The 228199-nt window shown below is 52.5% G+C and carries 226 protein-coding genes, 1 tRNA gene, 1 pseudogene and 1 riboswitch (2 of these 229 only partly in view); of the genes and pseudogenes, 117 read left to right on the forward strand and 111 right to left on the reverse strand.

What is annotated here, in order from left to right; genetic code table 11:
* Positions 1-889, forward strand: partial view of an efflux transporter outer membrane subunit gene (locus GOV45_RS05895; RefSeq protein ID WP_254447929.1) — the 3' portion only. 662 nt of this gene lie to the left of the window's left edge; 889 of the gene's 1551 nt are visible here — the last part of the coding sequence; its start codon lies off the left edge, out of view; it ends in the stop codon at positions 887-889.
* Between the two features lie 3 nt (positions 890-892).
* Here the strand turns inward: GOV45_RS05895 and mprF are convergent, their stop codons facing one another.
* A complete protein-coding gene (gene mprF, locus GOV45_RS05900) occupies positions 893-3502 on the reverse strand; it encodes a bifunctional lysylphosphatidylglycerol flippase/synthetase MprF (protein ID WP_170475501.1) in 2610 nt (869 codons plus the stop codon).
* A 107-nt stretch (positions 3503-3609) separates the two neighbouring features.
* A complete protein-coding gene (locus GOV45_RS05905; RefSeq protein ID WP_170476567.1) occupies positions 3610-4038 on the reverse strand; it encodes an Lrp/AsnC family transcriptional regulator in 429 nt (142 codons plus the stop codon).
* Positions 4039-4124: 86 nt separating this feature from the next.
* On the opposite strand from GOV45_RS05905, the gene rocF reads away from it, so the two are divergent.
* From rocF to GOV45_RS05920, 3 genes are read left to right on the forward strand one after another with little or no spacing between them, the layout of a single operon-like run.
* The gene (rocF, locus tag GOV45_RS05910) at positions 4125-5045 is read left to right on the forward strand and encodes an arginase (RefSeq protein ID WP_170475502.1); all 921 of its coding nucleotides are present in this window, start codon (positions 4125-4127) and stop codon (positions 5043-5045) included.
* On the forward strand, positions 5045-5965 hold the full coding sequence (gene ctlX, locus GOV45_RS05915) for a citrulline utilization hydrolase CtlX (protein WP_170475504.1): 921 nt from the start codon (positions 5045-5047) through the stop codon (positions 5963-5965). The genes rocF and ctlX overlap by 1 nt, the downstream gene beginning before the upstream one ends.
* A gap of 9 nt (positions 5966-5974) precedes the next feature.
* A complete protein-coding gene (locus GOV45_RS05920; RefSeq protein WP_170475506.1) occupies positions 5975-7015 on the forward strand; it encodes an ornithine cyclodeaminase in 1041 nt (346 codons plus the stop codon).
* Positions 7016-7150: 135 nt separating this feature from the next.
* Here the strand turns inward: GOV45_RS05920 and GOV45_RS05925 are convergent, their stop codons facing one another.
* From GOV45_RS05925 to GOV45_RS05935, 3 genes are read right to left on the reverse strand one after another with little or no spacing between them, the layout of a single operon-like run.
* On the reverse strand, positions 7151-8554 hold the full coding sequence (locus GOV45_RS05925; protein ID WP_170475507.1) for a TRAP transporter large permease: 1404 nt from the start codon (positions 8552-8554) through the stop codon (positions 7151-7153).
* A 3-nt stretch (positions 8555-8557) separates the two neighbouring features.
* Positions 8558-9187, reverse strand: coding sequence for a TRAP transporter small permease (locus GOV45_RS05930; RefSeq protein ID WP_170475510.1), 630 nt, complete (start codon positions 9185-9187; stop codon positions 8558-8560).
* Between the two features lie 58 nt (positions 9188-9245).
* The gene (locus GOV45_RS05935) at positions 9246-10262 is read right to left on the reverse strand and encodes a C4-dicarboxylate TRAP transporter substrate-binding protein (RefSeq protein WP_170475512.1); all 1017 of its coding nucleotides are present in this window, start codon (positions 10260-10262) and stop codon (positions 9246-9248) included.
* Positions 10263-10660: 398 nt separating this feature from the next.
* Between GOV45_RS05935 and acs the strand changes: the two genes are divergently transcribed.
* The 8 genes from acs (at position 10661) to GOV45_RS05975 (ending at position 20096) form a co-directional block, all read left to right on the forward strand.
* Positions 10661-12625, forward strand: coding sequence for an acetate--CoA ligase (gene acs, locus GOV45_RS05940; RefSeq protein ID WP_170475514.1), 1965 nt, complete (start codon positions 10661-10663; stop codon positions 12623-12625).
* A gap of 7 nt (positions 12626-12632) precedes the next feature.
* On the forward strand, positions 12633-13316 hold the full coding sequence (locus GOV45_RS05945) for an adenylate kinase (protein ID WP_170475516.1): 684 nt from the start codon (positions 12633-12635) through the stop codon (positions 13314-13316).
* A 182-nt stretch (positions 13317-13498) separates the two neighbouring features.
* Positions 13499-13783, forward strand: coding sequence for a DUF4212 domain-containing protein (locus tag GOV45_RS05950; RefSeq protein WP_170475518.1), 285 nt, complete (start codon positions 13499-13501; stop codon positions 13781-13783).
* Positions 13784-13798: 15 nt separating this feature from the next.
* On the forward strand, positions 13799-15583 hold the full coding sequence (locus GOV45_RS05955) for a sodium:solute symporter family protein (RefSeq protein WP_170475519.1): 1785 nt from the start codon (positions 13799-13801) through the stop codon (positions 15581-15583).
* Between the two features lie 109 nt (positions 15584-15692).
* On the forward strand, positions 15693-17516 hold the full coding sequence (locus GOV45_RS05960) for a DUF294 nucleotidyltransferase-like domain-containing protein (RefSeq protein ID WP_170475521.1): 1824 nt from the start codon (positions 15693-15695) through the stop codon (positions 17514-17516).
* 60 nt (positions 17517-17576) lie between these two features.
* Positions 17577-18095: a hypothetical protein gene (locus GOV45_RS05965; RefSeq protein WP_170475523.1), complete on the forward strand. Its 519-nt coding sequence runs from the start codon at positions 17577-17579 to the stop codon at positions 18093-18095.
* A gap of 2 nt (positions 18096-18097) precedes the next feature.
* Positions 18098-19510 carry a 3'-5' exonuclease gene (locus GOV45_RS05970; RefSeq protein WP_170475525.1) on the forward strand — a complete coding sequence of 471 codons (1413 nt, stop codon included), beginning with the start codon at positions 18098-18100 and terminating at the stop codon, positions 19508-19510.
* Between the two features lie 85 nt (positions 19511-19595).
* Positions 19596-20096: a flavin reductase family protein gene (locus GOV45_RS05975; RefSeq protein ID WP_170475527.1), complete on the forward strand. Its 501-nt coding sequence runs from the start codon at positions 19596-19598 to the stop codon at positions 20094-20096.
* On the opposite strand, the gene GOV45_RS05980 is transcribed toward GOV45_RS05975, so the two are convergent.
* From GOV45_RS05980 to GOV45_RS05990, 3 genes are read right to left on the reverse strand one after another with little or no spacing between them, the layout of a single operon-like run.
* Positions 20097-20576 carry a DUF6505 family protein gene (locus tag GOV45_RS05980; protein WP_170476568.1) on the reverse strand — a complete coding sequence of 160 codons (480 nt, stop codon included), beginning with the start codon at positions 20574-20576 and terminating at the stop codon, positions 20097-20099.
* Positions 20576-21271: a biotin/lipoate--protein ligase family protein gene (locus GOV45_RS05985; protein ID WP_170475529.1), complete on the reverse strand. Its 696-nt coding sequence runs from the start codon at positions 21269-21271 to the stop codon at positions 20576-20578. The genes GOV45_RS05980 and GOV45_RS05985 overlap by 1 nt, the downstream gene beginning before the upstream one ends.
* Complete coding sequence (locus tag GOV45_RS05990; protein WP_170475531.1) at positions 21268-22329, reverse strand: Mrp/NBP35 family ATP-binding protein; 1062 nt, start codon at positions 22327-22329, stop codon at positions 21268-21270. Before GOV45_RS05990 ends, GOV45_RS05985 begins: the two co-directional genes overlap by 4 nt.
* A 133-nt stretch (positions 22330-22462) precedes the next feature.
* On the opposite strand from GOV45_RS05990, the gene GOV45_RS05995 reads away from it, so the two are divergent.
* Positions 22463-23191, forward strand: a complete 729-nt coding sequence (locus GOV45_RS05995) for a hypothetical protein (protein ID WP_170475533.1) — start codon at positions 22463-22465, stop codon at positions 23189-23191.
* Here the strand turns inward: GOV45_RS05995 and GOV45_RS06000 are convergent.
* A complete protein-coding gene (locus tag GOV45_RS06000; protein WP_170475535.1) occupies positions 23185-25140 on the reverse strand; it encodes a 4Fe-4S binding protein in 1956 nt (651 codons plus the stop codon). The two genes, GOV45_RS05995 and GOV45_RS06000, sit on opposite strands and share 7 nt — an antisense overlap.
* A gap of 259 nt (positions 25141-25399) precedes the next feature.
* Between GOV45_RS06000 and GOV45_RS06005 the strand changes: the two genes are divergently transcribed.
* The 10 genes from GOV45_RS06005 to GOV45_RS06045 all read left to right on the forward strand — a co-directional run bounded on the left by GOV45_RS06005 (position 25400) and on the right by GOV45_RS06045 (position 34546).
* Positions 25400-25954: a DUF3305 domain-containing protein gene (locus GOV45_RS06005; protein WP_170475536.1), complete on the forward strand. Its 555-nt coding sequence runs from the start codon at positions 25400-25402 to the stop codon at positions 25952-25954.
* Positions 25951-26526, forward strand: a complete 576-nt coding sequence (locus GOV45_RS06010) for a DUF3306 domain-containing protein (RefSeq protein ID WP_170475538.1) — start codon at positions 25951-25953, stop codon at positions 26524-26526. The genes GOV45_RS06005 and GOV45_RS06010 overlap by 4 nt, the downstream gene beginning before the upstream one ends.
* 4 nt (positions 26527-26530) lie before the next feature.
* Positions 26531-27142 carry a TorD/DmsD family molecular chaperone gene (locus GOV45_RS06015; RefSeq protein ID WP_170475540.1) on the forward strand — a complete coding sequence of 204 codons (612 nt, stop codon included), beginning with the start codon at positions 26531-26533 and terminating at the stop codon, positions 27140-27142.
* Positions 27143-27200: 58 nt separating this feature from the next.
* Positions 27201-27389, forward strand: a complete 189-nt coding sequence (locus tag GOV45_RS06020) for a twin-arginine translocation signal domain-containing protein (protein ID WP_170475542.1) — start codon at positions 27201-27203, stop codon at positions 27387-27389.
* 105 nt (positions 27390-27494) lie between these two features.
* Complete coding sequence (locus GOV45_RS06025; protein ID WP_170475544.1) at positions 27495-30389, forward strand: formate dehydrogenase subunit alpha; 2895 nt, start codon at positions 27495-27497, stop codon at positions 30387-30389.
* Positions 30390-30400: 11 nt separating this feature from the next.
* The gene (gene fdh3B, locus GOV45_RS06030; protein ID WP_170475546.1) at positions 30401-30994 is read left to right on the forward strand and encodes a formate dehydrogenase FDH3 subunit beta; all 594 of its coding nucleotides are present in this window, start codon (positions 30401-30403) and stop codon (positions 30992-30994) included.
* Between the two features lie 71 nt (positions 30995-31065).
* Complete coding sequence (locus GOV45_RS06035) at positions 31066-32271, forward strand: formate dehydrogenase subunit gamma (RefSeq protein WP_170475548.1); 1206 nt, start codon at positions 31066-31068, stop codon at positions 32269-32271.
* A complete protein-coding gene (locus GOV45_RS06040; protein ID WP_170475549.1) occupies positions 32272-33534 on the forward strand; it encodes a c-type cytochrome in 1263 nt (420 codons plus the stop codon).
* Positions 33535-33547: 13 nt separating this feature from the next.
* Positions 33548-33673: a hypothetical protein gene (locus tag GOV45_RS23450; RefSeq protein WP_302477855.1), complete on the forward strand. Its 126-nt coding sequence runs from the start codon at positions 33548-33550 to the stop codon at positions 33671-33673.
* Positions 33674-34546 carry a helix-turn-helix transcriptional regulator gene (locus GOV45_RS06045; protein WP_170475551.1) on the forward strand — a complete coding sequence of 291 codons (873 nt, stop codon included), beginning with the start codon at positions 33674-33676 and terminating at the stop codon, positions 34544-34546.
* 9 nt (positions 34547-34555) lie between these two features.
* On the opposite strand, the gene GOV45_RS06050 is transcribed toward GOV45_RS06045, so the two are convergent.
* The 10 genes from GOV45_RS06050 to GOV45_RS06095 form a co-directional block, all read right to left on the reverse strand.
* Positions 34556-35371, reverse strand: coding sequence for a substrate-binding domain-containing protein (locus tag GOV45_RS06050; RefSeq protein WP_170475553.1), 816 nt, complete (start codon positions 35369-35371; stop codon positions 34556-34558).
* Between the two features lie 23 nt (positions 35372-35394).
* Positions 35395-36129, reverse strand: a complete 735-nt coding sequence (locus GOV45_RS06055; protein ID WP_170475554.1) for an ATP-binding cassette domain-containing protein — start codon at positions 36127-36129, stop codon at positions 35395-35397.
* Positions 36122-36835 (reverse strand): ABC transporter permease, encoded by a 714-nt coding sequence (locus tag GOV45_RS06060; protein ID WP_170475556.1) that lies wholly within the window; start codon positions 36833-36835, stop codon positions 36122-36124. Before GOV45_RS06060 ends, GOV45_RS06055 begins: the two co-directional genes overlap by 8 nt.
* A gap of 151 nt (positions 36836-36986) precedes the next feature.
* Positions 36987-37976, reverse strand: a complete 990-nt coding sequence (locus GOV45_RS06065; protein ID WP_170475558.1) for an ABC transporter substrate-binding protein — start codon at positions 37974-37976, stop codon at positions 36987-36989.
* A gap of 58 nt (positions 37977-38034) precedes the next feature.
* Positions 38035-38886, reverse strand: a complete 852-nt coding sequence (locus GOV45_RS06070; RefSeq protein WP_170475559.1) for an ABC transporter permease — start codon at positions 38884-38886, stop codon at positions 38035-38037.
* Positions 38883-39800 (reverse strand): ABC transporter permease, encoded by a 918-nt coding sequence (locus GOV45_RS06075; RefSeq protein ID WP_170475561.1) that lies wholly within the window; start codon positions 39798-39800, stop codon positions 38883-38885. Before GOV45_RS06075 ends, GOV45_RS06070 begins: the two co-directional genes overlap by 4 nt.
* Positions 39797-40228 (reverse strand): GNAT family N-acetyltransferase, encoded by a 432-nt coding sequence (locus tag GOV45_RS06080; protein ID WP_170475563.1) that lies wholly within the window; start codon positions 40226-40228, stop codon positions 39797-39799. The genes GOV45_RS06075 and GOV45_RS06080 overlap by 4 nt, the downstream gene beginning before the upstream one ends.
* Positions 40228-41025: an ABC transporter ATP-binding protein gene (locus tag GOV45_RS06085; protein WP_170475565.1), complete on the reverse strand. Its 798-nt coding sequence runs from the start codon at positions 41023-41025 to the stop codon at positions 40228-40230. Before GOV45_RS06085 ends, GOV45_RS06080 begins: the two co-directional genes overlap by 1 nt.
* Positions 41026-41080: 55 nt before the next feature.
* Positions 41081-42535: a dihydropyrimidinase gene (gene hydA / locus GOV45_RS06090; RefSeq protein ID WP_170475567.1), complete on the reverse strand. Its 1455-nt coding sequence runs from the start codon at positions 42533-42535 to the stop codon at positions 41081-41083.
* An 86-nt stretch (positions 42536-42621) separates the two neighbouring features.
* Positions 42622-43872 (reverse strand): Zn-dependent hydrolase, encoded by a 1251-nt coding sequence (locus GOV45_RS06095; RefSeq protein WP_170475569.1) that lies wholly within the window; start codon positions 43870-43872, stop codon positions 42622-42624.
* Between the two features lie 170 nt (positions 43873-44042).
* Between GOV45_RS06095 and GOV45_RS06100 the strand changes: the two genes are divergently transcribed.
* A complete protein-coding gene (locus GOV45_RS06100; RefSeq protein ID WP_170475570.1) occupies positions 44043-44651 on the forward strand; it encodes a TetR family transcriptional regulator C-terminal domain-containing protein in 609 nt (202 codons plus the stop codon).
* Between the two features lie 105 nt (positions 44652-44756).
* On the opposite strand, the gene preA is transcribed toward GOV45_RS06100, so the two are convergent.
* From preA to GOV45_RS06120, 4 genes are all read right to left on the reverse strand, one after another.
* Positions 44757-46061, reverse strand: a complete 1305-nt coding sequence (preA, locus tag GOV45_RS06105) for an NAD-dependent dihydropyrimidine dehydrogenase subunit PreA (RefSeq protein WP_170475572.1) — start codon at positions 46059-46061, stop codon at positions 44757-44759.
* A gap of 17 nt (positions 46062-46078) precedes the next feature.
* A complete protein-coding gene (locus GOV45_RS06110; RefSeq protein WP_170475575.1) occupies positions 46079-46915 on the reverse strand; it encodes a class I SAM-dependent methyltransferase in 837 nt (278 codons plus the stop codon).
* 45 nt (positions 46916-46960) lie between these two features.
* Entirely contained in the window at positions 46961-48295 is a 1335-nt protein-coding gene (locus GOV45_RS06115) for an NAD(P)-dependent oxidoreductase (RefSeq protein WP_170475577.1), read from the reverse strand.
* Positions 48296-48453: 158 nt separating this feature from the next.
* On the reverse strand, positions 48454-49086 hold the full coding sequence (locus GOV45_RS06120; RefSeq protein ID WP_170475579.1) for a cupin domain-containing protein: 633 nt from the start codon (positions 49084-49086) through the stop codon (positions 48454-48456).
* A gap of 153 nt (positions 49087-49239) precedes the next feature.
* On the opposite strand from GOV45_RS06120, the gene GOV45_RS06125 reads away from it, so the two are divergent.
* The 3 genes from GOV45_RS06125 to GOV45_RS06135 all read left to right on the forward strand — a co-directional run bounded on the left by GOV45_RS06125 (position 49240) and on the right by GOV45_RS06135 (position 52309).
* Entirely contained in the window at positions 49240-50235 is a 996-nt protein-coding gene (locus tag GOV45_RS06125) for a hypothetical protein (protein ID WP_170475580.1), read from the forward strand.
* A gap of 72 nt (positions 50236-50307) precedes the next feature.
* Complete coding sequence (locus GOV45_RS06130) at positions 50308-51600, forward strand: O-acetylhomoserine aminocarboxypropyltransferase/cysteine synthase family protein (RefSeq protein WP_170475582.1); 1293 nt, start codon at positions 50308-50310, stop codon at positions 51598-51600.
* Positions 51601-51604: 4 nt separating this feature from the next.
* Positions 51605-52309, forward strand: coding sequence for a GNAT family N-acetyltransferase (locus GOV45_RS06135; protein ID WP_170475584.1), 705 nt, complete (start codon positions 51605-51607; stop codon positions 52307-52309).
* A gap of 7 nt (positions 52310-52316) precedes the next feature.
* Here the strand turns inward: GOV45_RS06135 and GOV45_RS06140 are convergent, their stop codons facing one another.
* Entirely contained in the window at positions 52317-53012 is a 696-nt protein-coding gene (locus tag GOV45_RS06140) for an SIMPL domain-containing protein (protein WP_170475586.1), read from the reverse strand.
* Positions 53013-53176: 164 nt separating this feature from the next.
* Here GOV45_RS06140 and GOV45_RS06145 point away from each other — a divergent pair, with 164 nt between their 5' ends.
* Positions 53177-55744 (forward strand): hypothetical protein, encoded by a 2568-nt coding sequence (locus GOV45_RS06145; RefSeq protein ID WP_170475588.1) that lies wholly within the window; start codon positions 53177-53179, stop codon positions 55742-55744.
* Between the two features lie 399 nt (positions 55745-56143).
* Here GOV45_RS06145 and hppD read toward each other — a convergent pair whose 3' ends face one another.
* Positions 56144-57241 (reverse strand): 4-hydroxyphenylpyruvate dioxygenase, encoded by a 1098-nt coding sequence (gene hppD, locus GOV45_RS06150; RefSeq protein ID WP_170475590.1) that lies wholly within the window; start codon positions 57239-57241, stop codon positions 56144-56146.
* Positions 57242-57387: 146 nt separating this feature from the next.
* Here hppD and GOV45_RS06155 point away from each other — a divergent pair, with 146 nt between their 5' ends.
* Together GOV45_RS06155 and GOV45_RS06160 are read left to right on the forward strand one after the other, a co-directional pair.
* A complete protein-coding gene (locus GOV45_RS06155; protein WP_170475592.1) occupies positions 57388-57843 on the forward strand; it encodes an Lrp/AsnC family transcriptional regulator in 456 nt (151 codons plus the stop codon).
* Between the two features lie 19 nt (positions 57844-57862).
* A complete protein-coding gene (locus GOV45_RS06160; protein WP_170475594.1) occupies positions 57863-59746 on the forward strand; it encodes a cation:proton antiporter domain-containing protein in 1884 nt (627 codons plus the stop codon).
* Positions 59747-59779: 33 nt separating this feature from the next.
* Here the strand turns inward: GOV45_RS06160 and cobT are convergent, their stop codons facing one another.
* Complete coding sequence (gene cobT / locus GOV45_RS06165) at positions 59780-60793, reverse strand: nicotinate-nucleotide--dimethylbenzimidazole phosphoribosyltransferase (protein WP_170475596.1); 1014 nt, start codon at positions 60791-60793, stop codon at positions 59780-59782.
* A 79-nt stretch (positions 60794-60872) separates the two neighbouring features.
* Between cobT and cobS the strand changes: the two genes are divergently transcribed.
* Complete coding sequence (cobS, locus tag GOV45_RS06170) at positions 60873-61637, forward strand: adenosylcobinamide-GDP ribazoletransferase (RefSeq protein WP_170475598.1); 765 nt, start codon at positions 60873-60875, stop codon at positions 61635-61637.
* On the opposite strand, the gene GOV45_RS06175 is transcribed toward cobS, so the two are convergent.
* The 6 genes from GOV45_RS06175 to GOV45_RS06200 all read right to left on the reverse strand — a co-directional run bounded on the left by GOV45_RS06175 (position 61634) and on the right by GOV45_RS06200 (position 67552).
* Entirely contained in the window at positions 61634-62395 is a 762-nt protein-coding gene (locus tag GOV45_RS06175; RefSeq protein WP_170475600.1) for a potassium channel family protein, read from the reverse strand. The genes cobS and GOV45_RS06175 overlap by 4 nt on opposite strands.
* Before the next feature lie 117 nt (positions 62396-62512).
* Entirely contained in the window at positions 62513-63022 is a 510-nt protein-coding gene (locus tag GOV45_RS06180) for a CarD family transcriptional regulator (RefSeq protein ID WP_170475602.1), read from the reverse strand.
* Positions 63023-63303: 281 nt separating this feature from the next.
* Positions 63304-63642, reverse strand: coding sequence for a ferredoxin FdxA (gene fdxA, locus GOV45_RS06185; RefSeq protein WP_170475604.1), 339 nt, complete (start codon positions 63640-63642; stop codon positions 63304-63306).
* Between the two features lie 73 nt (positions 63643-63715).
* Positions 63716-64081: an RNA-binding S4 domain-containing protein gene (locus GOV45_RS06190; protein WP_170475605.1), complete on the reverse strand. Its 366-nt coding sequence runs from the start codon at positions 64079-64081 to the stop codon at positions 63716-63718.
* 6 nt (positions 64082-64087) lie between these two features.
* A complete protein-coding gene (locus GOV45_RS06195) occupies positions 64088-66922 on the reverse strand; it encodes a helicase-related protein (protein WP_170475607.1) in 2835 nt (944 codons plus the stop codon).
* A gap of 21 nt (positions 66923-66943) precedes the next feature.
* The gene (locus GOV45_RS06200; RefSeq protein ID WP_170475609.1) at positions 66944-67552 is read right to left on the reverse strand and encodes a tetratricopeptide repeat protein; all 609 of its coding nucleotides are present in this window, start codon (positions 67550-67552) and stop codon (positions 66944-66946) included.
* A 30-nt stretch (positions 67553-67582) separates the two neighbouring features.
* Here GOV45_RS06200 and GOV45_RS06205 point away from each other — a divergent pair, with 30 nt between their 5' ends.
* The 3 genes from GOV45_RS06205 to GOV45_RS06215 all read left to right on the forward strand — a co-directional run bounded on the left by GOV45_RS06205 (position 67583) and on the right by GOV45_RS06215 (position 70750).
* Entirely contained in the window at positions 67583-67873 is a 291-nt protein-coding gene (locus GOV45_RS06205; protein WP_170475611.1) for an SCP2 sterol-binding domain-containing protein, read from the forward strand.
* Complete coding sequence (locus tag GOV45_RS06210; protein WP_170475613.1) at positions 67873-68847, forward strand: alpha/beta hydrolase; 975 nt, start codon at positions 67873-67875, stop codon at positions 68845-68847. Before GOV45_RS06205 ends, GOV45_RS06210 begins: the two co-directional genes overlap by 1 nt.
* An 82-nt stretch (positions 68848-68929) precedes the next feature.
* Complete coding sequence (locus GOV45_RS06215; protein ID WP_170475615.1) at positions 68930-70750, forward strand: M3 family oligoendopeptidase; 1821 nt, start codon at positions 68930-68932, stop codon at positions 70748-70750.
* Positions 70751-70785: 35 nt separating this feature from the next.
* Here the strand turns inward: GOV45_RS06215 and GOV45_RS06220 are convergent, their stop codons facing one another.
* From GOV45_RS06220 to GOV45_RS06240, 5 genes are all read right to left on the reverse strand, one after another.
* Entirely contained in the window at positions 70786-71682 is an 897-nt protein-coding gene (locus GOV45_RS06220) for a DMT family transporter (RefSeq protein WP_170475617.1), read from the reverse strand.
* Between the two features lie 11 nt (positions 71683-71693).
* Positions 71694-71963, reverse strand: a complete 270-nt coding sequence (locus tag GOV45_RS06225) for a DksA/TraR family C4-type zinc finger protein (RefSeq protein ID WP_170475619.1) — start codon at positions 71961-71963, stop codon at positions 71694-71696.
* 66 nt (positions 71964-72029) lie between these two features.
* Complete coding sequence (locus GOV45_RS06230; RefSeq protein WP_170475621.1) at positions 72030-73004, reverse strand: Gfo/Idh/MocA family protein; 975 nt, start codon at positions 73002-73004, stop codon at positions 72030-72032.
* Positions 73005-73167: 163 nt separating this feature from the next.
* On the reverse strand, positions 73168-74064 hold the full coding sequence (rpoH, locus tag GOV45_RS06235) for an RNA polymerase sigma factor RpoH (protein ID WP_170475623.1): 897 nt from the start codon (positions 74062-74064) through the stop codon (positions 73168-73170).
* Positions 74065-74211: 147 nt separating this feature from the next.
* A complete protein-coding gene (locus GOV45_RS06240) occupies positions 74212-75246 on the reverse strand; it encodes an RluA family pseudouridine synthase (RefSeq protein ID WP_170475625.1) in 1035 nt (344 codons plus the stop codon).
* On the opposite strand from GOV45_RS06240, the gene GOV45_RS06245 reads away from it, so the two are divergent.
* The gene (locus tag GOV45_RS06245; protein ID WP_170475627.1) at positions 75245-75547 is read left to right on the forward strand and encodes a DUF6476 family protein; all 303 of its coding nucleotides are present in this window, start codon (positions 75245-75247) and stop codon (positions 75545-75547) included. The two genes, GOV45_RS06240 and GOV45_RS06245, sit on opposite strands and share 2 nt — an antisense overlap.
* 21 nt (positions 75548-75568) lie before the next feature.
* Here GOV45_RS06245 and nagA read toward each other — a convergent pair whose 3' ends face one another.
* Genes nagA through GOV45_RS06265 form a run of 4 tightly spaced genes read right to left on the reverse strand, consistent with a single transcriptional unit; the run spans position 75569 to position 79375 of the window.
* Complete coding sequence (nagA, locus tag GOV45_RS06250; protein WP_170475629.1) at positions 75569-76708, reverse strand: N-acetylglucosamine-6-phosphate deacetylase; 1140 nt, start codon at positions 76706-76708, stop codon at positions 75569-75571.
* Positions 76705-77733 carry an SIS domain-containing protein gene (locus GOV45_RS06255; RefSeq protein ID WP_170475631.1) on the reverse strand — a complete coding sequence of 343 codons (1029 nt, stop codon included), beginning with the start codon at positions 77731-77733 and terminating at the stop codon, positions 76705-76707. Before GOV45_RS06255 ends, nagA begins: the two co-directional genes overlap by 4 nt.
* Positions 77734-77745: 12 nt before the next feature.
* On the reverse strand, positions 77746-78501 hold the full coding sequence (locus tag GOV45_RS06260) for a GntR family transcriptional regulator (RefSeq protein ID WP_170475633.1): 756 nt from the start codon (positions 78499-78501) through the stop codon (positions 77746-77748).
* Complete coding sequence (locus GOV45_RS06265) at positions 78488-79375, reverse strand: BadF/BadG/BcrA/BcrD ATPase family protein (protein ID WP_170475634.1); 888 nt, start codon at positions 79373-79375, stop codon at positions 78488-78490. The genes GOV45_RS06260 and GOV45_RS06265 overlap by 14 nt, the downstream gene beginning before the upstream one ends.
* Before the next feature lie 157 nt (positions 79376-79532).
* Here GOV45_RS06265 and GOV45_RS06270 point away from each other — a divergent pair, with 157 nt between their 5' ends.
* The 7 genes from GOV45_RS06270 to GOV45_RS06300 all read left to right on the forward strand — a co-directional run bounded on the left by GOV45_RS06270 (position 79533) and on the right by GOV45_RS06300 (position 87979).
* Positions 79533-80456, forward strand: a complete 924-nt coding sequence (locus tag GOV45_RS06270) for an N-acetylmuramic acid 6-phosphate etherase (RefSeq protein WP_170475636.1) — start codon at positions 79533-79535, stop codon at positions 80454-80456.
* Entirely contained in the window at positions 80453-81706 is a 1254-nt protein-coding gene (locus GOV45_RS06275; protein ID WP_170475638.1) for an ABC transporter substrate-binding protein, read from the forward strand. Before GOV45_RS06270 ends, GOV45_RS06275 begins: the two co-directional genes overlap by 4 nt.
* Before the next feature lie 69 nt (positions 81707-81775).
* Positions 81776-82690, forward strand: coding sequence for a carbohydrate ABC transporter permease (locus tag GOV45_RS06280; protein WP_170475640.1), 915 nt, complete (start codon positions 81776-81778; stop codon positions 82688-82690).
* A gap of 11 nt (positions 82691-82701) precedes the next feature.
* On the forward strand, positions 82702-83541 hold the full coding sequence (locus GOV45_RS06285; protein WP_170475642.1) for a carbohydrate ABC transporter permease: 840 nt from the start codon (positions 82702-82704) through the stop codon (positions 83539-83541).
* The gene (locus GOV45_RS06290) at positions 83538-84569 is read left to right on the forward strand and encodes a Gfo/Idh/MocA family protein (protein ID WP_170475644.1); all 1032 of its coding nucleotides are present in this window, start codon (positions 83538-83540) and stop codon (positions 84567-84569) included. The genes GOV45_RS06285 and GOV45_RS06290 overlap by 4 nt, the downstream gene beginning before the upstream one ends.
* Complete coding sequence (locus GOV45_RS06295) at positions 84566-85561, forward strand: ABC transporter ATP-binding protein (RefSeq protein ID WP_170475646.1); 996 nt, start codon at positions 84566-84568, stop codon at positions 85559-85561. The genes GOV45_RS06290 and GOV45_RS06295 overlap by 4 nt, the downstream gene beginning before the upstream one ends.
* A 1263-nt stretch (positions 85562-86824) precedes the next feature.
* On the forward strand, positions 86825-87979 hold the full coding sequence (locus tag GOV45_RS06300) for a cation:proton antiporter (protein ID WP_170475648.1): 1155 nt from the start codon (positions 86825-86827) through the stop codon (positions 87977-87979).
* 18 nt (positions 87980-87997) lie between these two features.
* Here the strand turns inward: GOV45_RS06300 and GOV45_RS06305 are convergent, their stop codons facing one another.
* Positions 87998-88405 (reverse strand): c-type cytochrome, encoded by a 408-nt coding sequence (locus tag GOV45_RS06305; RefSeq protein ID WP_170475650.1) that lies wholly within the window; start codon positions 88403-88405, stop codon positions 87998-88000.
* Between the two features lie 135 nt (positions 88406-88540).
* Positions 88541-90166 (reverse strand): Na/Pi cotransporter family protein, encoded by a 1626-nt coding sequence (locus tag GOV45_RS06310; protein WP_170475652.1) that lies wholly within the window; start codon positions 90164-90166, stop codon positions 88541-88543.
* 468 nt (positions 90167-90634) lie between these two features.
* On the opposite strand from GOV45_RS06310, the gene GOV45_RS06315 reads away from it, so the two are divergent.
* Both GOV45_RS06315 and GOV45_RS06320 read left to right on the forward strand, forming a co-directional pair.
* Complete coding sequence (locus tag GOV45_RS06315; protein ID WP_170475654.1) at positions 90635-91855, forward strand: APC family permease; 1221 nt, start codon at positions 90635-90637, stop codon at positions 91853-91855.
* A gap of 44 nt (positions 91856-91899) precedes the next feature.
* Complete coding sequence (locus GOV45_RS06320; RefSeq protein ID WP_170475656.1) at positions 91900-93516, forward strand: hypothetical protein; 1617 nt, start codon at positions 91900-91902, stop codon at positions 93514-93516.
* On the opposite strand, the gene GOV45_RS06325 is transcribed toward GOV45_RS06320, so the two are convergent.
* Together GOV45_RS06325 and GOV45_RS06330 are read right to left on the reverse strand one after the other, a co-directional pair.
* Positions 93517-95109, reverse strand: a complete 1593-nt coding sequence (locus tag GOV45_RS06325) for a trypsin-like peptidase domain-containing protein (protein WP_170475658.1) — start codon at positions 95107-95109, stop codon at positions 93517-93519.
* A gap of 222 nt (positions 95110-95331) precedes the next feature.
* Positions 95332-95835: an Hsp20/alpha crystallin family protein gene (locus GOV45_RS06330; protein ID WP_170475660.1), complete on the reverse strand. Its 504-nt coding sequence runs from the start codon at positions 95833-95835 to the stop codon at positions 95332-95334.
* Between the two features lie 260 nt (positions 95836-96095).
* Here GOV45_RS06330 and GOV45_RS06335 point away from each other — a divergent pair, with 260 nt between their 5' ends.
* Positions 96096-97943 (forward strand): adenylate/guanylate cyclase domain-containing protein, encoded by a 1848-nt coding sequence (locus GOV45_RS06335; protein ID WP_170475662.1) that lies wholly within the window; start codon positions 96096-96098, stop codon positions 97941-97943.
* A gap of 249 nt (positions 97944-98192) precedes the next feature.
* Here the strand turns inward: GOV45_RS06335 and GOV45_RS06340 are convergent, their stop codons facing one another.
* Positions 98193-98900: a metallophosphoesterase gene (locus GOV45_RS06340; RefSeq protein WP_170475664.1), complete on the reverse strand. Its 708-nt coding sequence runs from the start codon at positions 98898-98900 to the stop codon at positions 98193-98195.
* Between the two features lie 133 nt (positions 98901-99033).
* Between GOV45_RS06340 and GOV45_RS06345 the strand changes: the two genes are divergently transcribed.
* From GOV45_RS06345 to GOV45_RS06365, 5 genes are all read left to right on the forward strand, one after another.
* A complete protein-coding gene (locus tag GOV45_RS06345) occupies positions 99034-100329 on the forward strand; it encodes an extracellular solute-binding protein (RefSeq protein ID WP_170475666.1) in 1296 nt (431 codons plus the stop codon).
* A 63-nt stretch (positions 100330-100392) separates the two neighbouring features.
* Positions 100393-101274, forward strand: coding sequence for a carbohydrate ABC transporter permease (locus tag GOV45_RS06350; RefSeq protein WP_170475668.1), 882 nt, complete (start codon positions 100393-100395; stop codon positions 101272-101274).
* An 8-nt stretch (positions 101275-101282) separates the two neighbouring features.
* Positions 101283-102194, forward strand: a complete 912-nt coding sequence (locus GOV45_RS06355; protein ID WP_170475670.1) for an ABC transporter permease subunit — start codon at positions 101283-101285, stop codon at positions 102192-102194.
* Positions 102191-103240: a sn-glycerol-3-phosphate ABC transporter ATP-binding protein UgpC gene (gene ugpC, locus GOV45_RS06360; protein ID WP_170475671.1), complete on the forward strand. Its 1050-nt coding sequence runs from the start codon at positions 102191-102193 to the stop codon at positions 103238-103240. Before GOV45_RS06355 ends, ugpC begins: the two co-directional genes overlap by 4 nt.
* 23 nt (positions 103241-103263) lie before the next feature.
* Positions 103264-104061 (forward strand): glycerophosphodiester phosphodiesterase family protein, encoded by a 798-nt coding sequence (locus GOV45_RS06365; RefSeq protein ID WP_170475673.1) that lies wholly within the window; start codon positions 103264-103266, stop codon positions 104059-104061.
* Here GOV45_RS06365 and GOV45_RS06370 read toward each other — a convergent pair.
* The gene (locus GOV45_RS06370) at positions 104058-104879 is read right to left on the reverse strand and encodes a carbohydrate ABC transporter permease (protein ID WP_170475675.1); all 822 of its coding nucleotides are present in this window, start codon (positions 104877-104879) and stop codon (positions 104058-104060) included. The genes GOV45_RS06365 and GOV45_RS06370 overlap by 4 nt on opposite strands.
* Before the next feature lie 216 nt (positions 104880-105095).
* On the opposite strand from GOV45_RS06370, the gene GOV45_RS06375 reads away from it, so the two are divergent.
* The gene (locus GOV45_RS06375) at positions 105096-105353 is read left to right on the forward strand and encodes a hypothetical protein (protein WP_170475677.1); all 258 of its coding nucleotides are present in this window, start codon (positions 105096-105098) and stop codon (positions 105351-105353) included.
* A 15-nt stretch (positions 105354-105368) separates the two neighbouring features.
* On the opposite strand, the gene GOV45_RS06380 is transcribed toward GOV45_RS06375, so the two are convergent.
* Positions 105369-105785 (reverse strand): VOC family protein, encoded by a 417-nt coding sequence (locus GOV45_RS06380; protein ID WP_170475679.1) that lies wholly within the window; start codon positions 105783-105785, stop codon positions 105369-105371.
* A gap of 258 nt (positions 105786-106043) precedes the next feature.
* A pseudogene (locus tag GOV45_RS06385) lies at positions 106044-106730 on the reverse strand (fumarylacetoacetate hydrolase family protein).
* Positions 106731-107074: 344 nt separating this feature from the next.
* On the opposite strand from GOV45_RS06385, the gene GOV45_RS06390 reads away from it, so the two are divergent.
* Positions 107075-107518, forward strand: a complete 444-nt coding sequence (locus GOV45_RS06390; RefSeq protein ID WP_170475681.1) for a hypothetical protein — start codon at positions 107075-107077, stop codon at positions 107516-107518.
* A 127-nt stretch (positions 107519-107645) separates the two neighbouring features.
* Positions 107646-107987, forward strand: coding sequence for a hypothetical protein (locus GOV45_RS06395; protein WP_170475683.1), 342 nt, complete (start codon positions 107646-107648; stop codon positions 107985-107987).
* Positions 107988-108194: 207 nt separating this feature from the next.
* Here the strand turns inward: GOV45_RS06395 and GOV45_RS06400 are convergent, their stop codons facing one another.
* From GOV45_RS06400 to GOV45_RS06410, 3 genes are read right to left on the reverse strand one after another with little or no spacing between them, the layout of a single operon-like run.
* Positions 108195-109412 (reverse strand): FAD-binding domain-containing protein, encoded by a 1218-nt coding sequence (locus tag GOV45_RS06400; RefSeq protein WP_170475685.1) that lies wholly within the window; start codon positions 109410-109412, stop codon positions 108195-108197.
* A complete protein-coding gene (locus GOV45_RS06405; protein ID WP_254442440.1) occupies positions 109409-109540 on the reverse strand; it encodes a DUF2256 domain-containing protein in 132 nt (43 codons plus the stop codon). Before GOV45_RS06405 ends, GOV45_RS06400 begins: the two co-directional genes overlap by 4 nt.
* A 7-nt stretch (positions 109541-109547) precedes the next feature.
* Positions 109548-111068, reverse strand: a complete 1521-nt coding sequence (locus GOV45_RS06410) for an FAD-binding domain-containing protein (protein WP_170475687.1) — start codon at positions 111066-111068, stop codon at positions 109548-109550.
* 244 nt (positions 111069-111312) lie between these two features.
* Here GOV45_RS06410 and GOV45_RS06415 point away from each other — a divergent pair, with 244 nt between their 5' ends.
* Positions 111313-112089, forward strand: a complete 777-nt coding sequence (locus GOV45_RS06415) for a methyltransferase domain-containing protein (protein WP_170475689.1) — start codon at positions 111313-111315, stop codon at positions 112087-112089.
* 288 nt (positions 112090-112377) lie between these two features.
* On the opposite strand, the gene GOV45_RS06420 is transcribed toward GOV45_RS06415, so the two are convergent.
* Positions 112378-112464: transfer RNA gene (locus GOV45_RS06420), tRNA-Leu, on the reverse strand.
* Positions 112465-112604: 140 nt separating this feature from the next.
* Here GOV45_RS06420 and GOV45_RS06425 point away from each other — a divergent pair.
* Complete coding sequence (locus GOV45_RS06425) at positions 112605-113264, forward strand: DsbA family oxidoreductase (RefSeq protein WP_170475691.1); 660 nt, start codon at positions 112605-112607, stop codon at positions 113262-113264.
* Between the two features lie 39 nt (positions 113265-113303).
* Entirely contained in the window at positions 113304-113984 is a 681-nt protein-coding gene (gene lipB, locus GOV45_RS06430) for a lipoyl(octanoyl) transferase LipB (RefSeq protein WP_170475693.1), read from the forward strand.
* Between the two features lie 374 nt (positions 113985-114358).
* On the opposite strand, the gene GOV45_RS06435 is transcribed toward lipB, so the two are convergent.
* The gene (locus tag GOV45_RS06435; protein ID WP_170475695.1) at positions 114359-114778 is read right to left on the reverse strand and encodes an HIT family protein; all 420 of its coding nucleotides are present in this window, start codon (positions 114776-114778) and stop codon (positions 114359-114361) included.
* Between the two features lie 289 nt (positions 114779-115067).
* Between GOV45_RS06435 and ctaD the strand changes: the two genes are divergently transcribed.
* The 3 genes from ctaD to GOV45_RS06450 all read left to right on the forward strand — a co-directional run bounded on the left by ctaD (position 115068) and on the right by GOV45_RS06450 (position 118002).
* A complete protein-coding gene (gene ctaD, locus GOV45_RS06440) occupies positions 115068-116726 on the forward strand; it encodes a cytochrome c oxidase subunit I (RefSeq protein WP_170475696.1) in 1659 nt (552 codons plus the stop codon).
* A gap of 143 nt (positions 116727-116869) precedes the next feature.
* Positions 116870-117469 carry a 2-hydroxychromene-2-carboxylate isomerase gene (locus GOV45_RS06445; protein ID WP_170475698.1) on the forward strand — a complete coding sequence of 200 codons (600 nt, stop codon included), beginning with the start codon at positions 116870-116872 and terminating at the stop codon, positions 117467-117469.
* 44 nt (positions 117470-117513) lie between these two features.
* A complete protein-coding gene (locus GOV45_RS06450) occupies positions 117514-118002 on the forward strand; it encodes a DUF2244 domain-containing protein (RefSeq protein ID WP_170475700.1) in 489 nt (162 codons plus the stop codon).
* On the opposite strand, the gene GOV45_RS06455 is transcribed toward GOV45_RS06450, so the two are convergent.
* Positions 117999-118490: a GatB/YqeY domain-containing protein gene (locus GOV45_RS06455; RefSeq protein ID WP_170476571.1), complete on the reverse strand. Its 492-nt coding sequence runs from the start codon at positions 118488-118490 to the stop codon at positions 117999-118001. The genes GOV45_RS06450 and GOV45_RS06455 overlap by 4 nt on opposite strands.
* Positions 118491-118673: 183 nt before the next feature.
* Between GOV45_RS06455 and carA the strand changes: the two genes are divergently transcribed.
* Together carA and GOV45_RS06465 are read left to right on the forward strand one after the other, a co-directional pair.
* Entirely contained in the window at positions 118674-119834 is a 1161-nt protein-coding gene (gene carA / locus GOV45_RS06460; RefSeq protein ID WP_170475702.1) for a glutamine-hydrolyzing carbamoyl-phosphate synthase small subunit, read from the forward strand.
* 217 nt (positions 119835-120051) lie between these two features.
* The gene (locus GOV45_RS06465; protein WP_170476573.1) at positions 120052-121797 is read left to right on the forward strand and encodes a glycosyltransferase family 2 protein; all 1746 of its coding nucleotides are present in this window, start codon (positions 120052-120054) and stop codon (positions 121795-121797) included.
* Here GOV45_RS06465 and GOV45_RS06470 read toward each other — a convergent pair whose 3' ends face one another.
* Positions 121798-122445 (reverse strand): GntR family transcriptional regulator, encoded by a 648-nt coding sequence (locus tag GOV45_RS06470; protein WP_170475704.1) that lies wholly within the window; start codon positions 122443-122445, stop codon positions 121798-121800. It lies immediately after the preceding gene.
* A 101-nt stretch (positions 122446-122546) separates the two neighbouring features.
* Between GOV45_RS06470 and GOV45_RS06475 the strand changes: the two genes are divergently transcribed.
* From GOV45_RS06475 to GOV45_RS06485, 3 genes are all read left to right on the forward strand, one after another.
* Entirely contained in the window at positions 122547-123191 is a 645-nt protein-coding gene (locus tag GOV45_RS06475) for a pyrimidine 5'-nucleotidase (RefSeq protein WP_170475706.1), read from the forward strand.
* Positions 123192-123278: 87 nt separating this feature from the next.
* Positions 123279-123527: a hypothetical protein gene (locus GOV45_RS06480; protein ID WP_170475708.1), complete on the forward strand. Its 249-nt coding sequence runs from the start codon at positions 123279-123281 to the stop codon at positions 123525-123527.
* A 74-nt stretch (positions 123528-123601) separates the two neighbouring features.
* The gene (locus GOV45_RS06485) at positions 123602-124798 is read left to right on the forward strand and encodes a UbiH/UbiF family hydroxylase (protein WP_170475710.1); all 1197 of its coding nucleotides are present in this window, start codon (positions 123602-123604) and stop codon (positions 124796-124798) included.
* A 13-nt stretch (positions 124799-124811) separates the two neighbouring features.
* Here GOV45_RS06485 and GOV45_RS06490 read toward each other — a convergent pair whose 3' ends face one another.
* Entirely contained in the window at positions 124812-125939 is a 1128-nt protein-coding gene (locus tag GOV45_RS06490) for an aminotransferase class V-fold PLP-dependent enzyme (RefSeq protein ID WP_170475712.1), read from the reverse strand.
* A gap of 228 nt (positions 125940-126167) precedes the next feature.
* On the opposite strand from GOV45_RS06490, the gene GOV45_RS06495 reads away from it, so the two are divergent.
* Positions 126168-126869 carry a GntR family transcriptional regulator gene (locus GOV45_RS06495; protein ID WP_170475714.1) on the forward strand — a complete coding sequence of 234 codons (702 nt, stop codon included), beginning with the start codon at positions 126168-126170 and terminating at the stop codon, positions 126867-126869.
* A gap of 6 nt (positions 126870-126875) precedes the next feature.
* Here GOV45_RS06495 and GOV45_RS06500 read toward each other — a convergent pair whose 3' ends face one another.
* Positions 126876-127334, reverse strand: a complete 459-nt coding sequence (locus GOV45_RS06500) for an Lrp/AsnC family transcriptional regulator (RefSeq protein ID WP_170475715.1) — start codon at positions 127332-127334, stop codon at positions 126876-126878.
* A complete protein-coding gene (locus GOV45_RS06505; protein ID WP_170475717.1) occupies positions 127331-127786 on the reverse strand; it encodes an Lrp/AsnC family transcriptional regulator in 456 nt (151 codons plus the stop codon). The genes GOV45_RS06500 and GOV45_RS06505 overlap by 4 nt, the downstream gene beginning before the upstream one ends.
* Positions 127787-127917: 131 nt before the next feature.
* Here GOV45_RS06505 and ilvC point away from each other — a divergent pair, with 131 nt between their 5' ends.
* Positions 127918-128940 carry a ketol-acid reductoisomerase gene (gene ilvC, locus GOV45_RS06510; RefSeq protein WP_170475719.1) on the forward strand — a complete coding sequence of 341 codons (1023 nt, stop codon included), beginning with the start codon at positions 127918-127920 and terminating at the stop codon, positions 128938-128940.
* Positions 128941-128984: 44 nt separating this feature from the next.
* On the opposite strand, the gene GOV45_RS06515 is transcribed toward ilvC, so the two are convergent.
* Both GOV45_RS06515 and GOV45_RS06520 read right to left on the reverse strand, forming a co-directional pair.
* Positions 128985-129440: an SRPBCC domain-containing protein gene (locus GOV45_RS06515; RefSeq protein ID WP_170475721.1), complete on the reverse strand. Its 456-nt coding sequence runs from the start codon at positions 129438-129440 to the stop codon at positions 128985-128987.
* Positions 129421-129750, reverse strand: a complete 330-nt coding sequence (locus GOV45_RS06520) for an ArsR/SmtB family transcription factor (RefSeq protein WP_170475723.1) — start codon at positions 129748-129750, stop codon at positions 129421-129423. The genes GOV45_RS06515 and GOV45_RS06520 overlap by 20 nt, the downstream gene beginning before the upstream one ends.
* 79 nt (positions 129751-129829) lie before the next feature.
* Between GOV45_RS06520 and GOV45_RS06525 the strand changes: the two genes are divergently transcribed.
* The gene (locus tag GOV45_RS06525; protein WP_170475724.1) at positions 129830-130732 is read left to right on the forward strand and encodes a DMT family transporter; all 903 of its coding nucleotides are present in this window, start codon (positions 129830-129832) and stop codon (positions 130730-130732) included.
* Here GOV45_RS06525 and glmM read toward each other — a convergent pair.
* The 8 genes from glmM to GOV45_RS06565 all read right to left on the reverse strand — a co-directional run bounded on the left by glmM (position 130729) and on the right by GOV45_RS06565 (position 142061).
* Positions 130729-132072, reverse strand: a complete 1344-nt coding sequence (glmM, locus tag GOV45_RS06530; RefSeq protein ID WP_170475726.1) for a phosphoglucosamine mutase — start codon at positions 132070-132072, stop codon at positions 130729-130731. The two genes, GOV45_RS06525 and glmM, sit on opposite strands and share 4 nt — an antisense overlap.
* 34 nt (positions 132073-132106) lie before the next feature.
* Complete coding sequence (gene folP, locus GOV45_RS06535) at positions 132107-133105, reverse strand: dihydropteroate synthase (protein WP_170475728.1); 999 nt, start codon at positions 133103-133105, stop codon at positions 132107-132109.
* Positions 133102-134022 (reverse strand): dihydroneopterin aldolase, encoded by a 921-nt coding sequence (locus GOV45_RS06540; RefSeq protein WP_170475730.1) that lies wholly within the window; start codon positions 134020-134022, stop codon positions 133102-133104. Before GOV45_RS06540 ends, folP begins: the two co-directional genes overlap by 4 nt.
* Positions 134023-134121: 99 nt before the next feature.
* Positions 134122-135498, reverse strand: a complete 1377-nt coding sequence (locus GOV45_RS06545; RefSeq protein ID WP_170475732.1) for a multicopper oxidase family protein — start codon at positions 135496-135498, stop codon at positions 134122-134124.
* Between the two features lie 74 nt (positions 135499-135572).
* A complete protein-coding gene (locus tag GOV45_RS06550; protein WP_170475734.1) occupies positions 135573-136214 on the reverse strand; it encodes a cell wall hydrolase in 642 nt (213 codons plus the stop codon).
* A 187-nt stretch (positions 136215-136401) separates the two neighbouring features.
* Complete coding sequence (locus GOV45_RS06555; protein ID WP_170475736.1) at positions 136402-138963, reverse strand: putative PEP-binding protein; 2562 nt, start codon at positions 138961-138963, stop codon at positions 136402-136404.
* 67 nt (positions 138964-139030) lie between these two features.
* On the reverse strand, positions 139031-141250 hold the full coding sequence (glyS, locus tag GOV45_RS06560) for a glycine--tRNA ligase subunit beta (protein WP_170475738.1): 2220 nt from the start codon (positions 141248-141250) through the stop codon (positions 139031-139033).
* Between the two features lie 286 nt (positions 141251-141536).
* Positions 141537-142061, reverse strand: coding sequence for a DUF6446 family protein (locus GOV45_RS06565; RefSeq protein WP_170475740.1), 525 nt, complete (start codon positions 142059-142061; stop codon positions 141537-141539).
* Between the two features lie 91 nt (positions 142062-142152).
* On the opposite strand from GOV45_RS06565, the gene GOV45_RS06570 reads away from it, so the two are divergent.
* The gene (locus tag GOV45_RS06570) at positions 142153-142785 is read left to right on the forward strand and encodes a MarC family protein (RefSeq protein WP_170475742.1); all 633 of its coding nucleotides are present in this window, start codon (positions 142153-142155) and stop codon (positions 142783-142785) included.
* An 8-nt stretch (positions 142786-142793) separates the two neighbouring features.
* Here the strand turns inward: GOV45_RS06570 and GOV45_RS06575 are convergent, their stop codons facing one another.
* Positions 142794-143723 carry a glycine--tRNA ligase subunit alpha gene (locus GOV45_RS06575; protein ID WP_170475744.1) on the reverse strand — a complete coding sequence of 310 codons (930 nt, stop codon included), beginning with the start codon at positions 143721-143723 and terminating at the stop codon, positions 142794-142796.
* A gap of 205 nt (positions 143724-143928) precedes the next feature.
* Here GOV45_RS06575 and GOV45_RS06580 point away from each other — a divergent pair, with 205 nt between their 5' ends.
* A complete protein-coding gene (locus GOV45_RS06580; protein ID WP_170475746.1) occupies positions 143929-145659 on the forward strand; it encodes a serine protease in 1731 nt (576 codons plus the stop codon).
* 53 nt (positions 145660-145712) lie between these two features.
* On the opposite strand, the gene GOV45_RS06585 is transcribed toward GOV45_RS06580, so the two are convergent.
* Complete coding sequence (locus GOV45_RS06585; RefSeq protein WP_170475748.1) at positions 145713-147287, reverse strand: thiamine pyrophosphate-binding protein; 1575 nt, start codon at positions 147285-147287, stop codon at positions 145713-145715.
* Positions 147287-148735, reverse strand: coding sequence for a TrkH family potassium uptake protein (locus GOV45_RS06590; protein ID WP_170475750.1), 1449 nt, complete (start codon positions 148733-148735; stop codon positions 147287-147289). Before GOV45_RS06590 ends, GOV45_RS06585 begins: the two co-directional genes overlap by 1 nt.
* A 119-nt stretch (positions 148736-148854) precedes the next feature.
* On the opposite strand from GOV45_RS06590, the gene GOV45_RS06595 reads away from it, so the two are divergent.
* On the forward strand, positions 148855-149559 hold the full coding sequence (locus tag GOV45_RS06595) for a hypothetical protein (protein ID WP_170475752.1): 705 nt from the start codon (positions 148855-148857) through the stop codon (positions 149557-149559).
* Between the two features lie 266 nt (positions 149560-149825).
* Here GOV45_RS06595 and folE2 read toward each other — a convergent pair whose 3' ends face one another.
* Together folE2 and metZ are read right to left on the reverse strand one after the other, a co-directional pair.
* Complete coding sequence (folE2, locus tag GOV45_RS06600; RefSeq protein WP_170475754.1) at positions 149826-150929, reverse strand: GTP cyclohydrolase FolE2; 1104 nt, start codon at positions 150927-150929, stop codon at positions 149826-149828.
* A 186-nt stretch (positions 150930-151115) separates the two neighbouring features.
* Complete coding sequence (metZ, locus tag GOV45_RS06605; protein WP_170475756.1) at positions 151116-152306, reverse strand: O-succinylhomoserine sulfhydrylase; 1191 nt, start codon at positions 152304-152306, stop codon at positions 151116-151118.
* A gap of 63 nt (positions 152307-152369) precedes the next feature.
* Positions 152370-152447, reverse strand: a riboswitch (SAM riboswitch).
* Positions 152448-152695: 248 nt separating this feature from the next.
* Here metZ and GOV45_RS06610 point away from each other — a divergent pair.
* The gene (locus GOV45_RS06610) at positions 152696-153514 is read left to right on the forward strand and encodes an alpha/beta hydrolase (RefSeq protein ID WP_254447931.1); all 819 of its coding nucleotides are present in this window, start codon (positions 152696-152698) and stop codon (positions 153512-153514) included.
* A gap of 744 nt (positions 153515-154258) precedes the next feature.
* A complete protein-coding gene (locus GOV45_RS06615) occupies positions 154259-155239 on the forward strand; it encodes an asparaginase (RefSeq protein ID WP_170475760.1) in 981 nt (326 codons plus the stop codon).
* A 209-nt stretch (positions 155240-155448) separates the two neighbouring features.
* Here GOV45_RS06615 and gntH read toward each other — a convergent pair whose 3' ends face one another.
* Positions 155449-156789 (reverse strand): guanitoxin biosynthesis MBL fold metallo-hydrolase GntH, encoded by a 1341-nt coding sequence (gene gntH, locus GOV45_RS06620; protein ID WP_170475762.1) that lies wholly within the window; start codon positions 156787-156789, stop codon positions 155449-155451.
* Positions 156790-156865: 76 nt separating this feature from the next.
* Complete coding sequence (locus GOV45_RS06625; protein WP_170475764.1) at positions 156866-157282, reverse strand: OB-fold nucleic acid binding domain-containing protein; 417 nt, start codon at positions 157280-157282, stop codon at positions 156866-156868.
* Between the two features lie 127 nt (positions 157283-157409).
* Here GOV45_RS06625 and GOV45_RS06630 point away from each other — a divergent pair, with 127 nt between their 5' ends.
* Both GOV45_RS06630 and GOV45_RS06635 read left to right on the forward strand, forming a co-directional pair.
* Positions 157410-157733, forward strand: coding sequence for a 2Fe-2S iron-sulfur cluster-binding protein (locus GOV45_RS06630; RefSeq protein ID WP_170475766.1), 324 nt, complete (start codon positions 157410-157412; stop codon positions 157731-157733).
* Positions 157733-158500, forward strand: a complete 768-nt coding sequence (locus GOV45_RS06635) for an FG-GAP repeat domain-containing protein (RefSeq protein ID WP_170475768.1) — start codon at positions 157733-157735, stop codon at positions 158498-158500. The genes GOV45_RS06630 and GOV45_RS06635 overlap by 1 nt, the downstream gene beginning before the upstream one ends.
* A 38-nt stretch (positions 158501-158538) precedes the next feature.
* Here the strand turns inward: GOV45_RS06635 and purD are convergent, their stop codons facing one another.
* Positions 158539-159801, reverse strand: a complete 1263-nt coding sequence (gene purD, locus GOV45_RS06640; RefSeq protein WP_170475770.1) for a phosphoribosylamine--glycine ligase — start codon at positions 159799-159801, stop codon at positions 158539-158541.
* Between the two features lie 75 nt (positions 159802-159876).
* Between purD and xseA the strand changes: the two genes are divergently transcribed.
* Positions 159877-161364, forward strand: a complete 1488-nt coding sequence (gene xseA, locus GOV45_RS06645; protein ID WP_170475772.1) for an exodeoxyribonuclease VII large subunit — start codon at positions 159877-159879, stop codon at positions 161362-161364.
* Positions 161365-161485: 121 nt separating this feature from the next.
* Here the strand turns inward: xseA and GOV45_RS06650 are convergent, their stop codons facing one another.
* Complete coding sequence (locus GOV45_RS06650; RefSeq protein WP_170475774.1) at positions 161486-161881, reverse strand: hypothetical protein; 396 nt, start codon at positions 161879-161881, stop codon at positions 161486-161488.
* Between the two features lie 255 nt (positions 161882-162136).
* On the opposite strand from GOV45_RS06650, the gene ftsY reads away from it, so the two are divergent.
* The 4 genes from ftsY to GOV45_RS06670 all read left to right on the forward strand — a co-directional run bounded on the left by ftsY (position 162137) and on the right by GOV45_RS06670 (position 165679).
* Entirely contained in the window at positions 162137-163285 is a 1149-nt protein-coding gene (gene ftsY, locus GOV45_RS06655; RefSeq protein WP_170475776.1) for a signal recognition particle-docking protein FtsY, read from the forward strand.
* An 82-nt stretch (positions 163286-163367) separates the two neighbouring features.
* Entirely contained in the window at positions 163368-164270 is a 903-nt protein-coding gene (locus tag GOV45_RS06660) for an EamA family transporter (protein ID WP_170475778.1), read from the forward strand.
* Positions 164271-164287: 17 nt separating this feature from the next.
* Complete coding sequence (locus tag GOV45_RS06665; RefSeq protein WP_170475780.1) at positions 164288-164893, forward strand: inner membrane-spanning protein YciB; 606 nt, start codon at positions 164288-164290, stop codon at positions 164891-164893.
* 117 nt (positions 164894-165010) lie between these two features.
* Positions 165011-165679: a Crp/Fnr family transcriptional regulator gene (locus GOV45_RS06670; protein WP_170475782.1), complete on the forward strand. Its 669-nt coding sequence runs from the start codon at positions 165011-165013 to the stop codon at positions 165677-165679.
* Positions 165680-165930: 251 nt separating this feature from the next.
* On the opposite strand, the gene GOV45_RS06675 is transcribed toward GOV45_RS06670, so the two are convergent.
* The 6 genes from GOV45_RS06675 to rpiA form a co-directional block, all read right to left on the reverse strand.
* Complete coding sequence (locus GOV45_RS06675) at positions 165931-167370, reverse strand: Do family serine endopeptidase (RefSeq protein ID WP_174823614.1); 1440 nt, start codon at positions 167368-167370, stop codon at positions 165931-165933.
* Positions 167371-167553: 183 nt separating this feature from the next.
* Positions 167554-167748, reverse strand: a complete 195-nt coding sequence (locus GOV45_RS06680) for a DUF2065 domain-containing protein (RefSeq protein ID WP_170475786.1) — start codon at positions 167746-167748, stop codon at positions 167554-167556.
* Complete coding sequence (gene hflC / locus GOV45_RS06685; protein ID WP_170475788.1) at positions 167748-168626, reverse strand: protease modulator HflC; 879 nt, start codon at positions 168624-168626, stop codon at positions 167748-167750. Before hflC ends, GOV45_RS06680 begins: the two co-directional genes overlap by 1 nt.
* Complete coding sequence (gene hflK, locus GOV45_RS06690; RefSeq protein ID WP_170476575.1) at positions 168626-169771, reverse strand: FtsH protease activity modulator HflK; 1146 nt, start codon at positions 169769-169771, stop codon at positions 168626-168628. The genes hflC and hflK overlap by 1 nt, the downstream gene beginning before the upstream one ends.
* Before the next feature lie 72 nt (positions 169772-169843).
* The gene (gor, locus tag GOV45_RS06695; protein ID WP_170475790.1) at positions 169844-171202 is read right to left on the reverse strand and encodes a glutathione-disulfide reductase; all 1359 of its coding nucleotides are present in this window, start codon (positions 171200-171202) and stop codon (positions 169844-169846) included.
* A 126-nt stretch (positions 171203-171328) separates the two neighbouring features.
* Positions 171329-172111, reverse strand: a complete 783-nt coding sequence (rpiA, locus tag GOV45_RS06700) for a ribose-5-phosphate isomerase RpiA (protein WP_170475792.1) — start codon at positions 172109-172111, stop codon at positions 171329-171331.
* 167 nt (positions 172112-172278) lie between these two features.
* Here rpiA and GOV45_RS06705 point away from each other — a divergent pair, with 167 nt between their 5' ends.
* From GOV45_RS06705 to GOV45_RS06720, 4 genes are read left to right on the forward strand one after another with little or no spacing between them, the layout of a single operon-like run.
* Entirely contained in the window at positions 172279-172980 is a 702-nt protein-coding gene (locus tag GOV45_RS06705; protein WP_170475794.1) for a glutathione S-transferase family protein, read from the forward strand.
* A 1-nt stretch (position 172981) separates the two neighbouring features.
* Complete coding sequence (locus GOV45_RS06710) at positions 172982-174355, forward strand: L-serine ammonia-lyase (protein ID WP_170475796.1); 1374 nt, start codon at positions 172982-172984, stop codon at positions 174353-174355.
* 34 nt (positions 174356-174389) lie between these two features.
* Positions 174390-174806: a GFA family protein gene (locus GOV45_RS06715; RefSeq protein WP_170475798.1), complete on the forward strand. Its 417-nt coding sequence runs from the start codon at positions 174390-174392 to the stop codon at positions 174804-174806.
* A 49-nt stretch (positions 174807-174855) separates the two neighbouring features.
* Complete coding sequence (locus GOV45_RS06720) at positions 174856-175770, forward strand: DMT family transporter (protein ID WP_170475799.1); 915 nt, start codon at positions 174856-174858, stop codon at positions 175768-175770.
* Here GOV45_RS06720 and GOV45_RS06725 read toward each other — a convergent pair.
* Positions 175715-176422, reverse strand: a complete 708-nt coding sequence (locus tag GOV45_RS06725; protein ID WP_170475801.1) for a thiamine diphosphokinase — start codon at positions 176420-176422, stop codon at positions 175715-175717. The genes GOV45_RS06720 and GOV45_RS06725 overlap by 56 nt on opposite strands.
* Before the next feature lie 122 nt (positions 176423-176544).
* Between GOV45_RS06725 and GOV45_RS06730 the strand changes: the two genes are divergently transcribed.
* Complete coding sequence (locus tag GOV45_RS06730; protein ID WP_170475803.1) at positions 176545-178287, forward strand: hypothetical protein; 1743 nt, start codon at positions 176545-176547, stop codon at positions 178285-178287.
* Between the two features lie 91 nt (positions 178288-178378).
* Here GOV45_RS06730 and GOV45_RS06735 read toward each other — a convergent pair whose 3' ends face one another.
* The 5 genes from GOV45_RS06735 to nthA all read right to left on the reverse strand — a co-directional run bounded on the left by GOV45_RS06735 (position 178379) and on the right by nthA (position 181636).
* Positions 178379-178621, reverse strand: coding sequence for a DUF2842 domain-containing protein (locus GOV45_RS06735; RefSeq protein ID WP_170475805.1), 243 nt, complete (start codon positions 178619-178621; stop codon positions 178379-178381).
* Entirely contained in the window at positions 178621-179916 is a 1296-nt protein-coding gene (locus tag GOV45_RS06740; protein WP_170475807.1) for an adenylosuccinate synthase, read from the reverse strand. The genes GOV45_RS06735 and GOV45_RS06740 overlap by 1 nt, the downstream gene beginning before the upstream one ends.
* Before the next feature lie 99 nt (positions 179917-180015).
* Positions 180016-180351, reverse strand: a complete 336-nt coding sequence (locus GOV45_RS06745) for a nitrile hydratase accessory protein (protein WP_170475809.1) — start codon at positions 180349-180351, stop codon at positions 180016-180018.
* Positions 180348-181025: a nitrile hydratase subunit beta gene (gene nthB / locus GOV45_RS06750; protein ID WP_170475811.1), complete on the reverse strand. Its 678-nt coding sequence runs from the start codon at positions 181023-181025 to the stop codon at positions 180348-180350. The genes GOV45_RS06745 and nthB overlap by 4 nt, the downstream gene beginning before the upstream one ends.
* Positions 181022-181636, reverse strand: a complete 615-nt coding sequence (gene nthA, locus GOV45_RS06755; RefSeq protein ID WP_170475813.1) for a nitrile hydratase subunit alpha — start codon at positions 181634-181636, stop codon at positions 181022-181024. The genes nthB and nthA overlap by 4 nt, the downstream gene beginning before the upstream one ends.
* A gap of 150 nt (positions 181637-181786) precedes the next feature.
* On the opposite strand from nthA, the gene secG reads away from it, so the two are divergent.
* The 11 genes from secG (at position 181787) to GOV45_RS06810 (ending at position 190330) form a co-directional block, all read left to right on the forward strand.
* Positions 181787-182152 carry a preprotein translocase subunit SecG gene (secG, locus tag GOV45_RS06760; protein ID WP_170476577.1) on the forward strand — a complete coding sequence of 122 codons (366 nt, stop codon included), beginning with the start codon at positions 181787-181789 and terminating at the stop codon, positions 182150-182152.
* Positions 182153-182311: 159 nt separating this feature from the next.
* Entirely contained in the window at positions 182312-183955 is a 1644-nt protein-coding gene (locus tag GOV45_RS06765) for a CTP synthase (protein WP_170475815.1), read from the forward strand.
* 107 nt (positions 183956-184062) lie between these two features.
* Positions 184063-184833 carry an isocitrate lyase/PEP mutase family protein gene (locus GOV45_RS06770; protein WP_170475817.1) on the forward strand — a complete coding sequence of 257 codons (771 nt, stop codon included), beginning with the start codon at positions 184063-184065 and terminating at the stop codon, positions 184831-184833.
* 62 nt (positions 184834-184895) lie between these two features.
* Entirely contained in the window at positions 184896-185189 is a 294-nt protein-coding gene (locus GOV45_RS06775) for a DUF1330 domain-containing protein (protein ID WP_170475819.1), read from the forward strand.
* 42 nt (positions 185190-185231) lie between these two features.
* A complete protein-coding gene (locus GOV45_RS06780) occupies positions 185232-185681 on the forward strand; it encodes a TerB family tellurite resistance protein (RefSeq protein WP_170475821.1) in 450 nt (149 codons plus the stop codon).
* 20 nt (positions 185682-185701) lie between these two features.
* Positions 185702-186139, forward strand: a complete 438-nt coding sequence (locus GOV45_RS06785; RefSeq protein WP_170475823.1) for a TerB family tellurite resistance protein — start codon at positions 185702-185704, stop codon at positions 186137-186139.
* 5 nt (positions 186140-186144) lie between these two features.
* Positions 186145-186888 (forward strand): phosphate/phosphite/phosphonate ABC transporter substrate-binding protein, encoded by a 744-nt coding sequence (locus GOV45_RS06790; RefSeq protein WP_174823615.1) that lies wholly within the window; start codon positions 186145-186147, stop codon positions 186886-186888.
* Between the two features lie 125 nt (positions 186889-187013).
* Entirely contained in the window at positions 187014-187790 is a 777-nt protein-coding gene (locus GOV45_RS06795; RefSeq protein WP_170475827.1) for an ABC transporter ATP-binding protein, read from the forward strand.
* A 32-nt stretch (positions 187791-187822) separates the two neighbouring features.
* Positions 187823-188548 (forward strand): transporter substrate-binding domain-containing protein, encoded by a 726-nt coding sequence (locus GOV45_RS06800; protein WP_170475829.1) that lies wholly within the window; start codon positions 187823-187825, stop codon positions 188546-188548.
* A 91-nt stretch (positions 188549-188639) separates the two neighbouring features.
* On the forward strand, positions 188640-189527 hold the full coding sequence (locus GOV45_RS06805; RefSeq protein WP_170475831.1) for an ABC transporter permease: 888 nt from the start codon (positions 188640-188642) through the stop codon (positions 189525-189527).
* Entirely contained in the window at positions 189524-190330 is an 807-nt protein-coding gene (locus GOV45_RS06810; protein ID WP_170475833.1) for an ABC transporter permease, read from the forward strand. Before GOV45_RS06805 ends, GOV45_RS06810 begins: the two co-directional genes overlap by 4 nt.
* Before the next feature lie 20 nt (positions 190331-190350).
* Here the strand turns inward: GOV45_RS06810 and GOV45_RS06815 are convergent, their stop codons facing one another.
* Positions 190351-191160, reverse strand: coding sequence for a zinc-dependent peptidase (locus GOV45_RS06815; protein WP_170475835.1), 810 nt, complete (start codon positions 191158-191160; stop codon positions 190351-190353).
* Between the two features lie 143 nt (positions 191161-191303).
* Between GOV45_RS06815 and GOV45_RS06820 the strand changes: the two genes are divergently transcribed.
* From GOV45_RS06820 to GOV45_RS06840, 5 genes are all read left to right on the forward strand, one after another.
* Positions 191304-192623, forward strand: coding sequence for a glutamine synthetase family protein (locus tag GOV45_RS06820; RefSeq protein ID WP_170475837.1), 1320 nt, complete (start codon positions 191304-191306; stop codon positions 192621-192623).
* A 58-nt stretch (positions 192624-192681) separates the two neighbouring features.
* Positions 192682-193362, forward strand: coding sequence for a type 1 glutamine amidotransferase (locus GOV45_RS06825; RefSeq protein WP_170475839.1), 681 nt, complete (start codon positions 192682-192684; stop codon positions 193360-193362).
* Entirely contained in the window at positions 193362-194720 is a 1359-nt protein-coding gene (locus tag GOV45_RS06830; protein ID WP_170475841.1) for a glutamine synthetase family protein, read from the forward strand. The genes GOV45_RS06825 and GOV45_RS06830 overlap by 1 nt, the downstream gene beginning before the upstream one ends.
* 11 nt (positions 194721-194731) lie before the next feature.
* A complete protein-coding gene (locus GOV45_RS06835) occupies positions 194732-196036 on the forward strand; it encodes an NAD(P)/FAD-dependent oxidoreductase (RefSeq protein ID WP_437436516.1) in 1305 nt (434 codons plus the stop codon).
* A gap of 112 nt (positions 196037-196148) precedes the next feature.
* On the forward strand, positions 196149-197363 hold the full coding sequence (locus GOV45_RS06840) for a DegT/DnrJ/EryC1/StrS family aminotransferase (RefSeq protein ID WP_170475845.1): 1215 nt from the start codon (positions 196149-196151) through the stop codon (positions 197361-197363).
* A 3-nt stretch (positions 197364-197366) separates the two neighbouring features.
* On the opposite strand, the gene GOV45_RS06845 is transcribed toward GOV45_RS06840, so the two are convergent.
* From GOV45_RS06845 to GOV45_RS06860, 4 genes are all read right to left on the reverse strand, one after another.
* On the reverse strand, positions 197367-198128 hold the full coding sequence (locus GOV45_RS06845; protein ID WP_367648657.1) for a trypsin-like serine peptidase: 762 nt from the start codon (positions 198126-198128) through the stop codon (positions 197367-197369).
* A 9-nt stretch (positions 198129-198137) separates the two neighbouring features.
* Entirely contained in the window at positions 198138-198692 is a 555-nt protein-coding gene (phaR, locus tag GOV45_RS06850; protein WP_170475847.1) for a polyhydroxyalkanoate synthesis repressor PhaR, read from the reverse strand.
* A 135-nt stretch (positions 198693-198827) separates the two neighbouring features.
* Positions 198828-199274 carry a phasin family protein gene (locus GOV45_RS06855; protein ID WP_170475848.1) on the reverse strand — a complete coding sequence of 149 codons (447 nt, stop codon included), beginning with the start codon at positions 199272-199274 and terminating at the stop codon, positions 198828-198830.
* A gap of 131 nt (positions 199275-199405) precedes the next feature.
* Positions 199406-201208: a PHA/PHB synthase family protein gene (locus tag GOV45_RS06860; protein ID WP_170475850.1), complete on the reverse strand. Its 1803-nt coding sequence runs from the start codon at positions 201206-201208 to the stop codon at positions 199406-199408.
* 111 nt (positions 201209-201319) lie between these two features.
* On the opposite strand from GOV45_RS06860, the gene phaZ reads away from it, so the two are divergent.
* The gene (gene phaZ / locus GOV45_RS06865) at positions 201320-202591 is read left to right on the forward strand and encodes a polyhydroxyalkanoate depolymerase (protein WP_170475852.1); all 1272 of its coding nucleotides are present in this window, start codon (positions 201320-201322) and stop codon (positions 202589-202591) included.
* Positions 202592-202596: 5 nt separating this feature from the next.
* Positions 202597-203181, forward strand: coding sequence for a DUF6151 family protein (locus GOV45_RS06870; protein ID WP_170475854.1), 585 nt, complete (start codon positions 202597-202599; stop codon positions 203179-203181).
* Between the two features lie 154 nt (positions 203182-203335).
* Here GOV45_RS06870 and GOV45_RS06875 read toward each other — a convergent pair whose 3' ends face one another.
* From GOV45_RS06875 to GOV45_RS06885, 3 genes are read right to left on the reverse strand one after another with little or no spacing between them, the layout of a single operon-like run.
* A complete protein-coding gene (locus GOV45_RS06875; protein ID WP_170476580.1) occupies positions 203336-203950 on the reverse strand; it encodes a hypothetical protein in 615 nt (204 codons plus the stop codon).
* Positions 203951-203978: 28 nt separating this feature from the next.
* Positions 203979-204920 carry an alpha/beta hydrolase gene (locus GOV45_RS06880; RefSeq protein ID WP_254447932.1) on the reverse strand — a complete coding sequence of 314 codons (942 nt, stop codon included), beginning with the start codon at positions 204918-204920 and terminating at the stop codon, positions 203979-203981.
* Between the two features lie 35 nt (positions 204921-204955).
* Complete coding sequence (locus GOV45_RS06885) at positions 204956-205708, reverse strand: alpha/beta fold hydrolase (RefSeq protein ID WP_170475858.1); 753 nt, start codon at positions 205706-205708, stop codon at positions 204956-204958.
* Between the two features lie 244 nt (positions 205709-205952).
* Here GOV45_RS06885 and thrS point away from each other — a divergent pair, with 244 nt between their 5' ends.
* From thrS to GOV45_RS06910, 5 genes are all read left to right on the forward strand, one after another.
* A complete protein-coding gene (thrS, locus tag GOV45_RS06890) occupies positions 205953-207911 on the forward strand; it encodes a threonine--tRNA ligase (RefSeq protein ID WP_170475860.1) in 1959 nt (652 codons plus the stop codon).
* 221 nt (positions 207912-208132) lie between these two features.
* Positions 208133-208420: a BufA1 family periplasmic bufferin-type metallophore gene (locus GOV45_RS06895; RefSeq protein WP_039531480.1), complete on the forward strand. Its 288-nt coding sequence runs from the start codon at positions 208133-208135 to the stop codon at positions 208418-208420.
* 71 nt (positions 208421-208491) lie between these two features.
* Positions 208492-209349, forward strand: a complete 858-nt coding sequence (bufB, locus tag GOV45_RS06900) for an MNIO family bufferin maturase (protein ID WP_170475862.1) — start codon at positions 208492-208494, stop codon at positions 209347-209349.
* Positions 209346-210107 carry an HvfC/BufC N-terminal domain-containing protein gene (locus GOV45_RS06905; protein ID WP_170475864.1) on the forward strand — a complete coding sequence of 254 codons (762 nt, stop codon included), beginning with the start codon at positions 209346-209348 and terminating at the stop codon, positions 210105-210107. The genes bufB and GOV45_RS06905 overlap by 4 nt, the downstream gene beginning before the upstream one ends.
* The gene (locus GOV45_RS06910) at positions 210104-210622 is read left to right on the forward strand and encodes a DoxX family membrane protein (protein ID WP_170475866.1); all 519 of its coding nucleotides are present in this window, start codon (positions 210104-210106) and stop codon (positions 210620-210622) included. Before GOV45_RS06905 ends, GOV45_RS06910 begins: the two co-directional genes overlap by 4 nt.
* A 1-nt stretch (position 210623) precedes the next feature.
* Here the strand turns inward: GOV45_RS06910 and GOV45_RS06915 are convergent, their stop codons facing one another.
* A complete protein-coding gene (locus tag GOV45_RS06915; protein ID WP_170475868.1) occupies positions 210624-210992 on the reverse strand; it encodes a hypothetical protein in 369 nt (122 codons plus the stop codon).
* A gap of 41 nt (positions 210993-211033) precedes the next feature.
* Positions 211034-211351, reverse strand: a complete 318-nt coding sequence (locus GOV45_RS06920) for an ArsC/Spx/MgsR family protein (protein WP_170475870.1) — start codon at positions 211349-211351, stop codon at positions 211034-211036.
* A 213-nt stretch (positions 211352-211564) separates the two neighbouring features.
* On the opposite strand from GOV45_RS06920, the gene GOV45_RS06925 reads away from it, so the two are divergent.
* Complete coding sequence (locus GOV45_RS06925; RefSeq protein ID WP_170475872.1) at positions 211565-211771, forward strand: cold-shock protein; 207 nt, start codon at positions 211565-211567, stop codon at positions 211769-211771.
* 78 nt (positions 211772-211849) lie between these two features.
* On the opposite strand, the gene GOV45_RS06930 is transcribed toward GOV45_RS06925, so the two are convergent.
* Both GOV45_RS06930 and thyX read right to left on the reverse strand, forming a co-directional pair.
* Positions 211850-212119 (reverse strand): hypothetical protein, encoded by a 270-nt coding sequence (locus tag GOV45_RS06930; protein WP_170475874.1) that lies wholly within the window; start codon positions 212117-212119, stop codon positions 211850-211852.
* A gap of 92 nt (positions 212120-212211) precedes the next feature.
* Entirely contained in the window at positions 212212-213123 is a 912-nt protein-coding gene (thyX, locus tag GOV45_RS06935; protein WP_170475876.1) for an FAD-dependent thymidylate synthase, read from the reverse strand.
* Positions 213124-213301: 178 nt separating this feature from the next.
* Here thyX and GOV45_RS06940 point away from each other — a divergent pair, with 178 nt between their 5' ends.
* The 3 genes from GOV45_RS06940 to GOV45_RS06950 are packed head-to-tail and all read left to right on the forward strand — an operon-like array spanning position 213302 to position 215147.
* Complete coding sequence (locus tag GOV45_RS06940; protein ID WP_170475878.1) at positions 213302-213730, forward strand: VOC family protein; 429 nt, start codon at positions 213302-213304, stop codon at positions 213728-213730.
* Positions 213727-214431, forward strand: a complete 705-nt coding sequence (locus GOV45_RS06945; RefSeq protein ID WP_437436513.1) for a DUF1194 domain-containing protein — start codon at positions 213727-213729, stop codon at positions 214429-214431. The genes GOV45_RS06940 and GOV45_RS06945 overlap by 4 nt, the downstream gene beginning before the upstream one ends.
* Positions 214428-215147, forward strand: coding sequence for a DUF1194 domain-containing protein (locus GOV45_RS06950; protein WP_170475880.1), 720 nt, complete (start codon positions 214428-214430; stop codon positions 215145-215147). The genes GOV45_RS06945 and GOV45_RS06950 overlap by 4 nt, the downstream gene beginning before the upstream one ends.
* Here the strand turns inward: GOV45_RS06950 and GOV45_RS06955 are convergent.
* The 3 genes from GOV45_RS06955 to GOV45_RS06965 all read right to left on the reverse strand — a co-directional run bounded on the left by GOV45_RS06955 (position 215141) and on the right by GOV45_RS06965 (position 216362).
* Positions 215141-215638: a MarR family winged helix-turn-helix transcriptional regulator gene (locus GOV45_RS06955; protein WP_170475882.1), complete on the reverse strand. Its 498-nt coding sequence runs from the start codon at positions 215636-215638 to the stop codon at positions 215141-215143. The genes GOV45_RS06950 and GOV45_RS06955 overlap by 7 nt on opposite strands.
* Positions 215639-215715: 77 nt before the next feature.
* Complete coding sequence (locus GOV45_RS06960) at positions 215716-215973, reverse strand: succinate dehydrogenase assembly factor 2 (protein WP_367648658.1); 258 nt, start codon at positions 215971-215973, stop codon at positions 215716-215718.
* Positions 215970-216362, reverse strand: a complete 393-nt coding sequence (locus GOV45_RS06965; protein ID WP_170475884.1) for a helix-turn-helix domain-containing protein — start codon at positions 216360-216362, stop codon at positions 215970-215972. Before GOV45_RS06965 ends, GOV45_RS06960 begins: the two co-directional genes overlap by 4 nt.
* 91 nt (positions 216363-216453) lie before the next feature.
* Between GOV45_RS06965 and GOV45_RS06970 the strand changes: the two genes are divergently transcribed.
* Both GOV45_RS06970 and GOV45_RS06975 read left to right on the forward strand, forming a co-directional pair.
* Positions 216454-217656 carry a pyridoxal phosphate-dependent aminotransferase gene (locus GOV45_RS06970; protein ID WP_170475886.1) on the forward strand — a complete coding sequence of 401 codons (1203 nt, stop codon included), beginning with the start codon at positions 216454-216456 and terminating at the stop codon, positions 217654-217656.
* 12 nt (positions 217657-217668) lie between these two features.
* Positions 217669-218073 carry a hypothetical protein gene (locus GOV45_RS06975; protein WP_170475887.1) on the forward strand — a complete coding sequence of 135 codons (405 nt, stop codon included), beginning with the start codon at positions 217669-217671 and terminating at the stop codon, positions 218071-218073.
* A 1-nt stretch (position 218074) separates the two neighbouring features.
* On the opposite strand, the gene GOV45_RS06980 is transcribed toward GOV45_RS06975, so the two are convergent.
* Complete coding sequence (locus GOV45_RS06980; protein WP_254447933.1) at positions 218075-219427, reverse strand: MATE family efflux transporter; 1353 nt, start codon at positions 219425-219427, stop codon at positions 218075-218077.
* A 209-nt stretch (positions 219428-219636) separates the two neighbouring features.
* On the opposite strand from GOV45_RS06980, the gene GOV45_RS06985 reads away from it, so the two are divergent.
* On the forward strand, positions 219637-220509 hold the full coding sequence (locus tag GOV45_RS06985; RefSeq protein ID WP_170475891.1) for an alpha/beta fold hydrolase: 873 nt from the start codon (positions 219637-219639) through the stop codon (positions 220507-220509).
* A 25-nt stretch (positions 220510-220534) separates the two neighbouring features.
* Here GOV45_RS06985 and GOV45_RS06990 read toward each other — a convergent pair whose 3' ends face one another.
* Positions 220535-221143 carry a carboxymuconolactone decarboxylase family protein gene (locus tag GOV45_RS06990; RefSeq protein WP_170475893.1) on the reverse strand — a complete coding sequence of 203 codons (609 nt, stop codon included), beginning with the start codon at positions 221141-221143 and terminating at the stop codon, positions 220535-220537.
* Between the two features lie 131 nt (positions 221144-221274).
* Complete coding sequence (locus GOV45_RS06995; protein ID WP_170475895.1) at positions 221275-222093, reverse strand: class I SAM-dependent methyltransferase; 819 nt, start codon at positions 222091-222093, stop codon at positions 221275-221277.
* 172 nt (positions 222094-222265) lie between these two features.
* Between GOV45_RS06995 and parE the strand changes: the two genes are divergently transcribed.
* The 3 genes from parE to GOV45_RS07010 all read left to right on the forward strand — a co-directional run bounded on the left by parE (position 222266) and on the right by GOV45_RS07010 (position 225671).
* Positions 222266-224224: a DNA topoisomerase IV subunit B gene (parE, locus tag GOV45_RS07000; protein ID WP_170475897.1), complete on the forward strand. Its 1959-nt coding sequence runs from the start codon at positions 222266-222268 to the stop codon at positions 224222-224224.
* Positions 224225-224233: 9 nt separating this feature from the next.
* Entirely contained in the window at positions 224234-225211 is a 978-nt protein-coding gene (locus GOV45_RS07005; RefSeq protein WP_170475899.1) for an MrcB family domain-containing protein, read from the forward strand.
* A gap of 178 nt (positions 225212-225389) precedes the next feature.
* A complete protein-coding gene (locus GOV45_RS07010) occupies positions 225390-225671 on the forward strand; it encodes a hypothetical protein (RefSeq protein WP_170475901.1) in 282 nt (93 codons plus the stop codon).
* A gap of 20 nt (positions 225672-225691) precedes the next feature.
* On the opposite strand, the gene GOV45_RS07015 is transcribed toward GOV45_RS07010, so the two are convergent.
* The 3 genes from GOV45_RS07015 to GOV45_RS07025 form a co-directional block, all read right to left on the reverse strand.
* The gene (locus tag GOV45_RS07015) at positions 225692-226462 is read right to left on the reverse strand and encodes an alpha/beta hydrolase (RefSeq protein ID WP_170475903.1); all 771 of its coding nucleotides are present in this window, start codon (positions 226460-226462) and stop codon (positions 225692-225694) included.
* Between the two features lie 60 nt (positions 226463-226522).
* The gene (locus GOV45_RS07020; protein ID WP_170475905.1) at positions 226523-227668 is read right to left on the reverse strand and encodes an iron-containing alcohol dehydrogenase; all 1146 of its coding nucleotides are present in this window, start codon (positions 227666-227668) and stop codon (positions 226523-226525) included.
* Between the two features lie 65 nt (positions 227669-227733).
* Positions 227734-228199 carry the end of an aldehyde dehydrogenase family protein gene (locus tag GOV45_RS07025; protein ID WP_170475907.1) on the reverse strand. The gene runs 917 nt beyond the window's last position, so only the last 466 of its 1383 coding nucleotides appear in the window; its start codon lies off the right edge, out of view; its stop codon occupies positions 227734-227736.

A 228199-nucleotide genomic window follows, 5' to 3' on the forward strand; every position in this document is an offset into this window, starting at 1 on the left:
GCGCTTTAATAACGGAGTTACAACCGAACTTGATGTTCAGGAATCCACTGCGCTGTTAAACAACACTCAAGCTTTGGTGCCAGAGTTGGAAAGCGATCTTCAACAAGCAAAAAACACTCTGGCGGTTCTTCTGGGCACGACCCCGTCAAACATGTCGGGCATGTTGGGCGGTTCCGGTCGTATTCCGACTGCACGATCTAACGTAGCGGTTGGTGTTCCTGCTGAATTGTTAAGACGGCGCCCGGACGTCAGGGCCGCTGAGCTGGCTGCGGCGACACAATCCGCGGAAGTGGGAATTGCCATGGCAGATCTTTATCCCCAGTTTATCTTGTCTGGCGCTGTAGGATTGCAGGCTTCAGGCGGGCGGGACCTGTTCAGCTCTGGCAGTGGAACAGGGTTGGCCAACGCGGGCGTGGTCTGGAACGTGCTGAATTATGGCCGGATCAAGAATAACGTTCGCGCGCAGGATGCAGCATACCAAGCGTTGATAGCCAATTATCAAAACACCGTTTTAACCGCGTATTCCGAAGTCGAAAGCGCGATGGTCGCGTATAGCGAGGCTCGTAAACAAGTCGCTTTTTATCAGCGCAGCGTCGAGGCCTCACGTCGGGCTGCGGAAATTGCCGTGGATCAGTACCGCGACGGCATCGCCAGTTACTCGCGAATATTGAACACCCAAACCGCGCTATTAAGGTCACAGGCGAATTTAATCGAAGCCCGCCAACAGGTGTCGACCAATTTAGTTTCAATTTACAAGGGGTTAGGAGGCGGCTGGCAAATCAGGCAAAATCAGGAGTTCTTACCTGAAACTGTTCTTGCAGAAATGGCGTATCGCACGGATTGGGGAGATCTTCTGGAAAATACACCAACCCGCGCGAGCCTGAATTAACAACTATTTTGTCAAACCTCTAAGCCCACCCGAGATCAATATGTTGACCTCGTACAGAATGCGAGGCGCGGCCAGTCCGCCGGGGCTGGCCAAATAGTTGGGGCTCCATTCCGGGTCAAATTTCTGCTTAAAGGCTCGCAGTCCTTCGAAGTGATAGAATTGCTCACCATGATCGTAAACAAACCCGCCGATCCGGTTCCAGATCGACGCTAGCTGCCGATTTTCGATCCCCGAAAACGGAGCCGCCCCAAGTGAAAACCAGTGGAACCCATGCTCTGCTCCCCAGACCATCATTTCGGCAAAAAGAGCGTCCATGACAAAACTTGGGCTGTCTGGCTCGTAACGCATTAAATCCAGGGAAAGTTCGGATTTGTGACCACCCTGAAAGAGGTTGGCAAAAGCCAAGATTTGGTTGGTTTCCCGATCTCTTAATACCGCAAAATCAAAGTAAGATAAGTAATCATTATCGAACCCTCCCAGCGCAAATCCCTTCTCTTCTCCTGCTTTATGCTCAAGCCAGTGATCGGAAATTTTGCGCAGTTCCGGCAGAATTGGCGCCATCCGTTCTTTAGGAATTATTTCAAATACATAGCCTTCGCGTTCCGCCCTGTTCTTCGCCTGCCGAAAGCGTTTGCGAGACTTGCCGTCCAAAGAAAAATCTTTAAGCGGGACGCGGGCGACTTCTCCTATCTTTAAGATTGAAAGCCCGAGGTCCAGAAAGGTTGGAAGATACTTGGTCGATACACTATAAAACGCGCATAGTTTACCCTCTCGATCAGCGCGCTCACGCAGTTGCCAGATTAGTTGAACACCTGCCGTCTCGTCTCCGACAGGTTCGCCTTTTGTGATCAAGGCATTGCCAGTATCGGCATATGCTAAAAACGCGGTCTCGTCCGAGGATATCAAAAACTGTTTGTCTCCGGTCAGGGAAATCTGAGCTTCGGTATCTTCGCATTCCAATGCAAGCCGCTCTACAACCTCAGGAATTTCCGTGCGCGCGGGTGTTGGAATTTCTCGCCCGAAAAGAGAATTTATGGCGACCACACCAAGGATCACGGCCACCGCAAGGCTGGATCTCAGGAACCGAGACGCATCCCCGTTCCAAGCAAAGTCCCACCAAAGCGCATTTTCGTATTCAACGTGAGAGTAAGCAAAAAGCCCAATCCAGAAGATCACCGCCAACAGGGCGACAACGCTGACAAGCCAAGGGATGTTCAGGCGAAAGATGGACGCTCCACTGACTCGATAGAACGCGCCTCGAAACATTGCAAGCAGACCAATCGTGGCCAGCATCGACAACGCCTCATGCGTGTCCAAACCCTTGGCAAGCGACGCAAAAAAACCAGCGACCATTAGCAGCATGGCAACCACCCACGCGCGATACAGCTTGCGGAACAGACCACGTGACACCAACAGCAGCAGCAAACCTATTGCACTGCCTGCCAAATGTGACGCTTCTACGAAGGACAACGGCAAAACTTCACGTAAAATTCCAAGGTTTTGTGAACTGGATGGCAACGCTCCGGACACGAGCATGATAGCGCCTGCAACAGCCGCGACACCGGCAGCGACCATTGGAACAATCGGGCGGATAACACGGTAAATCCAAGTCGCCGCTCCGCCGATGCGATGCCGTTGAGTCAGAGCGGATGCGATAGCTATGGACAACGTCGCAATAGCGAAAGGAAGAAAAGTATAGACAACCCGATACAACAACAGAGCTGCAATGACGTCCGATCGACCCGACGCGCCAAGGCCCGCGATCAAGGTTGCCTCAAACACACCTAAACCACCCGGAGCGTGACTGAGAATACCGATTGCGATTGCAGCAACGAAAATCGTGAAAAAATAGGGATAGCCTACACCGAGATCATCGGGCATCAGTACATAGAGCGTCATTGACGCGCCAAAGATATCACCCAAAGCAGCAAGCGTGAGCAGGCCGGCCAGTTTGCCGCCGGGCAAGTTAAACCCGAGCCCAGCAAAACCGAACCTTCGCCCACCACGTGAAAGCCAGACGAACAAAACAGCGAGGCCAGTCAGCAATATTAGGCCTATCACGGTTTCCACCGTCTCACTAATGGGCAGGACCTTGGAAATACCGTCAGGATGCAGCGTCAGCAAAAGCCCCATTATCAGGACCAAGCCCATCCAAAACGCGATCCAAGAAGTTGCAATGACACCGGCTACTCGGCTCAGATCCAAGCCTAAAGACGCATAAATTCTGTATCGGATTGCCGTACCAGTTATGTATGAAAACCCAACACAGTTCGATACTGCATAACCGGTTGCGCCAGCCATTCCTGCCACAGGTAGAGGAACCTTTCCGTCCGCAACGCTCTGCACGGCGAAGACATCGTAAAGGGACAATGAAAGAAAACTAAACGCGGTCCAACAGAAAGCAAAAAAAAGTGTTTGCCACCGTGTATTTGCAACGTCCGCGGTAACTTCGGACCATTTCACGTGTGCCGAAAGTTCGTGCAAAACAGCCAGCGCAATTAGAGTTACAAGCAAAGGTACAGCAACCCGGAAAAGAGGCTTTTCAAGCAGGCCGGATGCTTTGTTCACCCAATCCGTCGATTGCGACTCGTCGGGTGCTGCTTGAGTGGTCATCGCAATAGTCCCGCCTTTGTCCCGTCCAACTGCCAGACGGTAACGACCCGCCGACAAGGTAAGTTTTGCACAAATCTCAAGGCCGTCAAAGCGTTACCATTGGTTCATCAAGATCGGCCCTTACGAGTCGACAAAAGCAGATTTGTTTCTGACCGAGTGATCCCTTCCATCCGGCGAATTTGAAACAAAACTCCATCCAGTTCAGCCAGCGTATCCGTTCCGATCTCGGCGATTAGATCCCAGCTGCCGTTAGTAGAATGCACTGCCCGCACCTGTTGCATTGCAGCTATACGTGACATTATTCTCTCTGTCCCGCGACCTTCGATCCCCAACATCATCAGACCTCGTACCGGGCTTTCCGCAACATTCTTGCGTGTCACCACTGTAAATCCTACGATTTCCCCAGACTGCTTGAGCCGATGTAGACGACTGCGCACAGTTGTGCGCGTTACCCCAAGCGTTTCGGCAAGTTCCGACAAGGACGCGCGGGCATCTCGATGTAGCGCATTTAGCAGTTTATTGTCCAAATCGTCCAAGATTGACTTCCATATCGGTTCATCCATCTTCTTTTTGAGCACTTTGTTGTCTTCTCGCAACCCACATTGCGTCGATAAAAGAACACATGGACAAAAAATCGCTGATCTTAGTTGGTGCGCCGATGGATTCCGGAAAACGGCGTCAAGGATGTCGCATGGGTCCAGATGCATATCGTGTGGCCGGGCTAGGGCAAGCCTTACGTGATCTTGGGCATGAGGTGGATGACGTAGGCGATACCGTACCGGACCCAGTCGAGATACCTTCCCACGAACATTTATACGCCTTGCCAGAATGTGTTGGTTGGACTCAAGCTTTGGGTCGAGCGGCACAAAATTCTGCCGTCCGGGGAATGCCAATTTTTATGGGTGGAGACCACGCTCTGTCTATGGGAACCGTCTCGGGGATGGCAGCGTACGCCAGCAAGATTGGGCGACCCTTGTTTGTGTTGTGGCTTGATGCGCACAGTGATTTCCACACCCCCGACAGCACCAGCAGCGGCAATCTGCACGGCACACCCGTAGCTTATTTCACGGGGCAGTCAGGTTTTGAAGCCTTCCCTGCCCCTGCCGTACCTGTCCCCACTGACCGTGTTGGTATGATCGGACTTCGATCCGTCGATCTGGAAGAACGAACCATTCTGGAACAGGCGCGCGCAATGCTGGCGGATATGCGCACAATAGATGAGCATGGGATAAAAGCCCCCTTGATCGCCTTTCTTGACAAAGTTCGTACGGCAAATGGCATCTTGCACGTTTCACTGGACGTTGACTTTTTAGACCCTGCCATAGCGCCAGCCGTCGGGACCACCGTACCCGGAGGCGCAACGGAACGCGAAGCGCATCTGGTCATGGAGCTACTACACGAAAGCGGTCTGGTGTGTTCGCTGGACCTTGTCGAGTTGAACCCGTTTCTCGATGAACGCGGTCGTACCGCAAAACTGATGGTCGACTTGGCAGCCTCACTTATGGGTCGCCGGATCTTTGATCGCCCGACCCGGAGTTTCTGATGCACTCGCTTCAATCACCGTCCGCAGTTGTTATGATCCGACCTCATGCATTTGCTTCCAATCCTGAAACCAGCCACGACAACGCGTTTCAAACTCTGGCGCAAACATCATCACAGGCAACTTCCTCTACTGCCTTGCAGGAACATGACGAGGCTGTGTACCAGTTGAGAGCTGCTGGCATCACTGTTCACGTTTTCGATGATCATGGAAATCTTGATACGCCAGACAGTGTTTTTCCCAACAATTGGTTCTCAACACATCCTGGCGGCCATGTGGCTATCTATCCAATGTTCGCGCCATCTCGCCGACGTGAACGGCGCGATGACGTAATCAAGCTGCTCAAACAAGAATACCGCGTTCAGGATGTGATTGATTACTCTGGTTTGGAACAGGACAACCTTGCGTTAGAAGGTACTGGCGCAATGGTTTTGGACCATGTCGGTCGCATTGCTTACACAGTTAAATCCAACCGTGCGGACCCTGTTTTGCTAGAAAGGTTTTGCACGCATTTCAACTATGAACCCATTGCTTTCCAAGCCAAGGACTCAGCCGGGCGCGACGTTTACCATACCAATGTTTTGATGGGCATCGGCACTAAATACGCGCTGATTTGTCTAGATATGATCCCGGACCAAGAACGACGGGCCACCGTTCGGGCAAGGCTTGAGGAATCTGGTCGCAAAATCGTCGAACTTTCGCACGCGCAAATCGCAGAATTTGCAGGCAATGCCATCGAACTTAATGGGAAAAATGGTTTGGTTCTTGCCTTGTCCAGCAGAGCCTTGTTGTCACTTACGCCCGAGCAGCTCTCGATCATTGAAAACAGCGCAAGACCGCTTCCGTTGTCCGTGCCAACAATCGAAACCGCCGGCGGTTCCGTTCGCTGCATGATCGCAGGCATCCACCTTTCCCGCCGATAGGAGTCAAATATGCAACCTTCCGATAAGGCTCTTGTCCCCTTTGTCTCCGTAGACAACATGATGCGGTTGGTACACCACATCGGTGTCGAAAAAATGATCATCGAGCTTGCCGCCGTGATTGAAGCGGATTTCAAACGCTGGGAAAGCTTTGACAAAACGCCCCGGATTCCCGCCCATTCGCCCCATGGCGTGATCGAACTTATGCCGACTTCCGATGGCGAAGCATATGGTTTCAAATACGTCAACGGCCATCCCAAAAACACATCCGAGGGCTTACAAACCGTAACAGCCTTTGGCCTACTGGCTGACGTTTACACTGGTTATCCTACTCTGCTGACAGAGATGACAATTTTGACCGCATTACGAACGGCAGCCACCTCTGCGCTAGTTGGCAGCTACCTGGCTCCTACAAATGCAAAAACCATGGCCATGATCGGCAATGGCGCCCAATCCGAATTTCAATGTCTAGCATTCAAGGCAATGTGCGGCATAGACACGGTGCGCCTTTATGACATTGATCCGAATGCGACCGTGAAATGTGCTGCAAACTTAAGCGGCAAGGGTCTCTCAGTGATATCGTGCAAGACACCCGAGGATGCTATTGAAGGTGCGCAGATCATCACCACCTGCACAGCGGATAAGAAATACGCCACAATTCTAACAGACAACATGGTTGGCCCAGGGGTTCATATCAACGCTATCGGTGGAGACTGCCCAGGCAAGACCGAACTGCACAAAGACATTCTTCTACGGTCGGACATTTTTGTGGAGTACCCAGAGCAGACCCGCATCGAAGGTGAGATTCAGGCATTGGATGACGACTATCCGGTAACCGAGATGTGGCAAGTCATGGCAGGACAGTCGAAAGGCCGCACAGATGACCGCCAAATTACCCTGTTCGACAGCGTCGGATTCGCGATCGAAGATTTCTCGGCCCTGCGCTACGTCAAACAGGCAATAGACGGAACGGAGTTCTTTGAACCTTTGGACATGCTGGCCGACCCCGACGATCCTCGCGATTTGTTTGGCATGGTAATGCGAGCTGTCTGATCTAGCAGAAACCGCTACTTTGTTATCTCGTCAAACGCTGTGCCTCCTGCGCGAGGCTCTTACAGACCAAGAATTTGGTCCAATCCAATCTGGCGACTTTTTTGATAGACGCCTGACTTCGTGTGCTTTCTCTAACTAGCCTGCGAGCGACGGGAGATAGAGCACGATGCCAGGGAAAGCGACGAGCAACGCTATTGTAACGGCATCCGCAATAAAGAAAGGCGTCACGCCTTTAAAAACGTCCTGAACGCTAAGGTCGGGACGAACGCCAGCCACAACAAAACAGTTGAGACCTATCGGCGGCGTGATCAAGCAGAACTCGGCCATTTTCACAACCAGTATACCAAACCAGATCGCACACATCGGTCCTGACATGCCAAAAGTGCTGTCTGCGGCACTTACCGCTTCACCTCCATTTAGGGCCATAACTGCGGGGTAAACAACGGGCAGTGTAAGCAGCAGCATCCCGATTGCATCCATGAACATGCCCAACACTGCATAAGCCAACAGTATGCATATCAGAATCAGCATCGGCGACATCTCTAACGACGTGATCCAATCCGAGAATGCGCCCGGCAGATCAGCGAAGCCTAGAAACCGGACGTAGATGAGCACGCCCCAAATTATGGCGAAAATCATAGCCGTTAACTTTGCGGTCTCAAGAAGGGCAGATTTGAACTCTTGCCACCGCATACCGTGGATCAAAGCGAAACAGAACACGATGAAGGCACCGATCGCTCCGCCTTCGGTTGGAGTGCCCCACGCATCTTCGCCAAACGGGTTGTATACGAAACAAATTATGATCAGGATCACGGCGACGATTGGCAGTGCTCCGGGCAACGCCGCAAGACGTTGTTTCCAGGTAAATCCGGTCACAGGAGGACCCACGGTTTTGAAAATCACAGCTATGCCCACGATCAACAAGCCGTAGATTACCGCCGAGAATGCACCTGGTATAAAGCCGGCGAGCAACAATTTTCCCACGTCCTGCTCGACAATAATGGCATAGATCACAAGTATCGCAGAGGGTGGAATAAGCGAAGCCAGCGTCCCACCTGCTGCGACAACGCCTGCGGCGAAACGTTTGTTGTAGCCGACAGATAACATCTCGGGGATAGCTATACGCGCAAATACTGCGGACGTGGCGACAGATGCCCCTGAAACAGCCGCAAATCCTGCGGTGGCAAATACAGTAGATACGGCTAGTCCGCCCGGGACCCAGGCGACCCAACGTTTCGCCGCCTCAAACAACGCGCGAGTAAGTCCGGCGTAATAAGCGAGGTAACCGATAAGGATAAATGTCGGGATCAAGCTGAGCGTGTGAGAAGCGACCTTGGAATGTGGTACTTGCCCCGCCGTTTTCACAGCCACGGTCAGAGCCTTGCCAAAACGTTCTGGATCATAGCCGAACTTTGCCCAAAAAATCCAGATTAGTCCGACAAGCCCCGCCAGAGCCGCAGCAAAAGCCACACGCATCCCCGTGACCACCAGGACCAACAGACCACCCGTGACCCAAAGCCCGATATCTATCGTGTCCATTAGCTACGAGCGCCTTTCAAACTGTTCAGCTTCGGCAGCTGCCTGAGCTGCTATGTCCTGAATCAAGGGCACTGCAACTGGATGCTCCAGACCCAGAACCAACGCCTTCCCATACCCCCAGATTTGTAAGATCAGACGCAGGCAAAGCACTGAAAAAGCTATCGGAGCCAGAAGCTTGGCGGGCCAGAGTGGAATGCCGATGTCGATTGAGCTATCGCGGCTCCAAAACGGTGCACTGAAATCAAAGGACCGTTCAAAATGCGACCAGCTGCCCCAAACGAGGGCAAGCATAAGAAGCAGGATCAGAACAACCGAGATAGTCTCAAACAGCCACAGAGAACGCCCGTGCAATCGTGAGATCACGATATCCATACGAATATGCCCGCCGTCGCGTTGCACAAATGAAATGCCGAGGAATGCTATCAACGGCATAGCCTGTTCGATCCAGTCAACATAGCCGGGCAGCGGCGCGTTCAGCGCATTTCGTCCACTGACCGACACAACTGCCAGCACCATAAGGCCAAACACAGCTATACCACTTAGCAGAGCCAGAAATCGTTCAAGCTTCAATAATTTTTTATCCAGACGGCTTATCAGGCTGCCGTCTTCTAACACCGTTGCCTGTCCCGCCATATAAGGTGATCCCTCAAGTCCAAGTGGCCGGGCGTTAAAAAACGCCCGGCCCTTACGGTCAGTTACCGCCGCGTTGCTGTTTCAAGGTCGCTTGAACAAGATCATACAGGTCTTGCGCCGGTAGTCCTTGTGCCGACATATCAGCAATCCATTGCTCGCGGATTGGATCGGCCGCCTTGGCGCGGAATTCTTCGATCACAGCGTCATCAATGGTTACTTTCGTAACGCCCTTCTCCTCTAGAACACTGTCCCATTTTTCAAGCAGGCCAGCGTAATTAGCCAAGTAATGATCAATTGCCTCATCTATAGAGCTATCAAGCGCTTCACGATGTTCAGCCGGCAACGCTTCATAAGCATCGATATTGACGACGACGGGACAGTTGACTGTGCCAGGGTTTAAGTTAGCGGTCCACCAATCAGCCTCGTTGATCGTGCCAAATGACAAATGCGCGTGCTGCGCAAAAGCAACTGTGTCGACTACACCAGACTCCATAGCGTTAAATGCCTCGGTCGCAGGTACAGAGGTCGGAACGCCGCCAACGGCTTCGAAAGCTTTCCCGAGCCCTCCTGTCGCGCGGACTCGCATGCCGTCAAACTCGGCAAGTTGATCCCTTGGGTCACCGGTACCAACTAGATTGTACTGTGGCATTGGCGAGGTCATTAAGATGCGAGCATTCCACTGGGCCATTTCGTCTTTGACTGCTGGGTGGTCATAAACCGCATGGCTGACCGCCACTTCTTCGTCCAGATTATTCACGCCCAGAAATGGCAACTCCAAAACAGTAATCGCGCGGTTCTTGTCTCGGTGGTAGCCTGCGCAGAACTGCGCCATTTCAAATGCACCAATTTCGATGCCATCCAGATTTTCACGCGGTTTGGAAAGCCCACCATAGCTTACGTTGATGGTGAAATCCCCGTTGGTTTTCTCGTTAACCAGTTCAGCTAATCTCTCCACATGCTCAGTAAAAGCACGCCGCTTGCCCCATACCGAAGCGTTCCATTCGGTGGCTGCGGCCTCTGTAACGAACGCCGTTGCTATGACGCCCACGGCAACACCGCTAAACATCCTGTTCATATTGGTCTCTCCCTTATGTGCGCCCCTTCTTCGGGACGCTTATATTCGAAGCTAGCGCTTAGTCTGGAGTCTGCCAACCCCCGCTCGTTTCAGCGTGTTTTCGACCTCATCACCGATCAAGAGTCAGTCAAGATTGGACGGCCGAGTCAACAGAACGCAAAATTCATGACATCTACCTCATTGTTTTTTATTGTTTTTTAGAATATTTCTATGATTTTTTTACAAAATTGACTTAAATCAAAAAACTTGTTTACAAACTAATCCAAGGATTACCGCAATTTATTTATTTATTTTCACAATCCCGTATTATTCGAGTAGGGGAGAAACGGCTCGACATTGCCTGATCGGCGGGCAAAATCGAACCGATATATTCCAAATCAGAGGGAGGAGCCTCAGAAATGAACACCGCTGCCCAGGCAGATGCCAAGACCTATCCGCCATCCGCAGAAACTATTGCGCGCGCGCATGTCAATGCCGAACAGTATGCAAATATGTACGCTGCATCCGTGAGTGACCCCGCGACTTTTTGGGGAGAACACGGCAAACGGATCGATTGGATCAAACCATATACTCAAGTCAAAGACGTCAACTATGACTTCGGGTCGGTAAAGATCAACTGGTATGCCGACGGCACATTGAACGTTTCGGCCAATTGCCTGGACCGCCACTTGGAAACCCGCGGTGATCAGACAGCGATAATTTGGGAGCCAGACGATCCCAATGACGCATCCCAGCACATAACCTACGCTGAGTTGCACCGCCGCACCTGCAGGATGGCTAACATCTTGGAATCGCTTGGTGTTCGCAAAGGTGATCGTGTTGTCATCTATCTTCCCATGATACCAGAAGCAGCATATGCAATGCTGGCTTGTGCCCGAATTGGCGCAATACATTCGATCGTTTTTGCCGGTTTTTCACCCGATGCACTGGCTGCTCGGGTCAACGGTTGCGACGCAAAAGTTGTCATAACTGCGGACGAAGCTCCTCGCGGGGGGCGCAAGACTCCTTTAAAATCGAATGCGGACGCTGCATTGCTGCACTGCAAGGACAGTGTGAAATGCCTTGTGGTCAAACGGACAGGCGGGCAGACGACTTGGATCGATGGCCGGGACTACGACTATAACGAAATGGCTCTGGAGGCTGACGACTATAGCGCTCCGGCTGAAATGAACGCCGAAGATCCGTTGTTCATTCTATATACGTCCGGTTCAACTGGTCAGCCAAAGGGTGTTGTGCACACCACAGGCGGATACTTGGTTTACGCATCCCTTACACACGAAATCACATTTGATTACCAGGAAGGTGATGTCTACTGGTGCACGGCAGACGTAGGTTGGGTTACTGGACACAGTTATATCGTCTATGGCCCACTGGCCAACGGCGCAACGACGTTGATGTTCGAAGGGGTCCCGACTTTTCCCGACGCGTCACGGTTCTGGCAAGTTTGTGAAAAACACAAGGTAAATCAATTCTATACGGCTCCAACCGCAATTCGAGCCCTGATGGGACAAGGGAACGAATTTGTCGAAAAGTGCGACCTGAGCGACCTCAAGGTTTTGGGCACCGTCGGTGAACCTATCAACCCTGAAGCCTGGAATTGGTACAATGAGGTCGTTGGTAAAGGGAACTGCCCGATCGTAGATACCTGGTGGCAGACCGAAACCGGCGGTCACCTGATGACCCCCCTGCCCGGTGCACACGCGATGAAGCCCGGCTCGGCCATGAAACCATTTTTTGGCATCGTGCCCGTCGTTCTGGACCCGCAATCCGGCGTCGAGATCAGCGGAAATGGCGTCGAAGGAGTGTTGTGCATTAAAGATAGCTGGCCCGGACAAATGCGCACCGTCTGGGGTGATCATGAGCGGTTCGAAAAAACCTACTTCTCGGACTACAAAGGTTACTACTTTACAGGAGATGGGTGCCGTCGGGACGAAGACGGTGATTACTGGATCACTGGCCGCGTTGATGACGTAATCAACGTCTCAGGCCACCGCATGGGCACGGCCGAGGTAGAAAGCGCGCTGGTTGCACATGCCGCCGTTGCCGAGGCTGCAGTCGTTGGCTACCCACATGAAATTAAAGGACAAGGCATCTATTGTTACGTCACTTTGATGAATGATCGAGAGCCAAGTGATGAGCTTCTGAAAGAACTTCGCACTTGGGTGCGAACCGAGATAGGTCCGATAGCCAGCCCGGACGTTATTCAATGGGCCCCAGGCCTTCCCAAGACCCGTTCAGGTAAGATCATGCGCCGCATCCTGCGGAAGATTGCCGAAAACGACTTTGGCTCGCTTGGCGACACTTCGACCCTCGCTGATCCGTCGGTTGTCGAGGACCTTATCGAAAACAGGGCAAGCAAGTGAGGGCGCGATGGAAGCTGCTGCGACCATAACACCGGCCGTTCTCATCCTTCTCGGCCCTCCGGGTGCCGGGAAGGGAACACAGGCGCGAATGCTCGAAGCCGAATTCGGGCTGGTGCAACTCAGCACCGGTGATCTGCTGCGTGCGGCTGTTGCTGCGGGAACTGAGGCTGGAAAAGCAGCGAAGGCCGTTATGGAGGCTGGCGAGCTTGTAAGCGACGAGATTGTTATCGCAATTCTGCGCGACCGCCTGGCAGAACCGGATTGCGCCAAGGGCGTCATTCTAGACGGTTTCCCTCGCACCACGATTCAAGCCCAAGCACTGGATCAGTTGCTGTCGGAAACCGGACAGAAAATTAGTGCAGCTATCAGTCTGGAAGTCGATGATGCCGAAATGGTTACGCGTATCTCGGGTCGCTACACCTGCAGTATGTGCGGAGAAGGCTACCACGACACATTCAAGGCCCCGGTCATCGAAGGTACGTGCGACAAATGCGGCCACGCAGAATTCACGCGCCGTGCCGATGACAATGCAGAGACCGTCGCGTCACGTCTTGCAGCGTATCACGAGCAGACGGCGCCGTTGATCAGTTATTACCAAGATCATGGCGTTCTGAAAGGCCTGAACGCCATGGGAAATATCGAAGAAATCGCCGGCAATCTCAAAGGGATAGTGAGCAACGCGATGAACTGAGGGAATAACGCCCGCCCTGAATGAGGGCCGAATTCCTAAACGAATACTTCAACGGGACCGCCTCGGCGGATCGGAGAAGTTATTCCTGATGCCGGTCAGCAACCGGCACAACGAAATGCGGCCCCGCGCGTAAGAGTTTGAGACGCGGGCCGCCCAAGGAGGAAGCGAAGGAGGAACCCGCAATGGCGGATCAATCAACAAACTCCGCGCAGAGTGCCGAAGCTGACAAGGGCTATTGGCAGGCAAATCTGCGTCTCATTTACATCAGCCTCGCAATATGGGCGCTGGTTTCGTTTGGATTCGGCATACTGCTGCGTCCGTTGCTGTCCGGCATTGCCGTGGGCGGCACCGATCTGGGCTTTTGGTTCGCCCAACAGGGTTCGATCCTGGTCTTTCTGGTGCTGATCTTCAACTACGCCTGGCGCATGAACAAACTCGACGCCGAACATGGCGTTGAAGAAGAATAAGGGAGCGTCGGGACAATGGATCAGTTTACCATCAACCTGCTGTTTGTCGGTGCGTCTTTTGCGCTGTACATCGGCATCGCGATCTGGGCCCGCGCGGGCTCCACATCGGAATTCTACGCCGCTGGCCGCGGTGTTCACCCAGTCACCAACGGTATGGCGACAGCGGCAGACTGGATGTCTGCGGCCTCTTTCATTTCGATGGCGGGCCTTATCGCCTTTACTGGCTACGACAACTCGACCTTCCTGATGGGTTGGACCGGTGGCTACGTACTGCTGGCTCTGCTGCTTGCGCCTTACCTGCGTAAGTTCGGCAAATACACCGTCTCGGAATTTATCGGCGACCGTTTCTACAGCCAGACCGCACGCGTCGTTGCCGTGATCTGTCTGATCGTTGCGTCGGTGACCTACGTGATCGGTCAAATGACCGGCGTTGGCGTGGCCTTTGGCCGCTTCCTTGAGGTTTCGAACACATCCGGTCTGCTGATCGGTGCCTGTGTCGTGTTTGCATACGCGGTGTTTGGCGGGATGAAGGGTGTGACCTACACCCAGGTTGCTCAGTACTGCGTGCTGATCACCGCCTACACAATCCCGGCAATCTTTATCTCTTTGCAGCTGACCGGCACGCCAATCCCAGCGCTGGGTCTGTTCGGTGACACCGCCAGTGGAGAGCCCCTGCTGACCAAACTGGATGCGATTGTGACCGAGTTGGGCTTTGCGGACTACACTGCCCACCACTCGAACACTTTGAACATGGTGCTGTTCACACTTTCGCTGATGATCGGTACGGCTGGTCTGCCGCACGTTATCATGCGCTTCTTTACCGTACCTCGCGTGTCGGACGCGCGCTGGTCGGCTGGATGGACGCTGGTTTTCATCGCTTTGCTGTACCTGACCGCCCCCGCGGTCGGCGCAATGGCGCGGCTAAACATCACCGATATGATGTGGCCCAACGGTGGAATCGATGGCGGCGCTGTTTCAGTAGAAGAGATTGACAATGATCCTCGCTATGACTGGATGGCCACATGGCAGAAAACCGGCTTGCTGGATTGGGAAGACAAAAATGGCGACGGCAAGATCCAGTACTATAATGACAAGAACGCCGACATGCAGGCTCTTGCAGAGGAAAAAGGCTGGGTCGGCAATGAGCTTACAAAGTTCAACCGCGACATCCTGGTTCTAGCCAACCCCGAAATCGCCAACCTGCCCGGTTGGGTGATTGGTCTTGTTGCTGCTGGTGGTCTGGCTGCCGCGTTGTCAACCGCGGCTGGACTGTTGCTCGCGATTTCGTCTGCCGTGTCTCATGACCTGATCAAAGGTGCTATCAATCCGCAGATCTCAGAAAAAGGCGAGCTTTTGTCAGCGCGGATCGCAATGGCTGTGGCTATCCTTGTCGCAACATATCTGGGTCTGAACCCACCCGGGTTTGCGGCGCAGACGGTTGCGTTGGCTTTCGGTCTGGCGGCAGCCTCGATATTCCCGGCACTTATGATGGGAATCTTCTCGACCCGCATTAACAACACAGGCGCGGTCTGTGGTATGCTGGCGGGTCTGGTCGTGACCTTGGTCTACATCTTCCTGCACAAAGGATGGCTGTTCATTCCGGGCACCAACTCTTTCACCGACGCAGACCCACTGCTTGGTCCAATCAAATCGACCTCGTTCGGTGCAATTGGTGCCATGGTGAACTTTGGGGTCGCGTATGTTGTGGCTGGTATGACCAAAGAGACTCCGCAAGAGATCAAGGATCTTGTCGAAAGCGTTCGCATTCCCCGTGGAGCAGGCGCTGCTCAGGATCATTGAGCGTGACGCGGCAGCGAGGTATCCTTGTCCTGCCGCGTCCATCGACTGACTGCTCCCGCCCGGCACCCACCCGGGCGGGACTTTTGTTTCTGACACACGGAGAAATCTGATGCCCCTGTCCCAAGACGAGATCACCCGATTTCTAAAGTCCGTTCACCCCTATGATGCCCTGCCTGACAGCGCACTAGAGGATGTAGCGAAGCAAATTGAAGTTTGGGAAACAGACGAGGATTTCTCGGTTTACGAGTTGGGCCACACCCTGCCCGGCTTGTTTCTAATTTACGAAGGACTGATTGAAATCACGGACGAAAACGGTTCGGTGGTATCGCATCTCGGTTTGCGGAATTCGTTCGGAGAGCGTGGACTTATCAAAAACGGCAAGGCAGCGACCAACGCCCGGGCACATTCGCCGTCAGTATTAATCGTTTTGCCATCTGACTTGGTGAGCGAGTTGATTGCCAATCATGATGTGGTTGCAAAGTTTTTCAATCGATCGCGCAGTCAGCGTAGCGGCCCACAAAGTCTGGCAACCAGTTCCATCGATGTGTTGATGGCACGCGATCCGGCCACGTGCCCACCAGATACGCCCGTGCAACAGGCCGCAAAGATTATGAGGGACAAACATATCTCTTCAATGTGCGTGACTGATAGCGGTGACTTACAAGGCATCGTGACACTACGTGATATCGCTGAAAAGTTCGTAGTCGACGCAATGGATCAAAACACTCCAGTATCCTCGATAATGACACCCGACCCAGTCACTTTGTCCCCATCTGATATCGGCTCTGATGTCCTGCACGTGATGATGGAACGCGGGATCGGCCACATCCCGATTTCTCAAGCTGGCCAACTTGTTGGCATTGTGACACAAACCGATTTAACGCATTATCAAGCCATCAATTCAGCCGAGTTGGTTCGGCGCATCGCGCACGCCGATACAGCCGAAGAAATGGCGAAGGTCACTGAAGAAATACCTCAATTGTTGGTTCAATTGGTGGCCGGTGGAAACAGGCACGAAGTCGTAACGCGCCTGATTACAGACATTGCTGATACCGCGACTCGCCGCTTGCTGGCATTGGCCGAAGTTGCATTGGGCCCACCACCCGTGCCGTACTTGTGGCTGGCTTGTGGCTCGCAAGGGCGGCAGGAGCAGACCGGCGTTTCAGATCAAGACAATTGCCTAATATTGGATGATGCCGCAAATGAATCCGACTTTCCTTATTTCACAGCGCTCGCAAAATCAGTCTCCGATGGGCTGGACACTTGCGGTTACTTCTTTTGCCCGGGAGACATGATGGCAACAAATCCACGCTGGTGTCAGACTCTTGGAGTGTGGAGGGAGTATTTCAGAGGCTGGATCAAGACACCGAACCCAGAGGCGCAAATGCTGGCCTCGGTCATGTTCGACCTACGCCCTATTGGAGGAGCCTTCGAGCTGTTTGCAAATCTTCAGGCTGAAACGCTTGAGGCGGCAAACAGTAATTCGATATTTGTGGCCCATCTGATCTCGAACTCGCTAAAACATACTCCACCTTTGGGTCTTTTACGTGGCTTTGCCACCGTTCGGTCAGGCGAACACAGAAACACTTTGGATTTAAAGCACAATGGTGTCGTTCCCGTGGTCGATCTTGCACGCGTATATTGCCTGCAAGGTCAATTGAAAGAAACCAATACCCGTGCACGGCTGAAGGCTGCTGAAACTGCTGGAGTGCTTAGTCATTCGGGTGCGCGGGATCTACTGGACGCCTATGATTTGATTGCTCAAACCAGACTGGAACATCAAGTCAGACTGGTAAAATCAGGTGAGGCGCCAAACAATTACCTGCCCCCATCGGATCTGTCGGACTTTGAGCGAAGTCATCTTCGAGACGCCTTTGTTGTGATAAAAACCATGCAATCCGCTGTCGGGCACGGAAAAGGGATGCTGGGCTGAGCCGTTCAAGGATCAGCCAATGCATTTGGGTCGCGCAGACCCGGAGAATGGAGAAATAGGATGTTTTTGGAACTGATTGGCACAATTTTTGCAGGCTTTGCGTTTGCGGGCGTGGTGATGGTTCTGAACAAGTTCACAGGCGGACGATTGCCTCGGTGGGCAGCTCCTGTCGCTGCCGGAGCGGGAATGATCGGAATGACGATCACCAGCGAGTACTCTTGGTATGACCGCACCCTCGAATCGTTGCCCGGCAGTCTGGCTGTCGTGCAGGAAGTTGAGAGCAAAGCATTTTATCGCCCATGGACTTATGTTGCGCCATTTGTTGACCGTTTTGCGGCAATCGATAAAGATTCTGTAAAGACCAATGAAAACGTTCCTGAACAGCGGCTTGTCGATCTCTATTTCTTCGGACGGTGGGCGCCTGTTTCGAAGATTCCCGTTGCAGTCGATTGCGCGCAAAACAGCCGTGCCAACCTGGTCGATGGAGCTGAGTTCGCAAGTGACGGGCGTTTACTGAATGCCGCTTGGATCGAAACCAGTGATAATGACCCGTTGATCGAGGCGACCTGCGGAGTTTGAATGTGCTGAACCGTCTTAGCCTCCGTTTAAGAATTTTTCTATTCTTTTGTCTGCTGGCCGTCGGAGGGTTGGTCGTAAGCTCACTGGCACTATGGATAAGCTATCAACGAGTTGACGATCCCGAATTGATTGATGCCTACATATTTGCGGAAATCCTAATCGCTTTTGGTTTTCTGGCTTTGATCGTCGGAGTCTGGCTTTTGTTCGACGACAATGTCGCCAAACCGATCGAACGATTGTCTGCACAACTGCGAGCCCGTGCTCACGCTGGCGTAAACACCGAGATGGATGTAAGGGCCACCCGTTATTTGGGTGATTTGGGTCCGGCCGCCGCAGGGCTGGCCGAACAATTTTCAGACACCGCAATAAACACAGCCGAGGCGGTTGCAGCAGAAACGGCGCACCTCGCTGCCGAGAAAAAACGCCTGACCGCGCTATTGAGCGAGATACCCGTAGCAATGCTGTTGGCGGGACCAAAGCACCAGATTGTTTTGTATGATGCACAGGCAGCAGAGGTTCTGGCGCAGATCGCCCACCCGCGACTGAACGCGTCCCTTTTTGATTATCTCGAAAGTACAGGTCTAACCGATGCCTACTCTGAGATGAGCAAGACCGGCATGGAAGTTGAATGCAGTCTTACCAGTGTCGACGGCACCCAAGCTTATTCGGCGCGCATGAAGCCGTTAGGAGACGCGCCGGGATATATGCTGATTTTTGATGATAGCACCCTGCGCATTCGACCAGACGAAGCCCGGCCACTTATCTATGACTTCGATCTTCTCGACACGTCGATAGACGAAGAGTTTGAGAACCGTCGCCTGACCGACTTGTGTTTTGTTGTATTCGATACCGAAACGACCGGGCTTCTTCCTCATAAAGACGAAATTGTACAAATCGGCGCAGTTCGCGTGGTTAAAGGAAAAATCGTAGCGGGAGAAAAACTGGATTCCCTGGTCGATCCGGGCATCCCAATTCCGGCTGCTTCAACCCGTGTACACAAGGTAAACGATGCCATGGTCGCAGGAGCGCCGGACATTGTTGATGTAGGTCGCACCTTTCACCAATTCGCACGTGACGCCGTTATTGTTGCCCACAACGCACCATTCGATATGGCATTTCTGCGACGCCACGCGGCTCGTATCGGCGTCAAATGGGATCACCCAGTGTTAGACACGGTGTTACTTTCAGCGGTTCTTTTCGGCGCGAGTGAAACGCATACACTGGATGCCGTGTGCGAGCGACTTGAGATCACAATTCCAAACGATTTACGCCATACTGCATTAGGCGACGCAGTGGCTACAGCCCAAGTTTTGGTAAAAATGCTGCCCATGCTAAGTGCGCGCGGCATGGTGACATTCGGGAAAGTTGTCGCAGAAACACGCAAACACGGGCGGTTGCTGGAAGACCTGAATTGACCGCAAAATTTGGATCGGATGCAGCTTGCCATAGACAATCTCTGCAGCGCATGGCACCTCAGACATACCTTTAAACGAGTGTGCGATGACCGAAACGACATTCACTCCCGGTCCAGACCAAAGCCTGAACTTCCGCGAAGCGCTGGGATGTTTTGGGACAGGTGTCACGGTGGTTACAACCAACACAGCTGGCGGGCCGGTTGCAATTACGGTCAATTCCTTTGCTTCGGTATCACTGGATCCGCCGCTGGTATTGTGGTGCCTTGCCAAAGACTCCAATCGCTACGACGCATTCAGCAATTGTCAGCACTATGCAATTCACGTGATGGCACAAGAACAGCACGATCAAGCATTGCTATTTGCCCGAAATGGTTTCGATTTTTCCCATACGAAATGGCAATGTGACGAAGCTGGCCGCCCTCGATTATCCGACTGCCTCGCCCGATTTGATTGCCGGTTGTCCGACATACACGATGCAGGCGATCACCTTATTCTGGTCGGGCACGTTGAAACAGTTATGCACCGCCCGGGACAAGGACTGATTTTCAAGCGCGGGCAATTTGGTGGATTCGCCGATCTGATCTGATCAATCGTCTAAAGAACCGTGTACAGCCAAAGCTTCAAGTTGGGTTTCTTGCGGCGTGATCACTCGAAAAGCCTCATGAACACCTGCACCCGTAAGTTCTCGCGCGACTGTAAGCAATGTGTTTGGCGCGTGGTCCTCGCACATTTCTGTCATATGATCTATCTCGGCCTGAGCAACCTCCATAGCCGTCTCAATCGAAGGGGCGCCGTAAAGTCGTACAAAGTGATCAGCCAAATTTTGTTTCATCTGTTCCAATTCAGCAGGTTCGATTTGTGTCACGGCCACAAAAGTAACTCGGCCAAATGTCTCCAAACCCAGCCAACCATTTGCAAAAGCCTGTCGTGCCTTGCCCTCTAAATCGCCCTCGCCCCAGTTCGAAAACTCGAAGCCGCCAGAAATACACCATTCTCCGGTACGCGCTGGCGAATGAAAAACGTTCATGTCACTTTCATCAAAGTGAATAGCGCGCGCCAACTTCATCATGCGTTCTCCAACAATTGAGTCAGGGGGCGCAGTTGCGTATCGGAGCCTTTCCGAATTAGCATCCCGAACCTCTCGTCCGTACCAAGGAACACGCCCTGTTCTCCAATTGGCTCTCCGACATCACGTATCAACCCCATCCACTCGCTGTGCAATGAAGCGTTACCTTCTTCCTGCCAACGATTGAGCCACGTCAGCATATGACGGGACCAACTTTCAACCAGCTGCTCAGGCGATACATCGGCACAACCCTCATCATAGAGCGCGGTAATATCAGGCGTTTCGCCTGGATCACCACTGGTCTGCAACAACGCCAGTTCCCAACCTATCACGATCCAATCAGGTATGGTATCCGGGTCCGAAGACGAGGCCGCGGCATGAAACGTGCCACATTTTGCGCCATTCACGAAAATCGGTCCATCCCAGCCCAGATGTACGGCAACTTCGGGCGGGGCCAAAGCGCCCAAGGCGTTCTGAAACCCTACTGCACACAACGGCAGCATGGCCATGGCATCTTGCAGCGGGACTTCGGGCGCGAAAACGATTGCCACGCGTAGCCTGTCCGCCTGAATGTTGTAAACAACCGTTCCCGCATCGCAGCCGAGCGCTGACATGGCCTGAGCACGCTCAAACGGGTTTTCCCCACCCGACACTGAATGGCCGGTCAATAATGGCGGAAAAACCGGCTGGCTCATGCGTTACCTTTGGCAATCAATTCACGGGCAATTTTACGGAAAGATTCTGCCTGCGGACTATCTGGTTTGCTGACCACGATCGGTGCGCCACCGTCTGCTGCAACGCGAATATCTAAATGTAACGGAATCTCACCAAGCAAAGGAACGCCCAGCGACACAGCCTCGGACGCAACGCCACCATGACCAAACACGTGTTCCTCGTGTCCACAGTTCGAACAAATATGCGTGGACATGTTTTCGATCATTCCAAGTATTGGTGTCTTTAGCTGCTGGAACATGTCGATACCCTTTCGAGCATCAATCAGTGCCACATCTTGCGGAGTTGACACGACGATCGCTCCGTCCACTTTAAACTTCTGGCTCAGTGTCAGTTGCACGTCGCCCGTTCCCGGTGGCAAGTCAACGATCAAAACGTCCAATGCGCCCCATTGCACCTGACCCATCATCTGTTGCAGTGCCCCCATCAGCATCGGACCCCGCCAAACGACTGCCTGCCCTTCGTTGGTCATCAGACCCATCGACATCATTGTAACCCCATGATTTCGAAGTGGCAGGATCGTTTTGCCATCAGGACTTGCCGGCCTTCCGGAAACTCCAAGCATTCTGGGCTGCGACGGACCATAAACATCTGCATCCAGCAAGCCGACCCGTCGACCTTCGGCCGCAAGTGCACATGCGAGGTTAGCAGAAACCGTGGACTTACCAACGCCGCCCTTTCCCGAGGCTATGGCGATAATCCGGTCCACACCAGGTACGGCTTGCGGTCCGGTTTGCGAGGGCTTGGGCTTGGGCTTGAGATCCGGTGGAGCCTTATCAGAATGTGCCGTCAACATAGCCGAAACCTTTGTCACGCCTTCAACCAACTGAGCCGCCTTTTCTGCCGCTGCGCGCACAGGCTCCATACGTTCGGCCTGTTTCGGATCGATCTCAAGCACAAAGCGCACTGTATCACCTTCGACATTCAAGGCACGCACAACTCCGGCGCTGACAATGTCCTGACCAGAAACTGGGTCCGTGATCTTTTTCAGGTTTGCAAGAACTGCGTCACGAACACTCATGCGTCATTACCTATATTTTGCCCTGTCTGATGGGCGCTGCGTTTCGCCAGTTTCTGGTCGCCGCTCATTGCACGTGTCTCCGTCCTAAGTTTGTTCATTTGACGCAATCGGTCCCGGGCCGTTAGGCTGAGCCATGCGCTTTGTCTTGTTGTGCCTGAGCTTGACGCTCTCTGCTACCCCCTCTTGGTCACAAGAGGCGATTGGCCTTGCCGCTCCGGATGAGATTTCAGACTCGGGTCTTTTGCAACATATTCTTCCACGCTTTTCTCTCAAGACCGGGATCAAGGTAGTAGCTGACGAAAATGGCAGAATGTCTATTTCCACAGCCCCCTCGGGCGACCCGGTGTTCCAGCGAGACGGCATTGTCTACCACCTGCAGATCGAAGATGATGCCAAGCATTCGCGATTTCGCGACTGGATTGTGTCGGATATCGGGAAACGTACAATCGAGAGCTTTGCGCCAGCACAAGGTGATCCGTTTAACGCAGACATTAAAGTTGAGATTAAACAAGCCGAGCAGGTGATAGACGGAGATGCCGCCCTTGGTCAAAAGCTCTCGCTTAGTTTGTGCGGCCGCTGTCACGTTATCGGCCCTCAAAACCGAATGAACGGCCTTGGTTCGACACCATCCTTTGCGGTACTTCGCTCCTTACCAGATTGGTCCGAACGTTTTGAAGCGTTTTTTGCTCTGAACCCGCATCCTTCGTTTACGCAGGTCAAAGACATTACCCCGCCTTTCGCAATAGATCGTCCACCCCCTATCCATCCAGTCGAAATGACAATTGAAGATCTCGAAGCAATCCTGGCATTTGTCTCAGTTATGCAAGCTGCAGATTTGGGCGCCCCGCTGGAACTTCAGTGATCCTTTCGTTTTGAAAAGTAGTCCTCGGTCGTCACTACGCGCGGCTTTGGCGCAGCCTGAAAAGGGTTGTCCTGGCTGTGAAACTGTGCATTCACTCGACAATCGTCACACATCTGGATCAAACGAGCCTGTTCCGAAGTGGCGAACATCGGGTGACTGCCTGAAAGTTTTTCCATAATCCTCTCAATAGCAGATTTCACGCCAAAGGCCGCTCCGCACTCTACGCAGGCGAATGGCTCTTCTTCGTTCAGCACTTGCTGGGACAAGGCAGCGTCTGAAAGGTCGAGTTGGGGCACCAGAGTGATGGCATCCTCAGGACAAATCGTGCTGCACATTCCGCATTGCAGACAGGCGTCTTGCTGGAAATTCAGCTGCGGCTTGTCCGGGTTGTCCATCAACGCACCTGAGGGACAAAGAGACACGCAACTTAAGCAAAGCGTACAGCTGTCCAAATTCACTGAAACTGCACCGTAGGGTGAGTTTTCAGGCAAAGGAAGCGGCTCGGTGGATTCAGGGTTCAGTGCTTGGGCCGCTAGTCGGGTAATTTGACGCCGGTTTCCGAGGGGCAGAACCGGGTTCGACAACGGTTTAGGCACGGCCTGTGTGTAAAGTAGGTCGGAAAAAGCATCTGGGTCAGTTTCGTCAATTAGCCCAAACGCTGTTTTTCCTGCAATCGCCTCAGCCAAAACTAATTCGCGGTCCAGAGCATCTCTTTCAGTTCTCGGCGCCAATAACACGTCAACTCGGGCAAATCCGTGGGCCAGACCTGCCAGCATTTCAGCATGACCAAAACCAGAGATAGCATTCAACTCCAATGGGATGACGTTAGCTGGCAGGCCTTGGCCAAAGCGAGCAGCAAGCCTGATCATGTGTGCCCCATGGGAATCATGCACCAAAAGTCTTGGGTTAGACCCGCCTGCGCTGCGATAGGTGCGCGCAAGAATATGCATCCGAGACAGTAATGCGGAAACAGGCGGGTCTTCGTACGTAATGGCAGTGGACGGGCAAAGCGCCGCACAAGCTCCACACCCGGCGCAAACCATAGGATCTATCGTTATGTGATCACCGGCCGGAGTAATCGCCCCGGTAGGGCAAGCATCAAGACAGTTTGTGCATCCAATCTGTTCCGCCCGCGAATGGGCGCACAATGACTCGTCCACTCGAACATATAAAGGTTTTTCAAATGTACCGACGAGCTGAGCGGCATCAAAAGCCAAGTTTGCAACGGCCACAGCATCTCGCGGATCGGCCCGCAAATACCCTTCGCGCTTTTCAGGGGCTGTCACGAAAGGTGTATCGCCTGCAACATCTATTAATATATCGCAGCGAGAAGTTGCTCCGTCGCGAGGTTCAGTCCAGCCGAACGCTCTTCGTCCTCCGGGTTCCAGTTGTTCAACTTGATCAAGACGCAAGATAAAGCCACCTAATGCGCCCGACACACTGCGCAAATTTGCTCGGACAACGTCATATGACCGGTCCATGGGTTCGGAACGGTCCGTCACCAAAACCGTCACAGCCAATGTTTGTGACAATCGTTCCGCCAAGCCGAAAGCGACTGAGCCGGGGCCAATTATACAACAAGTGCCCTCGCTTACGACGTCAACGCCCGGCGTAACTGGGATCGGCAAAGTCGCCTCGGCGGCCAACGCTGCCATCTTGGGCGTAGCATCCTGACCCTCAGCTGACCAACCTGCACGATCACGCAAGTCCACAAATCCAGGACGTTCCACACCGAGTTCGGCGGCCAGATCGACAAAAACCGCAGTTTCCTGTCCGCAGGCGATTACCAATTGATCGCCTTGCTCCATCGCTTCGGCAGCTGCTTCCAATTCGTGTGTGCACAACGCCGTGTGAACCCGAGAGCACACCAATTCGCATGACCGGGAAATCTGTTCCCTATCCATTTTTTGCGAACCAGCGCAATCGCACAACATCAGCTTGCCGGCCATAATCTCCCCCCGGGCTGCAATCTCTTGCTCAGCACATTAGACTTAATCAAGCGAGTGGCAACGCAAACACCGTCGAACACAGTGGAATTGTGCATTATTTTTCACACTCTCTTTCTCCTGTTTGCTTTCCGAGTTTAATATCGAATGCTTTCTTTGAAAAAACGACACTCAATACTCACTGTGGACTTGGCACGAGGCCAATTTATGTACCATAGTACATCAATGGGAAGGCAGGGGAGAGCCTTCTGGGGAGGACTAAGTGGCTGGGGCCGCAAGCCAGATTGAAATGCCCGTTGGCATTATTGTTCGAAAAACGCCAGGTGTGACCCGATGGGCTCGCTGGAATTGGCGCGCAGTCGCTGCTTTGCCCGGCGCTGGTCCGGCCAATTGGCAGGAGCTGCGACGCGAAGGTGAAGCCGTTGAATACCACGCAGCGACCCTTCCCTTGACCCTATGGGTAGATGAAACAGAAGCGTACATGGTGAACCTGTCAGACGGACAGCCATCTTTATACTTGGTTCTGCGAGATGAGCTTGTTGGAGATCATCCATTGAATGTCGTTCTAGTTACAGCTTCTCCGTTTGAGGGTCAGGACTATGCCGACACCGGCGAAGAAATTGTCGAAAAAATTCCCATGAGCGAAGGATTGATCGCTTGGGTTCGCGACTTCGCGCTGCAACATCACAAGGACGAGATCTTTGTGAAGCGTCGCCGCGACAAAAAACGCACCGACTTGGTAGAGGATGGACGGGGCGACGGACGTATCCGTCAAGACTCGGACGTTTATCGCGCTCCTCGGAGGCTACTGCAATGAGCGAGAACCGTGATTTCTGGTCCCGCCGGAAAGCTGCTGTTCAGGCCGAAGCAGAGGCAGAGACTGCAGCGGTCGAAGCGCAGGAACTTGCTGCGCGCCATTCCGAACTGGAAGAAAAGACTGACCAGGAAATTCTGGCTGAATTCAATTTGCCGGATCCCGATGCGTTGGAACCAGGTGACGACGTCTCAGGCTTCATGTCCAAAGCCGTTCCGGATCGACTGAGACAACGCGCGCTTCGAAGGTTATGGAGACTTAACCCTGTATTGGCCAATGTGGACGGATTGGTGGAGTACGGTGAGGATTACACCGACGCAGCATGCGTGATTGAAAACCTCCAGACCGCATATCAGGTCGGCAAGGGAATGCTGGCTCACATCGAGGCACTTGCAGTGTCCGAAGAGGAAGAAACAGACGAACCTGTCGAAGAGCTTAGCGACCAGCCCCCACCCAGCGAGCCAATTGACGAACCGCTCCAACCTCCCGTGCAGATGGTCGAACTTGGCGAAACAGAAAGTGACGCGGACCTACCCCCCTCCCCGCGCCGCATGATATTTGAATTTGAAGGATGACTGAATGACCGCCAACAACGCGCAAACAGTGGATATCTCGGCAGAGGATCGGCTACGCGCGGATTTTTATAACTTTCTGGGTCTTCTAATGGCTGGCCCGCCCGATCAATTACTGCTGGACCAAATGGCCGGGCTGAGCGGAGATGACACGGATTTGGGTCAGGCGATTCAAGCAATGGCGAGGGTGGCCAAGATTACCAAACCTGCGGCCGCCGAGCGGGAATTTAATGCCTTGTTCATAGGGCTGGGACGTGGAGAGTTGCTGCCCTACGCCAGCTTTTATCTGACTGGGTTCTTGAATGAAAAGCCGTTGGCGCAACTGCGCAACGACATGGCAGCGCGCGGGATAACAAGAGCAAAGAACGTTTTTGAACCCGAAGACAATATCGCCTCTTTAATGGAAATGATGGCCGGTATGATTGTCGGGCGATTTGGCACAGTGGCAACTTTGGACGAACAGCGGGCGTTCTGGAACAAGCATATCGGTCCCTGGGCGGCCCATTTCTTTTCTGATCTGGAGGCTGCTGAAAGCTCAGTACTCTATGGTTCGGTTGGAACAGCCGGACGGATTTTTATGGAAATCGAACGTGAAGCATTCCGAATGACGGCGGCCTAGTCCGCCATTCGCCGGTGCCCAAATGGGCATCAAACCGCAATTGGGACAGGAGGAGCCCATGAGCAAGACCAAGGAAGAAGGCGCAACGCGCCGCAACTTCCTCAAACTGGCCGGAACCGCAGCGCCTGCTGCAGTCGCCGCCGCCAGCCTGAGCGGGAAAGCCGAGGCATCAGAGTTGCCGACGGACGAAACCCGGATGCAGGATACAGCGCACACACGCGCATACATAGAAAGCACCCGGTTTTAGAATCGGACGCCTTCACACCCGACTGAAGGTTGCGATTGGCCCTGACGTCGGTTTCAGCAGTACCAAGCCAGCCATGGGTTACATGGCCAGCAAGGGAGGAAAGAAATGCTTAGGAAAAAGACCAACGGGGTTGCGAGACGCCCCCAGCGGACAAGTATCCTGTCCCAGATCGGCGAAAAAACCGTCGATCGCCGCGCGTTCCTGCGCGGGTCGGGCCTGACGATTGGCGGTCTTGCCGCGATCAGCGCCACGGGTGGAACCGTGACGCCAGCCAGTGCCCAAACAGCGGCCAACCAAGCCGTTGAAAATGTGAAATCCGTTTGCACTCATTGTTCAGTCGGATGCACGGTGATTGCCGAAGTGCAGAACGGCGTATGGATCGGCCAGGAGCCCGGTTGGGACAGCCCGTTCAATCTGGGCGCCCACTGTGCCAAAGGTGCAGCGGTACGTGAACACGCCCATGGCGAGCGCCGCCTGAAATATCCGATGAAAAAGGAAGGCGGCGAATGGAAGCGCATTAGCTGGGAAGAGGCGATCAACGAGATCGGCGACGGCATGATGAGCATCCGCGAAGAATCTGGCCCCGATAGTGTCTATTGGCTGGGTTCTGCGAAGCACAACAATGAACAGGCCTATCTGTTCCGCAAATTTGCTGCCTACTGGGGCACCAACAACGTGGACCATCAGGCCAGAATTTGCCACTCAACCACGGTTGCGGGTGTTGCGAATACATGGGGCTATGGCGCCATGACCAATTCGTATAACGACATCCATAACTCCCGTGCCATCTTTATCATTGGCGGCAACCCTGCCGAGGCGCACCCCGTCTCGCTGTTGCATGTTCTGCGCGCGAAAGAGCAGAATAACGCCCCGCTGATCGTCTGCGATCCGCGCTTTACGCGCACCGCGGCGCATGCGGATGAATATGTCCGTTTCCGTCCCGGAACAGACGTTGCGCTTATCTGGGGCATCCTGTGGCACATCTTCGATAACGGCTGGGAAGACAAAGAGTTCATCCGTACCCGTGTCTGGGGAATGGACCAGATCAAAGAAGAAGTCGCCAAGTGGAACCCGGACGAGGTCGAGCGTGTTACCGGCACACCCGGATCGCAGCTCAAGCGCGTTGCGCGCACTATGGCCAACAATCGTCCCGGTACCGTGATCTGGTGCATGGGAGGTACGCAGCACACCAACGGCAACAACAACACTCGTGCCTACTGCGTACTTCAGCTCGCCTTGGGCAACATGGGCACTGCTGGTGGTGGTACAAACATCTTCCGCGGCCATGACAATGTGCAAGGCGCGACAGACCTAGGCGTATTGTCCCACACCCTGCCCGGCTACTACGGCCTGTCCGCAGGTGCCTGGGGTCATTGGGCCCGGGTTTGGGGTGAAGAACCAGAGTGGCTGGCAAGTCAGTTCGCAACGATCAAAGATAAGGAAGGCAAGGACAAGTCGCTTCAGAATGAACGCGGCATCCCTGTCTCCCGATGGATCGACGGCGTTCTGGAAGATCCTGCAAACATGGACCAAGACAACAACGTCCGTGCAATGGTCCTGTGGGGCCACGCGCCCAACTCACAGACCCGCGGTCCGGAAATGAAGACGGCGATGGAGAAATTGGACATGCTGGTCGTGATCGACCCGTATCCCACAGTATCCGCCGTTATGCATGACCGCACTGACGGTGTTTATTTGTTGCCCGCTTGCACGCAGTTCGAAACCCGTGGCTCGGTCACGGCCTCGAACCGTTCCCTGCAGTGGCGTGACAAAGTGGTTGATCCGCTGTTCGAAAGTCTACCGGATGAGGTCATTATGGCCAAGTTCGCGAACAAGTTCGGCTGGGCGGATCGGTTCTTCCGCAATATCGAAATGGAAGACCCTGAAACCCCGAATGTTGAAAGCATTACACGTGAGTTCAACTCGGGCCTCTGGACTATCGGCTACACTGGTCAGTCTCCTGAGCGGATCAAAAGCCACATGGCCAATCAGCATACGTTCGACAGAACAACGCTGCAGGCAGTGGGCGGTCCAAACGATGGTGATTACTACGGTATGCCTTGGCCCTGCTGGGGTACAGCCGAGATGGGTCACCCGGGAACACCGAACCTTTACGACATGTCCAAACCGGTTGCCGAAGGTGGCCTGACTTTCCGTGCCCGTTTCGGCGTGGAACGCGATGGCGACAACCTGCTGGCCGAAGGGGTCTACAGTGTCGGATCGGAAATTCAGGATGGTTATCCAGAATTCACGATGCAGATGCTGATGGATCTTGGTTGGGACGGTGATCTGACGGACGAGGAACGCGCAGCAATCGACGCTGTGGCCGGTCCGAAAACCAACTGGAAGACTGACCTTTCGGGCGGTATCCAGAGGGTTGCGATCGAACACGGCTGTGCGCCCTTCGGGAACGCTAAAGCCCGCGCGGTCGTGTGGACCTTCCCGGATCCGATCCCACTGCATCGCGAACCGCTTTACACGAACCGGCGCGATCTGGTGGATGACTATCCGACCTACGAGGACCGTCAGGCTTATCGCCTACCTACCCTCTACGCTTCGATTCAAAAGAACGACTTTTCAAAGGATTACCCAATAATCCTGACGTCGGGTCGATTGGTCGAGTATGAGGGCGGCGGTGATGAGACACGGTCGAACCCTTGGCTGGCTGAGCTTCAGCAGGACATGTTCGTCGAGATCAACCCTCGCGATGCCAACAACCTTGGTATTCGTGACGGAGCACAGGTCTGGGTCGAAGGTCCTGAGGGCGGTAAAGTCAAAGTTATGGCGATGCTGACCAACAGGGTCGGTGCCGGCGTAGCCTTTATGCCATTCCACTTTGGCGGCCATTTCCAGGGCGAGGACCTTCGGGACAAATACCCCAAAGGCGCCGATCCCTATGTGCTGGGCGAAGCGACAAACACCGCTCAGACCTATGGCTATGATTCAGTGACCCAGATGCAAGAGACCAAAGCGACTCTCTGCAAAATCTGGGCAGCGTAAGGAGGACGATAATGGCTAGAGCAAAGTTTCTCTGCGACGCTGAACGCTGCATCGAGTGCAACGCCTGCGTAACCGCGTGTAAGAACGAACACGAGGTGCCGTGGGGCATTAACCGCCGCAGGGTGGTGACGATCAATGACGGTAACCCGGGTGAACGCTCGATATCGGTGGCCTGCATGCATTGCTCGGACGCTCCGTGTATGGCGGTTTGCCCAGTCGACTGCTTCTATCAAAACGAAGAAGGAGTCGTTCTGCACTCGAAGGACTTGTGCATTGGTTGCGGTTATTGCTTCTATGCGTGCCCGTTCGGCGCACCGCAATTCCCACAAGCGGGCAACTTCGGATCGCGCGGCAAGATGGACAAATGTACCTTCTGCGCCGGTGGACCCGAGGAAACGCACTCGACCGCAGAGTTCGCCAAATATGGTCGTAATCGGATTGCCGAAGGCAAGCTGCCTATCTGCGCCGAAATGTGTTCTACCAAAGCCCTGCTCGCCGGTGACGGCGACGTGGTGTCGGCAGTTTACCGCGAACGCGTTGTGGCGCGCGGATTCGGCTCGGGCGCCTGGGGTTGGGGTACCGCATACGACCAGAAAGACGGATAAGGTTCCGTCTTAATGTTGTCAGATGACCCGCCAAAGCGGGTCATCTGCTTGGAATTTTGACTGAGGTTCAGATGTTCCGTTTATTCATCGCACTGCTGCTGTCATTCGTTATGGTCAATACGGCCATGGCACAATCAGGCGAGGCCGAGGCCCCAGCAACAACTGACAGAACCGCCACTGGAGGCGCCACGACGCTTGAGGACATTCTGGCTCGGCAGCGTGGCGAGAAGATCGACAACAGTTATAGATCGGGAAACACAGGTCAAGGTAACGCAGAAGGCTTATTAGGGCAGCTGGGTACCCGAGGCGTGGCGTCAGACAGCGACGTTTTCCGCGCTTTACGTTACGGTTCGGCTGACGTCACAGTTTCGTCCAAGGGACCTGCAGCAAGCGTATTGATTCAGGATGGCGGAATGTGGTGGCTGAATTTCCGCACCGGTCCCCTGCGCGACTACGGCAACTACATAATAGGTGGGATGCTGATCGTGCTGTTACTGTTTTTCGTGCTACGGGGCCGCATTAAAATTGACGGCGAAAAAACAGGCCGGACGGTCACCAGGTTTAATGGCTTTGAACGTTTTGGGCACTGGCTATTCGCCGGATCTTTCCTCGTATTGGGTATTACCGGGTTGCTGACGCTGTACGGTCGTGATTTTCTAATTCCGCTTTTTGGCAAAGAAGGATTTGCCACAATAGCGCAGGGTTGCAAGTGGCTACACAACAATCTGGCTTGGGCATTTATGCTGGGTCTTGTGATCATTACAGTCAATTGGATTGCGCATAACATTCCCAATCGCGTTGATCTGAAATGGCTGGCTGCAGGCGGCGGATTGTTCACCAAAGGCAGCCATCCTCCCGCCAAGAAATTCAACGCCGGTCAAAAGATAATTTTCTGGCTGTGCATCTTGTTGGGTGTCTCTATCAGCCTGTCTGGTTTGTCCCTGCTCTTTCCGTTCGAGATGCCGTTGTTCGCCAAGACGTTTTCGATTGCGAATTCGACTGGTATCCCGCAACTCATGGGACTGGACTTGCCTGTTCAGATGTCGCCCCAGGAAGAGATGCAATACGCGCAAGTCTGGCACGTCATGGTCGCCTATGCGTTTATCGCAATCATCCTCGCCCACATTTATCTGGGTTCTGTCGGAATGGAGGGCGCATTTGACGCCATGGGAACGGGCGAGGTCGAAGAGCAATGGGCGCGTGAACATCACTCGCTGTGGCTGGAAGAAGTCCAGGAAAAGGAGGCTGGGAAAGCCACGGCCTCACCTGCTGAATAAATGAGAGTTTTAATCATTGCGCTGGCGCTCTTGCCTCTGCGTGCAGAGGCAGAGTTTTTTACGCTAAAAGGCCATGGTGGGCCCATAATGGGAATTGCTACCGCCCCGGATGGACGTATCGCCACTGCCAGTTTTGACAACTCCGTGGGGTTGTGGACTCAGCAGTCACCGGAATGGTTGGAAGGCCATGAGGCCGCAGTTAATTCTGTCATCTTCAACGGATCAACAATCTATTCTGCAGGAGACGACTTCACCTTGCGCCAATGGCCCGGCGGTGAGGTTATCGGCCAGCACAAGGGCAAAATTGTGGGCTTAGCGATCTCAAAAACCCATGTCGCAACAGCCAGTTGGGATGGAACGATCGGGTTGTGGCCTGTCGACGGTTCGACCCCTTCTGTGCTGGGGCCCACTGGAAGCGGTGTCAGTGACGTGGAATTTACGCCAGACGGATCACATCTGTATTCGGCCGGGGTTGATGGTTCACTGCGTCTATGGGACTTGACCACTGGGCAGGAAGTTGATCGCCTGATTGAACATGGATTTGGAATCAACAAACTAGTTCTTAATGCTCAGGATAATTGGATCGCTTATGGCGCAGTAGATGGGGTCACGCGCATCCTTGATCTGACGACGAGACAAGAACGTGACTATACGCTAGGCCGCCGCCCAATTCTTGCCCTTGCCCTTAGCCCTGACCGAACCAGATTGGCGGTCGGCGACGGCGAGGGATACATAATGCTGATCAATACAGTCAATTGGCGTATCGCTCAGGATTTTCGCGCAACTTTGCGTGGCCCGGTCTGGGCATTAGCCTTTTCTTCCGACGGCCAAAACATCCACGCAGGTGGGATTGACGAAGCTATGTACAGTTGGCCTGTCGCAACACTGTCAGAACAGGAACGGATGGCCACCGTTGAACCGAGCTTCTTGAAAAAGCCCGAGGAAATGGAAAACGGAGAGCGCCAATTCGCCCGCAAATGCTCGATATGCCATAGCCTTACAACTAACAGCCAAAGGCGCGCTGGTCCGACGCTGCATAAAATATTTGGGCGCAAGGCGGGAACTATTCCCGGATATTTGTACTCGGATACATTGCAAGACTCTGATATCATTTGGAATGATGAGACAATAAACGCTCTTTTCGACGAGGGCCCCGATCACTACATTCCTGGGTCCAAGATGCCGATGCAACGTATCACTGGCGAACAGGATCGCCTTGATCTGATCGAATTTTTGCGCGTCGCTACGGCGGACGAAAACTGAGCCGGAGGAGACCATGAAAGCTTTTCTAAGCGCCGTTGTTGTTATGGTTCTGATTACTATTGCTGCTCCTTACGCGCTGGATCAGATCGGGTTCAGCGCCGCCGACGCGGGGTCCGGGTCAGCCGTTCGACTTGACTGAATGTCACAATACCTGACCACACGTGAACTGGCCGATTTGTTGCGCATTGGCGAGCGTAAAGCCTATGATCTTGCGTCATCAGGCGAAGTGCCCTGTGTTCGGGCCATGGGAAAGCTATTATTTCCCAAGGATGAAATTGTCGTTTGGCTGAATTCATCTCGAACTGGGCCGCAGGTCGCTGAACCGCCCTTGCCACCAATCGTCGCAGGCAGCCACGATCCCCTGCTAGACTGGGCGTTACGCGAAAGCGGATCAGGCTTGGCCACCTATTATGACGGCTCGTTTGATGGGTTGCGCAGGCTAAGCGACCGAAGCGCGCAAGCCACTGTATTGCATATTCATGAAGATAACGGATTCAACGTGAAATCCCTTAAGGACACTGTTGGCGAAGCGCCCGTCGTTCTTTACGAAGTTGCACAGCGTCAACGTGGATTGTTGTCGGCGCCAGACATTTCCGACATTTCCGGATTTTCTGACTTGAAAGGCCGACGTGTTATTTTGCGTCAGGATAGCGCTGCCAGCCAACGATTGTTCGACGCCCAATTGGAAGAACATGGATTGACCAGAGCCGATCTAAATACCCTGCCTGATTGTGCCCGCACCGAAGAGGAACTGGCCATCGCACTGCGGGATGGCAAGGCAGAAGTCGGGTTCGGGCTGGGCGCACTGGCCGGATTTTTGGGGCTTAATTTTCATCCCACTCACAATGAACGATTAGATCTTGCCATATGGAGGCGCGCCTTTTTCGATCCCCCTATGCAGACTCTGATCGGTTTTTTGAACGGCCCACGTTTCATTCAGCGCGCCGATGAGCTGGGTAGTTATGACCTTTCAGGCCTTGGTCGCATCCACCACAACGGCGCCAGTGGCTAAATCAGAAATTTAATTTGCGTTTGGGAAAAATAGCTGTACGCCGTCCTGCGTGTATGAGCCTATCGCAGACTGTCCATCTGGCCCAGTCAACCATTCGATGAACCGTTGCCCTGCGGCTGATCGAACGCCAGGGTGTTTCTCCGGGTTCACCAAGATGACTCCGTATTGATTGAACAGTCGAGGATCCCCTTCGATCAAAACCTCAAGATTCCCTCGGTTTCCGAAAGTTTGCCAGGTTGCACGATCGGTCAACGTGTAAGCATTCATGCCGCTCGCCACGTTCAATGTCGCCCCCATGCCGGAACCAGTTTCCCGGTACCATGTTCCCGACACGTCGGTCAGATCAATCCCGATTGGTTGCCAAAGACGCAACTCTGCTTTGTGGGTTCCACTATCATCGCCACGTGAGGCAAAGGTAGACTCGGTCTCCGCGATCGCGGTCAATGCAGCAACGATATCATCGCCCCCTTTAACTGCCGCCGGATCAGATTTTGGGCCCACAAGAACAAAGTCGTTGTACATCACGTCAAAACGTTCCACGCCCCATCCGTCTGACACGAACTGTTCCTCTGCAGGTTTTGAATGCACCAATAAAACATCCCCGTCCCCATTGATTGCATTCCTGATCGCCTGCCCCGTTCCAACAGCGACCACACGAACATCGATGCCAGTTTCAGCCTCGAAACCCGGAAGAATATGGTCAAACAGCCCAGAATTCTGGGTAGATGTGGTGGATTGGACCACGATAAAAGGTTCTTCCGCTGCAACAGACAGTGCTGACAGGCCAAACAAAAGCACATTGGCCCGGATCAAATTTAGGATCATCGCCAATCTCCGTGAAATCCAACTTATGTGACGAGCCTGCCTGCCAAATAACGGCGCGAGGCCTCGCTTGCAGGAGAGTCTAATACCTGTTTCGCAGCGCCGTGTTCCACCACATAACCGCCCTGCATCATAACCACATCCGAAGCTAACCGCCGAGCCTGACCAATATCGTGCGTTACCATCACGATGCGCACCCCCTGGGACGAAGCACTAAGGATCATCCGTTCTATTGCTTGCGTCGCGCCTGGGTCCAATGAGCTGGTCGGTTCGTCGAGAAACAATGTCTTTGGGGAAAGAGCAAGTGCGCGCAATACAGCCAAACGCTGCGCCTCACCCCCAGAAAGATATTTGGCGGATTGCCGCGCTTTCTCGGACAGTCCGCCTTCAGCCAGCAGATCCGCGATTTTCTTCTTACGTTCGGCGCGCGCCAAACCCACTCGTTTGAGCGCAAAATCCAGGTTCCCTGCAACTGACCGCCTTAGGAGAACTGGTTGCTGGAACACCATTGCCTGTTGTGACTTGTGAACCGCATTCAAAGGGACGCCACCTTGTGTGACCCTCCCACAGTCTGGCGAAATAAGTCCGTGTAGACAACGCAACAGGAGGCTTTTTCCTGCGCCGTTCGGCCCTAAAATCAAAGTAGGACCCGGGCCATTCAGACTTAGTTGAGGCACATCCAAAAGGACCGAGCCTTTTCGGGTGATATGAACACCGCTTACTTTCAAACCGGCTGTTTCTTCAATCATGAGGTCACGCATGGCGCAGGCCTTCTTGTTCAGCCCGCAATGTCAGTGTGCTGACCATTGCGTTAACCGCGACTGCTATTCCTATCAAGATCGCCCCTAGCGCCAAAGCCAACGCCAGATTGCCTTTAGAGGTTTCAAGCGCGATGGTTGTTGTCATCACCCGGGTTACATGGTTGATATTTCCACCTACAATAATGACCGCACCGACTTCGGCGATCGCCCGACCGAAACCTGCTAACAAGGCCGTCACCAACGCCAATCGCGCATCCCACAACAGAACGGGCACCGATGCCAGCCGCGAAACGCCTAGCGACCGAAGCTGTTCGGCATATTCCTCGGCCAATATTTCAACTACTTGCCGGGTCAAAGCCGAGATGATTGGTGTAACCAACACGACCTGAGCGATAATCATCGCGGTTGGCGTATATAGCAGTTCGAAAACCCCAAGCGGCCCAGAACGAGACAGCATGAGATAGACTAGAAGGCCGACAACAACTGGAGGGAGCCCCATTAGTGCATTCATCAGAATAATCAGGACCCGACGCCCAGGAAATCTTGCCACAGCCAGCGCGGCACCCAGTGGCATTCCTATGACAGCCGAAATCAAGACCGCGAGAATTGAAACTTCCAGAGACAACAGAACAATTGACCAAAGCTCTGCATCTCCCCGAAAGATTAAAGCCAAAGCCGCACTGAATTCTGATGAAAATCCCTGCATTTTCTCCTCATAACGCAAAAATCAGGATGATCTGCGCTGAATTACAGTGAAATATGAAGCCGATCCGACGTCAAGTGCGGTTAGCCGACCGGTAACCACAAAAAAACGCGACCTCAAAGAGGCCGCGTTCGTTACTTTCACGTGCGTGGGGTTAATTTAGCGCTGCATCTGTAATCTGATGCGTCCAGGCGCCTTCTGGTTGTTTTGTAATGACCGGATCGGATCCACCCGCCAACAAAGTCGCAACTGTGCGATCAAAATCGGCCGGGTCCAACGCTCCATTCGAGCCTGCCGTCAGTTTGGCGATTTCGCCCATCATACGGTTTTGGTGCTCTTCAGTCTGTGCGCCGGTCGCATCATTTTCCAGCACAATTTCTGCGGCTTCAGCCGGGTTTTCCTCAGCGTATTTCCAGCCTTTCATCGAAGCGCGAACAAAGCGTTCCATTTTGTCGACAAATGCCGCATCGCCCAGGTTTTCTTCCAGCACATAAAGGCCGTCTTCCAACGTTGCTACGCCTTGATCTTCATACTTGAAGGTGACCAGTTCATCCGGGTTTACCCCCGCGTCGATGACTTGCCAGTACTCGTTGTACGTCATAGTGCTGATGCAATCTGCCTGACGCTGCAAAAGAGGGTCGACGTTGAAGCCTTGCTTCAGAACCTCAACCCCGCTTTCGCTTTTTCCGTCTGTGTCGATGCCAAGCTGGCTCATCCAACTCATGAACGGAAACTCGTTTCCAAAGAACCAAACGCCCAAAGTACGGTTTTTCAGATCCTCAGGTGAGGAAATACCCGCGTCTTTCCAGCAGGTCAGCATCATGCCCGAACTCTTGAAAGGCTGCGCGATGTTAACCAACGGTAGACCTTTTTCCCGCGCAGCTAAGGCCGCAGGCATCCATTCGACAGTTACATCCGCGCCTCCGCCTGCAATCACTTGAGTTGGCGCAATGTCAGGGCCTCCGGGAAGGATCGTAACATCCAGCCCCTCTTCTTCGTAGAAACCCTTGTCCTTAGCCACGTAGTATCCAGCAAATTGCGCTTGCGTGACCCATTTCAATTGCAATGTCACCTCGTCCGCTGCAAGGGCCATACTGGCCGCCATACCGAAGGCGGCAACCGCTCCGCTAAGTAGCATTTTCATTTTGATATCTCCTAGTTGCTTTTTTGTTGCCCCTTGACCGGGGTCTGTTGAATTATTCTCACTGTTTTTCACGTTGCGACGGGTGCCAAAACGTAACCGCTTTCTCGATACCGGCGACAAGCCCGTAGAACGCTGTGCCGGCCAGTGCCGCGACGACGATTTCGGCCCAGACCATGTCCAACGACAGTTGCCCAACGCTGGTCGAAATCCGAAAACCCATACCAAGAGTTGGCGAACCAAAGAATTCCGCCACAATAGCGCCGATAAGGGCCAGTGTCGTCGAAATCTTCAACCCATTGAAAACGAAAGGCATCGCAGCAGGCAAACGTAATTTCAAAAAGCTTTGCCAGTAGGATGCGGCATACGTCTCCATAAGATCCCTTTGCATCGCAGTCGCCTCTCGCAGTCCTGCTACAGTATTCACAAGCATCGGGAAGAAAACCATCACCACGACCACGGCGGACTTCGAGTGCCAATCGAATCCAAACCACATAACCAGTATGGGCGCGGTCCCAACAATCGGCAAGGCGGCCACAAAATTTCCAACCGGTAAAAGACCGAGACGAAGAAAATCCCACCGATCCACCGCAATGGCCGTCAGAAATGCCGCGCTGCATCCAATGACGTAACCACTCAAGGCGCCCTTGATGATTGTCTGAACAAAATCCTCCCACAGAATGGGCAGGCTATTTGCAAATCTCAGCCCAATAACGGAAGGAGCAGGCAGGATGACCAACGGCACCTCTAGCCCCCGGACTAACAGCTCCCACACAAAAATAATGGTCAAGCCGAATATCAACGGCGCCAGAAAACGAACCACTTGGCTGTCCGCCTGCGGGCCACTTGCCAGGCGATTGTTTAGCCACCAGCCAAAGATCCAAACAAGCAGCGCAAGAAATACCAGCGTCATCGGGCCATCCCCATTTTCCGGAGAACAGTCCGTTCAATTAGCCCCAACAAACCTACCAGGCAGGCCGCCAATACGGCTGCAGCAAAAAGCGCCGACCAAATTTGCACGGTCTGGCCATAATAACTGCCGGCCAACAGACGAGCCCCCAAACCGGCGACCGCCCCTGTCGGCAACTCGCCAACGATGGCCCCGACCAGAGACGCCGCAACGCCGATTTTGAGCGATGCAAAAAGGTATGGCATCGAGGCAGGCAGACGAAGTTTCCAAAATCCTTGAGACTGACTTGCGTTATAGGTTCGCAGAAGATCTAGTTGCATCGCATCCGGACTACGCAAGCCTTTGACCATGCCGACAACAACAGGGAAAAAGCTTAGGTAGGCTGAAATGATAGCCTTGGGAATAATTCCCTGAACGCCTACCGAATACAGAACTACGATGATCATCGGCGCCAGCGCGATGATCGGTATTGTTTGGCTGACGATAGCCCAAGGCATAACCGAAAGGTCCATGACGCGACTGTGAACGATCCCAACGGCCAGCAAAATGCCGAGGCCCGTACCAATTACGAAACCTAACATCGTTGCACTGAGCGTCACCCAGCCGTGATAAATAAGCGAGCGTTTTGAAGTGATCTTTTTCCCCACCGTCGTGTCCCATAGTTCTGCTGAAACTTGGTGCGGAGACGGAAGGCGCGGTTTACCCTGCGCCCAAGTGGACGGAATTGCAAACCCATTGTCCAATACCAGTCCAATCTCGCTCATGTCCCGACGCGCGCTGGCAGAGGGCGGTTGTACCTCTGCGCCCCCGCGTTCCAGCTCGGTCAAAACACCCTTGATATTCATCGGAACGCAGGCGGCGTACCAAGCCAGAACGATCACAAATACGACCGTCAGAACGGCAACGACCTGTTTCATGCGCGCCACTCCATCCGAATGACTGGCAGTGTCTCGGGCGGTGTAGGCGGTTCTATGCCTGTCGCCTCGAATCCTTCACGGCGATAGAATTTTTGCGCGGCCTTGTTCGGCTCGTGAGCTGTGAGCCAAAGATAGTCACGCCCTGACTTTGCCTGATCCAATAAACGTTTGCCGATACCTTGCCCAGTGCGCAGACAATACAGTGCACCAACCTTTTGTTCCTTTGGGTCAACGGACATGTAACAATCAACCGGATCCCCGACGACCCAAATCTCGCGTGCAGGAAACGCCTCGCGGATCAACGCTTCCAACTCGTCTTCGGTCAATTCTTCGGGCATCCAGTCAGTTTGCGACATCCATGCCGCAATAACATGCGCACAAGCCCGTACATCTTCTGGCTCTGCCCTTCTGATGGCATCCAATGACATCAGACTTCATCTCCGTGGCCAGCTCGCAACCCTTCGCGAACACGATGGGCAACATCGATGAATTCCTGTGTATCGCGGATATCCAGCGGACGCTCTTTAGGCAGTGGGCTTTCGATAACATCTGTAATCCGCCCTGGGCGAGGGCTCATGACCACAATTTTGGTGCTTAGATAAACTGCTTCGGGGATCGAATGGGTCACGAAACCAATGGTCTTTTTTGTCCGCGCCCACAGCGCCAAAAGTTGCTCATTCAAATGATCGCGCACAATTTCGTCCAGTGCGCCAAAAGGCTCGTCCATCAACAGGATGTCCGCGTCGAACGCCAGGGCGCGCGCGATGCTGGCTCGTTGCTGCATGCCGCCTGACAGCTGCCAAGGGAACTTGCCGCCAAACCCTTTTAAGTCAACGAGTTCCAGAACCCTATCTACACGCTCATCTTGGTCGGCTTTAGAATAACCCATAATCTCAAGCGGCAGTTTTACGTTCTTGGCAATCGTCCTCCAAGGATACAACCCGGCAGCTTGAAACACATATCCGTACGCTCTGTTTCGTCTGGCTTGATCCGGCGTCATTCCGTTGACGGTCAAATTGCCGCCGGTTGGGGTTTCCAGTGCCGCTATGCATCGAAGAAAAGTCGTCTTCCCGCAACCCGATGGCCCTATAAAGCTGACGAACTCACCTTTGCTAATTTCCAGATTCACATCTTTTAATGCGTGAACCGGCCCGTCATTGGTTTGAAAGGTGAGATCCAGCTGTCTTGCCTCGACGACAGGCTGGGTAGTGCTTTCAGTATTCATTCCACCGCCTTGAAAAAATTCGATATTTAGCCGCCGGTGCGACGGTCTGGCTGCGTCATACACCCGTTGCCGGAATTCCGCTACGTTTGATCGGTTGAGGTGCTGTCAATTCTTTCCAGGTACTCAGCGCTTTGTTTACATGGCTGTTGGGTTCCCGCGCGACGAATTCTCCATGACCTTCTTGTGTGCGTATTTCCCCATCGTGAACAGCAATCTGACCTCGCGACAAAGTAAACCGAGGCAGTCCTTTGACTTCTTTGCCCTCAAAAACGTTGTAGTCAATCGCAGATTGCTGGTTTTTAGCGGAAATAGTTTTGGTTTTTTCAGGGTCCCAAACTACGATATCTGCGTCAGCACCGACGAGAATTGCGCCCTTTTTCGGATAACAATTCAATATCTTAGCGATGTTTGTCGAGGTAACCGCCACGAATTCGTGTGGCGTTAGTCGCCCTGTGTTAACGCCATGCGTCCATAACATAGGCATACGATCTTCCAAACCGCCAGTACCGTTGGGAATCTTCGTGAAGTCACCCACTCCGTAACGTTTCTGATCGGTTGTGAAAGCACAATGATCGGTGGCCACAACGCTGAGCGTTCCAGAATGAAGACCCGCCCACAAGCTGTCCTGATGTTGCTTGTTTCGGAACGGCGGGCTCATTACACGGCGGGCAGCATGATCCCAATCGGGATGAAAATACTCACTTTCGTCCAATGTCAGATGCTGGATCAACGGTTCACCCCAAACACGCTTGCCCTGCATCTTGGCGCGTCGGATGGCCTCATGTGCTTCTTCGCAGGACGTATGGACGACATACAGCGGCACACCCGCCATATCGGCAATCATAATGGCTCGGTTCGTCGCCTCTCCTTCGACCTGCGGTGGTCGCGAATAGGCATGTGCTTCTGGCCCCGTATTTCCTTCCGCCAGCAACTTTGCACTGAGTTCGGCGACAACATCCCCATTTTCCGCGTGGACCATGGCGATACCGCCTAATTCGGCCAGGCGCGTGAATGAGGCAAACAGCTCGTCATCGTTCACCATCAGAGCGCCTTTGTAAGCGAGGAAGTGTTTAAACGTATTTATTCCACGCTCTTCAACGACAGTCTTCATGTCATTGAAAACCTGTTCTCCCCACCATGTCACGGCCATATGAAAGGAATAGTCACAGTTTGCACGTGTTGATTTGTTGTCCCAGCGCTTCAAAGCGTCCAGCAGGCTTTCTCCCGGATTTGGCAACGCAAAATCAACAACCATCGTCGTACCACCAGCCAAGGCCGCGCGCGTTCCGCTTTCAAAATCATCGCTGGAATATGTGCCCATGAAGGGCATCTCAAGATGGGTGTGGGGGTCGATCCCACCCGGCATGACATAACAACCGGTCGCGTCCAATTCTTTATCACCTTTCAAATCAGGGCCAATTTCTGTGATTACCCCGCCCTCGACCTTTACATCCGCCTTGTATGTCAGGTCGGCTGTCAGAACGGTTCCGTTTTTGATAACAGTGCTCATATTAATCTCCCTGCGCGGTTTGTCCCGCTTACTTTATCTGGCCAAATATCTGGTACCTCACCTTAGGGGCGAGGGAACAGCGCCCTTTATTCCACGATTTCGGCTGTCTCGACGACCGCATGGAGCAGAACATCCGCTCCTGCCGCGGCCCAATCTTTGCTGATTTCCTCGGCTTCGTTATGGCTTAGCCCATCAACACATGGGCACATGACCATTGCGGTAGGAGCCACGCGATTGATCCAACAAGCATCGTGGCCAGCACCAGAAATAATATCTGTGTGGGAATAGCCTAGCCGCTCGGACGCTCCACGAACCGCCGCAACGCAGTCTTCGTCGAATTTGACCGGATCGAATCCACCAACTTTCTCAAATTCGATCTCCAGCCCCATTTTATTTACTATTTCTTGTGCCGAAACCCGCAGTCGATTTTCCATGTCTTCAATGACTGATAATTCGGGCGAGCGAAAATCCACCGTAAATACGACTTTGCCCGGGATAACGTTTCGCGAGTTTGGGTAAACATCGATATGGCCCGCCGCACCAACAGCATGCGGTGCATGCGACCACGCAATTTCATCCACCTTTTCCAAAATTCGGGCCATTGCCAAACCCGCATTTTTCCGCATCGGCATTGGTGTTGAACCGGTATGCGCGTCCTTGCCCGTCACGGTGATTTGCGTCCAGCTTAGTCCTTGCCCGTGCGTAACAACGCCAATGTCCTTTCCTTCGGCTTCAAGGATTGGTCCCTGTTCAATGTGTAGTTCAAAGAACGCATGCATCTTGCGCGCGCCCACTTCTTCGTCGCCGCGCCAACCAATGCGGCTTAGTTCATCGCCAAATTTCTTACCATCAGCATCTTCACGATCATAAGCCCAGTCCTGTGTATGCATTCCCGCAAATACGCCGGACGACAACATTGCAGGCGCATAACGCGTACCTTCTTCGTTAGTCCAGTTGGTGACGACAATCGGGTGCTTGGTCTTTATACCAAGATCATTGAGCGTTCGAACAATTTCCAAGCCGCCCAAAACACCAAGGACACCATCGTATTTTCCGCCGGTAGGCTGAGTATCCAGATGCGATCCCACATAGACTGGTAGCGCCTCAGGGTCACTGCCCTCTCTTCGCGCAAACATGTTGCCCATTTGGTCCAGCCCCATCGAACAGCCCGCGTCTTCGCACCAAGACTGAAACAACGCTCTTCCTTCTGCGTCCTCATCAGTCAAAGTTTGCCGGTTGTTTCCTCCCGCAACGCCTGGGCCGATCTTCGCCATCTCCATCAGGCTTTCCCAAAGCCTGTCGCCATTAATCCTGAGGTTCTGAGCCGGAGCTGACATGTTGTTTTCCCTGTTGCTTGCGATTTGGCTCGCTTTTAACGTCTTGATTTGACCATCTGGTCAAACTCACGCTATCACGGGTTCGACATCAGTCAAGAAATTGCATAGTGACGCAAGAGTTTTCGGCATATTTCTTGCTCGTCAGGCGAAAAAAGAGACGACCGGAGAACATGCCTAAAGACCGCGCCCCGACCCGCATTCAGAAAAAGAACCGCGCAGCGATTCTCGAGGCCGCGTTAAACGTGTTTTCAGCACATGGGTTTCGAGGCTCGACAGTTGATCAAATCGCATCCGAGGCAGGCCTGAGCAAACCGAACCTTTTGTACTATTTTCCCTCAAAAGAGGCGATTCATACGGCCCTTTTATCTGGTTTGCTTGAAACTTGGCTGGCGCCGCTAAACGACTTGGACGAAGAAGGAGATCCCCTGCAGGAAATCCTTTCCTATATTCATCGCAAGCTGCAGATGAGTCGCGAACTTCCCCGCGAAAGCCGCCTTTTCGCCAATGAACTGGTCCAAGGGGCACCACGAATTCACAACGCGCTTTCAAACGATCTGAAAGTACTAGTCGACGAAAAATCAGCGGTATTATCCAAGTGGATGGATCAGGGAAAAATAGCTCGTGTTCATACCCATCACCTCATTTTTTCAATATGGGCACTAACCCAACACTACGCCGACTTCGACGTACAAGTGCGAGCGATTTTGGGGGAAGAAGACCCATTCGAAGGCGCAGAACAGTTTATCGACACCCTATACCGCAAGTTGCTCACGCCATAGGCAGCGCAATGCCAATCTTACTTGCGCAGCACTCGGATATTTAGAGAACTAAAATTCGTCACGGTTATAACGAAACCGCTGGGAAATTTTCTGCGATGTCTCCCCCTACTCGGCCGCTTTGGCCATCGGGTTGTTCGGATGCGTCGTCCAATTCGCATAGCCTGGCTGCACTACGTCGCCGGTGCGCGGGTCGACCTCGCCTGCTGCCATCGGCACCATTGTGATACATCCTTCGACCGGACAAACGTCGACGCACAGGTTACAGGCCACACATTCTTCGTCTTTCACCTCGAACACCCGATCCGCGGATATCGAAATCGCCTGATGGCTGGTGTCTTCGCATGCGGCATAGCAACGGCCGCACTTGATACACTGATCCTGATCAATCTTGGCTTTGGCAACATAGTTAAGGTTCAGGTATTGCCAATCGGTGACGTTCGGAACCGCTCGCCCAACAAAATCTGAAACCTGACTGTAGCCTTTCTTGTCCATCCACTCGGAAAGCCCAGCCGTAAGTTCGTCAATGATCTTAAAGCCGTATGTCATCGCTGCTGTGCAAACCTGAACGTTTCCGCAGCCCAATGATATGAATTCAGCCGCATCGCGCCATGTCGTAACACCGCCAATACCAGAAATCGGTAGACCACGAGTAGTTTCGTTGCGCGCTATTTCGGAGACCATAGACAAAGCAATCGGTTTCACCGCTGGTCCGCAATAACCCCCGTGACTGCCCTTGCCGTCAATCGAAGGTTCAGGGCTAAAGGTGTCAAGGTCAACGCTGGTGATAGAGTTGATTGTGTTAATTAACGATACTGCGTCTGCGCCACCATTTTTAGCAGCTGCCGCGGGTTTTCGAATGTCCGTGATATTCGGCGTAAGCTTAACAATGACGGGACGATCATAGTACCTCTTGCACCAGCGTGTGACCATCTCGATATATTCCGGAACTTGGCCAACGGCCGAACCCATGCCGCGCTCACTCATTCCGTGAGGACAACCAAAATTAAGTTCAATGCCGTCCGCTCCTGTTTCCGCGACGCGAGGAAGAATGGCTTTCCACGCTTCTTCCTCGCACGGAACCATAATCGAGGCGATGAGCGCGCGATCGGGGTAGTCTGCCTTGACCCGCGCCATTTCTTCCAAATTCACCTCAAGCGGACGGTCGGTGATCAGTTCAATGTTGTTTAAGCCGAGTAAACGGCGATCTGCGCCGTATATCGCTCCATAACGGGGCCCGTTAACATTTACGACCGGTGGCCCTTCTGAACCTAGCGTTTTCCATACAACGCCGCCCCATCCTGCCTCAAACGCCCGGCGAACGTTGTATTCCTTATCGGTCGGGGGCGCAGAGGCCAGCCAAAATGGGTTCGGACTGGAAATCCCCAGAAAATCTGTTGTCAGGTCTGCCATGGATCCTCCTCACCGGCTCAGCCAGTTTTCTTGAATATCATTTCCGTCGGGCGGATTCGCCCGGCCCTTAGATTTGCGAAATAGTTCTTGAACTTCTCGGGTGCGGTTTCACCCATCATCAGGTGAATGCCCATCGGGGCAGGCCCATCCTTCGCCGCCTTGGCGAATGCCTCTTCAAAAAAGGCCAAAGCAAATTCAGTACGGTCGTTCTCTGAAACCAGACTTAAGCCCGAGAGTTCGGCTGATTTTTTGTAGATTTCCGGTTTGTCCACAAAAGACGTGTCCGGTTGCGTCGACCACGGCAAAGGAAAAGCCATAGGCTCGTCTACGTGTCCGCGCATAACGTCAAAAAGCGCAAAAGTGCCATCTTTAGCAAGTGCACGGGATACTTCCGAAAATATCCCCTGCTTGTCTTCAATATTCATTCCCACGTGCAACATAATCGCCAAGTCAAACCCGGCATCAGGTACAGGCATATCCAGCGCGCTGCCTTCCAGAAAACTGACCTTATCTGAAAGCCCTACAAGCTCGCTTAATGACTTTGCGGTTTCAACAAACTCGGGCGTCAAATCAAACCCGGTTACTTTCGCTCCAAACCGATCGGCAACGTAACGCGAGGTACCGCCTATGCCGCAGCCGATATCCAAAACTCTGGTTGCGGGCGTCAAAGAGAGTTGATTGAAAAGATGATAAGTCGCCGCGACGCCACCCGTGTGGAATTCGTCGCTGGCTTTCAAGTCAGCAGCAGTCGCAGAATCGGGATTTACTCCGCTGGCTTTCAACGCGTCGCGAACACGCGTGGTTAAAGCTCCGGTTGTGTAGTGACGTGCAACTGCGTCTTCTATCTCAGACATTGCAATTCCCCGATGACACTTATGCGACCTTGGTGCCTGAACATATCACGAATTGAGCATTGCGTGGATGTCCAACGCGGCATCTCGCCCTTCGGCAACAGCGGTAACTGTTAAGTCGTCGCCTCCTGCAGCGCAGTCTCCGCCAGCCCAGACGCCCGGCATTGACGTACGTCCAGCGCCAGATACCGCTATCTTGTTGCCGTCCAGCGAAAGATCTTCAGGTGCGCCGTCTAGCGATTGGCCAATCGCTTTTAGTACCTGGTCCGCGGGAATCCGAATGGTTTCACCCGTACCTACTAATTGCCCATCCCGACTGGAAGTATATTCCAGTTCGATTTCGGCGGCGGCGCCGTTGCCGTGGATGGCAACAGGCTGAACATTAGCCATAATGCGGACGCCATGAGAGGCGGCCAAATCCTGTTCATAACGGCTCGCCCCCATTGCGTCGCGCCCACGCCGATATGCGATCGTTACATGCTCTGCTCCCAATAACTTGGATTTCACAGCAGCATCTACTGCGGTCATACCGCCACCAATAACAACAACATTTCTCCCGACCGGCAAATGCGCAAGATCAGCCGCCTGGCGAACATCCGAAATGAAGTCGACCGCGTGGCGAACGCCTTCTTTATCTGCACCAGAAGTACGAAGAGCGTTCACGCCAGTGAGACCAATGGACAAAAAAACCGCATCGTAGTTTTCAAGTAGCCCGTCCAGCGATATTGTCTCGCCAAGCACAGAACCGGTTTCGATGGCAATTCCACCAATTTTCAATAGCCAGTCCACCTCGGCCTGAGCAAAGTTGTTTGTCGATTTGTAGGCCGCGATGCCGTATTCGTTCAAACCACCAGGTTTGGGCCGAGCCTCGTGTATCACCACATCGTGGCCAAACATCGCCAACCGATGTGCACAGGCAAGACCGGCCGGCCCTGCCCCGATCACTGCCACCGTCTTTCCTGTAGGTGTCGCGCGATCGAAAGGGTGTTTTCCTGTGACCATCACTTCGTCAGTTGCGTATCGCTGCAGACGTCCAATCTCGACCGGTTTACCTTCTGCTGCTTCGCGCACGCAGGCTTCTTCGCAGAGCGTTTCAGTGGGACACACGCGCGCGCACATTCCGCCGAGGATATTTTGCTCGAGGATCGTGCGTCCAGCGGATTGCGGCTGACCAGCCTGAATCTGGCGGATGAAAAGTGGAATGTCGATATCCGTCGGACAAGCTGTAACGCAAGGAGCGTCATAACAGAAATAGCATCTATCGGCCGCGACAGCCGCCTCATGCGGTGCAAGCGGCGGATGCAGATCTGAAAAATTCGAGGTCAGCTCATCGCTGGAAAGCCGTCCGGATACTATGCCGGGTGCCATCTGGCCCTGTGCCATCGCTCTACTCCCTGTAGATATGTTTGTTATGGACCTACATTGCCACAACCGTATTTTTTATCAAATGGTAAAATTTGCCAAATGGTCAAAAAAATGAAAATCCGGGCGCGACGACCCAAATTCGAAAGTAAAATGCCTGAAATTGCGGCGCTGGGGGCCTAGACCATGCCGCTCAAATGCCCTGACTTTATCCAAACACGCGCACCGACTTCGCCGGCAATGGCGCTGGATTGCGTCCCCGGCGGAAGTCTTAGCCAATCCCATTCTTGAAACTCTTCACCCTTTTCGGTGAACGATCCGCTTAAAACAAAAACCTCGAGACCATTACTTGAATTTAGTGGCATCGATTCTCCTGCAGACCAATCCTGAACCCGAACATCTTCGTATTCGTCTCGAAACAAGTTCACACTTCCCGCTCCGTTGATCGATCTGCGAACTTGGGTTCGGTCGTTCGGATCAAATTGATGCAGCTTGACCAAAATAGTCGCGCCTTCGCTGGCCGAAGGGGTGTGCGAAGACGTCGGCGGATTGCGCACATAGCTGCCAACCGGAAAATCCCCGGTTTCATCCTGAAAGACGCCATCAAGCACTAAATACTCTTCTCCACCGTCATGAGTGTGTGCTGCATAGACGCTTCCGGGCGCAAAGCGTACGATCGTTGTGGCGCGTGCGACCTCTTCACCGATACGGTCCAGCATCTTACGTTCTACTCCCGCAGATGGGGACTTGACCCACTCAGTATCGTTGAAATGAACCGCTACACGTTTGCTGAAATCGGCATTGACCCTCATCGCTTCGCTCCTCGGTTGCAACTGAATTGTCAGATGGTTCCGCCGGATAAATTTTCAAACCTTCTGTCTCATCGGGTTTTGACGGCCCATCCCAGTTAATGTAAGCCCGAAAGAGCTGAGCCATAAACGGACCTACAACCAGAAAGCGAAAATATGCAGGCGAAGCGCCCGGAATTCAACGTTGTCGTTATCGGACAAAACAATCGCATTCAATTTGAAGCGGTACTGTTTGCTGCTTCGCTTCGACATTCGTCACCAAGATTTTCAGGACGCTTGATTGTAGCTGTTCCGCAAGACGGACCCCTATGGGAAAACGATCCGAGTATTCAAAACCCGGATGTACTTAGGGCACTAGATCATTTTGGGGCAGAGATTTTGCCCTTCAACAACGAAGTTTTCGGTGAGAGTTATCCTCAAGGCAACAAGATTGAGGCATTACTGAGTTTACCGTCGGGTGAACCCTTCGTCTTCTTCGACAGCGACACACTGATAACCGGCGAATTGGCTGAGGTACCGTTTGACTTTGACCGCCCCAGCGCTTCGCGCAAAGTAGAAGGAACCTGGCCCAAGCCAACACTATATGGCCCGGATATAGGGGGTATATGGCGTGCATTGTACGATCGGTTTGGCTTGGATTTCGAAAGCTCCTTAGACACAAGCCAGCCGCAAGGCTATTGGCGGCGCTTTTTGTACTTCAATGCCGGTTATTTCTATTACAAATGCCCACGTCTGTTCGGTGAACGATTTCTGAACTTAGCACGGACGATTCGCGATGAAGACATTCCGGAATTGACCGGGCAGAAGCTGGATCCCTGGCTGGATCAGGCGGCATTGCCGCTTGTTATTCACTCCCTTGGTGGCAGCCGGGACAGTCTTCCCGATGGCCACCTGGATGGACCCGTCAGTTGCCACTACCGTTTATTCCCACTGCTGTACGCGCGTGAGAGCGATAATGTTATAGAAGTGCTCGAGAAAGCCAGCGCGCCGAACAAGGTCAAAAAAGTGCTCAAAACCTATGATCCAATTAAAAAACTGGTTTATCAGGGCAAGGGTAGAAAAATTCGCGAGATGTTTGATCGCGATAATCTGCCCCACCGCGAGCAAGTCATTCGCAAGACAATTAAGTCCAAGGGCTTATGGCAACGTTGAAGACAACGTTGTGTGCAAGTAGGCAATGTCCTAGAGATTTCAGCAACAAAGTTCCTAACAGGAGAATTCGATATGTCTGACGGCCCTCAATACGGCTTTGACACGCTGCAGATTCACGCCGGAGCCCGCCCCGACCCTGCAACCGGAGCGCGCCAGACGCCCATCTATCAGACAACAGCCTATGTTTTTCGCGATGCAGAACACGCGGCGGCACTGTTCAATCTTCAAGAAGTTGGCTTTATCTATTCTCGGCTGACTAACCCCACTGTCGCAGTTCTTCAGGAACGTATCGCCACGCTTGAAGGCGGCGTTGGCGCGGTTTGCTGTTCCTCGGGTCACGCAGCGCAGATCATGGCGTTGTTCCCTCTAATGGGACCAGGTTGCAACGTTGTCGCTTCGACGCGCCTGTACGGCGGCACGGTCACCCAATTCAGCCAGACGATCAAACGTTTTGGCTGGACCGCCAAATTCGTTGATACCGACGATTTGGATGCTGTTAAAGCTGCCATAGACGAAAACACCCGCGCGGTATTCTGCGAATCCATCGCCAACCCTGGTGGCTATGTCACTGATATCCGCGCAATGGCCGATATCGCGGACGAGGCAGGCATTCCACTGATTGTGGACAACACCTCTGCCACACCATTCCTTTGTCGCCCAATCGAGCACGGTGCAACGCTGGTCGTTCATTCAACAACGAAATACCTTACCGGAAACGGGACCGTAACGGGTGGCTGCATTGTGGATTCCGGGAAATTCGATTGGTCTGCGAATGACAAGTTCCCGTCGCTCAGCGAACCAGAGCAAGCTTATCATGGGTTGAAGTTTCACGAGACCTTTGGGCCTTTAGCATTCACATTTCACGGCATCGCAATCGGTCTGCGGGATTTGGGCATGACGATGAACCCTCAGGCTGCGCACTACACGCTGATGGGGATCGAAACCCTAAGCCTACGGATGGAACGGCACGTCGAAAACGCTCAGAAAATCGCGACCTGGTTGGAATCAGATGACCGGGTTGAATACGTCACCTATGCCGGACTGCCGTCATCTCCTTACTATGACCGAGTCAAAAAACATTATCGTCGCGGCGCGGGTGCGCTGTTCACCTTTGCGGTCAAAGGCGGTTATGACTCCTGTGTTAAATTGGTGAACGCGCTGGAAATATTTAGCCACGTTGCGAACTTGGGCGATGCGCGCTCGCTGATCATACACTCAGCTTCGACCACGCACCGCCAGCTCACAGCGGAACAGCAAGAAGCCGCCGGCGCTGGCCCAGGTGTGGTGCGTGTATCCATTGGAATCGAGGACGCGGACGATTTGATTGCCGATCTAGACCAAGCGCTGTCAAAAGCGTGCGCCTAAGGTGATGACCGAGCACGACAAAAACGAACTGGGCCAACCAGTTGGCAAACCGGTTACGGGTATTTTTCCGCGACCAACGCCGCCATATTCGCCAATGAAAGGTCGTTCATGTTCCGTCGTGCCGTTAGACATAAATCTTCATGCGCCCGGTCTCTATCGGGCGTTTGCACACGATACAAATGGGCGAAACTGGACCTACCTGCCATATGGCCCCTTCACGACGGAGATTGAGTTCACCGACTGGGCCAGTGCGAATTGCATGGATACGGATCCGATGTTTCACACGATTCTTGACGAAGGTGAAAACCCGGTTGGGATGGCATCCTACCTCAGAGTCCAACCATCGGCGGGAGTTATTGAAGTGGGCCACATACATTTTTCGCCATTGCTGCAACGCAAGCCGCAATCGACCGAAACTATGTACCTGATGATGCGACGGGTATTCGACGAGCTTGGCTATCGCAGGTACGAATGGAAATGCGATGCCCTCAATGCACCGTCACGGCGCGCAGCGGAGCGTCTGGGCTTCACTTTCGAGGGAATCTTTCGCCAGGCAACGCATTATAAAGGGCGCAATCGTGATACAGCTTGGTATTCGATTCTGGACATTGAATGGCCTCGAGTTCGGGCGGCCTTTGAGAATTGGCTGGCGCCCGACAATTTTGACAACTCGGGCCAGCAGTTGAAACCACTGATGGCCCGCGCCTGAAGCTGATCTATTCAGCGATCTCAAATTCCATTGTCACGTTCACCGAAACAGAGACTTCGCCACCCGCCACTGGAACGGTTGCTGCATCCATCATGCTCATCTCTCGCATTTGTGCAACGGGACGCAAACCCATGGCGTGATCGCTGATCGATACAACCGAGCCTAGCGTGACCCCGGCCGCCTGCGCTAGCTGATTGGCCTTGGCAGTTGCGTCTGACACGGCTTTGGCCCGCGCATCTGCCTCCATCGGTTTTGGTTCCTGGATGCTGAAGCTAAGCCCACCAAAGTCGTTTGCGCCATCTTTTATGACTGCGTCCATGATCTCGCCCAGGCCATCAAGATCGCGCACACGGATCACAACACGATTCGAGGCTGTAAAACCAGTTATCTCTGGGCGCTCCCCGCTTTGGCCGTTCCGTCCGCTCCAGACCGGGTTCAGGGACAAATCACGGGTCTGTATGTCGCGGGCCTCGAGCCCCATTTCTTCCAGCCGATTTAAAATCTGCGTTACTGCCGCAGAGGTCGCCGCCATAGCGTTCGCGGCCTGTTCATCTTGGTTTGTCACGCCCAAAGTAATCGTGGCCATATCTGGTGCAGCAAGCACCGTTCCAGTGCCGTTGACAATAATGCGACGTTCTTCGGCGTAAGCTGGCATTGCCGCCACCGCAGCGGTCAATGCAGTTAGAAAAGCAAGCGTCTTCAAGGTTATCCCTCCTGTTGACTTGGATAACAAATGGGAATTCGCGGCAGCACACGGCAAGGGGGAATAACGGCTTTTTCTTTCCCTCGGCAGGTTCCTGCTCTAATCTCATGCGGTGGACGCCAAAGCGTTTGCATTGAAACAGTCACTTATGGTTCATCCGGATTATGAAACCTGCCTTTGCGCTGTCTTTTTCGGAACACGGAATTTCATTGCATCACCAATCGGATGACGAATGGTATTGCATTGGAACAGTGCCGTTGGATTCGCCTGACTTAAGCCAAAGGATACAGGCGCTACGGGAACAAGGATTCGCGCTGGCCAATCATTTGGGGTGCACTTTGGTGCTCCCGACTGATCAAGTTCGCTTTCTTTCTGTGGAAACGGACGGATTGGGTTCCAAAGCTGCAGAGCAAAAGATACAAACGACCCTTGCCGATGCGACGCCATATGACTTGTCCGAGTTGTCCTATGCCACGATCGAAAATGGCGAAGTAACTCAGGTCGCCGCAGTCGCGCGTCAGACACTGAACGAAGCCTATGAATTCGCAGTGTCCCGTGGCTTTGTCCCTGAGTCGTTTTGCGTGGGTGCGGCTAGTGAGGATGCATTCTCGGGTCAGGCCTTCAAATGGGGCCTCGAAATGCGCGGCTCGTCTGGCTCTTCGTCCGTAGAAGACTCTTGGGAAACCGTCGACGGTGTAGGAACAGATGCGCCAGTCTTGCAGGATGAGCAAACAGTCGATGCTGAGATCTCCGACCCAAAATCAGAATTGCCAGTTGATGATGAAATTCAAAATCTAACGACGGACTTCACTCGGCAAGCCACGGAAATTTTGGTTGAGGAAGATTTTCAGTCGACTGTCGAAGACACCGCTGATTCTGAGTTGGAAACACCAGCCGAGGATGACAATGTAGCGGCTACCGCAGAGCAAGTTGACCCGTTTGCGGGAACCGCTCTTTGGGACGAGACTCAATCTTCAATCGAGGAAACCGACGAACCGGAACCAGAGTTGACGGGTGAAATAGCCGCGTCGAAACCAACTCCAACGGCGACCGAATCGGAGATGGAAACTTCGCCGAAGGAAATTGCCCCACCATCAGTCGATACCGCTGCGGAAACGGAATCGGATGTTCAGGTCGAAGACAATTCTGAAACGGTAAACTCTGGCATCGTTCACCAAGTTCCGGAGACTTCTTTTGAAGACAATGAACGAGAACCATTTGCGGGCCATGACGAGAAGTCATTCGACGCATTAGCTGAGGACGGCAAAGAAACCGCCAACTCTGACGTTTTTGAAACACTGCCGGACCAACCTGATGCGAAGGTCGAAAAAACACCAATTCATGCGATTGCCGAGCCGGCAAATCCGGCGGCCTTTCGATCTGCGCCACAGCCTGTTGGCAAATCAACCTCGGGAAGTTGGAGTTTAAGACAGTTAGCGATTCCTGCAATTGCCGCGTTAGTTTGCGTCGGAATAGCCGTTGGCGCTTGGTCAATCCTTGGCCCGGACCCCTCACCCAAGGAAACAGACACAGCGCAAAAGCAGCTTGATGTTCAAGAATTAGATCAGACGCCTGAAGCGACACCCGAAGTTGCCGCAATCGTTCCAGAAAAGAGCCAACCAAATATCGAAGCGGGACCTCTGGCCGTTGCGCCTGATCCAGCGCCAGAGTCGAATGGCGAAGGCGAACTGTCCGCGACGGATGCAGCAATTCTTGAAGCATTGAAAATCGAACCTGAAATTGTCGAAGATATTGCCACAGGATCGGAACCCCGAAAGCTGTTCAAGGACTTCACCGGTTCAACACCTGCGATGCCTTCACAGTTGGCGCGACCTGTTCTGGACGAATTGGGCGACGTCTATCTGTCATCCATTGATCGTTCGGACCTTTCTCAGGATGCCATTGCTCTGCCCTCAGTCAACGGCCTTGATACCGACAAAGTGGTTCCATCAATAGCGCAGCCCCCAGATGCCGAAGAATCTTACGAACTAGACGAACGGGGATTAGTCACCGCCAGTCCCGAGGGTACACTTAATCCCGAAGGGATAATGATCTATTTGGGTCAACCTTCGTCTGTTCCACCGGAGACACCAGCCCGCCCCGAAGGTGAACCGGCGGTCGACGAGATCGATGAACGTCTGGCCGGCTTTAAGCCCAGACTTCGGCCCGACAACTTGGTGGATCAGTTTGAACGGTCGCAGTTGGGGGGAAGGTCGCGTGAAGAACTAGCGGTAGTGCGCCCCAAGTTGCGCCCCGAGTCTTTGGAAGTCGAACCGGAAATAGACTATACTCCGACTGCCTTGGCTGTGGTTCGTGTGCCGCGACCCAAATTGCGACCTACAAGAACCGCGCCCCAGGTGGCCAGCTCCCCTAACGCAGGAACTGCAACTTTAGGCTCCACCGCTAATGTCGCTGCCACGGACGCGGTTTCTGCAGATGATGAAGCTGGCTCGTTCCAACCAAGAACAGTTTCCCCTAAAATTCCAACCACAGCCTCTGTCGCACGACAGGCAACGATTGATAATGCGATTAACTTACGCAAACTAAACTTGATCGGCGTATACGGCACACCTGCAAACCGTCGCGCGCTCGTCCGGCTACCCAGTGGTCGATACAAAAAACTAAAGGTTGGTGATCGGATAGATGGCGGCAAGGTTGTCGCCATCGGCGACAGCGAATTGCGCTATCAAAAGCGCGGTCAGAATGTGACTTTGAAGATGCCTCGAGGGTGAAGAAACCGGGCACAACAATACCTTTGCGCCGGCCATGGAGCAAATCGGGCACGACATGATCTTCGCGCACATCCTAAACAACGTCCAAGAAATCTCAGCACGCGTGTTCACCTGTCTTGCCTGAGAGATACAATCAGCGCTTGATTTTCACCAGGATCGAGCCGCATCGCGTCTTAGCTAAGTCAATTGGATTTCGGTATTATGTGCGTCGAGTTGATCTTGTCATTGCGGCTAGCTTCCAAACCTAACCAAATAACCGGGCTTTGACGTAAACCCGCGCGATTGATCGAAGTCGCGCGGGATAAAGGTCACAGAGCCGTTTTCAGCCAGCAGGGCAACGCGACCCTGGACACATAAAGGTTTACCAGTGGCGAATAGGCTATAGCAGAAGTGACAGTTTTAAGCCGCTGAAATCTCGCCTGATTCTATTTGCTCGCGTTCTATGGACTCGAACAGAGCTTTGAAATTTCCCTCGCCAAATCCGTCATCGCCCTTGCGTTGAATGAACTCGAAAAAGATCGGGCCGATCACCGTTTTTGAGAAAATCTGCAACAGAATCTTTGTCTCGCCACCGTCCAAAACACCTTCTCCGTCAATTAGGATTCCGTGCTTCTTCATGCGGTCTTTGGGCTCATCGTGGCCCGCCACCCTGTCGAATGACATGTCGTAGTACGCCTCGTTCGGCCCGGGCATGAATTTCAGACCCTTTTCGGCAATCGCATCAGTCGAGCTGTAAATGTCGTCACTACCCACAGCGATGTGCTGAATACCTTCGCCATTGTACTTTTTTAGGTATGAAACGATCTGCCCCGTTTCGCCGCGATCCTCGTTGATCGGAATACGGATTCGCCCACAAGGAGACGTCAGCGCACGGCTATACAGGCCAGTAAACTTTCCCTGAATGTCAAAAAACCGGATCTCACGGAAATTGAACAAATCACCGTAGAACTTGAACCACTTGTCCATATTTCCTTTGAATACGTTGTGGGTCAAATGATCGAGGTAATAGAACCCATCACCACGCGGCTTAGACGGCTTCAACCACTCAAATTCTTTATTGTAAGGCGATGTTTCGTAATATTGATCGATGAAATAAATCAACGACCCTCCAATTCCCTTAATCGCCGGAACATCCATGGTTTTGTCGGCTTCATCATAGGGTTCGGCCCCCTTGGAGATGGCGTGCTCATACGCTTTTTTCGCATCAACAACGCGCCAGCCCATCGCCGGCGCACATGGGCCATGCTCTGAAACGAACTTGGCGGCAAAGCTTTCGGAGTCCGCATTCAGAATATAAGTCACGTCGCCCTGTTGCCATAACTCAACTTTGGGCCTTTCACGGTGATAACCTACGTATTCAAATCCCATCTTCGCAAACAAATCCCTCAGCTCTTGAGGGTTTGGGTGAGCGAATTCCACAAACTCAAAACCATCGGTTCCGGCAGGGTTTTCTTTACTGATGACAGATTTCGGGGCGTTGTGTGGGAAAGGGCCCATGGAGCGACTCCGTATTAACAGGAAATTCTTTGCTGATTCAAAAATACTCCTTAATCGATGCTGTTTCTGCGCATAGTTTTCGTGTAAACTGAACACACGCGCGTAAAACCCGCACCAATTGGTCGAATAACGGAGAATGTGCGCACATGCTGGATGCAACGGACACGCGCCTATTGTTGGCTTTGCAAAAGGATGCTCATCTGACAGCCCATCAACTCGGTGAGATGTTGAATCTGTCTGCCAGCCAAGCCGGTCGCCGTCGTCAAAGGCTTGAAGCAGAAGGTTTCATCACAGGATATTCCGCTAGGCTGGACCCGGTTAAGCTGGGCCTTCAAGTCCAAGGTTTTATTCAAGTTCATCTGGGAACGCATGGACCCGAGCAATCAGCTAGTTTTGCCCGCATGGTCAATTCTCGTCCTGAGATCAGCAGCGCCTGGACGATGACTGGCGAAGCGGATTACCTACTGCATGTGTATTGCGACGACCTGTCCGCTCTCAACAGCTTGCTTCACGAGGTGATACTGCCGCATCCTGCTGTTGCAAGGGTTCAAAGCCAGATTGTTATGGACCAACTCAAACGCGACGCGCCACTACCGACATGACGGATCGGAAAGGAAATAGATGAACGAATTCCTCTACCAGGCTTCGATCTATCTTGCAGCGGCCGTGATTGCGGTGCCCCTTTCAGCTCGGCTGGGGTTGGGATCGGTGTTGGGCTATTTGGCAGCCGGAATTGCGATTGGACCCATTCTCGGTTTAGTTGGGGCCGAAACGGAGAACCTGCAGCATGTCGCCGAGTTCGGCGTCGTTATGATGCTTTTCCTCATTGGTTTGGAGCTGGAACCTCGCGCTCTTTGGGACATGCGCGACAAATTGCTTGGGCTTGGTGGGCTTCAAGTCGGTCTTTCGACGATCGCAATCGCTGCAGTTGCGTTTTACGCGGGTCACCCATGGTCGGTTTCGCTGGCAGTTGGACTGACTCTGTCACTATCATCTACGGCTATCGTGCTACAAACCCTGTCAGAAAAGGGATTAATGCAAACGAATGGCGGGCGCGCGACATTCTCTGTACTGCTGACGCAAGACATCGCGGTGATCCCAATTCTTGCGTTTCTCCCTCTATTAGCGTTACCGGCAATTGCGCACATAAATAATGACGGATCAATTGACCGGGGCGGCGATGCGGCCCACGGGGCGGATGCGCACCACGCACTTTCGCTGGTAGACGGCCTGCCGGGTTGGGCAGTCACTTTGGTCACGATCGCGGCAATCGCCTTTGTCGTGCTCGCCGGAGTTTACTTAACTCGTCCGCTTTTCCGCTTTATCCACACTACCCGTTTGCGCGAAATGTATACAGCGCTTGCCCTTATGATTGTTGTCGGAATTTCTTTCCTGATGACTCTGGTCGGGCTATCCCCTGCGCTTGGAGCATTTCTGGCTGGTGTTGTTCTTGCTAGCTCCGAATTTCGGCACGAGATGGAGAGCGACCTTGAACCATTCAAGGGTCTTTTTCTTGGTTTATTTTTTATCACGGTCGGCGCGGGAATCGATTTGGGTTATTTCTTTAACGATCCGTTCGACCTGATTGGACTGGCGTTGTTGGTGATCCTTGCAAAAGGGATAATCTTGTTTGTCGTGGGCAAGGCCTTCAAACTGCGCGGGCGGGACCACTGGCTGTTCACGCTGGGTCTTGCTCAGGCAGGCGAATTTGGTTTTGTCCTGCTCGCATTTTCGACTCAGCAGAATGTGATCCCGCCAAATTTGTCGCAAAAGCTGCTTATGATCATCGCGCTGACAATGCTGATTACACCGCTTTTGTTCATTCTTTATGACCAGATTACACGCTATACGACCGACGGCAGCCCCAAGGTGGAGCCTGACGAAATCGACGAAAAAGGTCCGGTGATTATTGCAGGCATCGGCCGTTTTGGCCAAATCGTTAACCGGCTTGTGCAAGCTAGCGGGTTCAAGACCGTTGTATTGGATCACGATATCGAAACTATTCAGCTCATGCGACGCTTTGGCGTTAAAGGCTTTTTAGGTGACCCCACTCGCCCCGAGCTATTGCGGGCTGCCGGAATCGAAAAGGCATCCGTACTGGTTGCCGCAATGGATGACCGCAAGCAAGTCACACGTCTCGTCGGGTATGCGCGGCGCCAGCGCCCCGATCTGCACATAATAGCCCGGGCTCGCGACCGCACACATGTCTATGAATTGTACCAGGCCGGCGCGAATGACATCGTTCGTGAGATGTTTGATGGTTCACTCCGCGCGGGTCGCTACGTGTTGGAAAATGTAGGCCTCAGCGAATACGAGGCGGCCCAAGCAGAACAGACGTTTTACCACCACGACCGCACTTCGGTACGCGAACTGGCTGAACTTTGGATACCCGGGATGCCAACAGCTGATAACAAAAAATATATTGACCGGGCCCAAGAGCTTGAAAAAGACCTTGAAACCGCGCTGTTGGAATTAGCTGAAGAACATACTAGAGAGTCTGCCTGACCCAAGCGACGAGGCGTGGGTCAAACCAGAATATCAGCCGTCTGATACGCCTGCCTCGGCAAAAGTTGCCATTCCCGAGTGACAGGCAACGGCACATTTCAGAATATTGATTGCCAGCGCACCGCCCGAACCCTCACCTAGCCTCAGACCAAGGCTCAATAATGGGTCCTTTCCAAGTCTTTCAAGTAACTTTTTGTGCGCACCTTCTGCACTCTGATGACCGGCGACAGTATGATCCAAAGCCGAAGGAGAAATCTGAGCAAGACAGGCCGCGGCCGCGGTACAGATAAACCCATCTAGGGCCACCGGAATTCGCAAAACACGCGCCGCAGCTATCGCCCCTGCCATAGCAGCGATCTCTCGCCCTCCGAGACACCGAAGGATATCCAGCCCATCTACAGCCATGTTGTGCAGAGCCACGCCCTCAGCTACGACCCGGGTTTTGTTAGCAAGTCCCGCATCGTCGACCCCAGTACCTCGCCCAGTCCAGTCCGCTGCTTCACCGCCATAAAGCGCGTGCGCGATGGCAGCTGCTGGCGTCGTATTTCCAATCCCCATTTCGCCAACGACCAGTAGGTCGGACTGCGGATCGACCGCTTCCCAACCTGTGCGCAATGCCGCTAACAATTCGTCCTCGCTCATTGCCGGACCCCGTGTGAAATCTTTGGTCGGTCGATCCAGTTCCAGTGCGTGAACGTCCATCTTGGCACCTGCTGCTTTGGCCAACTGATTGATTGCGGCGCCACCGTGCTCGAAGTTCATGACCATCTGAACGGTCACTTCAGGTGGAAATGCTGAAACACCCTGTGCCGTTACCCCGTGATTACCGGCAAAGACGATAACCTGAGGCGAAGAAATTTGTGGCGCGGCATCACCTCGCCAACTGGCGTACCAGATTGCTAAATCCTCTAGCCGCCCCAATGCTCCGGGTGGTTTGGTCAATTGCCCGTTTCGGTCTTGTGCGGCTTTGCTCGCGTCAGTATCCGCTCCGGGTGCACGGACCAGAGTATCGCGCAAGCTGTTCAGGTTGTTGAGTTCAGGCAGCATTCAAAGCCTCGTTGCATCAGAGTCGTCATGCGTGTTTAACCAATGCTGGCAAAGCAACAAGACCCGGAAAGGCCCGGCAGTGCACAAAAACGACACCTCTGCAATTTCTGCGTGGGATATTGCTCTGACTTTGGTCCTATTAACGCGCTTGCCTGTCCCAAAATTGCAGGATCAACTTTTTGCTAGGCAAGCCAAGGCTGTATGGGCGTTTCCGCTGGTGGGGCTGATAGTGGGAACGTTGGCCTGCGCAGTGGGATGGGTCGCTTTGCAGATTGGCCTGTCACCGTTGATAAGTGCCACGCTCTGTGTCACGGCAATGATCACCGTCACCGGCGCGATGCATGAAGATGGGTTAGCCGATACGATCGACGGGCTTTGGGGTGGCTACACGGTCGATCGGCGCCTCGAAATCATGAAGGACAGTCACATTGGCACCTACGGGGTCCTAGGTCTGATTTTTTCGCAGCTTTTGAGGGTTCTCGCGATTGGGATTTTGCTAGAAGCGGATTGGTTGAGTGGTGTGCTGGTCGCAAGCCTGTTCTCTAGGGCTATGATGCCTTGTGTGATGAGAATTCTGCCAAATGCCCGTAAAACGGGCCTCAGCCGATCTGTCGGCAGCCCTCCATCTTCCAGCGTTTTGATTGGTCTCGGGATTGCCCTGACGTTTTCCCTACTCACTTTGGGAAGCAGTGCAACTATTCCAATGCTTTGTGCGGTTGGAACGTCAGCAGTCGTGGCCGCTACTGCCAAGGCACGTATCAAAGGTCAAACTGGGGACATTTTGGGCGCGGTTCAATCTGTGTCCGAAATCGCCATATTGTTAGCGCTGGCCGCGATGATCTAGGCCGCGCCACCCGTTTTAATCCGAACGGTTTCACCGCAGTGCTTGCAGTGAACGGCGTCTGGGTCATGCCGGTACAGGCCGCAGCTGGGGCACTTATGCCGCACCTTCTGCGGCATGAAAATTGCTTGCGCCAGCCTCACGAACAAGGCCACACCGACCACCATTATGAAAACGGAAAACAGCTTACCTGCGGGGGTCGATAGCGTGACGTCTCCAAACCCCGTGGTCGTCAGGGTCGCCATCGTAAAATACAGCGCATCGATATACGGCGTTTGACTTGTATCAGGGATAAAAAAGACGAGCACAGCGGTTGAGGTCGCAAAGACAAAGACCATAAGGTTGACAGCCGCAATAACTGCATCCTCGTGCGTGCGGAAAAAAGTGCTATCCCGACGCAAGTCTCGCAAAAGCTGGTAAGAGTGAATCAAGCGAAGGGCGCGAAGAATACGCAAAAATGCGAGGTTTCCGGTTAGGAACGGATCCAGCATCAGCGAAACAATTACAATCAAATCCGCCAACGTGTAGATTTTTGTCATGAGCTTCCAGCGGTCTTTGGCTATCCAAAGACGGGCAAGGAAATCCAGAAGAATGACGATACCAATAATCCGGCTTGCAGTGGTCAAACCAGGGCCATGTGGAACATCTGCAGTCGATACAAAAAAGACGATCGAGGCTAAATCAAAAACGATCAGGAAATAACGAAACCAGACGGAAACCGGTCCTCTTCCGATATACAGCGCTTTGATCGTCTTTTTCATTCGGTCCAAAATCCCGTCTCTTTGACGAAAAACTAACCATAAAGCGTTGACAGACCAAGCGACTGAAAACAAAAAAGCCGCCCTTAAACAGGACGGCTATTTTCTAAGTGGTTTGAATCAGGCCGCGCGGGACATAAGAACTTCGTCTACTTGCTTGGCCGCCGACATCTCATCCGCGCCAGATACCGCCGCGACTTCACGTGTTAGCCGCTCTAATGCAGCTTCATATAGCTGACGTTCAGAATAACTTTGCTCACGCTGATCATCGGTGCGATGTAGGTCACGAACCACCTCGGCTATCGAGATCAGGTCGCCCGAATTGATCTTTTGTTCGTATTCCTGAGCCCGGCGTGACCACATGGCCCTTTTAACCTTGGCTTTGCCTTTCAAAGTTTTCATTGCCTGACTAATCACATCCGGCGAGCTGAGCGAACGAAGACCCGACTCTGTCACTTTGTTTGTCGGCACACGAAGCGTCATCTTATCTTTCTCAAAAGAGATAACAAACAACTCGAGCGTGAAGCCGGCGACATCTTGTTCTTCGATCGAAATGATCTGACCCACGCCATGGGCGGGGTAGACAACATAGTCATTCGGACGGAACTCAAGTTTTTTTGACTTAGACATGCGCGTTTTTCCTTGTTTGCGATCGGGACACAAACCAAAAAAATAGCCACAGTCGGGGCGCGATTAGGCCCCGGCAAACGGCTATTGTTTCACTGATTCAGAACTCCAAAGCGAGCATACTTTCGGAGCACATCCCAATCTCTGTCATCATTTGATCAGATTATATCACAAAAATGCGACACCCAAAAGACCAATAGCCAGCGGCGCCGATTTTTCGCTTATAAAGCAGATTGGTAACTTGGCTTTAGGTTAAACTTCGCTGCCGCATACTGGCGAATCAGTCAGCCGCCTTCACCCGGTGCTTCGGAGAAATATTTCTCTATCTTACCCTCTTCGCCGTCGCGCTCTTCCGCATCGGGCAACGGGTCTTTCTTTGTTACGATGACCGGCCATTGTTCCGAAAATTTCCGATTGAACTCGACCCACTGCTCCATCCCCGGCTCAGTGTCAGGGCGGATCGCGTCGGCGGGGCATTCCGGTTCACAGACGCCGCAATCGATGCACTCGTCCGGGTGAATAACTAATGCGTTCTCGCCTTCGTAAAAACAGTCCACCGGGCAAACCTCGACACAGTCGGTGTATTTACAGGCTATGCAGTTTTCAGTGACGACGTATGTCATGGCTGGAATTCCCGTTTGCGGTTTGGGCGACTAGCTAATTCAGTCTGCCGTTGTCTTCAAGATATGATCAACCTTACAGACGTCGAGAAAGATCAATCACCCGCCGTTCCTTCTTGGTTGGACGACCTTTTCCTTCAAACCTCGGATTTTTGAGCTTCTTGTCCTGTTTTTCAGTTAGATCGGAGTACAGTGTTTGCGCCTCAGGGGCCGGACCCCGCCTTTCGCCCAGCGCCTCAATACGCACAACACGAACCATACTACTTTGTGAAAATGTCAAAACGTCGCCGGGTGCAACAGCAAAAGCCGGCTTTACAACCTTATTTCCATTGACCCGAACGTGGCCGCCGCTGACCTGTTTGGCAGCCAAGCTACGAGTTTTGAAAAACCGTGCTTGCCACAGCCATTTATCAATCCGCAGTTTGGCCACAAGCTCGGCCATCGGTAGCTAGTTACCGTCTTTCAAACCCATCAGCGCTGCTGCAAAGGGGTTATCCGGATCAATAGACTTTTCCTTTTTTGGTGGTCGGGAGGAGAAAGTTTTAGCGCCTTGGGGCTTACCACCCTTCTTGCCTTGAGGTTTGCCTCGGCCTTCCTGCGGTTTGCCGCGCGATTTTCCTTTGCCCTGCCCCTGCCGCTGATCACGGCGAGGAGCACGGTTGTTCGCTTGGCGTTGACGACCCCAAGTGAACGTAAAGAAAACTTCGACATCGGGTTCGTCCGTTGCGGGTTCCGTTGCCTGCTTGGTATCTGTCATTTCCGTTGAAGCTTCAGTGCTCTCAATGGTTTCGGATGGCGTTTCGTCAGGTTCGGCGGCCTCCTGCGAAATTTCTTCCGGCGAGGGAGTTACTGCGTCACTGAGATCCTCAGGCACTTCAGACTCTGGAACCTCTACCGTTACAGACCTTACCTTTTCACGTTCGCCACGTTCCGCTTTATAGCCCAGCCCCTGCATCAAATCAGCAAACTGTTCCAGAGTCATTCCAGTGATCGACAGCATGTCTGGCTTTGCTTCGAACCCACCACGGCTGTCCTCAGAGCGAAGCATATCCGCCAAACGCTCCAGCATGTCGATGCGGATAGAACGATCCCCTGCATTTCTGTAACCGCACATAGTTGCGTAACCTTCGGGCGCGTCCTTCGCGACCGGAACAGTCACCAGACCTGGTGGCGGTGCTTCTGGGAACTCTTGCAGCCCGCTAGACAGCGCCCAAAGAACCAGACGCAGGCGTGTTGGCGCAGGTTTTAGCAGCAAAGGCATGAAAATTGTGAACTGCCCAAAGCGGATACCGTGCTTGCGTAGCGCCCCCCGCGCGTCTTGATCCAGATCTTTGACTTCTTGTGCGACACCCGCGCGAGGCAAAACGCCCATCGCTTCTACAATGCGAAAGGCGAAACCTTTGGCTAGGCCGGTCAACTCTTCGTCACGTGACAGGTTCAAAAGCGGTTCGAAAAGCGCCGCTACTTTTCGGTCGATAAAGTGCTGCAAACGTCGCTGAACTTTTTGCTGAACATCCGGTCCGGCGGCCTCATCTACAAATACCTCAACGATTGGTTTTAGTGGCTCTGCACCTGCAGCCAATTTGCCAACGGCATATTCGCCCCACATCAGGCCGCCCTGATCAGTAAAATCAATCTCGGTATCGGGTGCATTGTAGAAGCGATCAGCACGTAAATGGAATTGCGGCGCCAGAGCTTGCAAAGAGGCTGATTTCAGTGCTTTCGCCTCGGTTCCTTGAGCGCTTTTGTCCGGAATAAACCGGAAGCCTTCCAAACGACCTACGAATTCGCCTTCGACGGTCACTTCACCGTTGTCATTTACTTCGGCCAAAAGGGCCTCCTTCTGCTTGAGCCGGCGCAACAAAACAGAAGTGCGCCGGTCCACAAATCTCTGAGTCAAACGATCATGGAGAGCGTCCGACAGCCTGTCTTCTACAGTGCGCGTTTCCTCGCGCCAATGCGATTCGTCACGCACCCAACCGTTTCGTTGCGCAACATATGTCCAGGTGCGAATATATGCCAACCTTTTGGATAAAGCATCAATGTCACCATCCGGTTGATCAATACGTCGAACCTGCCGGGCCAGAAAGTCATCCGGAATACTGCCGCGTTCGTGCAAATGGCTGTAGATAACTTCAAGCAGGCTGGCATGTTCCGCATGGCTGATGCCCCGAAAGTCGGGGATTCGGCACACGTCCCACAACAATTTGACTGATGCTCCATCACTTGCCCGGGCCAACACCTCAGTGACCTGCGACAGCGACTTAAGCACATTCAGATCGTCGGCGGGTCGCGCTTTGGTCAGGTGCTCGCCACTTGGATTGACTTCCAGCGAGTCTATCAGCGAACCGACTGAGCCAAAACGCAAAGCTGCGTTCCGCCAGTTCAACTTTTTCATTGGTGTAAAACGGCTGTCCATGATCGCCTGCGCGACACCGTCTTCCAGCGCAGGTGCCTCTCCTGTCACACCAAACGTTCCATCGGACATTCCACGTCCAGCGCGGCCAGCAATCTGTGCAAGCTCATTCGGGGCCAAAGGTCGCATGCGTTGACCGTCAAATTTGGTCAAAGATGAGAACGCCACATGGTTCACATCCAGATTCAAGCCCATTCCAATAGCGTCGGTCGCTACCAAGTAATCAACTTCGCCGTTCTGATAGAGTTCAACCTGTGCGTTTCGCGTACGGGGGCTGAGCGCACCCATAACAACAGCAGCTCCGCCCTTTTGGCGACGCAACAATTCCGCGATGGCATAGACGTTTTCCACTGAGAACCCGACAATCGCGCTGCGCGGAGGTAACCGACTGATTTTCTTTGACCCGGAATAGACAAGTTGCGACATCCGCTCGCGCCGAACAAATTGCGCCTCTGGCACCAATGACGCTATTGGGCCGCGCATCGTGTCAGACCCTAGGAAAAGCGTCTCGTTGGTACCCCGAGACCTCAGAAGGCGGTCGGTAAAAACATGACCGCGTTCCGGGTCAGCGCAAAGCTGAATTTCGTCGATTGCTACAAAATCCGCACCCATCCCCTCCGGCATAGCTTCAACAGTGCAGACCCAATATTGCGCACGCGGTGGTACAATACGTTCTTCTCCGGTGACCAAGGCGACGACAGAGGGACCGCGAACGGCGACAATCTTATCGTAAATTTCGCGTGCAAGCAGACGCAAAGGCAGACCAATCACACCGGTCCGGTGCCCCAGCATACGTTCGATCGCATAATGAGTTTTGCCTGTGTTCGTCGGGCCAAGAACTGCCACGATTCGGGATGACCCGCTCACCTTTGCCCCCTGCCCCGGACCTTAAAGTGCCTTGCCGTCAATCAGTGGCTTCAGCCGATTCACGGCACTGGTTACTTCTTCGTGATGGGGATGTATAGCCAACGCGCGTAAATATACTTCGTAGGCCTGTTCCGGCTGTTCGAGAACCTCGAATATCAGACCTAGACCATAGATCGCGTCGTAATTATTGGGATTCAGTGTAAGCGCGTATTCCAGATCGGCGGCGGCCATACCGAAGCGTTCAATGCCAAAATGCGCGGACGCTCTGACATGCCAACCCTCCGCAAATTCGGGTGCGTGATCCGTAAGAGCCGTCAGGTGCTCTAATGCGGCTTCAACGTCACCATCATCCAGTGCCTCGCGGCCGCGTTCCAGCAACAGATCGGCCGAGGCCGACCCGGATTGAGACCAAAGAGCCTGTAATTGTCGATCCAGCCCGACCGCCTGCTCCGGAGTGGCCTGCGCTAACTGCGCAAGCAACGCCGATTCATCGCGCAGATCAGCTTGCTGGGCCAAAGACATGGTGGAATACGTGACTATCGCAGCAATTGCCGCAACGATACCTTTGAGATTGGTGATTGCAATGCCCATAACAATGGTCAGTGTAGCGTTGCCGTCGGGGATGTCCATTCACGGCGCACAAACAAAATGAGGAACACCATGAGCGACACTTTGGAAAAAGCCGCAGCAGCATTGAATGAGAAGCTGTCAGGCGGTGAATTTGACGCTTCCGCTAAATTTGCTATCGCCGACTTGGGCGCTATTATTTTGGATGCAGACGGCGCACGGGTCAGCGATGAAGACGCTGATGTGACCCTTAGTGCAGATGCAGATACCTTCGAGCAAATCCTCAGTGGTGAGATGAATCCCACTGGAGCATTTATGTCAGGCAAGCTGAGCGTGGACGGAGACATGGGAATTGCTATGAAACTTGCGTCGGTGTTAGCTTGATGAGCTTGTCGCCGGCCCCTTTTTTTGAAGACGTGGCCGGCGAGCCTGCCGGTGGTAAAGCGCATTGGCTGCAAACTCCAGACGGGATAAGGCTGCGCGTCTGCCACTGGCTTCCCGGAAATTCTCCAAACGGTACGGTGATGATGTTTCCCGGCCGAACAGAATATATTGAAAAGTACAGCAGTACGGCTGGTGATTTCATTGGTCGAGGATTTGCTTTCGCGGCGATAGATTGGCGCGGTCAGGGTCTTTCTGATCGATTGTTGGACGACCCTCGTGTTGGACACGTGGATAACTTTCGTGATTATCAGCAAGATGTTCAGTCAATGCTGGAGCTTGCTTTTGAACTCAAACTGCCAAAACCATGGTTCGTAGTCGGGCATTCTATGGGTGGCGCAATAGCGCTGCGGACCATTCTGGATAACAACAACTTTACCGCCTGCGCATTTACCGGGCCAATGTGGGGTATCTTTTTTACTCCGCTCATGAAACCCCTTAGCCGATTGACGGCCTATTGGGGACCTAGGGTCGGCCTTGGTGAAAAGACGCCACCGACGACATCGCTTGAAAGCTACGTCATTTCGCAACCTTTCGAAGGCAATGTGCTGACCCGCGATCCGGTGATGTATGAGATGATGCAGGACCAACTAAAGGCGCATCCCGAGTTGGCCTTGGGTGCTCCGTCGACCATCTGGTTGCGTGAAGCTCTGGACGAATGCGTCTGGCTGATGGAACAGTCAGCTCCGGACACCCCGTGCCTGACATTTCTTGGCAGTCACGAGCAGATCGTAGACCGCAAAGCAATCCGAGCGCGCATGGCAAACTGGCCCAACGGGACATTGGTCGAAATACCTGATGGTGAGCATGAGGTATTGATGGAAGCGCCTGATGTCCGAGGCCCCATTCTGGACCAAATTGCGGCGCATTTCGTGGCATCTTGCCAGGGGCGGAAACCAGAGCCTGCGCTATCCTGATGATCACGGAAATATCAGGCCGCTTGTGATCTAAGCAACCTACGCTTAGATGTTGGCAAATCACATTATTTCGAGGTGTTCTATGCGCGACCTTCCCTTTCCCGTACGTGACGCAAATGCCGTCGGCGGCGCTGGCAATCTGGGCAATCTGCCGGAATGGGATCTGACTGATCTGTATAGCTCGGAGGAAGCACCGGAGCTGTCGCGCGATTTAACATGGCTCGAAGCCGAGTGCACCGCGTTCGCCCGAGATTATGATGGTAAACTGGCTGATCTGGATGCCGAGGGCCTGCTGACTTGTGTGCAACGCAATGAAAAGATCAGCGCAATTTCCGGTCGCATAATGTCGTTTGCTGGTTTGCGTTACTACCAGTTAACGACGGATGCCGATCGCGCTAAATTCCTTTCGGACATGCAGGAAAAGGTTACTATTTTTACGACTCCACTCGTGTTTTTTACCTTGGAAATCAACCGTATAGACGATGAAGTTCTAAAGAAGATGTTCGCGGCCAATGCTCAACTTGCACGTTATGAGCCTGTGTTCCGCCGCATCCGCGCAATGAAACCTTACCAATTGTCGGATGAGTTAGAAAAGTTTCTGCACGATCTGGGAGTCGTCGGCGACGCTTGGGAACGGCTGTTTGACGAAACTATCGCTGGGCTTTTGTTTACTGTCGATGGACAAGAGTTAAATATCGAAGGCACACTCAATCTGTTAACGGAACAGGACAGAACAAAAAGAGAAGCGGCTGCGCGCGAACTCGCCCAAGTCTTTCAAAGTAATATCAAGACCTTTGCACGCGTTCACAACACGCAGGCCAAAGAAAAAGAGATCGTTGACCGTTGGCGCAAAATGCCGACTGCGCAGACCGGTCGTCACCTTTCGAACGACGTTGAACCCGAAGTTGTCGAAGCCCTACGTGAAGCAGTCGTCGCCGCGTACCCCAAGCTCAGCCATCGGTATTATGAACTGAAGCGAAAATGGCTCGGGCTGGACGTGATGCAGGTATGGGACCGTAACGCGCCCCTTCCGATGGAAGACACTCGCACCATTGGTTGGGAAGAAGCTGAAAAAACCGTAATGGATGCCTATTCATCGTTCGACCCCCGCATGGCTGAGATAGCTACACCATTTTTTTCGAAAGGTTGGATCGACGCCGCTGTGAAACCAGGTAAGGCTCCGGGGGCATTCGCTCACCCAACAGTCACCGACGTTCATCCTTACGTTATGCTCAACTATCTGGGCAAACCTCGCGATGTGATGACTCTGGCGCACGAACTCGGCCACGGAGTGCATCAGGTTCTCGCCGCCGACCAGGGTGAGATGCTATCGTCCACCCCATTGACGTTGGCCGAAACGGCTTCTGTATTTGGTGAGATGCTGACCTTCCGCAAAATGTTGGATCAAGCTGAAACGGCAGATCAACGTAAAATACTTTTGGCGGGAAAGGTTGAGGACATGATTAACACCGTTGTCCGCCAGATCGCCTTTTACGACTTTGAATGCAAACTACACGCCGCCCGACGAGAGGGCGAGTTGACCCCTGACGATATCAACGCCCTTTGGATGAGCGTTCAGGCCGAAAGCCTTGGTCCTGCATTCGAATTCATGGATGGGTATGAGACTTTCTGGGCATATATCCCGCACTTCGTGCATTCTCCGTTCTATGTCTATGCATACGCATTCGGCGATGGGTTGGTGAATGCTCTGTATTCGGTTTACGACAGCGGCGCAGACGGGTTCGAGGACAAGTACTTCGAAATGTTGCGCGCTGGTGGATCGAAACATCACAAGGAACTGCTCGAACCATTTGGTCTGGATGCCACTGACCCTCGGTTCTGGGACAAAGGCCTTTCAATGATTTCGGGATTTATCGACGAACTTGAAGCAATGGAATCGTAGATTGGTTTGAGGCGGCGCGATAAACGCTGCCTCAGTCACTCTTCCGATTTATCTTTTGTTGTCAGGAAGATCGCAAAGACAATCAATCCAGCCCCTACGACGGCGGGGGCAGTAATTGAAGCGCCAAGAAATACTGCAGAATTAATGAAGGTAAAAATGACCGAAGCTGCAAACAGCAAACTTGCTGTCAGCGTCGATAGGCGTGCAGCAGCTTCGTACCACAAATAGTAAGCAAGCGCGGTTGGAAAAACACCGAGCAAAACCAGAAATACCAGATCCTTGGCCGTGGGAACCTGCATCGTTACAAAAGAAAGCGGGGTCAAAAGGACGGCAGAACACAAAAAGATGCCAAACAGAAAATTTAACCTTTCCTCGGTGGACTGAGAGGACTGCATTGCGCGACTGCTGGAAATCAAGAAAACTGCCCAACTCATTCCCGCTCCGATCTCCATGAGGTCACCGACCAAGGGTTCGCCACCACCCCGAAAGTCCTGATAAACGGTCAAAGACACACCAAAAATTGCCAAGACCGTGGCTAAGATTTCAATTCGTCCAACTGTTGTTTTGGTAAAAAAGAATAAGAAAACTAACACAAAGAACGGAGCGGTGTTCTCTAAAACCATCGCATTCGCCGCGCCGGTATGTTCGAGCCCAACGTGAAACAGAATGTAATTTACAACTGTTGCAACAACAGCCAATAGAAAGTTCCGATCAAAAAACCGGATATTAATTGGCGATCGCCTGATCCGTAAAATGAGCAGAATGGCAAAAGCCGCAATAAACAACCGTAAAACGGCAATCTGCATCCCGTTCAAATCTGTTGTCAAATAGCGAACGATAACGCTGTGGGTGCCCCAAAGAAAAGCCGCCGCAAAACCCAGAAACAATCCGCTTTGCCGCCACAAGAGGGAGTGATCAGAAGTCTCTTTCAATACCCAGCCCGCTACCTTAGTTGGCTGTCCTTTGATCCTCGACGGTTGATTCCGCCCCGCGATTTGAATACCCCGTCACGTTCCTTTTGACATTCGAGGCAAAGTTTTACGCCCGGCAACGCAAGACGTCGTTTTTCTGGGATCGGCTCATCGCAGTCCGCACAGTGCGACAGGCTTTCCCCAACGGGTCGCTTCTGCGCTTGCATTCTAGCTAATTCATCCGAAATCGAAGCTTCAATTTGTTCGCTTACCGCGCCGTCGCGCGCCCAGCCACCAGCCATTGTTCGCCTCCAAAAAAGGGTAAGTAACAACTTAGGCTGCCCACCGCGGAGATGGCAAGAGGTTGCTCAGAGTTGCCTGGCGACCTCAAAAACCTGGTCAATCACAACCTGCGTGCCGCGAGCAAACTCCAGAGAACATGGGTAGCCTACCTCATCCCTTACCGAGCGACCAAACGCTTCGACCTGCAGTTTGTAGTGGTCGTCGCCGGGAAAGCGGAATACCTGCAATTCGAGTCCGTGGCGGTGCAATTCCACTCGCGCTTCGCCAAAAACACGTGCATTGAAGGGGGCAGTCAGGCGAATAACACCTTTGTCACCATGAAACTCCATGGCCTGATTTGGATGCATGCGCGTTGAAACATATGTGGAGTACGTAAAGTCCGGGAAACGGGCGTTAATTTCCGTAAACGTATCGACGCCATTCTCCCAGCGTATGGAAGATCGAATTTCGTCAGGTTCTTGACCGGTTACATAACGGGCGCTGCCGATGACATAAACACCTATGTCACGCAATCCACCGCCACCGGTTTCCGGGCGATTTCTGATGTTGCCTGTGTCAGCGCGATTATCGTATGTGAAAACCCCTGAGATATGGCCAAGTTTTCCAATCTCTCCTTCGGAAACCAGTTTTCGCACCAGTTGCCATTGGGGATGATGGACGATCATATATGCCTCGGCCGCCAGCAATCCGGTTTGATCGCGCTTGGCAATTAGTTGGTCGAATTCCTCCGCTCGCATAGTCATTGGCTTTTCGCAAAGAACATGCTTGCCGGCGTCTAAGGCCTTCAGACTCCACTCGACATGCAAGTGATTGGGTAATGGGATATAAACCGCTTCTATTTCGGGGTCCGCAAGTAACGCTTCATAGCTTTCGTAAACCGTCAAATCCGAGCAAAAATTCTGAAACGGCTTTGCTTTGGCCAAGTCCGATGTGGCCAACCCCATAAGCTGAGCACCATCGGCAGCATGAATTGCGGGTGCCATAAACTGACGAGCGAATTTTGAGGCTCCGAGCACCCCCCATTTAACAGGCTGTTCCATGAATACCCTCCTTCAGCGGCTATGTCGCTAAATGTTAGCGCTAGCGTTTCTTTATTTGTATGGCAATCACTGAGTAACCGTTAACTAAATTTTCCTGCCGTAAACTCGAAAAAACCGGCCCGATTAATATCGGACCGGCTTTCAATGGATTTCAAGCGAAACCTCAGACTTTGCTGAGCATTCCCTTTTCACGAGCCAGTTCACGCATCTTTTTCTGAAGCTTTTCAAAAGCCCTGACCTCGATCTGTCGGATGCGCTCGCGGCTGACATTGTACTGAGTGCTCAGCTCTTCAAGTGTAACCGGTTGATCCATCAGGCGACGCTGAGTCAGAATGTCCTTTTCCCGGTCATTCAGAACATCCAGTGCCGCAGTCAGCAATTCACGGCGGGCTTCAAGCTCGTCCCGCGCTTCGTAATCGCCCGCCTGATCGGCATCTTCGTCCTCCAGCCAGTCTTGCCATTGCATACTGCCCTCGCCCTCGGACCCAACTGTCGCGTTCAGCGAGGCATCACCACCAGACATGCGGCGATTCATGCTTATGACTTCTTCTTCGGTAACTCCTAAATCGTTCGCAATTTGGGTGACGTTCTCGGGACGTAGATCACCCTCTTCCAACGCGCCGATACGCGCTTTGGCTTTGCGAAGGTTAAAGAACAGCTTTTTCTGTGCCGAAGTTGTCCCTAGCTTAACCAGAGACCAGGATCTAAGGATGTACTCTTGGATCGAGGCCCGAATCCACCACATGGCATAGGTCGCCAGACGGAAACCTTTCTCTGGGTCAAAGCGTTTAACCGCCTGCATCAAGCCAACGTTGGCCTCGGAAATCACCTCAGCCTGCGGAAGGCCATAGCCGCGATAACCCATGGCTATTTTAGCCGCCAAACGCAGGTGCGACGTAACCATTTTGTGCGCCGCTTCTGTGTCTTGTTCTTCAACCCATCGCTTGGCCAGCATGTATTCTTCCTCTGGCTCCAACAAGGGAAATTTGCGGATTTCCTGCATATAGCGGTTCAGACCACCTTCGGGGGTCGGCGCGGGAAGGTTTGAGTAATTTGCCATTTATTTCTGCCCCTTGGACAAATGTTTAAGCCCTTAACATGGGATATGGGCACCAGACCCATGACATTCAAGAGGAACTGGTAACAGTATGCGATTAACCTTCGATAAAGAAAAGCTGAGATCGCCTATATCACGCGTCTTTGCGAATTATGACGATTGCTGACGCAGCGCGTCCAACAATGACTGCATATCCTCAGGTAAATCTGCCTCAAAACGTAAAATTCCTCCGTTAACCGGATGTTCAAATCCCAATACGGCAGCATGAAGGGCTTGGCGCGGAAAGTCGCTGATTGCTTGAGTTGTTGCTTCATCAAAGGCCCGAGTCGCCAGTTTCCGCTTGCCCCCGTAAACCGGATCACCAATCAGGCTGTGGCCTGCGTGAGCCATATGCACCCGAATTTGGTGCGTTCGCCCTGTTTCAAGCCAGCATTCAACTAAAGACAATGCACTAGGTGACCCAAACGTCTCGACCACTCTGGCACGTGTCACTGCGTGTTTGCCACCATGAAACAAGACAGCCTGTTTTTGCCGGTCGGTTTTGTGCCGAGCCAATCGAGTAGTTAACCGCATTATGTTGCCGGGGTCAAAATTCACACCTTTTACGCCTCTCAGACGTGGGTCGTTGGCGTCTGGCACGCCATAGCAGACTGCGCGATAATAGCGTTCGACAGTGTGTGCGTGAAACTGTGCCGCCAATCCATGATGAGCGGCATCTGATTTAGCAACAACCAGCAAGCCGCTGGTATCTTTGTCTATTCTGTGGACGATACCTGGCCTTTTAACGCCACCAACACCTGACAAATCTTCTCCGCAATGGTGCAGCAGCGCGTTAACAAGAGTCCCATTCGAGGATCCGGGGGCCGGGTGCACAACCATCCCAGCCGGTTTGTTGACTACGATCAGATCGTTATCCTCAAACACGACTTCTAATGGTATGTCCTCGGGCTCTATATGGCTCTCCTCAGCCTCAGAAACTGCGACCGAGACAAGTGAACCTTCAGCCACTTTAGATTTGGGGTCGTCGATCACCTTTCCGTTAACCGATACAGCACCCTCTTGGATCAACCTTGCTAACCGGGTGCGCGAGAGGTTTTCACCATCTGGTACATCCCGGGAAAGCGCCTTATCAAGGCGGGGCGGCGGCGTGGCCGCGATATGAAACTCTATCAGGCGGGTGCCCATGTCTGTCCCTTCCGACCCTCTTGAACCCCAGGAAACACCTCAGCTGCGAACGCTGCGACGCATGGTCATGTTGTTGACTGCGGTTATGATTGGCGGCGTTTTATTGACATTCGCGTTGATTGTCATCCGCTTGTCGGACAGAACCCCCACCCTGCCCGACCAAATAGAATTACCTGATGGCGCCCGGGCTGAGGCGCTTACAATCGGCAGTAACTGGTATGTCATTGTAACGAATGACAACCGTATCCTAATTTTTGACAAAACGACGGGGAATTTGCGTCAGGAAATTCCAATACAATAGCTATATGCGCTGGAAGACCGGTCACTGGTCAGCCAAAATTGGCCGAGCACCGGATAAATCAGAGGAAATTCTAATTGCACGTGTCAGTGACTTGGTTTGGAATCGATCACGGTCCGCAAGAAACCGTGCAGGAACAGTGGTAGCCGCAGAAAGCGCCTGTACCAGCGGCAAACCTGCCTGCTCGGTCAGAACCCTTATCGCAGTTGTCAGATCAAGGTCTGCTCCGGCCAAAGTACCATCTGACAGCGTTAGCCTGCCGCTTTCTCGCTGAATAAGCCGACCTTCCAGCTTGAATTCAGTAAGTTTCGTTCCAGCGACCGCCATTGCGTCACTAACAAGGAATATCTGTCCCGGCCCGCGCTTGGCCAACCATGCGGCGCGCATTGTTTCGGGGTGAACGTGGACACCATCCGCAATCAAACCCGCAAAGATACCACCGTTTGACAGGACCGCGCCGACCAGACCCGGCTCGCGACTGCCCAGTTGGCTCATGGCGTTGAAAAGGTGCGTTGCGCATCTCGCGCCAGCGCCCGCAAAACTAATGCAAGTATCAAATGGTGCATCGGTATGCCCCAATGAGACCACAACTCCGGCCTGCGACAAAACTCTGACCTGATCCGGTGTCGTGCTTTCTGGCGCCAAAGTCACCATCAGCGTAGGCAATTGCTCAGCAGCATCAAGGATCAAATCAAGGTCCGCGGGCAACATTGGCCGGATCAGGGCGGCATCGTGGGCCCCTTTTCGGCGTTGGGACAGATGCGGTCCCTCTAGATGAAGCCCCACAACTCCAGGCACGCCCTCTTGACAGGCTTGGATCGCCGCATCAACTGCGGCCCGCGTCTTTTCTGGCGTATCGGTTATTAAGGTTGGCAATATTGACGTCGCACCCAAATCCCGGTGCGCTGAGGCTATGATAGCCAAAGTCTCGACCGAAGGATCATCATTGAACATTACCCCACCACCGCCATTGACCTGTAGGTCAACGTATCCTGGACTTAGGATATCACCCGCCAAATCTTCTATGCGGTCCTCCGCAGACAGTTCGGTTTCCGGAAACATCTCATCCCAGATCCCGTTTCGGAATCGAACAGCGTACCCGAATAACAGGGTTTCGCCGTCAAAAATCTGACCTCCGGCAAAAGTTATCGAGTCCGGTCTCATACCGTTTCTGTCACTTTTCGCAGGTGGCGTGGTGCATCAGGGTTTATTCCACGTTCAGTGGCAACCTTTTCGACCATTCCGTAGAAAGAAGCGATTGTTGGTATCGGGTCTGTGATCCAATGCGACGTTCGCACATGCGGCAAAACTGAAGCCCGCTTTACCTGGCTGGTTGTGGCAAAAACCTGCGCGCCCTTTTCAGCCAACGTATCTGCGACCTCTGCCAGATTGGCCTCCGCCGCATCGCCCGAGGCTAGTGCTAAAACCGGAAAACCCTGATCAACGATAGATACCGGTCCGTGCAGAACCTCCGCGGACGAATAGCTTTCCGCGTGAATTTGGCAGGTTTCCTTAAATTTCAGTGCAGCTTCGTTTGAAATCGCCAACGACGTACCGCGCCCAAGCGTAAACAGAGATCGGTCGCTCACGGCGGTTGCCGCAACGCTCCAGTCACAAGCAATAGCAGCAGACAGGTCTTCCGGCAGCCCACGTATGGCCCGCAACAAATCTTCGTCCCGTTTGACCTGCGCCAGCAACCACAATCCGGCAACCAGCGAAGTAACGAAAGTTTTGGTGGCCGCCACGCTTAATTCGGGTCCTGCAAAGATCGGTAACGTTGCCTTCGAGACTTGTGACAGTGCCGATCCAGTCTCGTTGGTGATTGCCACCGAATAAGCACCGCCTTCTGTCATAGATCGCGTCAGCTTAACGATATCCGGGCTTTGTCCGGATTGTGACACTGCGATACAAACCGCATCCTCGCAGCGCATATCAACACCATAGATCGATTTGACCGAGGGTCCGACTGACGCCATAGGCAACCCAAGCAACAACTCGGCAGCGTATTTGAGGTAGCTGCAGGCATGATCCGAAGATCCTCGCGCCACCGAGATCAGAAAGCGTGGATTTCGGTCTTGGATTTCACTTGCGGTTCGAGAGACAAGTTCCGCACCTTCGGTTAATAGTCTTTCAACGGCGACGGGTATCTCATTGACTTCCCGCCTCATTTGCGTCGTTTCTTTGTACATGGCCCCAGGCTTTCAGTTTGACAGTCGCAGCTCTGCCACGAAGTCGTAGGCATCACCGTGGTAGATTGAACGTGTGAGTTCGGCCACACGCCCGCTTTCCAGATACGAAGTTCTTTGGATACGAAGCCCGGCTGTTCCTTCGGCGACATCCAAAAGTTCAGCCTCCGGAGCTTCTAGGTTGATTGCAGAGATCTTTTGAATTGCCCTGACTGGCCGAAACCCTGTTTTTTCCAGAACTGCATAAAGCGAGCCGGTAACCTCAGTTGGGTTGGGTAAAATGTCCAACGGCAATGCCGCACGTTCCAACGCCATCGGGCGGCCACCCGCTTCGCGCAGGCGATGAATTCGGGCGACCTGCTCATTCGCAGATAGACCCAACGCCATCATCTCTTCCGGGGACGGCAGGAAAATTCCTCTCTCGAGCCAAGTTGAAGTCGTCTTTAGGCCCCTTCGTTCCATATCTTCGGTAAACGAAGTCAAATGCGATAACGATTGCTCAACTCTCGCCACGGGTTCACGCACAAATGAACCCGATCCCTGACGTTGTTCAATTGCGCCTTTTCGCACCAATTCTTGAATGGCCTTGCGGACGGTGACTCTGGAAAGATCCGTCAGTTCTGCAATTTCTCTTTCAGGCGGCAACGAGCTGTTGGGCGGCAAAATCCCTTCTTCAATTCCTTTCTCAAGCCTTTGACGCAATTGCACATAACGCGGGCCGGAATTTTGGCCCAGCCACCCCTCCGGGCGCAGGAAATCAGCGATGTTCACTTTCGATCTCCTCCAGAAACTCGCGAACCAAAGCAATCGCACCCGAAAGTGGATCGCCTGCAGGTTCGACTAGTTCAGATTGCATTATGGTGGGCAGATAAGGTCCAAACCGCGGCCCAATTCCGCCGGTAAGGCAGATCGACAACCCGGCAACCCAACCCATTTTGGTCAAACGCCCTGCTAAATGATCGGCCCCATCCTGCAGAATTTTTTTGGCCAGCTCATCCCCCTGATCCGAGAATTCTGTAACCACAGGGGCAAGCGATCCAAGTTCATACGGCGTCATTTTTGCCGCAACTTGCACAATCCCCGCAGGCCCGCCAAAACGGGACAAAAGCTGGGTCGCCATAACTGATGATCCATTTAGCCCATCTACGCATTCCAACGTCTCGGACAAAGCGCGGCGCCCGACCCATTGCGCAGACGCCTGATCGCCGAGAACCGGCCCCCAACCGCCAGAGAACCGCCGACCACCTGACAGCTGCGACGCAAGAAACGAGCCTGTGCCGCAATGCGCAACGAACCCCTCGCCCTCACCCAACGCACCGCGCAATGCCGCAGCGCGATCATCTTCTATCTTAATTCGATCAAATGGAAGCGCCTGTGCAAGCTTCCTTGCAATCGCCTCTCCAGTTATCCCAGCCAAACCCATGTAAGTTGGCGCCCTAGTTAGGGTGCTCACCTCACGGCCGGATTCCGCGGCCAACACTTGCAAACCACCCAACAACTCGGCGCAAGCCGCCTCAAAATTGGTCGATACGTTGGCCGCGCCCACCTCAACCCTGCTGATGACTTCACCTTCAATCGCAGCAAGGCGGCAACGCGTCCCCCCTCCATCGACAGCTAAAATTAGAGTGTTGATAGGCTGTGTCATAACAAGACCTATATAATACCTTTCTCAATAATAGAAGTCCTAATTGCAACCAAATTCGGTATTTTTGGCAAAATAACGCAAACTTCTCCGAAATAAACAAAATGGTAGACTAATGGTATCTAAAAGGTATGATGTACGAAGCCAAAGGGGGAATCACGTGACCAAGCCAGTGACAGAGCAACTGCACCAGCAAGCAAAAGGTTTGGACACTCGACCACTGATCGAAGTCGCTGAACTCCTCGCAAATAGCCAAGCAGAAGCCGCGCGATCGCCCCTGGAATCCTTGGGGCCAATTTGCAATGGCGCGAGAGCAATGGCAAAAACTATCCGCTCAGGTGGAATTCTACGGTACCTGGCCGCCGGCTCGTCCGGGCTAATGGCGGCGTCAGACGCGCTGGAACTTGGTGGGACATTTTCCATCCCGTCAAAACAAATTCGGATCCATATGGCCGGCGGTCTGCCGACAAGCCCGGAAATGCCTGGCGACGTCGAGGATGCCGCCGACTCGCTTAGCCAAGAACTGAAGAACCTTTCAAATGCCGACACTGTGATCATGGTTTCGGCCAGCGGCACCACGCCTTATACTATTGAGGCGGCAAAAATTGCTCGTACAGCTGGCGCGACAATAATTGGCATTGCTAATAATCCAGACACGCCATTGCTGCGAATGGCGGATCACGCCATTTTACTTTCCACCCCGCCCGAGTTGATCTCGGGTTCGACGCGCATGGGCGCGGGAACCGCTCAGAAGATTGCCTTGAACATGCTGTCCACCCTGATGGCTGTGGAACTTGGTCATATTCAAGACGGCATGATGATCAACCTGCGCGCAGACAATGACAAGCTACGCGATCGAGCAAACGGGATTGTGTGCCAACTGACTGGCGTGACGCCGGACAGCGCCAATTCCGCACTTATGGCGGCTGACGGCAATCTCAAAAACGCGATCCTTTTGGCCGCCGGTGCCGATTCAGTAAAAATCACGCAAAAGTTGTTAGACGAATCCGGCGGCCACCTGCGCCCCGCATTTGAGCGACTGACCAAAGCCAACGAAACAACCAACCTGGGAGTAAACAAATGAAACGCAAAATTCTAAGCCTTGCCATGATGAGCACTGCACTTGTTGCAAGTGCCGCCTATGCTCAGGAAGCTACGCTAACGATTGAAAGCTGGCGAAACGATGACCTTGCCTTGTGGCAAGAAAAGATCATTCCGGCATTCGAGGCTGAAAATCCCGGAATAAAGTTGGTGTTTTCGCCGTTTGCACCCACAGAATACGATGCCGCTCTGAATGCCAAGCTAGAGGCCGGCTCTGCCGGAGACATCATTACTTGCCGCCCATTTGACCGATCGCTCGGCTTGTATGAAGGAGGGCATTTGTCCGATCTGTCAGACCTGTCAGCGATGTCGAATTTTTCAGACGTGGCAAAGGCAGCTTGGCAAACCGATGACGGATCTGCCACATTTTGCGTTCCTATGGCATCGGTGATTCATGGTTTCATTTACAACAAGGATGCCTTCAACGAGTTGGGAATTGAAGAGCCAACAACCGAAGCCGAGTTCTTTGCAGCGCTAGAGAAAATTAAGGAGGACGGCACCTATATCCCGATGGCCATGGGCACAAATGACCAATGGGAGGCGGCAACCATGGGATACAACAATATCGGCCCAAACTATTGGAATGGTGAGGAAGGACGTTTGGCGTTGATCGAAGGAACTCAGAAGCTGACTGATCCACAATGGGTTGAGCCATATGCGACGCTGGCAAAATGGAAGGACTATCTCGGCGATGGTTTCGAGGCACAAACTTATCCTGACAGCCAGAACCTGTTCACTCTCGGCCGTGCTGCCATCTACCCGGCGGGCAGTTGGGAAATATCCGGCTTCAACACGCAGGCTGATTTCGAAATGGGCGCTTTCAAGCCCCCGGTCCAGAACGCTGGCGACACATGCTATATTTCAGACCATACGGATATCGGCATAGGCATGAACGCAGCAACAGAAAACGCCGAAGCCGCCAGGACGTTTTTAGCTTGGGTCGCTTCTCCTGAATTCGCGAAAATTTTTGGTAACGCTTTGCCAGGTTTCTTCCCTCTGTCCAATGAACCGGTAGAGCTGGAAGATCCGCTTGCAAAGGAATTCGTAAGTTGGCGCGGCGATTGCGAAACAACCATTCGATCCACTTACCAAATTCTATCACGCGGCGAGCCAAATCTCGAGCTTGAAACATGGAACGCATCCGCCAACGTCATAAGAGGCGCAGAGACGCCTGCCGACGCTGGTCAACGCCTGCAGGATGGACTGGCTAGCTGGTATGCACCGCATCAGTAAATCCTGACAACTGAACCTACCGGACGCGGCATTTGGTTTCGCGTCCGGACCCCTCTCCCGGAGTTCCCCATGCAGACGCGCCGCACTAGATGGCACATCGCCGTTTTCCTTGCACCTGCCGTGCTGGTTTACACTGCGGTGATGATCTTTCCTTTGTTCAATACGTTACGCCTTGCGCTGTTTACAGAGGTTGATCAAAGCCGTGTTTACGTCGGCTTTCAGAACTTCCGAACTCTGTTTTTCGATCCGCTCTGGTCCGAACAATTCTGGAACGCACTAGGCAACAATTTCTGGTTCTTCTTGATCCATATGCTCGTTCAGAACCCAATTGGGGTCGCACTTGCAGCGCTGTTGTCTCACCCCAGATTGCGCTTTGCTGCGTTATACAGATCGGCAATTTTCATCCCGACCATTCTAAGTTTTGTGATTGTCGGTTTCGCTTGGAAACTTATCTTGTCGCCCCTTTGGGGCATCGCTCCATCGATGCTGGATGCAATCGGGCTGAAATCACTTTTCGCCCCATGGCTTGGCAAAGAAGAATATGCCCTGACAACGCTTGCACTGGTATCGGTATGGCAATTCGTCGGCATTCCGATGATGCTGATATACGCCGCATTGCTTTCGATCCCTGAAGAAATCTTAGAGGCCGGCGAGATCGACGGTATTACCGGAGCATCAGCATTCTGGAAAATAAAGTTACCGCTTATTCTGCCGTCGATAGGCATAATCTCGATCCTAACATTTGTGGGTAACTTCAATGCGTTCGACTTGATTTATGTCTCACAAGGCGCGCTTGCGGGTCCGGATTTCTCGACCGATATTCTGGGAACTTTCATGTATCGGACATTTTTCGGCTTTCAACTCCAGCTAGGGGATCCTCACATGGGATCGGCCATTGCCGGGGCTATGTTCGCGATCATCCTTGTTGGTGTCTGCATCTACCTGTTCGGCATACAGACCCGGATGCGCCGGTATCAGTTGTAAGGGTCTGAAAAATGAATAAAGCACGCTCAAACCCGCTGAACACCGTTGCCATGCACTGCGTCTTAATTCTGTATACTCTAATCGCGCTGTTCCCTGTTTTTGTGATCATTATCAACAGCTTTAAGTCACGCCGCGCTATCTTTCGCGAACCGTTGGCCCTGCCGGACGCCGAAAGCTTTTCGATGATTGGTTATCAAACTGTGATGAAGCAGGGTGACTTTTTCCTCTACTTTCAAAACTCGCTGATTGTAACAGTGGTATCGCTTGCGTTCATCCTGCTATTCGGTGCTATGGCCGCATTCGCGCTCAGTGAATATCGGTTCAAAGGCAACACGCTTATGGGTCTTTATCTGGCCCTTGGTATCATGATTCCGATCCGTATCGGCACGGTCGCAATTCTTGAACTAATGGTGGCAACAGGCCTGGTTAACACTCTGTGGGCGTTGATCCTTGTGTATACCGCACAAGGCCTGCCTCTGGCTGTATTCATCCTTTCGGAATTCATGCGGCAAGTCTCGGACGATCTGAAGAATGCAGGCCGCGTAGATGGCCTGTCGGAATACACGATCTTTTTCCGCCTTGTTCTGCCGTTGGTTCGTCCTGCAATGGCCACCGTTGCCGTGTTCAACATGATCCCAATTTGGAATGACCTTTGGTTCCCGCTGATCCTTGCGCCGGCGGAAGAGACCAAGACCCTCACCCTCGGCAGCCAAGTCTTTATCGGCCAGTTCGTTACTGATTGGAACGCGGTTCTCTCGGCGCTTAGCATGGCGATCCTACCTGTTTTAGTCCTTTACGTTATCTTCTCACGCCAACTGATCCGCGGAATAACATCAGGAGCAGTCAAATGACCCGAGCCTTAATCGCAGGTCTCGGCAACATGGGACGCAGTCATGCTCTGGCCCTGCACAAACACCCTGACGCCGAAATTGTAGGGCTGGTCAATCGGTCCGACATTGAATTGCCGACAGATCTACTCAAATATCCACGGTTTAAATCTTTCGAAGAAGGGCTTGATACAAAACCGGATTTAGTCGTTGTGGCCACCTATTCTGATAGTCATGCTGAGTATGCTTGTGCCGCAATGGAAGCCGGGGCGCACGTTTTCGTAGAAAAACCTCTGGCCACCACTGTTGCCGATGCTCGGCGAGTAGTCGACAAGGCCGTCGAAACGGAGCGCAAACTTGTCGTTGGCTATATCTTGCGCCATCACCCGTCATGGATGCGATTGATCGCCGAAGCCCGAAATCTTGGCGGACCTTACGTATTCCGCCTGAACCTGAATCAACAAAGTAGTGGCGACGAGTGGGAAACCCACAAAGCATTGATGCGGACCACCTCTCCCATCGTTGATTGCGGTGTGCACTACGTCGACGTGATGTGCCAGATTACCGACTCCGATCCGGTGCGCGTACATGGCATGGGATTACGTCTAAGCGATGAAATCGGTCCGGAAATGTACAACTACGGCCAGTTTCAAGTCGTCTTTGAGGATGGTTCCGTCGGCTGGTACGAGGCCGGATGGGGGCCGATGATGTCTGAGACGGCATTTTTCGTTAAGGATATCGTTTCACCAAATGGTTCCGTTTCGATCTCCGATGGCAACAAAGGGGCGTCATCAGATATCGATAGGCACACAAAAGTCGGTGGGATCTTGATTCATCGTCCAGACGGTGATCGGCAGATCGATATGCCCGACGAACCTGGTCACCAAGAGCTTTGCGACGCTGAACAGGCCTATATGCTTCACGCTATTGCCCAAGACATCGACCTAACCCGCCACATGAACGACGCGGTTCAATCGCTGGCCATTTGTCTGGCCGCCGATGAAAGCATCCGCACTGGCCGACCCATTTCGCTGAAAGAGATAGACCAATGACCGCCCTGACGCTGAAGAATGTGAACAAATCCTTTGGCACCGTTGAAGTTCTTAAGGACATCAATATCGAAGTGGACGAAGGAGAATTCGTGGTATTTGTCGGACCTTCAGGTTGCGGCAAGTCCACCTTGCTGCGCGTGATTGCGGGGCTTGAGGATGTAACCTCGGGTGAAGTTCGCATCGACGGCGAAATTATGAACCTTACGCCACCATCAAAGCGTGGCATAGCAATGGTTTTTCAAAGCTATGCACTCTACCCCCATCTGAATGTGCGCAAGAATATGTCACTGGCGCTGAAACAGGAGGGTCAAAGCAAAAAGGTCATCGAAGAACGTGTAGCAAAAGCCAGCAAGATGTTGAATCTTGAGCCCTATTTGGACCGTTATCCATCCGAGCTGTCGGGTGGACAACGTCAGCGCGTTGCCATCGGACGCGCCATCGTCCGCGAGCCTAAGCTGTTTCTTTTTGATGAGCCGTTGTCCAATCTGGACGCTGCGTTGCGAATGAATACCCGGTTGGAAATCGCAAACCTTCATCAACAACTTGATGCTTCGATGATCTATGTGACTCATGATCAGACCGAGGCCATGACCTTGGCTGACAAAATCGTCGTGTTGCGAGACGGGCGCGTCGAACAAGTCGGTAACCCGATGGAGCTTTACAACAACCCCGCCAACCAGTTTGTCGCTGGTTTTCTAGGTTCTCCGTCCATGAATTTCTTCCCCGCCGACCTTATCGGCGACAACGCGGAACTTACTACGGGAATAAGACCTGAGGATTTGTATTTGGCTGACGAAGGTCCAATTTCCGCGCGCGTCACACATGTCGAACATTTGGGAGGCGACACAAACGTGGTTGCTATGATGCAGGATCACCAGATCACCGCGCGGTTATTCGGTCAGCATGAAGTAGCTGCGGGGCAACCAGTCCGGTTCGGATATAATCCAGACCGAACATATAGCTTTGACCAAAAAGGTGCGCGTGTCGCTTGAGGCCAACTTTGCGGGCGATATGATCGGACTTTGAGATTTGGGATACAAACGAGGCATTCTGAATGCCCTTCTTTCGCATAAATTTCTTCAACTAAAAAAAACCCATTTTTGTTTTTTATTATTTTTTTCAATATTTTAGTTGGTCTTTCCTTAATCATAAACTAACAAAAATTAAACGTAAATTCTATACTAATACTGACAAAGAGATGAATATTTGATCAGGACAAATCGCGAAACTTCCGGTGTAAAATTGCCGTCGAGGTCGACGCAAGACGATGCCGATAGCACCCGCAAAACTCCATTTGTTTCCGACTGGGAAATCGGCTTTTGCGAAAACCGTTGCAAGTCAAAACAATCAATCAACAATGAAAAAAAGGAATGTTAAAACGTACTTTCAGCTTGCTTATCGGCCTTACATTTTGGGCGTTTCCAGTTGAGGCAGAAGACATCCAGCCACATGATGGTCAGCGGTCCATAGAAAGTAATCTGCTCTCTCAGACCGGATGTTCAGATTCGTTACTGTAGATTGCACATGCAAAAGGAGTTTTGATCCGCATAACACACACCAAGCCCTTTGACTCCAGTGATCGCGAAGGGGTTGCATTCGATTTTGAACGTACTGAAAAAAATACTTGGACAGCGTCCCGAGATCGGGCTGAGCCAAATCACAAAGGGGAAGCCCGAATGGAAACGCAGGTGCACCTACACGTCGATTCGTAAAAGAAAATAACAGAACATGCGCAGATGGTTGTTACTGCAACGGGCTCACGCGGCGAAGACTTGGGAATGACGGCCTCAGGATGTGAGGTATCGTGGGAAATTATTTCGGAATGGGTATCGCACTGAACTTGGCTGGGTTATTGCGTAATCTGACCATTTTGTTGATGATACTGCACCGTTCGCGATCAGTGCTATAAAACAGATCACAAAACTTCTTTCAGAATTTTTGAACAAACCAGGAATGTCCTGTCAGCATACTTAAGGCGGGAGTCTCAGAGCGTCATATTTGTTGAAGGCGTCAACAAAAGTCTGAAGAGGCGTGTATTGGACTTTATCAAAGGGCGAACTTTCACCTCTGCACCCTGAAAAACTGTTGCCTACTAGGTCTTACTGAAATCTTCCGAGGTATTACCTCTACACCCTTTTTGTGCCCTTCAGTCTTGAACAGGACCCTGGATATTTCACCGGTTCCTACCAAGCACCGTTGCATGTAGAATAATTCTCACTAGCACTTTGTATATCGCTTGTCGCACTTGGTCCTGGATGAATATTTCCGGTTTTCTGATAACACTAGGTGTTCTTTTTCTTGCCGGATTGGCGGCGGATCAGATCGGCAGGGTCACGCATCTTCCTCGGGTTACAACCTTGCTGTTTATTGGCTTGATCGCGGGGAATGCAGGCTTGGGATTGATCCCGACCGACGTTGCAATGTGGTTTGATGAAGTATCCATTGTAGCGCTAACGATGGTGGCGTTTCTTCTTGGCGGATCGCTGACAAAGAAGAACCTGATTCAGCACGGGCGAGCTATTCTGGCGATTTCGATTTCTATCGTGGTAGCGACCCTCTTAGTCGTAACGATCGGTTTGACAGCAATTGGGTTGGCGCCGGGGCTGGCATTGGTTTTGGCCGCGATAGCAACCGCTACCGCGCCCGCTGCTATGACGGACGTGATCAAACAGTCCGGAATTTCGAATGGTTTCACTGAAACACTCAAGGGTATAGTTGCAATTGACGATGCTTGGGGACTGATCGTTTTCAGCGTTGTTCTGGTTCTGGCTGGTCACGCTAATGGCTGGACCGAGGTAACACTTGATGCACTGTGGGATCTAGGAGGCGCATTTATTCTGGGAATCGCATTGGGCGTGCCATCGGCCTATCTTACTGGTCGACTAAAGCCCGGTGAGCCGATGCAGGCCGAGGCTGTGGGAATCGTTTTTCTTTCTGCTGGCCTCGCGCTTTGGCTGGAGGTTTCGTTTCTGATAACCGGAATGGTTGCGGGGTCAGTTGTCAGTAATCTGGCGCGTCACCATGACCGCCCTTTTCATGAGATTGAACATATTCAGTGGCCGTTTATGATTCTGTTCTTTCTTTTGGCTGGCGCGACGTTGGACATTGAAGCCCTCGGCCTAATGGGCTGGGCCGGCGCCATGTTCCTGGCCTCAAGAACAATTGCGCGCCTTGTCGGGGGCTATTGTGGAGCGCGCTTGGGCGGTTTGCCACATAGAGAAGCCTTTTGGTATGGCCCTGCCCTGTTGCCACAAGCTGGTGTGGCTGTTGGAATGGCCTTGGTTGCCGGGGAACAATTTCCAAATTGGGCCGCGTCCATCATGGCCTTTACTCTGGCAAGTACGGTCGTATTTGAAGTTTTGGGTCCTCCGCTGACTTTGATGTCAATCAGACGTGCCGCTGAAAGATAATAGAACGCCCGTCAACTTCTAATCAGCCTGTATTGTTTCCAAGTACATAAGCAAACTTGCGAGCGGCAGTCCCGCCATCATTTTCTGACCACTCGGCAAAGTTATCGCTGTTTGTTGATCAGTTTCGAAAACGGCCCCAAAGATCGGCATTTCACCGCCATGAGCAAGTACCATCGATCTTCCATCTACTTGGCGAGCTATAAGTTCTGTTGGGAAAACACCATCGTTCTGAGCCGCCAGCTTTGTCAGATCGGGTGTGCGAATAGCCAGCATTTCCGCCATCGGCCCGTCCCCAGTTGCTTCAAGTCCATGACATTGCCAGCAATAAGTTCGATACAGATCATTTCCTTCCTGAACGCTCACGTCCTGAGCCAAGGCACTTCCAGCAGCCAAAAGTGTTATCAATATCCCGCGAAAAACTGGCATCTCTTCCTCCTCCGCCCCAACTTTGCTCAATATTACATTACGCAGCAAAACCGGGACAGTTCTTTGACTTCGCTCATATTGTCTGCCCAAAAATAAGGAAATCAACGCGATGAGGTTGGTAAATCATCTATGCAATCAGTCCATATCGACATCAAATTGCGCCTCGTCTGAGCTTTCCGATGCTGGGCTGTCGCTTTTCGACTTGCCCTCGAGCAAATTCAAATGCTTTCGGATACGCCAAAGGTGATACGAAACTCGATGTAGCCACCTAAGGGCATCAAGCCGCGACCAGACCACTTCGTCAGGCAAACTGTTTGTCGCCGCATCGGATATTAGCAAGTCTCGACGCAGTTTTCGTTGTTGCCGCAAGAAGCGCCGCACCCGGTTCAGTGTGTTTTCGCATTTTTCAGGATCGTCAATCTCCAAGTATCTATCTGTCGCTGCAACAACTACCAATGCGAGACGCTTCAGCCGCGGATCCCGGGGCAACTCGTGAATCCTCTCTTCTTGGCCGCATCGATACAGCAACCGGTCAAGGTGATCGAGAATATGATACATACCCTTGATACTGGATATCTGCTCCTGGGACTTGCTGGATAATTCTATTTTGTCCAAATACGCACGCGTTTCCAACAAAGCTGACTCGATGTCGGACCGCCCATAATCGATATCGGTTGATCGCATGACGCCCATAACCGATCGAAGATGCGCAGTGGCGGCCGTCACAATACGATCCACAGCGACCTTTGCCGCGTCCGCTGCTGCCTCGGGCATATCCAAAATTAGAGGATCCAGAGAATTCGTGAGAACTGAACCTCGGCAAGGTATCAAAGCCTCTATTAACCTGGCGAATGGTCGGGCAAAAGGCAGGATCAGCAAAACACCAAGAGAATTAAAAAAGGTGTGAAACGCGACGAGTGCCGTCAAAGAACTCTCGGGGTTTGACCAATTTGAAACGACCGCAGCAAACGGTCCCAACAGACAAAACGCCATTATACCTGTCATCAAGTTGTAAATCACATGGGCAAACCCAGTTCGTCGCGCCATCGTTCCACCGCCTAGCGTGGCCAGAACTGCGGTGAATGTGGTTCCAACATCCATTCCGATGACCAGAGCCGCGGCTTGGGGAAAATTCACTGCACCGGCGCTAAGCGCAGCCAAGGCCGTTGCCACGCCTGCGCTGGAAGACTGGGTAACAACTGTGATCAGGATTCCTATCAGAACAAGTTTCAGTCGCCCAAGCAGGCTATCTGAGGGAAAGTCGGCAGGAGTCACCACGCCACGAAATGCATCTAAGCCGGACTTTAATTGCTCGATCCCAATGAAAATCAGACTGAAACCAGCCAATACCAGCCCAAAGCTGGAGATCGACTTTTTCGAGGAAAGTGCAAGCAGTGCCCCGACAAAGACAACGGGCAACATGACTTGCCCAAGGTCCATTTTGAACCCTAACAGGGCGACCAACCAGCCAGTCATGGTCGTTCCGATATTTGCCCCAAATATGATCCCTAGCGCTTGCGGAAAAGTAAGCAGACCAGAGGCAACAAATCCGACTGCTGCAACCGTCGTTGCGCTGGACGATTGAATCGCAGCCGTAGTGACCGCACCGGTGACTGCGCCAGTAAACGGCGTCGATGTAAATCTGCCTAATATGTCCCGCAGACGGGCTCCGGCCAAAGCCTTAAGCCCGTCTGTCATTAGCAGCATTCCAACAAGGAAGAGGCCGATGCCGCCTAATGCTGGTAAAATGTCCAAAAGCATAACGAACAAATAACCACAATCAGATTGGCGCCGCCAAATACTTCGCTTTCGTTGTTGTCCGATAACGAGAGCTTGCGACGCCTTGGATTAAACCTCGCAAAACTGGCGGGGTGCTTTGGTTGACATAGATCAAAGCGCATTTCACATTCGTATTGTGAGATGCGTGTGTTTCAAATGATCTTCGTTTACCACCCTGTCCCCAAGCAAAATAAACGGTGAACGGAAATTTGAAAACGTGGAAGTTCCACATAGGGGGTTCGACCGAAAGGGTAGCGAACCCCTTTTTGGCTGGCAAAAGATCTAATCTGACGTAGCGTGTAGGACAGGTATCACTCGACATAAATCTGGTCGGAGAATAACCGATGCAAAAGTCAACGCAGGGTACAATTGAATCAGCGTCGTTTGTGCAGTCTCATCGGCAATGCTTTGGCTGCATGAACAAAAAAGAATGCGCTATGAGCAAGTTCCATGGGCACAGTTGATTCATCGTCGCCGAAGCTAAGAAGGTCTCTGACGACTCCATTGCTGACCCTATATGGTCTTGGTGTCACTGTCGGGGCGGGCATTTATGTGCTTGTGGGTGCGACGGCAGATGTCGCCGGCCCATTTGCCGCCTTCTCTTTTCTTATCGCAGCACTTGTTGTTTCGTTGACCGCATTATCCTACGCCGAACTTGCAACGCGATATCCCGTGAGTGCGGGTGAAGCGGCCTATGTCGAGGCTGGGTTCCAACGAAATTGGATGGCCGTACTCGTTGGTCTTTCAGTCGCTGCATCCGGTGTCATATCTGCATCTGCCGTAGCGATTGGCGCTGCTTCATACCTTCACGCATTAACAGGTCTTGGGACCGCTTTTCTTACTATTTCGGTTGTATTGGTAATGGGGCTTATAGCTCTTTGGGGCATTACTGAATCGGTTTTCGTCGCTGCAGTAATAACGATTGTAGAAATTACAGGCCTCCTTTTTGTAATTGGCTGGGGCATGTCCATTCAGGAACCGCAAGGATATGCAATCTCCGAAATGATACCTGGGCTTGGACTAGACACCTGGCGTGGGATCTTTGCGGCTTCGCTTTTGGCGTTTTTCGCATTCGTCGGGTTTGAAGATATTGCCAACGTCGCAGAAGAGGTGAAAGAACCGACGCGTACGATCCCAAAAGCCATCTTATTGACGCTCGTTCTTGCGACTGCACTGTATTTGGGAACATCGATGACTGTCCTGCTTGTGGTTCCGATAGAAGTCCTGTCGACGTCTTCCGCCCCTCTTGCACTGGTATTTGCGAATGCGCCAGAGGCCATCAGGCAGGGCTTCGCAGCAGTTGCAATCGTGGCTACTGTCAACGGTGTCTTGATCCAAATGATCATGGCTTCGAGAGTAATATATGGCCTTGCCGACCGGGGTCATCTGCCGAAAATTCTGGCTATGGTGCCTCAAATCACTCAGACACCAGTTGTTGCAACAGTGTTAGTAGTCGGAACGATCTTGTTTCTGACTCAAACTCTTCCAATTGGTACGCTGGCAGAACGTACCTCTCAGATCGTGCTGGGTGTCTTCGTATTGGTAAATCTTTCACTGATCCTTCTGAAGACGAGGCCCGATGCCGCTGGGTTACACTTCCGAGTTCCTTTGTTCGTACCCATTCTTGGCGTAGTAACCAGCGCACTGCTGTTCGCGGCAGGTTTTCTATAAATATCAAAAGGTAAAGGGCCATAATTGACGTGCGCCGCTGACATATGAATAGGGAACAGACTTCCATAGGCGCACAGTTGTCGGCTTGGTGGCACAGAACTTTTGTTGATCTGGCACAACAACTGCAATGGTCGTATCTGCCGCCGCTAATGGTGTATTTTGCAGCCGGAGTTTCCGGTTTGACATCGGTGGTCGGGGCCTTTTTTTTAAAAGATTACCTCGATTTATCAGCAGCTTTTGTGGCAGGCTTAGCGTTTTGGGCTGGGCTCCCGTGGATACTAAAAATGCCGTTGGGGCACATCGTTGACCTGTTTTGGCGTTGGAAGTCCCTTCTGATCCTGTTTGGTGCATCTCTGATTACGCTATCCTTGCTTACAATGTACGGGCTAGTTTCGGCACCCGGTCGAATGGCCGACGTTATGCCGCTGGAAGACTGGTACGTGATTGCGCTTCTCTTGGCCCCATCGGGCTATGCCATTCAGGATGTCGTCGCCGATGCAATGACGGTCGAGGCAGTGCCTAAAGTGGACAACAACGGCCACCCCTTTACGCCTGAAGAAACACGCGCGCAGCATACTACGATGCAAACCTTGGGCCGAGTTTCAATCATTTCCGGGTTTGCAGCAGTTGCGGCGGTCAACATATGGATCTTTTCCGGAACCGAAGATCTGCAACAGACCGAACGTCTCGCTTTATACGGTCAAGTCTATCTGATTGCGCTGGTCATACCAATGCTGTCCGTTAGCGGAGTAGTGTTTCACACTTTTATCCAGCGTAAGCGCGTTCGTCAGGGGCAACCGCCGCATGCCCCGGAAGAAGCAACCGAGGTCAAGTGGCCGATTTTGCTGGGCGGCCTTGCGTTTGTTGTGCTCAGCATCGTGCTGGGAACCGCGAATTTCGAGTTTGCGCAAGAGACCATTTTTGCAGTGTCGCTAACGGTTATCCTTTACCTTATGTCTCGCCTACTTAAGGAGCTGGATCCAAAACAAGCACAAGCCTTGATCGGAACCGCAATTATCATTTTTGTTTTCCGGGCGGTTCCTTTGCCGGGTCCTGGTCTGACCTGGTTCGAAATCGATGAGCTTGGTTTTGACGAGCAATTCCTGGCTGTACTCGCTTTGTTGACGTCTCTGCTCGCATTACTCGGACTGATAATTCTTCGACCCTATATGGCCAACCGCTCAATCGCACAGGTTGTGTTTATGTTGACGATCGCCGCAGGCGTCCTCGCTCTGCCAAATCTTGCTTTGTACTACGGGGCGCACGAATGGACTGCCGCGCGCACCGGAGGAATAGTCGATGCAAGATTTATCGCCATTCTAGACACCGCAGTAGAGTCACCGTTAGGACAAATAGCGATGGTTCCAATGTTGGCTTGGATTGCGCGAAACGCTCCTCCACAACTCAAAGCAACCTTTTTCGCGGTGATGGCATCTTTCACCAACATGGCCCTGTCTGCGAGCAGCCTCAGTACCAAGTACCTGAATCAAAATTTCATTGTCACACGCGCGGTTACCAACCCTGATACTGGCGTCGTGACGTCGACTGCTGACTACAGCCAACTGGGGCACTTGCTGATCGCGGTGGCAATAATCTCTGTTGTGGTTCCGCTTACCGTAATTTTCCTCGTGCAGAAGTCACGCTTTCAAACCAGTGAATAATTACTGGTTTAAAGAATCCCCCAGTAATGTTTTTAGGTGTGAAACTGGAACACCAATATTTGACCCGCCAAACTCTGGCAAAATCGCGGCGTTTACCGCGACCACCTCTCCTCTTCTGTTTAGCGCGGGCCCACCACTTCCTCCAGTTGTGGTTTCCGCATCGTATACGACAGAGCCCGGGTTAGTTTGAGCAACGATTCCCCGACTGGCGAGAGGTTGAATCTGGCTTTGAACGGAAAGCCGGGACGCTATCGTCCAGAAGTCAACAGAACCATCCTTCTCAAGCGTTTCTAGAAAATCCGGACCGGCCTGCGCGATCAACGCCCTGAGGCCGGTCGGATATCCCAACAGGAAAACTTCTTCGCCAGCTCGGGGCTGGTCATTTGCAAGTGGCAGACCTAGCCCTTCAACCCGGTCCGGGTCGACTGACAAAAGCGCCAGATCGGCCGTTTCGCTGAACTGGTTTAATTTAGCCTCGATTGACTCAGCCTGACCGGGCAGATAGGCCACCAGCCTCAACATTTCTGCTTCCAGACCAGCGCCTTTGAGAGCCTTCGCCCTATCGCCAGAAGTCCACGGCAACGCGACATGGCGGTTGGTCGCCAGTAATGGAACACCCTCAATCAAAAACCCTGTACCTGTGAATTGAAATTCCGCAGGCTCACCAGTTGCATCCGGTTCTATCCAAGGCTGTCCAAACGGGGTTTGCAGCTTTTCTCCGTTTGGGCCCAATACATGCCGCAAAAGTTTACCGCTTTCTAAATGACGCAGGCCATATGCACCCTGAATAAAGGCGACAGATTGCGTCGAGGCGTCAATAATCCGTGTCGGCGCCCCTGCCCTCTGTTCAAGTGTTCCAAGACGTTGCTCGGTTGCGATAGCTTGGTTTTCAAACGCACTCCTCAAAGCGCTCAAATCTTCAGGGGTTATCGCGTCCTCCCGCGTTTGCGCAAGCATAACAGCAACCGCTTCGATTTTGCGGGATTCCTGTTGAATACTTTCCGCAAGTTTTCTGTCGTTTTGATAGAGCAGAAATACCAAACCTGCGATAAGAAGCAGTGAGGCGAGGACAGTAATCCGGAACAAAACAGTAGTCTGTGACGCAAGCCGACGACCACTTTCTCGCAATGCGCCAGACACCCTTTTTGCGAAAGGTCGGCGGCTCGTTCGAGCGTAGGCATAAGCGTCACTTAGAATGTCTTCCACTGTATGGCGCGCGGGAAACTTATGATTGCACACCCTGTACCGGGAAATCGGCCCATGTTCGCCAAACTCGATCATGTCGCCATGTCCAAGGGCAGTCGACGAGACTTTTTGCCCATTGACCCATAAATTGCGTCCGGACAGCGCAGTCAGCGTATACACGCCGTTTGACCATTGAAGTGTCGCAAAATCCTCATCATGGGGCGGCACGTCACTCTTCTGCCTAAGACCCAAGGCACGGCTCTCATCGACAGACACTGTCAGAGCGTTATCAACCAGCCAGATTACATTGCCGCGCGAAGGACCAGTCAAGCTCTCAAGAAATGCACGTACGTCACCTTCAAAGGCATCCGACGGTGATGTCGTATCACTCGCGCCCGGTTCCAGCATTATCGACCCCCGTTCAAAGGTGACCTGAACACTTTAGCACGCGAAATCTAAAAACCTATCGCTGCCAAAAAACAGCGATTTTTGAATGCCGCAAGATTTTCCGTGACGCCGCCAAACCATCACCTGAAACAGTTTACACAGCGCTGCCCGCATTACCCTCTTCGGCCCGATAGACCGAAGGGTGATGAAAGAAAAACTGAGAATTTTGTGGAACAACGCGGATCACTTAGAGGAAACCGTGATCTTTCGGCTTGGATCCCGTGGTTCGGTCTTTGGCATTTTGATATGTAAAACTCCCTTGTCGAATTCTGCGGTGATCTTTTCGATATCGACCGTTTCCGGCAACGTCATCGCCCGAACAAAGCTGCCATAGCTTCGTTCGCTTACATACAGATTGCTATTGTCGTCATATTCGATCTTTTTTTGACCGCGCAGCGTAAGTCGGCGATCCTTGATTTCTATGTCGACATCGTCTTCGCCTAATCCGGGCAGTTCGGCCGTCAAAACAATTTCCGCATCCGTCTCGTTTATGTCGACCGCTGGAGAAATAGCGCCAGTCATATCGAGTGACGGGAAGCCCGTCCGCTGCGCCGCCGTATCCATTGGCTGGAACGTAGTAGGTCCGCCAAAAAACCGTGACATCATGGTCTCCATTTCGCGGCGGAAATGATCAGTGAAGGGGTGCATTCCAGTGGTAAGTTGCGGGGTCTTCTTTTCTTCGAGCATTCCAAAAACCTCCTAATATTGCGAGATCAGCTTGCCAGCTAAGTGTGCCTAAAAATGCACTGGCAGGCTTTGATCTTGCTCAAACTATCTGGAACTTGAGTGGCTACATTGTTTTCGGGTGTTTTCGTTCATCGGTACACGGCATGTGCCGGGGTTTCCGATAGGCACCCAAGCAGACATGCGAAACTTTAACTAATTCAACAAATTGTATATAGTTTATTGAAGAAAGCTTTAATGCAGGCTCGTTCACAGGACGTGTCATGGGGGGCTTGAAAACAAAATCTGATGCATCGAATGGTGGCGAATGGCATGCCTCCATGTCCGTTGCGCTGGCGCTTGGGTTGGGCTTCTTTGTTCTTACTTCTGTTGCCGGAGTTCTAGGTGTCGGCTTGATCGTTGGCTATAGAAACACCTCAGAGCTGTTAACACAAAAGGCGGAACTGATTATTGGTGCTCAACGTCAGCAGGTTGAGCGATATCTGACCGCGGCTTCCGACCAAGTTGACTTTATTGCAAGTCGGATTGCCTCCGACGAAGTCGAACCTGATGGTTCTGAGGAATTCGTCAGCCTGTTGCTAGGTGCTGTTTCGGCTACTCCCCAGATTTTGCGTCTTCAGTTTATAGACCGAGATCAAATCTTGACCGGAGTCGAACGCGTACAGGACGAGACTGTGCCGATCTTTTTGAAGCTCGGCGATGATGTGGACCTGCTGAACTTAGTAAATAGTGCAATCGAGACAGGAAAATCCCGCTGGGGTGACATACTTTGGAGGGAAGAATACGGTCAGGCTGTTTTGAATTATCAAAAACCAGTTGTTCGGCAAGGAAAAATAGTCGGCGTCCTTTCAGCTTGGGTTTCCATTGTGAAGCTTTCCGAATTTTTGGCTGACCAAGAAGTGGAGTTCGGCGCAAATGTTTTTATGCTGTATGGAAGAAATTCCGTTCTGGCGCATCCACTTATGGCGTTTGGTTATTCTGGTTTGAACCGCTCGGCGCCTCTTCCGCAGCAAGACCGGTTTTCAGATCCTATCGTCTCGGCTATGTGGCAGCCGAATGATCGCTTTAGCGTCGCAAAGTACTTTCTGACCGGCACAAACACGCGCTTTGTTGCCTACGCAGAGTGGGAATACGTCATTTTCTTTGATGAGTTGTCGAGCTATGGCGCACAACCGCTGACCGTAGCCACATATTTTGAAGCCCACGATATCATCGCAGAAGCAGCCAGATTGAAGTGGGCCATTATCTTTTGCCTCGTCATGGCAGTGCTTTCGGCTGGAATGGCAGCCCTAATCGGTCAAAAGATTGCGCAACCCGTCCGGCGGTTGTCTGACAGTGCCAAGCGAGTTCATGACCTGGATATTTCCAACATCGCTGAAATCGAAGGGTCATTCTTCCGAGAATTGGACGAGGCAGCACGTTCCTACAACTTTATGCTCGACGGGTTGCGCTGGTTTGAACTTTATGTACCCAAACGACTGGTGCGCCAATTGATGCGCCATCATACCGGTAAGCAAATAAATTCATCGCATCGCGATGTCGTAATAATGTTCACGGATATCGTTGAATTTACAACTCTGTCTGAGCATCTCACGGCGCCTCAGGTTGCGCTATTTTTGAACGAACACTTTGCCGGGCTGGCCGATTGTATTCAAAGAAACGGCGGTACCATCGACAAGTTCATCGGAGATTCTGTGATGGCAATCTGGGGCGCATTGGAACATCAGGATGACGCAGCGGATTTGGCATGCCAAGCGGCGATTGAGATTGCTCGGTGGATCAAGGATTTCAACATTAACAAACGAACAGAGGCAGGGTTGTTGCACCCCGTCAGGTTACGAATTGGGATTCACATTGGTCGGGTCGTTGTCGGGAATATAGGCAGCGAAGGCAGGCTCAGCTACACGGTTGTCGGAGATGCAGTAAATGTTGCGCAAAGGCTCGAAGAAGCTGGTAGAAGTTTGGGAAACTCGGAATCCGAAGTAAATGTTCTCACCTCCAGTTCCGTCCGAAGCGCTTTGGTCAAACCGCTTGAGTTCGAGCGCATCGGCGCGCACAAACTTCGCGGGAGAGAAGAGCTAGTTGAAATATATTCTCTTAACGTGAATTAGTTAAAACCCAAAGATTTGTGCCAGGTAATCAACTGAGATTTCAGGCACCGAATATCCAGTTTCAAGAATTACCTACCCCGAAAACATAATTTTCTTCATCAGTGAAAGTAGTTACGTGTCGAACTTCTTCTATTCTTAGCCGCAATTAATAGAACTCTGGGCGAGCGAGCGCATCCGGAATAATACAGACGTTTAACTAGTTATTTTCCGTAATTTCCCGATGCAAAACCGATGTGTCAAAAACTGTATTCACCTGCCAGAGAGATTGGAACGCGATGCTCGGTATGTGGACGCAATACGATCGCCAACAAGCTCAACTGACAATGTCGGCAAGTCTCTATTTGGTTGCGCAAGTGACATCGCTGGAATTCCATTCCATGTCGTCGCAAGGTTGCGGTGAATGTGCCCGAAGAAAATCTGAGCGATGTCGGCAGGTTCCAGGACACCTGCCAACTCTCTATAATTTCTTAATTTAATCGGATCCAGGATCGGATCGCCGATGTCACATGGTGGGTGATGCATTACTATTATTATTGGGCGTTCGCCCGCCTTGCTGACTTCAGCTTCAAGCCAGGTCAGGCGTTCGGGGCACATAAACCCGCTGTCATTACCTGGGTCGAGTGTGTCAAGGAACAAACATCGATATTGACCGAAGTCCACGGCTGAATGAATAAACGGGCTTTCGATTTCAAACTCCTCCAGCATAACCGACCGGTTGTCGTGGTTACCGGGGATAAGAATTGTAGGAAACGGCAATGACTGCAGGCGGGTTTTAAGCCAGCGATAGGTCGACCGGGTGCCGTCGTCACTTATGTCGCCTCCGATCACGCAAAACTCGGCGTCTGGCCAGTTCTCGCCAGCGAAATTTAGTCCGGCGTCGACAATCCTTACATGAGTTGAAAAATCATCAACGTCAGTTTCCCGTAGGTGAAGGTCCGTTACAAACAGAAACCGCATGATTTTCTTAACCTCGCTAGCTCTAACCGCTGCACTGCAGCAGGTATAATGCTGGACTCCGCCCGATGTTTCACAAAAACTGCAAATATCGCGCTTAAGAACGCGGAAGGAATACACATTTGGGAGTTCAATGATGAAGAAGCTTACTTTTGCCGCTTCCGCGGCAGCCCTTTTTTTCACTGTGCCAGCCCTCGCGCAGACTGAAATTGAATGGTGGCACGCCCACGGCGGGCAGTTGGGCGAAACTGTGAATGCGATCGCAAACAAATTTAACGAATCGCAGTCCGAGATTGTTTTGACCCCGGTGTACAAAGGCGGGTACGAAGACACACTAACAGCGACAATTGCGGCATTCCGCGCTGGTGAACAGCCGAACATCGTCCAAGTATTTGACGCAGGTGCTGCTACGATCATCGGTGCTGAAGGAGCGGTAATACCAGCCGAAGACTTAATCCAACAGGCGGGTATCGACTTTGATGCAAACGACTACATTTCCGGCGTCCGGTATTTCTATGCTGACTCGGATGGTAAGATGGTCGGCATGCCGTTCAATTCTTCGACGCCAATTCTTTATTATAATGTTGCCGCTCTTGAGAAAGCTGGTGTTGAGCCACCAAAAACCTGGGAAGAATTCGAGGCTATCGCGCCAAAAATCGTAGAGGCAGGTTACATCCCGCTTGCGCAGTCGCACAGCCCATGGATTTTCACCGAAAACTTCCATTCACGTCACAACATTCCATTTGCGACAAACAACAATGGTTTTGATGGATCTGACGGCACCAAGATTCTAGTGAACAACGACGCCATCAAAATGCACTTCTCGAAAGTTAAAGAGTGGCTGGATGGCGGTTGGTATGGTTATTACGGCGCCGGTTGGGGCGATAACCAAACTCCGTTCGAGAACCAGGAAGTCGCCATGTGGCTCGGTTCGTCCGGCTCGTTTGGCGGTCTTCTGAACTCGGCTGATTTTGAATTCTCGGCAACCTATCTTCCATATTGGGAGTCGGTTACGGCCAATCCGACACAGACCTTCATTGGTGGCGCAGCACTTTTCGCACTCTCGGGTCATTCGGATGAGGAAAACAAAGCTTCTGCAGAGTTCTTCAAGTTCCTGTCCTCGACAGACATTCAGCAGTTCTGGCACACGGAAACCGGTTATGTGCCGATAACAACCGCTGCGTACGAAGCGACAAAGGCATCCGGTTATTACCAGGAGAAACCACAGGCTGAAGTTGGCATCCTGCAACTTTCACTGCCCGGCGGTGATAATTCAAAGGGTTATCGAATGGGGTTCTACGTTCAAATTCGTGACGTCATGAACCGCGAGTATGGTCGCATCTTTGCAGGTGAAACCGACGTCGAGTCGGCATTTGCCGTGATCGAAGAAGAAGGCAACCAGCTGCTCGAACGCTTCTCGAAGACGAACTGATTTAACATCGGTGGGGGCGGTTCTCGCCCCTGCCCCGTATCGCGCTCAAGGGGAAGGGTCGCCGTGGAAAAATCCCAGTTTAGAAACCCTTGGTTTCCGTATCTTTTGCTCTTGCCGCAAATGGGGATCATTGCGGTCTTTTTTCTTTGGCCTGCTGCCGAAGCAATAAGATCATCCTTTTTTTTGGAAGACCCGTTTTTTGGTAACGCGACATTCGTCGGTCTCGACAACTATCGGGTTGCTTTGACAGGTTCTGACTACCAGCGCACGGCCTGGTTCACGGCAGTATTTACAGTCATCGTATCGCTGATGTCCCTTGCACTTGGACTAATGCTCGCCGTCTCTGCCGACCGTGTCTTGCGAGGAAAATCCACATACAAGACCTTGTTGATGTGGGTATACGCAATTGCGCCTCCCGTTGCTGGATTGATAGGCGTCATGCTATTCGACCAGCACATTGGCCCGCTTGTCGAGTTCGTAGCCCTCTTTGGTTGGGAAATGCGCGTAGGAGTCAATTACTGGGACACAGGAATCGCGATGATCATTGTGTCTACCTGGAAGCAAGTACCTTACTGTTTCATTTTCTTTCTGTCGGGGCTCCAGTCTATCCCAACTTCCGTAAAAGAGGCCGCCCGTGTTGATTGTAGGTCCGAGACGCGTCGCTTCTGGACCATCACTTTTCCGCTTCTTGCGCCGACCACTTTCTTCTTACTGATCTTGAATATTACCTACGCAATGTTTGAGACCTTCGGCACCATCGACTTGATCGTAAAGGATCAGCCTGGCAACTCTCCGGTGACGCTTGTGTACAAGGTCTATCGTGACGGGTTTCGAGGCAATGATCTCGGGGGTTCCTCCGCGCAATCCGTAATTCTGATGCTCATTGTGCTTGCGTTGACGATCGCCCAATTCCGACTGATCGAACGCCGCGTGCATTACAATTGAGGTGAAACATGACAACAACCGAGCTTGAACAGTCAGCCTCTGTTCCGCATGCAAAACCGGCACCATCGCGAAAAACTTTCGGTGGAGTGCGTATCTACGACCATGTAGTTTTGTGGTTCGGCGTTTTCTTAATGATGGCACCTTTGGTTGTCGCTTTCACCACGTCCAGTTTTGATCACGTGCTGATACACCGCCAAGGCATGCAATTCGGTTGGGGAGACCAGTTTTCGCAGACTTACTCGACCGTGCTGAACCAGCAAGGCGGCTTTACCGGAGAAGTTACGGGCTGGTTGATGACCCAAAATAGCTTCATCCTGGGAATAGGCTTCGCGGTCGGCAAGATTGTTATCTCGATGCTTGCAGCATATGCGATCGTCTACTTTAGATTTCCGTTTGCCACTTTGGCATTTTGGATCATTTTCATGACTCTTCTGCTGCCGTTGGAAGTCAGAATTCTGCCATCCTACGAAGTCGTCCAGCAGCTTGGCCTTCTGAACACCTATACGGGGCTGATTCTTCCACTTATTGCCTCTGCGACAGGTACGTTCTTTTTCCGTCAATTCTTCAAGTCAGTTCCCAATGAGTTGCTGGAAGCGGCCCGGATCGACGGCGCAAACGCCTGGCGTTTTCTGATCGACATCCTCGTACCATTGTCCAAGACAATGATGGCGGCAATCTTCATCATCATGTTCGTGGTTGGGTGGAACCAATACCTTTGGCCGACGCTCATGACGACGGATGAGACTTATTTTACGCTTGTGCGAGGCATCAAACAGGTCATGCAAAACATGATTGGCGCCGATATTCCAAAATATAACGAAGCCCTTGCCATGGCGATGTTAGCGATGATCCCACCTGTTGCGGTCATCCTGATATTCCAAAGGATGTTCATCAAGGGCCTGGTGGAGCAGGAAAAATGACGACCCTCAAAATAAAAAACGTCAAAAAAGTTTATCCCAACGGCGCCGATGCGGTCAAAGGCGTATCTGTTGATGTTGAGGACGGAGAACTTGTGGTTTTTGTCGGGCCGTCCGGATGTGGGAAGTCGACACTGCTGCGAATGGTTGCCGGATTGGAAAGCGTAACCGAAGGTGAAATCGAACTTGCCGGACGAATTGTCAACGAACTCGAACCCGCAGACCGAAATATCGCGATGGTTTTCCAGAACTACGCTCTTTACCCTCACATGTCGGTGCGCAAGAACCTTGCTTACGGTCTGAAAAACCGAAAGACACCACAGGCCGAAATTGACACCAGAGTGTCAGAGGCCGCCGAATTGCTGCAGATCGCGGAGTTCCTAGATCGTAAACCAAGCCAGCTATCAGGTGGACAGCGACAACGCGTTGCGATGGGGCGAGCAATCGTTCGCCACCCTGCCATCTTTCTTTTTGACGAGCCTTTGTCCAATCTGGATGCCAAGCTGAGAAATCAGATGCGACTCGAGATAAAAAAGCTTCAACGCCGTCTCAAGACTGCTGCAATCTATGTCACTCACGATCAAGTCGAAGCGATGACTTTGGCGGATAGGATTGTTGTACTAAATGCCGGGCAAATCGAACAAATCGGCACCCCTGCAGAAATATACAGCAACCCGGCCACGACTTTCGTTGCCAGCTTCATCGGGGCTCCGCCAATGAACATGCTCGAAGCAACGACAACCGGAGAGTCACTGGAAATTGACGGGCAGTCGATACCCTATTCAGTCAAGCACTCGGGCAGAGTGCAGATGGGTCTTCGGCCTGAGCGCATCAAGATCGTGAATGGCGAGGCTGGCTTTGGTTTTGATGTCACAGTTTTAGAAGATTTAGGCGCGACGCGGCTTGTTCACGGTCACATTGGCGGTCAGGAAATCACGTTGGCCCAAGACGCAGACCTACCTGCTCCTTCGGGCCACATAAAAATCGGTTTTCAACCCGATGACGTGCTTCTATTCGACGAGGCCACTGGTCAACGTATCCTGACATGAACGCAAAAAAACGTTTCCGAGAAATGTTTCGGAACAGCAAAAGCAGTGTTTTGATCTCGGTCCATCGGGGTCTGTGGGGTCCCTTGCCGGAAAACTCGCTGGCGGCGATCCGAAAGGCAGTACCGTACGGAATCGTCGAGATAGATATACAGCTTTCATCTGACGGTGAGCCTGTCGTATTTCATGACGATACCCTTGATAGAATGACCGATCATACGGGCCGCGTTTCCGAATTCACTGCAAAAGACATCTCGCGAATTAGACTGCGCGAAGGTTCCGGAGGAAGCTCGAAACAGGTCACCAGCGAAACTGTGCCCCTTTTCTCGGAGCTGCTCTCTGATCTGCCCCAAGGTGCCTTTTTTGACGTTGACGTAAAAAATCCCAGTGAAACTGCAGCAGTCGCACAGTATCTGGAGCAAAAATCGAGCACCCTTAGCGGCTCGATCAAAATAGACACGTCGACCAAAGACGAAATTTCAAACCTGCTCGCGCTCGAAGATAAAAGCGGTCTCATGGGCATGGCCAAGGTTAATCTATCGACCGCAGACCTCTGTCATATTGCAGATTTACGAAACGCCGGCATAGCCTGCGCTGAGTTGTGGTTCGACGACATTGATAAGCTTGCAGAGGCCTACCGAGTTGCCGGTGATCAAATGAAGATTTCGACCTACACTCTGGATCCTGTTCACTGCTGCGGATTAAGTGACACGCTTGCAAAATCCAGTCCGAATCAGGTCTGGGGAAAATTAATTGAAGCGGGCGTTGGCGTTATAATGACTGACCAAGCTCGACAACTTTCTGACTATCTCAATACACTTTAGCTTCGTATGGCCGTCAATTGGGTCATCAGGCGAAGAAACCCAAGAACAAGTAGCAACGGAGGCAGCATCGAAACCGATGCAACAACTAATCCGGGACCGGATCCGGTTACAACCAAGTTTAATCCACGCATCAAAGGATAGATATGATCGTCCACCGAAATGATAAGTGGCCACAGATACTGATTCCAACCGAACACAAATGAAATTAGAAAAACCGCGCCGATTGGCGCTTTCGACAATGGAACCAGAAAATCCCGCAATATGCGTATGGCACCAGCGCCGTCCATCAAAGCGGCTTCAAAAATTTCTTCTGGGATCAGTTTTAAGTGCTGTCGAAAAACCAGAGTCGCAAGAGCCAACGGCAACACTGGTAAAATCGCACCGGGCCACGTGTCGATTAAACCCAAGTCAGCGGCGACATCAAAGGTGCTTAGAATTCTTGCCTCTACCGGGAACAACAAGGTCGCAACCGTTATCCCAAAGCAAATTTTGGGTATACGACCAGGGAAACGGGTCATTGCGTAGGCTGCAAGAAATGCCACAACCGTTGTTACCGTAGCAATTCCCAAGGCCAAAAACATGCTTGAGCTAAGCATCCACGAAAAATCGGCCGCCTTTGTGTTTGCCGCCAAATCGCGGAAGAATGCCAAGTTCTCCAGGTATCCATCCATTGACGTGACAGCATCCTGACCTCGAGCAGACAACCCCCCTGTTTTGCCAGCGTTCCAGAATACCAAACCCAAGGGTGCAGACATAACAATTGTAAATGAGACCAGTAAAATATGGTCGAGTACAGTTCCGAAGTGCTTTCTGCGCATGTTCATAATAACTTTGGTGCCAACACTTACTTTGCGCCGCTCAACAATCTACCATGAGACCGATTACACAAGACAGGTGCAGGTTTGTGATTTTTCTTCTTTTCTTGTCAGAGATGTCTTTGTGCAAAATGTTTTCCGCTTTGAACTTGGCTAGTGCATCCTGCAACCGTTGTGCAATGTTGTGGATAAATCAAACTGTCTGAACGGAATAACCAAATGAACCAACAGTTGCTGATAAAATCACTAGAGCTACTAAAGAACGGTCATTTCAAGGCGGGCTACCAAATGGAGCAGGCGCATGAGATCTGCCAGGATTACGAGGGTGAGCCGACATTTGACTGGATTCACGCACTGGTTCATCGGATCGAGGGTGACGATGGCAATGCAGAGTATTGGTACCGACGCGCCGGAAAGTATAGACACCCGGGTTCCGTGGCCGACGAATGGCAGACTATTTGGGACGAAGTTACGTAATCATCAGAGAGAAAATCATCCGACTTGTTGATGAACCTCGATGACGTTTCCTTCTGGATCTAGAAAGAAAACTTGGTGCCATTCTTTTGCAAAGGTTGTGCCGTAGTCAGAATACGGAATCCCCTCTTGTTCGAGGGTTTCAAGTACCGCTGAAATATCATCGGTACGGAACGCAATATGTCCGCGGTCTACTGGATTGATCACCTGCCCATTCTTGAAGGCGACATCAAGCTGGCGTTCTGCAAGGTGCATTTGCACTGCACCAACTGAGGCAAATTTGATCTTGCCATCATACCCGGTCTCACCCGTCGCTTGAGTGCGCGGAAAATTCTCCTGAGGGATATCTTCGAGACCCAGCAACCTCGTGTAAAAGTCATGCATTTGGTCCACATCTTTCGAGACAAAGTTGATATGATGAAATTCAAGCTTCATTGGAGGACGCCGATCACTTTGTCTTATGCCAACCAGAAAAGTAACGGGAAAACTGCTCAACTGCCATAGGGCAAACGCTAGTTATTGTGTCGCACTAACCCAAATGCTGGGCGACTGCCTGCCTTGGGGACTTTGTCTTTATTGAAACAATTTGCGCGCGCAACCGCTTTCGGAGACTGTAACGCTGGCGAGCCTCGTTCACGACTAAACTGTGCAAAATCCAATCTTGCAGCCTTACTTTTAGTCACCAACCCACGATCATACAATCTTGACATCAAAGGTTCCCAAATTGGCGGCAGCGACTTCGATCACATCTCCCTTTCGAACCGATCCAACGCCAGACGGCGTTCCAGTGAGGATAACGTCACCCGCTGCCAACTCGAAATATTCACTTAGGTACGAGATAATCTCGGGAACTTTCCAAATCATTTGACTGACATCCCCCACTTGTTGAAGCTTTCCGTTCAGCGACAGGGTAATAGCACCATCAGCGATCAATCCGACGCTAGATACCGGATGAATTGGCCCAACCGGAGCAGAGCGTTCAAAGGCCTTACCGACCTCCCATGGACGACCAAGCTCTTTTTGCCGTCTTTGCAAGTCCCGCCGAGTCATATCAACAGCCAGCGCATACCCAAAAATATGGCGTGCAGCCTCTTCGACCGCGATGTTGACGCCGCCGGACTTCAGCATGACTGCAAGTTCGACTTCGTAGTGCACGTCGTCTGACATAGACGGGTACGGAAACTCACCCGAAGGGTCCAAATTGTCCGGATTTTTTTGAAAAAAGAATGGTGGTTCACGATCGGCGTCGTGACCCATTTCGACAGCGTGGGCTGCGTAATTTCTGCCGACGCATTATACGCGACGCACTGGAAAGACAGCCGTCGATCCCAAAACAGGAAGGGAAACTTGAGGGTGAGGTGGAAAAGAGTATTCGGGCATCTATGCTTTCCAGCAAACAATTGAAAACCGTTTTGTTAATTCGAGTGACTGTTTGGCTAAGCCGAAAAGTATCCCGATGTGCTCCATTTAGTACAGATGATTTGCTTTTTGAAAACGGTGTCCCAACCATAGTTTCGGTCACTCCCACGCGGATAACTTGCGCCATCGTCGAGAGTCAGGAAGCACAAAACGTATTGCCACGCCGAACGCCCAACGCCCGCTGATCCGAACGTTAGATAAAATTTCCCGCCATTGGCTGAAAACTGGAAACAATACTAGTTCGGGACATCTCCTGCTTCTGAAATTCAAAAGCCCAAAAAAATTTCGCCTATGAGTTTTAAGCAATGAACAAGTTCGCGCAATCTTTCTTTCAAATAAATGACTTAGGAACTCTGATAGCACCAAAACATAGAAAAACCCCTGACAAGTCGCTCGCTCGGCGCAGCCATTTGTTTAATCAGCAAACGACAACTCAACGCAGCTTAGCCGCCAAAATCAAGGTTAAATCTCGTTTTTGTGCTATTCTAAGCGGTGTTTCTTTGGGGGATATTTTAATGGCTAAGTTTGTTTCGATACTTATTTGGGGCGTCGTGATTGTTGGTTGCGCCGTCGTTGGTATGAGCATGTTTCGTGTCACGTATTTTTCTGGTGCTGATCGGGTGTACTATGCCTCCCAACAGTTTATCGCAAAATTGACATCTGGTGACGTGATAGAACAAGGTTTTATTATTTTGGTTGTCGGAGTTGTGATTTGGCTTGTTATCTCAGCCACACAGAGATCGATATAGCTAGGTTTCTTTATAGAATAATACTGCAGTTTCCGGCATTTCACGCGTAATTTCTGTCCTTTATCATTCAGGCGACGATCGTCCGAACCAACGCCGCGACACCGATATTGCCATTCACCTAATCACTGTGAGCGATCGCATTGCCGACAAAGCCATCCAAAATATCTCAATCCCGCTGGTGGTAAATCAATTCATAGAAAACGTGAAACCTTATTCGTCTGCCCTAACTTCACTGTGTCAGGTCAGAGGTTGCGATATGTTCAACGACGATGTTTTTGCAAAATGCCCCCGATGCGGTTCTTCCGATACCGCGTTTACGAAAGATGAGATCACATGCTGTGCGTGTGGCTTTGGTGAACAACTTGTTCTTGACGATCAGACACTTGAGGGGATGCAAAAGGACGTCGCAAACGCCTTGAACCAGGCAAAAACGCGAAACGTTTTGCAGACATGGAGCTTTGCCGGTTGATGACGCACCAGTCGATCGAGGCTGCTTGAGTTAAGTCCGTCAGGATACAGATCGATTACTTCTTCGCACATACCCGAATTTACCAAACGCAAATGTCAGATTCCACATTCGTGATGGGATGATGGCGACCCTACAGTGCAATATTGTAAATTTCCGGAAGACCAAAAACCGGACGCTTCACGCGCGTTGAACGAATTGGTTCCAACGTCATCGGAGCGGGTACCCAAGACCACCCAGAATTGTTGGGATTTTCCGCTTCAAACCAAAAAATCCCTTTGTCGCGTGTGGCCAAGCTAAGCTGTCATAGTTTCGGCGGATTTGGTGCAATTGCAGTCCGGCCTCCGCAAGCTTTGACTTGTACAGTTTCGTCGCGACTGGCCCAACCGGAGCAAATCCGGTGACAACGGTTTTCACACCGGCCGCTTCCGCCGCTGCGACGATCCGGTCTTGCCAGTTTGTGGTTTCAAGACTCGGACAGTCACAGGAATTCCAGATTGCGCCCGCCGCAAAGTTCTGGGCAGTCTTTCCTAGCGAAAGCGGTGAACGCTCGCAGGAAGCAACAAGCCCCATATCAGCGGCAGGTTCATGCGGCAACAATTCTGCAATTTGACAATCCTCTTCAGTCACAAGAAGCAAAAAATCTCCTTTTGGCATTGGGTCGGAAATAGAAAGCGCGACGCTAGGATGTTCTGCTTTTTCTGTTAGTGGTTCCGCATTTTCCGCCAACTGTCCGACAGGGTTAAACTTCCCCTCCGTAAACTTTGCGATGTTGTTGGCCCGAGCGAGATATGTTTTGCCCTTAGTGTGCAGACCAGCGACCCAACGCCAGCTAAGCGTGTTTGATGCCGGGTCGCCGTCCATCAAGTGACGCAAAAAGAAATCTGCGCCCAGTTCCCACGGCAAGCGCAAAGTAAAAATCCAAATCGAGGCGAACCACATACGTGAGTGGTTATGCAAATATCCGGTTTCAACTAATTCCCGCACCCAATGATCGAAACAATCAATGCCAGTTCGCCCCTGAGTCGCATCCCGGTATTCTTGGTTTTGAATTCCGCTCTCAAGGGCACGATTTAAGTTGCTCAAATAAGCAGTCCAAACGCTAGGGTGTTGTTCAAGCCATCCTTTGAAATAGGTGCGCCAGAAGACTTCTTGGACAAATTTTTCCGCTTGGGAAATAGAATGGTGTTTTTGCACCGCGTTAAGCACGTCTTGTTCGGTTATCAAGCGGTGCCGGATCCACGGCGAAAGAGCTGAGACATAGCCACGAAATTCCGGCCCAAAATCATAGTTTCGACGGGCGGCGTATTCCCTGCCCGCCAACGGCGCAAAGTTTCTCAGACGTGCCAACCCAGCCTTTCGAGACGGCGTGAACTGCAAAGAACCAAAGTGACGGCTTTCTTCTTCTGACAACATTTTGGTGATCATCTTGAGCGCCTGCATCGTTCCGAGCAATAGCGGACGTCATTCCATACCTTGGCCCACTTCTTGCGCCACGAGAACGGGCGCCCACAGATCACGCAGTTCTTGAAGGGCAGATCAGATTTTTTCATCATGGCAACGTTACTCCTCGAATGGCAGGGTCATCTGAGCAGGCAGAACATTACCTTCGCTACGTTTTCGGTTTGCTGGTCTTGTTTTTCGACTGGCGTGTTTTGCGGCAATAGCCAAGGCTTCGGCTCGAAATGCCTGACCGCGCCTGACCGCCCATATCCGTTGTCGCGCTTTTTTCGCAGCAGATAAATGGTCCACGATTGGGTAAGGATAGGATTTGCCCAACAAATCGACCGCGTTTTCGGCCTTCCAAGGCTCGTGCAAAAACCGGTCTGGTATCTTGGCCAGTTCAGGCACCCATTTTCGCGTGAAAGTGCCGCTGGGGTCCTGATCGTAACCTTGCTTGACCGGGTTGTAGATTCGAACCGTATTTATACCAGTCGTACCCGATTGCATTTGCACCTGGCTCCAGTGAATGCCCGGTTCATAGTCCGTAAAGTACCGAGCGAGCTGCAATCCTGGTGCGCGCCAATCTAACCACAAATGATAGCTGGCAGTCGCCATAATCATGGAGCGCATCCGAAAATTCAGCCAACCCGATGCCCTGAGATATCTCATACATGCATCTAAAAACGGTAACCCGGTTTCACCATTGGTCCATGCCTCCAGCCTGATTTGATCCGGCTCTGACGGTCGAATAGCATCATAGCCGCGATGAAGGTTTGCATATTCAATACTTGGTTCGGCTTCGAGCTTTTGAATGAAGTGACAATGCCAATGGAGGCGCCCATTGAATGACTTCAACGACCCTTGCCACTCAGTATTATTTTTTGACTGAGTGGTCCGGAGTTCGCATTGTCGCGCCCAGTTTGCCTGGGTGACTTCGCGCATCGACAATGTTCCCCACGACAAATGAGGCGAAAGCCTGGAACAGGCGCTTTCTCCTTCAACTGGCGATGACATCGCGGTGCGATAAGTCTTAGCGCGGCGCGCGAGGAAGCTGTCGAGCAAACTCAAACCAGCTCGCCGCCCTCCCGTCTGGCGTAGTGGGCAAAAGTCAACCAAAATGCCCAAGTCTTTCGCGGTCGGAATGTTGCCGGGGTCGACTTCCACAGGTTTGAGACGCGGCGGCAGTCGGACCGGTTCCGACATCAGACTGTCCCAACGTTGTGACCAGCCGACGCGAGACTTTAAGCGTCGAAAAACACCATGGTTTTGGACTTCGTACCAAGGAACGCCGAAGGTTCGGCACCAAGCAGCCACGCGCAGATCGCGTTGAAAGGTCCAATCGTTCCCAGTTTCTTCATGCGACCACAACGCGGTTATTCCGCGCCTCTTAAGAAGGTCATAAAGAACAGCGGTCACCTCACCAGTTCTAACCACCAACGGCTGACCTAAATTGCCCAAGTCAACGCGCAACTGTTGAAGTGTTTCCTCAACAAAGGCCCATTGCCGACTTGACATATCAGGCGCTTGCCAAAGCTCGGGTTCCGCCACGAATAACGGCAAAACATCCCCTCGAGCCGCAGCTTTGGAGAGAACCCGATTGTCATGAACTCTTAGATCGCGCTTGAACCAGACGACTTGCAAAATGTGACCTCAAATTTGGTACATATCGAAGTACGAACTAAGGCGATTTGCTTGGTTCTCAATTTTGAGGCTAACGAGAGCCATTGATCGTTTTGATGCGACTAAGAGTAAAGATTGCTTTGGGTGTTAGGTGGGCATCTGACTAAATCTGTAAAAGTTAATTTTCAGCCCAAGGCAGACACCCATGCCGATAAATGATAAGCGTTAGTCTAATGGTTTGAACAATTTATATTTTGTTGGTGGCATGCTCGAATTTGATGCGGAAACAACTCGGCTTTTGGATAGCGTTTATGAAGGTGCAGATGTCACGCGTCGGCGTCGAGGGTCTTTCGACGCGCTAAGCCCTGCCCCTGGAGAGATCATTGCGGACATCGGATGTGGTAACGGCCTTTTGACAGCCGAGCTTGCCCGAGCAGTTGGTCCAATGGGCCGGATCCTGGGCATTGATCCCAGTGACGCAATGCGGCAATCGGCCGAGAACAGATGTCGTGTGTATGACTGGGTTGAGATAACCGATGGCTGGGCCGGACAACTCCCCGTTGAAGACGCTTCGCTTGACAAAGCTGTTTCGGTTCAGGTTTTTGAATATTTGGACGATATCCCCGCAGCGGTTGCTGAGGCCTATCGTAGCCTCAAGCAGGGCGGTCGTCTTGTCGTGGGCGACATCCATTTTGGCAGCTTAGTCTGGTTCAGCCAATATCCCGAGAGGATGGCCCGGATGGTCAAGGCTTGGGACCAGCACTTTGTGGATAGAGAGGTTCCTGCTCATTTGCCCGCAATTTTTCGCGATGCTGGCTTAATATTAGAAAGCGTAACTCCTGTCACAATTTGCGACACCCAACTCCGGCCAGACGGATTGGCCAATATGATGATAATCCTGATGAAAAGGTTCGCTGAAGCCAATGGACTTGTCCCGGAACTGGAAGCCAAGGAATGGGCTGAAGAGCAGAGGTCTCTGGCAGAGCAAGGAAAATTTTTCTTTTCGGTAACGCATTTCGTTGTAAGCGGTCGCAAAGTTTAGCAACCAGCTTTGCTCATACGTTACCGGTGAGTGTCGAGGGTCCGATCAATGATTTATGTGCGACTGCTTATTTATCGCGCTTAGGGCTTACCCAAACGCGCGCCAAGGCGACGATTCCATACAAAGTCGCCCCTGAGTAAACTTGGTGAAAGTCGAGGACCTAGAAAACCTGAAAAGCAAAGGACAAGTAATCGACAAGTATACCTTGCCAAGTTTGGGACAGAATGTGGGACAGCTTAAGTTGCCCCCTTTTTTATTATTATTTTATAACGACATAAAGGGGTATTTTGGTGCGGTCGAGAAGACTCGAACTTCCACGGGTGTTACCCCACAGCGACCTCAACGCTGCGCGTCTACCAATTCCGCCACGACCGCACTGCCAATGACTTTGTAGAGGCGCGTATAGACCCAGAGGCTCGGGATGTGAAGAGGCAAAAATCATAACGGTTTGAATTGATACGCATCAGTCATATCTATCGCGTTGGATATGTTTTGCATCAAATTCGGGGCATGGAATGTCGTCGTCAGAACCCACTTCAATCGTGCAAGTTGACATTGTTTCGGATGTAGTTTGCCCTTGGTGTATTGTGGGGTTTCTTCAGCTGAAGCAAGCTTTGAAAAATGAGAACGCCTTTGCATGCCTTAGATGGCATCCCTTCGAACTGAATCCCGCCTTGGGTGCCGAAGGACAGAATTTGCGTGACCATATCGCTGAAAAGTACGGTTCTACACCTGAGCAGAGCCAGCAAGCGCGCGACCGACTTACTGCATTGGGGGCAGAACTGGGGTTTGAATTTAACTTCACTGCCGACAGCCGGATTTACAATACGTTTGCCGCGCATCAGTTGCTGGATTGGGCGGAAACACAAGGTAGGCAGCATCCACTTAAATTAGCGTTGTTCGAAGCCTACTTTACGCGGCAGTTGGATGTGTCGGCGGCCGAGGTTCTATTGGGTGCTGTCCAGATCGCCGGGCTGGATCCCGAGGCAGCACGTTCTGCTCTTGCTTCCGGCGGTATCGCAAGTCGGGTGCGGGAAAAGCAACAGTTTTGGACAAGCCGGGGGATTTCAGGCGTGCCCACTTTGGTTTTTGATGGAAAGTACATTTTGAGCGGAGCACAAGGCACCGACACTTATGGACAGGTTCTGCAAAGATGTCTGAACGAGGTGGCCTGACAGCTTCCCCCTTCGTCAAAGACGGTCTAAGGACGTGACATGGAATGGAAGACATCAGATGGTTTGACTGATTACGAAGCGGCGGTCTCTTTTATGGAGGCGCGTGTTGCCGCGATCGCCTCAGGTATAGCCGACGAGTGTATTTGGTTGCTGGAACACCCAGCATTGTACACTGCTGGCACTTCGGCGCGGATAGAAGACCTGACAGATCCTGACCGTTTTCCTGTCCATTCCACCAAGCGCGGCGGACAATACACTTACCACGGTCCGGGGCAACGTGTGGTGTACGTGATGCTGGACGTATCCAAGCGTGGGCATGACGTTCGTCAATTCGTGAAGCAGCTTGAGAATTGGGTGATTGCCGCTCTGGCAGAATTTAATGTCAAAGGCGAGATCCGCGATGGGCGTGTGGGCGTCTGGGTACAGCGCAACGACAAGCCTTTGTCACCATCTGGTCATCAGGCCGAAGACAAGGTTGCGGCAATTGGCATCCGTCTTCGAAAGTGGGTGAGCTTCCACGGAATCTCGATCAACGTGGAACCGGATTTGAGCCATTTTTCGGGAATCGTACCATGTGGGATACAGGATCACGGGGTGACGTCACTGGTTGATCTGGGATTGCCTGTTACAATGGCTGATTTGGATGTCGCCTTGAAGAAGACCTTTGAAGAAGTTTTCGGCGATCCGACATGTCACTCAACACCACCTGAAACTGACTAACGAATCGCGAAGTAGTGAGCATTTCGCCGACAATCCGATACCTCGCGTCGTTCTGTTTCCAAATTCCAGTCGAATTTCGCCCAGTTTTGCTAAATTCTATCGAAATTCGAGGGTTTCATTATTTCCCCAAGTACAAAGTAAATTGAACCACGTAGTATGTAATGACTGTTAACGAGTGAGTGGTGTCTTAATAAGTGATCTCGGGTAAGCCCGTGAAAATCGACATATTTTTTGTTTATGAGTCTGCCGTTCCGACCCCATGTCGGAACGGCAATTCTCTATTTAGGGCATGCGATTAGACGAAGCGCATCGATATAAAACTGAACCCCAGAACAAATGACGCGGGTGACGGTTTAACCATCAAAGGACGAATTCTAATCCAAAGTCGCCCTGATTTTTTCCGCGTGTCCTGCAATTGCGTCAGCATCGCCCATGTTGCCAGGTGGCCGAACCGGTACGCCGTCATGACGTGGCAGCACATGAAAATGCAGGTGAAAGACCTCCTGCCCACCAGCCGCTTCGTTAAATTGTTGAATGGTGACGCCGTCAGCGTCAAAAGCGGACTTAGTGGCCTGCGCCAGTTTCTGTACCGTCGAAATCACCGCCGCCAACTGTTCCGGCGACGCGTCCAGTATGTTGCGGCATGGGGATTTGGGGATCACCAGCAGATGTCCGTCCGTTCTGGGCATAATATCCATGAAAGCAAGCGTATCGGCATCTTCATACACCCGAGTTGATGGGATTTCGTCTCGCAAAATCTTGGCAAAGATATTCTCGGGGTCGTATGTAGTCATAGTCTGTCTCCGGTCATGAGCTGTTCCAAACTTCTGCGGTTCTGTCCGCCGCCGGTCAAGGTTCATTTTGAACGTTTCAAAAATCCCTTGAAGTTTCGCAAATGACGCCCAAATCGATAATGCCGCAGCCAATTAATGCGCGTGGCGGGGACTGCCCCGCGACAATTATTCTTGATTCATATCAAACTCGACCATTGAAGGTCGCCCCCTCGCAATCTAAAACCAGCAGGAATCCCGCGCGTTGGAGAGGTCCGACTGCGCGGTGTAGTTGCAACAGGAGGCACCTATAATGGCAGACGCAGCCATTCATGGTCACGACCATGAAGACCAGCGCAGCTTTTTCCAGCGCTGGTTCATGTCGACCAACCATAAGGACATCGGGATACTTTACCTGATCTTCTCGGCGATCGCCGGGTTTATCTCGGTCGCGATGACCATCTACATGCGGCTTGAACTGATGCACCCCGGTGTTCAGTACATGTGCCTTGAAGGTTTTATGGCCGACCCATGTACCCCTAACGGGCATCTTTGGAATGTAATGATCACATATCACGGCGTCCTGATGATGTTCTTCGTGGTAATCCCTGCTCTGTTCGGCGGATTCGGCAACTATTTCATGCCGCTGCAAATTGGCGCGCCAGATATGGCGTTCCCCCGGATGAACAACTTGTCTTTGTGGCTATATGTTGCTGGCACCTCACTGGGCGTCGTGTCCCTGCTGGCTCCGGGTGGTAACGATCAGGCTGGTTCGGGAGTTGGCTGGGTCCTGTATCCGCCGCTTTCGACAACCGAAGGCGGCATGTCCATGGACCTTGCGATCTTTGCTGTGCACGTGTCGGGCGCCTCCTCGATCCTTGGTGCAATCAATATGATCACAACTTTCCTGAACATGCGTGCTCCGGGTATGACCCTGTTCAAAGTGCCGCTGTTCAGTTGGTCGATCTTCGTTACTTCTTGGCTGATTCTTCTGTCGCTGCCAGTCTTGGCAGGTGCGATCACCATGTTGCTGATGGACCGAAACTTTGGGTTCACCTTCTTCGACCCTGCGGGAGGCGGCGACCCTATCCTTTATCAACACATCTTGTGGTTCTTTGGACACCCGGAAGTTTACATCGTAGTCCTGCCCGGGTTCGGAATAATCAGCCACGTGATCGCCACGTTCTCTCGCAAGCCTATATTCGGTTATCTACCCATGGTGTGGGCCATCATAGCAATTGGAGCTCTGGGCTTTGTTGTTTGGGCACACCACATGTACACCGTAGGCATGTCACTGCGTCAGCAGGCTTACTTCATGTTGGCAACTATGGTCATTGCGGTGCCGACGGGTGTCAAAGTGTTCTCGTGGATCGCGACCATGTGGGGCGGTTCTATTGAATTCAAGACACCAATGCTTTTCGCATTCGGCTTTCTGTTTTTGTTCACCGTTGGTGGCGTTACCGGAGTTGTTCTTTCGCAAGCCGGCGTGGATCGCGCGTACCACGATACCTACTATGTGGTTGCGCACTTCCATTACGTGATGTCATTGGGCGCTGTGTTTGCAATCTTTGCCGGAGTTTACTTCTACTTTGGCAAGATGACCGGCCGCCAATACTCTGAGTTTTGGGGCAAGGTTCACTTTTGGATGTTCTTCATAGGCGCTAATTTGACGTTCTTCCCACAACACTTCCTGGGCCGTCAGGGTATGCCAAGACGCTACATCGACTATCCCGAAGCATTCGCTCAGTGGAACTATGTCTCATCGATTGGCGCGTTCATCTCCTTCGCTTCATTCCTGTTGTTCTTTGGTATCGTTTTCTATGCGTTGTTCCGCGGTGCTCGTATCACCCAAAACAACTATTGGAACGAGTATGCGGATACGCTGGAATGGACCTTGCCCTCACCGCCGCCCGAACACACGTTCGAGCAGCTTCCAAAGCAAGAGGACTGGGACAAGGGCCACGCGCACTAACCCAACTTAACACGCGAAAATTAACCCCGTCACAATTGGCGGGGTTTTTTCGTTTTGTGGTCCAGTCTAGCTGCACGTCGCCAGATGAGCAAAAATAGTATATTCTGGAATTTGAAACTTTTCCGGCAAACCGGAGGTTCCAGATGCCAGAAATTGACTTTTGGTTCTCAATCGGCAGCACGTACAGCTTCCTGACTGTCATGCGATTGGATGATTGGTGCGATCAACATGACGCAACAGTACGTTGGCGCCCATTCAATGTCAGAACCGTGATGTCAGCGCAGCAGAACATCCCATTTGCAGGAAAACCTGTGAAATCCGCATATATGTGGCGCGACATTGAACGGCGAGCAGCCAAGTACCATATTCACGCCAAGTTGCCGGCGCCCTACCCTATATCCGATCTGGCACTCGCTAATCAGGTTGCTCTGTTGGGCATGGGTGAAGGTTGGGGCAAAAATTTTGTTCAATCACTTTATCGCATTTGGTTTGACGAGGGTATCGAGGCCGGTAGTGAGTCTGCTCTATCCGAAGCCTTGCAACGCTGTCAGCAGGAACCTCGTGTCATTCTTGCCCGAGCCCGTAGTGAAGACGCCATTCAAGCGTTGGAAGCAGAAACCGAAAATGCGATTAGCCTTGGCGTGTTTGGCGCGCCTAGCTTTGTGGTACGTGGGGAAGTTTTCTGGGGCGATGATCGACTGGATGATGCTCTTTCCTGGGTTCGAGTGGGTCACGTAACTTGAATTTCCCGCTTCGACTTTTTAGCGGCCTGCTCTAGTTTTCGAATATGCCTTACCAATGGAAAGATAACACTGATGGAGCACAGGAACTGCGTCTTTGGGCGCACAACTCGTTGCCCCCACGCGGGGCGATGGGCGTCGTTTTGGCCTTGTTTGTATTTGGCTTGATCCCGTTGTTCGCAGTACTTGGATCTGTACTGCTCTGGGGTCTATTGCCTTTTATGTTAGTAACTGTGCTGGGTCTCTGGTTAGCGTTTGAAATGAACTACAAATCACGCGACGTAACCGAAATACTCACTCTGAGCGACACTCAGGCGCACTTAGTGCATCACAGTCCGCGAAAGGGTGATCTGGAATGGTCGTGCAACCGTTACTGGACACGACCTGAAATGCACGCGCATGGCGGGCCTGTTCCAAACTATATCACTCTGACGGGCGAAGGCAGACAAGTCGAAATTGGCTCTTTTCTATCGGAGGAAGAGCGTGTTGCCTTATACGAAGATTTGGTACAAAAATTACGTGCGCCGGCGGCCTAACAGCCGTCGGCACCGTTCGATGCAGCACAAAGATGGTCCTTAACCATCGGCCCCACCTTTCCAAAGTCCATTTGACCCGTGTAGCGCGTTTTCAGTTCACCCATAACTTTGCCCATGTCACGGATTGACCCGGCACCTGTCGCTGTAATCGCAGTATGAATAGCATTCGCAACCTCATCTGCGTCCAATTGTTTCGGCAAAAATTCTTCGATGACGTCGACTTCGCGCATTTCCCGCTCAGCCAAATCAAGCCGTCCGCCTTCTTCGTAGGCACGCGCGCTTTCTTTGCGCTGTTTGGTCATTTTTCCAAGTATTTCAAGGACCTCGGCGTCGCCGCATCCCTTGGCCTCTTCGTTGTCGATACCCCGGGTAGCGATGTCTCGATCCTTGATCGCAGCATTTATAAGGCGCAACGTCGATAGACGCTCGGCCTGCTTTTCTTTCATCGCTTGCTTCAGGGCGGAGTTCACCCTTGATCGCATATCCATTTCTTCTGTCCATCCCCATGGCAAAGGAACCCTGACCATATCGAAACAAAAAGCGTGATTCAACAGTGAGTATATATGTCTAACTCATTGATTTTCAACAACTGCACAATTTTTGAACAGGCTTGACCTAGCGGCTCAACCCCCTTAGTTATGCGCCGATTTACCCTGCAGGAGACTCGCGCCATGGCACAAAACGCCCAGTCCAAGCCCACTGCATGCCTGGCTTTGGCCGACGGAACATTGTTTTATGGCGCAGGCTTTGGCGCGACAGGACAGACTGAAGCAGAGTTATGCTTTAACACAGCGATGACAGGCTATCAGGAGATCATGACCGATCCCTCTTATGCCGGGCAGATAGTTACATTTACATTTCCCCACATCGGCAACGTGGGCGTGAATCCGGACGATGATGAAACAGGAGATCCAGTCGCGGCAGGAATGGTTGTCAAATGGGACCCCACCGAACCATCAAACTGGCGTGCGACCGAAGAACTCAAATCATGGCTTGAACGGCGAGGCCGAATTGCAATCGGTGGCGTAGACACACGCCGCCTGACCCGCGCCATACGCCAACAAGGTGCGCCGCATGTAGCATTGGCCCACGACCCCAATGGCAATTTTGAAATCGAAGCACTTATAAGAGCTGCACGAAATTTCGTCGGCTTGGAAGGCATGGACTTGGCCAAGGATGTCACATGCGCCCAAAGCTATCGCTGGGACGAGATGCGTTGGGCATGGCCTGACGGCTATTCGCGTCAGGAAGATCCTATACATAAAGTTGTCGCTTTGGACTTTGGAGCCAAACGGAACATCCTACGATGCCTCGCCTCTGCCGGCTGTGACGTGACAGTTTTACCTGCCACCGCTACGGCCGAAGAAGTGCTGGCGCATGACCCGGACGGCCTATTTTTGTCGAATGGTCCAGGTGATCCGGCCGCGACAGGCGAATACGCGGTCCCGATGATCAAGGAAGTTCTCGAAAAGACCGATCTGCCCGTTTTTGGCATTTGCTTGGGGCACCAGATGCTTGCTTTGGCTCTGGGCGGTCAAACGGTTAAAATGAACCACGGCCATCATGGTGCCAATCACCCAGTAAAAGATCTGGAAACTGGCAAAGTAGAAATCACTTCCATGAATCATGGATTTGCAGTGGATGCACAATCGTTGCCGGACGGTGTAATCGAAACCCATCGGTCGTTGTTTGACGGATCAAACTGCGGCATCCGCGTAACCGATCGGCCGGTCTATTCCGTCCAGTACCATCCCGAGGCATCGCCCGGTCCACAAGACAGTTTTTACTTGTTCGAACGATTTACGGCTGCAATGGCCGAGCGAAAAGCTTGAGGCTCTCCAGTTTTTATTAAAATTAATATTAAATTAACGTTACTTAAGTGAATCTGCCGAAAATTGCTTTCGGTAGGGTCCTCACATCGTGGAACTAAATCTTCAACGCTTTGCATCCGCTGGGCCGGTTTCTAGTTCGCAAGCCAGAAAACCATTGGGAGCATACCTGTTAGACCGCGGTGTTATCACACAATCTCGACTTTTAAGTGCTCTGAAAATGCAATCCCGGCAGAGAGCCCATTTAGGGGAAATTTTGGTCGGCGAGGGATGGGCCAGTCGTAAGGACGTTCTGACTGCTTTGTCTGATCAAAGTGGATGGCAAATCGCGGATCTGGAAAGCTCTCCTCCGTCAGCCGAGCTTTGCATGCTTAAACCGGTTGAATTCTGGATAAAGCATAACGTGGTTCCATGGCTACGCATGGGGCCTCTGCTATTAGTGGCCACAGCCACGCCTGATGATTTTGCGTTGGTAGAGGACGGATTGAAAGACTGTGGTCTGAAAGTGGCCCCCGTGCTGGCCGGCCCGGAACAGATTGATGCTGCTATAGCTGCATCCTGTGCAAACCAACTTGCGCAAACCGCTGAAAGCCGCGTCGAACCATCGAAGAGCTGCCGAAATTTTCGGACGGGATCTCGGCTGAGGGCTATATTTGTAACATCTGCCTTTGGCGGCATTTTTGTCACCGCGCCAAATACAGGGTTGATGGTCGTTTTTTGGGCGGCCACGATGACTTTGGCTCTTTTCCTTCTGTTCAGGGTGTTCGGAACCGTGACTACGGTTTTAGAGCAAAGAGTTGACCGTTTGATTGAACCAGAGCTTCCTATCCTTCTTCCGAAAATTTCGATTATGGTGCCTCTATACCAAGAACGCGAAATTGCTGATGTCCTAATCTCCAGGTTGCGACGATTGACCTATCCCAAAGCTTTGTTGGACGTCGTTCTAGTCCTCGAAGAACACGATGAAGTTACACACGCCGCGTTGAAACGGGTAGAATTGCCTAGCTGGGTCCGTGCAATAATCGTTCCTGAATTGGGCAACCTGACAACCAAACCTCGGGCGATGAACTACGCTTTGGATTTCTGTCGAGGCGAAATCGTCGGGGTATGGGATGCCGAAGACGCGCCAATGCCCGATCAGCTGGAAACTGTAGTTAGAAAATTTGCGCAGGTTTCTGATGATGTCGTTTGCTTGCAAGGCGTACTGGACTATTACAACCCGCGAACCAACTGGCGCTCTCGGTGCTTTACGATTGAATATAGCGGTTGGTTCCGCGTAATCCTGCCTGGAATAGCGCGTATGGGATTAGTTGTTCCGCTTGGTGGGACCACGTTTTTCTTTCGTCGCGAAAAGCTATTGGAACTTGGCGGCTGGGACGCGCACAATGTAACTGAAGATGCTGATTTGGGTGTGCGGTTGTGCCGAGCCGGGTATCGAACCGAAGTCGTAAATACGGCCACGTTTGAAGAGGCAAACTTTCGCGCCTGGCCGTGGGTTAAACAACGCTCGAGGTGGCTCAAGGGCTTTATGGTCACCTATTTGGTGCACATGCGCGCGCCGATGCAATTGCTTAGGGAACTCGGGCTGCCACGTTTTCTTGGGGTTCAGGCTTTCTTTCTTGGGACGTTGGGGCAATTTCTTCTGGCACCGGTCCTGTGGTTGTTCTGGTTGGCGACGTTGGGTTTGCCGCATCCTTTTCAAAATGTGATCTCTACCAACATTATGGCGGGATGCATGTTCCTGTTCATTGCGGCAGAAGCCGTCAACATTCTGGTTGGAGCTCTCGGTGTTGTTGCCGGAAACAGACGGTTTTTGATCCCGTGGGTTCCGACAATGGCGTTGTATTTCCCCCTGGGCGTACTGGCGGCTTACAAAGCCTTGTGGGAATTGGCAGTTGACCCGTTCTTTTGGGACAAGACCCAGCATGGACAAGCCGAAGAAGAGGTATCTGCGCTCGAACGATAGTTATTTTTCACGTTGGACGGCTTCTTGTTTTAGACGTGTCATGAACGCAACCGAAATATGGTCCTTCAACGCCAGCGCGGCACCTTCTTCGTCCCGCATCGCAATCGCATCGACAATTGCTTTGTGTTCACTTTGCGCAATTTCCCCTCGCCCTTGAACTGCTAAAGAAGTCGTCGCCATCAAAGCCATCGTTCGGTGCACCAAATCCAACTGCTGAACCAGATAGCGGTTGTGCGAGGCGAGATGTATTTGCTCATGAAATCGTCGGTTCGCGCGGGAAAGCGCTGTGGGGTCATCGACCAAAGCGTCGTCGGCCGCAACCATGTCCTGCAGAAGCTTGATTTCTTCGGTAGTTGCATGACGCGCCGCCAGACTTGCCGCCAGCCCCTCCAACTCGCGCCGGACAACGTATAGTTCGGCCATCTGATTGTGATCCAAAGATGCCACTATAAGCGATCGCCCATCCCTCTCCAAAAGCGATTGCGTTTCAAGCCGTTGCAATGCCTCGCGGATCGGTGTGCGGGAAACGCCGAACCGTTCGGCCAACTCGCTTTCCACCAGACGATCGCCTGGTTTATAGATACCGACATCAATGGCTTCGAGTATCAGGCTGTAGGCGTCAGTATTGGACTGCTTGGACTGGGGCATAGGGCCATCTTTCTCTTCGTTCGGACATGTCTATCCGCCCCGGCGGTCAGCAATCAAGAGCGGCCATTGAAAACCTTGACTGGTCGGCCTAAACCCGTCCTATGGTTAAACCTGCCTTTTCTCATGTTACCCAATGGGTGTTCGATCTGGACAACACCTTGTATCCGCCGCATATGCGCCTGTTCGACCAGATCGAGGTATTGATGACGGATTATGTCGTTAGTGCAATCGGCGTTAACCGGGCCGAGGCAGACAGGTTACGGTCGAAGTATTGGCGCCAATACGGAACAACACTTGCGGGGCTAATGGCCGAACACGATCTGGACCCAGACCCATATCTACACGCAGTACATCAGGTGGACATGAGTCATATGGAACCTGACCCCCACTTAGCTGAGAACATTCGCGCCTTGCCGGGACGGTGCGTAGTGTACACTAATGGATCCGCTCCTTATGCCGAGCGTGTTCTTTCGGCGCGCGGTTTGGATGGACTATTCGATGCGATATATGGCGTCGAGCACGCCGAATATCGCCCGAAACCAGAACGAGCGGCCTTTGAGTCAATATTCGAGAAAGACGGGATATCGGCTGACAAAGCCGCAATGTTCGAAGATGAGCCCCGTAATTTGGCTGCTCCTTACGAGATGGGTATGCGCACTGTTCATGTCGCGCCGGATCGGCATGAGGCAGATCATATCCACCACCACACCGACGACTTGACTGCGTTTCTGGGCCAAATGCGATAGGCTGACGCAGTGCGACGATCTGCACATCCAACTATCGTTAAACCCATCCCATATGTGCTTAATGGAAAGGCAGAATCGGAGAATTTCATGAGCGCCATCGAAGTACCCATCCGCATGCATCTATGGCAGCGCGTTCTGTTTGCGATACCTTTGTTTGGTTGGATGGCCAAAGACGTTGCACACGGAGATCCCGATGACCTCGGTTACACCGCAGCAGCCATTTTTGCCATGTGGGGGTGTTCTGCGATGATCTATGGCCTACCGGGCCTGTATCTGCCAGCGTTAGCGATGGTACCGCTGATGTTCCTGCTGCTTATCTTGGTGTCACGCGGTTAATCAGAGGGACAGGATGTCGCTTGGCGAATACTTAACAACGACCCTAAGGTTTGCTCAGCACGGAGAGCCAAGCCATGACAGATAGCTGTGACATCCTAATTTCCGGAGGGGGTATCGCCGGCTTGACAGCCGCTGCCGTATTTGGCTCGGCGGGCTTTGATGTGATTTGTGTCGACCCTGCCCAGCCTGTAACCGAGCGCGATGCAAATGGCTCGGACCTGCGAACAACTGCTTTTCTTCAACCAGCTCGCAGCTTGTTAGACCAGTGTGGTGTTTGGCAGCGTATTGAAGGCGATGCTGCCCCGCTTCAAGTAATGCGCATAGTTGACGCCGGCGGAGAGCTGCCAGAACCCCGCGTCGTACGCGACTTCGACGCATCTGACATATCCGATCAACCCTTCGGATGGAACTTACCGAATTGGCTGATGCGACGTGAACTATTGGCCCGCCTTGCGGAACTGCCTAGTGTAGATTTTCGCCCCGGTACTGGCACGGTCAACTTGTTCACACGAACAACCGAGGCACGCGTCGGGCTAAGCGATGGCAATCGTGTTCGCTGCAAGTTGATTATAGCAGCAGATGGTCGCGGGTCACCGATGCGCGAGGCTGCAGGGATTCCCGTACACACAATCCGTTATGGTCAAAAGGCATTGGCCTTCTCGGTTACTCATCCCATCGCGCATGAAAATGTATCCACAGAAATTCACCGCTCAGGCGGGCCATTCACGCTTGTACCATTACCCGACTGGCGGGGCACCCCCTCGTCTGCTGTTGTCTGGATGGAGCGCGGGCCGCGCGCGGTCGAGTTGCTGAACGCTGAAACAGAAGCTTTTGAATCAGAGATGACAGAACGCTCGTGCGGCTTGTTTGGGCAGCTTAAGTTATCGTCACGCCGCACGATCTGGCCAATAATCAGCCAGTCGGCCGAACGGCTTTCCGGTGAAAGAATCGCTCTCATGGCTGAGGCGGCCCATGTGGTGCCGCCCATTGGCGCACAGGGTTTGAATATGTCGTTGGGCGATTTACGCTGCCTGCTGGAGCTTGCACAGTCTCGCCCCGAAGAATTGGGCGACGCTACTATGCTGGATGCGTATCATAAGGCCCGACATGCCGATATTGCCTTAAGGGTTAAAGGAATAGACTTGCTGAACCGTGCCTCGATGATCGAAGCGCGTCCTCTCCGCGACGCCCGGGCTATGGGATTGAACGCACTTTATTCTTTGCCTCCTGTCCGTAGGACGTTGATGCAGATGGGCCTTGGTACTCGCTAAGGCACAGAAACGCTCACAAAACCCGATCCAGAACGCGCCGCAGGCGTTCTTTGGTTCTTTCCACATCATAAAGCTTATCCAACCCGAATAGGCCAAGACGGAATGTGCTAAACCCCTCAGGTTCATCACACTGCAACGGTACACCAGCAGCAATCTGTGTACCTAAAGCCGCAAATTTCTTGCCATTTTGCACCTCTGGGTCTGAGGTGTAACTGACCACGACTCCCGGAGCGCCGAAACCTTCAGCCGCGACTGAAACAACACCTTTTTCCTTGAGCATTTCACGAACACCGTCACCCAATGCCCATTGAGCCAAGCGCAATTTTTCAAATCCAAAATCGCGTGTCTCAATCATAGTATCGCGAAACCTCCGTAAAGAATCTGTGGGCATTGTCGCGTGATACGCGTGACCGCCGTTCTCATAGGCCTGCATGATCTGGCGCCATTTCTTCAGATCTAAGGCGAAACTATCAGACGTCGTTTCGGCAAGACGCGCTTCCGCCCGTTCGGACAACATCACAAGACCTGCGCACGGCGTGGCGCTCCAACCTTTCTGAGGCGCGGAAATAAGAACGTCAACGCCAGTAGCCTTCATATCGACCCAAGCACAGCCTGACGCAATACAATCTAATACCATCAGCGCACCGACCTCATGGGCCGCTGCCGCCATTTCGGTCACATAGTCATCAGGCAAAATAACCCCTGCCGAAGTTTCAACATGCGGTGCAAAAACCATATCCGGACGTTGCTCGCGTATGGTCGAAATCACCTCGTCGATCGGGGCCGGCATAAAGGGCGAAGGACTGGAATTTCCGGTCTGGCGCGCCTTGAGCACAGTCGCCTTGGCTGTCAACCCACCCGCTTCGAAAATCTGACTCCAACGGTAAGAAAACCAGCCATTGCGTACAACAACTACACTTGCACCTCGCGCGAATTGCCTTGCAACCGCCTCCATCCCGAAAGTTCCGCCGCCCGGAACCACTGCGATACCTTCAGCTTGATAAACCTCGCTTAGCATTGCCGAAATATCGCGCATTACCTGCTGAAAGCTGGCCGACATGTGATTTAGCGATCGATCAGTAAAAACAACTGAAAACTCTTCAAGGCCATCGGGGTCTACGGTTTCCAACAAAGCGGGCATGACACGTCCTTTCTAAATCTGCATCTTTTCTGCACTGTCCCGATACGTGGGTAAAGCCGGAATCGATTCTACTTTGATTGGCCAAAAACCCTCACCTCACGCTTTATTTACTTATCAATGTGAACAACTCAATGAAGAAATGACGCTAACTAGTGTCACCTTCTCTTTACACCATGACGTGTTTCTGAACAGATAAGCTCACGTAGAACAAGAAGGACATTACAGCACGTGGCTTCACATAAGAGGATTAGTTTTCAAGTTGTAAGGGACGAAGTCAAAAGAAGGATCGAGTCACGCATATGGCCGCAGGGCTCGCTTTTGCCCACAGAAACCCAATTGGCCGAAGAATTCAATTGTGCACGGGCAACCGTGAACCGCGCACTTCGCGAGCTGGCTGATCAAGGGTTTGTCGAGCGCAAGCGAAAAAGCGGAACCCGGGTCACCAAGGAACCTCAAAGGCAAGCCAAACTAGAGATTTCACTGGCGCGGCAGGCAGTAGAAAAACAAAATTCAGTTTACCGCTATTCTTTAGTCGAACGAAACATTGTTTATAGTCCCGGTTGGCTCGCATCACAACTGGATGTCGAGCCGAACGCTCGGATTTTGCAGGTTGTTTGTATGCATTACGCTGACAACCGCCCGTTTCAACTTGAAGAACGATGGATAAACATCGAAACCGTTCCCGAAGTAGAGCACGCGGACTTAAACGTTCGCGGACCGAACGAATGGTTGCTGCATGCCGCCCCATTTACCGAGGCTGAAATATCGTTTTCGGCGATTTCGGCGGACGGTAGGTTGGCAGAGTTCATGGGCACAACAACTGGAACATCGATGATTCAGCTTGAACGTACAACTTGGAAAGACGGGCAGCCCATCACTTTTGCCCGAATGACTCATCATCCAAGCTATTGTATCCGGTCCAGGTATTGATTGGCCTTATCCGATTGGTCCAGCCAGGCGTTCTTCAGTCAGAAGAACGTTGGCTTCAACGTCTCCTGCCCCTGGCAAAGTCATGATTCTCCGCCTGAGGACACGTTCAAAATCAGATAAATCCCGCGCCACGATCCTTAAACGATAGTCATACAGGCCTAATACGTGCTCAACAGTCTGAACTTCGGGGATGGCGCTGACCGCGCGTTCAAAGTCCTCTAGGCTGACCTGACCCTTGCGCGCCAGTTTAACACCCAGAAAAACAGTGACACCGAAACCCAACGCCTCGGCGTTCAGACACAGTCGGCGCCCTCGCAGAACACCGGCATGTTCCAATCTGCGAATGCGCCGCCAAGTTGCTGGCTGAGAAAGACCAAATCGACGCCCCAACGCTCCGGCGCTTTGTGTGGCGTCCTGAGTCAAAGCACGCAAAATTTTGCGATCGATTTCATCCAATTCGATCATAGGGGAAGCGCTTCGTTGCGTTTGACCCTTGCTATGTGCATCAAGGCTTCGATATCTGCGATGTGCGGCAACGTCAGAATTCTGTCGCGATAAACCTTCTGGTAGTGTGACATTTCCCGCGCCAAAACCGACAGACGCACATCCACGCGCCCCAGGAACGTTTGGATTTCCAGGACTTCAGGCACTTGACGCGCAGCTTCCAAGAACTCGTCGAAGGCGCGAGGTTGAGTTTTGTCCAGCGTAACCCGTAAAGAAACCTCGAGGGCAAATCCGAGCGCAGCCCAATCAATTACGGCTTCTTGCCCTAGAATAATCCCGGCAGCCTGCATCTTTTCCACCCGACGCCAGCAAACTCCCGAGCTGATGCCGCACCGCTCAGCCAGTTCAGCCGCCGATAAGCTCGGGTCAGCCTGAAAATGGCGCAGTATCCGTCGGTCTAGATCATCTAGCATGATTTTTCCGATTTTTCTCGATTCAACGAATTAGTTTTCCTCATTTCCGTAAATACTTAACCCTGATCGGCTCGCCAATACAAAAATGCCCAGCTAAAAGCATCACAATGAAAACTGAAAGGACCGGTAAAATGCGTGTCTATTACGATCGCGACTGCGACATCAACCTGATCAAAGACAAAAAAGTGGCTATTCTGGGCTATGGCTCGCAGGGCCATGCCCACGCTCTTAACTTGCGTGACTCGGGCGCAAAAAACCTTGTCATCGCTCTGCGTGAGGGCTCGCCATCGGCCAAGAAAGCCCAAGCCGAAGGTCTTGAAGTTATGGGAATCGCCGAAGCAGCTGCATGGTGCGACGTCATAATGTTCACAATGCCCGACGAACTTCAGGCCGAAACCTACAAAAAATATGTGCACGACAACATCAAACCAGGCGCAGCCATTGCGTTCGCTCACGGCCTGAACGTGCATTTTGGTCTGATCGAGCCGAAAGAAGGCGTAGACGTCATCATGATGGCACCGAAAGGTCCCGGACACACCGTTCGTGGCGAATACACCAAGGGTGGCGGCGTTCCTTGCCTTGTGGCCGTCGACAATGACGCAACCGGCAAAGCGCTCGAAATCGGCCTGTCATACTGTTCAGCCATTGGCGGCGGTCGTTCGGGCATCATCGAGACCAACTTCCGGGAAGAATGCGAAACCGACCTGTTTGGTGAGCAAGCAGTTTTGTGCGGCGGCTTGGTCGAACTGATCCGTTGCGGCTTTGAAACTCTGGTCGAAGCTGGCTATGCGCCCGAGATGGCTTATTTCGAGTGTCTGCACGAAGTAAAACTGATCGTTGACCTGATCTATGAAGGCGGCATCGCCAACATGGATTACTCGATTTCAAATACAGCGGAGTACGGACAGTACGTAACTGGCCCTCGTATCCTGCAATACGACGAGACCAAGGCACGTATGAAAGCCGTATTGGAAGACATTCAGCAAGGAAAGTTTGTTCGCGATTTCATGTTGGAAAACGCTGTTGGGCAACCAACCATCAAAGCGTCACGCCGGGCTAACGACGAACATATGATCGAAGAAACAGGCGCCAAATTGCGCGCAATGATGCCTTGGATCTCCGCCGGCAAAATGGTCGACAAAGAGAAGAACTAAACCCAAATAACTCAGCAAAAGGACGGCTTTGCAGGCCGTCCTTTTCACCTTTGAACCGCGTTTGCATAGCGTTCCCCGAATACAAAATCCCATCCGCTGTTATAGCCGTCCATTTTATCGGGTGCCTCAGTAGCCCAGATTTCCCAGCCCGAATGGGTCAGGGTGATCAACGAGCAACCGCTGGCGTCTTCTTCGAACACCACCTCTACCCGTGTCGGTTTTGTCCTGTCCGTACCGGGGTGCCAGCTGAAGGCCAGCCTGTGTCCCGGCTCAAACTCCAACACTCGCCCCCAATCCGCGCGCTCCCCATCCCATTTGGTTTCAAAGATCGCGCCGCCAACCTTTGGCTCAATCGTTACGGCCAAGGCGGGTTTTCCATCAGCAGCTGAAACTGCGTGCTTATCCAAGGGCCACCACTTGGCGATATGGTTAACAAAAACTTCGAAAGCGCGAACGGGTGTGGCGCTGACCGTAACTGCCTTAACGATAGGGTCTGTCATTGTTTATCACGCTTCCTCGATCTACTTCAGAAGAAAAACTCTCCAGTAATTCAGACCAGTACTTATCAAGCCAAGCACGTATTTCCGCTAACCCTTCGGGACGGGCTGAATAGATTCGCCGCGTTCCTTCCGGCCGGCAGATCACCAAGCCTGCATCGGAGAGAACTTTCAAATGCTGAGATACAGCCGGACGACTTACAGGCAGAAAATTCGACAACTCACCTACGGCATACGGATGTTTTGCGATTGCTTCAAACACCCTACGCCGGGTCGGATCGGCAAGCGCTACAAATGGATCTATGTTAGCCATGACTTACCGTAAGTAGACACTAACATTATGTCAATGTCAGACCAGTGACATCCCCTTTACTGCAGGATAATGGGAGGGAATGGTCAAAAAATCCGAATACCGCAACTGGGGCGGCGTCATCGCACTCGGCCTCATTTGGGGGGGCACTTTCGTGGTGGTGGCAATGGCGTTAGAGGGGTACGGCCCGCTCACTGTTGCAACCTCACGCACTACGCTCGGTGCAGTCACCTTGCTGATCATGATGTGGATCACCAAGCGAAAAATACCGACCGGGGGCCGAAATCTATGGCGGTCGATTATCGTGATCGGCATTCTGTCGACTGCCCTGCCCTTTGTGTTGCTCAGCTGGGGGCAGCAATTTGTGTCATCGGCATTTGCCGGCCTTTCCATGGCCGCAATACCTTTGATGGTTTTGCCGCTCGCACATTTCTTTTCCGATGAGCCGTTGAACTTGCGTCGGTTTGTTGGCGTATTGGTGGGATTTTCCGGCGCTCTGGTCCTGATCGGACCGGGACTAGTGCAACTCGGCATGGGTACGGAACCATTGGCGCAGTTGGCTTGTATTGGAGCCGCTTTATGCTTTGCCTGCGCATCGATCTTCACCCGTCGTTGCCCACCAATTGATCCTGTTGTCTTGTCGGCCCTATCGCTGGTTGTTGGTTCAATCGCGTTGTTACCGTTAATGCTGTTGGTCGAAGGCCTCCCTTCCTGGCATGGAAGCATACCCAGTATCGCAATAATCCTACTGGGATTGGTTCCTACCGCGTTTGCGACACTGCTGCGCGTGTCGATCATCCGAAGCGCTGGTTCCGTATTCATGACCCTGGTGAATTACCAAGTGCCTATCTGGTCGATGGTCTTTGGCTCATGGATTCTGTCCGAAGCCTTGCCTTTAAGATTCTACATTGCTTTGGCGATGATTCTTATTGGTTTGGCTATTAGCCAATGGTTCAGTTTGCGAAAATTGCTAATTGGACGCTAAACGGCCGCTGCTTCAACCTCGGCAACGATCCCGTCGACCACTTGCATTAACAATGCCGCATCTTCGCATTCCGCCATTACGCGAACCAATGGCTCGGTTCCTGATTTGCGGATCAATAGCCGCCCCTGCCCGCTCAGACGAGCTTCGGCATCTACAATAGCGGCCTTTACGCTTGCTGCCTCTAGCGGCAACTGCCCAGCTTGGTAGCGAACATTTTTAAGCAATTGCGGCACAGTCTCGAACTGCCGCGCCAGTTCTGAAGCTTTGCGTCCAGTCAACACCATTTCTGCAAGGAAGTGCAATCCGGCCATCAAACCGTCACCTGTAGTGGCGTAATCGCTCATCACAATGTGTCCAGATTGCTCACCACCCAGATTAAATCCGCCTTCACGCATCCGTTCGACGACATAGCGGTCGCCCACTGCAGTCCGCTCCAACCGCAAACCCTGTGTCGCCAGATGCCGTTCCAGCCCAAGATTCGACATGACCGTCGCGACCAACGCACCACCCTTCAATTGATCAGCGCGCGACCAAGCCCCTGCTAACAGAGCCATAATCTGATCCCCGTCAGCGACTTTGCCGGTCTCGTCGATCATGACAACACGATCAGCATCGCCATCGAGGCAGATGCCAACATCTGCGCCGTGGGCTACCACAGTCTCTGCAGCAACCCGAGGGTTGGTTGATCCACAGTCCTGATTGATGTTTTTTCCATTGGGAGAAACACCCACAGGAATAACTTCGGCACCAAGTTCCCAAAGTACCTCGGGCGCGGTTCGGTGAGCTGCACCATTGGCACAGTCGATTACCACCTTCAAACCGTCCAACCTGACCTGACGCGGAAGTGACGACTTCACACGTTCGCCATAGCGGAAACGGGCGTCGTCCACGCGTCGCGCACGGCCAATATTCTGCGCCTGTGCCGGACTGACACCTGCTTCGATCAACTGTTCTATTTCGAGTTCAGCGTGATCCGACAACTTGAAACCATCGGGCCCAAAGAATTTGATTCCGTTATCTTCGGCCGGATTGTGACTGGCCGAAATCATAACCCCAAGATCTGCCCGCATTGAGCTGGTCATCAGTCCAACCGCTGGAGTCGGGACCGGGCCCAGCAGCAAAACATTCATCCCAGTCGACGTAAGCCCGGCCGTCAAAGCGTTTTCCAGCATATAGCCAGACAGCCGCGTGTCCTTGCCGATTACAACGCGATGCTCGCTTGACGCATCTCGGCGGAAATATCGCCCGACAGCCGCGCCAATGCGCAATACCATTTCAGCCGTCATGGGATATGTATTTGCGGTGCCCCGCACCCCGTCGGTTCCGAAAAGCTTGCGCACTGATAAATCTCCTGACTTTCTTTTTTTGCCCAGATTATCGGACCGCTGCCCACAGACGCAAGGCCTGAGAGGTCTCTGCCACATCGTGGACACGCACTATCTGCACGCCCTGTGAAAGTGCCGAAAGTGCTACGGCTATAGATCCGGATGTCCGAGCATTCTTGCGTGGCTCCTGCCCGATCTGCCCTATGAATCCCTTGCGAGACGCGCCCAAAAGGATAGGGCAACCCAGACTGTGAAATAGACTTAGATTTTTTATCAAGATCAGATTGTGCTCAACAGTCTTGCCAAATCCTATGCCCGGATCGACGATTACAAGATCACGCGATAATCCTGCGGCAGTCAGCTTTGCAACCTGCCCTTCCAAAAAGTCAAAAACATCCAGCAATACATTGTTATATTGTGGATTTTTTTGCATCGACCCTGGATCTCCCTGCATATGCATGACGCAGACCGGAACGTTTTTCTCTGCGCAAAACGGCGCAAGTTTCGGATCAAATGTGAAGCCCGAGACATCATTAATCAAGTTAGCTCCGGCCTCGAGCGCAGCCCGAGCTACCTTTCTCTTTCGAGTGTCGATCGAAATCGCCGCATCCGTTTCCGCCCTTAACGCCTGGATCAAGGGCTGCGTCCTTGCGATTTCCTCGTCTTCGGGAACCAAGTCGGCTCCGGGTCGCGTGGATTCCCCGCCGATATCCAAAATGCTGGCGCCATGGGCAAGCATGTCACGAGCTGCCGAAAGTGCCGCCCCAACCGAGGTGTACAAGCCTCCGTCAGAGAAACTGTCCGGAGTGGCGTTCAGGATGCCCATTATTTGCGGTTCAGACATGTCCAATCCCATTACGATCTGCCGCGGATCAGAAATTCGCCGGAACACATCCTCCGGAATCTCTTGCACAGTGACAATTTGGGCTGGAGCGCAACGCGTCAAACGTTCTGCATGTGTAAACCACTTGCTCTGGCCGGCCAGAGGTGCTGAACCTTCCGGCCGAATGGGACCGTGCTGCACCAAAGGTCTGTAGTATTCTGTCACAGCTCGACTTGCTCTAGGGGAATTGCGCGTAGCGGTGCTTTTGGAGCTTCAGGAAGCTCTCCACCGATCACTAGCATCTCGCTGGCTTCAAACGTCGCTGCAAACCAAGCAGCGAGCGCCACAGCATCTGAGGGTGCAGCCGACGGACCATCAACAGCATCCAGAACAATTTTGGATGGCGCCCAAACGCAGATTTGTCCGTTTTTCATCGCCCAATCCAATTCCGTACGCGTCGATACCACAACGCAGCGGTGGTCCCGCGCCGCCAGTACCCACGCATTCTGTTCGATAGCCAACAGATCGATCCGGCGCTGCGTCATTGCATGGCCAGTATCAGGGACGGGTAAATGGGAAGCGCCGACGCACAATATGAGGGGACGTTGGCGGTTTTCCAACTGGTCGATCCAACCTGTCAGATTGTCCGAGTTGATTGCTGCATTAGACAGAAAAACCAATCGCGGATGAGGGCGTTCTTCCTCTGCAACATCTTGATGGAGCGCGTCTTTACCGCGAACAATCTCGACACCCAATGCGCCGGGGCCTCGATCTAATTTTTCTATTCTTACAAAAGCTCTTACCGCCTGAGGTTCAAGCAAAATACGTTCGGCAACACGATCGGCCAGCGTTTCCAGAAGGTTCAACCTTTCCGCTGCCAGTTCAAATGCAATAGCTTCGGTCACCCGGTCATAAGACAATATCCGATCAACATCATCATCAATTGAGTCCGTAACCGGACGGACTTCAACAACAATGTTGAAGCAGATGCGCTGGGTCGTGCCCCGCTCGGACTGAAAGGCACCTATCTCGACGTCCACGATATGATCGCGTAATGAAATACGATCCAGTGGCCCAAGCGCCGCTGTTGCTTCGGACCGTTCAGACGGGTGTGCAAAAGCAAGACGGATTTCAGAACTCATTGGTCAGGCCCTTTGCCATCATGTACTTGTCGCCCAGTCTAGGCGCTCTGGCGGCCTATTCCACTACGACAAACGCCATTCTACCCGCTGAATGCGGCGTCAAGCTACGCGAAACCAGCTCATCATTCCTGAGGCCGCGTGACCCAACATGTGGCAATGCAGCAGCCAATCGCCGGGGTTGTCCGCCATTAGAACAATTTGCTGGGTCTGGCCCCGATCAACCAGTACGGTATCGCGCCACGGCCCAAGGCTGCCATCCCCGTCGACCAACCTGAAGTGGTGTCCATGCAAATGCATCGCATGGGGGAAAGCGGTCTCATTTACAAACTCAATACGGTGGATGCTGTCCACTGAAGTTTTCAAAAACGGCTCAGCAGGGCGCTCAGCCTCTCCATTCAAAGCCCAAAAACGCCCGAGTTGAGCCAATTCTCGGCCCGTTAACTCTGTTTCACCGATCCGTGCGTTTTCTAACCAGCGCATTGCTCCGCCCTGAAGAACCATCCTGTGCAAAGGGGCGCTTTGAAAAGACGACACGTCTGGCAACCGATTGGGCGGCAGAGGGTTCGGCGCGGGCCTGACGGTTGCAGAGATTTCACCGCTCACTGCAAACTTTGCCAATCCGAAAGCACCATCCCGTTCCACGCTCACAAGGCTGGCTGTTTCTTCTGATACAGCATCAACGTCGACCAACAGGTCGGCGCGCTGCGCAGGAGCAAGAGGAAAAGATTCGGAAATTGGAACCGGATTTTCCAGCGGCATTCCATCAAGCGCCACGATCCATCCATTCAAACCCTGAATTCCAACGTCAAATATCCGGGCGTTGGCAGCGTTAATCAGACGCAACCTTAAGCGTTCATTGCGTTTGACTGGAATTGTAGGATCAAAGGACCCATTGACCGAGATGAGGTTCCCGATCCGACCTGCATGGCTGAGATCGTGCCCATTTTGGAAATCATCAGCGATCTGTGCTGTTTCGGGATCAATCCGCCAATCATCCAGCATCAGAACCAAGTCCTGATCTACATCAGGAGCATCAGCCTCTTGCACGATCAGCGGACCATACAGCCCCCTCGCCACCTGTTCAACCGACCGATTATGCGCGTGATACCAATAAGTTCCGGCATCTGGCACCACAAAGTCATATTCAAAGCTTCCCCCCGCAGGGATTGCTTCTTGTGTGACGCCGGGCACTCCATCCATTGCATTGTCGATGCGAATTCCGTGCCAGTGGACAGAAGTCGGAACGGACAATTGGTTGTCCACCATACGTTGAACACGCGCACCCTGCTCGACCCGAATTGGTGTGCCGGGAACCGAGCCTCCAAAGCTCCAGACCCTTGTCTTGTCGAAACCTTCAGGTGCCAGTTGCTGAATGGTTTCGCTTGCGACCATCACATGATTTGAAGCGCGCGCTGCCATTGGCAGCACAGTCAGAGCCGCAGCCGATTTCAAGATTTGTCTTCTGTTAAACAGCATTATGGGCCTCCCCGGCCCATAATATAGTCTGAACATTGTATTACCGCACCAAGCTTCCAGCGCAGGAGCGACAATCAGTTGCTCGCAGTGCGGTAGTTGTGGCGATAAAAGATGTGCACGCCAATCCGTGCCGTCTCTTTGTAAACCCGCGACCACGACGGTCGAACCGATTTAGTATGGTAGTGAGTGGCGCCAGACGTCATCTCTTCTGCAACGCCATCGATTGCAGCGCGTGCCACCTTGGCGACGCGTTCGTACGCTCTCTTTTCGTGGAAAACTTCTTTCTTACCGTCGCAAGTATAGGTGAACTGGCACTGGTATTTGCGCCCTGTACCCTGATTAATCACTCCGCAAAGCGAGTTCGGAAATCGCGTACTGTCCACACGGTTCAGGATCACTTCGGCTACGGCAAACTGACCACGGATGCTTTCCCCCCGTGCCTCGAAATACAAAGCCTCGGCCAAACAACGAAAATGTTCGTCGCCTGATGCCTTCGGCTGCTGATCCAACCAAGCCTTTGTGTAAGAAATTTCAACCGGTTTTGGCGCTTTTCTTGGCTTAAAAATTTTCAAATAATCGCGAAAACTTTCAGACGGCAATTCGTTCCGGGAAACTAGTTCTCTCTTCGTCGTTTCAACACTCTGCCTATCGGCAGACGACATAATCGGCAGCACGGTTGCCACCATTGCGGCAGCAACCACTATGTAACGTCTCATCAGATAACCTCGCACAGGCACTTAACGCGCCATACCCTCCCCCGGCGGGCGCGACGAGGCTGATACCTTACCCAGCGGCAAAGGTCCAGTTTTTTGAAAATCACAAGAGGAATCTCGCCCGGGCCGCCAAATTAATCTGGCCACCACCCTATCTCGCAACCACTATTTCTAGGGGTTTTAATCTATGTCAACCCCCAAGTTTGGAGGAAATTGCCAGTTGAGCGGCAGACAGCCGAGCGACGGGCACGCGGAATGGAGAGCACGACACGTAATCAAACCCAAGGTCACGGCAAATAGCGATTGATTCGGGGTTGCCGCCGTGTTCCCCGCACACCGAAAGCGTTATCTCGGGCTGCGCTTCGCGTCCGCGCTCAGCCCCTAATTTTAACAACTCTCCTACCCCCTCGGCGTCCAGAACATGAAATGGATCTTCGTTGAAGACGCCAAGTTTAACGTATGCCGACATAAACCGTCCTGCGTCGTCGCGCGACAATCCGTAGGTCATTTGCGTAAGGTCATTGGTTCCAAAACTGAGAAAAGCGGAGTGCGCTGCAATTTCACCTGCCCGCATACATGCGCGTGGCGTTTCGACCATTACACCCAGTCGATAATCGATCTCTTGCCTTTGCTCCGACGAGACTTCGGCCGCGACAGCGTCAATTCGGGCCTTGACCAGTTCTACTTCTCGCTTGGCGGAAACCAGCGGGATCATCACTTCGGGAACAACTGGCGCTCCATCCTTGCTGGCCTCTAGAGTAGCTTCAAATATCGCCCGAGCCTGCATGTCATAGATCTCCGGCACAGTAACGCCTAAGCGAACACCGCGCAGCCCTAGCATCGGGTTGTATTCGCTCATCGCATCCACGCGCCGCTCCACATCCGAAACCGGCAAATCCAATGCCTCGGCCAACTCGCGTTGACCGCTACGCGTCGTAGGAAGAAACTCATGTAACGGCGGATCAAATAAACGGATGCAGACTGGCTGCCCTTCCATTATCCGGAACAGTTGAACAAAATCCTGCCGTTGCATTGGCAGCAAACGTTCAAGCACGGCAGCGCGGCCAGACGATGTCTGAGCAAAGATCATTTCGCGCATAACGGTCAGTCGACCAGGATCGAAGAACATGTGTTCTGTTCGGCACAACCCAATGCCTTGAGCCTCAAAATTTCGCGCGGTCTGAGCGTCAGCGGGGGTATCGGCATTTGCTCGGATCGCAATATCGCGTTCTGCATCAGCCCATGACATAAGCGTCTGGAAACAATCATCTAACGCCGCCTCAAGCATAGCAGGCTGCCCAGCCAAAACCTGTCCGGATGTCCCGTCAATCGTGAGAATATCGCCGGTTTTGAAAACTCTCCCGTCGGGCGCAGTCAGAGTTTTCAACTTAGTTTGAAAACGCATTCCTGAGGCTCCCACTATACAGGGAAGGCCCAGGCCGCGACCAATAACAGCGGCATGGCTCGTCATGCCGCCCTTTTCTGTCAGAACAGCAACGGAGGCATGCATGCCTCTGACGTCTTCAGGGGACGTCTCACGTCGCACCAGAATGCAGGGTTCGCCCCTTGCTGCACTAGCCTGGGCTTCGGCGGCAGTAAAAACCAAACTCCCAGTTGCAGCCCCCGGGCTTGCAGCAATACCAGTTGTCAGCACATCCCTCCGAGCGTCAGGATGAACTTGACGGTGGAGCAATTCGTTCAATGAATGCGGATCGATACGCATTACCGCTTCTTGCCTTGGGATAACACCGTCTTCGGCAAGACGAACTGCTATGCGCATTGCAGCACGCGAGCCACGCTGCACACGAACACCATCAAGAATATGAACATGGCCGTTTTCAATGACGAATTCGACCTGCATCTCTTCTCGAAGCTTCTCACGCATCAGTGCAGCGTGCGCCTTGAGTTCTGCGAAGGCTTTTGGCGCAAGATCTTCAAGTGACTGGCCGCGCGGATCCTTTTCAAGATATAAGGCGGACACCCCTTCACCCAGCGCATCGCGCCCTTGGCTCTGGCTCAGATACCGTCCGGTGATCTGCTGCAAACCGGTTGCAGGATCAACCAGTTGCAAAACACCCGATCCGCATTCACCCTGCCCAACACCAGGGATCATTTCCTGGATAACCAATCCCAATCCTGCATCGGCAGGAGCCCCTTTAGCTTGACGAAGAAGGCGAGCAGACGTCCCATCCCATGCACGAGCCATGGATCTGAGCACTGCGATCAGCTGCTCGCCGCGGTCTTGTGGGAAAGCTTCGTCCGTTTCGTCTTCGTAAGCGCGAAGGCTCAGACTCAACCCTTCGCGACCGTCTGCATCAATATCATCAAAGACATCCGGGTCGAGTCTGGCGACGTGCGTCGCGTAGCTTTGCACAAACCGCAAAAACAACACCGCAGCGGCATCGGCACCCATATCAGCAGACAAATCCAAATAACTTGCGTCATTCATGCCGATGTTGAGAACAGCACCGGGACCGCCCCAATCAGGGTCCTCCGAGCTGGGGCGAACGCACAGCAAAGCCGATGTGTCGAACTGATCTAAAATTGCGGCGATATCCGGCATCTGGCCCTTTGCGATCTTTTGCACCGCATCAAAGGACAAAGCCACCGTGCGAGGCACCGGCAGGTTCAACCGAACAAGTCGTTGCAAACACTTAGCGCGCCCACCATGAGTGCTCGCAGCCACCGGGGCGTCGGTCGTTATCAGTGTTGTATGCGGATTATTCTGCACTGCAGCACCTCGTGGTTCCACCGCAGCATAAGCACCTGCGCCCGTCGTGCAAGGAAGTTCTGGTCTACAAGACCTTGTGGTCCGGTCATTATCCTTCGATCCGGGTCAGATCGGCGACCGATGAACAGACCTGGCGGATTTGATTAAGCAGGTTCAGACGATTGCGGCGCAAGATGTCATTGTCGGTGTTAACCTGAACATCCTCAAAAAACGCGTCGACCGGTGCCCGCAAAGACGCCATTGCCGACATTGCCGCTGGGAAGTCCTCTGATTTCAATGCCTGGTCGATATTCGTTTTTGTGGTGTCCAAAGCATCGAACAACGCTTTTTCGCTGTCCGTTTCTGCAAACTTAATTTCCGCACCATAGGAATATTCGACCCCATCCTTTTCTTCGGCCTGGGCCAGGATGTTATTGGCGCGTTTGAAACCCTGAACAAGGTTTTCGCCGTCCTCTGTCTCAATCACAGCGTTCAAAGCGCGCGCACGTTTGACCAGTAGGGTCAAATCGTCGTTGCCATCCATGGCGATGCAGGCGTCGATGATGTCGTGCCTGATACCTTCTTCACGCAGAAAAACCTTGAGCCGGTCATGGAAGAAATCAAGGAGGTCATCCGAAGAGTCGGGTACTTTCTTTTCAAGCTTGAGGAAATCGGAGTTGGGAATTTCGCCGATCTTCTCTTTTACGGCCTGAAATGCCGCGCCAAAAACGCCGTGGTCTGCGATTTCGTCCAACAAATGCTCAACATTCTCGCGCGGTAAAGCGTTATTTGCTGCGCTTTCAGCCCTCACCAACTGGCTGTCAAAAAAACGATCCAGCGGGAGGCGCAAATCATTGCTGAGTACCAAACGAATAACGCCAAGTGCCGCGCGACGAAGGGCAAACGGGTCTTTTGAACCAGTCGGTTTCTCGTCAATCGCCCAAAAACCTGCCAGCGTGTCCAGCTTGTCTGCCAGCGCTACAGTCACCGACAAAGCCGAGGTTGGCACATCATCGGACGGTCCAAGCGGCGAGTAATGCTCTTGCGCGACAGCAGCTACAGAGGCGTCTTCCCCCGCTGCTTTGATGTAGTAGCGCCCCATAAGTCCTTGAAGTTCGGGAAACTCGTACACCATCTCCGAGCTCAAGTCAGCCTTAGCCAAGCGCGCAGCTTTTTCGGATAAATTGGCATCCACCCCTGTTGTGGGTGCCAATTCGCGGGCAAGAGAAGCGATGCGCTGAATCCGCTGGGCCTGTGTTCCAAGTTTGTTGTGGAAAGTCACATTCTCAAGCGCACGCGTCCAGTGGGTAATGTCCGATTCAGCAACTCGTAGGTCATTATCCCAAAAGAACTTCGCGTCCGCCAAACGAGCCGACAACACCTTTTGGTTTCCGGCCAATATTGTGGCCCCATTGTCCGCCGTTTCACGATTGGCAACCGTTATGAAACGCTCGATTCTTTCAGTCCTTGGGTTTCGAACCGAAAAGAACTTTTGATGCTCTTTCATGGATGTCTGCAAAACTTCCGGAGGAAGATCGAGGAATTCGGCATCGATCTGACCCATCAAAACAACGGGCCATTCCACCAGTCCGGCAACTTCAGCAAGAAGACCCTTATCCTCGACCACGTCCAATCCGGCCGCAAAAGCTAGGTTCTGCGCATCATTCCAGATATGTTCAGCACGTTCTTCGGGCGCAAGCATTACGTAGGATCGCTTTAGTTTCTCCGCGTAATCCTCGAAAGAGTTTACGGAAAAACGACCAGGGGCCATGAACCGGTGGCCTTCTGTCGTATCTCCTGCCGGGATACCCTCGACCATCATTGGAACAACCTGTGCGCCGCTTTCATCCGACAGAATACAAAGAATTGAGTGCAAAGGACGAACCCAACGCAATCCGCCGTTGCCCCATCGCATCGATTTCGGCCAGGGAAAATTGCGTATCGTTGCCTCTAAAACCTCGGCTACGATTTCGGCGGCTGGACGCCCTGTTTTTTCGATCACAGCAAAATACACCGCGCCTTTGGGTGTATCGCGTTCCTCCAATTGATCCCGGGTTAAACCTGCCCCGCGTAGAAACCCTTCTATCGCTTTATCCGGGGCGCCAACTTTCGGACCTTTACGTTCTTCGCGGATTGTTGGGCTCTCAGCCAAAACCCCTTCGACCGCCAGAGCCAGACGGCGAGGTGTGGTAAGTGCGACTGCTGATGAATACGTCAATCCTGCTTCGACCAAACCGCTGGTAATCCGCTTTTTCAAGTCTTCGCCAGCGCGGGCCTGCATGCGCGCGGGAATTTCCTCGGAAAACAGTTCAATCAGCAGGTCAGGCATTTTCAGTCCTTAGAAATTGACGATCGTCAGGATGACTATGTTAATTGTGATATCCACAATGAAGGCGGATACAAGGCCGGGCACTATAAAGGCAATAGGTGATAGGCCACATAGCCCGAAGACAAGTTTCATATTTTCGATCAACTGCTTTTTGGAAGACCAATGGCATCCAAATTATTAGCTTGAGGTTGAGTTTGCGACACCGTCCAGAAATGATGTACTTGGCACCAGTGTCAAACTCGACGAAAAACTGAAAATCTAAAAGATCTCTTGGTAAAACATACCATCAATCATTTGCTCGCGGCGGGCATTCCTCGCCGACTACAGTGCCATCGTACGCCTTTTCCCCGCAATTGTTCAGGGAGTGCCAAGCAAACCCCTTACCTTCATTAGTCACTGCCACGATTCGATCCACACCGAAATGGACGTTTTTAATCCCCATAAATGCTTGTGCTTCCCCGGATTTCAACGCATCAGCCAAAGCCAGAGCATCGTAGCATTCGAACCATCCCGGCGCCGTTAGCGGCTCGGCCTTCGGTACGACAATATAATCGTCCTGCATATTGTACGGCCTCAGCTCAGTTTCAAAGCAAGCACGGTAACGAATAGGAGAACTGTCCGCATCTATCGCCTCAAAATCGGTATACGGGATAGGCGAAGGAGCGTCCGCGCCACTTTCCAGTAGGACAACATCCTGCCCGGGCTCAGCCTCTACATCATAGTAAAACCCGTAAATCTGAAGGTAATACATGCCCACTCCAGCCACTACCGCCGAAATCAAAAGAAGAATGGCAAGCAGTTTTCCAGTCATCGTAAAAACCTCCTGCTCACGATGCCTCTTTCCAGAATGCTGAAAATAGGACAGGTTTCGTTCCAGAACAGGGCCACACGAGATTATAGGAATGGATACAACCCTTGCCGTCGGATTTTTCGGCGCGCTGTTTGCGATTATGAACCCGGTCACCAATTTGCCTGTGTATCTTAGCGTGACCGATGGCCTGCAACCGGCCGAGCAACGGAAAGTCGCTATAAAAACTATTACCTATTGCCTTGTCCTTGGCGGAACATTTGCCGCCATCGGTAATCAGGCGCTCGGCCTGTTCGGGATCAGTGTGGATGATCTGCGTGTCGCAGGGGGATTGGTCGTCCTTATGATTGGCCTGAATATGCTGAATGGAACCCAGAGTACCTCGCACCACGGAACAGAAGGTGAAAGGCAATCCTACCCTGAGCCGGAAACCGTGGCTTTCTATCCGCTGGCCTTTCCTATTTTGGTTGGGCCGGGAACGATTACAACCTTGATCCTGTACGCACATCACATCAAAAATGCGACAGATATTATTGTTTATGCAAGCGTTTTCCTGATTGTTCTTCTTTTGCTTTTTGTGACGTTCTGGAACGCGTCGACGCTTGCCAAACATCTTTCGGTACATGCCCGGGTGATAATGAGCCGTTTCATGGGGATGATCCTGTCGGCTATTGCCATTGGAATGATCGCCGCGGGTCTCAAAGTATTGTTGCCTGGATTGGCTTGACTGGCGCATTAGACGGCGTGCCCGGCGGCCTCTGTCATGACAAAAGCATCTGCGCATTGTTTGGCCAATGCACGTACTCGGCCAATATACGCCTGCCGTTCCGTCACCGAGATGACACCGCGCGCGTCCAGCAGGTTGAAGATGTGGCTGGCCTTGATGCATTGATCATAGGCGGGATGCGCCATGATAATGCGCTTTCCAGTCTTGGGGTCTTTATGCTCCTGCGCCAAAATGGCCGCACATTCGGCCTCGGCCTCTTCAAATTGGCGCAACAGAACATCGGTGTTAGCCACGTCGAAGTTCCAGCGGGCATATTCTTCTTCTGTTTGCTTGAAAATTTCGCCGTAAGTCAACGGGCTAGGCGACTGCGGGTCGTTAAAAGGCATATCCATCACGTGGTCTATACCAAGCACATACATCGCAAGCCTTTCGAGTCCATAAGTCAATTCGCCCGAGACGGGTGCGCAGTCGTGGCCTCCAACTTGCTGGAAATAAGTGAATTGGCTGACTTCCATACCGTCACACCATACCTCCCAGCCAAGGCCCCAGGCGCCCAGAGTGGGACTTTCCCAATCATCTTCGACAAAACGGATGTCGTGCAATTCCATATCAATACCAATCGCCTGCAATGAGCCAAGGTAAAGATCCTGCAGGTCCGGAGGGCTGGGTTTAATCAAAACTTGGTACTGATAGTAGTGCTGCAGACGGTTTGGGTTCTCGCCGTAACGCCCGTCGGTCGGGCGTCTGGAGGGTTGAACATACGCAGCCGCCCATGCCTTTGAACCCAATGCACGCAAGGTAGTCGCGGGGTGGAATGTCCCCGCCCCAACTTCCATGTCGTAAGGTTGCAAAATAGCACAGCCTTTGGACGCCCAATAGGTCTGCAGCCGCAGAATTATTTCTTGAAATGAACGTGGTGCGCTGGACGGTTCAGTCATGGACTTCCTTTTTTGACGCCTACGCGCCTAGTTCAGGTATGTTTCGCCTTTCCTATGCAAGGGGTAAAGGGGCGTCAACGGTCCAATAACCTCAGGATGTCACTGTGCCGCCACATTGAAATTTCCCCTCAATAGAGGCATGGCGTTTACCATTGGGAATCGCATAGTCTGGCGTCCAAATCAAAGGCAGCAAAACGGGCAGAAGATGACACGAATAGTTTCGGCAATATTTTTGGTTTTGCTTTTTGGACTGCGGGCAGCAAATGCCCAGCAGGATTTGGGTGTTTGGGTGCAAGTGGAGGCACAGCCATCCTTGCGCGACGCGCAGGAAAGGGCTCAAGTCTACTCCCGCTCTTTGCCTGACGTGAACGGATTTCGCCTCAATAGTGGCTGGTATGCTATTGTGATTGGGCCGTATTTACGATCTGACGCCGAGCAAGTTTTAAGTGTCTACCGAGCGGAAGGTCAAATTCCCGCAGACAGCTACATCGCAGTTTCGAATTCGTTTGCTCAGCAGTTTTGGCCAATTGGCGCAAACGTACTGAACCGTGGAACTGTTGCAACGCCCGTTGAGCCAAGTGAACAAATACAGGAAAACGCAACGCTTCAGCCTTCACAGGAGACCAGATCGCAAGCCCTTAGAGGAGAGCGTCTTCTGACTGAACAAGAACGCAAAGACCTGCAGATGGCGCTACAAGCGTCCGGTTTTTACAACGCCACCATCGATGGTGCGTTTGGAGCTGGCACGCGGCGTTCTATGCAAGAATGGCAAAGTTTCAATGGTTACGAACCTACGGGCGTTCTGACCACCCTTCAACGAAAGGCTCTAATGGATGCATACAACGCGCCGTTGGATAGCGTCGGAATGGGCAAATACACGGACGCGCGCGCAGGAATCGAGCTGGACCTACCTCTGAACGTTATGGCGTTCGACCGATACCAGGCACCCTTTGTCCATTTCAAACCGGCCTCGGATCTTAATGCCAAGGCAATGTTAATAAGCCAGAAAGGTACCCCAGCCACCCTCAGGGCCTTGTATGACGTAATGCAGTCTCTTGAGATCGTGCCACTTGGTGGACCTCGCGAGTTGCGCGGCAACAGCTTTTCGATCGAAGGACGCGGAAAAGGAATAGTCTCTTATACCCAGGCGACGTTGGAAAACGGCAATATCAAGGGTTTTACGCTGATTTGGCCCGAAGGCGATGACGCCAGACGCGTGCGGGTTTTAGCCGCAATTCAAAACAGCTTTAACGTCACCAACGCTGTTCTGGATGACGGTGCAGGTGCGGAAGCAGAACAAAGTATTGACCTGGTTTCAGGCCTGCGAATCCGCAAGCCCCGCCTTTCTAGATCAGGTTTTTTTGCTGACCCTAATGGTTCGATCTTGACCGTGTCTGAGGTCGCGGCCGGTTGCGCACGTATAACTCTGGAGGGTGATCAAAACGTTCAAGTCGCTTGGTCCGACACCGACTTGGGCGTCGCAGTCCTGCGACCAACACAAACACTGGCCCCTATCAGCGTCGCCGAACTCAACCCGTCCAAGCCTCGTATTCAATCGAACGTGGCAGTTTCCGGTTTCTCGTATGAGGGCGCATTGGGTGCACCAACGCTGACTTTTGGACAAATTGCCGACATACGAGGCCTGGACGGAGAAGAAGGCGTCAAGCGTCTGGACCTTTCAGCACTTCCGGGCGACGCCGGGGGACCCGTATTCGACGATAGTGGAAATGTTGTCGGAATGCTTATGCCGTCTCCATCCAGCGATCGAACACTGCCACAGAGTGTTAGTTTGGCGGCCAACGTTGAACGCCTCACGGAAGTTCTTGCAAAGGCCGGTGTCGCAGGACAGCCCGGTCAAAACACCGGGCAAATATCACCTGGAGAGCTTAGCCGCCGCGCAAACGGCATGACCGTTTTGATCCACTGCTGGGATTGAAGCCAAATCGTAAAGTGGCGCTGCCCAATGGCGGCGCCTGAACTAATCACCCGCTAAAGAATATCCGTTTTAACACGGATCAATGTTGGAACAGGAGCATCGAACGCATCGCGTACAGCCGCCTGCATATTCCGCAAGCTTTCAGGTTCAGCAGACCGAGCCCCAAACGCCTCTGCAAGCTTGCAGAAATCTGGATTACGCGCGACCACAGCATTGGGCGCAATCTGCCCCCGAACCATACTATCTTCGATTTCTTTCAATTTGCCGTTGTCCCAAACGATAATCGGTAACGACAGACCCAGCTCGACGGCGGTTCCCAGTTCCTGCAAAGTATATTGAAATCCGTAATCTCCCGCGATTACAGCGGTTGGTTTACCGCTTCTGGCGACTGCCCCGCCTATGCCCGCTGGCAAAGCATAACCCAAAGTGCCAAAACCAGTGGGATGATGCCAGTGGTATGGATAAGCCATGTCCCATACCTCTTTGGCAACATAAGCAAACTGGGTCATGTCGGAATAGATCATTGTGTCTGCCGGTATTGCAGCACGCAACGCATCCACCACCGGGACAATGCCCGGTCGTTCAGCATCAACTTCTGTACGCCAACGGGTACGCACTTCTGCAACTTCACGGGACGTCCAGCCAGTTGCGGGTTTGACCTGCTCTGCAACTGCCCACAAAGCCTGCGCGAAACTCTCGCCATCCGCCTGAAGCTTGACTGATGCCCGATGTCGATCGGCAAGCACCTCAGGATCCAGATCGATCCGGACAAGATGGGCAGAGTTTCCCAAGTGGGTTCTCCACAGGTCCACTTCCGCCAATTCCGCACCTACAGCAACAACAAGATCTGCTGAAGCGATAATTTCGGCGCTACCAGGCCGAGGCAGCGTCGCCCCAAAATCCAACGCATAGCCCGAGCCGGCCATTCCGCGTCCGGCATAAGTGGTGAAGCATGCAGCACCCAATTGCGTGAGAATTTGCCGCCAAAGGTTCGAACGCGCTCCGCCGCCCAGAATGAACAAAGGCCGCCGCGAGATATTCAACAGCGACAGAACTGGTGCGATATCAGGCGGCAGAGCCTTTGTATGCAATCCCGGCTGGTTGGGAAACGGCGGTGGGTCGGCCTCGGCTTCAAGCCGGGCAATCGGGACCTGAATGTGTTTTGGCCGGGGACGAGAAAGTTCGAATTCCTCAAAAGCCCTCTCAATTAAGCCATAGGCAGCTTTTGCGTCATTCGCCTGACAGGACCAATCTGCGACCGTTTCTGCCGCACCGCGTTGATCCTTCATTTGGTGCAGTTGCCCGCGTTGCAATTGCGTTTCGTCAAGGCAGGACGAGATCACCAGCATCGGAACCGAGTCGCTGTATGCTTGACCAATTGGTGTCATGATATTGCATAAACCCGGACCAGTAATGACATAAGCCACGCCGGGGTTTCCAGTCGCGCGTGCATAGCCATCAGCCATAAAGCCTGCCCCCTGCTCATGACGGGCCAGTACGTGCTTGATCCCGGCTTCTTCAATCCCTCGGTACATTTCCTGATTGTGGACACCGGGAATACCAAAGATGACGTCTACGCCACGGTCTTTCAGTGCGTGCGAGATTTGCGCGCCCAGGGGTCTTTTCATTATCTTCTCCAGAACTGGACGGTAAAGATTGCGTAGACGGCCAGCAACTCCAGACGTCCAACCAACATACCAATGGTCAGCAGCCACTTGGCCGTGTCGTTTAAACCAGCAAAGTTCCCAGCTGGACCTATCTGGTCGCCCAGCCCGGGACCAACATTTGCCAACGCAGTTGCAGCGCCCGACACCGAAGTAATGAAATCCAGCCCCGTCAACGCGAGGGCCCAAGACAGAACTCCCAGCGAAAGAACGAAAAACATGAAAAAGCTCATGACAGATGTCAGAACATCCCGGCTGATCGGACGCCCGTCATAAGTAGGCATGAAAACACCATGCGGTGTCCTGATCCGGTTGATTTGGGTTTTGATCGACGCGATCAACAACTGGTAGCGGAATATCTTGATCGAACAGGCGGTTGAACCGGCGCAGCCTCCGATTAGCCCGATGAGAAAAAACAACATAACAGGAAAACTACCCCACCCCATGTAGTCGACACTGGCATAGCCCGTCCCTGAAATGATCGACGTTATATTGAACAGGGACTCACGTAGCGCTTGTTCCCAATGATGCGGAAACACCGATGTCAGAAATACCGTCATGATAAGAACGAGTGCGGAAACGGTCACCAAGAACCCTCGAACCTGACTATCCTCAAACAGCGACGTCGTATGACCATTTGCCAGTTGCACATAGCGCACAAATGGCAACGCTGCGAGGATCATAAAGATCGCCGCCGCGTATTCCGTTGCCCCTGAAAACACTGCAAAGGAGCTGTCATAATTCGAAAACCCGCCAGTGGCGATCGTCGTCATTGCGTGTACCGTTGCGTCGAAAAAATTCATCCCGAGTCCGGCATATACCAAGGCACACACCACCGTCAGTGACACGTATATCATGGATATCTGGCCTGCGATCTCTTGCGCACGCGGTAGGATTTTCCCCATTGTTTCAAAACCTTCCGACCGGAAGATCTGCATTCCACCCACACGCAGTTCGGGCAAGAAAACCATTGCTACAACGATGATACCGATACCGCCCAACCACTGAAGAAGACCACGCCATAACAACAAACCTCTTGGCATATTTTCCAGCCCCGAGATCACGGTTGAACCGGTTGTGGTCAAACCAGACATCGCCTCAAAATAGGCGTCAACGAAACGAAACTCTGTTTCACCAAACAGAAACGGTATGGCACCAAAAACTGGCAGCGCGACCCAAACGCCTGTGGTCAACAGAAACGTTTGTCGAATGGTCAACCCTTCGCCTACGCCATTTGAGCAACTTACTGCGAGAATGACACCCGTCAGCATAGTGATGACTGCGCTTTCAAAGAAAACGTGCCATTCCCCTCGACCCTCGATCAGGTCCGCAAGCATAGGCAACAGCATGGTCGCCCCTAGAATGGCGACCAGCAGGCCAATCACATATCCGACCGGGCGAAAGTCCATCATCACGCGCAGGGTTGGCGCGCCTACCCGACGGTGTCAAGCGGGTGATATCGGATTAGTCGTCCGATTTTGCCGTTTTTGCTGGCATTGCAGGTGGTTTGGAAGGAGCCCGCGTCCTCCGCATGGCGGTTTTATGCGCCTCTTCAGATTTGGATGACTCAACAGATTTTGGCGTCGATGGCATGGAAACTGATGCCGTGGTCGCTTGCTTAGTGGTCGTGAACACAGGTTTTGAGGCCGCAGGCACTCGCTTAGCAGTGGCTGGTTTTGCCGATGCGGATTTGTCTCCTGAAACTGCTTTGACCGTCGGAGAGACCGCCTTTGTCTTTGGTTTGTTAGCCGCCTGCGCAGGTTTGGGCGGGACAGTCTCAATTTTGGCAACCGACGATCGTTTGGTCGCTGTCGCCGCTTTGGTCTTGTTCGCAGATGGAGCAGCCTTTGGTGTTTCCTTCACTGCAGATTTTCTATTGCTCAACTCAGCTTTTGGTTTGGGACTAGCTGCTAACTTCGGTTTAGAAGCCATTGTTTGTTTCACTTGTTTTGATGGGTTTACCTTAGCTCTGACAGTTGCAGGCTTCGGTTTGGAAGTAGCTTTTTGTGGTATCGGTTTTGGTTTTACCGACCCAGAAGTCGACGAAGCAGCATGCAACGCATGCACAGGCGCCATAGGCAGATCAAAAGCGGAACGCGCCATAATCTGCATGATCTTCAAGTGGCTTACCATTGCATATCCCGCGACCCGGAACGCGGCAGCCTGGAACTCAAGCGGTTGGGAAATAGGATTCATTGCGAGTCTCTCCTGTGAAAAAGGTGAAGCGAGCAATTAGAGAAAAGACTTCTGCTGCCCTGATTGATCGGGCTGATACGCAGAGTCGCGGTCCAAGGCCATTCACGTACCGGTTTCCTCTAAGGCTGCACCTCAGAATTTCGTCGTGAGTCTTTTCACTCGGACTATTTGCAACGGCGCAGCAACTGCTTTCGTGGTTTCTTTTACGCCAATGTCGCAGCATACGCAGCAATTCTTGCTGCACTGCGGCAAAAAAACGCCAAATGCGGAAATTACAACCAGATCACAAAAGGTTCTGCGTAGATGTTAACCAACGTGAAAGAAAGTCATGAACAAGCGAGGGTCCACACTGACCGATTCGAAGGTTGGACCTTCAGTCAGAATCGATATCGCGTCGTGGCTATGAAGGCTTTCTTGGTGACTTGCGATAACACGAAAATCTCCGACGTGGTGGTCAGCCTGCAATTCGGCACAGAACAGCCTTACCGCATCCTCAACGAAAATTGGATTGGCAGCATTCAATTCTGCGAATGCCTGTTCGTCTTCTCGCTTGACCATTACTTGCGTTTCTGTCGGCACGGCGCGGCGGCACAAGGCAATCAAATCTTCGAACCATAAGCAATCTGCGTCGCAATCAACTACAACTGAAATTCGCGCGACAGATCGTTGAGAATGTGGAGTGGCCAATTGACCACGTGTCGACCGCGCATGTTCGCTCAGTTCCAGCGAACACGGGCACGTCGATGAGTACACATAGTCGAGGTGCATGATCTTTAGGCGTTGGCCGCCCGTTTCAATCAATTCCAGGGCGATATCATAATACTGATAACCCATTAGGCCTGACCGTAGGCTTGCCACTTGGTCAGGATAGGAAAACCGCATCTGAATTCGAGCGTCCATACTGTCCAAATCGGTCATGTAATCATTGAGCGCTGCTTCCATTACTTCAAAGCTGAAGGTCCGCTCTGCGTGCTTATAAAAAGAACGCATGATACGGGACATGTTTATTCCCTTTTTTTCAGCTTCAAGGCTGACTGACCCTGTGACAGATGTCTCGAGCGTTAGATCATCCCCATGTTTTCGGTGAAATCGAATCGGTAGGCGGAAATTCGAAATTCCAACGTGCTGGATTTGCTGCTTTGCACCGCGGATCAGGCTTGATGGCCCGTTCTGCAAGTCAGGCAAAGAAGCCTTGTAAACTTCATCTATGTTGAACTCTTCCGGGTAATTTCTTGAGAGATCTGGGTAATTTAGCGGAGAAAGCCCCGGGATCAGACGTGAAACAGCAGGGTCCAGCTGACTGATTTCGGTGTCCGACGCTTTAACTGCCCACTTGCGCAACACTTTTAGCGCAGCTTCCGCTTCGTCACGGTCAGGTGTCTCGTCAAGTTCACGGGGATGCACGTTCATAGGCAGGGTATCCTTGTCTCGCCGCTGGAATATAAGCGGTTTCAGTTCTTATGCCAGTCCACTTCGATACGCATAAGCCACCTAATCGGATCGGAAAAACTTGCGTTAGATCGACTATTATTTTCAACGGTACCCTACCATTTTTGCGACCCGCCGAACAGCCAGGGCCATTTAGCGGATCCAATCTTATTTTTGGGACACGTCGAGTGCACGCTCAATATCTGCAATTAAATCAGCCGAATCTTCCAAGCCAACCGAAAACCTAATAAGCCCGGGTGTGATACCCAGTTCGTCTTTTTGAGCTTCGCTCAGACGTTGATGCGTTGTGGTTGCTGGATGGGTCGCTATCGATTTCGCATCACCCAGGTTGTTCGAAATGACTGGGATTGCAAGGGTATTTAAAAACGCAAACGCTGCCCCTTTGCCGCCTTTGATATCCATCGATAGAACTGTCCCACCCTTGCCTCCAAGCTGAGACTGAACCAAAGCGTTCTGAGCATGGCTTTTCAATCCCGGGTACATCATTTGCTCTAGGGCCGGATGGTTTTCGAATGTCTCGGCAATGGCCATCGCAGTCTCGGCCTGTGCATTCACTCGCAAAGCAATCGTTTCTAAGCCCTTCAGCATGACCCACGCATTGAATGGACTAAGCGCCCCACCTGTATGTTTGAGATATGGCTCAACGGTGCCCCGAATAAACTCTTCCGATCCAATGATCACGCCACCCAGAGCACGGCCCTGCCCATCGATGTGCTTGGTCGCAGAATACACAACTACGTCAGCGCCCTGTTCAATTGCGCGGGAAAACACCGGGGTCGAAAACACATTGTCCACAATAACCTGCGCACCGACCGCATGAGCCAGCTTTGAAACTGCTTCTATATCAATGATTTCCAGCGTGGGGTTCGACATTGATTCAAAGAAAACAGCCTTGGTGTTTTGGCGAATGGCTGATTTCCACTGCTCCAAATCCGTACCGTCGACGAAAGTCACTTCTACACCGTACCGGGTCAGAATATTTTCCAGAATGTATAGACAAGAGCCGAACAAGGCCCTAGCCGAAACAACGTGATCACCTGCTTTCAACATTGAAACAAGCGCCCCATTCACCGCCGCCATCCCCGAGGCCGTAGCAAATGCATCCTCGGCGCCCTCCAAAGCGGCGATGCGTTTTTCGAACATTGAAACCGTAGGGTTGCCATACCGCGCGTATATGAACTCATCAGGGCCGCACTCCAAAAAGCGGGCTTCGGCCTGTTCGGCCGTTTCATAGACAAATCCTTGGGTCAGAAAGATCGCTTCGCTGACCTCATTATATTGGCTGCGCCTAGTTCCGCCATGGACGGCTTGCGTGCGTTTGTTCCAGCTTTGGCTCATGTCATTCCTTTCAGCCTCTATTCGTGAGGCAAACAAAAAACCCCAGACGCGGCCAAGCGAAAGGGGTCTTTCATCCTGACCTTTTAGCGGCGTTGTTTAACGTGGCCCGCAATCCGGTAACAAATCGCCACGTAGTCCCTTGTTGCCCATACGCCTCAGCACAGTTGTCGTCAAGCTTTCGCGCGGTTTCGTCACGGTTCTGTAACCGTGCCTTCATCTAAACGTCATGGTGTTGTGAAAAACGAGCACCACAACATCTTGTGTGAGGCACGACAATGCCAGTTATCAGGATCAATGCCGTAAATGGCCAAGCCCAGTTGCACTGCAGCCCGAGATCGACAACCAGCGTATTACGGCAGCTGCGCAATATTCCCGGGCCTGTCATCATCATGACCCACGGTTTCAAGTATCAACCTTACAATCGCAAAACCTGCCCACACCGCCACATTCTTTCTCTGCAGCCACGGATGCAGGGCGATAGCTGTCCCAGTTGGCCACAACAGCTTGGGTTCGGTGCGGGGTTCGAAAATGAAGGATTGGCTCTTGCTTTTGGCTGGGATGCCAGCGGACCACTTTGGAAAACACGTAGCCGTGCATTAGCAGCAGGGCGTGTTCTTGCTAAAGTCATCAACGAATTGCACCATTGCCACCACGACAGACCGATTCATTTTATTGGTCATTCAATGGGCGTGGAACTCGCGCTCGAAGCTTTGCATCACATCCAACCCGGAGCAATACGTCGAATAATCTCCATGACAGGCGCGGCATATCGGTCTCGCACCTTACGGGCCTTGCTCACTCCAGCCGGTCATCAAGCAGAGTTGATAAACATCACTAGTAGGGAAAACGACCTGTTCGATTTTCTATACGAACGAATTATTCAACCTCCTACCCTCGGCGACCGGAGTATTGGTTCGGGGATACAGGCGAAAAACGCCGTGACCCTGCAGATCGATTGCCCAGCCACCCTTGATCATTTGTCCAATCTTGCTTTTCCTGTCGCGGCCCCACAGCGCCGAATCTGCCATTGGTCCAGCTACACACGGCCCGGTTTGTTGCGCTTATACAATGCACTACTACGCAATCCTGAACGAATAAGTCTGGGAGACTTGCGTGACGGTCTGCCGTCGTATCATCAAAGACGTTGGTCCCGGCTTTTTGCGCTGCCTCGACCGCAAAAGCTCCTGCCGTTTGCACAGAAAGCCTGATGATCTCAGTATTTGGGGAAATGGCGTGATCGACCTGTACTTCTGGGTCACGCCGAAAGATTGGAAAACATCCTTCGCACTGGAAGAAATGGAATTTCTTTATCAAATCCATCTGATCAATACCGGCAAAGGTGAACTAACCGACCCAAAACTCCAAATGTCATCCCAATCAATTGGATACCTAAAATTGTCTATCCCGACGGTCAGGATGGTACTACGATCTCGGCCTTTAAGAGCGGCGCGACTTTAATGTACCTGGCCTGCAAGTGCGGTCGGCCTTTTAGCGAAACACAGCATGAGAAAGTTGTATTCGAGCAGTAATAACGCGGCAGTCGGGTAGTAACTGCCTAATGATCGCCCGAGTGTACCGTTTCTAGAAATATGCCCCTCAACTCGATATGCCACGGCATTTGCCATACACCAAACTTCGCGACAGGGCAGAAGTCACGGGGTTATACGGCCCGCTTTACCGTCGATTGGCTCAAAATGAGGTCGTCGTTGGTGGCATGTTCTTTATTGCTGATTTGTCGTTCTGGAGCCGGGCAAGCCTGCGGGGAGGAAAGCAACTAGTTCCACAATACATGCCAAAGTTCGTGCCAATCAAAGGAGCAAACAGGCGCGAGAGATCTTGTTTTAGCGGTGGCGAAAACTAACGATTTCAAATTTCTTCAACCACCTTAATAGAATTGTCATTCTTTCGATGTTGGCAATTCTGGATTATCAACCTAGTGAGAGCATTTCTCTATGTTACCAAAGGTTCACGTTATCGGAACAGGCGGAACAATTTCGTCTGTTGGCGCGACAACAATCGACTACTTGAATTACCCTTTGTCTGGGAAGCGCGTTAACAGCAAAGAATTGCTATCGTTAATCGTGGATGAGAAAACTGATTTCAAACTAACGTTCAGTGACTTTGACCCTGTTTCCAGTACAGAAATTGGTCCACCGTTTTGGGGCAGGTTGCTGGCAGAAATTTCCGGTGTTCAAAACCAGACCGACGGCATCGTAATAACCCACGGGACTGGGACTTTAGAAGAGACGGCGTTCGCTATTGATCTTTTCTCGAGCGCGGACGTTCCCATTGTTTTTACCGGGGCGCAGCGTCCGAACGGAACGCTTTCGTCCGATGTCGCATACAATTTCTGGAGCGCCCTGAAAGTCGCCTCCATCATAGACGCTCGTGGCCGCGGCGTTCTTGTCGTCATCGACGGCGGCATCCATACAGCTGCTGACGTCACTAAGATTAGTAATTTTGGATTGAATGCGTTTCAGTCTGAACCTGCGGGGGAGGTCGGTAGGGTCGAAGGGGCGTCGTTAGTCTTTCGTAGAACTTCTCCGCCAAGACATCCAGCACTGGAATGGAGAAGCGGCGCAGAATGGCCTCGCGTTGAAATCGTCATGTCATATGCTGGGGCTGACGGAGCGCAGATACGTGCAGCGCTTGCTAATGGTGCGGCAGGAATCGTTGTTGCCGGGCTCGCTCCCGGATACGCAACACCAGAACAAAGAAGAGAACTGAACCAAGCCAGGGAAGCAGGTATCCCGATCGTTATGTCGTCGAGGGCCACCATTGGCCCTACTGCTGCACTATCGCAAAATGCGGTTGCTGGATTGATTGGTTCACGTTGTCTCAATCCCGCAAAATCACGTGTGCTTTTGGCTGCTTGCATTATGAATGAGTTCAACCTTTCTGAAATTGACATGTTTTTCTCAAAATATGCCTGAGTGCGCTAGGCGATAGAACGATGGACCACGACCCCTTGGTCGCGTTTAAATAGGCAAACAGACGCAAGTAGTTTCGTTGAATTGGTGGCATCTCGACCGATGTCACCAATTTTCATAACAAACAGCGTGTTCAAACGCCAATTCGATTGAATTTTGGCCGAACAACTACCAGAGCGGCCCCTAACCATTCCACAAAGTGATAAAACTGATTAATCGCCGGGATATGGAAAGTCTCTGCCCAATGCTTCGCTGGCTTGTTCGTATATCGGCCGCAGCGCGTCGTCTACATCCCACTTCCCACCTTCGATAAAGTCCGAAAACCCAACCGACTCAACTGGTATTCCCTGTTTCTCGGCAAAGGTCTGTCGGTCATTTTCTCCTGGTGGAATTGGTGGTTCGGAAAGTGGTGGCGACCAGGTGTGTTCCTCGGTTACAGCCATTCGCACGCGGATATCGTCCTTGGTAACATTCCAGACCATGAAATCTTCGGCCAAACTTAGCGGCCCGTCATAGGTCGTGCGAATACGCTCTTCTACGCCTCCTGCGGTGTCGAAGTCATTAAAGAAGTGATACGCGACAGCGATTCTGGGCTGGATTTCAGACATCACCTTTCCGAATGCTTCAGGTGCTGTATGAATCTGTGTTCCAACCTCAAGCGCAGACTCCGGTGTGAAACCTAGCTTACCGACAATGTCAGGAACCGCGATGAAGCACTCATGAATTGCGATATCGGCGTCCTTGGCATATTCGATGAACCACTTGTTCGGATAAGTATCTGAACTGTATACAAACTTGAGATCATTCCATTCGAGCGAAAAACTAACTGCCCCGTCAATTCCATGAATTGCCGGGAAGCTTCGCACGACAACACCATTCTCTTCGTAAATTATTTCGTTTTCGCCTTTGTAATCAAACTCGGTCACATCCATCTGATAGCCACGTGGGTCGGTTGCTCCGACTCGTGCGCTAAGGTCCCACAGCAACATGTCTTTCATACTGTCGGTTGCCGCTGCCGTTCCAAGTTCAGGCACCGATCCGCTTGGGCCCCAAACACGCAGCGGTCTGTTCCGCCCCATCAGCGCGCCACCGATGAAAAGTTCGTGCAACGCACCAAAATGGTCTGTGTGAAGATGCCCAACAAAGACTTTGTCTAGATAGTTGTATGGAATCTGAAGCGAGGATATTCGCTCGGACGAACCCGAGCCTATGTCAAAGAAGAATTTGTCGCCATTGCCAAGCTCTACAAGAAAACACGCGGCGGCTTGCGCCGCTCGGGTTGTTGGCATGCCTGTGCCGCATGCGACAACACGCATCTCATTAGGGTCCAGATCTTCTGTATTGGGGTAATATGCGTCTCTCGGCCGGTCTCGTACTTGTATAGGCGAGATTTCCGGTTCGGTTTCATCTGCCAATGCCATTCCAGGAGATAACGCGTCAAAAGTGTTTTTAAGCACATGGCCGACCGAAATGTCGGCTCGCTCAATCCATGACCCCACTCCGACGCCAACTGCCAAAGTTACAGCAACAGTACCGATGGCCAAGTGTCTCATATCGTCATCTCCCCGGATAGATAGCGTTTTTTTTTAGGTACTGCCTTTTGGTTTTGCCTGTATTATTCAGACTTTATCATATGTTTGGGTTTTGACGAAGCTCCTTCTTGTCGCGTATTTCCCCCGCCTCTCCCTGCACCAGCACATCCAACATTCCCGAGATATCCTCAATCTCTTCCGCGATCACATGGGTCACCGAATGTGCTCGCTGCATCCGGCCCGTAACCCGTAACAGGCGTCCCGAAATTACCGCCCGGCGGAAGCGTTCATAGATCTTTCGCCAGACCACTACGTTTACGATGCCGGTTTCATCTTCAAGTGTGACAAAGATCACGCCCTTGGCCGTCCCCGGCCTTTGCCGCAGGATCACCAGCCCTGCCACTGTAACAAGCGCGCCCTCTGGCGGCGCGTCCAATTGACGGGCGGGTAAACACGCAGGTGGGCGTGGCCAGTGTCGATCTGACACTATGGGGCGAGTGGGGACAACAAGCATGAGAACAAAAATAGAACAAATGTAAGGAAAGTCCAGTCGCGGCGTACTGAGTCGCAAATGAGGCTGGAAAGAGACAAATGCGTTGACTAAGGAAGACTCCGAACATCGCAAAAGGAATACGCACGCAATGGCAAAGATCACCTATGTCGAGCATGGCGGTACCGAGCATACTGTCGACGTAGCAAACGGCCTGACCGTTATGGAGGGGGCTCGCGACAACAACATACCCGGCATCGAGGCGGATTGTGGCGGCGCGTGCGCCTGCTCGACCTGCCACGTCTATGTCCACCCAGACTGGGTCGAAAAAATCCCGGCCAAGGACGACATGGAAGAAGACATGCTGGACTTTGCTTATGAACCAGATCCAGAACGCTCGCGCCTGACCTGCCAGATCAAGGTCACTGATGAATTGGACGGCCTAATCGTACAGATGCCCGAAAAACAGATCTGATGCTTTCAAAAGCGCCGCGTCCAACCGCGCGTAGGCGCAGCAAACTGACGCGTGGCGCAGGGCTATTGTCGTGCTTTTTGACGGCGGCAGCGGTGCATTCGTCATTGGCTGACACAATAACAGCAGCCCGGTTCACAGAACCGACAACGCGATACGCGCATGGTGTACTGGGCGATGGCATAGAATACGGCGCGCTCGAACTAACAGTTGACGCAACGGTTACAGGCGAAAACCGGCGTAAGATAACCGTACGCCTGCCCCAAGATCGTGTGTTCGAGGACCTCTCACCCCGTATGATCGATATCGACAGCGATGGCTCGCCCGAAGTTATCGTTGTTGAGTCTCATGCAGAAAAAGGCGCTCAATTAGCAATATACGGGGCGGAAGGGCAAAAGATTGCCGCAACGCCGCATATCGGCACACGCTATCGCTGGCTGGCGCCTGTCGGTGCCGGCGATCTGGACGGCGACGGGTTTACCGAGATTGCATATGTAGACCGTCCACATCTCGCCAAAACTCTTCGCATCTGGCGGTTCAAACAAGGCGACCTAACTGAAATTATTGCATTGCCCGATTTAACCAACCACCGCATCGGCGAAGACTATATTTCTGGCGGTCTGCGCCACTGCGAAAACACCCCGGAACTGATACTTGCAAACGGTAGTTGGACCCGGGTTATCAGCGTAACTTACAAGGGAAAGTGGATAAAATCTGATCTAGGTCCCTATTTAAGCCCAAACAGCCTGATCAATGCTATGGAGTGCTGATCTTAGCTAGCACCTTAAAGCCTTAACAGCATCCTTCGTCAAAGCGCGCGCCAACCGATATCGCCGCGAAAGAAACCTTCTGGCCAATCAATATCTTCGATCATTGCATATGCTTGGTCCTTGGCCTCCTGCAGGGTATCAGCCCGGGCCGTAACATTCAGCACACGCCCCCCTGAGGCAAGAACCTGGCCATCCACAGCTTTTGTCCCGGCATGAAAAACCATGTTCCGGCTATCTTCAGGAATGCCGTCCAACCCTTTAATAACAGTTCCTTTTTCATACACGCCCGGATAACCCTTGGCCGCCATCACTACTGTTATGGCGTGATCATCCGCCCAGTTGACTTGTGTCTCGCTTAATCTGCCTTCTGCCGCAGCCTGTAATAGATCAAGAACTTGTGCGCCGAGGCGCATCATCAGCACCTGACATTCGGGATCGCCAAAACGAACATTGTATTCGACCAGGCGAGGCTGGCCATCCTTGATCATAAGGCCCGCGTATAGAACACCTTGAAACGGCATGCCGCGTTTCGTCATCTCTGCTATCGTCGGACGAATTATTTCGTCCATCGCCCGCGCTTCGATTTCTGCGCTCAATACTGGGGCTGGGGAATAAGCTCCCATTCCGCCTGTGTTTAGCCCCGTGTCGCCTTCGCCTACCCGCTTGTGATCCTGTGCTGTACCGATAGATAGAGTCTCGGTGCCGTCGCAAAGGACAAACAGCGACGCTTCCTCGCCCTCCATGAACTCCTCTATCACGACTTCTGCGCCTGCTCCGCCGAACACACCACTGAACATATCGTCAATCGCTTTAAGAGCGGTTTTTTCGTCCATCGCGACGATCACGCCCTTTCCAGCAGCAAGGCCATCGGCCTTGACCACAATCGGCGCTCCTTGTTTTCGGATGTAGTCCTTGGCTGGTGCGGCTTCGGTGAAACGCGCGTATGCCGCCGTAGGTGCGTTAGACGCATCGCAGATTTCCTTGGTGAAACTTTTTGACGCTTCCAGCTGTGCAGCATCTGCCGAAGGGCCGAATACCAAGACGCCAGCCTCGCGCAGGCGATCCGCGACACCAGTTGCCAAGGGCGCTTCTGGACCGATTATTACGAAATCAATCGCGTTTTCCTCGGCAAAGCTGACGACTGCGCCCCCGTTTTCAATATCCAACGTGGCGCAATCGGCAATCTGTGCAATCCCGGCATTCCCCGGAGCCACAATCAGACGGTCGCATTTTGGGTTTTGCATGACCGCCCAGGCAAGCGAATGTTCGCGCCCCCCGCTGCCGAGAATTAGGATGTTCATAAATGCACTCCGATCTGCTTGGCCTCGCCTCTGCGGCGTTCTAAGCTGAGGGCGCAACTGACACAAGGCGCTGATATGTCCGACTTGCTTGACGACCCGACACCGGGTCAGAACACTCCTGAATACACAGTCTCGGACATATCCGGTGAGGTAAAGCGCACACTGGAAGGTGCATTCGGCCGAATCCGTGTCCGCGGAGAAGTCGGTCGTGTGTTTAAGGCGCGCTCGGGCCATTTGTATTATGACATCAAGGATGATCGGAACGTTCTGGCTTGTACCACGTGGAAAGGCCAAATCAGCGGCCTGTCCGTCGTGCCCGAAGAAGGATTAGAGGTCGTCGTTACTGGGCGTCTTACCGCATTTGGCGCTCAGTCCAAGTACAACCTCAATGTCGAAGAAGTAGCTGTCGCAGGCCAAGGTGCATTAATGGCGCTTTTGGAAAAGCGGAAGAAACAGCTAGAAACCGAAGGATTGTTCGCACCAGAACGTAAGAAACCCCTGCCCTATCTACCGCAGATCATCGGTGTCGTAACCTCGCCTTCGGGCGCGGTGATCCGCGACATTTTGCACCGGTTGCGAGACCGCTTTCCCCGCAAAGTATTGATCTGGCCGGTCGCCGTCCAAGGTGCCAACTGCGCTCCAGAGGTCGCGCGGGCCATCGAAGGCTTTAACCAGCTTACACCCGGTGGTGCGTTACCAAGACCAGATTTGATCATCGTTGCACGCGGCGGCGGCTCGATCGAGGACTTATGGGGGTTCAATGAAGAGGCCGTAGCCCGCGCAGCTGCAGCTTCGGATATTCCGTTGATCTCTGCCGTGGGTCACGAAACTGACACGACCCTGATAGATTTCGTATCAGACCGCCGTGCTCCGACGCCAACGGCAGCCGCTGAACTGGCCGTGCCGGTGCGGATGGAATTGCTTGCCTGGACAGGGGAACAAGGTGCCCGACTTTCCCGTTCGGCCGCTGATGCCGTGCAACGTCGCAGCCAGCGGTTGCGGGATTTGTCGCGCGCCTTGCCTCGCGCCGAAGCCCTGTTGGACAACCCCCGTCAACGGCTTGATCAGGTCACCGAACGGCTACCGAACGCTTTGCTACGTGGCGTGCAGAACCGACGCGTCAAACTGTTGGATATTTCTGCTCATTTGCGCCCTTCGACGCTGCGCAATTTGGTCGACACCAGAAAAGACAGATGGCGAAATCTTTCGTCACGCCTTTCTCGGCGACCATTAGAACGGGAGTTGGGAGCGCAAAACGACGCGCTGCTTCGTCTTTCAGAACGATTGAACGCGGCGCAAATTGTGCGGTTGGAGCGCATGCGGCAGCAACTTGTTGCAACAGATCGCTTACGTGAAACCCTTAGCTATCGGGCAACCTTAGACAGAGGTTACGCGGTCGTAAGGGCTGAAAATAAGTTGATTACAACCAAGGCACAGGCAGCTGGGCACCAGGTGCTTGAAATTGAGTTTTCGGATGGAAAGCTGACAACCGGATCGACAGCGTCGAAACCAGCTACTAAAAAACAAAAACCTGCTCCGCCTGATCAAGGCTCATTATTCTAGGTTAAACAGTTGGCTCGGAACGATAAAATTTGAGGTTGCTGGTCAAAATCTTCCAGAGTTATTCGCTCGTTAAGCTCATCAAGGCTTCTGAAGGTGCAAAACGCATTAATCATCTTTGCTATTAGACTCCTACGTCTGGTCCATAGCAGATCATTTCTTCGCCTAAATCATCTGCCTCGTACAGCTCTGTTGACGATGGGTCCCCTTCGAACTGCGCAACCAATCCTTTCTCGGTTTGGGTAAAAACCCAGCATTGCGGATCCAGCCGGTCTTCGTACACAAAGCAAATCTGACCATCTCGTTCGTACCAAACGCCATTTTGGCAATCACCATCCAAAAAGGACCAGATTACACGGCGATTGGGCAGATAACGTTCAACGCCGTAAACCGTTCCGCCAAAACCATAAAAAAGAGTTTTTCCTCGTGTATAGGCATCAAACTCGGACCCTGACAGAGCAGTTTGCGCCATTGCGCCCTGGGTGGACAGCGCGACAAGAATCACAAGGTTTCTGAACATGTCGCCATAGTGTCAGATGCTATCCCTCAACGCCAATTGCTTTGCTGGCGGCGGTCACGTCTATCTCTTTGGACTAAAACCTTGCAACCAACGAGTTTCTGTTACTTTGACTCTACCCGGCGCAGAAACAAACTACTTAACTGATCTGGCAGCTTTATTGTTGTGCACAGACAGAATTTTTGGTCGTCTATTCGGGACCCTTTGCAACCGCTGCAAATCCGCATTAGGTGAAGGGAACACCTGCGGAGACTGTAAATGGCATTTTTCTCAAAGCTAAAGGACCGGTTGTTCAAATCATCTTCCCGGCTTGAACAAGGCCTTGAAGCAATTGTCGAAGAAGGCGGCGAGGAAACAGTCTCGCCCGATCCCGTCATTCCTGACCCCGAACCAGAGCCGCAACCGGTTCCGGAAGTCCCCGAAACGACGCCTGCAACGCAACCTGTTGAACCAGTAGCCCCTGAACCAGTTGATCCCATGCCCGCGCCGCCTCCGCCCGAAGTGGCCGTCGAAAAACCTAAAGGTGTGTTGAACCGGCTGTTTGGGCGAAACGAAAATCACACGGTAATTCGCCGAACATTGGATGACGATATGCTGGAACAGCTTGAAGAGCTGTTGATTGCCTCAGACATGGGTGTAGACACCGCGCTGCGCGTTACCTCCAATATGGCCGAGGGGCGTTTTGGCCGGAAACTTTCTACTCGCGAAATCAAGCAGCTACTAGCACAGGAAGTTGCGAGGGTTATGGAACCAGTCGCTAAACCTATGCCGATCTATCCCAAGCGCCCGCAAGTGGTTTTGGTTGTCGGTGTCAACGGATCAGGCAAAACCACTACGATTGGAAAACTCGCCAGCCAGTTCAAGGATGCTGGAAAAAAAGTGGTCATCGCTGCCGGTGATACGTTTCGCGCAGCAGCAGTTGAACAGCTGCAAGTTTGGGGCGACCGCGCTGGCGTACCGGTTTTGACCGCGCCCGAAGGAAGTGACCCAGCCTCCCTGGCTTTCGACGCGTTGACCAAGGCACAGGAAGACGGAGCGGATTTGCTGATGATCGATACTGCTGGCCGTCTACAAAATCGTGCCGACCTGATGGAAGAACTGGCCAAGATTGTCCGCGTTATTCGCAAAAAGGACGAAACCGCCCCTCACAACACTCTGTTGGTTCTGGACGCGACCACCGGGCAAAACGCGCTCAGCCAGGTAGAAACATTTCGCAACCTAGCCGACGTGTCGGGGCTTGTAATGACCAAACTTGACGGGACAGCAAAAGGTGGTGTTCTGGTTGCACTTGCGGATAAATTCGGCTTGCCCATTCACGCGATTGGTGTTGGCGAGCAGATTGACGACCTCGCCCCATTCGATCCAGATGAGTTCGCTGCCGCGCTTACTGGTCTTGACCAGGGCTGATAAAATTCTTCACCTGAATTGCACCACATGAGGCCCGATTTATCAGGCCCAATTACCCGTCATCATTCGAAAGAAGCGAAAATTGAGCGACTGGCTGATCTCATTGGAAGGCACCGATGCCGGTCATAGGCTGGCACTATTGCTTGCTGTTATGGCGGCTTTTCTGCACGCCGTCTTCGGCGCTCTTCAAAAAGGTCGCCACGATCCCTGGCTTTCACGCGGAGCTATCGACGCCAGCTATTGCCTGATGGCCGCGCCATTTGCACTGTTCGTGGTGCCTTGGCCCGAACCATACATGTGGCCCATCTTTGGCGTGGTTTGGTTGATCCACATTGCCTATAAGACTCTGCAGGCCTTGGCCTACACAAAAGGCTCCTATACGGTGGTCTACCCTGTTGTACGCGGCACTGGACCCTTATTTACTGTAATCGGCGCATATCTGTTGTTTGGGGAAACTTTTTCCGGCACGCAGTGGTTGGGTGTATTGGTACTGCTGTCAGGAATCTTTGGGCTAGCCGCGTACAACCTTCGATATCTGGAAACCGACCGGGAAACTCTGGGGATCGCCTTGACGCTAGCGATTGCAACGGGATTATTCGTGGCGCTTTACACCACTTACGATGCATACGGTATCCGCGCCACAGCCGACCCTTTCACGTTTCTAGCCTGGTTTTTCATGATCGATGGTGCCGTGATGCCGATCTATGCGTTTTTGAGGTGGCGGGCCATGATCAACCGCCCAACGCTTGGCCCACTAATGCTTCGCGGAGTTTCAGGCGGCATTATCGCACCACTTTCTTTTGGATCGATCATGCTGGCGACACGATTGGACAAAGTTGGCGAAGCCGCAGTTTTGCGGGAAACGTCGACGGTGTTTGCTGCACTGATTGGCTGGTTGGTTTTGAAGGAAACCGTGGGTCCCAGACGAATAGCACTGATGGCATTGATTGCACTCGGCGCAATAATAGTTGAAATGGGCGGGTAATCAGCAGGACGCAGATCATGACAGGCAAAAAAGAAATTAACCCTTTTCTCAAACAAGCGTTAGAGCTTGGTCCGCCACTCGCCTTTTTCTTTATCTACCTGCGTCTGCGTGATGACAGCTTTCTAATCGGAAATGTCGAATACTCTGGCTTTATCGTCGCAACGGTTATTTTTGTGCCGTTGATGCTGGGCGCGATGGGTATTCTGTGGCTGCTGACGGGTAAGCTTAGCAGAATGCAGATTTTCACTGCGTTTATGGTGATTTTCTTCGGCGGGCTTACCGCGTGGTTCAATGACGAGCGGTTTTTCAAAATGAAAACCACGCTGGTCTATGGGTTCTTTTCAGCCATACTTGGCATTGGGCTGCTTCAAGGTAAGTCGTACCTGGCATATGTGCTGGATGGGATGTTGCCGATGAGAAATGAGGGTTGGATGATTCTGACGCGTCGTCTATGCGCATGCTTTGCAATTCTGGCGGCAGCCAACGAGTTGGTCTGGCGCACGTTATCGACCGATCTGTGGGTAAAGATCGAAACCTTCGGCTTTCCTATCGCTCTGATGGTATTTCTGATGCTGCAATTCAGCATGTTGCAGAGCTATATGGACGACCCCGACAAGCAATAAGCGGTTTTTGTCGCCGGTGCAGAATGCAGGAAATTTGAAAAATCCTTGGCTTAGCGTTCAACCTGTGGAAGGTTGAGTAACCACCGGCACCACTTTAGCAGAGAATCGCGCACTCATATGATGGAATTTCCAAACAGCGGATTCCTTTCGAAAGCTTCGGAACGGCTGCGCTCGATGCTCGCCGCTCAAGCGTCTGAGCTTACTCTGAATCGCGGTGACGTTCTTTTTGAGCAAGGCGACGAAGGAGACGCTCTTTTTGCAATTCTCGACGGCACGTTGGAAGTTTCCTTTCTAGCGATGAGCGGGCGAAAGCTGGCTCTTAGCTTGATGCGCCCTGGCGAGGTTTTTGGAGAAATCGCGCTTTTCGACAATGGACCGCGAACTGCAACGGTAACTGCGGCTGAAAAGTCTAGGGTACTAAGGGTTCGTCAGAAAGACGTGATGGACCAGATTCGCCAACACCCTGATTTGGCGGTCGATATGATCCGCCTTGCTGGACTGAGGATGCGTTGGATGGGAAGCCAATTGAACGAGCAGGTTTTCTTGCCAATGCCCGTGCGATTGGCACGTAAGCTGTTGCACCTTGCAAATTTACAAGACGACCCGTCACAGCGCATTACCTTGTCGCAGAGTGAGCTGGCAGAATTTGTCGGCGCAACGAGAGAAGCTGTGTCCAAAACTATTTCTGGCTGGAAACGCATAAATGTTGTCGAGGCCTCGCGCGGAGGTGTTCAAATTCACGACATCGCCGCCCTTCAACAGCTGGCGGAGTCAGACTTAATCTGACGAAACGTCCGGCTGTGACCGGGTTCACATACCTGTGCCTGCTTCGGCAGTAAGATGATTCCTGTTACCGTAGGAGGTCGGGTTATCATCCCCGATATCTGTCCACCGACCTCTCCCTGTACAGGAGCCATATGCCATTACAGGCATATGGCTCTATACTTTTCAAAGGTTCAAAAACTGCTGGCCCACTTAAAGTCAACTAGGTCGGAACCATCGCCCCGACCTATAGCTTCTTAACCGTGGACAGAGCGCTATTCTTCCAGGCTCAACGCAACAAACCGTGGCTCACCCCCGCGTCGAACAAGAAGAAGGAGAGATTTACGGCCAGCTTCTCTTGCCTCTTCCATGCGAGCTTCCAGGTCGCTGATCGAAGCTACCTTTTGTTGGCCAGCCTCGGTGATCACATCTCCGGCACGCAACCCTTTGGCAAACGCTTCCGAGGCTTCGTCGACGTTCGAAACGACCAAGCCCTCCATTTCAGGGTCCAAACCCATGTCTTCGCGCAGTGTTTCAGTCAGTGGCGAAACCGTGAGACCCAGAATGTCCTTATTCTCTTCATCCTGCTCCTCTATCGCTTCGACTTCTTCCTCTTCCACACGTTCTGCATCTTCCCGGCGGCCCAGTGTAACCAATACGGTCTGCGTGCTTCCGTCACGGTGCACAACGACACGCACTGACTTACCAACGGTTGTTTCACCAACTTGCCGCACCAGCCCACGCGTGTCTTCAACCTCGACGCCATCAAAGCTGAGGATGACATCACCTGCCAACAGTCCCGCCTCTTTAGCTGGTCCTTCCGGAACATCGCTGATCAAAGCTCCGCCAGGCTTATCCAAGCCCATCGCTTCTGCCATGTCTTCGGTCACATCCTGAATTCGGACGCCCAACCAACCTCGACGCGTTTCACCAAATTCGCGCAGCTGGTCAACTACCTTGATGACCACATTCGACGCCATCGAAAAACCGATCCCAATAGACCCTCCATTAGGCGACAGAATCGCGGTATTAACGCCGATTACTTCTCCATCCATGTTGAATAGGGGCCCGCCCGAGTTTCCACGGTTAATAGCCGCGTCGGTTTGGATATAGTCATCATAGGACCCGCTCAAAGCACGATTTCTTGCCGAAACGATTCCTGCCGATACTGAAAAACCCTGACCCAGGGGATTACCCATTGCGATAACCCAATCACCCACACGCGCGGTATCGCTGTCACCGAACGTCACGTATTTCAAAGGTCCCGTTGCTTCAACCTTAAGCAGCGCGATGTCCGTTTTTTCATCGGTTCCAATCACTTTGGCGGGCAGCTCTTTGACAGGCTGTCCGTCGCCCGGAAAAAACTCCACTAGAATTTCATCGGCCTCAGCGATCACGTGGTTGTTGGTGACGATGAAGCCATCCTCTGAAATGACAAATCCTGACCCCAAAGCGTTGCTACGGCGAGGGCGATTGTCATCGTCACCATTACGATCCTGAAATTCGCGGAAAAAATCTTCGAAAGGAGAGCCTTCCGGCACGATCCCCTGTGGGCCGGTTTGTCCTTCAACGAGCGTCGAGGTTGTAATATTCACTACCGCCGGGCTTATTTGTTCCGCTAGCGGCGCCAGACTTTCACCGCGCGCTTGCGCAGCGACTGTTTGTGCCAAAACAATCAGAGCCCCGACAATAGTCAGCCACATTAACCGTACCATGACACTTGCATCGTCCCGCCGGACGGAAATACTGCGCGATTTCGCCTGCACTTGGGGTCTCCTTGTAGACAACTCTTACTGTGACGGCCCGAAGGCCCCCATACTTACTGACCAATGTAGTCAGTTTGTCCTAACCCGCAACTCGTGATCGCTGGGAAATCACTGTCAAGTGAAACCATAGGATCAGAAACCCATTTGATATGCTGCCCAAACCAAGACAAATCCACTGACAACGCAAAGCAGACCTGCAATTCGCCTCGCTTGCTCTGGCAAGGAACGGAGCGCTTCGAGCATGCGCTCGATTAACGAAGGGGCCAGCGCATAGGCCAGCCCCTCGACAATCAATACCAGCCCAATGGCCAGTAGGATCAAACCCATTACTGGGCCGCCTGCCCTGTGGGCGACTTTAGATAGTTGAAGAAATCGGAGTCCGGGCTGAGCACCATCGAACTATTTCCCCCGCCCAGGGCCTGCTCGTAGGCCGAGAGCGAACGGTAAAATTCAAAGAACTCAGGATCTGCGCCGTAAGCTTCGGCAAAGATCGCATTTCGCTCGGCATCCGCCTCGCCTCGAATAATCTCAGCTTCGCGGCGTGCATCCGATACAAGCTCCACCACTGTCCTGTCCGCCTGCGCTCGCACACGCTGCGCCGCCTCGTTACCGCGGGCACGTTCATCAGTGGCCTCGCGTTCCCGCTCGGCCTTCATCCTATCGAATGTAGCTTCCAGGTTGGCCTGCGGCAGATCAGTAGCCTTGAGCCGTACGTCGATTACATTAACACCAAGCGCCTGCGCTTCTGCAATCGCGCTGTTACGAATTCGCAGCATCAGCGCGGCACGATCCGAACTTAGAATATCCCGAGACGAGACCGAACCCAGAACTTCACGAGTTTCTGCGCGCAAGATTCGATCCAAACGATCCTCTGCGACCGGCACTCCGCCTACACCTACGGCTTGCCGGAACTGCTCAAGATCGGCAATTCGATACCGCGCAAAAGCATCTACGACCAATCGCCGATCATCCAGAGGCGTGACTTCCAGCGGTTGAACATCAATCGACAGAATCCTGTCGTCGTAGCGAACAACTTCCTGAATTAGAGGAATTTTGAATGCCAAACCCGGCTCTTCCTTGACGGCGACGACCCGGCCAAACTGCAGGACCAAGGCGCGTTCACGTTCGTCAACGATGAAAATCGAGGACAACACTGCAACGATGGCGACAAAAACAACCGGCAGGATTAATGTTGACTTACGCATCAGTTGCTCTCCTCAGCCTGGTTGCGACGCAATTCATTCAGCGGCAAATAAGGCACGACGCCTTGCCCTTGACCGGTTGAATTCTCGTCTAGGATAATCTTGTCCACATCACCCAACACCTGCTCCATGCGTTCGAGGTACAGGCGTTTTCGGGTCACTTCCGGAGCCTTAGAGTATTCTTCCAGGACCGCGCTGAAACGACTTGCTTCACCCATCGCGCTGTTTATCTGCTGCGCGCGGTAGGCCTCTGCTTCCTCAAGAACCTGAGCTGCTTCACCTCGCGCCTCAGCCAGGACGCGGTTCGCATAGGCATCGGCCACGTTCTGAAGACGGTCGCGTTCTTGTGCGGCAGCCTGAACATCCCGGAATGAGGCAATTACGTCTTGCGGTGGGTCAGCTTTGTCAAAGTTTACACGGATTATGTTCACACCCGAATCGTAGCTGTCCATCGTAGACTGGATCAGCTCCTGCAATCGGTCGGCGATAATACCGCGATCTCGGTTCAGGATCGGAGCGAGCTCGCTTTGCGCGATAATCTCGCGCATCGCTGATTCCGAAACGGCCCGGATCGTCTGTCGGGGATCGCGCAAGTTAAACAGGAACTTGGCCGGGTCATTGATGTTCCACACAACCTGATAGTCAATATCGACGACATTTTCATCGCCGGTCAGCATCAAACCATCATCACTGCCACGCGCGCCGCCCATGTCCTCGGTCTGTTCGCGTGTTACTGGAATGACCTCCGCCGTTACAACTGGCCAAGGCGCGAAGTTCAGGCCTGGGTTTCCAACAGCAGAAAACTCACCCAGAAACAGTTCAACCGACTGTTCTTCGGGCTTAACTGTGTAGAAACTCGCCACTCCCCACAATATCGCTGCAGCAACTATGGCGACCGCGACAGTGCCCTTCGTAAAAGCTGGTCCACCCCCCCCGGAACCCGAACCATTGCCGCCTCGACCCGAACCGCCACGACCACCCATCAACACGCGCAGCTGTTCCTGCCCTTTTTTCATAAGCTCGTCGATTTCGGGAATCTGTGGGCCATCGCCTTCGGGGGGTTTACGCCCGTCGCCGTTGTTGCCCCGATTTCCTCCGCCGCCGGATGAGCCTCCGCCCCCCCAGGGGCCACCGCTGTTGCCCGCCATATGTGTCTGTTCCTTCATTTAGGTCCGTGTGATCACGGGGTCCCTTGTAACTTGTGTGCGCGCGCTTGCAAATCAAGCAGTGCGAACAGGTTGCCGCATCGTCACCAGTTCTTCGGCCATCACTGGATGAACCGCAACCGTTCTGTCAAAATCTTCTTTGGTTGCGCCCATCTTTACGGCGATGCCGGCCAACTGGATCATCTCTCCCGCGCCGGGTGCAACAATGTGGCAACCCAACACCTTTCGGGAAGCCTGACTAACGATCAGTTTCATAAGCACACGCTGCGTTCCCCCGGCAAATGCCTTTTGCATTGGTTTGAACGAAGTCGCGTAAACCTCGATCAGCTCTTGCTCTGCGGCCTCTTCTTCGCTGAGACCAACAGTTCCCATTTCGGGTTGAGTGAAAATCGCAGTCGGAATCAACTCGTGATCGACGGGTGTCGGATTGCCTTTGAAAATCGTTTCCACAAAGGCCATCCCCTCACGAATTGCAACAGGCGTCAGGTTCACGCGGTCGGTCACATCGCCAATCGCAAAAATCGACGGAACACCAGTTTGGCTGTACTCATCGACGATGACTTCACCTTTTCTTCCCCGCGCGACGCCCAGCGCCTCAAGGCCTAAATCATCCGAGTTCGGCGTACGTCCGGTTGCGAACATCACGACATCAAACAGCAGCTCTGATCCATTAGTCGCTTTGACCCAAATCTTGTCGCCACGCCGTTCCATCTCAAGCACGTTGGTGCCCAGATGCAGGTCAATTCCGTTTTGGCACATTTCTTCACTTATCAAGCCGCGTGCCTCATCGTCAAAACCACGAAGAATCTGAGCTCCCCGATAGAATTGCGTAGTCTTTACACCCATTCCGTTCATTATCCCGGCAAATTCACACGCTATGTAGCCGCCCCCAACGATCAGCATGGTTTCCGGCAGTTTCTCCAGATGAAATAATTCATTTGAAGTAATCGCCAGTTCCGAACCGGGAAAATCAGGTACAACTGGTCTTCCTCCGGTCGCCACCAGAATATGTTTAGCTGTCTTGCGTGCTCCATCCGCCATTTCAACTGTGTGTGCATCGACGAGGCGCGCGCGTTGATCAAATGTTTCTACGCCATTGTTTTTCAGGATGTTGCGATAGATACCTTCCAGTCGATCCAATTCTTTATGAAGCTTGCTGCGGAAGCTGTCCCAATTGAATGTCCCGGGCTTAATATCCCAGCCATAGGCCTGTGCTTCCCCAACCATACCGGCGTATTCGCTAGCAAAGACCATTAGTTTCTTTGGAACACATCCCCGAATTACGCAGGTGCCGCCATAGCGGTCCTCTTCTGCCAGCGCCACTTTGGCCCCGTTTTCGCCTGCCGCGACGCGCGCAGCACGGACGCCACCTGATCCGCCACCAATGACAAACAGATCATAGTCAAAGCTCATGCTGGTTTCCTTCGTTCAGCTCACTAAAAGTCAATGTGTATTCGGGAGCGACCTGATATCCGCCAACCCCGCTACGTTCGAAAGTCCGAATGTCCTGAGCCCTGAACTCAGCATCTTGACCACCGCTCAACCTGCGAGATCGGAAAACAGGTTATCTCCACTTCGGGGTTCACCTACTTCCACTGTACCTTCATTCAAATTGCGCAGTTCGACCCTGCCATCCCCGTGGCCGATTACAACTTTGTCGCAGATATCGATAAAAAGACCATTCTCCACAACGCCTGGGATTTGATTGAGAACAAGCGCCAATTGCCGAGCGTTACCTATTCGCTTCAAATGCAGGTCCAGAATGTGGTTGCCCTCATCCGTGACCTTGGGAGCCTCACTGTTCATGCGTAACGTGACTGAGTTACCAAGCACATCCATTGTGTCCAACGCCTCTTCGATCAGCAATTTTGTTGTTTGCCATCCGAAAGGGATCACTTCCACAGGCAAAGGGAAGGCGCCCAGTGTTTCCACTTCTTTGCCAGCATCTGCGATTACCACCATTTGATCGCTTGCAGTGGCCACAATCTTTTCCTGCAACAAAGCCGCCCCGCCGCCCTTGATCAGGTTTAACTCGCCATCAAACTCGTCGGCACCATCGATAGTCAGATCCAACCATCCTGCTTGGTCCAGTGAAACGACTTCTATTCCGACCTCTCGCGCCAGTTGGGCTGTCGCGGTCGAAGTTGGCACACCCCGAATTTTCAGCCCTTCTTTCGACACACGCTCTCCCAGGCGTCGAACCAACCATGCGGCCGTTGATCCGGTTCCAAGCCCGACACGCATCCCGTCCTGAACGAGTTCAGCCGCGCGGTTGGCCGCAACGAATTTAGCCTGTTCAATCGGCGACATTTCACCAGTCATGGCAACTTCCCCTCAGTCTTCTGCGGGTTATATACGGAAAGCTTTCAGCAACTGCGAGAGCCAATCTTGCTTGCACCAATATTAACTGTCCAACCCAATACGCGTTTCCAATGGGAAGCGTCGCAATCAGGTCTTCGCTATGCAATCACTTCGCTTACATAGGAGACATGAAAACACGCTACCGCCTACATTACGCGCCCGACAATGCATCGCTGGTGATCCGACTGGCACTAGAAGAGATGGGCCTGCCCTTTGAAACTGTTTTGGTTGACCGCCGCAGCAACGAACAAAACAGTGAAACTTACCGAAATCTCAATCCAAATGGTTTGATCCCCGTGCTGGAAACCGAACAGGGGCCGATTTTTGAAACTGCGGCAATCTTGCTATGGCTTTCCGACAGACACGGGCAATTGGCCCCAAGCCCAGAAAGTCTGGATCGCGCGGCGTTTTTGAAATGGCTGTTCTTTGCATCAAATACTTTGCACGCCGACCTACGCCTTGTTTTCTACGCCGACGCTTATATCGATCCCTCGTACGCCCAAGCATTACGTTCAGGAGTACAGCGTCGTTTGAGGCGGCATCTAAGTGTGCTGGATGCTCTTGCAAAAACTAAACTGGACTGGCTGAAAGCGGAACAACCTTCGATCTTAACCTATTACATTGCCTGCATGATGCGCTGGATGGCGCTTTATCCTTCTGGCGAGGATCGTAGCTGGTTCCAGCTATCCGACACACCCCACCTGCAGTCTATTCTGATGCAATTGGAGTCGCGTCCAGCGACACGAGCAGCTGTCGCTGCAGAGGGCTTGGGAGCCACACCTTTTACTGCGCCAAATTACGCCAATCCTCCAGAAGGGTCTGCAACCTGAAATGTTTCTTTCTGTCTTCGATATGTTCAAAGTGGGCATCGGCCCGTCATCTTCGCATACCATGGGACCGATGGTGGCAGCTGCACGGTTTTTGGAGTTGCTGCGTTCCTCACCATTCGAATTCACTGGTCTGCGCGGTTCGCTGCACGGTTCACTGGCATTTACAGGCGTGGGTCACGCGACAGACCGGGCGACAATTCTCGGGTTAGCCGGCTTTGTTCCCGATACCTACAATCACGAAAAGGCTGAAATCGCTCTTGCAAACATAGCCGAAACCCAGTCCGTGTCGCCCGAAGGACTACCCACTCTCACATTCGACCCAAAGACTGACCTGACCTTTGATTTCGACAACACCTTGCCCGGTCACGCCAACGGAATGATCCTAATGGCGACCGATGCTCAGGGCGATGTCATCTTACGGCAGGTTTATTACTCGATCGGCGGCGGTTTTGTATTGACCGAAGAAGAGTTGGCCAAGGGCAAGGCAACGGAAGAAGGAGCCCCGGTTCCCTTCCCTTTCAAATCTGCGGTCGAAATGTTGCAGATGGCAAAAGATAGCGGCAAAAGCATAGCTCAAATGAAGCGGGACAACGAAATAGCCCGTGGGTGCGCTGACGGTTTCGCGAAAGGATCGGCGCGGCTTTGGCAAGTAATGAACGATTGTATCGAAAGAGGACTGACAACCGATGGCATTCTGCCAGGCGGATTGCACGTACGCCGCCGCGCCAAGGGTATCTATGACGCTTTGCAGGCCGAACGAGGAATGAACCTGAATGCACCACATACCATCAACGATTGGATGAGTGTTTATGCCATGGCGGTGAATGAAGAAAACGCCGCCGGGGGTCAAGTCGTCACTGCCCCGACAAACGGCGCAGCGGGCGTTTTGCCTGCGGTGATACGCTATTATCTTGATCATGTTCCGGGAGCGTCAGAAACTAAGATTGAAGATTTCCTGCTCACCGCTGCGGCCATTGGTGGTTTGGTGAAGTTCAATGCCTCGATTTCAGGCGCCGAGGCGGGCTGCCAAGCTGAGGTCGGCAGCGCTTCTGCGATGGCTGCAGCCGGCTTGTGTGCCGTTTTAGGTGGTTCTCCTGAGCAAGTGGAAAACGCGGCCGAAATCGCTCTCGAGCATCATTTAGGTATGACCTGCGATCCAGTCGCAGGCCTTGTTCAGGTACCGTGTATCGAACGCAATGGTCTCGGCGCGATAAAGGCCGTCTCTGCCGCATCGCTTGCGTTGCGCGGCGATGGAAAGCATTTTGTGCCGCTGGACGCAGTCATTGAGACCATGCGCCAAACCGGGCTTGACATGCACGAGAAGTACAAGGAGACCTCATTGGGTGGTCTGGCTGTCAACGTGCCTAATTGCTGACACCAACCTTAAACTTCAAAATCCGAGGAATTCCATGCAAGGACATTGTTTATGCGGCGCAGTCCGCTTCGAAGTCGATCTGCCAATACTTTCTTGCGTGAATTGCCATTGCGACAGTTGCCGACGCCAATGCGCAGCTCCGATGACCACCTATTTCGGAGTTCGGGACGGTCAGTGGAGATGGACGGGTGAGGAACCAAAGCGTTTTGCTTCGTCACCGGGAGTAGAGCGTTCGTTTTGCTCACATTGCGGCACTCCGATTTCATTTAGATCCGTCAAAATGTCGGACGTCATGCATTTGTATGTTGCCACACTCGAAAATCCCGGTCTGTTGGAACCTTCCCTCAACGTTGCAGTTGAAGAAAAACTAAGTTGGTTGGCGCTGAGCGACGAGTTACCCGGCTGTATCGGACCGGATTACACCAAGTATCAACCAATAGTTGAAAATTAATGCGCGAGGCACCTTTTCACTTACTTGGTAAGAAGTTAGCGTCTCCGTAATGACTCAAGATCGGCCCGTATTCGGCATCTTTCTGATGCTAGGTTTTTGTGTACTCGCCCCTTGGGGCGACGCCATGGCCAAGCTGTTGGCAGAGTCGACCCCTGTCGGCCTCCTTGTGTTTGTCCGCTTTGCTGCTCAGGCTGTGATATTAGTTCCATTAGTAGTGCTGACCCGTAGATCGTTCCGCATGCATGGGCCCGTGTTTCGATTGACGGTTCTTCGTACCGTTTTGCATATTCTCGGTATCGCGGCGATGTTCAGCGCCTTGCAATACCTGCCATTGGCGGATGCAATCGCCATCGCATTTGTCATGCCCTTTATATTGTTGCTGTTGGGCCGATATGTTTTGAACGAAGAGGTTGGGCCGCGCCGGTTGATCGCATGTATTGTCGGTTTCCTCGGTACATTACTTGTCATCCAACCCAGCTTTGCCGAAGTCGGGGCTCCGGCGCTACTGCCTTTGTTTGTAGCAGTAGTCTTTGCGTTGTTCATGCTCGTGACACGACAGATTGCCAAGGACACCGACCCAATAGCTCTTCAAGCTGTCTCAGGCCTAATGGCGAGCGTCGTTCTACTGCCAATGCTTGCTATTGGTACCTTCAGTGAAATCTGGGAAATCTCCTTGATCATTCCCGACAGGGATGTTCACGGGCTTTTGTTTGCAATTGGCCTACTCGGAACACTTGCCCACCTAATGATGACATGGTCTTTGCGGTATGCGCCGTCCGCCACGCTAGCCCCCATGCAGTACTTGGAAATTCCTGTCGCAACCCTGATCGGGTGGCTGATCTTCAATGATCTACCCAATGGAATCGCTGCAATTGGCATATTAATCACGATCGCCGCAGGGCTTTACGTCATTCTACGGGAGCGGGCCAGCGTCCAGTCTGGCCCGACAGAAACGCCTGCATAACGATATCCAGCGCGCTACGCGGGAGGATCACAAGTAGCCCAGGACCGTCGATCCGCAGCTCGACATTCGCAACCGCTTTGTTCGAAGTTCCAACCAAACCATCGGGTTCCATTACCAGTTCGTCAATCGGCCACTCCAGCCCCTTGCTGCTCCCCGTTACGCGACGCAGAGGAAACAGCGAAACGGTTTGCTCAGGTTCAATTGGCAACTCAATCTGTGGCGGAGCATGAAACACGATCTCTTTGGAACCCAACAGAACGCAGGGACGGTCTTGGCGCCTGATAAGAGAATTAAAAGTCGCCAGTTTATGATCCACTCGCTCGCCAAGAAACCCCAAACCCAAAACCAAGGGCGCCTGAATATGACGCAGTGACTTGTCAAAATCGGTGCTGTCCTGTTCGGTGATCGGAAATAGACGGTCCGGAGGGATCCGATCTCGGTGTCGTGGTTCCAGTGAGTCCAGATCGCCGATTACTGCCTCCGGCATGTGACCCGAATCGATAAGAATTGCCGCGCCGCCATCCGCGGCCACCAAGCGATCGACGCGACTCAGCGCCAAACTCAAATCTTGCGGGCCGATCTTGCCACCGCCGAATAGCGCTATTGGCTCCTCAGCGCGTACAATTGGTTTGATTTTGGCAAGATTGACCATAATTCCCGGTTTTGGACATAATGAGACCACAAAATGATAGACTCATAGGCAAAGTTAAGAGTCGATTGGTGGGCACTCCGCCCAACAATGTGACTTGGTAGTTTGTAGAGGACCTGCGTCTGATGGTACAGAACAACAAGGTGTTAACCGTTTCTTACGGTACATTCTCCTGCACATTGGAAGGTTTCGACGATTCGTTTGAGACAATGAAAGCGATTGCCGAATACTTCCGCGATCTTGCAGCGGATGACCGTTATTTCGGTTCCGAGCCCCCCCAGCCAGACGCTGAAATGTTGACCCAAATTGCACAACGCAATCGCGCTCGAAACATTGAAGCCAGCCAAAGCGACGACGGTTTGCTGCTGCGCGCAGCTGACGAAGTCCCGGGCCAAGCGTCGCCTTCGGTTGTGGCCCCCACCACTGTTTCACAACAAACGCCGTCAGCTGACGACACTGCAGAGTTTTTTGCAGATTCCGAAGCGGGTGAAGCCGCCGAAGAAGACAGTATCGCAGCTAAGTTGCAGCGCATTCGCGCTGTTGTTTCGCATTCTGGTGAGACCACATCGCGATACAGTGAAGACGAAGAAGACGGCGGCGGATTCGTTTCCCCTGCACAACCTCCGGTCGATGCGATCTCTGCTGCTTTCGAGGCTGGCGCACTCAGCGCGGGCGATCTGCAGGAAAATGTTGAGAAAGAACCAACCACATCCGAAGCGCCATTAGTCGAAGTCGCCGAAACTGACGAACTATCTATTCAAGAACCAATCTCTGAAGCGTCTGCCGAGGATTTGGCCGAGCTGATCCAAGAAATCAATGCTCCCGACGAAGTCGATGCTAAGGATGACGTACTTCTTGAAGGCGAGATTGAAGAAACCGACGTAGAAATAACTGAGACCATTGAGGTAGCTGCCGAGATTCCTGAGCAGAAAGAGCCTGAAGGAGAGGTCGAAGTTGCATCAAGTGACGTGCTGTTCACCGATCTCGAAGACGACGCAGCCTTAGAAATTGAACCCGATGAAGTTGTGACCACTCTCGAGGCTGATCAGGATACTTCGGAAGATCAGGATACTTCGGAAGATCAGGATGAAGCTATAAGTGATGAACCTGAAGCAAATCAGAACATCCTTACTGCGGCAGATGAAGCAAGGCTGCTGGACGAAATCTCTTTGGTAGAATCCGAACTAGCAATTCGTACCGCTTACCACGAGGAAACCGGTCTGGAAGAAGACGTTTCGCGCCTTATGGACAAGGCGGACGAACGTTTTGACGATCCTTCAACCTCGGATCAGCGCGAGACTTATTCACATCTGCGGACCGCCGTGGCTGCGGCCGAGGCAGAACGCGCCAGCAAGGGTGCAGGGGGTAAAGAAAAGAGCGACAAGGAATATCGCGACGATTTGGAATCGGTTGTCAGTCCGCGACGCCCTGAGGTTCAGGTAAAGAGCCCTCGTCCAGGATCTACTGTGGCTCCACTGAAACTCGTTGCCGAACAGCGGATAGATACGGATGACCGCGATACGGGTCCTGTAACTCCCCGCCGCGTTACTTCAGATGAACTGGAGGTGGATGAAGAAGAAGGCGGATTTGCTCACTTTGCACGGGAACAAGGCGCCCAGTCGCTGCCGGATCTTCTGGAGGCGGCCGCTGCATATCTTTCGTTTATCGAGGGACAGGAACAGTTTTCGCGTCCACAATTGATGAACAAGGTGCGGTCGCTAAAGCAAGAGTCGTTCAATCGTGAGGAAAGCCTTCGTACCTTTGGACAGCTGCTGCGCGATGGAAAGATTGAAAAGGCTGGCGGCGGCCGGTTTGCTGCATCAAACGAAATTGGGTTCCGCCCGGACGACACGCGCGCCGCAGGCTAAGGCACCTCGCAAATAAATTTTATCTCTAATGGGCCAGAGTATTCTCTGGCCCATTTTCGTTTAAGATACTATTGAAAAACAATCAGATCGGTCATTTGCCGTTTTGATCTGGGTCCTCTTTGCCGACACCACGGAAAACAAACTTGAACGGCAGTGCCCACAAAATTCCCAGCACGATATATACCAGCAACTCGACCCAAATTGGCGGACGATTGAGAAGGTTTACAACAGTCACAACAGCCACGATATAAAGTGGCAAGCCGATCACAAGGATCATCAGCGACCATCTCCGTCGCGCCTTATAACTTAGGCCCGGTTTCTGATCACCACCCATCAGTCAGCAAACGGGTCTGTCACCAAAATGGTGTCGTCCCGCTCCGGGCTGGTCGAAAGCAATGCAACCGGACATTCAATCAACTCTTCAATTCGACGGACATATTTTATCGCGTTTGCGGGTAAATCCGCCCAACTGCGCGCGCCTTCTGTGGATTCGCTCCAACCCGGCACTTCTTCGTATATCGGAGTGCAGCGTGCCTGTTGATCAGCCGCAATCGGAAGATAGTCCAGCCGCTCTCCATCCAAGTCGTATCCAGTGCAGATTTTCAATGTCTCAAAACCGTCTAACACGTCCAGTTTAGTAAGTGAGATGCCATTTACACCGCTCGTCGCACAAGTTTGGCGGACCAAACAGGCATCGAACCAACCACAACGGCGTTGACGACCGGTCGTTGTTCCGAACTCATGACCCCGTTCACCCAATCGCTGCCCATCCGAATCGTGAAGTTCCGTTGGGAAAGGTCCCTCACCCACGCGCGTTGTATAGGCTTTAACGATGCCGAGTACGAAATCAATCGAGCCCGGGCCGATTCCCACGCCCGTTGCTGCCTGACCCGCGATTACGTTGGACGAGGTAACAAACGGGTAAGTACCGAAATCGATGTCGAGCAAAGCTCCTTGCGCTCCCTCGAAAAGGATGCGTTTTCCCGCCTTGCGCTTTTCGTTCAGAACCTTCCAAACCGGTGCCGCAAATGGCAATATCTGCGGAGCAATCTCTTTTAGCTGCGCTACCAAAGCGTCGCGATCCACAGACACAATACCAAGTCCTTTTCTAAGCGGATCATGGTGTTGCAATGCCCGATCTACGCGAGCTTCCAATGTTGCTTCGTCGGCTAGGTCAGCTACCCTTACTGAACGGCGCCCTACTTTATCCTCGTAGGCAGGACCAATACCTCGGCCGGTTGTTCCAATTTTGGTGCCTTTGCTGGCCGCTTCTTCACGCGCTCGGTCTAGCTCTCCGTGGATCGGAAGGATCAAAGGGGTATTCTCGGCAATCATTAAGGAATTCGGTGTGATTTCGACTCCTTGCTCTCGGATCGTGCCAATTTCCTTCATCAGATGCCATGGATCCAGCACGACACCATTGCCGATGACGCTCAACTTTCCGCCGCGCACAACGCCCGATGGCAGCGCGTGCAGTTTGTAAACTTCACCGTCGATGACCAGAGTATGCCCGGCGTTGTGTCCACCTTGGAAGCGAGCGATCACGTCAGCCCGTTCGCTGAGCCAATCCACGATCTTGCCTTTTCCTTCGTCACCCCATTGGGCGCCGACAACAACCACATTGGCCATATCCGGTCCTTTTGCGCTGAGATATCAAACCCGGCTGATATAACGAGGCTCGCGCAGCAGGGAAACCGATTTTTCGCCGCAGTTGACGAGTTTTAGATCTCACTCGCCATTCAACTGAACGGGTTGGCCATGCGGCGTACTAAGGTAGGCGTCTTCCCAGGCGTCTCGCAGTTCAACAACTTCGTTGGAGCTGGCGGCACCCTGGTCTTCAAGCAAAGCCTCAAGAGTTTCCAACCAAGCAAAAAAATAGTCACTGCCGCCATTCAATTCACGATCCAAACCATGTCGTTTTAGTGTTTGCGAAAAACGCACCGCCCAGTCAGGCCAATCAAACTGTCCAGCTTCGTTCAACGCAACTGTCACTGCAAACAGCTGTGCATGCCATGGCTCAGCAAAGGCTGGTTCCGGGGCAGAGTGCGACATGCATCCGCTCATGCGGGTTCCAAATAACTTTGCCAAAGGTCCAATACTACTTCATCTTTCGGATGCTCCGGATCCGCCCAAAGTTCAGCAGCGGGGAAGGCAACCGCGTAGAGTGGCTCTGGAGCATCCCCCAATCGATGCGCGCTGGAATCAGGCAACACATGAGTTCCATGGACCATCAGTACTCTTCCTTTTGCCCCGGCAGCATAGGCAGGCAAACGGGTATGGCCGCCATCAACCAACCTATTAGCGGCAGGCCGCGTTGTAAGGACTGCCTGCCCTACATCAAAAGCAAATGGTATATCTGAGGGTCTATCTGCGGGGCCGCCACTTGCCAGTACTTTTGCAACAGCTTCGGCTTTCAATTTCCGGTCTGCCAGCGGGTGTTCCCCAGCCTCTTCGACATTTTTTAGATCATTCTCTGTTAAAACTCCGCTTTCGACCAAGAGATCTGCAAGCGCTGAAATCCACTTTTCATAATAAGAAAACCGGGTGTAATCCTTTGGTGACAGTTTTTCTCTGGCGTGGCGCGATATGTCGATATTCCATTGCCCCAACGATCCAGCGGCAAGGGTTACCGCCAAAGCCCGCGCATGCCAGTCATGTTGAAAAACAGGGGCATCCACAGGTTCTGGGGTCACCGCGCCATCGCCAAAACGACCACCCATGTCATGCACTCGTGTCATGACGGCACCCTTGGCATTCCGGTACCTATCATACTGTCCCGAGTTACAAGCGCAGCAAGCTCCTCTTCGTTCAAACCTTCGCTTCCTTCCGGACGAATTGGCAAAACGAGATATCGTATTTCGGCGGTTGAGTCCCACACGCGCACCGCCGTTTCTACGGGTAAGGTTACACCGAATTCGGACAGCACTTTACGAGGCTCTCGGACCGCCCTTGCACGATAGGCGTCGGATTTGTACCAGCCCGGTGGTATGCCCAACAGAGGCCAAGGGTAGCAACTACATAACGTGCAGACGACCATGTTATGCTGTTCCGGAGTGTTTTCCGCCACTACGATGTGCTCGCCCTGGCGCCCATGGTACCCTAATTCTGCCACCACAGAGGTCGCATCTTCCAGCAATGCCTGCTTGAATTCAGGATCAGTCCAAGCTTTTGCAATCACGTGCGCACCGTTCTGCGGCCCTATCTTGTTCTGATAGGTGTCGATGATTTCATCCAGCGCCGCGGGGTCGATCAAACCTTTGCGGATCAAAACAGTCTCGAGCGCCCTTACACGAAGCGCAGGTTCGGGCGGTAAAAGGGCGTGCGGGTGATCGTGATCATCATGAGGCATGGCCGAAACATGCGCGAGTCCCTGCTACGCTGTCCAGCCCCTTTGCTGTGATCTGACCCATTACGCAATTGGAGGCCAACTCATCACTTGCCCCCGACTGCAAACTTGCATAAGTACCACGCGATACACGTCACGCCGCACAGGAAGACCATGGAAAACGTCGTTCTCATCATCCACCTCCTCTTGGCCCTTGGCCTGATTGCTGTTGTCTTGATGCAGCGGTCCGAAGGCGGTGGCCTTGGCATGGGCGGCGGCGGTGGCGGTGCCATGACCGGTCGCGCTGCTGCAACCGCGTTGGGCAAGTTGACCTGGATACTTGCTGCGTGTTTCATTGTTACGTCAATCACGCTTACCATTCTCGCGGCCCAGAAAAGTTCGGGCAGCTCGGTGATTGATCGTCTTGGCGTACCCGCATCGGCTCCGACCGAAGAAAGCACACCGGCCGTTCCGTTGGCCGATGACTTGCTGCCTCCTGCGCAAGGCGATAACGCACCGCTGATCCCACAGGCCGACTAAGCCACAAAACCTAGAAACCTAAAGAAGAACAGCAACAGCATCTTGCGGTTCTCTTGCGCTTTTGACGCGAATCCTTTATATATGAAGTCCCGTGGTGCTGCGGTTTTTTAAACCGCCGGGCAGCTAATAATGACGTCTCACGGGAGCAGCCGAAAAAACATGGCGCGTTTTATTTTCATCACTGGTGGTGTGGTTTCATCTTTGGGTAAAGGACTTGCTTCAGCGGCGCTTGGAGCCTTGTTGCAGGCGCGGGGATATTCTGTCCGATTGCGAAAACTCGACCCGTACCTCAACGTTGATCCCGGAACCATGTCCCCATTTGAACATGGCGAAGTTTTCGTGACCGACGATGGTGCCGAAACCGATCTGGATCTTGGGCACTATGAGCGTTTTACCGGGGTTGCCGCTCGCAAGACCGACTCGGTTAGTTCCGGACGGATATACTCAAACGTGCTCGAAAAAGAACGTCGAGGCGACTACCTTGGAAAGACGATTCAGGTGATCCCTCACGTTACCAATGAGATAAAGGACTTCATCGCCATCGGCGAGGATGAAGTGGATTTCATGCTGTGTGAAATCGGCGGTACGGTAGGCGATATCGAAGGCCTGCCCTTTTTCGAAGCAATCCGGCAGTTCAGCCAGGACAAACCACGTGGTCAGTGTATTTTCATGCATCTTACCCTGCTGCCCTACATCAAAGCTTCGGGCGAATTAAAAACCAAGCCTACTCAACACTCTGTTAAGGAATTACGCTCGATCGGTCTGGCGCCCGATATTCTGGTCTGCAGGTCCGAAGGCCCGATTCCGACTAAAGAACGCGAGAAACTGGCACTGTTCTGTAATGTGCGCCCTGATTCAGTGATCGCCGCACAGGATTTGTCTACGATATACGACGCACCGCTTGCCTATCACCGAGAGGGTTTGGATCAAGCCGTTCTGGACGCTTTCCAAATCAGCCCAGCCCCCAAACCCGATTTAGCAAAATGGGAAGACGTCAGTGACCGTATCCACAATGCCGAAGGCGAAGTGAAGGTCGCCATCGTTGGCAAATACACTCAGCTCGAAGACGCCTATAAGTCGATTGCCGAGGCGCTTACACACGGAGGCATGGCAAACCGGGTCAAGGTAAAGGTTGAGTGGGTGGATGCCGAAATTTTTGACACCGAGGATGCCGCGCCGCATCTTGAAGGATTCCACGCTATTCTTGTTCCCGGAGGGTTTGGTGAGCGCGGTACAGAGGGCAAAATTAAAGCAGCACAATATGCGCGCGAGCATAAAGTGCCCTACCTTGGTATATGTCTGGGTATGCAGATGGCTGTCATCGAGGCAGCCCGGAACGCCGCCGGTATTTCCGAGGCCGGGTCCGAGGAGTTCGACCACGAAGCCGGGAAAAGGCGATTTGAACCAGTTGTTTATCACCTAAAGGAATGGGTGCAAGGCAATCACAAAGTCGAGCGCAAAGTAGGCGACGACAAAGGGGGCACCATGAGACTTGGCGCCTACGACGCGGTCCTCAGCGAAGGTTCCAAGGTGGCCGAAGTTTACGGAAGCACTGCAATTGAAGAACGTCACCGCCACCGCTATGAGGTGGACATAAAATATCGTGACAAGCTGGAACAAGCGGGCTTGAACTTCTCGGGTATGTCACCGGATGGTCGCTTGCCGGAAATCGTTGAGTGGTCGGATCACCCGTGGTTTATCGGCGTGCAATATCACCCAGAGTTAAAGTCAAAGCCCTTCGATCCTCATCCGTTGTTCAGGGACTTCGTGCGAGCTGCGAAAGACACATCCAGGCTGGTATGATCTCAATTTTTTAGTTCGCCCTAATGTGACGGCTTGGGCACGCACTTCTGTGCGATACGTCAAATACATGGTTAGAGGTTTCCGCTGCATTCTTCAGGAGGTCGGTTATGAACAAACAGATTACGCATGCAGAAACATTTACTTCGCTGCACGAAAAGGGGAATCCAGTCATCCTGTATAACATTTGGGATGCAGGAAGCGCTACTGCTGTACGGGACGCAGGCGCCAAAGCCTTGGCAACAGGCAGCGCCCCTGTCGCAATGGCGCAAGGTTTTTCGGATGGGCAAAAAATCCCTTTGGACATGGCTCTGGACAACGCAGGCCGGATAGTCGACGCGGTCGACATACCAGTTACGATGGACTTTGAAGGCGCTTATGCCGAAAAGCCATTGGGTATCCTGGCAAATGTCCAACGCGCACTTGAAACAGGGGTCGTTGGTTTCAACTTTGAAGACCAAATCGTGGGCACCAAGGATTTATACGACATTGAAACTCAGTCAGCGCGCGTTGCCGCAATGCGCGAGGGATGTGACGCGGCAGGGATTCCCGCATTCATAAACGCGCGCACTGACATTTTCCTTAAAGCGCACCCCGACACCCATGACGAGGTTATGCTGGAAGACGCTATGGCACGAGCTCAGGCATATGCCGATGCAGGAGCCAGCGGGTTTTTCGCTCCGGGTCTGAGGGATGAAAGGCTTATCGCTCGCCTGTGTGATTCCACGGAGCTACCGGTAAACATCATTGCCCTGCCTGGTACCCCTGATACTCCCAAATTGGCGGAATTGGGTGTAGCGCGGATTAGTTACGGCCCTGTGCCCTATCGCGAAATGTTAGCGTGGCTTCAAGACAAAGCGCGTTCTGCATTTCAATCATAATAGGGGATTGCTTTTAAGTTCATTCATCCTCAACCTGCTGAAAATTTGCGGGAGGACACCATTTGGCCAAAGGATATTGGGTTGCCCATGTCGATGTTGACGATATGGAATCATATAAGAAGTACATTGCTGCAAACGCTGCGCCTTTTGCCGAATACGGCGCAAAATTCTTGGTTAGGGGCGGCGAACAAACTTTAATGGAAGGCACTACGCGCAACCGCACGGTTGTGATAGAATTCCCCAGCTACGAAAGCGCCTTGGCCTGCTACAATAGCGTCGGATACCAAAGCGCAAAAGCTTTGCGTGATCCAGTGTCTACTGGTGATCTAGTTATAATCCGAGGCTATGACGTGTAGCAAACACTTGGCGGAACACAAAATATGGGATAACCTGACCCTATGTTGAAAAAGTTCTTTCAGGCTTTTCGCCCGCCAGAGCACTCACATCTGCCGGACCCTGACGCTGAACTGGCATTAGGCGCGTTGATGGTGCGCGTCGCGCAAGCTGACCGTGACTATAAGCTTGAAGAAATCAGCCTTATTGACCGCATTTTGGCTCGGCTTTACCAACATAACGCCATCGAAGCTGCCAAGGTTCGCGCGACGTGTGAAAAGCTTCATGCTGCTGCGCCCGAAACCGACACATTCGGTAAGTTGATCCGCGAGATGACGGGGGAAAAAGAACGCTTGGCCGCACTGGATGCCTTGTGGGAGATTGTGTTGGCCGACGGCGACACCGACGAGGGCGAGGTCAAGATTGTAGAAGAAGCCCGTATTGCAATGGGGTTGAGTTTCAACGACAGCAAGGCCGCGCGTGAAAGGGTGCAATCGCGGTTGGAAGCAAGTTAAACCGGATCTATATCTCGCCCATGTTCAGTGATTTTCTATCTCGGCTTACTCAGCCAAAACCTGATCCGCTGGTCGACGATGACGCTCGTCTGGCCCTGACGGCTCTTTTGGTGCGCATCGCACGCTCTGATAGTGATTATGCCGACACCGAAATGGCGCGTATTGATCGCATATCGGCCGAGCGATTTGGTCTATCTCCGTTCGAGGCCGCCGCATTGCGTTCGCAGGCGGAAGATCTTGAGGCCGAAGCACCTGACACGGTTCGTTTCACTCGCGCGATAAAAGAAGCAGTGGCTTACAGCGACCGCCTCGGCGTAGTTCAAGCCATGTGGTCTGTTGTGCTGGCAGATGGACAGCGCACCGGCGAAGAGGATTCGCTGCTGCGTTTGGTGGTTAGTCTGCTGGGCGTTAGCGACGTTGACTCTGCTCTAGCCAGGCAAAAGGCGGCCAAGTCGTGATCGCAATGCTGGGCATGTACGACATGCCCGCCACTAAAGACGCAAATGACCGTTTCTGGAAGCTGATCCAAGGTCATCTTGGTTTCGGCCCGCAATATCTGACCCGGGACCGCGACTTTTGGGATGTTTGGCTGGACCCGGAATTACTGTTTGCCCAAACTTGCGGAATGCCATACCGGACGCGCCTGCATGAACAGGTAAAGCTTGTGGGCACACCAGACTATGCGCTACCGCATTGTCCACGGGGTCATTATTACTCGGTTCTGGTTGCCCGTGCAAAAGACGACCGGGAAATGAGAGAACTTGTTTCGGGTACATTTGCGTATAACGAAGGGCTTTCACAATCAGGCTGGGCCGCGCCTATTACCTATCTCTTGGATCAAAACCTAAAACCAGAGAAACTGCTGGAAACAGGAGCGCACGCTCTTTCAGCTCAGGCTGTGGTCGAAGGTCGTGCAGATTTCGCGTCTTTGGACGCACTGACATGGGCGCTGCTGACCGAACACTCAAACCTCGGGCAAACCCTGCGGGAAGTTGCAACAACGCCTCCTACCCCCGCGTTGCCCTACATCACGGCCATCGGGCAGGACGCGGCATGCGTCGCGACGGCAGTAAGTGCAGCTATTAACGACCTTGCTGCATCCGATCGGCGGCTTTTGCACCTGAAGCGGCTGACACAAGTAACGCCCGCAGAGTATTTGGCCGTTCCCAACCCGCCCAAACCAAAGACGTTGATGGCGCGAAACTGACAATTTTGAGCAAAACGTTTGGTCAATTTGGTGGTTTACGCGGTACATATTATTATTTGCGCATTGCATTGGCTCGTTTTTTCGGCCCTAGTACCGCATCAACACAAACCACTCCGAGATTGCCAGTGACAGAAACCGACCCCGTTATCCAGATCAGAAACCTCCACAAAAGCTTTGGACATCTCGAAGTCCTCAAGGGCGTAGATATCACAGCTCATCGGGGCGACGTAGTTTCTTTGATCGGATCTTCGGGCTCAGGCAAATCCACGCTGTTGCGATGCTGCAATCTGCTGGAGGACAGTCAGGAAGGTGAAATTCTTTTCAAGGGCGAACCAGTGCGATGGAGCGGTAGCGGCAACAATCGTCGACCAGCAGACCCCAAACAAGTTCTGCGAATTCGCACAAATCTGTCGATGGTGTTCCAACAGTTCAACCTTTGGGCTCACATGACCATCCTTCAAAACGTTATGGAAGCACCAGTTACCGTTCTGGGTCGCGACAAGTCGGAAGTTGAAACCAGCGCGCGAAAGTACTTGGAGAAAGTGGGCATCGGTGACAAATGCGACGTATATCCAGCGCAATTGTCCGGCGGACAACAGCAGCGCGCGGCAATTGCAAGGGGGCTTTGCATGGAGCCCGAAGCATTGTTGTTTGACGAACCGACTTCTGCTTTGGACCCAGAACTTGAACAGGAAGTCATCAAAGTAATCAAGGATCTGGCTGCTGAAGGGCGCACGATGCTGATTGTGACCCATGATATGCAGATGGCTGCTGACATTTCTAGCCATGTGGTGTTCCTCCACCAAGGCAAAATCGAAGAGGAAGGACCTCCCAAAAACATCTTTACGAACCCCGAATCCGAACGGCTTCAGGGTTTTCTCTCCGCCACCAAGGCGGCATAACTTCAGGACAGAACCAAATAGGGGAGTAACAAATGAAAAACCTGATTCTGACCACTGCGGCGCTTGCGCTGACTGCCGGTATGTCCATGGCCGATACTGTGCGCATGGGTACCGAAGGCGCGTATCCTCCGTACAACTTCATCAATGACGCGGGCGAAATCGACGGTTTCGAACGTGAGTTGGGCGACGAGTTGTGCAAACGTGCCGAGCTGGAATGCGAGTGGGTAAAGAATGATTGGGACTCGATTATTCCAAACCTGGTTTCGGGAAACTACGACACGATCATCGCTGGCATGTCCATCACTGATGAGCGCGATGAAGTCATCGACTTCACCCAGAACTATATCCCACCAGCTGCTTCCGCTTACGTAGCTGCATCCGACGCGGCCGATCTGGAGGGCGGCGTGATTGCAGCCCAGACTGCAACGATTCAGGCAGGCCATGTCGCAGAGGGTGGCGCAACTCTTGTTGAGTTCGCAACGCCTGAAGAAACAATTGCCGCAGTTCGCAACGGCGAAGCTGACGCCGTGTTCGCCGATAAAGACTACCTGGTTCCGATCGTCGAAGAATCCGGTGGAGACCTGATTTTTGTTGGGGATGACGTTCCATTGGGTGGTGGCGTCGGAATGGGGCTTCGCGAATCCGACGGAGAATTGCGTGGCAAGTTTGACACCGCGATCGACTCGATGAAAGCTGATGGCACGCTAAACACCATGATCAAAAAATGGTTCGGCGAAAACGCTGTCGTTTATGACTGATACTTAACAACAGGCCTGTGCCCGGTTCGGGCACAGGCCATTGTACAATTCGAAGTGCCCAGTTTTTATACCCGCCTGCAGAGGCTTGTGAATGTTTTCCTATTGCACTGATCCCGATACGCTCGGCACACTCCGCTGGTTTTCGTGTTACCTGACAACAGGCGTTCATTGGTCGTTTTATGTATCCTTTTTAAAGGTACTGCTATTGCTCGCGGTGACTGCACCGGTGGCGCTTAGCTTTGGTTTCGTCGGCGCAATGGCTGCCCGCTCACATTTTCCACCGCTCAGTTGGCTTGGAAAAGGCTACATCGCGATTGTACGTGGTGTCCCGGACATCGCTTTTTTCCTCTTTTTTGTTATTGCCTTGGATCAGGGTTTTGAATGGATACGCCACAAGGTTCTTTGCCCTGATTGGACCGATCCGGTTCGGCAGGGAAACGATTTCCTTGTATGTCAGGCCGCGAAATTGCCCTTGGGCACAGCTCCAGAATGGGTTCACGAAACTTATGGCTTCTTCCTGGCTGTCATCACGTTTTCCATTGTTTTCGGCGCTTTTGCCGCCAACGTCTTGTTCGGCGGTATGCGTGCCGTGCCGCACGCCCAATTGGAAACAGCTGAAGCGTATGGGATGACGCGACGCCAAACCTTTTGGCGTATTCTCGTGCCACAGATGTGGGTTTATGCCCTGCCCGGCCTGTCAAACCTATGGATGGTTTTGATTAAGGCTACGCCCTTGCTGTTCCTTCTGGGCATCGAGGACATCGTCTATTGGGCGAGGGAGCTGGGAGGAACGAAAACGTCGAAATTTACGCAATACCCCCACGGCGACTGGCGCATGTGGTACTTTTTGTTTCTCCTGATTTTTTACCTTGGGATGACCCGTGTATCAGAACTCGGCCTGGAAAAGCTTATGCGTCGTCTGTCGCACGGTCAGGCCACATCTGGCGGTGAGCTTTTGCGCAAGGAGACCACCGCATGAGCTGTTTGCAAACCATTCAGGATTACGGCCTCCGTTCGATCGGTATCGGAGAACGCCTGCTGCCAAAAACCGATTTCACACTGTGTGAACAATTTACGCTGATCGGTTCCGGGATGATCTGGAATGTGTACTTCGGGCTCATGGCACTTGCGACAGGATTTTTTTTGGCGACGGCACTGGCCGTGGGCAAGGCTTCGCAAAACAAGTGGCTGCGCAAGCCGTCTGAGTGGTTCATATTCCTGTTCAGGGGTTCGCCACTGTTTATCCAGTTCTTTTTTGCATATTTCTTTTTTCTGTCTTTGAAGAAAACATATCCTCTTTTCGATGCGTTTACTTCAGCTTGGCTGGGCGCACTGATCGTGTTGTTTCTGAACACAGCGGCCTATTCAGGTGAAATTTTTTACGGCGCGCTGCGCTCAATCCCCAAAGGTGATATCGAGGCGGCGGACGCATATGGAATGTCCGGATGGTCACGGTTTCGAAGGGTCGTCTGGCCAACCATGCTGCGACTTGCCTGGCCCGCATATACAAATGAAGCGATTTTTCTGTTTCACGCGACGACTTTGGTGTTTTTCTCGGCATTCCCAGCGTGGCAACAGCGCGGAGACGCGTTGTATTACGCCAGCTATTTTGCGGATAAGACATTCAATCCTTTCATCCCTTACCCAATCCTGGCGTTTTACTTTATCTTGATGACGTTAGTCGTCATCTGGTGCTTTGGATTAGTGAACAAACGCCTGAACCGGCATCTGCCAGCTGCCAAAAAAGCAAAGATGCGCCTTCGGCTAAATCTTGCGCGCTGAACATACTTTGCAAGCGACCTTTATTGCCAGGTGGCCGGATCAAGGTGAAACAATTGCGACAGCTGAGCATACACCTCGGGCACGGATTTCTTTAGGGCCAATGGTCGCTCAAAGAAAACCTCTACCGAAACCGCAAAGAACTCCTCGTGGCCTTCGGCACCATAAGCGTCGATAACAGTGGATGAACCTTTCTCAACTGCTTCGACATGCGCTTTGTACGCGGTCAAAAATACCCGCTCCCACTCGGCAAAACTTTGTCCTTTGGCGAGCACCGGAACTCCATTAGTGCCACCGGAAAGATCATCGATTTGGTGGGCGAATTCGTGAAATACGACGTTGTGCCCATCGTGTTCGTTCAGCGCACCCTGCTCGCTGTGAGCCCATGACAGGATCACTGGTCCGCGATCCCAACTTTCTCCGGTTCTGACGATCTCCTTTTCTGTTACGACATATCCTGAATGTCTTCGTTGGCGCGATTTAAAGGCATTTGGATAAATAAGAACCGTCGTTAGATTGTCGTACCATAGGTCACTGTTAACAATTAGCAGGCAGGCTTGCGCTGCGATCGAAAGCTGCATGTCTTCGGTAACTTCCAGCCCATCGCAGCCGTAAAAATCGACTTGTTCCAGAAACAGGTTCACTTTGCCGTCCAATTTGGCGCGTAGATCTGATGGTAGCTTTCGGACTATAGGCACATGAGCTTGGATAATCGCTTGATCGCGATCAGAAAGCGGTGTCGACAGCAGCCGCGACCTGATTTGCGATCTGGACCAATACCGATAGCCCACGAATGCCCCGATAAGCATTAATATGACAAGAACAACGTACATGCACAAACCATAGACCGAGCTAGACTGAGAGGAAATTCATTTAGCAGGTCCATTCAGTTACCGTATCCAAAATTTGATCAAATTCCGTGACATCCCTCGTCGGCTCCTTTAAACCAGTCAAAAGAAGTCCGACGGAGGTTTCTATGGACCTGAGCAGCCTGCACACTTTCCGCGTGGCGGCTTGTGACCTGAACGGTCAGATGCGCGGTAAGCGTGTTCCCCCATCTTATGCGCCCAAATTGGAAAAGGGCGTGGTGCGTATGCCGTTTTCAGCCCTTAATGTCGACCTTTGGGGAGCCGACATAGATGGAAGCCCGCTGGTATTCGAAAGCGGGGATGCCGATGGTGTATTGCTGCCCACGGACCGTGGGCCGGTGCCAATGCCCTGGCTCGATACGCCGACAGCGCTTATCCCGATGGGATTGTATGACGACAATGGAACTCCATTTTCCGGCGACCCGCGACACGCCCTGGCGAGTATCCTGTCTCGTTATGCAAAGCGAGGTTGGTCGGTTATCGCTGCGACGGAATTAGAGTTTACCCTACTTGACGCTTCGGGCTCTCAACCAAAGCCTCCACTGAACCCGGTGACAGGACGCCGCCTCAGTGACGAAGCCGTTCTATCCATAGCGCAGATGGATGCCTTCGACTCCTTTTTCACAGATCTATACGATGGATGTGCGGCGATGGGCATCCCGGCGCAAACCGCTATCTCAGAGAGTGGAATTGGCCAATTCGAGATCAACCTGAGCCATCAGGATGCATTGCGTTGTGCAGATGATACGTGGCTTTTCAAAGCCTTGACACGTGGTCTTGCGCGGAAACACGGGTTTACCGCTACGTTCATGGCGAAACCGTACGCTGACGACGCAGGCAATGGTATGCATGTCCATTTCTCGGTCACCGACGGGAGCGGGCGCAATGTTTTCGATAATGGAGGACCTGACGGTACTGAAATCCTACGGGCGGCTGTGGCGGGGTGTCTCTCGGCTATGCCTGGAAGCACGCTGATTTTTGCACCTCACGGAAATTCTTATACTCGGCTTGTCCCAGGTGCACATGCACCGACCGGGGCCAGCTGGGCTTATGAAAACCGAACAGCGGCGATCCGCATACCGGGCGGAGCCCCTGCGGCGAGACGGATAGAACATCGTGTCGCGGGTGGCGATATAAACCCCTACCTGATGTTAACCGCCGTGCTTGGTGCAGCCTTTGTTGGTATCGAGGATGATCTTCGTCCCCCTCCCCCGATCAAAGGCAACGCCTATGAACTGGACGGCGTTCCACAATTGGCAGGTGATTGGAAATCCTCCATCGCCGCGTTCGAAACCGATCCGATCGTCACCCGTATCTTTTCCAAGGAACTGGTGCGCAATTTGGCAATGACCAAACGACAGGAAATAGCCCGCTTTTCGGACCGGCCTTCGGACGAGCACTGGCTCAGCTATCTTGAAGCCGTATGATCCCCTTGCCCGACCAATGGGAGTCGGTTAGAATAAATTTGATCAAATTTGGTGACCCATGAAAATTGGCATTCTGGTAACAGGCCACCCCCCGGACGAACTCTACGACCAATTCGGCGAATATGATGGAATGTTCCGCGCCTTGCTGGACGGCAATAACTTTGAGTTTGCAACCTACAACGTAGTCGACAACCAATTTCCAAAATCAGCAGAACAGGCAGATGGCTGGATCATCACTGGTTCGCGGCACGGTGCATACGAAGATCACCCTTGGATTCCGCCATTGGAGAATTTGATCCGTGAAATCCGCGACATGGGCACGCCTTTGATTGGCGTTTGTTTTGGTCATCAAATCATAGCTCAGGCTTTAGGTGGTAAAGTTGAAAAATTTAACGGAGGCTGGTCCGTTGGACGAACGGAATACGACCACGACGGACAAACCGTAACACTAAATGCGTGGCATCAGGATCAGGTCGTAGAACTTCCCAGCGGTGCGCGTGTGACCGGTGCCAATGAGTTCTGCAAATACGCGATGGTCGCTTACGGTGACACTATCTGGACGGTTCAAGCCCACCCGGAATATGGCGATGACTTTATCCAGGGTTTAATAGAAACCCGCGGCAAGGGCCTCGTCCCTGATGAATTGATGATAGCCGCTACAAATCGAGCAGGCGGGCCAGATGATAACGCGAAAATCGGACAACATATGGCCTCGTTCCTGAAGAAAGTGAGGGCCTGATGGCCGATTGGACAGACCAGCTGCCGCAGGCAGCCCGCAATTATCTGGATGGCAAACGTCTGGATGAAGTCGAATGCATCATTTCCGACCTTCCCGGCATCGCAAGAGGTAAAGCCGTTCCTGCGACAAAATTCGCGCGGCAATCCTATTTTTATCTGCCCGATAGCATTTTTTATCAGACTATAACCGGCGACTGGGGCGAAGCCGCAGGAGAAGATGGGTTCATCGAGCGGGACATGATCCTGAAACCTGATTTTTCCACCGCTTCTGCCGCTCCTTGGACGGGCGACTGGACATTGCAAGTTATCCATGACGCTTATGACCGCGAAGGAGAGGCAATCCCATACAGCCCCCGCAATGTCCTAAAGCGGGTCGTGCAACTGTATCGCGACAAGGGTTGGAACCCTATCGTAGCGCCCGAGATGGAGTTCTTTCTTGTGGCCCGAAATGTCGACCCTGCGCAGGGTATCGAACCAATGATGGGCCGTTCGGGGCGACCTGCTGCGGCACGTCAGGCGTATTCGATGACCGCCGTTGATGAATTTGGCCCCGTAATCGACGATATTTATGATTTTGCCGAACATCAGGGGTTCGAAATAGATGGCATCACACAAGAGGGCGGCGCTGGTCAGTTGGAAATCAACCTGCGCCACGGCGATCCGGTAAAGCTGGCAGACGAAGTTTTTTACTTCAAACGCCTGATCCGCGAAGCAGCACTGCGCCACAATTGTTTTGCCACCTTTATGGCCAAACCAATCGAAGATGAGCCGGGTTCGGCGATGCATATTCATCATTCGATTACAGACGTTGATACCGGCCAGAACATTTTCTCGGGACCACAGGGGGGCGAAACAGATGCCTTCTATAACTTTATCGCAGGCCTTCAAAACCACCTGCCCGCAGGTCTCGCAGTCATGGCACCTTATGTTAATTCATATCGCCGATACGTTAAGGATCACGCCGCGCCCATCAATCTGGAATGGGCTCGAGATAATCGTACTACAGGAATTCGTATCCCGCTTTCCGGCCCCGAAGCGCGACGGATTGAGAACCGCATCGCCGGAATGGACTGCAACCCATATCTGGGCATCGCCGTATCGCTGGCCTGCGGCTACTTAGGTCTGGTCAATCAGGAACGTCCGCGCAAGCAGTTCTATGGCGATGCTTACGAAGGTGAAGGTGACATCCCCCAAGTCATGGGTAATGCGCTGGACCTTTTTGACGGGGCCGAAGCGTTGCACGAGGTTTTAGGCCCTGAATTCGCGCGGGTTTATGGGATCGTCAAACGTTCGGAATACGAAGAGTTCCTGCAGGTTATCTCTCCTTGGGAACGAGAGCACCTGTTGTTGAATGTATAACCATGTCCGCCCTGAACCTTCTTTATTCGAACGATCGCAAGGCTGAGTTTCCGCCCAGTTGGTATTCGGCAACAGCCAACCAGATCCAACGTTTTCCTGCGCTAAAAGGCGACACCACCGCGGATGTCTGCGTCATTGGCGGCGGGTACACTGGACTGTCAGCCGCGCTTCACTTGGCCGAGGCCGGATATGACGTAGTTCTTCTGGAGGCTCATCGTGTTGGCTTTGGCGCATCTGGCCGCAACGGTGGTCAATTGGGAAGCGCTCAGCGGATGGATCAGGAAGACCTGGAAAATCTAGTCGGGGAATCGGACGCTGCAAAGCTCTGGCACCTGGCGGAAGACGCCAAAGAACTAGTCAAATCACTGATAAAAAAACACAAAATTGACTGTGATCTCAAACCTGGCATTGCGGCGCTGGGATTTAGCGATTCAGAACGTCGTGACCTGCACGACCATGCTGCGCACCTGTCCGGGAAATACGGTTACGACCAGATCGAGTTGCTGGATGCGGATGCCGGGCATGCACTGTGTCCCTCACCAACATACAAAGGCGGCTATTTGGATATGGGCGCCGCGCATCTTCATCCACTGAACTATGCCCTCGGACTCGCGCAAGCTGCTGCCAGAGCCGGTGCACGGATTCATGAAGAAACCGAGGTGCAGAATATCAGTGAAGGCAGTCGCGTAGTTGTCCAATCTGAAACTGGGCAGATTAAGGCGGATAACGTAATCCTCGCGTGCAATGGGTATCTCGGAAATCTGAACCATCGGGTCGCATCACGTGTAATGCCGATCAACAACTTCATCGCCGCCACAGAGCCTTTGGGTGCCGACACTCAAAAAGTTCTAATGCGTGATGTAGCAGTTGCGGACACAAAATTCGTGGTGAATTATTTCCGGCTTAGCGCTGACGGGCGTTTGCTGTTTGGCGGCGGCGAAAGCTATGGTTATCGGTTTCCAAACGACATCGCAGGCAAGGTTCGCAAACCAATGACTGAGATATTCCCCCATCTTCATGACGTTCGTATCGAATATGCCTGGGGCGGGACATTGGCTATTACGATGCGACGCATGCCTTATTTGACGCGGCTGGCCGACAATATCTTGTCCGCGTCCGGATATTCCGGTCACGGCGTCGGCACAGCGACCCATGCTGGGCAATTGATGGCATTGGCAATCCAGGGTCAGGCTGAAGGTTTCGACACAATGGCCCGTGTGCCAACGCTCCCTTTTCCTGGCGGTCCCGCGCTACGCAGCCCTTTGCTGGTACTTGCCATGACTTGGTACGCGATGCGCGACCGGTTGGGGGTTTGAGCCAGTCAAATGCTACATTTAGGTGAAATTTCGCCGAGTGGGTGAATGAGGTCTTGGCTTGAGACCCGTCTGGCTTTATCTTTTCCAAAGGTAGAATTTGGGAATTCCTAATATGACGCTTCCTCCAAACGTCCATGACGCCGAACCCATCCCAGCCACAGCCCGAGACGCAATCGACGCATTGATGCAGTCTGGTGACCTTTTCCGTTACACAGCGCCACAAGATGCTCCGGTGGCGCTGTTGGAGGCAGAGTTTGCTGAACTGTTGGGTACAAAGTACGCGCTGGCAGTATCTTCTTGCTCGGCTGCTTTGTTTCTTTCCCTAAAGGCGCTGAACCTGCCGCGCGATGCGCGGGTTTTGATCCCTGGCTTTACATTTGCCGCCGTGCCCTCATCAGTCGTCCACGCCGACTGCATTCCTGTTTTGTGCGAAGTTGGCGCAAACTACCGTGTAGATATGGCGGATTTCGCCGCCAAACTAGACGATGTTCAAGCTGTCATCATCAGCCATATGCGCGGCCATACCTCGGATATGGATGCCATTATGGAATTGTGCGACGAACGCAATATTCCAGTAATCGAAGACGCCGCGCATTCGCTGGGGACTACATGGCACGGTCGAAACATCGGGACAATCGGTAGAATCGGCTGTTTTTCGTTTCAGTCCTACAAGATGATAAATGCCGGTGAAGGCGGCATCATGATCACCGATGACCCAGAACTGATAGCGCGTGCAGTCATAATGTCCGGCGCCTACGAGCATAATTGGAAAAAGCACAAAGGACCGCACGGCGAAAACTCTCATGAGCTTGAGCATGCCTTTGCAAACTGGCAGAATCATTTACCGCTGTACAACTTGCGAATGAGCAACCTGAGCGCGGCTGTGATCCGGCCACAGATGCCCGAACTTGCCCGTCGGGTACGGGATGGTTTGGCCAATCACGACTATGTCGCTCACCGCCTGAATGGTTCGCCTTACATTGATGTGCCGGCTCCGCTCGCGCCAGAACAACGTGCGCCGGATTCCATCCAATTCAATCTGGTCGGTATGGAAGAGGCCGACATTCGTGCCTTTGCTGCTGCGGCGGAAGGTCGAGGCGTCAAGGTTCAGGTTTTCGGCCTGAGCGAAGACAATGCCCGCGCGTTTTGGAATTGGAAATTCCTGCCGGAACAGGTGGACTTGCCTCAAACACGGGAAATGCTGATGAAAGCCTGTGACGTTCGTCTTCCTGTGCGCCTAACTCGTAACGAGTTGGATTTAATAGCCGATATTTTGTTGGCATCAGTGGCCGAGGTGACTGGTCCAGTGCCAGTTTATGGTACCTGAGCCTTATTGCGCGGTCACAGCAAACAAATCGACAGACAAGAACATAGCGTCGATCCCTTGAGGGGTTGGCGCTATGCGCGAAAGGATGCCTGCTACGGCCAATCCAGTTTCTGTTTGCACCAATAGGGGCGCGCCTGAATCACCCATCATCACAGGACAAATGGCTCTTAGCACGTCTTTGGTCAGCGGACGATGAACACATTCAGGAGTTCGACTTAGAACATGAGGGCGAAGCCCGGGATAGCCTGCGACGAAAGTCGGCTGTGCTTCCGGCTTTACCAACGGCAGGTATCCCACCTTCTGCCCGATTGGATCTTGTAGCGTCAACACGGCCCAATCCCGGTTGGCGCGATTATCAAAAGCTCCGTCCTGACCTTGATCTGGAGCCAGCCGATAATCTTCAACAAATGAAAATTCCGAATACTCCCCGCGCTGATAGCCAGCGGCGAAGCGCATACTGGCCGGAGGAATCCATCGCTTACGCGCGCCGTTGTACAGGCAATGTGCTGCAGTTAGGACGTGGCGTTCCGATACAAGAACACCCGTACAATGGGATCGTTGGCTCTGGCTGGCGAAATTTACCCGTCCAATGGCACGCCATGGCGCTGTCGAAGCATCCAATATCTCACGGGCGCGTATATCTTCGCACCCGGCTTGCGCGTTAGCGCCAAGTGTACACACAGGTTCCCAAACCGTGGAGTATGTACCCTGAGCTAACGCTGACCCTGAAAAAAGCGACACCGCAATTAGGGCAAGCAGACGCACTTCGTGAACTCAGCTAAGCTTGGACAGTTTTTGCTGCAATTCGGCCAGTTGCTTTTTAATGTCATCCAGGTCTTCCTTCGGTTGAACCTCTGAAGAGTCTTCGTCACCCGGACCTGACCAACCTCCCGACAAGCCTCCTGTCATCGCTTTCAAAAAGGCCTGCTGCTGCGCTTGCATTGCCTCGAAACCCGGCATTTGGGACATTGGATTCATTGCGTTCATATTTTCCATCATCTTGGCCTGACTTTCACGCAACATTTCAAACGAGCTCTGTAAAAACTGCGGCATCATACCCCCACCTGGCAGCATGTAGCTGCGCACCAAGTCGTTTAGTACGTTAACCGGCAGAACATTTTCGCCGCGGCTTTCATGTTCCGCAATGATTTGTAGAAGGTACTGCCGCGTCAGGTCGTCACCAGTTTTCAGATCGATGATCTGAACCTCGCGTCCGTCGCGGATAAAGCCAGCAATGTCTTCGAGTGTGACATAATCGCTGGTCTCGGTGTTATACAGCCGCCGACTGGCATACCGTTTGATCAACAGCGGATTTTCTTGTTCTGACACCGTTTACCCTCCCCAAGGATGATGCATTGCAGCACAGATTATGCGAGTGCAGAACAAAAAGAAAGGGCAGGTCAAAGGACCTGCCCAGCACGATTGCACCGAATGGGAGGGATGGGTGCGGATCGCGTACTTACCTTACTTGGCAGCAGTTGCTTTTTTGGCAGCAGCTGTGACCTCGTTGGTTGCTTTCTTGACAGCAGCGGTTGCGTCTTCTGCTGCGTTCTTGCCAGCGGCCATCAGCAGCTCGACGGTTTCGGTCTGCACTTTTTTCGCGATTTCGGCGAAGGCAGCCATGTTCTCAGCCGCTACTTCGGCCGATGCGCTGGCAAAATCTGTTGCAGCTTTTGCGTAGTCAGCAGGCTCGGCCTTTGCTTTGGATACTTCGGTCAGCTTGGCCAGCGTTTCCTTGGTCCACTTGTTCGAAATCTCTGCCGACTTTTCAGCCGCGTCCAGAGCAACACCCGACAGCTTTTCGTTCAACGAAGCGGTCGATTTGAATGCGTCTTCCAGAGCGCCGGTGTCCACCGGAAATGCGCCCATCATGTCTTTCATGACTGCGGTAAAGTCTTGGGTCTTTGCCATTGTCTCAATCCTCTTAGCCGGTCCGGGCCCACCCCGGTTTTCATCAGCTTGAGGACAATATGTATGCCGCATCGCAGCATTTCAAGTATTTTTTGCTGCGCTGCAGAAAATATTAAAATATTGAAATAAATTCAGCGGCTTGCCTTGACCAAAACATAAGTTCCAGGCGCGGGTCCTAAAGAAGGATGTTCCGAATCACCTGCTTCACGGGCTGGCACTTGTTTTCCGGATCGCTTTTTTAACCAGGCTTCCCACAACGGCCACCAGGATCCTTCATGAAAGTCGGCTTCTTTCAACCAGGTTTCGGCGTCGGCCTTCATATCCGGATTGGTATAGTGACCATATTTCTTCTTACTGGGTGGGTTCACGATCCCTGCGATATGACCGGATTCTGAGACGACAAAGGTCTTGGACCGGGACCCCATTTGTTGAACTCCGCGATAGCAATCTTTCCATGCGGCGATGTGATCGGTTTCGCATGTAATCGCCATTAACGGCACATCTACATCCTTGATGTGCAGTTTATGACCCAGCATCTTGAATCCATCGCTGACGAAATCATTGCTTTGGCACAAGCCCCGCAGATATTGCATCGCCATGCGCCCGGGAAGGTTAGCGCCGTCACCATTCCAAAATAGCAGATCGAAGGCAGGTGGCGTCTCGCCCATCATGTAGCTGCGGATCGCGGGGGTATAGATTAGATCCGTGGAACGCAAAAAAGACATGGTGCGCCCGATGATCCAAGCCTTTAAGATGCCGTCCCGATTAACCTGTTCTTCAATGCCATTCACAAAATCGTTTTGCAGAAACGGGGTGAATTCCCCCTGCTCGCCAAAATCTGTCAATGTAGTGAAGAAAGTGGCGGACTTAATCGATTTGTCACCACGCTTTTTCATAAGAGAAAGGGTCAGGCTGAGCGTCGTTCCGGCAATGCAGTACCCAACGGCATTGATCTGTTTCACGTTGCAGATCTTCTTGACCTCGGAAATCGCGGTTAGATAGCCCTCTTCAATATAGTCTTCCAACCCAATGTCAGCGTGTGAGCTGTCTGCATTTACCCAGCTGACAACAAATATTGTATAGCCCTGTTCAGTCACCCATTTGATCAGGCTGTTTTGCGCCTTTAAATCCAGAATGTAGAACTTGTTGATCCAAGGTGGGAACAAAACAATCGGCGTCTCGTGTACCATTTCGGTTGCCGGTTTGTACTGAATCAATTCCATCATTTGATTGCGGAAAACCACGTCACCCGGTGTCGTAGCTATGTTTCCACCAACCTGAAAGGCGGTTTCATCCGCGAGTTTAACCACCAGTTCTCCATCATTCGCTTCTAAGTCCGAGACCAAGTTTTCCAGACCTTTGATCAAGGATTGCCCTTCTGTTTCGACCGCCCTTTCCAGCGCGTCAGGGTTGGTCGCCAGAAAATTCGTGGGCGCCATCATGTCGATTATCTGTTGGGAAAAGTACCTCAAGCGCTGAAGATCCTTTTGATCAAGGTCATCCACCGAAGCGACTGCTTGCTCAATCGCTTGGGCATTGGTTTGGTACTGCTGACGAATAAAGCGAAAATAGGGGTTGGTTTCCCACATTGGATTGGAAAACCGCCGATCTTTTGGGGCATTGTCGTCGTCTTCAACTTCACCAGTTGTCAAAGCTTGCTGCGCCTCAGCAAAATTCAATACTGATTTTCCCCAAAACTCTATCTGTTGTTCCAACAACTTGGCGGGGTTCTGCCATGCATCTGCCCAATATGCAGTTGCTGCCTTTGCAAAAAGCTCTTGATTCGGGCCGTCCAAAGCAGGGGTGTGACCTTTTTTTCCAGCCATCACTTCGACCAGCCGCTTAGACAAAGCCTCGACCTTTTCCAAATTTTCTTTAAGTCGATCAATATGTTCTTCGGTCATTTCAGGCGTTTGGCCATCGCTAGTTGTCATTTTAACAATTCCCCCCTAACTTTGCTGCCATGCAGAATAACGTCGTCCTCGTTGTAGGGCAAAGCGACGAATGGCCCGAATTTTCAGGCTGACACCCAGGAGGCCCGTCTTATGCGCTACATGATGACATATGACATGATGGAAACCATTCGTAACACCAATCAATGGCTTGGTGCTACGGCCAGCGCGATTGCCTCGTACCCTCAGTTTTCGATGGTTCCAAATCCGGCTTTCAACTGGATGGCGGCGTGGGGTGAGGTTACTGAAAGAACATTTCAGCGCATGGTCGCAAAACCGGACTGGGGGATCCGTACCTTTACATGCGAGGACGGCAAAGACCATTTGGTAGAAGCGACCACAGTACTTGAACGTCCTTTTGGAGATCTCGTCCATTTTCGAGTCAATGGCCGAGAGGAACAACCACGCAAGGTTTTGCTGGTTGCCCCAATGTCCGGTCACTACGCCACCCTTTTGCGCTCGACGGTCAAAAGTTTGCTGGTCGATTGCGAGGTCTACATCACAGACTGGCATAATGCGCGGGACATTCCTGTGTCCGAAGGCAAGTTCGATGTAGAAGACTACACCCTCTATCTTGTCGATTTTATGAAAGAGCTCGGGCCGGAAACACACGTTGTTGCGGTCTGTCAGCCTGCCCCCCTAGCACTCGCGGCCACAGCCTATCTGGCGGAATTGGATCCACAGGCTCAACCCAGCACACTGACCCTGATCGGTGGGCCGGTCGATCCTGACGCGACCCCAACAGAAGTAACCGATTTCGGACGGCGCGTAACCATGGGGCAACTTGAAGAGACAATGATCCAGAGGGTCGGCTTCAAGTACAAGGGTGTTGGACGGATGGTCTATCCAGGCCTGTTGCAGCTTGCTTCATTCATGTCAATGAATGCCGAACGTCATAGCAAGGCGTTTTCCAATCAAATTCATAGGGTTATTCGAGGTGAGGCTTCGGATCAGGACGCGCATAACCGGTTCTACGACGAATACCTAGCCGTAATGGATATGACCGCCGAATTTTACCTGTCCACTGTCGAGCGTATCTTTAAAGAACGTGAAATTGCCCAAAACGAATTTGTCGTTAACGGTCACAAGGTCGACATTGGCAAAATTACTGATGTTGCAGTCAAAACCGTCGAAGGCGCGAATGACGACATCTCGGCCCCAGGACAATGTATCGCAGCATTAGAATTGTGTTCTGGCCTGCCCCAAAACAAAAAAGCCAGCCACGTCGAGCCGGGCGCAGGACATTACGGTATATTCGCGGGTCGCAGCTGGCGTGACAACATCCGCCCACTGGTCATCGAATTCATGAATGAAAACAGCCGCAAACCTAAGCGTCGCGCCGCAAACAAGAACAAGGTTGCATAATAGTCATGAGCCGGTCTTCGGCTTGTGATGTCGCTTTTTCTTGCTCGTGTGGCACAATGCGCGGTCACATAACCGCCCAAGGTGTCGCATCAGGAACCCACGCAGAGTGCTTCTGTCATGATTGCCGGGCCGCGCAACTGTATTTTGGGCAACCCGACCCGGCGCCGGGGCCTGTCGAAGTTTTGCAAACGACACCCGAAGACGTGATCTTTGACACAGGGTCGGAACAGTTGGCCTTAATGAAGCTCAGCCACAATGGTATGCTCCGTTGGTACGCAAAATGCTGCAACGCACCCCTCGCCACAACAGCACGAACGCCAAAATTTCCGTTTGTGGGTTTCATCGTAAAGCGAATTGCAAACTCTGATGCATTAGGGCCAGTATTGACAAGGGGATTTGTCCCCGGCCCCGAAGGAAAGCAATCGCACAAAGGTCTGCATCATGCGGTTTTGCGCTTGGTAACCCGCGTCGTTAGGTCCCGATTGACCGGCCGTTGGAAGAAAACCCCGTTCTTCGATGTTGAATCCAATATTCCGGTTGTTATGCCGATCGTTCTTAGCCAAGAGCAACGTGTTGGCCTCTACGATTAGTTTACTTAGATGGCCGCTACAGGCGGAACCAAAAATAGTGCTAAACCACAGCATTCAAATGGCCCGAAGCCTAGCGGCATCGGTTTAACAACGACTTTACGTTTTGGTTTTCAATATTGGGTGTTTGTCCTTGGTTCGATCGGCATGCGAAACTTTAAGGTAATGGCAATCCGCGAAATGCAGGGAAATCTGAGTATCTGGCCTGCCGTTGTTCAATACTTTCATCAGGCAAAGCACCGGGACGGAGCAGACAACCGCGCGGCGCAATATAGCTGTCGATACGACCCAGCGGATTAGGTCGCCATACAAGGTTAAAGGCGCAGAGTTTTGGGAAAAACCAGATTTCAGAATATGTCAAATGGTCGTGCATCCACCACGCCAGATCACGCCAATCGCGCCCCTGCTGAAAGCGGTCCGCGAACCACGGCACAACAATTGAAGCGCCAGCAATCCGCGCGTCCCCCTCGCCGCGATCCCATATATGACATTCCAGCGGATTGTCATTTCGGGCACAATTCAGGCGGTTTTCATTTCCGAACTGATTGAGTGAGGGCGACCGATACCCTGATCGAACAGCGATACGTCCGAACGTTTCCTCAAGCGGATCCAGAAGGGTTTCACACAGAGCTTTGCCCGTTTCGATGGCGAGGTCTGGATTTTCGGGAATGTTCTGCAATTCGTGAAAGTTACCGATCTCGGAATACAGAAAATCACGCATGTAAAAATGGCGAGACAATCGGACACGACCAAGCGTCTCTAAACTCCACATGCTGCCGGGTTTTCTCATGAATACGCCTTTAGTTAATTCCTAATCCGTCAAGCCAATCCAAAATACCTGCGACAGCCGCGCCTGTCTGGCCGGGAGACATCGAATTGCCTGCAACCACGTGAGATAAAGGATCGTCCTCAGGCCCCATTTTTACCAGATTGATTGTTGCAGGTGATCCCCATACTGTGGCAACTTTTTGCGTCAGGTCGGGACGAACGACCTGATCGTCGGTAGAAAACCAGAATAATGCCGGGACCTGCGCTTTGGCGAAGTCCAGATCATACACGGCATCCACCAAGACGGACATCGGCACTACGGCTTCCCAAGGATAGGTAAGAGTCCAATACTTCTCTTGTTCAGGGATTGTCGATTCCACACTCCGTTCTTGACCCATCAATATCGGCAACCAATTTCTGGCCCAAGGCAATGTGGGAATCCAAGCTCCGGCTGTGTTCACGCCATAATTGGGTGAAACCATTACCATCGCAGCCACATCCACACTTAGTTCCGGGTTCACCGAAACAGCGGACGCAAGCGTCCCACCGGTCGAGGTCGAAATCAAAATAACCTTTTCTCCAACGGCCCGGGCCGCGGCTAGACTCTCAGCCATATCTTGCATCCAGCCTGAAGCCGTAGCTTCACCCATCGCACGACCGCTACGACCGTGGCCGCGCAAACGCGTGTACACCAGATTTGCGCCAAGGGCGTCTGCAACCATATCCGGTACCGGGCGAATTTCTTCAGAAGTAGCCGAGAAACCGTGAACGTAAAGAACAGAAAACGGAGTTCGTTGTTCTTTGAAACCAGGCTGCCAGATCACCCGCTTTTCGACACCCGGCACTATGTCGTCGAAAGCTGATTCAATGCTCTCAAAGTAAACTTGAACGCCTTCGCCAAATTTACGTGGATCGAAGCTGGGGTTCAGGTCTACTTGTTCGCGCGGTCCAAAAAAGTAGATTACCGCACTCAAGCAAAATAGGGCCAGCAAAGACCGTCCTATAACCCTCACGCATCAATCCTCATCACGTCTTCCACGGCCTGTTCTATCAAGGCAAGACAGCGCATGTCCGAAAACCGATGATCTGCGTCCTTGATTAAGAGCAGCCGCATATCAGGTCCGGTTGCATGCTCCAACAGTCGGACTGCGGTCTCAATTGACACTGCTGTATCTTCGGTGCCTTGCAAAAATCGAACTGGGTATGGCAGATCAAGTGGTCCGCGCAGGACCAGATGCTGGCGGCCGTCTTCGATCATCCGCTTTGTAATAATGTAAGGCTCCATGTAATCCGACGGAAGTTCAACATGACCAACGGTTTCCAACGCGGCTTTTTGCTCATCTGAGAAACTCGCCCAATAACCATCCTCGGTAAAATCCGGTGCGGCTGCAATTGTCACCATTCCAGAAATTCGATCAGGTAACACGCGCGCCAAAAGCAGGGCCTGCCATCCGCCCATCGAGGATCCCACTACTATAAGCGGGCCATCCGTCAGAGACCTCATGGCCGCGATTGTATCCTCGTGCCAGTCCCCGATACATCCGTCCGTAAATGCCCCGGAACTCTCTCCGTGACCTGAATAGTCGAAACGCAAAAACGGATACCCCCGCGATTTGGCCCAAGCCTCAAGATGCACCGCTTTGGTGCCTTCCATGTCCGATTTGAGGCCCCCAAGGAAAACAATGGTTGGCCCTGTCCCTTCACTTTTGTGATAAGCCAATCGCCTTCCTTGCGCCGTCTGCAGAAATTCCGTAGCTGCCATAAAATCCTCTTTGTGTTTTCCGCATCATGCACGCCCTACCCCTAAGTGCAATTGCCGGGATCCGCGACCTGTACCCAAATACATCCCGAGGAGTGATTGGTGTATTGGTCCGATTGCGATAGCGGGTCGGGGTACTATCGGCATCTTCCCTTGACATGCGCTTGTGCGCCTGCCAAATCAGCCGAACATTCATAACCCGCAACCGGGCGTTCAGTGGGCGCCAAACCGACGAGGAGAGCCAGCCATGGCCTTGGACTCACAGTCAGTCTCCCTAACTTTTCCTGATGGCAACTCACGATCCTATGAAGCTGGGGTTACCCCTGCGCAAGTCGCTGCCGATATCTCCACCTCTCTTGCAAAGAAAGCCATTTCGGCAACGGTGAACGGAAAGCACTGGGATTTGCAATGGCCTATTAATTCAGATGCTCAGATCGCCATCCACACCATGAAGGATGAGGAGCAGGCCAATGAGCTGGTTCGTCACGACTTGGCTCACATTATGGCCCGTGCCGTTCAGGAAATTTGGCCCGACACCAAAGTAACCATCGGTCCGGTCATCGAGAACGGCTGGTACTATGACTTTGACCGCGCGGATCCGTTTACACCAGAAGATCTGGGTCTGATCGAGAAAAAGATGAAGGAAATCATCAACAAACGCGACCCCGTGACAACAGAAGTCTGGGATCGTCAGCGTGCGGTGGATTTCTACACTCAGAATAACGAGCCTTATAAGGTCGAACTGATCGAGGCCATTCCCGGGGATGAACCGCTGCGCATGTACTGGCATGGCGACTGGCAAGACCTGTGTCGCGGCCCTCACCTTCAGCACACAGGTCAAGTTCCGGGCGACGCGTTCAAGCTGATGTCTATTGCCGGCGCCTACTGGCGCGGTGACAGTGACCGCGCGATGCTACAGCGTATCTACGGCGTAGCCTTTACCGGTAAGGAAAAGCTCAGGGCCCATCTGCACATGTTGGAAGAGGCCGCCAAACGCGATCACCGCAAGCTAGGTCGCGAGATGGACCTTTATCACATGCAGGAAGAAGCGCCGGGTCAGGTGTTTTGGCACCCTAACGGTTGGAAAATCTATACCACTCTGCAGGACTATATGCGCCGGATGCAGGAACGTGATGGCTATGTCGAGGTGAACACCCCGCAGGTTGTCGACCGCAAACTTTGGGAAGCTTCGGGCCATTGGGATAAGTACCAAGAGCATATGTTCATTGTTGAGGTCGACGAAGAACATGCGCGCGAAAAGGCTATTAACGCGCTCAAGCCCATGAATTGCCCCTGCCATGTTCAGGTATTCAATCAAGGTTTAAAATCATATCGCGACCTGCCGCTCAGAATGGCGGAATTTGGGTCGTGCGCGCGGTACGAACCGTCGGGCGCGTTACACGGGATTATGCGTGTGCGTGGGTTCACGCAGGATGATGGTCATATCTTCTGCGCAGAAGATCAGATTGAACCCGAAACCGCGAAATTCATCTCGTTCCTATCAAAGGTCTACGCCGATCTCGGGTTCCACGATTGGAACATCAAACTTTCAACGCGGCCTGAAAAGCGCATTGGCAGCGATGAAAGTTGGGACTTTCTTGAAAAAGCCCTTGGAGATGCCTGCAGGGCTGCCGGGTACGATTTTGAAATACTCGAAGGTGAAGGAGCATTCTATGGACCAAAGCTTGAGTTCACCTTGACCGATGCAATCGGGAGAACCTGGCAATGCGGCACCCTACAGGTCGACTCGAACCTGCCAGAACGCCTCGATGCGACTTTCATTGGCGCGGATGGATCCAAGCACCGTCCGTACATGCTGCATCGTGCGTGTCTGGGATCGTTCGAGCGTTTCATCGGTATTTTGATCGAAGAGCATGCTGGCAAGCTTCCGTTTTGGTTGGCTCCTCGACAAGTTGTCGTTGCCTCAATCACATCCGAAGCGGATGACTACGTGTTAGAGGTGGTCAACACTCTCAAAGTCGCAGGCGTCCGCGCCGAGGCCGATATCCGCAACGAAAAGATCAACTACAAAGTTCGCGAACATTCGGTCGGCAAAGTTCCTGTCATTCTGGCGGTCGGTCATCGCGAGGTGGATGATCGCACCGTAAGCGTCCGGCGGTTGGGCGAAAAACAAACGCATGTGCAACCGCTTGGCACTGTAACAAATGAGTTGTCGCAAGCCGCGACGCCGCCCGACCTGTTGTAACAATCGGCTGGAAATAGGCTAATATTCCGACCCCAATTTGGGGTCGGATTGAAACATTTTCTATTTTTAAATTAAAAAACAATGTGTTAACCTGCGATAATACATGACGATCTTTGACGGGGTTGTGAGACACGGGCTCGTGAATTCACCTGACACGCCTAAGCCACTACTTTTGTCATGTCACAAGCAGACATACGCAGTCATCAAAAGGATTACACGAGATGTCGAACACCGCAAAAACCCTGGTTATCGCAAGTGCCGTAGCAGCAGCCGTTTCAGGCGCTGCAACAACCGCATCCGCTCAAGCCAAAGAAAAGTGCTATGGCGTTTCGCTGGCCGGACAAAACGATTGCGCCGCAGGCCCCGGTACGACTTGTGCGGGCACATCGACCGTTGATTATCAAGGTAACGCCTGGACTCTGGTCGATGCAGGAACCTGTGCAGATATCGAACTGCCGGACAACCGTAAGGGTTCTCTTGAGCCGCTGGATCGCGACCTGCCGGCATAAAGTCGACTAAGCGAATTGTCGGGGGCGGGCAGCGTCGCCCGCCCCCTTCTTCGTGATCAAGGGAATTGCTTATGTTAGATGATGCGCTCAGGTCAAACCGTTTGCCCGCCGCGCCTGGTGTTGGCTACAAACCGCAACATTTCTCGCAAATCCTTGAAAACGCACAGCCCGTGGCTTGGCTGGAAATACACGCCGAAAACTATATGGGGGATGGTGGCAGGCCGTTGGCGCAGCTGCGGCATTTATCAAAGCAGTTTCCCATTTCCGTGCACGGTGTTGGCCTATCAATCGGTGGAGAAACCCCATTGGATTTGGACCACCTAGCCAGATTGAAGCATCTGGTGGGTTGGCTAAACCCAGCCAGCTTTTCCGAGCACCTAGCGTGGTCAACCCATGACAGTCATTTTCTAAACGACCTTCTGCCCCTGCCTTACACTGGCGCGACCCTTACAAGGGTCTGCGAACACATTGAGCAGGTTCAGGAAACGGTCGGACGCCAGATGTTGCTAGAGAACCCGTCCAGCTATCTGGCATTTGAAGAAAGCACTTGGTCCGAGCCTGACTTTTTAAGTGAAATCGTATCCCGGACCGGATGCGGGATGCTTTTAGACGTGAACAACGTTTTCGTATCGGCCACCAATCTGGATTTTTCACCACAAGAATATATCGACGCTTATCCATTGGATAAAGTTGGCGAAATCCACCTTGGCGGCCATGACGAAGACAAAGACGACCACGGTCATCCTCTTTTGATCGATAGCCATGGGCGAGAGGTTGCCAATCCTGTTTGGAAGTTGCTTGACTACGTTTTGGAAAAATCGGGTCCGAAACCGGTTTTGGTAGAGTGGGACACTGACATTCCAGACTGGCCTATCCTACAAGCGGAAGCGGACCGAGCGCTTGCGGCCCTAGAACGGGTTCCGGCATGAGTGTTTCGCAAACAGCATTCAGCGCGGCCATCTTGGATGCCACCCATCCCGTACCCGAGGGTTTGATCGACGCAAAGGCTCAACCGGCGGGAGGCCGTTTCAGTGTTTATCGTAATAACGTGGCAGTGTCGCTTACCGAGGCAATGCAACAAGCTTTTCCTGTCGTCACCAAACTGATTGGTAAACAAAATATGGACGGCCTGGCCGGAATATTCTTGCGGCAATGCCCGCCCTCCTCACCTTTGATGATGTTCTACGGCGAGGAGTTTCCGGAGTTTCTGGGTGGAATGGCGAAATTATCTCATCTGGGTTACCTGCCAGATGTTGCGCGTCTGGAGTTGGCCCTGCGACATGCCTACCATGCCGCTGACAGTACGGCCATTGACCCCCAATCGCTTGCCATTCCACCAGAAGACCTGATGCAAGCGAGGTTGACACTGGCACCAGCTGTTCAGGTTCTGTCGTCGGATTGGCCGATTTACTCGATTTGGCAGTACAATACGCAACCAAATGCAGCCAAGCCAGAGCCCCAAGCGCAAGATATTTTGGTTACACGACCTGAGTTCGACCCCCTACCGGGCCTTCTATCTGAAGGAGGCGTGATTTGGATTGACCTAATCCAGAACGGGACGTCAATCGGCGAAGCATTCGAAATCACCGTGACCGAAACCCCTGAATTTGACCTCGGAAGCACTCTGGCGCTGCTTTTGCAGGGCGGCGCAATAACATCAGTGAATATTGAAAGGCCCGGGACATGAATGCTCTGATCTCAAGCTACAACAACTCAATGGAAAAGGTAGACCTTGCCTCTGGTTGGTTGACGCCGACCTTGGCGAGGCTGGTCTTTATTTCCGTTCTGTTGGTTTATTATTGGAACTCGGCCATGTTGAAGATTGACGGATCAATCTTCTCTCCGTCTGCTGGCGCGTTCGGTCAGATTTTCCCCAAGGCCGCCGAGGCCGTACTGTATGATGTCACCCAAATGACCTTTTTTCAGAGGATAGTGATTTTTTTCGGCACGGTAGTTGAGTTTGTCTTACCGGCGCTTCTGTTGGTTGGTCTGCTTACTCGGCTGGCTGCCCTTGGCATGATCGGGTTTGTTTGGGTCCAAACATTGGTCGACGTTAACGGACATGGCGTAAAGCTTGGCGGATTGTTCGACAATGCCGTGACACTGATGGATCAAAGAGTGATGTGGACCTTCTTGTTCCTTGTGATTGCGATCAACGGCGCAGGTCCTATTTCGCTGGATCGAGTCCTACGCCTTAAATAATTTAGAAATGCGCCTTGGGCTCGTCCGGTTTTCCTGCGGCCAGCCCAAGGAGCCCTGCTACACCAGCAAAAGCTATGGGGAACATAGTAAAAACGCCAAATCCAAAGGCGTAGTACATGCCCGCTGCGGAAATCAGCAACAACATCCCAGCTAGCAGTGCCCTTGCGTGGGCCATGGCCGCACCTGCGATGGCAAGTAAAGGTGCCAGGATGGAAGCAGTCTGCACCAATTGCGGGTTTTCAACCTGCTTGGCGATTCCTTCTATCTCGCCAAACTGGTCAATGAATTCGACAAACCCATAACCAAAAAACCCGACGATCATACCGACAAGCCCAGCTATTACGCCCAAAACCATAGTGGCGTTACGCATCTACTACTCTCCAAAGTTGTCGGACCTACATATGCAACCGCTTATGTAACGCCAAGACCCTTGCGTGTTTCTTCTGTCCATCCAAGGAACAGATTGCCATCTGACTCGATCAGTGGGCGTTTCATCAGAGTCGGGTATTCCTGCAACAACACCTCTATCGGCTGCTGACGAGCTTTTTCATCCAGCTCACGCCAGGTAGTTGATCGCGTATTGAGCAAAGCTTTGCCGAAATTTTTGAGGGCCTTTTGCAACACTTCGTCCGGCATGCCATGCGCGCGCACGTCTACAAATTCAACTTTTGGAATTATTTTCAAAGCCTTGCGGCAAGTATCGCAAGTTTTCAGACCGTATAGGCGCATTTTTTGGAAGTTCCCGTGGTAGTTAAAAATTGGGCAATAATATCATCTTAACCCAGTTATTCTTGATTTTTTACATTACCGTGCAATGTTGAAAAAGACGAAACACGCAATTCGGGCCGTCTCGTTTGGGCGAAACAGTGATGCGTTGCGGTAGCGTCAACCACTACCCCGTCAATTTAGGGGAAAACGTGAAGGTAGAAGGAGACACGGGAAATGCCAACTGGCACCGTGAAGTGGTTTAATACAACCAAAGGCTATGGGTTTATCGCCCCCGATGAAGGCGGCAAAGACGTGTTTGTTCATATCTCAGCCGTTGAACGCTCCGGTTTGACCGGGCTCGCAGACAATCAAAAAGTCGCGTATGAGTTGCAGGACGGACGCGACGGACGCCAAATGGCGGCTGATTTGAAGCCATTATGACTGCATTTCCGCCTTTGGCGGAGAATTTTTGAGCAAGGTTAGCGGCCCCGATTTGGCCGTTAACCGTCTTACCCGGGTTCAACCGCGTGCAGGCTCTTCGATTTTATGAGCGAGCCAATCTTTTCCCATTGCCACGATGCAGGATGTGCCATTTGCATAAGTGATAACCATTGTCCAAGCACCTGACCTGCTCGTCCAAACTTCCATTACCTGCTCGGGACTGCGGACGCCGGTTGCAACCCTGTGCGACCCGAATTGGCGGGTCAACTTGTCATGCATATGGATAGTGGGCTCACAGATAATTTCCGCGATTGGTGATTTCGCTTGAGCTTGGTCCCCAAGCATCATCGCAAGGAATAAGCACGTGAAAACTTTGTATGTCCTCATAAGCCTAATGTAACAGGTTCATGACAAAACGTATAGACAAATGATATGCGAAATCAGCTCTCTCGAATCACATCTTCGAACTCTCGCCATTCTCGCGCGGTCATTCCAGAGTTTTCCCGAGTAACCTCTTCACCTGACAGCATCCGGCGCAAACATGAAACCATCTGTGCGGATAGATTCACCGCCCCAAGACGGTAGTCTTCAAAGGCGCGGTAAGCAAAAGGAACCCAATCCGCCACTATTTTGCACATGGTTTCAGCATAAATCCGAATCTCGTACTGAGCATGCGGATCTGCGCGAAGGCGAAGAAAATGGAACAGGTTGTGCAGATCCACTTTCCAATACCACTGCGTGTAGATGTTCGCAGGCAGGTTCATCCGAGCAAGTTCGCGCGCAAGACCCTGCTGCCCGTCCTGCCCGATCATAGCTTCATAGTTATCATAGCAGCGGGAGCTGTCGGCTTTGAGTATCTCAAGAACACGTGCGGCTTCCTCGCCGGTCAACATCTCCCCTCTGCCTTGGTTGTTAACCGCAGACTGCGCGGCAATGTGCTCCGGCGCCGGAATATAGAACTCACGGTCAAGTATCGAATACCGCGCTGAGTATTCGTTCACATTAGCAGTACGATGGCGAATCCATTGACGAGCGACAAAGACCGGCAGCTTGACGTGCAACTTGACTTCGCACATTTCAAACGGTGTCGAATGCCAATGCCGCATAAGATAGCGGATCAACCCCTCGTCATTCTGCACCGACTTTGTGCCTTTGCCATATGACACACGAGCAGCCTGACAGATCGCAGCGTCGTCACCCATATAATCGATTACGCGAACAAATCCGTGATCCAGAACCTGGTGCGCTTTGTACAGGTGGTCTTCCATACCCTCAGAAACGACGCGGCGGGTTTGTGTCACCTGCGCACGTTGTTCTTCGATTTCGGCCAATTGCTCGGAAGACAGCAGCATGAAACGGTCCTTTCCAGAAATGAGTCGCCGACCACTATATATCGACACAAGCGCCTACGAAACCGCGATATGTGCGGCTCGCGAAGTAACATCGAAATTGTATTTCCCTTGCCCTCTCGACACGCTCCCGCTGCGCGCTAAGCTGCAACCAATCTAAATTGACATAAGGAAAGCCACGATGGGGCTGAAATATCTTCACACTATGGTTCGCGTGAAGGACCTAGAGAAATCCCTTGCTTTTTACCAATTGCTTGGCCTGAAGGAAACACGCCGCTACGACAGCGAAGCTGGCCGTTTTTCATTGATCTTTCTGGCGCCACCCGGGCAAGAGGATGCGCCGATCGAACTGACCTACAACTGGGATGGTGACGCCGACTTGCCAAGCGACAGCCGCCACTTTGGTCATCTGGCCTATGGCGTCGATAATATTTACGAGACCTGCCAACATCTTCAGGACAATGGCGTTGTAATCAACCGTCCCCCACGGGATGGGCGTATGGCCTTTGTTCGCTCGCCTGACAATATCTCAGTCGAGCTATTACAGAACGGCGACTCGTTAGCACCGGCGGAGCCTTGGGCGAGCATGGAAAGCGTCGGCCACTGGTGATCCCCAGATTGATAACCATTGGGCTGGTCGGTTTGGCCGGCCCAGTCCAAGCCGAACAATGTCGCCTCGCGCTGGCGCTAGCCATTGACATTTCGACGTCAGTAGATGCCCAGGAAGACGCATTACAAAGACAAGGCTTGGCTGCAGCCCTGATCGCTCCGGAGGTTGTTGACGCCTTTTTGTCTAATCCATCACCGGTAGCTTTGGCAGTCTACGAATGGTCAGGGAGTTTCAACCAAACTTTGCTGTTGGACTGGCATTTAGTGGATTCCCAGGATGACCTTCTATTCGTCGCTCAAAAGATCAGCGCGTCAGAACGTTCAGAGCAGGACTCTCCGACCGCTATGGGCCATGCCTTGGCGTACGGCGCGACACTTATGCAGCGCGCACCTATGTGCTTGTATCAAACCATAGATATTTCTGGTGACGGCAAGAATAACGATGGTTATGCGCCGCAAATCGCATATCGACACTTTCCATTTCACAACATCACGGTCAATGGGCTGGTCATAAATGCTGCAGATTTCGAAGGCGAGATCGATCTTATTCCGTTCTTTCGGGAAAACGTCCTGCACGGCGCCGGAGCCTTTCTTGAAATCGCTGACGGATTTCAAGATTTCGAACGTGCCATGCGCCGCAAATTAGAGCGTGAGTTGAAGAGTTTTCAGCTAAGCGAGATGTGGACAACCACGGTTCAATGATGCGGATAATGGTTCTTTTCCTCTGCCTTTTGGCCGGATCTCTGTCCGCCCAATGCCGCCAGGCCTTGGTTTTAGGATTGGACGTTTCAGGTTCAGTAGATGGGTCCGAATATCGTTTACAACTGAACGGGTTAGCCGCCGCGATGCGACGGCCAGAGGTTATGCAACTGATCCTGTCAAACCCCGAGGCACCAGTTCGTTTAGCGGTTTTTGAATGGAGCGAACCAAGACACCAACGCGTTTTGATAGAATGGACCACTGTTCAATCGCCAGATGACATTTTGAAAATCGCGCAAACGCTGGAGGCATCGCCACGTAGCAACGCACCGCTTGGCACTGCTGTTGGATCGGCAATGCTTTTCGGAGCCAACCTTCTTGCAGATCAAGGTAACTGTTGGAAACGTACGCTGGACCTGTCCGGTGACGGCAAGCACAATCTCGGACCGCACCCGCGCGAAGTCAAATCTGCACTTCAAACGGCCGGAATAACGATAAACGGACTGGTGGTCGGAGCCGATGATCCGAACAATGGCGATAAACGCTACGTTCAAGTAGGAGAACTTTCTGCATACTACAAAACATGGGTCATTTTGGGTCCCAACGCGTTTATTGAGGTGGCGTTGGGATTTGACGATTACGAGGCAGCAATGACCCGCAAACTGATCCGTGAACTTGAGGGGTTGAGCCTGTCACAGCTCAGCTTGCCAAATCAATAAATATACCGGATCTGATCGGTCCAATATCGTTCGACTCTGCGTAACGATCCAGTGATCTCATCTATCACCTCGGGGCCCAAAACGCCGCGACTTTGCAGACCTTCTGCATGACGGGCAAACAGTTCTGCAACCACGTCACGGATTTCACGTCCTCTAGGCGTAAGCCGCACCCGGACTGACCTTCGGTCAATCTCGCATCGTTGATGATGCATATAGCCCATTTCCGCCAGTTTTTTCAGGTTGTAGCTGACGTTGCTACCCTGATAGTAACCTCGGCTTTTCAGTTCCCCCGCTGTTACCTCATGATCACCGATGTTGAACAGCAACAAGGCCTGAACCGCGTTAATCTCCAATACACCGACTCGCTCGAACTCATCTTTGATGACATCCAAAAGCAAACGATGCAGACGCTCGACTAAAGCGAGCGACTCAAGGTAACTGGTCATGAACCCTTTGGTTCCCGGCACTGAAACCTGCAATTCCATACTCATCTAACCCTCCGATTCAATCGTACTGTTTCAGGCAGGATGAGAGGAAATTCCCAAAATTCAGTTAAGCCAATTTTGTATTATTTTTGAAATGTCTTTGAAATGTCTGCGACCAAATCGACAAATTGTTCAGGTGGTAACGTTTGTCCAGTCACCCATTGATAAAGGTCTTGATCATTTTCTTGCAGAAGCGCGTCATAGTTCGCCAACCCCACAGCATCCATTTTTTGCAGGTTTCGATCAGCGTAAGCTGACAGAATCAAATCCATCTCTTTTATACCGCGCCGCGTCGAACGCATCTTCATGCGCTTGATCCGCGTCTCTCTGGTTTCGTTCACTTTGTCTCTTCCAACATCAGCCTAAGTTTTTTCTCGAGTCGGGCGGCTCGCTCGGCACTTGCGCGCATCTCACCGCGGATTGCGCGTAGTTCAGCTACGACGCCTGCCAGTTCAGGTCGCTCTTTATCGGCATCGAAGGGTTCGTCCATTCCTTCGCCTTCGCCGGTCAATAGCCACATGATCGAAACATTGACCATGCCCGCCATCATCGAAAGGCGGTTCGCGCGTGGTTCGGACAAGTCATTTTCCCACGCCGCGATAGTCGACTTTTTTACCCCCAGCCGACGAGCGAGATCCGACTGGGTCATTCCCGCAGCCTCACGTGCGCCCGCCAGCCTGTCCCCAAAGGTCGCTGCGTCTGGTCCGAACCAGTCGTTTTCCGTGCTCATCAGAGCCTCCAACTCGTATTTTTCTTTGGCTTGATCGTTGTTCGGGCGCACCCTATGACAGTCAGGCTGAACATACAAACCGAGGCCGCCCATGAGTTTCCTGTCTGCGACATTGTCACGCGTAAAACCATCGCCCACCATTGCGATGACAGCAAAGGCAGCCGAGTTGAAAGCCGCTGGGCGCGACGTCATTGGTCTAAGCGCCGGCGAACCGGATTTTGATACTCCTCAGAACATCAAAGACGCAGCAGTTGCAGCCATTGCAGCGGGAAAAACGAAATACACCGCTCCTGACGGAATTCCTGAACTGAAACAGGCCGCTTGCGCTAAAATGAAGCGAGATCATGGGCTTGATTACACACCTGCACAAATTTCAGTCGGGACTGGCGGCAAGCAGACGCTGTATAATGCACTGATGGCCACCATGAACGAAGGGGACGAAGTGGTAATTCCCGCCCCTTACTGGGTCAGCTATCCCGATATGGTTCTTCTGGCGGGCGGAACTCCTGTGATTGCTGAAACATCTCTTCAGACCAATTTCAAATTGACTGCAGATCAACTTGAAGCAGCAATCACACCCAAAACCAAGTGGTTCATCTTCAATTCACCGTCAAACCCCACCGGAGCCGGATACAGTAGGGCAGAGTTGAAAGAGTTGACTGATGTGCTGATGCGTCACCCGCACGTTTGGATCATGTCCGACGATATGTACGAGCATCTGGCCTATGATGGCTTCGAATTCTGCACACCGGCAGAAGTTGAGCCTCGTCTTTATGACCGCACTCTCACGTGCAACGGCGTGTCCAAAGCCTATGCCATGACTGGCTGGCGTATAGGGTATGCGGCTGGTCCGGTTGAAATCATAGCCGCGATGCGAAAAATTCAGTCTCAATCTACGTCGAATCCCTGCTCGATCAGTCAATGGGCAGCAGTCGAAGCCCTAAACGGGACACAGGACTTCTTGGCGCCGAACAATGAAACTTTCAAACGGCGCCGCGACCTTGTCGTGGAGATGTTGAATGCAGTGGAAGGTATCTCGTGCCCAACACCCGAGGGCGCATTTTACGTTTACCCGTCGATTTCGGGATTAATCGGGAAAACCACGCCAGCGGGGACGGTCATCGTCGATGATGAAACCTTTGCATCAGCCCTGCTGGAAGAAGCAGATGTAGCGGTCGTGTTTGGAGCGGCATTTGGCCTGTCTCCGAATTTTCGGGTTAGCTATGCGACCTCTGACGAAGCGCTGAAAGAGGCTTGCTTGCGGATTCAACGCTTTTGCGCAGCACTGACCTGACGGAGTATTATGATGTCAACCGAGTTGCCAGAATATTACTTTCGGGTACGTGAAAATGGCGCCGTGGTTTTCAAGATCGACACCGAAAATCGCCAGCGTCGGATCGAAATGGACCAGATTGCTGTGATCAACATTCGAAATGGCGAGGTCAAACCACACGGGCAACGTATATTGTCCGAGGCTGATAACGCAGAAATCGCGCGATGGGTGGCAAGCCGCAAGAACCTTTTGGAAAGAAGGGACATCGACGATATCCATCGGGCTGTCGATCACCTGAACTTGACGGCGCAATGGGCGCAATCCAAGGCTACGGAAGATCAGCTTGAAGAAATAACAGACAACTTGTTGATGGCGATGCACGACCTTCGCTCAGTACTTGTAAGGAAAAAAGCGGATCGGTTGCGAAAGACTGATTAACCTATCCTGCCGAGGCTGCGACAGTGCGGATAGAGCGCAGCCAAAACCGTGCCATAAGCAAAACCGCGGCACATGCCAGCCCAAGCACAAGACCCAGCCATATTCCAATACCATCCATCCCTTGAACGAATCCAAAATAATAGGACGAGGGGATACCCACAGCCCAGTAACTGAGCGCGGCCATTATCATAGGGATTTTCGCATCCTGTAGTCCGCGTAACAGACCCAACGCGATCACCTGTGCACCGTCCACCAACTGGAATAAAGCAGCCATTGCCAAAAGACCCGAACCGATCGCCACAATCTGTGTGCGCTGCGGGTTATCTGGTTCCATGAACAAGGAAATAAGCGGCTCGGCGCAGGTCAAAAATAGGATAATCGTCAGGATAGACACGGCCAATGACATTACCGTCACAGCAATTGCACCTCTTTCCAGATGTGCCCGGTCACGACGACCCAAAGCGTTGCCGGCTCGGATCGTAGCCGCGTTAGAAAGCCCCAAATGGATCATGAACGTAGCCGAGGCGAGATTTAGCGCGATGCCGTGAGCGGCCAACGGAACCTTACCTATCCACCCCATCATAAAGGCAGAAGTCGCAAACAATGAAACTTCGGCCAAAAGCGTCAGGCCGATGGGTACACCCAGTTTCAGAACACTTGCGAACATCTCCCAATCAGGACGCCAAAACCTTTGAAACAAGCTGTGTTCGGGCAATACGCTTACCGCGTAGATTACCACACAAAGCAGCGAAACAATTTGCGTTACGACTGAGGCAATTGCAGCACCCATGACACCCAGTTCCGGCGCGCCCCAATAACCAAAAATCAACGCGTAATTAGTAACAGCGTTCACCAATGCTGCTGCGACGGTTATCCAAAGAACGATCTGAGTACGCTCGAGTGCGGCGAGGTACGATTTCAAAACCATCACTAGTAGAGCGGGAATTATTCCCCACCCTGCCACACGCAAATATTCCGAAGCGGTTTGTGCCACCTGTGGCTCTTGCTTCAGGGCTACAAGAATCGGGTGAGACCACCAAAGCAATGGCATCGTCAGTGCTGCGTAAACAAGGGAAAGCCAAAGTCCCATGCGGGTTGAGCGACGAATACTAGTTTCATTTTCTTCCGCCGCAGCAGTTGCCACCATTGGCATGACCGCCAAACCGAACCCGGCACCGAATAAAAAAAGCACAAAGAAATAGCTGCTAGCCAGGGTCACAGCAGCCAAAGCCTCGACCCCATACCACCCCAACATAACAGTGTCTGTAAGTCCTATGGCGAATTGGGCCAGGTGCCCGCCAACCAACGGCAAACCCAAAATGGCAATGGCTCGGAAATGGCCGGGATATGTCATGGTCTTGTTCATCGTCTCAGCCATATTCCCGGCCAAACCGCGGGACAAGAGCAGATCGATTAAATTTCAATTTGAGACTACGTTATTGCAAAGTTTCACAGGCAGCATGTTTTTCCCGAACCTGTTTTGTCGCTTGATTGCACCAAGTTGATTTACTCTAACATCACGAAATAACGTCGGAACCGCGACACAGTATTTGAAAGCCAACAATGGACAGCAGATTCGTCGATCTGAACGGACGGCCATTTTTTGTCAGAACTTGGGGAAGCGAAGACAATCCTCCGCTACTAATGCTGCACGGATTTCCAGAATACGGCGGTGCCTGGTCTGATCTTGCCCCGTTTCTGGCCGATAGGTTTTATTGCATTGCTCCTGATCAACGCGGATATGGACAAAGCTGGGCACCCGACGGCGTAGAAAACTATACACTTTCACATCTTGTCGCGGATATGGCGGCTTTGATTTCGACCCTCAAATCACCAGTAAATGTTCTGGGCCATGATTGGGGGGCTTCAGTCGCCTACGGCCTTGCAATGTTCAGGGGTCAACTGGTGGATCGCCTAATAGTAGCGAATGGGGTTCACCCAGCGCCATTTCAACGCGCATTAGCAGCTGGCAAGGCGCAAACGCGAGCATCTCAATACATCAATCGATTGCGGGCTCCCGACGCCGCCGCTGCGCTGTCAGAGGATAATTTTTCTAAACTCGAACATTTCTTTCGTCACGGCATGGGATTGGATTGGCTCACTGAAGATCGAATGGTCAAATACCGCGATGAATGGGCTCGACCAGGTCGACTTGATGCTATGTTGAACTGGTACCGTGCTTCGCCTCTTGTTGTTGCAAAGCCGGGAAAGCCGCAGACCGATATACCGGAATTGCCAATTAACCGCCTGCAAGTTCCTTGCCCACATCTTTTGCTCTGGGGGGACGAGGACATAGCCCTGCTACCCGAATCAACTGAAGGGCTGGAAACTTTTGCGCCAAACCTTACTCGCGTCTCAATTCCCGGCACAGACCATTGGCTTCACCACGAAAAACCAGATTTGGTCGCAAATGAGATTTTTAACTGGCTGAAGTAAATTTTGAGCCAACAAAACGAGATGCTCAGCGGTGACCCCAGTCTTCCGGGTTATCGGAGTTGTTCGGGGACAGCCCCAACACGTCCCCTTCGGTCGAACATCCCAAACCCAATACCGTGCGATTGGCATAGGCGAAATAAGCGCAAACCTGATTGATCTCAAGAATTTCGCCATCATCCCAACCAACTTTGCGCAGAGCGTCGACGTCTGCCTCGGTCATTCCAGCTGGATCTGTTGTCAACTTGCGCGCATATTTCATAGCCTTGACCTGCGCCGTGTCTATCGGTGCCTGCTCGGGCTCACCGGCCTCAATCGCAATCCGAATTTCGCGAACGCGAGGGTCGTCCGCTAGCAGACGTCGAAGCCCGTTAAAATGGTGTTCGACGCAATAGGAACAGCAGTTGAGCGAACTCACCCAAACACCGAGAACCTCAAGAAACCATTTGGGCACCCTATTGCCAGAATGATGCAAGACTGACTTGTAAATAGCCATATGACCTTCCATCGAGTGCGGCCGAAGGCTGTGCGCCATCATGATATTGTCGACATTGTTGTCAGGGCCAGTGATACGGTCGTACAGTTTCTTAAGTTTGCCTGTTGCCCTGTCAAAAGGAATGGTTTCTATCCAAGTCAATCTATGTCCTTTCTTTCCCAGCGCCTGCTTTGAGAAAACACTACTGCGCCCCGAAGATTCAGCGACAATAAAATCTCTGAAATTCTGCTTTTACAATAGGTTATCTACTGGTTCGCAGGATCGCAAAGCAACTAGGCCCCATGTTTGTGACACACGAATGTCGTAGCAGACAGCGGCATCTTCATATCCGTTGCACCAAAACTGCGGTGTATCGAAGCCAGCATTTTCTTGGCTACTTCTTCGGGTGAAACGCGACCCCGTTCCTTTATCTCATCGATCAGTGGATTGCCAAACACCAAGGCCTGGGCAAAAGATTCCGGATCCTTTATGAGCTTTTCCAATCGGATTGTCTCATATTCGACTTCTGGCCATCCTGCGTTCGTCAGGTCCGCCAATACCACTTTCGGATCGCCGTAGTGAAATGGTACTGTGTAGAACCCCGGCGGATCATCGGGGAAAAAGCTCGCCGCTACATCATTTGCCATTTTAGAGAAGGGGTTCTCCTCCATTGGACTCCAAACGTTGAAAACATAGCGGCCGCCGGGTTTCACAACCCTCAGGGCTTCGCGAAACGAGGCAACCTTGTCTGGAAAGAACATTACGCCAAACTGACAGACCACGAGGTCGAAACTTGCGCTTTCAACTGGCAAATCCATAGCATTTGCCACTAAAAATTTTACGCTTTCTCCCGCGCCAAACTTCGCTTTTGCTACGTCCAGCATCGGTCCATTAAGGTCGGTAACAACCAAGGAGCATTCGTTAGACAAGCTGTCTCGCAGCTTTCGGCTGACGATGCCGGTTCCCGCCGCCAGTTCGATCGCGGATAGTACTGTTTCGTTGCAACACGCTTCGACAAGGTGATTGGCATAATCCTCAAAAATATTTGGACCCAGACCCTTGTCGTAGTGATTAGGTATATCACCAATGAATCCAGAAGCGTTCGTACTCATGTGAAGTCTCCGATGCAATCAAGGTGAAGTGTTCCTTCCAAGCTATCAGGAAACGACCCATAGGTCGAAAATGATGTTTTGCGGTTACAAATCCACAACACCTCGCGCCCCCCTTCCCCCAGACCACATCACCTGCCATAATGTGGGAAACAAATAAGTAAGAGCAGCACCCATGCCAGACGATCTGTTGACGCCCGAAGCCACTGCCGCCTATGACGCCTCTTCGATTGAAGTCCTTGAGGGACTTGAACCGGTACGCAAACGTCCTGGCATGTATATCGGCGGCACGGATGAACGTGCGCTGCACCACATGGTCGCTGAAATCCTCGACAATTCGATGGACGAAGCCGTGGCGGGACACGCCAACAGGATCGAAGTAGAGCTGCATGAGGATTACGCACTGACTGTTCGCGACAATGGTCGGGGGATACCGATAGATCCGCATCCAAAGTTCCCTGACAAGTCAGCATTGGAAGTAATCCTTTGCACTTTGCACGCGGGCGGTAAATTCTCAGGCAAAGCGTACCAAACGTCAGGCGGTTTGCACGGGGTTGGCGCATCTGTGGTCAATGCTTTGTCCGACTCGATGGTTGTTCAGGTGGCTCGCGACAAACAATTGTTCGAGCAGAGATTTTCGCGAGGCGTCCCTCTGGGCCCGGTCGAAAAACTTGGGGCCGCCCCAAACCGGCGCGGTACAACTGTGACCTTCCACGCGGACGAAGAAATCTTTGGGCATCACAGGTTCAAACCTGCGCGTCTTTTCAAATCCATACGTTCCAAAGCCTATCTGTTTTCGGGCGTGGAAATCCGTTGGAAATCAGCTATCGACGATGGCGAAACCCCCACCGAGGCAAGCTTTCACTTCCCTGGCGGCCTGTCGGACTATTTGAACGAGACGATGAACGGATCGTCCACTTATGCCGATCAGCCGTTTGCCGGAACCGTGGATTTTCAGGAAAAGTTCGGCGCCCCCGGCAAGGTCGAGTGGGCAATCAACTGGACACCCTCGCGCGATGGGTTCATCCAGTCCTATTGTAATACTGTCCCAACACCCGAAGGCGGTACGCACGTAGCGGGTTTCTGGGCGGCGATCCTTAAGGGTATTAAGGCGTACGGTGAACTGATCAACAACAAGAAAGCTGGTCAAATCACGCGCGATGACTTGATCACCGGTGGTTGCGCTTTGGTCAGCTGTTTCATCCGAGAACCGGAATTTGTGGGCCAGACCAAAGACCGTCTAGCGACGGTCGAGGCGCAGCGGCTTGTTGAAAACTCGGTTCGTGACCATTTCGACAACTGGCTGGCTGCCGATACGAAATCCGCCGGATCGATTCTCGACTTTCTCATCCTTCGGGCCGAAGAACGCCTTCGACGCCGTCAGGAAAAGGAAACCGCCCGCAAATCCGCCACTAAGAAACTTCGCCTGCCAGGCAAGCTGGTGGATTGTTCTTCGCAGACCCGCGACGGTACGGAATTGTTCATTGTCGAAGGCGACTCGGCTGGCGGCTCGGCCAAAATGGGACGCGACCGCAAAACTCAGGCCCTGCTACCGTTACGCGGGAAGATTCTGAACGTGCTGGGCGCGGCCAGTTCGAAACTGGGCACAAATGCCGAGATCAATGACCTGACGCAGGCGTTGGGCGTGGGTCTTGGCACCCGTTTCAATGTCGATGACCTGCGCTATGACAAGATTATCATCATGACAGACGCGGATGTGGACGGGGCGCATATCGCCTCTCTGCTGATGACGTTCTTCTTCACCCAGATGCGCCCGATGATCGATGCAGGCCACCTGTACCTTGCCTGCCCGCCCCTTTACCGCCTGACCCAAGGCGCGAAACGCGTCTATTGCCTGGACGAGGCCGAGCGTGACGAGTGGATGGAAAAAGGTCTGGGCGGCAAGGGCAAGATTGATGTATCCCGCTTCAAAGGTCTGGGTGAGATGGATGCGAAGGACCTGAAGGAAACCACGATGGACCCCAAATCCCGGAAATTGATCCGGGTCACCATAGATGAGGACGAACCCGGCGAGACCGGAGACCTTGTCGAACGCCTGATGGGCAAAAAACCCGAACTGCGGTTCCAATACATTCAGGAGAACGCGCGGTTTGTGGAAGAGTTGGATGTTTGAGTAATCTAAATGCTTCATGAATATTTGTCGCGACTTGCACGTGATTACGTCTTTGAACGAGCAAAAATTTTTTCAGGAAGTGAATTCGGAAACTTCGTTAGACACGACATAGCAATAGAAGCCAAAAAGCGCCTTTTGTTTTTGCCTTACGAACTCGAGGTAAAAGCGAGTGTCGGCCAATCTCGTTGGGCTTCGGTGCCTTGGCTAGCATTCTTCGATCCACTCATCACGGAAACTGCAACACGCGGATTCTATTTCGTTTACTTAATTAATGCACACACCGAAGAGATCGTGCTTTCGCTCAATCAGGGCACAACAGAGGTTTACCGAGAATTCGGAGAAAACGACAAAGGACGGAAAATTCTGGCTCGTCGAGCTGTCGACTTGACCGAGCGGGTTTCTGATTTTTCTGAAAGATTTTCCACCGATCCTATTGATCTCGGCTCGAGTGAAAAACTTCCAGCAGGGTATGTTGCAGGACATGCGTTCGGAAGGGTTTATCAGGCAGATACACTTGATGCCCAGCAATTCTATGAAGATTTTGAAATAATGCTAGCGGCCTACAAGGCTCTCGTAGACCGAGGAGGCAGAACGCCTGTTGACACCATGATGGAGGAAGCCGGGACTACAAATATCCTCGAAACTAGGAAATATATTCTCTCAAGACGAATTGAACGCGCAAAAAATGTACGATCGCGCGTTTTGGAGCGTCGCGGACTAAAGTGCGAAGGCTGTGGTCTTGAGCCAATTGAACATTATCGCTACGAAGGTCCAATCGACAACATTCCGCTGGATGTACACCATACAAATCCCATCAGAGAGCTATCAGAGGGTGAAACGCGCAGGTATCAAATTCCCGACGATTTCCTAGTGCTTTGTCCAACTTGTCATCGAATGATTCACAAACAGAATGATGAAGCTGATATTGATTTACTCAAGCGCAGAGTAAGCTTTGTCCACGCCACAAAAATATCTCAGCAGGTCTAACAGGCCACAAGAGAACCACGTCGGGCACAAACCAATAAAACTCGCCAAACGCACCCTTGCCTAACCCGTTGATCTCCTTCACACTTACCCTCAAACCGTCAACCAAGAACGATATTTGAGGTTCCGAGCGTCCAAGACCCAAGTTGAACGACAACAAACTTTCGAACGGGAGGACGACATGAAGACATTGACCCTTGGGCTGGCCCTGACCCTGCTGGCCTCGCATGCATCGGCGCAACAGATGCTGAGCACCGCTTCACCCATTCCAGACGGTGCCGAGACGCGGTTTTGCTATTACGATGGTATGGCCTATTCACCAGATTCATTTATCCTGCTTGTGGGCGATAACACCGTGACCTCTACCGTCAGCAAGATTGAAGAGCGGTTGTTGCGGTGCCATCGCAACGATGACGGATCCCTCTCGTGGCGACCTCAGAGTACTTTCCAGTTGAATAAGTAACCCGCTGAAAGGTGAGTATTTTAACCCACCTTGCTTTCAAGCCAATCCACAATTTGCCCGGCAGGTTTTTCCCAGCCGGGCTCCATAAACAGAAAATGCGCGTGGTTCTTTACGGGCAAGAAAGTGGCACGGTCTCCGTACAGTTTAGCTAGTGCACGACAGGTATTAGGGTTCACTGCGCGATCCTCGGTCCCCGAAACGATCAGGACCGGGCAATCGACCTTTTCGATATCAACCTTCATCGCATGGTCGTCGTCAAACATCCAAAAAAACATCTCGAACATGACCCGCCCGCTTTCGGCACCTAACTGATCGAAGACCTCATGCTGCTGCGCTTCGGGCATCTTATTGAGAGCAAAGGGTGCCATCAGATCGAATTCAACGCGCATGGGCTGTTTCCAAAACGCCCCACCCTCCATCAGCGCCCGCGGAACTGCACGTTCGTCATCAGTTTCTGGCAAAGTGCCCCACGGCGCGTTGGGATTGATCAGTACGATTGCGCTGGCCAACCCGCGAGACGCCACCTGCTGCGCCACGACGCCTGCAATAGCATGGCCTAAAATAACCGGCTTGCTATCAAGCCCTTCCACGAATTGCGCGATATCATTTGAATAATCCATGACACTGGTATCAGTCAGTCCCGGATCAGGCGCGGCCTCTGGATTACCACCGTGATATCGCAGCGCCGGCGTATGGACAGTCCAACCCCGGTCGCGAAAAAAACCAGCGTAATCCGCCATACACCACGGTCCGGCAAATGCACCGTGGATCAGAACAATCTCTTTCGCCATGGAAAATGCTCCCTCGTTTCATAGCAGTATGAAAGGTGAGGGAGATGTTCCGCAAGAGCCTTAGAGCGCAGCTTTGAACAGAGCGGTCAGATTGGCCTCGGTCAGCTCAATCGGGTTGCCGCCACAAGACGGATCTATGATAGCCCCCCGCACTAATTCGGGGATATCCGCCTCGGTCACGCCCAATTCTGACAGTCCGCGAGGTATGCCAAGGCTATCGTTAAAGTCCTGAACAAACTTACGAAATCCGTCGAAACCTCCGCCGATGCCGAGGTAAGCTGCGGCGGCTTGGAAGCGATCCGCAATTGCCGTTGCGTTAAAATCCAGCACCGAAGGCATGCATACCGCATTGGTTGTGCCGTGGTGGGTGTTGAAAACCGCACCAATTGGGTGGCTCATCGCGTGGATTGCGCCAAGACCCTTCTGAAACGCTGTTGCGCCCATGGCTGCCGCGCTCATCATCTGTGCCCGGGCTTCGATGTCTGTTCCATCAGCATATGCGCGCGGCAAATAATCTTTGACAAGGCGCATACCTTCCAAAGCAATCCCCTGACTCATCGGGTGGTAGTGCGGGCTGGAAAACGCCTCGACACAATGGGCAAACGCATCCAGCCCAGTACCGGCGGTAATAAAGTTTGGCATACCTACCGTCAGTTCTGGATCGCAAATTACTACCGTCGGTAAGACCTTGGGGTGGAAAATGATCTTCTTGGCATGGGATTGAGAGTTGGTAATAACACTGGCGCGACCTACTTCAGAGCCTGTTCCAGCGGTTGTCGGTACCGCGATAATTGGTGCGATTGCGTCGGCATCAGCGCGGGTCCACCAATCGCCGATGTCCTCGAAGTCCCAAACCGGACGTGTTTGACCGGACATAAAAGCAACCATTTTGCCCAGATCCAGCCCAGATCCGCCCCCAAATGCGATCACACCGTCATGACCGCCTGCATTATAAGCAGCCACGCCTGCATGGAGGTTCTTTTCGTTGGGGTTCGGGTCCACATCGGCAAACAAACCGCGGCCCAGATCAGAGTCTTCTAAGATATCCAACGTTGACTGCGTTATCGGGAGGTCTGCCAGTCCTTTGTCGGTAACCAAAAGAGGATTTTTCATACCCGCCGCTGCACAAGCCTCTGGCAGCTCCCGGATACGGCCTGCCCCGAACTTGATCGTGGTCGGATAAGACCAGTTTCCAACAAGAGACATTTCTGTTTTCCTTTTTTGCTTTGCGGTGTCCTAAGAAATTGATTTTTCGATCTAAAATGGCGAATTCAGCCCGTTTCCTTTTTCAAGTGGAACGATTTGGGACGTGTCAAGTTATGATATCCAATGACAGACAGACCGCCCCCGCGCCCAGTATTTTTACAACCTGTCCAGCATAAACCGGGGTCCAGATAGTCAGCCCTGTTCATGAAAACAGTCCCAGTTTCAATCTCATTTCCCACGCGCTCTGCCCGATCCAAGTCGCTGGTCCAAAGCGATGCGGTAAGCCCAAACTCACTATCATTAATCAAAGCAATCGCTTGTTCGTCAGAAGACACTTTCATTATACCGACGACAGGACCAAAACTTTCGTCCCGCATTACACGCATGTCATGGGACACGTCAGTCAGGATCTGCGGTGTAAGAAATGCACCGCCGTCATCTTCGGGCATTCTGTCTATATGCGCGACTGCGCCTGCCGCGACTGCTTCAGAAATCTGGGCCCGAACCTCGTCTGCAAATCGGATATTTGCC

Source organism: Ruegeria arenilitoris (assembly GCF_013035425.1).
Lineage (GTDB): Bacteria > Pseudomonadota > Alphaproteobacteria > Rhodobacterales > Rhodobacteraceae > Ruegeria > Ruegeria arenilitoris_A.

What these genes read in the sequence shown, in the direction of transcription:
- GOV45_RS06670 (WP_170475782.1), top strand. Translation starts at nt 165,011, where the DNA reads ATGATGGAATTTCCAAACAGCGGATTCCTTTCGAAAGCTTCGGAACGG.
- GOV45_RS06985 (WP_170475891.1), top strand. Translation starts at nt 219,637, where the DNA reads ATGGACAGCAGATTCGTCGATCTGAACGGACGGCCATTTTTTGTCAGA.
- GOV45_RS07020 (WP_170475905.1), bottom strand. Translation starts at nt 227,668, where the DNA reads ATGTCTCTTGTTGGAAACTGGTCTTATCCGACCACGATCAAGTTCGGG.
- GOV45_RS06970 (WP_170475886.1), top strand. Translation starts at nt 216,454, where the DNA reads ATGAGTTTCCTGTCTGCGACATTGTCACGCGTAAAACCATCGCCCACC.
- GOV45_RS06275 (WP_170475638.1), top strand. Translation starts at nt 80,453, where the DNA reads ATGAAACGCAAAATTCTAAGCCTTGCCATGATGAGCACTGCACTTGTT.
- phaZ (WP_170475852.1), top strand. Translation starts at nt 201,320, where the DNA reads ATGCGCTACATGATGACATATGACATGATGGAAACCATTCGTAACACC.
- carA (WP_170475702.1), top strand. Translation starts at nt 118,674, where the DNA reads ATGGCACAAAACGCCCAGTCCAAGCCCACTGCATGCCTGGCTTTGGCC.
- GOV45_RS06305 (WP_170475650.1), bottom strand. Translation starts at nt 88,405, where the DNA reads ATGCCAGTTTTTCGCGGGATATTGATAACACTTTTGGCTGCTGGAAGT.
- secG (WP_170476577.1), top strand. Translation starts at nt 181,787, where the DNA reads ATGGAAAACGTCGTTCTCATCATCCACCTCCTCTTGGCCCTTGGCCTG.
- gor (WP_170475790.1), bottom strand. Translation starts at nt 171,202, where the DNA reads ATGAGCTTTGACTATGATCTGTTTGTCATTGGTGGCGGATCAGGTGGC.
- GOV45_RS05950 (WP_170475518.1), top strand. Translation starts at nt 13,499, where the DNA reads ATGGCGGATCAATCAACAAACTCCGCGCAGAGTGCCGAAGCTGACAAG.
- GOV45_RS06525 (WP_170475724.1), top strand. Translation starts at nt 129,830, where the DNA reads ATGGTCAAAAAATCCGAATACCGCAACTGGGGCGGCGTCATCGCACTC.
- GOV45_RS06965 (WP_170475884.1), bottom strand. Translation starts at nt 216,362, where the DNA reads ATGAGCACGGAAAACGACTGGTTCGGACCAGACGCAGCGACCTTTGGG.
- GOV45_RS06925 (WP_170475872.1), top strand. Translation starts at nt 211,565, where the DNA reads ATGCCAACTGGCACCGTGAAGTGGTTTAATACAACCAAAGGCTATGGG.
- GOV45_RS06325 (WP_170475658.1), bottom strand. Translation starts at nt 95,109, where the DNA reads ATGCTGGAACCGGGCGCGAGTGATACGACATCACCGTCGGATGCCTTT.
- GOV45_RS06215 (WP_170475615.1), top strand. Translation starts at nt 68,930, where the DNA reads ATGCGCGACCTTCCCTTTCCCGTACGTGACGCAAATGCCGTCGGCGGC.
- GOV45_RS06825 (WP_170475839.1), top strand. Translation starts at nt 192,682, where the DNA reads ATGAAAATTGGCATTCTGGTAACAGGCCACCCCCCGGACGAACTCTAC.
- GOV45_RS06020 (WP_170475542.1), top strand. Translation starts at nt 27,201, where the DNA reads ATGAGCAAGACCAAGGAAGAAGGCGCAACGCGCCGCAACTTCCTCAAA.
- GOV45_RS06895 (WP_039531480.1), top strand. Translation starts at nt 208,133, where the DNA reads ATGTCGAACACCGCAAAAACCCTGGTTATCGCAAGTGCCGTAGCAGCA.
- GOV45_RS06355 (WP_170475670.1), top strand. Translation starts at nt 101,283, where the DNA reads ATGACAACAACCGAGCTTGAACAGTCAGCCTCTGTTCCGCATGCAAAA.
- GOV45_RS06335 (WP_170475662.1), top strand. Translation starts at nt 96,096, where the DNA reads ATGGGGGGCTTGAAAACAAAATCTGATGCATCGAATGGTGGCGAATGG.
- GOV45_RS06905 (WP_170475864.1), top strand. Translation starts at nt 209,346, where the DNA reads ATGAGTGTTTCGCAAACAGCATTCAGCGCGGCCATCTTGGATGCCACC.
- GOV45_RS06505 (WP_170475717.1), bottom strand. Translation starts at nt 127,786, where the DNA reads ATGCTAGATGATCTAGACCGACGGATACTGCGCCATTTTCAGGCTGAC.
- GOV45_RS06240 (WP_170475625.1), bottom strand. Translation starts at nt 75,246, where the DNA reads ATGGGCACCCGCCTGATAGAGTTTCATATCGCGGCCACGCCGCCGCCC.
- GOV45_RS06595 (WP_170475752.1), top strand. Translation starts at nt 148,855, where the DNA reads ATGGCGGTTTTATGCGCCTCTTCAGATTTGGATGACTCAACAGATTTT.
- GOV45_RS06245 (WP_170475627.1), top strand. Translation starts at nt 75,245, where the DNA reads ATGTCTGTCCCTTCCGACCCTCTTGAACCCCAGGAAACACCTCAGCTG.
- folE2 (WP_170475754.1), bottom strand. Translation starts at nt 150,929, where the DNA reads ATGAACGTGCATCCCCGTGAACTTGACGAGACACCTGACCGTGACGAA.
- GOV45_RS05980 (WP_170476568.1), bottom strand. Translation starts at nt 20,576, where the DNA reads ATGAAGTTGGCGCGCGCTATTCACTTTGATGAAAGTGACATGAACGTT.
- GOV45_RS06070 (WP_170475559.1), bottom strand. Translation starts at nt 38,886, where the DNA reads ATGACGCTGGTATTTCTTGCGCTGCTTGTTTGGATCTTTGGCTGGTGG.
- GOV45_RS06625 (WP_170475764.1), bottom strand. Translation starts at nt 157,282, where the DNA reads ATGCTTGTTGTCCCCACTCGCCCCATAGTGTCAGATCGACACTGGCCA.
- GOV45_RS06380 (WP_170475679.1), bottom strand. Translation starts at nt 105,785, where the DNA reads ATGAAGCTTGAATTTCATCATATCAACTTTGTCTCGAAAGATGTGGAC.
- GOV45_RS06705 (WP_170475794.1), top strand. Translation starts at nt 172,279, where the DNA reads ATGAAAACACGCTACCGCCTACATTACGCGCCCGACAATGCATCGCTG.
- gntH (WP_170475762.1), bottom strand. Translation starts at nt 156,789, where the DNA reads ATGAGACACTTGGCCATCGGTACTGTTGCTGTAACTTTGGCAGTTGGC.
- GOV45_RS06955 (WP_170475882.1), bottom strand. Translation starts at nt 215,638, where the DNA reads ATGAGTATGGAATTGCAGGTTTCAGTGCCGGGAACCAAAGGGTTCATG.
- GOV45_RS06590 (WP_170475750.1), bottom strand. Translation starts at nt 148,735, where the DNA reads ATGATGGACTTTCGCCCGGTCGGATATGTGATTGGCCTGCTGGTCGCC.
- GOV45_RS06490 (WP_170475712.1), bottom strand. Translation starts at nt 125,939, where the DNA reads ATGCCCGCTTTGTTGGAAACCGTAGACCCCGATGGCCTTGAAGAGTTT.
- GOV45_RS06100 (WP_170475570.1), top strand. Translation starts at nt 44,043, where the DNA reads ATGCCTAAAGACCGCGCCCCGACCCGCATTCAGAAAAAGAACCGCGCA.
- parE (WP_170475897.1), top strand. Translation starts at nt 222,266, where the DNA reads ATGCCAGACGATCTGTTGACGCCCGAAGCCACTGCCGCCTATGACGCC.
- thyX (WP_170475876.1), bottom strand. Translation starts at nt 213,123, where the DNA reads ATGCTGCTGTCTTCCGAGCAATTGGCCGAAATCGAAGAACAACGTGCG.
- GOV45_RS06400 (WP_170475685.1), bottom strand. Translation starts at nt 109,412, where the DNA reads ATGATCACCAAAATGTTGTCAGAAGAAGAAAGCCGTCACTTTGGTTCT.
- GOV45_RS06180 (WP_170475602.1), bottom strand. Translation starts at nt 63,022, where the DNA reads ATGTCTAAGTCAAAAAAACTTGAGTTCCGTCCGAATGACTATGTTGTC.
- GOV45_RS06225 (WP_170475619.1), bottom strand. Translation starts at nt 71,963, where the DNA reads ATGGCTGGTGGCTGGGCGCGCGACGGCGCGGTAAGCGAACAAATTGAA.
- bufB (WP_170475862.1), top strand. Translation starts at nt 208,492, where the DNA reads ATGTTAGATGATGCGCTCAGGTCAAACCGTTTGCCCGCCGCGCCTGGT.
- GOV45_RS06860 (WP_170475850.1), bottom strand. Translation starts at nt 201,208, where the DNA reads ATGACAACTAGCGATGGCCAAACGCCTGAAATGACCGAAGAACATATT.
- GOV45_RS06205 (WP_170475611.1), top strand. Translation starts at nt 67,583, where the DNA reads ATGAGCGACACTTTGGAAAAAGCCGCAGCAGCATTGAATGAGAAGCTG.
- GOV45_RS06975 (WP_170475887.1), top strand. Translation starts at nt 217,669, where the DNA reads ATGTCAACCGAGTTGCCAGAATATTACTTTCGGGTACGTGAAAATGGC.
- GOV45_RS05985 (WP_170475529.1), bottom strand. Translation starts at nt 21,271, where the DNA reads ATGAGCCAGCCGGTTTTTCCGCCATTATTGACCGGCCATTCAGTGTCG.
- GOV45_RS06455 (WP_170476571.1), bottom strand. Translation starts at nt 118,490, where the DNA reads ATGGATATGCGATCAAGGGTGAACTCCGCCCTGAAGCAAGCGATGAAA.
- ctaD (WP_170475696.1), top strand. Translation starts at nt 115,068, where the DNA reads ATGGCAGACGCAGCCATTCATGGTCACGACCATGAAGACCAGCGCAGC.
- GOV45_RS06290 (WP_170475644.1), top strand. Translation starts at nt 83,538, where the DNA reads ATGACCCGAGCCTTAATCGCAGGTCTCGGCAACATGGGACGCAGTCAT.
- nthA (WP_170475813.1), bottom strand. Translation starts at nt 181,636, where the DNA reads ATGCCTCATGATGATCACGATCACCCGCACGCCCTTTTACCGCCCGAA.
- GOV45_RS06265 (WP_170475634.1), bottom strand. Translation starts at nt 79,375, where the DNA reads ATGACACAGCCTATCAACACTCTAATTTTAGCTGTCGATGGAGGGGGG.
- GOV45_RS06815 (WP_170475835.1), bottom strand. Translation starts at nt 191,160, where the DNA reads ATGTACGTTGTTCTTGTCATATTAATGCTTATCGGGGCATTCGTGGGC.
- GOV45_RS06730 (WP_170475803.1), top strand. Translation starts at nt 176,545, where the DNA reads ATGGTACAGAACAACAAGGTGTTAACCGTTTCTTACGGTACATTCTCC.
- GOV45_RS06565 (WP_170475740.1), bottom strand. Translation starts at nt 142,061, where the DNA reads ATGACTGGAAAACTGCTTGCCATTCTTCTTTTGATTTCGGCGGTAGTG.
- GOV45_RS06255 (WP_170475631.1), bottom strand. Translation starts at nt 77,733, where the DNA reads ATGTACAAAGAAACGACGCAAATGAGGCGGGAAGTCAATGAGATACCC.
- GOV45_RS06050 (WP_170475553.1), bottom strand. Translation starts at nt 35,371, where the DNA reads ATGATCCTAAATTTGATCCGGGCCAATGTGCTTTTGTTTGGCCTGTCA.
- GOV45_RS06285 (WP_170475642.1), top strand. Translation starts at nt 82,702, where the DNA reads ATGAATAAAGCACGCTCAAACCCGCTGAACACCGTTGCCATGCACTGC.
- GOV45_RS06480 (WP_170475708.1), top strand. Translation starts at nt 123,279, where the DNA reads ATGAGCGCCATCGAAGTACCCATCCGCATGCATCTATGGCAGCGCGTT.
- GOV45_RS06740 (WP_170475807.1), bottom strand. Translation starts at nt 179,916, where the DNA reads ATGGCCAATGTGGTTGTTGTCGGCGCCCAATGGGGTGACGAAGGAAAA.
- GOV45_RS06295 (WP_170475646.1), top strand. Translation starts at nt 84,566, where the DNA reads ATGACCGCCCTGACGCTGAAGAATGTGAACAAATCCTTTGGCACCGTT.
- GOV45_RS06015 (WP_170475540.1), top strand. Translation starts at nt 26,531, where the DNA reads ATGACCGCCAACAACGCGCAAACAGTGGATATCTCGGCAGAGGATCGG.
- GOV45_RS06135 (WP_170475584.1), top strand. Translation starts at nt 51,605, where the DNA reads ATGACCGAGCACGACAAAAACGAACTGGGCCAACCAGTTGGCAAACCG.
- GOV45_RS06450 (WP_170475700.1), top strand. Translation starts at nt 117,514, where the DNA reads ATGCCTTACCAATGGAAAGATAACACTGATGGAGCACAGGAACTGCGT.
- GOV45_RS06745 (WP_170475809.1), bottom strand. Translation starts at nt 180,351, where the DNA reads ATGAGCGGATGCATGTCGCACTCTGCCCCGGAACCAGCCTTTGCTGAG.
- GOV45_RS07010 (WP_170475901.1), top strand. Translation starts at nt 225,390, where the DNA reads ATGAAGACATTGACCCTTGGGCTGGCCCTGACCCTGCTGGCCTCGCAT.
- GOV45_RS06280 (WP_170475640.1), top strand. Translation starts at nt 81,776, where the DNA reads ATGCAGACGCGCCGCACTAGATGGCACATCGCCGTTTTCCTTGCACCT.
- GOV45_RS06580 (WP_170475746.1), top strand. Translation starts at nt 143,929, where the DNA reads ATGACACGAATAGTTTCGGCAATATTTTTGGTTTTGCTTTTTGGACTG.
- GOV45_RS05925 (WP_170475507.1), bottom strand. Translation starts at nt 8,554, where the DNA reads ATGGACACGATAGATATCGGGCTTTGGGTCACGGGTGGTCTGTTGGTC.
- GOV45_RS06725 (WP_170475801.1), bottom strand. Translation starts at nt 176,422, where the DNA reads ATGGTCAATCTTGCCAAAATCAAACCAATTGTACGCGCTGAGGAGCCA.
- GOV45_RS23450 (WP_302477855.1), top strand. Translation starts at nt 33,548, where the DNA reads ATGAAAGCTTTTCTAAGCGCCGTTGTTGTTATGGTTCTGATTACTATT.
- GOV45_RS06820 (WP_170475837.1), top strand. Translation starts at nt 191,304, where the DNA reads ATGGACCTGAGCAGCCTGCACACTTTCCGCGTGGCGGCTTGTGACCTG.
- hppD (WP_170475590.1), bottom strand. Translation starts at nt 57,241, where the DNA reads ATGGGCCCTTTCCCACACAACGCCCCGAAATCTGTCATCAGTAAAGAA.
- GOV45_RS06175 (WP_170475600.1), bottom strand. Translation starts at nt 62,395, where the DNA reads ATGAAAAAGACGATCAAAGCGCTGTATATCGGAAGAGGACCGGTTTCC.
- GOV45_RS06515 (WP_170475721.1), bottom strand. Translation starts at nt 129,440, where the DNA reads ATGACAGACCCTATCGTTAAGGCAGTTACGGTCAGCGCCACACCCGTT.
- ugpC (WP_170475671.1), top strand. Translation starts at nt 102,191, where the DNA reads ATGACGACCCTCAAAATAAAAAACGTCAAAAAAGTTTATCCCAACGGC.
- GOV45_RS06130 (WP_170475582.1), top strand. Translation starts at nt 50,308, where the DNA reads ATGTCTGACGGCCCTCAATACGGCTTTGACACGCTGCAGATTCACGCC.
- GOV45_RS06060 (WP_170475556.1), bottom strand. Translation starts at nt 36,835, where the DNA reads ATGCAGGGATTTTCATCAGAATTCAGTGCGGCTTTGGCTTTAATCTTT.
- GOV45_RS06075 (WP_170475561.1), bottom strand. Translation starts at nt 39,800, where the DNA reads ATGAAACAGGTCGTTGCCGTTCTGACGGTCGTATTTGTGATCGTTCTG.
- GOV45_RS06160 (WP_170475594.1), top strand. Translation starts at nt 57,863, where the DNA reads ATGAACGAATTCCTCTACCAGGCTTCGATCTATCTTGCAGCGGCCGTG.
- metZ (WP_170475756.1), bottom strand. Translation starts at nt 152,306, where the DNA reads ATGAGCCAAAGCTGGAACAAACGCACGCAAGCCGTCCATGGCGGAACT.
- hydA (WP_170475567.1), bottom strand. Translation starts at nt 42,535, where the DNA reads ATGAGCACTGTTATCAAAAACGGAACCGTTCTGACAGCCGACCTGACA.
- GOV45_RS06085 (WP_170475565.1), bottom strand. Translation starts at nt 41,025, where the DNA reads ATGAATACTGAAAGCACTACCCAGCCTGTCGTCGAGGCAAGACAGCTG.
- GOV45_RS06680 (WP_170475786.1), bottom strand. Translation starts at nt 167,748, where the DNA reads ATGGGTTTGATCCTACTGGCCATTGGGCTGGTATTGATTGTCGAGGGG.
- GOV45_RS06010 (WP_170475538.1), top strand. Translation starts at nt 25,951, where the DNA reads ATGAGCGAGAACCGTGATTTCTGGTCCCGCCGGAAAGCTGCTGTTCAG.
- GOV45_RS06770 (WP_170475817.1), top strand. Translation starts at nt 184,063, where the DNA reads ATGAACAAACAGATTACGCATGCAGAAACATTTACTTCGCTGCACGAA.
- GOV45_RS06790 (WP_174823615.1), top strand. Translation starts at nt 186,145, where the DNA reads ATGCTGGGCATGTACGACATGCCCGCCACTAAAGACGCAAATGACCGT.
- GOV45_RS06550 (WP_170475734.1), bottom strand. Translation starts at nt 136,214, where the DNA reads ATGAGACGTTACATAGTGGTTGCTGCCGCAATGGTGGCAACCGTGCTG.
- rpoH (WP_170475623.1), bottom strand. Translation starts at nt 74,064, where the DNA reads ATGGCAAATTACTCAAACCTTCCCGCGCCGACCCCCGAAGGTGGTCTG.
- GOV45_RS06125 (WP_170475580.1), top strand. Translation starts at nt 49,240, where the DNA reads ATGCAGGCGAAGCGCCCGGAATTCAACGTTGTCGTTATCGGACAAAAC.
- GOV45_RS06800 (WP_170475829.1), top strand. Translation starts at nt 187,823, where the DNA reads ATGAAAAACCTGATTCTGACCACTGCGGCGCTTGCGCTGACTGCCGGT.
- cobT (WP_170475596.1), bottom strand. Translation starts at nt 60,793, where the DNA reads ATGCTGCCTGAACTCAACAACCTGAACAGCTTGCGCGATACTCTGGTC.
- GOV45_RS06520 (WP_170475723.1), bottom strand. Translation starts at nt 129,750, where the DNA reads ATGGCTAACATAGATCCATTTGTAGCGCTTGCCGATCCGACCCGGCGT.
- GOV45_RS06930 (WP_170475874.1), bottom strand. Translation starts at nt 212,119, where the DNA reads ATGATGCTTGGGGACCAAGCTCAAGCGAAATCACCAATCGCGGAAATT.
- ftsY (WP_170475776.1), top strand. Translation starts at nt 162,137, where the DNA reads ATGGCATTTTTCTCAAAGCTAAAGGACCGGTTGTTCAAATCATCTTCC.
- GOV45_RS06190 (WP_170475605.1), bottom strand. Translation starts at nt 64,081, where the DNA reads ATGGCCGAGCTTGTGGCCAAACTGCGGATTGATAAATGGCTGTGGCAA.
- GOV45_RS06735 (WP_170475805.1), bottom strand. Translation starts at nt 178,621, where the DNA reads ATGGGTGGTGATCAGAAACCGGGCCTAAGTTATAAGGCGCGACGGAGA.
- GOV45_RS06375 (WP_170475677.1), top strand. Translation starts at nt 105,096, where the DNA reads ATGAACCAACAGTTGCTGATAAAATCACTAGAGCTACTAAAGAACGGT.
- GOV45_RS06980 (WP_254447933.1), bottom strand. Translation starts at nt 219,427, where the DNA reads ATGACATATCCCGGCCATTTCCGAGCCATTGCCATTTTGGGTTTGCCG.
- lipB (WP_170475693.1), top strand. Translation starts at nt 113,304, where the DNA reads ATGGAATGGAAGACATCAGATGGTTTGACTGATTACGAAGCGGCGGTC.
- GOV45_RS06870 (WP_170475854.1), top strand. Translation starts at nt 202,597, where the DNA reads ATGAGCCGGTCTTCGGCTTGTGATGTCGCTTTTTCTTGCTCGTGTGGC.
- GOV45_RS06415 (WP_170475689.1), top strand. Translation starts at nt 111,313, where the DNA reads ATGCTCGAATTTGATGCGGAAACAACTCGGCTTTTGGATAGCGTTTAT.
- GOV45_RS06805 (WP_170475831.1), top strand. Translation starts at nt 188,640, where the DNA reads ATGTTTTCCTATTGCACTGATCCCGATACGCTCGGCACACTCCGCTGG.
- GOV45_RS05995 (WP_170475533.1), top strand. Translation starts at nt 22,463, where the DNA reads ATGCGCTTTGTCTTGTTGTGCCTGAGCTTGACGCTCTCTGCTACCCCC.
- GOV45_RS06665 (WP_170475780.1), top strand. Translation starts at nt 164,288, where the DNA reads ATGACAGGCAAAAAAGAAATTAACCCTTTTCTCAAACAAGCGTTAGAG.
- GOV45_RS06995 (WP_170475895.1), bottom strand. Translation starts at nt 222,093, where the DNA reads ATGAGTACGAACGCTTCTGGATTCATTGGTGATATACCTAATCACTAC.
- glyS (WP_170475738.1), bottom strand. Translation starts at nt 141,250, where the DNA reads ATGCCTGACCTGCTGATTGAACTGTTTTCCGAGGAAATTCCCGCGCGC.
- GOV45_RS05930 (WP_170475510.1), bottom strand. Translation starts at nt 9,187, where the DNA reads ATGGCGGGACAGGCAACGGTGTTAGAAGACGGCAGCCTGATAAGCCGT.
- GOV45_RS06315 (WP_170475654.1), top strand. Translation starts at nt 90,635, where the DNA reads ATGGGCACAGTTGATTCATCGTCGCCGAAGCTAAGAAGGTCTCTGACG.
- GOV45_RS05955 (WP_170475519.1), top strand. Translation starts at nt 13,799, where the DNA reads ATGGATCAGTTTACCATCAACCTGCTGTTTGTCGGTGCGTCTTTTGCG.
- GOV45_RS06720 (WP_170475799.1), top strand. Translation starts at nt 174,856, where the DNA reads ATGACTCAAGATCGGCCCGTATTCGGCATCTTTCTGATGCTAGGTTTT.
- GOV45_RS06115 (WP_170475577.1), bottom strand. Translation starts at nt 48,295, where the DNA reads ATGGCACAGGGCCAGATGGCACCCGGCATAGTATCCGGACGGCTTTCC.
- hflK (WP_170476575.1), bottom strand. Translation starts at nt 169,771, where the DNA reads ATGGCGGGCAACAGCGGTGGCCCCTGGGGGGGCGGAGGCTCATCCGGC.
- GOV45_RS06500 (WP_170475715.1), bottom strand. Translation starts at nt 127,334, where the DNA reads ATGATCGAATTGGATGAAATCGATCGCAAAATTTTGCGTGCTTTGACT.
- GOV45_RS06675 (WP_174823614.1), bottom strand. Translation starts at nt 167,370, where the DNA reads ATGGTACGGTTAATGTGGCTGACTATTGTCGGGGCTCTGATTGTTTTG.
- GOV45_RS06940 (WP_170475878.1), top strand. Translation starts at nt 213,302, where the DNA reads ATGGGGCTGAAATATCTTCACACTATGGTTCGCGTGAAGGACCTAGAG.
- GOV45_RS06025 (WP_170475544.1), top strand. Translation starts at nt 27,495, where the DNA reads ATGCTTAGGAAAAAGACCAACGGGGTTGCGAGACGCCCCCAGCGGACA.
- GOV45_RS06210 (WP_170475613.1), top strand. Translation starts at nt 67,873, where the DNA reads ATGAGCTTGTCGCCGGCCCCTTTTTTTGAAGACGTGGCCGGCGAGCCT.
- ilvC (WP_170475719.1), top strand. Translation starts at nt 127,918, where the DNA reads ATGCGTGTCTATTACGATCGCGACTGCGACATCAACCTGATCAAAGAC.
- mprF (WP_170475501.1), bottom strand. Translation starts at nt 3,502, where the DNA reads ATGACCACTCAAGCAGCACCCGACGAGTCGCAATCGACGGATTGGGTG.
- GOV45_RS06810 (WP_170475833.1), top strand. Translation starts at nt 189,524, where the DNA reads ATGAGCTGTTTGCAAACCATTCAGGATTACGGCCTCCGTTCGATCGGT.
- GOV45_RS06330 (WP_170475660.1), bottom strand. Translation starts at nt 95,835, where the DNA reads ATGCTCGAAGAAAAGAAGACCCCGCAACTTACCACTGGAATGCACCCC.
- GOV45_RS06155 (WP_170475592.1), top strand. Translation starts at nt 57,388, where the DNA reads ATGCTGGATGCAACGGACACGCGCCTATTGTTGGCTTTGCAAAAGGAT.
- fdh3B (WP_170475546.1), top strand. Translation starts at nt 30,401, where the DNA reads ATGGCTAGAGCAAAGTTTCTCTGCGACGCTGAACGCTGCATCGAGTGC.
- GOV45_RS06610 (WP_254447931.1), top strand. Translation starts at nt 152,696, where the DNA reads ATGACCCACGGTTTCAAGTATCAACCTTACAATCGCAAAACCTGCCCA.
- GOV45_RS06785 (WP_170475823.1), top strand. Translation starts at nt 185,702, where the DNA reads ATGTTCAGTGATTTTCTATCTCGGCTTACTCAGCCAAAACCTGATCCG.
- GOV45_RS06230 (WP_170475621.1), bottom strand. Translation starts at nt 73,004, where the DNA reads ATGGAACAGCCTGTTAAATGGGGGGTGCTCGGAGCCTCAAAATTCGCT.
- GOV45_RS06145 (WP_170475588.1), top strand. Translation starts at nt 53,177, where the DNA reads ATGAAACCTGCCTTTGCGCTGTCTTTTTCGGAACACGGAATTTCATTG.
- GOV45_RS06540 (WP_170475730.1), bottom strand. Translation starts at nt 134,022, where the DNA reads ATGAGTTCTGAAATCCGTCTTGCTTTTGCACACCCGTCTGAACGGTCC.
- GOV45_RS06765 (WP_170475815.1), top strand. Translation starts at nt 182,312, where the DNA reads ATGGCGCGTTTTATTTTCATCACTGGTGGTGTGGTTTCATCTTTGGGT.
- GOV45_RS06830 (WP_170475841.1), top strand. Translation starts at nt 193,362, where the DNA reads ATGGCCGATTGGACAGACCAGCTGCCGCAGGCAGCCCGCAATTATCTG.
- GOV45_RS06390 (WP_170475681.1), top strand. Translation starts at nt 107,075, where the DNA reads ATGAACAAGTTCGCGCAATCTTTCTTTCAAATAAATGACTTAGGAACT.
- GOV45_RS06120 (WP_170475579.1), bottom strand. Translation starts at nt 49,086, where the DNA reads ATGAGGGTCAATGCCGATTTCAGCAAACGTGTAGCGGTTCATTTCAAC.
- nthB (WP_170475811.1), bottom strand. Translation starts at nt 181,025, where the DNA reads ATGACACGAGTGCATGACATGGGTGGTCGTTTTGGCGATGGCGCGGTG.
- GOV45_RS06840 (WP_170475845.1), top strand. Translation starts at nt 196,149, where the DNA reads ATGACGCTTCCTCCAAACGTCCATGACGCCGAACCCATCCCAGCCACA.
- GOV45_RS06570 (WP_170475742.1), top strand. Translation starts at nt 142,153, where the DNA reads ATGGATACAACCCTTGCCGTCGGATTTTTCGGCGCGCTGTTTGCGATT.
- GOV45_RS06340 (WP_170475664.1), bottom strand. Translation starts at nt 98,900, where the DNA reads ATGCGGTTTCTGTTTGTAACGGACCTTCACCTACGGGAAACTGACGTT.
- xseA (WP_170475772.1), top strand. Translation starts at nt 159,877, where the DNA reads ATGTCCGACTTGCTTGACGACCCGACACCGGGTCAGAACACTCCTGAA.
- GOV45_RS06715 (WP_170475798.1), top strand. Translation starts at nt 174,390, where the DNA reads ATGCAAGGACATTGTTTATGCGGCGCAGTCCGCTTCGAAGTCGATCTG.
- GOV45_RS06435 (WP_170475695.1), bottom strand. Translation starts at nt 114,778, where the DNA reads ATGACTACATACGACCCCGAGAATATCTTTGCCAAGATTTTGCGAGAC.
- GOV45_RS06615 (WP_170475760.1), top strand. Translation starts at nt 154,259, where the DNA reads ATGTTACCAAAGGTTCACGTTATCGGAACAGGCGGAACAATTTCGTCT.
- GOV45_RS06365 (WP_170475673.1), top strand. Translation starts at nt 103,264, where the DNA reads ATGTTTCGGAACAGCAAAAGCAGTGTTTTGATCTCGGTCCATCGGGGT.
- GOV45_RS06300 (WP_170475648.1), top strand. Translation starts at nt 86,825, where the DNA reads ATGAATATTTCCGGTTTTCTGATAACACTAGGTGTTCTTTTTCTTGCC.
- GOV45_RS06405 (WP_254442440.1), bottom strand. Translation starts at nt 109,540, where the DNA reads ATGATGAAAAAATCTGATCTGCCCTTCAAGAACTGCGTGATCTGTGGG.
- GOV45_RS06000 (WP_170475535.1), bottom strand. Translation starts at nt 25,140, where the DNA reads ATGGCCGGCAAGCTGATGTTGTGCGATTGCGCTGGTTCGCAAAAAATG.
- GOV45_RS05960 (WP_170475521.1), top strand. Translation starts at nt 15,693, where the DNA reads ATGCCCCTGTCCCAAGACGAGATCACCCGATTTCTAAAGTCCGTTCAC.
- GOV45_RS06040 (WP_170475549.1), top strand. Translation starts at nt 32,272, where the DNA reads ATGAGAGTTTTAATCATTGCGCTGGCGCTCTTGCCTCTGCGTGCAGAG.
- GOV45_RS06055 (WP_170475554.1), bottom strand. Translation starts at nt 36,129, where the DNA reads ATGCGTGACCTCATGATTGAAGAAACAGCCGGTTTGAAAGTAAGCGGT.
- GOV45_RS06650 (WP_170475774.1), bottom strand. Translation starts at nt 161,881, where the DNA reads ATGTTCAGAAACCTTGTGATTCTTGTCGCGCTGTCCACCCAGGGCGCA.
- GOV45_RS06885 (WP_170475858.1), bottom strand. Translation starts at nt 205,708, where the DNA reads ATGGCAGCTACGGAATTTCTGCAGACGGCGCAAGGAAGGCGATTGGCT.
- GOV45_RS06445 (WP_170475698.1), top strand. Translation starts at nt 116,870, where the DNA reads ATGCCAGAAATTGACTTTTGGTTCTCAATCGGCAGCACGTACAGCTTC.
- GOV45_RS06915 (WP_170475868.1), bottom strand. Translation starts at nt 210,992, where the DNA reads ATGCGTAACGCCACTATGGTTTTGGGCGTAATAGCTGGGCTTGTCGGT.
- thrS (WP_170475860.1), top strand. Translation starts at nt 205,953, where the DNA reads ATGGCCTTGGACTCACAGTCAGTCTCCCTAACTTTTCCTGATGGCAAC.
- GOV45_RS06035 (WP_170475548.1), top strand. Translation starts at nt 31,066, where the DNA reads ATGTTCCGTTTATTCATCGCACTGCTGCTGTCATTCGTTATGGTCAAT.
- GOV45_RS06475 (WP_170475706.1), top strand. Translation starts at nt 122,547, where the DNA reads ATGGTTAAACCTGCCTTTTCTCATGTTACCCAATGGGTGTTCGATCTG.
- GOV45_RS06310 (WP_170475652.1), bottom strand. Translation starts at nt 90,166, where the DNA reads ATGCTTTTGGACATTTTACCAGCATTAGGCGGCATCGGCCTCTTCCTT.
- GOV45_RS06045 (WP_170475551.1), top strand. Translation starts at nt 33,674, where the DNA reads ATGTCACAATACCTGACCACACGTGAACTGGCCGATTTGTTGCGCATT.
- fdxA (WP_170475604.1), bottom strand. Translation starts at nt 63,642, where the DNA reads ATGACATACGTCGTCACTGAAAACTGCATAGCCTGTAAATACACCGAC.
- GOV45_RS06910 (WP_170475866.1), top strand. Translation starts at nt 210,104, where the DNA reads ATGAATGCTCTGATCTCAAGCTACAACAACTCAATGGAAAAGGTAGAC.
- GOV45_RS06545 (WP_170475732.1), bottom strand. Translation starts at nt 135,498, where the DNA reads ATGCTGTTTAACAGAAGACAAATCTTGAAATCGGCTGCGGCTCTGACT.
- GOV45_RS06370 (WP_170475675.1), bottom strand. Translation starts at nt 104,879, where the DNA reads ATGCGCAGAAAGCACTTCGGAACTGTACTCGACCATATTTTACTGGTC.
- GOV45_RS06425 (WP_170475691.1), top strand. Translation starts at nt 112,605, where the DNA reads ATGTCGTCGTCAGAACCCACTTCAATCGTGCAAGTTGACATTGTTTCG.
- GOV45_RS06080 (WP_170475563.1), bottom strand. Translation starts at nt 40,228, where the DNA reads ATGTCATTGGATGCCATCAGAAGGGCAGAGCCAGAAGATGTACGGGCT.
- GOV45_RS05945 (WP_170475516.1), top strand. Translation starts at nt 12,633, where the DNA reads ATGGAAGCTGCTGCGACCATAACACCGGCCGTTCTCATCCTTCTCGGC.
- acs (WP_170475514.1), top strand. Translation starts at nt 10,661, where the DNA reads ATGAACACCGCTGCCCAGGCAGATGCCAAGACCTATCCGCCATCCGCA.
- preA (WP_170475572.1), bottom strand. Translation starts at nt 46,061, where the DNA reads ATGGCAGACCTGACAACAGATTTTCTGGGGATTTCCAGTCCGAACCCA.
- GOV45_RS06200 (WP_170475609.1), bottom strand. Translation starts at nt 67,552, where the DNA reads ATGGACATCCCCGACGGCAACGCTACACTGACCATTGTTATGGGCATT.
- GOV45_RS06470 (WP_170475704.1), bottom strand. Translation starts at nt 122,445, where the DNA reads ATGCCCCAGTCCAAGCAGTCCAATACTGACGCCTACAGCCTGATACTC.
- GOV45_RS05920 (WP_170475506.1), top strand. Translation starts at nt 5,975, where the DNA reads ATGCAACCTTCCGATAAGGCTCTTGTCCCCTTTGTCTCCGTAGACAAC.
- GOV45_RS06920 (WP_170475870.1), bottom strand. Translation starts at nt 211,351, where the DNA reads ATGCGCCTATACGGTCTGAAAACTTGCGATACTTGCCGCAAGGCTTTG.
- GOV45_RS05975 (WP_170475527.1), top strand. Translation starts at nt 19,596, where the DNA reads ATGACCGAAACGACATTCACTCCCGGTCCAGACCAAAGCCTGAACTTC.
- GOV45_RS06320 (WP_170475656.1), top strand. Translation starts at nt 91,900, where the DNA reads ATGAATAGGGAACAGACTTCCATAGGCGCACAGTTGTCGGCTTGGTGG.
- GOV45_RS06635 (WP_170475768.1), top strand. Translation starts at nt 157,733, where the DNA reads ATGCTTTCAAAAGCGCCGCGTCCAACCGCGCGTAGGCGCAGCAAACTG.
- GOV45_RS06855 (WP_170475848.1), bottom strand. Translation starts at nt 199,274, where the DNA reads ATGGCAAAGACCCAAGACTTTACCGCAGTCATGAAAGACATGATGGGC.
- GOV45_RS06465 (WP_170476573.1), top strand. Translation starts at nt 120,052, where the DNA reads ATGCAATCCCGGCAGAGAGCCCATTTAGGGGAAATTTTGGTCGGCGAG.
- GOV45_RS06710 (WP_170475796.1), top strand. Translation starts at nt 172,982, where the DNA reads ATGTTTCTTTCTGTCTTCGATATGTTCAAAGTGGGCATCGGCCCGTCA.
- GOV45_RS07015 (WP_170475903.1), bottom strand. Translation starts at nt 226,462, where the DNA reads ATGGCGAAAGAGATTGTTCTGATCCACGGTGCATTTGCCGGACCGTGG.
- GOV45_RS06630 (WP_170475766.1), top strand. Translation starts at nt 157,410, where the DNA reads ATGGCAAAGATCACCTATGTCGAGCATGGCGGTACCGAGCATACTGTC.
- GOV45_RS06575 (WP_170475744.1), bottom strand. Translation starts at nt 143,723, where the DNA reads ATGACTGAACCGTCCAGCGCACCACGTTCATTTCAAGAAATAATTCTG.
- hflC (WP_170475788.1), bottom strand. Translation starts at nt 168,626, where the DNA reads ATGCGTAAGTCAACATTAATCCTGCCGGTTGTTTTTGTCGCCATCGTT.
- purD (WP_170475770.1), bottom strand. Translation starts at nt 159,801, where the DNA reads ATGAACATCCTAATTCTCGGCAGCGGGGGGCGCGAACATTCGCTTGCC.
- GOV45_RS07005 (WP_170475899.1), top strand. Translation starts at nt 224,234, where the DNA reads ATGCTTCATGAATATTTGTCGCGACTTGCACGTGATTACGTCTTTGAA.
- GOV45_RS06485 (WP_170475710.1), top strand. Translation starts at nt 123,602, where the DNA reads ATGACAGATAGCTGTGACATCCTAATTTCCGGAGGGGGTATCGCCGGC.
- GOV45_RS06345 (WP_170475666.1), top strand. Translation starts at nt 99,034, where the DNA reads ATGAAGAAGCTTACTTTTGCCGCTTCCGCGGCAGCCCTTTTTTTCACT.
- rocF (WP_170475502.1), top strand. Translation starts at nt 4,125, where the DNA reads ATGGACAAAAAATCGCTGATCTTAGTTGGTGCGCCGATGGATTCCGGA.
- GOV45_RS05935 (WP_170475512.1), bottom strand. Translation starts at nt 10,262, where the DNA reads ATGAACAGGATGTTTAGCGGTGTTGCCGTGGGCGTCATAGCAACGGCG.
- rpiA (WP_170475792.1), bottom strand. Translation starts at nt 172,111, where the DNA reads ATGACTGGTGAAATGTCGCCGATTGAACAGGCTAAATTCGTTGCGGCC.
- GOV45_RS06065 (WP_170475558.1), bottom strand. Translation starts at nt 37,976, where the DNA reads ATGAAAATGCTACTTAGCGGAGCGGTTGCCGCCTTCGGTATGGCGGCC.
- nagA (WP_170475629.1), bottom strand. Translation starts at nt 76,708, where the DNA reads ATGAGACCGGACTCGATAACTTTTGCCGGAGGTCAGATTTTTGACGGC.
- GOV45_RS06950 (WP_170475880.1), top strand. Translation starts at nt 214,428, where the DNA reads ATGATGCGGATAATGGTTCTTTTCCTCTGCCTTTTGGCCGGATCTCTG.
- GOV45_RS06095 (WP_170475569.1), bottom strand. Translation starts at nt 43,872, where the DNA reads ATGTCAGCTCCGGCTCAGAACCTCAGGATTAATGGCGACAGGCTTTGG.
- GOV45_RS06875 (WP_170476580.1), bottom strand. Translation starts at nt 203,950, where the DNA reads ATGTGGAGTTTAGAGACGCTTGGTCGTGTCCGATTGTCTCGCCATTTT.
- ctlX (WP_170475504.1), top strand. Translation starts at nt 5,045, where the DNA reads ATGCACTCGCTTCAATCACCGTCCGCAGTTGTTATGATCCGACCTCAT.
- GOV45_RS06110 (WP_170475575.1), bottom strand. Translation starts at nt 46,915, where the DNA reads ATGTCTGAGATAGAAGACGCAGTTGCACGTCACTACACAACCGGAGCT.
- GOV45_RS06780 (WP_170475821.1), top strand. Translation starts at nt 185,232, where the DNA reads ATGTTGAAAAAGTTCTTTCAGGCTTTTCGCCCGCCAGAGCACTCACAT.
- GOV45_RS05965 (WP_170475523.1), top strand. Translation starts at nt 17,577, where the DNA reads ATGTTTTTGGAACTGATTGGCACAATTTTTGCAGGCTTTGCGTTTGCG.
- GOV45_RS06585 (WP_170475748.1), bottom strand. Translation starts at nt 147,287, where the DNA reads ATGAAAAGACCCCTGGGCGCGCAAATCTCGCACGCACTGAAAGACCGT.
- GOV45_RS05990 (WP_170475531.1), bottom strand. Translation starts at nt 22,329, where the DNA reads ATGAGTGTTCGTGACGCAGTTCTTGCAAACCTGAAAAAGATCACGGAC.